This is a genomic window from Gaoshiqia sp. US2, assembly GCF_059705485.1.
Map to the genome: position 1 here is coordinate 5,478,355 of NZ_AP048550.1, position 230,686 is coordinate 5,709,040.

At 45.7% G+C, this 230,686-nt stretch carries 178 protein-coding genes, 1 tRNA gene and 2 pseudogenes (2 of these 181 running past the window's edge); 120 read left to right on the top strand and 61 right to left on the bottom strand.

Translation table 11 applies throughout. The features are described 5' to 3' along the window. The 20 genes from AC6H3C_RS22045 to AC6H3C_RS22140 form a co-directional block, all read left to right on the top strand. Positions 1 to 2,315, top strand: partial view of an MBG domain-containing protein gene (locus tag AC6H3C_RS22045; RefSeq protein WP_497517707.1) — the 3' portion only. It extends 5,725 nt beyond the left edge of the window; 2,315 of the gene's 8,040 nt are visible here — the last part of the coding sequence; its start codon lies beyond the left edge, outside the window; its stop codon occupies positions 2,313 to 2,315. A gap of 502 nt (positions 2,316 to 2,817) precedes the next feature. After that, positions 2,818 to 3,945 carry a hypothetical protein gene (locus tag AC6H3C_RS22050; protein WP_497517708.1) on the top strand — a complete coding sequence of 376 codons (1,128 nt, stop codon included), beginning with the start codon at positions 2,818 to 2,820 and terminating at the stop codon, positions 3,943 to 3,945. A gap of 793 nt (positions 3,946 to 4,738) precedes the next feature. Further along, positions 4,739 to 5,077: a transposase gene (locus tag AC6H3C_RS22055; protein ID WP_497517709.1), complete on the top strand. Its 339-nt coding sequence runs from the start codon at positions 4,739 to 4,741 to the stop codon at positions 5,075 to 5,077. Further along, positions 5,074 to 5,412: a transposase gene (locus tag AC6H3C_RS22060; protein WP_497517710.1), complete on the top strand. Its 339-nt coding sequence runs from the start codon at positions 5,074 to 5,076 to the stop codon at positions 5,410 to 5,412. The genes AC6H3C_RS22055 and AC6H3C_RS22060 overlap by 4 nt, the downstream gene beginning before the upstream one ends. Continuing rightward, the gene (locus tag AC6H3C_RS22065) at positions 5,409 to 5,747 is read left to right on the top strand and encodes a transposase (RefSeq protein WP_497517709.1); all 339 of its coding nucleotides are present in this window, start codon (positions 5,409 to 5,411) and stop codon (positions 5,745 to 5,747) included. Before AC6H3C_RS22060 ends, AC6H3C_RS22065 begins: the two co-directional genes overlap by 4 nt. Beyond that, positions 5,744 to 6,082 carry a transposase gene (locus AC6H3C_RS22070; RefSeq protein WP_497517710.1) on the top strand — a complete coding sequence of 113 codons (339 nt, stop codon included), beginning with the start codon at positions 5,744 to 5,746 and terminating at the stop codon, positions 6,080 to 6,082. Before AC6H3C_RS22065 ends, AC6H3C_RS22070 begins: the two co-directional genes overlap by 4 nt. Next, entirely contained in the window at positions 6,079 to 6,756 is a 678-nt protein-coding gene (locus AC6H3C_RS22075) for a transposase (protein WP_497517711.1), read from the top strand. The genes AC6H3C_RS22070 and AC6H3C_RS22075 overlap by 4 nt, the downstream gene beginning before the upstream one ends. Before the next feature lie 106 nt (positions 6,757 to 6,862). After that, positions 6,863 to 7,558: a hypothetical protein gene (locus tag AC6H3C_RS22080; protein ID WP_497517712.1), complete on the top strand. Its 696-nt coding sequence runs from the start codon at positions 6,863 to 6,865 to the stop codon at positions 7,556 to 7,558. 26 nt (positions 7,559 to 7,584) lie between these two features. After that, positions 7,585 to 9,000, top strand: coding sequence for an Ig-like domain-containing protein (locus AC6H3C_RS22085; protein WP_497517713.1), 1,416 nt, complete (start codon positions 7,585 to 7,587; stop codon positions 8,998 to 9,000). A 14-nt stretch (positions 9,001 to 9,014) separates the two neighbouring features. Then, positions 9,015 to 9,986 (top strand): PorP/SprF family type IX secretion system membrane protein, encoded by a 972-nt coding sequence (locus AC6H3C_RS22090; RefSeq protein ID WP_497517714.1) that lies wholly within the window; start codon positions 9,015 to 9,017, stop codon positions 9,984 to 9,986. A gap of 171 nt (positions 9,987 to 10,157) precedes the next feature. Beyond that, on the top strand, positions 10,158 to 11,408 hold the full coding sequence (locus AC6H3C_RS22095; protein ID WP_497517715.1) for an HD domain-containing protein: 1,251 nt from the start codon (positions 10,158 to 10,160) through the stop codon (positions 11,406 to 11,408). Between the two features lie 37 nt (positions 11,409 to 11,445). Further along, positions 11,446 to 12,492, top strand: a complete 1,047-nt coding sequence (lpxD, locus tag AC6H3C_RS22100; protein WP_497517716.1) for a UDP-3-O-(3-hydroxymyristoyl)glucosamine N-acyltransferase — start codon at positions 11,446 to 11,448, stop codon at positions 12,490 to 12,492. A 20-nt stretch (positions 12,493 to 12,512) separates the two neighbouring features. Beyond that, positions 12,513 to 13,904, top strand: coding sequence for a bifunctional UDP-3-O-[3-hydroxymyristoyl] N-acetylglucosamine deacetylase/3-hydroxyacyl-ACP dehydratase (locus AC6H3C_RS22105; RefSeq protein WP_497517717.1), 1,392 nt, complete (start codon positions 12,513 to 12,515; stop codon positions 13,902 to 13,904). Positions 13,905 to 13,922: 18 nt separating this feature from the next. Next, entirely contained in the window at positions 13,923 to 14,705 is a 783-nt protein-coding gene (gene lpxA / locus AC6H3C_RS22110) for an acyl-ACP--UDP-N-acetylglucosamine O-acyltransferase (protein ID WP_497517718.1), read from the top strand. 108 nt (positions 14,706 to 14,813) lie between these two features. Next, positions 14,814 to 15,296: a hypothetical protein gene (locus AC6H3C_RS22115; RefSeq protein WP_497517719.1), complete on the top strand. Its 483-nt coding sequence runs from the start codon at positions 14,814 to 14,816 to the stop codon at positions 15,294 to 15,296. 128 nt (positions 15,297 to 15,424) lie between these two features. Further along, complete coding sequence (locus tag AC6H3C_RS22120; RefSeq protein ID WP_497517720.1) at positions 15,425 to 16,438, top strand: GntR family transcriptional regulator; 1,014 nt, start codon at positions 15,425 to 15,427, stop codon at positions 16,436 to 16,438. A gap of 46 nt (positions 16,439 to 16,484) precedes the next feature. Beyond that, positions 16,485 to 17,750 carry an MFS transporter gene (locus AC6H3C_RS22125; protein ID WP_497517721.1) on the top strand — a complete coding sequence of 422 codons (1,266 nt, stop codon included), beginning with the start codon at positions 16,485 to 16,487 and terminating at the stop codon, positions 17,748 to 17,750. An 11-nt stretch (positions 17,751 to 17,761) separates the two neighbouring features. Then, positions 17,762 to 18,931, top strand: coding sequence for a uroporphyrinogen decarboxylase family protein (locus tag AC6H3C_RS22130; RefSeq protein ID WP_497517722.1), 1,170 nt, complete (start codon positions 17,762 to 17,764; stop codon positions 18,929 to 18,931). A gap of 11 nt (positions 18,932 to 18,942) precedes the next feature. After that, entirely contained in the window at positions 18,943 to 20,496 is a 1,554-nt protein-coding gene (locus AC6H3C_RS22135) for a 3-keto-alpha-glucoside-1,2-lyase-like domain-containing protein (RefSeq protein WP_497517723.1), read from the top strand. Positions 20,497 to 20,542: 46 nt separating this feature from the next. After that, positions 20,543 to 21,970 (top strand): Gfo/Idh/MocA family protein, encoded by a 1,428-nt coding sequence (locus tag AC6H3C_RS22140; protein WP_497517724.1) that lies wholly within the window; start codon positions 20,543 to 20,545, stop codon positions 21,968 to 21,970. A gap of 29 nt (positions 21,971 to 21,999) precedes the next feature. Here AC6H3C_RS22140 and AC6H3C_RS22145 read toward each other — a convergent pair whose 3' ends face one another. Next, positions 22,000 to 22,713, bottom strand: coding sequence for a hypothetical protein (locus AC6H3C_RS22145; protein ID WP_497517725.1), 714 nt, complete (start codon positions 22,711 to 22,713; stop codon positions 22,000 to 22,002). 207 nt (positions 22,714 to 22,920) lie between these two features. Continuing rightward, entirely contained in the window at positions 22,921 to 23,805 is an 885-nt protein-coding gene (locus AC6H3C_RS22150; protein ID WP_497517726.1) for a carbohydrate kinase family protein, read from the bottom strand. Between the two features lie 230 nt (positions 23,806 to 24,035). Here AC6H3C_RS22150 and AC6H3C_RS22155 point away from each other — a divergent pair, with 230 nt between their 5' ends. Together AC6H3C_RS22155 and AC6H3C_RS22160 are read left to right on the top strand one after the other, a co-directional pair. After that, positions 24,036 to 24,470 carry a DUF4372 domain-containing protein gene (locus AC6H3C_RS22155; protein ID WP_497517727.1) on the top strand — a complete coding sequence of 145 codons (435 nt, stop codon included), beginning with the start codon at positions 24,036 to 24,038 and terminating at the stop codon, positions 24,468 to 24,470. A 10-nt stretch (positions 24,471 to 24,480) separates the two neighbouring features. Then, a pseudogene (locus tag AC6H3C_RS22160) lies at positions 24,481 to 24,792 on the top strand (transposase); the annotation flags it as partial. A gap of 54 nt (positions 24,793 to 24,846) precedes the next feature. On the opposite strand, the gene AC6H3C_RS22165 reads toward AC6H3C_RS22160, so the two are convergent. Further along, positions 24,847 to 24,919, bottom strand: a tRNA-Gln gene (locus AC6H3C_RS22165). Positions 24,920 to 25,073: 154 nt separating this feature from the next. Next, a complete protein-coding gene (locus tag AC6H3C_RS22170) occupies positions 25,074 to 25,598 on the bottom strand; it encodes a HEAT-like fold family protein (RefSeq protein WP_497517728.1) in 525 nt (174 codons plus the stop codon). A gap of 57 nt (positions 25,599 to 25,655) precedes the next feature. On the opposite strand from AC6H3C_RS22170, the gene AC6H3C_RS22175 reads away from it, so the two are divergent. After that, positions 25,656 to 26,072, top strand: coding sequence for a (deoxy)nucleoside triphosphate pyrophosphohydrolase (locus AC6H3C_RS22175; protein WP_497517729.1), 417 nt, complete (start codon positions 25,656 to 25,658; stop codon positions 26,070 to 26,072). Here AC6H3C_RS22175 and AC6H3C_RS22180 read toward each other — a convergent pair. Both AC6H3C_RS22180 and AC6H3C_RS22185 read right to left on the bottom strand, forming a co-directional pair. Then, positions 26,037 to 26,546 carry a hypothetical protein gene (locus tag AC6H3C_RS22180; protein ID WP_497517730.1) on the bottom strand — a complete coding sequence of 170 codons (510 nt, stop codon included), beginning with the start codon at positions 26,544 to 26,546 and terminating at the stop codon, positions 26,037 to 26,039. The two genes, AC6H3C_RS22175 and AC6H3C_RS22180, sit on opposite strands and share 36 nt — an antisense overlap. Positions 26,547 to 26,662: 116 nt before the next feature. After that, a complete protein-coding gene (locus AC6H3C_RS22185) occupies positions 26,663 to 28,822 on the bottom strand; it encodes a glycoside hydrolase family 3 N-terminal domain-containing protein (protein WP_497517731.1) in 2,160 nt (719 codons plus the stop codon). Between the two features lie 142 nt (positions 28,823 to 28,964). Between AC6H3C_RS22185 and AC6H3C_RS22190 the strand changes: the two genes are divergently transcribed. The 6 genes from AC6H3C_RS22190 (at position 28,965) to AC6H3C_RS22215 (ending at position 40,438) form a co-directional block, all read left to right on the top strand. Beyond that, a complete protein-coding gene (locus tag AC6H3C_RS22190; protein ID WP_497517732.1) occupies positions 28,965 to 29,645 on the top strand; it encodes an RNA polymerase sigma factor in 681 nt (226 codons plus the stop codon). A gap of 155 nt (positions 29,646 to 29,800) precedes the next feature. Then, the gene (locus AC6H3C_RS22195; RefSeq protein ID WP_497517733.1) at positions 29,801 to 30,967 is read left to right on the top strand and encodes a FecR family protein; all 1,167 of its coding nucleotides are present in this window, start codon (positions 29,801 to 29,803) and stop codon (positions 30,965 to 30,967) included. Positions 30,968 to 31,035: 68 nt separating this feature from the next. Continuing rightward, a complete protein-coding gene (locus AC6H3C_RS22200) occupies positions 31,036 to 34,320 on the top strand; it encodes a SusC/RagA family TonB-linked outer membrane protein (protein ID WP_497517734.1) in 3,285 nt (1,094 codons plus the stop codon). 207 nt (positions 34,321 to 34,527) lie between these two features. Then, positions 34,528 to 35,691: a FecR family protein gene (locus AC6H3C_RS22205; RefSeq protein ID WP_497517735.1), complete on the top strand. Its 1,164-nt coding sequence runs from the start codon at positions 34,528 to 34,530 to the stop codon at positions 35,689 to 35,691. Positions 35,692 to 35,833: 142 nt separating this feature from the next. Next, positions 35,834 to 38,854: a SusC/RagA family TonB-linked outer membrane protein gene (locus tag AC6H3C_RS22210; RefSeq protein WP_497517736.1), complete on the top strand. Its 3,021-nt coding sequence runs from the start codon at positions 35,834 to 35,836 to the stop codon at positions 38,852 to 38,854. A gap of 12 nt (positions 38,855 to 38,866) precedes the next feature. Beyond that, entirely contained in the window at positions 38,867 to 40,438 is a 1,572-nt protein-coding gene (locus AC6H3C_RS22215; protein WP_497517737.1) for a SusD/RagB family nutrient-binding outer membrane lipoprotein, read from the top strand. A 92-nt stretch (positions 40,439 to 40,530) separates the two neighbouring features. On the opposite strand, the gene AC6H3C_RS22220 is transcribed toward AC6H3C_RS22215, so the two are convergent. The 5 genes from AC6H3C_RS22220 to AC6H3C_RS22240 all read right to left on the bottom strand — a co-directional run bounded on the left by AC6H3C_RS22220 (position 40,531) and on the right by AC6H3C_RS22240 (position 47,778). Further along, positions 40,531 to 41,601 (bottom strand): substrate-binding domain-containing protein, encoded by a 1,071-nt coding sequence (locus AC6H3C_RS22220; RefSeq protein ID WP_497517738.1) that lies wholly within the window; start codon positions 41,599 to 41,601, stop codon positions 40,531 to 40,533. A 6-nt stretch (positions 41,602 to 41,607) separates the two neighbouring features. Next, complete coding sequence (locus tag AC6H3C_RS22225; protein WP_497517739.1) at positions 41,608 to 42,483, bottom strand: ROK family protein; 876 nt, start codon at positions 42,481 to 42,483, stop codon at positions 41,608 to 41,610. Positions 42,484 to 42,520: 37 nt separating this feature from the next. Next, complete coding sequence (locus tag AC6H3C_RS22230; protein ID WP_497517740.1) at positions 42,521 to 44,761, bottom strand: GH92 family glycosyl hydrolase; 2,241 nt, start codon at positions 44,759 to 44,761, stop codon at positions 42,521 to 42,523. Positions 44,762 to 44,848: 87 nt separating this feature from the next. Further along, positions 44,849 to 46,306, bottom strand: coding sequence for an alpha-L-fucosidase (locus AC6H3C_RS22235; RefSeq protein WP_497517741.1), 1,458 nt, complete (start codon positions 46,304 to 46,306; stop codon positions 44,849 to 44,851). A 35-nt stretch (positions 46,307 to 46,341) separates the two neighbouring features. Continuing rightward, on the bottom strand, positions 46,342 to 47,778 hold the full coding sequence (locus tag AC6H3C_RS22240; protein WP_497517742.1) for an alpha-L-fucosidase: 1,437 nt from the start codon (positions 47,776 to 47,778) through the stop codon (positions 46,342 to 46,344). A gap of 240 nt (positions 47,779 to 48,018) precedes the next feature. On the opposite strand from AC6H3C_RS22240, the gene nagB reads away from it, so the two are divergent. From nagB to AC6H3C_RS22265, 5 genes are all read left to right on the top strand, one after another. Beyond that, positions 48,019 to 49,965 carry a glucosamine-6-phosphate deaminase gene (gene nagB, locus AC6H3C_RS22245; RefSeq protein ID WP_497517743.1) on the top strand — a complete coding sequence of 649 codons (1,947 nt, stop codon included), beginning with the start codon at positions 48,019 to 48,021 and terminating at the stop codon, positions 49,963 to 49,965. A 7-nt stretch (positions 49,966 to 49,972) separates the two neighbouring features. Further along, positions 49,973 to 52,630: a transglutaminase family protein gene (locus AC6H3C_RS22250; RefSeq protein WP_497517744.1), complete on the top strand. Its 2,658-nt coding sequence runs from the start codon at positions 49,973 to 49,975 to the stop codon at positions 52,628 to 52,630. Between the two features lie 59 nt (positions 52,631 to 52,689). Further along, positions 52,690 to 54,117 (top strand): glycoside hydrolase family 125 protein, encoded by a 1,428-nt coding sequence (locus tag AC6H3C_RS22255; protein ID WP_497517745.1) that lies wholly within the window; start codon positions 52,690 to 52,692, stop codon positions 54,115 to 54,117. A 41-nt stretch (positions 54,118 to 54,158) separates the two neighbouring features. Beyond that, positions 54,159 to 56,804, top strand: coding sequence for a glycoside hydrolase family 2 protein (locus AC6H3C_RS22260; RefSeq protein ID WP_497517746.1), 2,646 nt, complete (start codon positions 54,159 to 54,161; stop codon positions 56,802 to 56,804). 201 nt (positions 56,805 to 57,005) lie between these two features. Then, on the top strand, positions 57,006 to 57,899 hold the full coding sequence (locus AC6H3C_RS22265) for a M48 family metallopeptidase (protein WP_497517747.1): 894 nt from the start codon (positions 57,006 to 57,008) through the stop codon (positions 57,897 to 57,899). Between the two features lie 255 nt (positions 57,900 to 58,154). Here the strand turns inward: AC6H3C_RS22265 and AC6H3C_RS22270 are convergent, their stop codons facing one another. From AC6H3C_RS22270 to AC6H3C_RS22285, 4 genes are all read right to left on the bottom strand, one after another. Then, positions 58,155 to 58,964 carry a DUF5602 domain-containing protein gene (locus AC6H3C_RS22270; RefSeq protein WP_497517748.1) on the bottom strand — a complete coding sequence of 270 codons (810 nt, stop codon included), beginning with the start codon at positions 58,962 to 58,964 and terminating at the stop codon, positions 58,155 to 58,157. A 449-nt stretch (positions 58,965 to 59,413) separates the two neighbouring features. Next, entirely contained in the window at positions 59,414 to 61,567 is a 2,154-nt protein-coding gene (gene scpA, locus AC6H3C_RS22275) for a methylmalonyl-CoA mutase (protein ID WP_497517749.1), read from the bottom strand. 137 nt (positions 61,568 to 61,704) lie between these two features. Beyond that, positions 61,705 to 63,570, bottom strand: coding sequence for a methylmalonyl-CoA mutase family protein (locus AC6H3C_RS22280; RefSeq protein ID WP_497517750.1), 1,866 nt, complete (start codon positions 63,568 to 63,570; stop codon positions 61,705 to 61,707). 191 nt (positions 63,571 to 63,761) lie between these two features. Continuing rightward, positions 63,762 to 66,092, bottom strand: coding sequence for a TonB-dependent receptor (locus AC6H3C_RS22285; protein ID WP_497517751.1), 2,331 nt, complete (start codon positions 66,090 to 66,092; stop codon positions 63,762 to 63,764). A 109-nt stretch (positions 66,093 to 66,201) separates the two neighbouring features. Here AC6H3C_RS22285 and AC6H3C_RS22290 point away from each other — a divergent pair, with 109 nt between their 5' ends. The 3 genes from AC6H3C_RS22290 (at position 66,202) to AC6H3C_RS22300 (ending at position 68,402) form a co-directional block, all read left to right on the top strand. Then, a complete protein-coding gene (locus tag AC6H3C_RS22290) occupies positions 66,202 to 66,960 on the top strand; it encodes a helix-turn-helix transcriptional regulator (RefSeq protein ID WP_497517752.1) in 759 nt (252 codons plus the stop codon). Positions 66,961 to 67,101: 141 nt separating this feature from the next. After that, on the top strand, positions 67,102 to 67,962 hold the full coding sequence (locus tag AC6H3C_RS22295; RefSeq protein WP_497517753.1) for an SDR family NAD(P)-dependent oxidoreductase: 861 nt from the start codon (positions 67,102 to 67,104) through the stop codon (positions 67,960 to 67,962). 14 nt (positions 67,963 to 67,976) lie between these two features. Beyond that, positions 67,977 to 68,402: an META domain-containing protein gene (locus AC6H3C_RS22300; RefSeq protein ID WP_497517754.1), complete on the top strand. Its 426-nt coding sequence runs from the start codon at positions 67,977 to 67,979 to the stop codon at positions 68,400 to 68,402. 41 nt (positions 68,403 to 68,443) lie between these two features. Here AC6H3C_RS22300 and AC6H3C_RS22305 read toward each other — a convergent pair whose 3' ends face one another. The 3 genes from AC6H3C_RS22305 to AC6H3C_RS22315 all read right to left on the bottom strand — a co-directional run bounded on the left by AC6H3C_RS22305 (position 68,444) and on the right by AC6H3C_RS22315 (position 70,751). Further along, on the bottom strand, positions 68,444 to 68,830 hold the full coding sequence (locus AC6H3C_RS22305) for a DUF4143 domain-containing protein (RefSeq protein ID WP_497517755.1): 387 nt from the start codon (positions 68,828 to 68,830) through the stop codon (positions 68,444 to 68,446). A gap of 186 nt (positions 68,831 to 69,016) precedes the next feature. Further along, positions 69,017 to 69,664 carry an MBL fold metallo-hydrolase gene (locus AC6H3C_RS22310; protein ID WP_497517756.1) on the bottom strand — a complete coding sequence of 216 codons (648 nt, stop codon included), beginning with the start codon at positions 69,662 to 69,664 and terminating at the stop codon, positions 69,017 to 69,019. Positions 69,665 to 69,680: 16 nt separating this feature from the next. After that, a complete protein-coding gene (locus AC6H3C_RS22315; RefSeq protein WP_497517757.1) occupies positions 69,681 to 70,751 on the bottom strand; it encodes a DUF3810 domain-containing protein in 1,071 nt (356 codons plus the stop codon). A gap of 211 nt (positions 70,752 to 70,962) precedes the next feature. Here AC6H3C_RS22315 and AC6H3C_RS22320 point away from each other — a divergent pair, with 211 nt between their 5' ends. Both AC6H3C_RS22320 and AC6H3C_RS22325 read left to right on the top strand, forming a co-directional pair. Then, on the top strand, positions 70,963 to 72,378 hold the full coding sequence (locus AC6H3C_RS22320; protein ID WP_497517758.1) for a UDP-N-acetylmuramate--L-alanine ligase: 1,416 nt from the start codon (positions 70,963 to 70,965) through the stop codon (positions 72,376 to 72,378). A gap of 14 nt (positions 72,379 to 72,392) precedes the next feature. Beyond that, a complete protein-coding gene (locus AC6H3C_RS22325; protein ID WP_497517759.1) occupies positions 72,393 to 73,643 on the top strand; it encodes a dipeptidase in 1,251 nt (416 codons plus the stop codon). Here the strand turns inward: AC6H3C_RS22325 and AC6H3C_RS22330 are convergent. Further along, positions 73,633 to 76,203, bottom strand: coding sequence for a TlpA family protein disulfide reductase (locus tag AC6H3C_RS22330; protein WP_497517760.1), 2,571 nt, complete (start codon positions 76,201 to 76,203; stop codon positions 73,633 to 73,635). The genes AC6H3C_RS22325 and AC6H3C_RS22330 overlap by 11 nt on opposite strands. A 302-nt stretch (positions 76,204 to 76,505) precedes the next feature. Here AC6H3C_RS22330 and AC6H3C_RS22335 point away from each other — a divergent pair, with 302 nt between their 5' ends. The 7 genes from AC6H3C_RS22335 (at position 76,506) to porX (ending at position 85,772) form a co-directional block, all read left to right on the top strand. Next, a complete protein-coding gene (locus AC6H3C_RS22335) occupies positions 76,506 to 77,630 on the top strand; it encodes a PSP1 domain-containing protein (protein ID WP_497517761.1) in 1,125 nt (374 codons plus the stop codon). Further along, positions 77,627 to 78,088 carry a gliding motility lipoprotein GldH gene (locus tag AC6H3C_RS22340; protein WP_497517762.1) on the top strand — a complete coding sequence of 154 codons (462 nt, stop codon included), beginning with the start codon at positions 77,627 to 77,629 and terminating at the stop codon, positions 78,086 to 78,088. The genes AC6H3C_RS22335 and AC6H3C_RS22340 overlap by 4 nt, the downstream gene beginning before the upstream one ends. An 8-nt stretch (positions 78,089 to 78,096) precedes the next feature. Beyond that, on the top strand, positions 78,097 to 78,837 hold the full coding sequence (gene trmB / locus AC6H3C_RS22345; protein ID WP_497517763.1) for a tRNA (guanosine(46)-N7)-methyltransferase TrmB: 741 nt from the start codon (positions 78,097 to 78,099) through the stop codon (positions 78,835 to 78,837). A gap of 2 nt (positions 78,838 to 78,839) precedes the next feature. Further along, positions 78,840 to 79,178 carry an MGMT family protein gene (locus tag AC6H3C_RS22350; protein ID WP_497517764.1) on the top strand — a complete coding sequence of 113 codons (339 nt, stop codon included), beginning with the start codon at positions 78,840 to 78,842 and terminating at the stop codon, positions 79,176 to 79,178. A gap of 10 nt (positions 79,179 to 79,188) precedes the next feature. After that, a complete protein-coding gene (locus AC6H3C_RS22355; RefSeq protein ID WP_497517765.1) occupies positions 79,189 to 80,304 on the top strand; it encodes an Mrp/NBP35 family ATP-binding protein in 1,116 nt (371 codons plus the stop codon). A gap of 160 nt (positions 80,305 to 80,464) precedes the next feature. After that, positions 80,465 to 84,145 carry a type IX secretion system periplasmic lipoprotein PorW/SprE gene (gene porW / locus AC6H3C_RS22360; RefSeq protein WP_497517766.1) on the top strand — a complete coding sequence of 1,227 codons (3,681 nt, stop codon included), beginning with the start codon at positions 80,465 to 80,467 and terminating at the stop codon, positions 84,143 to 84,145. A gap of 70 nt (positions 84,146 to 84,215) precedes the next feature. Continuing rightward, positions 84,216 to 85,772, top strand: a complete 1,557-nt coding sequence (gene porX, locus AC6H3C_RS22365) for a T9SS response regulator signal transducer PorX (RefSeq protein WP_497517767.1) — start codon at positions 84,216 to 84,218, stop codon at positions 85,770 to 85,772. Here porX and AC6H3C_RS22370 read toward each other — a convergent pair. Beyond that, entirely contained in the window at positions 85,769 to 86,542 is a 774-nt protein-coding gene (locus AC6H3C_RS22370) for an ABC transporter ATP-binding protein (RefSeq protein WP_497517768.1), read from the bottom strand. The genes porX and AC6H3C_RS22370 overlap by 4 nt on opposite strands. Continuing rightward, a complete protein-coding gene (locus tag AC6H3C_RS22375) occupies positions 86,542 to 87,279 on the bottom strand; it encodes an MlaE family ABC transporter permease (protein ID WP_497517769.1) in 738 nt (245 codons plus the stop codon). Before AC6H3C_RS22375 ends, AC6H3C_RS22370 begins: the two co-directional genes overlap by 1 nt. A gap of 246 nt (positions 87,280 to 87,525) precedes the next feature. Between AC6H3C_RS22375 and AC6H3C_RS22380 the strand changes: the two genes are divergently transcribed. Beyond that, positions 87,526 to 88,614 (top strand): mannose-1-phosphate guanylyltransferase, encoded by a 1,089-nt coding sequence (locus AC6H3C_RS22380; RefSeq protein ID WP_497517770.1) that lies wholly within the window; start codon positions 87,526 to 87,528, stop codon positions 88,612 to 88,614. A gap of 92 nt (positions 88,615 to 88,706) precedes the next feature. Here the strand turns inward: AC6H3C_RS22380 and AC6H3C_RS22385 are convergent, their stop codons facing one another. Then, on the bottom strand, positions 88,707 to 90,050 hold the full coding sequence (locus AC6H3C_RS22385) for a serine hydrolase domain-containing protein (protein WP_497517771.1): 1,344 nt from the start codon (positions 90,048 to 90,050) through the stop codon (positions 88,707 to 88,709). 147 nt (positions 90,051 to 90,197) lie between these two features. On the opposite strand from AC6H3C_RS22385, the gene pdxA reads away from it, so the two are divergent. From pdxA to AC6H3C_RS22425, 8 genes are all read left to right on the top strand, one after another. Further along, complete coding sequence (pdxA, locus tag AC6H3C_RS22390; protein ID WP_497517773.1) at positions 90,198 to 91,295, top strand: 4-hydroxythreonine-4-phosphate dehydrogenase PdxA; 1,098 nt, start codon at positions 90,198 to 90,200, stop codon at positions 91,293 to 91,295. A gap of 11 nt (positions 91,296 to 91,306) precedes the next feature. Continuing rightward, positions 91,307 to 91,891, top strand: a complete 585-nt coding sequence (ruvA, locus tag AC6H3C_RS22395; protein WP_497517774.1) for a Holliday junction branch migration protein RuvA — start codon at positions 91,307 to 91,309, stop codon at positions 91,889 to 91,891. 19 nt (positions 91,892 to 91,910) lie between these two features. Then, positions 91,911 to 99,431, top strand: coding sequence for a T9SS outer membrane translocon Sov/SprA (gene sov, locus AC6H3C_RS22400; protein ID WP_497517776.1), 7,521 nt, complete (start codon positions 91,911 to 91,913; stop codon positions 99,429 to 99,431). Between the two features lie 248 nt (positions 99,432 to 99,679). Beyond that, entirely contained in the window at positions 99,680 to 100,495 is an 816-nt protein-coding gene (locus tag AC6H3C_RS22405; protein ID WP_497517777.1) for a helix-turn-helix domain-containing protein, read from the top strand. A 92-nt stretch (positions 100,496 to 100,587) separates the two neighbouring features. Beyond that, on the top strand, positions 100,588 to 101,367 hold the full coding sequence (locus AC6H3C_RS22410; RefSeq protein ID WP_497517778.1) for an ABC transporter ATP-binding protein: 780 nt from the start codon (positions 100,588 to 100,590) through the stop codon (positions 101,365 to 101,367). 2 nt (positions 101,368 to 101,369) lie between these two features. Further along, a complete protein-coding gene (locus AC6H3C_RS22415; RefSeq protein ID WP_497517780.1) occupies positions 101,370 to 102,131 on the top strand; it encodes an ABC transporter permease in 762 nt (253 codons plus the stop codon). Between the two features lie 55 nt (positions 102,132 to 102,186). Beyond that, complete coding sequence (locus AC6H3C_RS22420) at positions 102,187 to 103,056, top strand: hypothetical protein (RefSeq protein WP_497517782.1); 870 nt, start codon at positions 102,187 to 102,189, stop codon at positions 103,054 to 103,056. Between the two features lie 42 nt (positions 103,057 to 103,098). Continuing rightward, entirely contained in the window at positions 103,099 to 105,366 is a 2,268-nt protein-coding gene (locus tag AC6H3C_RS22425) for an ATP-binding cassette domain-containing protein (RefSeq protein WP_497517783.1), read from the top strand. Between the two features lie 128 nt (positions 105,367 to 105,494). Here AC6H3C_RS22425 and AC6H3C_RS22430 read toward each other — a convergent pair. Then, positions 105,495 to 106,264, bottom strand: a protein-coding gene (locus AC6H3C_RS22430) for an IS5 family transposase (RefSeq protein WP_497517785.1) whose coding sequence is annotated in 2 segments (ribosomal slippage) — positions 105,495 to 106,103 and positions 106,106 to 106,264 — 768 coding nt in all. Because the reading frame shifts where the segments join, the coding sequence is not laid out codon by codon here. A 141-nt stretch (positions 106,265 to 106,405) separates the two neighbouring features. On the opposite strand from AC6H3C_RS22430, the gene AC6H3C_RS22435 reads away from it, so the two are divergent. The 5 genes from AC6H3C_RS22435 to AC6H3C_RS22455 all read left to right on the top strand — a co-directional run bounded on the left by AC6H3C_RS22435 (position 106,406) and on the right by AC6H3C_RS22455 (position 110,825). Continuing rightward, the gene (locus AC6H3C_RS22435) at positions 106,406 to 106,612 is read left to right on the top strand and encodes a hypothetical protein (RefSeq protein WP_497517786.1); all 207 of its coding nucleotides are present in this window, start codon (positions 106,406 to 106,408) and stop codon (positions 106,610 to 106,612) included. 326 nt (positions 106,613 to 106,938) lie between these two features. Further along, complete coding sequence (gene menB / locus AC6H3C_RS22440; RefSeq protein WP_497517787.1) at positions 106,939 to 107,763, top strand: 1,4-dihydroxy-2-naphthoyl-CoA synthase; 825 nt, start codon at positions 106,939 to 106,941, stop codon at positions 107,761 to 107,763. 28 nt (positions 107,764 to 107,791) lie between these two features. After that, complete coding sequence (locus AC6H3C_RS22445) at positions 107,792 to 108,703, top strand: 1,4-dihydroxy-2-naphthoate polyprenyltransferase (protein ID WP_497517788.1); 912 nt, start codon at positions 107,792 to 107,794, stop codon at positions 108,701 to 108,703. Next, a complete protein-coding gene (gene menC, locus AC6H3C_RS22450; protein ID WP_497517790.1) occupies positions 108,700 to 109,746 on the top strand; it encodes an o-succinylbenzoate synthase in 1,047 nt (348 codons plus the stop codon). Before AC6H3C_RS22445 ends, menC begins: the two co-directional genes overlap by 4 nt. A gap of 20 nt (positions 109,747 to 109,766) precedes the next feature. After that, on the top strand, positions 109,767 to 110,825 hold the full coding sequence (locus AC6H3C_RS22455) for an AMP-binding protein (RefSeq protein ID WP_497517792.1): 1,059 nt from the start codon (positions 109,767 to 109,769) through the stop codon (positions 110,823 to 110,825). A 15-nt stretch (positions 110,826 to 110,840) separates the two neighbouring features. Here the strand turns inward: AC6H3C_RS22455 and AC6H3C_RS22460 are convergent, their stop codons facing one another. The 6 genes from AC6H3C_RS22460 to AC6H3C_RS22485 all read right to left on the bottom strand — a co-directional run bounded on the left by AC6H3C_RS22460 (position 110,841) and on the right by AC6H3C_RS22485 (position 117,993). Next, positions 110,841 to 113,594 (bottom strand): hypothetical protein, encoded by a 2,754-nt coding sequence (locus AC6H3C_RS22460; RefSeq protein ID WP_497517794.1) that lies wholly within the window; start codon positions 113,592 to 113,594, stop codon positions 110,841 to 110,843. Positions 113,595 to 113,702: 108 nt separating this feature from the next. After that, positions 113,703 to 114,962 (bottom strand): peptidase U32 family protein, encoded by a 1,260-nt coding sequence (locus AC6H3C_RS22465; RefSeq protein ID WP_497517796.1) that lies wholly within the window; start codon positions 114,960 to 114,962, stop codon positions 113,703 to 113,705. Between the two features lie 305 nt (positions 114,963 to 115,267). Then, complete coding sequence (locus tag AC6H3C_RS22470) at positions 115,268 to 115,795, bottom strand: hypothetical protein (RefSeq protein ID WP_497517797.1); 528 nt, start codon at positions 115,793 to 115,795, stop codon at positions 115,268 to 115,270. A gap of 12 nt (positions 115,796 to 115,807) precedes the next feature. Further along, complete coding sequence (locus tag AC6H3C_RS22475) at positions 115,808 to 116,347, bottom strand: YcxB family protein (protein ID WP_497517799.1); 540 nt, start codon at positions 116,345 to 116,347, stop codon at positions 115,808 to 115,810. 345 nt (positions 116,348 to 116,692) lie between these two features. Beyond that, positions 116,693 to 117,460: a LytR/AlgR family response regulator transcription factor gene (locus AC6H3C_RS22480; protein WP_497517800.1), complete on the bottom strand. Its 768-nt coding sequence runs from the start codon at positions 117,458 to 117,460 to the stop codon at positions 116,693 to 116,695. Next, a complete protein-coding gene (locus AC6H3C_RS22485; protein WP_497517802.1) occupies positions 117,457 to 117,993 on the bottom strand; it encodes a sensor histidine kinase in 537 nt (178 codons plus the stop codon). Before AC6H3C_RS22485 ends, AC6H3C_RS22480 begins: the two co-directional genes overlap by 4 nt. Before the next feature lie 132 nt (positions 117,994 to 118,125). Between AC6H3C_RS22485 and AC6H3C_RS22490 the strand changes: the two genes are divergently transcribed. Continuing rightward, the gene (locus tag AC6H3C_RS22490; RefSeq protein ID WP_497516513.1) at positions 118,126 to 119,592 is read left to right on the top strand and encodes an ISNCY family transposase; all 1,467 of its coding nucleotides are present in this window, start codon (positions 118,126 to 118,128) and stop codon (positions 119,590 to 119,592) included. Positions 119,593 to 119,622: 30 nt separating this feature from the next. Here AC6H3C_RS22490 and AC6H3C_RS22495 read toward each other — a convergent pair whose 3' ends face one another. After that, on the bottom strand, positions 119,623 to 119,844 hold the full coding sequence (locus tag AC6H3C_RS22495) for a hypothetical protein (RefSeq protein ID WP_497521289.1): 222 nt from the start codon (positions 119,842 to 119,844) through the stop codon (positions 119,623 to 119,625). Here AC6H3C_RS22495 and AC6H3C_RS22500 point away from each other — a divergent pair. After that, positions 119,833 to 120,372: a hypothetical protein gene (locus AC6H3C_RS22500; RefSeq protein WP_497521296.1), complete on the top strand. Its 540-nt coding sequence runs from the start codon at positions 119,833 to 119,835 to the stop codon at positions 120,370 to 120,372. The genes AC6H3C_RS22495 and AC6H3C_RS22500 overlap by 12 nt on opposite strands. Positions 120,373 to 120,375: 3 nt before the next feature. On the opposite strand, the gene AC6H3C_RS22505 is transcribed toward AC6H3C_RS22500, so the two are convergent. Then, positions 120,376 to 121,224: a hypothetical protein gene (locus AC6H3C_RS22505; RefSeq protein WP_497517804.1), complete on the bottom strand. Its 849-nt coding sequence runs from the start codon at positions 121,222 to 121,224 to the stop codon at positions 120,376 to 120,378. Positions 121,225 to 121,417: 193 nt separating this feature from the next. Between AC6H3C_RS22505 and AC6H3C_RS22510 the strand changes: the two genes are divergently transcribed. Beyond that, positions 121,418 to 121,777 (top strand): hypothetical protein, encoded by a 360-nt coding sequence (locus AC6H3C_RS22510; protein WP_497517806.1) that lies wholly within the window; start codon positions 121,418 to 121,420, stop codon positions 121,775 to 121,777. A gap of 288 nt (positions 121,778 to 122,065) precedes the next feature. Continuing rightward, positions 122,066 to 123,640, top strand: a complete 1,575-nt coding sequence (locus AC6H3C_RS22515; protein ID WP_497516599.1) for an IS1634 family transposase — start codon at positions 122,066 to 122,068, stop codon at positions 123,638 to 123,640. 190 nt (positions 123,641 to 123,830) lie between these two features. Here the strand turns inward: AC6H3C_RS22515 and AC6H3C_RS22520 are convergent, their stop codons facing one another. From AC6H3C_RS22520 to AC6H3C_RS22565, 10 genes are all read right to left on the bottom strand, one after another. Further along, positions 123,831 to 126,386, bottom strand: a complete 2,556-nt coding sequence (locus AC6H3C_RS22520) for an adenosylcobalamin-dependent ribonucleoside-diphosphate reductase (protein WP_497517808.1) — start codon at positions 126,384 to 126,386, stop codon at positions 123,831 to 123,833. Between the two features lie 323 nt (positions 126,387 to 126,709). Further along, positions 126,710 to 127,942 carry a 3-deoxy-D-manno-octulosonic acid transferase gene (locus AC6H3C_RS22525; RefSeq protein WP_497517810.1) on the bottom strand — a complete coding sequence of 411 codons (1,233 nt, stop codon included), beginning with the start codon at positions 127,940 to 127,942 and terminating at the stop codon, positions 126,710 to 126,712. A gap of 80 nt (positions 127,943 to 128,022) precedes the next feature. Further along, positions 128,023 to 128,496: a ribonuclease HI gene (gene rnhA, locus AC6H3C_RS22530; protein ID WP_497517811.1), complete on the bottom strand. Its 474-nt coding sequence runs from the start codon at positions 128,494 to 128,496 to the stop codon at positions 128,023 to 128,025. A 111-nt stretch (positions 128,497 to 128,607) separates the two neighbouring features. Then, positions 128,608 to 128,784 carry a hypothetical protein gene (locus tag AC6H3C_RS22535; protein ID WP_497517813.1) on the bottom strand — a complete coding sequence of 59 codons (177 nt, stop codon included), beginning with the start codon at positions 128,782 to 128,784 and terminating at the stop codon, positions 128,608 to 128,610. Then, complete coding sequence (locus AC6H3C_RS22540; RefSeq protein ID WP_497517814.1) at positions 128,774 to 129,607, bottom strand: metal ABC transporter permease; 834 nt, start codon at positions 129,605 to 129,607, stop codon at positions 128,774 to 128,776. The genes AC6H3C_RS22535 and AC6H3C_RS22540 overlap by 11 nt, the downstream gene beginning before the upstream one ends. Then, positions 129,591 to 130,358, bottom strand: coding sequence for a metal ABC transporter ATP-binding protein (locus AC6H3C_RS22545; protein WP_497517816.1), 768 nt, complete (start codon positions 130,356 to 130,358; stop codon positions 129,591 to 129,593). The genes AC6H3C_RS22540 and AC6H3C_RS22545 overlap by 17 nt, the downstream gene beginning before the upstream one ends. Beyond that, positions 130,355 to 131,236: a metal ABC transporter solute-binding protein, Zn/Mn family gene (locus AC6H3C_RS22550; RefSeq protein ID WP_497517817.1), complete on the bottom strand. Its 882-nt coding sequence runs from the start codon at positions 131,234 to 131,236 to the stop codon at positions 130,355 to 130,357. The genes AC6H3C_RS22545 and AC6H3C_RS22550 overlap by 4 nt, the downstream gene beginning before the upstream one ends. A 135-nt stretch (positions 131,237 to 131,371) precedes the next feature. Further along, positions 131,372 to 131,656 (bottom strand): membrane protein insertion efficiency factor YidD, encoded by a 285-nt coding sequence (gene yidD, locus AC6H3C_RS22555; RefSeq protein ID WP_497517818.1) that lies wholly within the window; start codon positions 131,654 to 131,656, stop codon positions 131,372 to 131,374. Positions 131,657 to 132,316: 660 nt separating this feature from the next. After that, the gene (locus AC6H3C_RS22560; RefSeq protein WP_497516521.1) at positions 132,317 to 133,783 is read right to left on the bottom strand and encodes an ISNCY family transposase; all 1,467 of its coding nucleotides are present in this window, start codon (positions 133,781 to 133,783) and stop codon (positions 132,317 to 132,319) included. 137 nt (positions 133,784 to 133,920) lie between these two features. Further along, on the bottom strand, positions 133,921 to 135,282 hold the full coding sequence (locus AC6H3C_RS22565) for an IS1634 family transposase (protein WP_497517819.1): 1,362 nt from the start codon (positions 135,280 to 135,282) through the stop codon (positions 133,921 to 133,923). A 486-nt stretch (positions 135,283 to 135,768) separates the two neighbouring features. Between AC6H3C_RS22565 and AC6H3C_RS22570 the strand changes: the two genes are divergently transcribed. Together AC6H3C_RS22570 and rlmN are read left to right on the top strand one after the other, a co-directional pair. Beyond that, positions 135,769 to 136,449, top strand: coding sequence for a ferredoxin--NADP reductase (locus AC6H3C_RS22570; RefSeq protein ID WP_497517821.1), 681 nt, complete (start codon positions 135,769 to 135,771; stop codon positions 136,447 to 136,449). Positions 136,450 to 136,469: 20 nt separating this feature from the next. Next, positions 136,470 to 137,492 carry a dual-specificity RNA methyltransferase RlmN gene (gene rlmN / locus AC6H3C_RS22575; protein WP_497517822.1) on the top strand — a complete coding sequence of 341 codons (1,023 nt, stop codon included), beginning with the start codon at positions 136,470 to 136,472 and terminating at the stop codon, positions 137,490 to 137,492. A gap of 25 nt (positions 137,493 to 137,517) precedes the next feature. On the opposite strand, the gene AC6H3C_RS22580 is transcribed toward rlmN, so the two are convergent. Beyond that, the gene (locus tag AC6H3C_RS22580) at positions 137,518 to 138,060 is read right to left on the bottom strand and encodes a GNAT family N-acetyltransferase (protein ID WP_497517823.1); all 543 of its coding nucleotides are present in this window, start codon (positions 138,058 to 138,060) and stop codon (positions 137,518 to 137,520) included. Positions 138,061 to 138,260: 200 nt separating this feature from the next. On the opposite strand from AC6H3C_RS22580, the gene AC6H3C_RS22585 reads away from it, so the two are divergent. After that, positions 138,261 to 138,761: a hypothetical protein gene (locus tag AC6H3C_RS22585; RefSeq protein WP_497517824.1), complete on the top strand. Its 501-nt coding sequence runs from the start codon at positions 138,261 to 138,263 to the stop codon at positions 138,759 to 138,761. 57 nt (positions 138,762 to 138,818) lie between these two features. Here AC6H3C_RS22585 and AC6H3C_RS22590 read toward each other — a convergent pair whose 3' ends face one another. The 3 genes from AC6H3C_RS22590 to AC6H3C_RS22600 form a co-directional block, all read right to left on the bottom strand. After that, positions 138,819 to 139,292, bottom strand: a complete 474-nt coding sequence (locus AC6H3C_RS22590; protein WP_497517825.1) for a hypothetical protein — start codon at positions 139,290 to 139,292, stop codon at positions 138,819 to 138,821. A 551-nt stretch (positions 139,293 to 139,843) separates the two neighbouring features. Further along, positions 139,844 to 141,397 carry a glycine--tRNA ligase gene (locus AC6H3C_RS22595; protein WP_497517826.1) on the bottom strand — a complete coding sequence of 518 codons (1,554 nt, stop codon included), beginning with the start codon at positions 141,395 to 141,397 and terminating at the stop codon, positions 139,844 to 139,846. 29 nt (positions 141,398 to 141,426) lie between these two features. Continuing rightward, positions 141,427 to 141,687 (bottom strand): hypothetical protein, encoded by a 261-nt coding sequence (locus AC6H3C_RS22600; RefSeq protein WP_497517828.1) that lies wholly within the window; start codon positions 141,685 to 141,687, stop codon positions 141,427 to 141,429. Between the two features lie 120 nt (positions 141,688 to 141,807). Between AC6H3C_RS22600 and pyrH the strand changes: the two genes are divergently transcribed. The 19 genes from pyrH to atpG all read left to right on the top strand — a co-directional run bounded on the left by pyrH (position 141,808) and on the right by atpG (position 157,007). Then, positions 141,808 to 142,518 (top strand): UMP kinase, encoded by a 711-nt coding sequence (pyrH, locus tag AC6H3C_RS22605; protein WP_497517829.1) that lies wholly within the window; start codon positions 141,808 to 141,810, stop codon positions 142,516 to 142,518. Positions 142,519 to 142,626: 108 nt separating this feature from the next. Next, positions 142,627 to 143,190, top strand: coding sequence for a ribosome recycling factor (gene frr / locus AC6H3C_RS22610; RefSeq protein ID WP_497517831.1), 564 nt, complete (start codon positions 142,627 to 142,629; stop codon positions 143,188 to 143,190). A 162-nt stretch (positions 143,191 to 143,352) separates the two neighbouring features. Then, entirely contained in the window at positions 143,353 to 144,051 is a 699-nt protein-coding gene (locus AC6H3C_RS22615) for a 3-keto-disaccharide hydrolase (protein ID WP_497517832.1), read from the top strand. Positions 144,052 to 144,060: 9 nt separating this feature from the next. Further along, positions 144,061 to 144,843 carry a histidinol-phosphatase HisJ family protein gene (locus AC6H3C_RS22620; RefSeq protein WP_497517833.1) on the top strand — a complete coding sequence of 261 codons (783 nt, stop codon included), beginning with the start codon at positions 144,061 to 144,063 and terminating at the stop codon, positions 144,841 to 144,843. A 108-nt stretch (positions 144,844 to 144,951) separates the two neighbouring features. Then, entirely contained in the window at positions 144,952 to 146,856 is a 1,905-nt protein-coding gene (gene dxs, locus AC6H3C_RS22625; RefSeq protein WP_497517834.1) for a 1-deoxy-D-xylulose-5-phosphate synthase, read from the top strand. A gap of 67 nt (positions 146,857 to 146,923) precedes the next feature. Beyond that, a complete protein-coding gene (locus AC6H3C_RS22630) occupies positions 146,924 to 148,081 on the top strand; it encodes a sensor histidine kinase (protein WP_497517836.1) in 1,158 nt (385 codons plus the stop codon). A 149-nt stretch (positions 148,082 to 148,230) separates the two neighbouring features. Next, the gene (locus tag AC6H3C_RS22635) at positions 148,231 to 148,767 is read left to right on the top strand and encodes a YceD family protein (RefSeq protein WP_497517837.1); all 537 of its coding nucleotides are present in this window, start codon (positions 148,231 to 148,233) and stop codon (positions 148,765 to 148,767) included. A gap of 12 nt (positions 148,768 to 148,779) precedes the next feature. Continuing rightward, positions 148,780 to 148,965: a 50S ribosomal protein L32 gene (rpmF, locus tag AC6H3C_RS22640; protein WP_497517838.1), complete on the top strand. Its 186-nt coding sequence runs from the start codon at positions 148,780 to 148,782 to the stop codon at positions 148,963 to 148,965. Between the two features lie 365 nt (positions 148,966 to 149,330). Further along, positions 149,331 to 150,326 (top strand): beta-ketoacyl-ACP synthase III, encoded by a 996-nt coding sequence (locus AC6H3C_RS22645; RefSeq protein ID WP_497517840.1) that lies wholly within the window; start codon positions 149,331 to 149,333, stop codon positions 150,324 to 150,326. Positions 150,327 to 150,363: 37 nt separating this feature from the next. Beyond that, the gene (locus AC6H3C_RS22650; protein ID WP_497517841.1) at positions 150,364 to 150,831 is read left to right on the top strand and encodes a MaoC family dehydratase; all 468 of its coding nucleotides are present in this window, start codon (positions 150,364 to 150,366) and stop codon (positions 150,829 to 150,831) included. A gap of 114 nt (positions 150,832 to 150,945) precedes the next feature. Continuing rightward, positions 150,946 to 151,320 carry a bactofilin family protein gene (locus tag AC6H3C_RS22655; RefSeq protein WP_423129479.1) on the top strand — a complete coding sequence of 125 codons (375 nt, stop codon included), beginning with the start codon at positions 150,946 to 150,948 and terminating at the stop codon, positions 151,318 to 151,320. Further along, positions 151,298 to 151,519, top strand: a complete 222-nt coding sequence (locus AC6H3C_RS22660; RefSeq protein ID WP_497517842.1) for an AtpZ/AtpI family protein — start codon at positions 151,298 to 151,300, stop codon at positions 151,517 to 151,519. Before AC6H3C_RS22655 ends, AC6H3C_RS22660 begins: the two co-directional genes overlap by 23 nt. Positions 151,520 to 151,527: 8 nt before the next feature. Beyond that, a complete protein-coding gene (locus AC6H3C_RS22665; protein WP_497517843.1) occupies positions 151,528 to 151,902 on the top strand; it encodes a hypothetical protein in 375 nt (124 codons plus the stop codon). 56 nt (positions 151,903 to 151,958) lie between these two features. Further along, positions 151,959 to 153,080, top strand: coding sequence for a F0F1 ATP synthase subunit A (gene atpB / locus AC6H3C_RS22670; RefSeq protein ID WP_497517845.1), 1,122 nt, complete (start codon positions 151,959 to 151,961; stop codon positions 153,078 to 153,080). Positions 153,081 to 153,104: 24 nt separating this feature from the next. Continuing rightward, entirely contained in the window at positions 153,105 to 153,371 is a 267-nt protein-coding gene (gene atpE, locus AC6H3C_RS22675) for an ATP synthase F0 subunit C (protein WP_423129483.1), read from the top strand. 69 nt (positions 153,372 to 153,440) lie between these two features. Continuing rightward, a complete protein-coding gene (locus AC6H3C_RS22680) occupies positions 153,441 to 153,935 on the top strand; it encodes a F0F1 ATP synthase subunit B (protein ID WP_497517847.1) in 495 nt (164 codons plus the stop codon). A gap of 3 nt (positions 153,936 to 153,938) precedes the next feature. Beyond that, complete coding sequence (gene atpH / locus AC6H3C_RS22685; protein WP_497517849.1) at positions 153,939 to 154,487, top strand: ATP synthase F1 subunit delta; 549 nt, start codon at positions 153,939 to 153,941, stop codon at positions 154,485 to 154,487. A 15-nt stretch (positions 154,488 to 154,502) separates the two neighbouring features. Continuing rightward, positions 154,503 to 156,080, top strand: a complete 1,578-nt coding sequence (gene atpA, locus AC6H3C_RS22690; RefSeq protein WP_497517850.1) for a F0F1 ATP synthase subunit alpha — start codon at positions 154,503 to 154,505, stop codon at positions 156,078 to 156,080. Between the two features lie 48 nt (positions 156,081 to 156,128). Next, positions 156,129 to 157,007 (top strand): ATP synthase F1 subunit gamma, encoded by an 879-nt coding sequence (atpG, locus tag AC6H3C_RS22695; RefSeq protein ID WP_497517851.1) that lies wholly within the window; start codon positions 156,129 to 156,131, stop codon positions 157,005 to 157,007. A 75-nt stretch (positions 157,008 to 157,082) separates the two neighbouring features. Here atpG and tsf read toward each other — a convergent pair whose 3' ends face one another. From tsf to AC6H3C_RS22745, 10 genes are all read right to left on the bottom strand, one after another. Beyond that, on the bottom strand, positions 157,083 to 157,910 hold the full coding sequence (tsf, locus tag AC6H3C_RS22700) for a translation elongation factor Ts (RefSeq protein WP_497517852.1): 828 nt from the start codon (positions 157,908 to 157,910) through the stop codon (positions 157,083 to 157,085). A 33-nt stretch (positions 157,911 to 157,943) separates the two neighbouring features. Continuing rightward, on the bottom strand, positions 157,944 to 158,810 hold the full coding sequence (rpsB, locus tag AC6H3C_RS22705) for a 30S ribosomal protein S2 (RefSeq protein ID WP_423129489.1): 867 nt from the start codon (positions 158,808 to 158,810) through the stop codon (positions 157,944 to 157,946). Positions 158,811 to 158,915: 105 nt separating this feature from the next. Continuing rightward, positions 158,916 to 159,302 carry a 30S ribosomal protein S9 gene (rpsI, locus tag AC6H3C_RS22710; protein WP_497517853.1) on the bottom strand — a complete coding sequence of 129 codons (387 nt, stop codon included), beginning with the start codon at positions 159,300 to 159,302 and terminating at the stop codon, positions 158,916 to 158,918. Between the two features lie 2 nt (positions 159,303 to 159,304). Beyond that, positions 159,305 to 159,763 (bottom strand): 50S ribosomal protein L13, encoded by a 459-nt coding sequence (gene rplM / locus AC6H3C_RS22715; RefSeq protein WP_497517854.1) that lies wholly within the window; start codon positions 159,761 to 159,763, stop codon positions 159,305 to 159,307. Positions 159,764 to 160,030: 267 nt separating this feature from the next. Next, the gene (locus AC6H3C_RS22720; RefSeq protein ID WP_497517855.1) at positions 160,031 to 160,831 is read right to left on the bottom strand and encodes a DUF2797 domain-containing protein; all 801 of its coding nucleotides are present in this window, start codon (positions 160,829 to 160,831) and stop codon (positions 160,031 to 160,033) included. Positions 160,832 to 160,849: 18 nt separating this feature from the next. Next, positions 160,850 to 161,560 carry an HAD family hydrolase gene (locus tag AC6H3C_RS22725; RefSeq protein WP_497517856.1) on the bottom strand — a complete coding sequence of 237 codons (711 nt, stop codon included), beginning with the start codon at positions 161,558 to 161,560 and terminating at the stop codon, positions 160,850 to 160,852. A 12-nt stretch (positions 161,561 to 161,572) separates the two neighbouring features. Then, positions 161,573 to 164,065: a beta-mannosidase gene (locus AC6H3C_RS22730; protein ID WP_497517857.1), complete on the bottom strand. Its 2,493-nt coding sequence runs from the start codon at positions 164,063 to 164,065 to the stop codon at positions 161,573 to 161,575. Positions 164,066 to 164,265: 200 nt separating this feature from the next. Then, positions 164,266 to 165,585, bottom strand: a complete 1,320-nt coding sequence (locus AC6H3C_RS22735) for a Gfo/Idh/MocA family protein (protein WP_497517858.1) — start codon at positions 165,583 to 165,585, stop codon at positions 164,266 to 164,268. 31 nt (positions 165,586 to 165,616) lie between these two features. Beyond that, positions 165,617 to 166,612, bottom strand: a complete 996-nt coding sequence (locus AC6H3C_RS22740; RefSeq protein WP_497517860.1) for a sugar phosphate isomerase/epimerase family protein — start codon at positions 166,610 to 166,612, stop codon at positions 165,617 to 165,619. A 110-nt stretch (positions 166,613 to 166,722) separates the two neighbouring features. Further along, on the bottom strand, positions 166,723 to 167,889 hold the full coding sequence (locus AC6H3C_RS22745; RefSeq protein ID WP_497517861.1) for a Gfo/Idh/MocA family protein: 1,167 nt from the start codon (positions 167,887 to 167,889) through the stop codon (positions 166,723 to 166,725). A gap of 183 nt (positions 167,890 to 168,072) precedes the next feature. Between AC6H3C_RS22745 and AC6H3C_RS22750 the strand changes: the two genes are divergently transcribed. Beyond that, positions 168,073 to 168,996: a hydroxypyruvate isomerase family protein gene (locus AC6H3C_RS22750; RefSeq protein WP_497517862.1), complete on the top strand. Its 924-nt coding sequence runs from the start codon at positions 168,073 to 168,075 to the stop codon at positions 168,994 to 168,996. 120 nt (positions 168,997 to 169,116) lie between these two features. On the opposite strand, the gene AC6H3C_RS22755 is transcribed toward AC6H3C_RS22750, so the two are convergent. Genes AC6H3C_RS22755 through AC6H3C_RS22775 form a run of 5 tightly spaced genes read right to left on the bottom strand, consistent with a single transcriptional unit; the run spans position 169,117 to position 178,080 of the window. Continuing rightward, the gene (locus AC6H3C_RS22755) at positions 169,117 to 170,331 is read right to left on the bottom strand and encodes an MFS transporter (RefSeq protein ID WP_497517864.1); all 1,215 of its coding nucleotides are present in this window, start codon (positions 170,329 to 170,331) and stop codon (positions 169,117 to 169,119) included. 19 nt (positions 170,332 to 170,350) lie between these two features. Next, positions 170,351 to 170,749: a hypothetical protein gene (locus AC6H3C_RS22760; protein WP_497517865.1), complete on the bottom strand. Its 399-nt coding sequence runs from the start codon at positions 170,747 to 170,749 to the stop codon at positions 170,351 to 170,353. Positions 170,750 to 170,761: 12 nt separating this feature from the next. Further along, entirely contained in the window at positions 170,762 to 172,525 is a 1,764-nt protein-coding gene (locus AC6H3C_RS22765; RefSeq protein ID WP_497517867.1) for a class I mannose-6-phosphate isomerase, read from the bottom strand. A gap of 5 nt (positions 172,526 to 172,530) precedes the next feature. Continuing rightward, positions 172,531 to 174,900, bottom strand: coding sequence for a GH92 family glycosyl hydrolase (locus tag AC6H3C_RS22770; protein WP_497517868.1), 2,370 nt, complete (start codon positions 174,898 to 174,900; stop codon positions 172,531 to 172,533). 39 nt (positions 174,901 to 174,939) lie between these two features. Beyond that, on the bottom strand, positions 174,940 to 178,080 hold the full coding sequence (locus AC6H3C_RS22775) for a GH92 family glycosyl hydrolase (RefSeq protein WP_497517869.1): 3,141 nt from the start codon (positions 178,078 to 178,080) through the stop codon (positions 174,940 to 174,942). Positions 178,081 to 178,313: 233 nt separating this feature from the next. Here AC6H3C_RS22775 and AC6H3C_RS22780 point away from each other — a divergent pair, with 233 nt between their 5' ends. From AC6H3C_RS22780 to AC6H3C_RS22800, 5 genes are all read left to right on the top strand, one after another. Beyond that, positions 178,314 to 178,499 carry a hypothetical protein gene (locus tag AC6H3C_RS22780; protein WP_497517871.1) on the top strand — a complete coding sequence of 62 codons (186 nt, stop codon included), beginning with the start codon at positions 178,314 to 178,316 and terminating at the stop codon, positions 178,497 to 178,499. Positions 178,500 to 179,025: 526 nt separating this feature from the next. Beyond that, the gene (locus AC6H3C_RS22785; protein ID WP_497517872.1) at positions 179,026 to 182,199 is read left to right on the top strand and encodes a SusC/RagA family TonB-linked outer membrane protein; all 3,174 of its coding nucleotides are present in this window, start codon (positions 179,026 to 179,028) and stop codon (positions 182,197 to 182,199) included. A gap of 13 nt (positions 182,200 to 182,212) precedes the next feature. Beyond that, positions 182,213 to 184,168: a RagB/SusD family nutrient uptake outer membrane protein gene (locus AC6H3C_RS22790; protein WP_497517873.1), complete on the top strand. Its 1,956-nt coding sequence runs from the start codon at positions 182,213 to 182,215 to the stop codon at positions 184,166 to 184,168. A gap of 21 nt (positions 184,169 to 184,189) precedes the next feature. Further along, the gene (locus tag AC6H3C_RS22795; RefSeq protein ID WP_497517875.1) at positions 184,190 to 184,939 is read left to right on the top strand and encodes a DUF3823 domain-containing protein; all 750 of its coding nucleotides are present in this window, start codon (positions 184,190 to 184,192) and stop codon (positions 184,937 to 184,939) included. 218 nt (positions 184,940 to 185,157) lie between these two features. Further along, complete coding sequence (locus AC6H3C_RS22800) at positions 185,158 to 185,889, top strand: GntR family transcriptional regulator (protein ID WP_497517876.1); 732 nt, start codon at positions 185,158 to 185,160, stop codon at positions 185,887 to 185,889. Between the two features lie 60 nt (positions 185,890 to 185,949). Here AC6H3C_RS22800 and AC6H3C_RS22805 read toward each other — a convergent pair whose 3' ends face one another. Next, positions 185,950 to 186,222, bottom strand: a complete 273-nt coding sequence (locus AC6H3C_RS22805; protein ID WP_497517878.1) for a hypothetical protein — start codon at positions 186,220 to 186,222, stop codon at positions 185,950 to 185,952. A gap of 349 nt (positions 186,223 to 186,571) precedes the next feature. Between AC6H3C_RS22805 and AC6H3C_RS22810 the strand changes: the two genes are divergently transcribed. The 28 genes and pseudogenes from AC6H3C_RS22810 to AC6H3C_RS22945 form a co-directional block, all read left to right on the top strand. Continuing rightward, the gene (locus AC6H3C_RS22810; RefSeq protein WP_497517880.1) at positions 186,572 to 187,732 is read left to right on the top strand and encodes a phage integrase SAM-like domain-containing protein; all 1,161 of its coding nucleotides are present in this window, start codon (positions 186,572 to 186,574) and stop codon (positions 187,730 to 187,732) included. A gap of 389 nt (positions 187,733 to 188,121) precedes the next feature. Beyond that, positions 188,122 to 188,211: pseudogene (locus tag AC6H3C_RS22815) on the top strand (helix-turn-helix domain-containing protein); the annotation flags it as partial. Between the two features lie 378 nt (positions 188,212 to 188,589). Then, entirely contained in the window at positions 188,590 to 189,225 is a 636-nt protein-coding gene (locus AC6H3C_RS22820) for an RNA polymerase sigma factor (protein ID WP_497517881.1), read from the top strand. Between the two features lie 54 nt (positions 189,226 to 189,279). Next, the gene (locus AC6H3C_RS22825) at positions 189,280 to 190,281 is read left to right on the top strand and encodes a FecR family protein (protein ID WP_497517882.1); all 1,002 of its coding nucleotides are present in this window, start codon (positions 189,280 to 189,282) and stop codon (positions 190,279 to 190,281) included. Between the two features lie 80 nt (positions 190,282 to 190,361). Further along, complete coding sequence (locus AC6H3C_RS22830) at positions 190,362 to 193,955, top strand: TonB-dependent receptor (protein ID WP_497517884.1); 3,594 nt, start codon at positions 190,362 to 190,364, stop codon at positions 193,953 to 193,955. A 37-nt stretch (positions 193,956 to 193,992) separates the two neighbouring features. Continuing rightward, on the top strand, positions 193,993 to 195,768 hold the full coding sequence (locus AC6H3C_RS22835; protein ID WP_497517885.1) for a RagB/SusD family nutrient uptake outer membrane protein: 1,776 nt from the start codon (positions 193,993 to 193,995) through the stop codon (positions 195,766 to 195,768). A 177-nt stretch (positions 195,769 to 195,945) separates the two neighbouring features. Next, positions 195,946 to 197,244 carry a cellulase-like family protein gene (locus AC6H3C_RS22840; protein ID WP_497517886.1) on the top strand — a complete coding sequence of 433 codons (1,299 nt, stop codon included), beginning with the start codon at positions 195,946 to 195,948 and terminating at the stop codon, positions 197,242 to 197,244. Between the two features lie 42 nt (positions 197,245 to 197,286). Continuing rightward, positions 197,287 to 199,356 carry a sulfatase-like hydrolase/transferase gene (locus tag AC6H3C_RS22845; protein ID WP_497517887.1) on the top strand — a complete coding sequence of 690 codons (2,070 nt, stop codon included), beginning with the start codon at positions 197,287 to 197,289 and terminating at the stop codon, positions 199,354 to 199,356. Between the two features lie 109 nt (positions 199,357 to 199,465). Next, positions 199,466 to 201,019, top strand: coding sequence for a sulfatase-like hydrolase/transferase (locus AC6H3C_RS22850; protein WP_497517888.1), 1,554 nt, complete (start codon positions 199,466 to 199,468; stop codon positions 201,017 to 201,019). A gap of 80 nt (positions 201,020 to 201,099) precedes the next feature. Further along, positions 201,100 to 202,620 (top strand): sulfatase family protein, encoded by a 1,521-nt coding sequence (locus tag AC6H3C_RS22855; protein ID WP_497517889.1) that lies wholly within the window; start codon positions 201,100 to 201,102, stop codon positions 202,618 to 202,620. Between the two features lie 240 nt (positions 202,621 to 202,860). Beyond that, the gene (locus tag AC6H3C_RS22860) at positions 202,861 to 204,486 is read left to right on the top strand and encodes a sulfatase-like hydrolase/transferase (RefSeq protein ID WP_497517891.1); all 1,626 of its coding nucleotides are present in this window, start codon (positions 202,861 to 202,863) and stop codon (positions 204,484 to 204,486) included. A gap of 68 nt (positions 204,487 to 204,554) precedes the next feature. After that, entirely contained in the window at positions 204,555 to 206,318 is a 1,764-nt protein-coding gene (locus AC6H3C_RS22865; protein ID WP_497517892.1) for a hypothetical protein, read from the top strand. 16 nt (positions 206,319 to 206,334) lie between these two features. Continuing rightward, positions 206,335 to 209,073 (top strand): glycoside hydrolase family 2 protein, encoded by a 2,739-nt coding sequence (locus AC6H3C_RS22870; protein ID WP_497517893.1) that lies wholly within the window; start codon positions 206,335 to 206,337, stop codon positions 209,071 to 209,073. 4 nt (positions 209,074 to 209,077) lie between these two features. After that, entirely contained in the window at positions 209,078 to 210,037 is a 960-nt protein-coding gene (locus AC6H3C_RS22875; RefSeq protein ID WP_497517894.1) for an alpha/beta hydrolase fold domain-containing protein, read from the top strand. Positions 210,038 to 210,142: 105 nt separating this feature from the next. Beyond that, on the top strand, positions 210,143 to 211,687 hold the full coding sequence (locus AC6H3C_RS22880; protein ID WP_497517895.1) for a sulfatase family protein: 1,545 nt from the start codon (positions 210,143 to 210,145) through the stop codon (positions 211,685 to 211,687). Between the two features lie 34 nt (positions 211,688 to 211,721). Next, positions 211,722 to 213,176, top strand: a complete 1,455-nt coding sequence (locus AC6H3C_RS22885; protein ID WP_497517896.1) for a sulfatase family protein — start codon at positions 211,722 to 211,724, stop codon at positions 213,174 to 213,176. Positions 213,177 to 213,265: 89 nt separating this feature from the next. Beyond that, a complete protein-coding gene (locus AC6H3C_RS22890) occupies positions 213,266 to 214,282 on the top strand; it encodes a uroporphyrinogen decarboxylase family protein (protein WP_497517897.1) in 1,017 nt (338 codons plus the stop codon). A 7-nt stretch (positions 214,283 to 214,289) separates the two neighbouring features. Then, entirely contained in the window at positions 214,290 to 216,068 is a 1,779-nt protein-coding gene (locus tag AC6H3C_RS22895) for an arylsulfatase (RefSeq protein WP_497517898.1), read from the top strand. A gap of 14 nt (positions 216,069 to 216,082) precedes the next feature. Then, positions 216,083 to 217,474 (top strand): sialate O-acetylesterase, encoded by a 1,392-nt coding sequence (locus AC6H3C_RS22900; protein ID WP_497517899.1) that lies wholly within the window; start codon positions 216,083 to 216,085, stop codon positions 217,472 to 217,474. A 22-nt stretch (positions 217,475 to 217,496) separates the two neighbouring features. Further along, the gene (locus tag AC6H3C_RS22905) at positions 217,497 to 219,287 is read left to right on the top strand and encodes a hypothetical protein (protein ID WP_497517900.1); all 1,791 of its coding nucleotides are present in this window, start codon (positions 217,497 to 217,499) and stop codon (positions 219,285 to 219,287) included. Positions 219,288 to 219,377: 90 nt separating this feature from the next. Then, positions 219,378 to 221,201, top strand: a complete 1,824-nt coding sequence (locus tag AC6H3C_RS22910) for a sulfatase-like hydrolase/transferase (RefSeq protein WP_497517902.1) — start codon at positions 219,378 to 219,380, stop codon at positions 221,199 to 221,201. Positions 221,202 to 221,301: 100 nt separating this feature from the next. After that, the gene (locus tag AC6H3C_RS22915; protein ID WP_497517903.1) at positions 221,302 to 223,485 is read left to right on the top strand and encodes a glycoside hydrolase family 2 TIM barrel-domain containing protein; all 2,184 of its coding nucleotides are present in this window, start codon (positions 221,302 to 221,304) and stop codon (positions 223,483 to 223,485) included. Positions 223,486 to 223,541: 56 nt separating this feature from the next. Then, on the top strand, positions 223,542 to 225,770 hold the full coding sequence (locus AC6H3C_RS22920) for a glycoside hydrolase family 2 protein (protein WP_497517905.1): 2,229 nt from the start codon (positions 223,542 to 223,544) through the stop codon (positions 225,768 to 225,770). After that, on the top strand, positions 225,767 to 226,330 hold the full coding sequence (locus AC6H3C_RS22925; protein ID WP_497517906.1) for a glucose-6-phosphate isomerase family protein: 564 nt from the start codon (positions 225,767 to 225,769) through the stop codon (positions 226,328 to 226,330). The genes AC6H3C_RS22920 and AC6H3C_RS22925 overlap by 4 nt, the downstream gene beginning before the upstream one ends. Beyond that, a complete protein-coding gene (locus tag AC6H3C_RS22930) occupies positions 226,234 to 227,667 on the top strand; it encodes a sugar porter family MFS transporter (RefSeq protein ID WP_497517907.1) in 1,434 nt (477 codons plus the stop codon). The genes AC6H3C_RS22925 and AC6H3C_RS22930 overlap by 97 nt, the downstream gene beginning before the upstream one ends. Next, a complete protein-coding gene (locus AC6H3C_RS22935; protein WP_497517908.1) occupies positions 227,664 to 228,623 on the top strand; it encodes an ROK family protein in 960 nt (319 codons plus the stop codon). The genes AC6H3C_RS22930 and AC6H3C_RS22935 overlap by 4 nt, the downstream gene beginning before the upstream one ends. Before the next feature lie 25 nt (positions 228,624 to 228,648). Beyond that, entirely contained in the window at positions 228,649 to 230,427 is a 1,779-nt protein-coding gene (locus tag AC6H3C_RS22940; RefSeq protein WP_497517910.1) for a class I mannose-6-phosphate isomerase, read from the top strand. Between the two features lie 11 nt (positions 230,428 to 230,438). Further along, positions 230,439 to 230,686, top strand: partial view of a glucose-6-phosphate isomerase family protein gene (locus AC6H3C_RS22945; RefSeq protein WP_497517911.1) — the 5' end (the start) only. Its footprint extends 532 nt past the window's final position; only the first 248 of its 780 coding nucleotides appear in the window; its start codon is at positions 230,439 to 230,441; its stop codon lies beyond the right edge, outside the window.

The window sequence follows — 230,686 nt, forward strand, 5'->3', positions numbered from 1 at the left end:
GGTGCAGCAGTTCGAAAACGGTTACCGTAAAAGTGTTTGATATTCCTGAACTTGTTGTTTCGTTGTCATGTTTTGACCAGTCTATTTCTGTCAGTGCAAGCATGCAGGGTACTGCCAGTAACCCACTCAATTTCCCGTCATCTGATTGGGGAACCATTCAATATTCGTATGATGGCGGGACAAGTTGGACGAATGAAACCACTCAGGGACCGGGCTTGCCTCTTGGCCCTTATACGGTTTTAGCCAAAAATACGGCCAGACCCGATTGTTATGCTACGGTAACCATTATCATTTCTACCAGTTCGGTACTGGCTCCCGACATCAAGATCTGTCAGACTGACCCATCTGTTCCAATGACAGCCATTGCCCTTTGCGATGGATGGACTGATACACCCAATATTGGTTACATCGCTCCGACAGGCGCCCTAACCTATATCGTATCGTCATCAAATGATGCTCCCTACACTCCTGGAATAGTAGTCTATTATACCGTAACAGAAATTTTCACTGTTGGCTCCGACGGATTAATCACATTTAAAGATTGTCCTGCTGATGGTGCCGACTACGATTACGCTATTTACGAATACCCGTTTGACCCGGAGCACCCGGAACGAGGTTTTGTTCACCTTTTCGACGACATTTGTTTTTCGGGGAACAATGGTCAGGATTATTACCTGAATCCGAACAAGTATTACCAGTTTGTTATCAGCAGCGCGACCAACATTAACGGGAAGTCCTCGAATATTTCTTTTGTCGGGAACCACAAACCGAATGTGATCAAAAAATCTAATTCTCAGGTGGTTTGGTATGATCAGGACATGAATATCGTAGGTTATGGTGATAGTTTCAATCCGGTTCCCACCCCGATTCCAAACACAGATACGCCAGAAGATCACATTTTTTATGCAGCTTGTGCAACAAGCGAACTGGAAGACCAATGTCTGGAAGAAGTCCACTTCATCATATACCCCATCCCCACCGGGTCGGCATCGGGAACATCCGTAACCTGCTCCAATCAAATTACCGATATCCGTTTGAGCGCGGTCGATGCCCAGGGTAATCCGGTCCCGCCCGAACTGGTTACTTATACCTGGACTTCCAGCAACCCCGACGGAAGGGCTTCGGGCTACAGCAATTGTTCCTCAGGTTGCCCAAGCGTGATTATCGACCAGGTAGTAAACCCCACCACCCAGACGGCTTATGTGTATTACGAAATTACCGTTCATGCCGGAGAATGCGAGCCGCATACGTTTTCCTTCAAATTACAGGTCGAACCGATGCCCGATGTGGCTGTAACAAACCAGGATCAAAATATTTGCCCGTCGCCCAATACCGTAATCACTCCAATCATCGTTCAAACATTAAATGAAGTGCCCGGTCTGTCGTATGCCTGGTACCGTACCAACACCGAAAATTTTGAAAGCTCATCTACCATACCCGAAACAGGTATTGGCCTGCCCGATGCTGAAGGCAGGTTTACCATCGAGGGAACCCTGCAAAGCAAATACCCGGCTACTTTACAAACAGTCGAATTTTACTTCCAGGTGCAGGTAAACAACAGTACCTGTGTTGAAAAAATTGCCACGGTCGTTGTTGGCGACATCGATCCGCCTGTGATTACCTGCCCCGGTCCTGTCAGTATCGAATGCCAGTACAACATCCCCGTTGCAGTCAACACATACGCCGATTTCATCGCCCTCGATGAATTTTCGGATGTTACAGATAATTGTACCGCCGAACCGGTAGTTACCCATGTGAAGGACGAACTTGTCAACGGTGGCACCTATTGTAATGGTATCATCCGCCGTACCTACCGGGCAACCGATTATGCCGGAAACTACAGCGAATGTACCCAGGATATCTCCATTCTGGATAACGAAAAACCAAGCTTCACAATCGACTTATTTTCTGCGGCTTATTGTGTGAGCGACATCATCACGGCGATTTACGACGGACAGCCCGAACCCTGGGCCGACATTACCCCCGAACGTCCGGACTATTATGTACTGACAGCAAACGATAAAACCCTGTTGAACAATGTGACCTTCACGGATAATTGCGGGGCAACCCGCTACTGGTCGCTGGTCGACAGCAACGTCAACCCCGTCCGCGACAATAACTCAGACCTGTTGCAAGACAAAACCGATAACATCACCGCCCACCCGATTACCCTGCAAGGAGCAGCAAAGGCCGATGTTGAATATTACCTGGTTTACTGGCTGGTGGATGCCTGCGGCAACCGGTCGGAAAATGATTTTGTGGTGAACATCACCATTAAACCGCGACCCGATATTATAAAAATGAATGAACCTTAAAGATAACACCTTGTGAAAAACCAATAAACGATAGGCCTATGAAACACAAGCAAATAAGATAGTAGCAGCGGACAGGACAATCCCAATAACAAGTGTGCTGCACGACCCGGGCTGCCCCCCCGGACGGTTCGGGTCAATTCACCTCCGGAGTGTAGTGAGTAGCAAGTCGTGAGTAAGGAGGCAGGAGAACGGAGAAGGGAGGAAGTACCAGTGTTCAGGCGCAAGCTGCGAGTCAAGAGTCAAGAGCCAAGACTTGGAACTTGAAACCTGGAATTTGGAATTTGGAACTTGAATCCGTCTGCGCCGGAGTAAACACTCAAAACTCTCTGTGAATACTTTGCGGTCTCTGCGTTAAAAAATTAAACGCAAAGAACGCAAAGGACGCGGTGTTCCTCAGGTACTTTGTTACTCAGGCACTCAGGTACTTTGAAACTTTTAAAATGACCAATTAACGAATTAACTAATACAATTTTTAAATTATTCACTTTTAATTTTTACATGTATGAAAAAGCAAATTTTATTTCTCATCTTTTTGGTGCTGGCTTCCTTCGCCAGTGTGAACAATGCCTTTGCGCAGTACGATCCGAACTTAACAGCAGCCCCGACCGGTTGCCCGACTCCAACTCCAATTGAAGCCACTTGTGTAACTTCAGGCCCGTTAAGCCCGGTTGCCGGAACTTCTTACACTTACACAGTGACTGTCAATGATCTTGGTACAATACATTGGCTTGTAACTACAGAATCTGATTTTATCGTTGCAGGAATGCTTACATCAAACATTGAAACGACTACAGGTGGTATTATTTCTGCAGCAGGTACGGCTTATAATGATCCCGCTAACACATCAGCTACGGTTGATATTACCTGGAGATCATTTGACCCAGCACAAAATGTATTCTTGGTAACATATGTTGAGAATTCTGCTGGTTGTACTGATAACATTCAGGTCTATAAAATTGTACCGGTACATGCATTCACCTTGGATATTGTAGCTCTTACTCAAGGAGGTGCACCTAATACAAATCCTGAGGATTGCGTTTCTCCGGTATTTGGAGCAAGCTGGAACGGTACTAACGTCACAATGGACTATGGAGTTAACTACGTGTATTTTGCAGTAACTGCTGCCAACTGGTCACATTCATGGTTGCCATCTTTCCAACTAACTGCAACAAATATGGGAACAACTGGAACATTGGCTGTAGATTGGGCCTATGATAATTTATCGTATGGAGCAAGTGCGGTTTGGAATGGCACAACTGTTTCCGGGGATATTTATACCTCAACCAATGCAGTAACTCCAAGCAATGAGGTTGGTGTTGATGCAGCAGGTGAGTGTATTATTGTTCGGGTAACTGTTGATCACAACCAGGACGAGACCTTAGCTGCTATAGTTCTTAATCTGGGTGTTGATGGTGTTATGTACGATCCTTCAACCACTGCATATGGTACTCTAACTCTTGGAGACCTGCATTGGACTGCTGGCTCAGAAGCAGGACAAGGTTGTCCGTGGGTTGATGGTTACGTCAATGACAATGTAGATTACACATTAACTCCGAGACCTACTGTTACATCAGCAACACCGACAAGTCCAACTGACCCAACTCCTCTACCATTCCTTATTAAAAACTAAGGAATTGGTCGTTGACACTGCTTTTTCATAACCAAGATATCCTCACCCCGGTCGGTTTTGGCCGGGGCGGGGCCTTTGGTTAAAAGAGTCGTGAGTAGCGAGTAAGGAGGCAGGAGAAAGTCTCCGCGGCGCTCAGCGAATACTTAGCGAACTCTGCGTTAAGAAATTAAACGCAAAGAACGCGGAGAAGCCCAGAGGACGCGGTAATAAGACGGCAGTCAGTGTGAAAAGAGTCGTGAGTCGCGAGTCGTGCGGCAGGAAGAAGTCTCAGTGTTCAGTACCAGTGTTCAGTCGCCGTATTACTCAGGAACTTTGGCACTTTGAAACTTAGCGCCCTTTTTGGTTAAAGGGGAGAACGGAGACGGAAGACCGGAAATGGACGATAGCAGTTCGGAAATGGACAACGAAAGTTTGGAAATTGACGACGAAAGCCCGGTATTACCCAGGCACTTTGTCACTTAGGCACTTAGGAACTCAGGAACTTTGGTACTTGTAACTTAAAACTGAAATGAAATGACAACAAACAAACATGGCCCGCCCGCGATGCCGGCCAACCGCGGCGCCCCCGGCCTCAACAAAGACCCGGTCGGCGCAAACAGACAGGGGTTTCTGCCCGGGCTTTCTGGCTCGGAACGGGAGAGGTATGCGGTGAAGTAGTGAGACTGGAGGAAGTCGCAGTTTTTTTAACCCTTTCGGGGTCGTTGACCTCCAAAAGGGTGGAACGAAGCGATACCCCGTCGGCGGTTGCAAACCCCGATGGCGGGTATAATGAGAAAAATGAATATGCAAACAAATGAAGGTTGAACCATTGACATACGGGCATTTCTACCACGTCTACAACCGGGGAAACAACAGTTGTAACATTTTCCGGGAAGCGGACAATTACGAGCATTTCCTGGGATTGTACGATAAGTATATTTCGCCGGTGGCCGATACGTTTGCCTGGGTGCTGATGCCGAATCATTTTCATTTGCTGGTCAGGATAAAGGAAGAAACAGACATCGGGTTTATTTCCGTTAAAACTCTTTCGGGGTCGTTGACCTCCAAAAGGGAGGAACGAAGCAATACCCCGTCGGCGGTTGCAAACCCCGATGACGGGTATAATGAGAAAAATGAATATGCAAACAAATGAAAGTTGAACCATTGACATACGGGCATTTCTACCACGTCTACAACCGGGGAAACAACAGTTGTAACATTTTCCGGGAAGCGGACAATTACGAGCATTTCCTGGGATTGTACGATAAGTATATTTCACCGGTAGCCGATACGTTTGCCTGGGTGCTGATGCCGAATCATTTTCATTTGCTGGTCAGGATAAAGGAAGAAACAGACATCGGGTTTATTTCCGTTAAAACTCTTTCGGGGTCGTTGACCTCCAAAAGGGAGGAACGAAGCGATACCCCGTCGGCGGTTGCAAACCCCGATGGCGGGTATAATGAGAAAAATGAATATGCAAACAAATGAAGGTTGAACCATTGACATACGGGCATTTCTACCACGTCTACAACCGGGGAAACAACAGTTGTAACATTTTCCGGGAAGCGGACAATTACGAGCATTTCCTGGGATTGTACGATAAGTATATTTCGCCGGTGGCCGATACGTTTGCCTGGGTGCTGATGCCGAATCATTTTCATTTGCTGGTCAGGATAAAGGAAGAAACAGACATCGGGTTTATTTCCGTTAAAACTCTTTCGGGGTCGTTGACCTCCAAAAGGGAGGAACGAAGCAATACCCCGTCGGCGGTTGCAAACCCCGATGACGGGTATAATGAGAAAAATGAATATGCAAACAAATGAAAGTTGAACCATTGACATACGGGCATTTCTACCACGTCTACAACCGGGGAAACAACAGTTGTAACATTTTCCGGGAAGCGGACAATTACGAGCATTTCCTGGGATTGTACGATAAGTATATTTCACCGGTAGCCGATACGTTTGCCTGGGTGCTGATGCCGAATCATTTTCATTTGCTGGTCAGGATAAAGGAAGAAACAGACATCGGGTTTATTTCCGTTAAAACTCTTTCGGGGTCGTTGACCTCCAAAAGGGAGGAACGAAGCGATACCCCGTCGGCGGTTGCAAACCCCGATGGCGGGTATAATGAGAAAAATGAATATGCAAACAAATGAAGGTTGAACCATTGACATACGGGCATTTCTACCACGTCTACAACCGGGGAAACAACAGTTGTAACATTTTCCGGGAAGCGGACAATTACGAGCATTTCCTGGGATTGTACGATAAGTATATTTCGCCGGTGGCCGATACGTTTGCCTGGGTGCTGATGCCGAATCATTTTCATTTGCTGGTCAGGATAAAGGAAGAAACAGACATCGGGTTTATTTCCGTTAAAACTCTTTCGGGGTCGTTGACCTCCAAAAGGGAGGAACGAAGCAATACCCCGTCGGCGGTTGCAAACCCCGATGGCGGGTATACGGCAAAAAGATATAAGCCGGCGAATCAGTTTTCGCATCTGTTTAATGCGTATGCACAGGCTTTTAATAAAAGGTTTGGGCGGACAGGCAGCCTGTTTCAACATCCGTTTAAACGAAAACCGATTAACAACGAACATTACTTGAAACAAGTAGTCCTGTACATTCATAATAACCCGGTACATCACGGATTTTGCAGTCATCCGCTGGAATATCCCTGGTCGAGTTACCTGACCTGTACTTCGGTTAAACGAACGAGGCTGAAACGTGAAACGGTGATTGGGTGGTTTAACGATCCATCCAACTTTGAGCAGATGCACGATGAAAAAGTTGAAATTGAAAAAATTGAAACATGGCTGGAAATGAATTAATGCCCCGGCGGTTGAATGAGGAAAGAAAATGATAGAAGGAAGTCACCGTGTTGCTCAGGTACTTTGTTACTCAGGCACTTTGGTACTTAAAACTGTAAACTGACAAATGATCCGATTGGTACACATATTCCGTCTGTCGCTGGCGCTGATTCCGGCGCTGCTGACTGTGGCAACAGCCACGGCCCAGGAGACGCGTGTGTACATCGGAATGACCACCCCCCTGAGCGTGGAACAGATGCCGGGCGACAGTTATACCTGGGACATCTACAACGACTCAACCGTCAACTTTGCCGTTGTGCCCGGCACGGCCGTCAACAACGGGCAGGCCAGCTTCGCGGGCGGCATCAACACCGGCCCCGTGGTCAATGTCACCTGGCTCCAGGCCGGCGTGTATTTCTACAAGGTCACGGCTGTCGATGCCGAAGGTTGTACCAATAACCTGAAAATTGGCCGCATCGAAATCTTCGAGTCGCTGCCAACCATCATCCTGACGGCTGAAAACATCTGTATCGGCGATCCGCTCGACCTGGCGGTTGAGCTCTCCGGTAACGGCCCCTGGGAATTCACCCTCACCGACGGGACCAACACCCGGACATACCAGACGGATGATCCGAACTATGTGATTTCGATTGATCCGCCGCCAACGACAACAACGACATACACGATCACGCAGGTGAACGATTTATACGGAACAAACAACAACCCGCAGGCCGAAGTCACGGTGGAAGTGCACCCGAAGCCGGCTACATCGCGGATATATCGAGTAGCGAGTAGCGAGTCGCAAGAAGAGATAAGAAGATGATAGATATTAGACGATAGACGATAAAAATGATGAAACTTCGATACATACTGACAATGACGCTTCTGGCAGCTGCCTTCGTGGTGGCCGGGCAGAACGATGTCGTCGACGAAGTATGTGCCGGGACCGAACGCGTTTACCGGGTCAACGGCGAAGCCGGCTCAAGCTACGCATGGATGCTCGAAGACGCCTCCGGAAACATCATCTTAACCAATATACCCGCGGCCAACTTCGCCGGCGCCGATCCCGATACCGGCGAAGCCATACAGGGCTCCGAAGTTCGCATCAGCTGGAACCAGCCGGGCAGCTTCATCCTGTCGGTCATTCAAACTTCGGTGCATGGTTGCGACAGCCTGCAACTGGGCCAGGTGAACGTGACGGAGCAGCCGCTGGCCTTTGCCGGAAACGATCAAACCATCTGCCCGGGCGAAGAAATCAGGCTGTTTGCCGCTACGGCTTCCAACAACGGCTCCCTGCTGTGGACCACCAACGGCGACGGTCGGTTCGACGACCCGACTGCGCTGAGGCCGCTCTACCTGCCCGGTACCAACGACCTGCGTAACGGCTACGTGTTACTCACCCTCACCGCCACAGGCCTGCTGGCCGATGGCGGCTGCAACCCGGCCGTTTCGTCCCTGAGCATCCACATCATCCGCGAAGACGAGCTGGAAGAATACCTCGACCTGACCGTTTGTGAAACCGACCTGCCGTTTGTATGGCGAGACCGGGCCATTTACCAGGCCGGATACTACGAAGACGAATACAGCTCGCCCGACGGCTGCGAGGCTTTTGCCGCCCTGCACCTCGAGGTGGTGCCCGACAACGAGCCGCCGGTAGCCGAAAACGACCAGTACACGGTTGAAATGAACGTGAGCACCCCGCTGCCGGTATTGGTGAACGACTACGACCCGAACGGACAAATTGACCCGTACACGATCGAGATTCTCGAATACCCGCGCCACGGCTCGCTGAGCATCAACGAAAACAACGAACTGGTGTACACGCCACAGGCCAGCTTCCTGGGTAAAGACCGCTTCACCTACTCGGTGTGCGACGACGGTATCCCCTGTAACATGTATTGCGACGATGCCTTCGTGAACCTCGAAGTGGTGCCCTCCGGCCAGCTCGACGACTGTAAGTTCTTTATCCCCGAAGGCTTCTCGCCCAACAACGACGGCGTACACGACTATTTCTTCATCTGGTGTATCAACAGGTACCCGGATGCCAAGCTGATGATCTTCGACAAACAGGGATACCTGTTGTATCAAAAAGAAAAATACGGGAACATGGGCTACTGGGGAACTTACGAGGACGCCCACTGGAACGGCGAAACCGTTAAACACCATCAAAATGCCCAGCATAAAATTGAACCTGGCGTTTACATGTACATCCTCGATAAGGGCAACGGCGAACTGGCCCGGGGATTTGTCATGGTTTCGTATTAATAAAACTGAAAAACATGTATAAAGGGAAAAACATACCGGATTGGAAGTACATGGGCAGGAGCCTGCCTGTGGTGGCTTTCCTGTGCTTATTGTTTTCGCTGACAGGCAAAGCCCAGCTCACCGATCCGGTTTTTACCCAGTACATGAACAGCATGCAAACCATCAACCCCGCCTATACCGGCATGTGGGACAAGATCGGGATACAGGCGTTTACGCGCCGTTACTACCTGGGACAAGACAAGGCCCCGCTGGTGTCGTCGGCCTCGATGTACAAACCGGTAAAAAACAGCAACAACGCGCTGGGGCTCGATATCATTGAAGAACATTTTGGCTACGAGGATAAACTGACCATGACCCTGAACTATGCCTACCAGGTAAAACTCGACTGGCATACTTACCTGCGGCTGGGCCTGAAAGCCGGGATCATCAACTACAGCAACCTGCTCACCCGTTACCAACTCGACCCCGACGATAACCCCGATGCGGCCTTCCAGGATGATGTGCACCTGAATTTTCAACCCGCCTGGGGTGTTGGCGGCTTAATCTATTCGCGGGATTATTACGTGGGCTTGTCGATGCCCCAAATCATTCATAACGAATTCAAGGCCAACCGCAACAACTACTCGGCCCTTGCCAACGTGCGTTATGCCTACCTGCTGGGCGGTTACTTTTTTGGCCGCCAGCGGCAGGTGCGGTTTAAACCCACGGCCATGATCAAGCTCTCGCTCGATGCGCCGATCCAGGCCGACCTGGGAGCCAACCTGCTGTTTTTCGATAAATTCTGGATCGGGGGGATGTACCGCACCAATAATGTGGCCGCTGTGATTACTCAGTTTGTCATGATGCAGAATATCCGTTTCGGCTATGCGGTTGAATTTCCCTTTGGCCGCGAAATCTGGAAATACCAGATGGGAACACATGAATTCCGGGTAGTCTATGAATTCGACTTCTACAAACGCCCGAACGTACGGCGGCAATACTTCTAAGCGAAAGTACCTGAGTAAACCGGCAACTGAACACTGTGACTGAACACTGTGACTTTCTCCTGCCTCACTACTCACTACTCTTTCTCCTTCATTTTCGTGGTTTTGCCGCTTATGAAACAACAGATTAAAAAAGTTTTATAATTTTGTGCCTTTCAAACACAGCAAAAAGGATTGAAAACAAATAAGAAAAAGATTATCAATGACCCGGTTTTCGGGTTTATCACCATTCAATCCGACTTCGTCTTTGACTTAATCGAACATCCTTATTTTCAACGCCTGCGACGAATTAAACAATTGGGATTATCGTCGATTGTTTTTCCCGGCGCCAATCATACCCGCTTCGAACATGCCATTGGAGCCGTTTACCTGATGCGGTCGGCCATATCGGTACTTCAACTGAAAGGGGTAAAAATAACCCGGGAAGAAGCCGAAGCCGTAACGGTAGCCATTTTACTCCACGATATCGGCCACGGACCTTTTTCTCATGCCCTGGAGCATTCGATTGTTGATGGCATTTCTCATGAACGAATTTCGGCTTTGTTGATGGAAGACCTCAACCGCCAGTTTGGAGGCAGGTTGGATTTGGCGATCCGGATCTTTAAAAATGAATATCACAAAAAGTTTCTGCACCAGCTGGTGGCCAGTCAGCTCGACATGGACCGCCTGGACTATTTACGCCGCGACAGTTTTTTTTCGGGAGTAACCGAAGGAGTCATCGGCTCGGACCGGATCATCAAAATGCTGAATGTCAGGCATGATGAACTGGTGGTTGATGCCAAAGGAATCTATTCCATCGAGAAGTTCCTGATTGCCCGTCGTCTGATGTATTGGCAGGTCTATTTGCACAAAACGGTTTTATCGGCCGAATACCTGCTGGTGAATATCCTGAAACGGGCCAAAGAACTTGTCATGAACGGGAAACAACTGTTTGCCACTCCCGCCTTATCGGTTTTTCTGCAAAATAAAATCACCATCGACCATTTTCAATCCGGTCAGAGCTATTACGGACGGCCTTTGCTTTCCATTTTTGCCGAGATCGACGACAACGATGTGATCGCTTCCATCAAGCAATGGCAATACGAAGACGATAAAGTACTCTCTTATTTGGCCGGGTGTTTGATCAACCGGAAATTATACCGGATTAAACTGAAAAACCAACCGTACAGCGAAGCAACGATCCGGACAATCCGGGAAAAAATCAGACAACGCTTTGATGTTGATGAAACGGAAACCGGTTTTTTCCTGGTTCAGGATTCAATTACAAACAGCGCGTACGAATCAGACGACGACCGGATTAATATTCTGTTTAAGAACGGGAAAGTGAGTGAAATAAACGTGGCATCGGATATCAATTTAACAAGTCTGTCACAGCCGGTCAGAAAATATTTTATCTGTTATCCGAAAGAATTGGACATTAAGTAATTTAAACCTATTTTTGCACGGCGCCAAGAAAATTTATATGGAATTTAAAGCAGTTAATATCGCTGATTTTCTGAATGGTACAGTTGAAGGCGATGAACATATTAGCGTGAGCAATGTTTCAAAAATTGAGGATGGAATACCGGGAACCTTAGCTTTTCTGGCGAATCCCAAGTATGAGAAATACATCTATCAAACCAAAGCCTCGATTGTTTTGGTTCGTAAAGATTTTGTGGCTGAACAGCCGGTACCCTGCACCCTAATCCGGGTCGACGACCCCTACCAGGCGATGGCTTCCTTACTGGAGTTGTACCAGCAAACAAAAATTCAAAAACAAGGCATTGAACAACCTTCGTTTATCGATCCATCAGCAACGGTCGGCCAGAAAATTTATCTCGGCGCTTTTGCGTATATCGGTTCGAACAGCCAAATCGGCGACCAGGTAAAAATTTACCCGCAGGTTTTTATCGGGCAAAACGTGAAAATCGGCGACAATACGATAATTTATGCCGGCGCCAAAATCTACGACGACACCGTGATCGGCTCCAATTGCATCATTCATGCCGGAGCAGTGATCGGATCCGATGGTTTTGGCTTTGCCCCAACCGGGGACGGATCGTATAAAAAGATACAACAGGTCGGGAATGTCATTCTCGAAGACGATGTTGAAGTAGGCGCCAACACCACCATCGATTGCTCGACCATGGGGTCGACCATCATTCGCAAAGGGGTGAAACTGGACAACCTGATCCAGATCGGACACAATTGCGAAATTGGTGAAAATACGGTTATGGCCGCCCTGACCGGTATTGCCGGATCAACAAAAGTCGGAAAAAATTGTATGTTTGCAGGGCAGGTTGGCATTGCCGGCCACCTTTTAATTGGCGACAACGTGAAAATCGGCGCTATGGCAGGGGTTAGCAACAACATTAAAGCGGGAAAAACCGTTTTAGGCGCACCGGCTATGGATCACGAAAAAGCGGTAAAAGCATTTGTGGTTTACCGGCGGTTACCCGAGATGCGCGACCAGTTAATTGAATTGCAAAAAGAGATGAAAACCTTGAAAACAAAATTGAACGAAGAATAGCTTCGGATAAACAAGATCGGATGACAGTAAAACAAAAAACGTTAGCCGGGGAATTCACCTTGAGCGGAAAAGGCTTACATACCAGCTGCCTGGTAAAAGCTGTTTTTAAACCCGCCCCCGAAAATCACGGAATAAAGTTTAAACGTATTGACCTGCCGGATCAACCCATTCTTGAAGCCGACGCTTCGCTGGTGGTTGACACCTCGCGCGGTACGGTCATTGCCAAAGGCGAAGCACGGTTGAGCACGATAGAACATGCACTGGCCGCCCTGATCGGGATGGATCTGGATAATGTGCTGATTGAAGTGGATAATCAGGAAATGCCCATCCTCGATGGAAGCGCCCGCTATTATGTGGAAGAAATTGAAAAAACCGGACTGGTTGAACAGGATGCTGAACGGGAATATTTGATCATCAAAGAAAAACTTGTTTACAAAGATCCCCGCACCGGCTCCGAGATCATTGCCCTCCCCGACGATGATTACCGGCTGAATGTATTGATCTCATTCAACTCGAGCGTATTAAACAACCAGTTTGCCTCGCTCGACCAAATCGAACACTTTAAAACAGAAATTGCAACCTGCCGGACGTTCGTATTCCTGCGCGAGCTGGAGTTTCTGCTTCAAAATAACCTGGTGAAAGGCGGCGATCTGGACAATGCCATTGTGATTATCGACCGGAAAGTGGGACAGGACGAACTGGACCGCCTGGCCGACCTGTTTAACCACAAGCGTGTTGAGGTGAGCGAAAGCCAGGGTATCCTGAATAATCTGGACCTTCAGTTCGATAACGAATGCGCCCGCCATAAGCTGCTCGATGTGATTGGCGACCTGAGCCTTGCCGGTATGCGAATCAAAGGGCGCATTATCGCGACCAAGCCCGGGCACACGGTGAATACCGAATTTGCCAAGCTGCTGAAAAAGGAAATTCTGAGTCAGAAAGCAAAAAATGCCATTCCATTTTACGATCCTAACCAGGAACCGATCCTGGATATTAACGGGATCAAAAGATGCCTGCCTCACCGTTACCCTTTTTTGCTGGTCGATAAAATTACGGAGATCGGCGAAAACTATATCGTTGGCGTTAAAAATGTAACAGCAAACGAACCCTTTTTTCTGGGTCATTTCCCTGACGAACCGGTCATGCCGGGTGTGTTGCTGATTGAAGCCATGGCGCAGTGCGGCGGCCTTTACGTGTTACACAGCCGGACCGAGAAATATTCAACCTACTTTATCCGTGTTGATAATGTCAAGTTCCGCAAGAAAGTAGTTCCCGGCGATACCATTATCTTTAAGCTCGAATTGACAGCACCCATCCGAAGAGGCATCGCCAATATGCGGGGTTTGTGCTTTGTAGGCCAAACCATTGTTGCCGAGGGTGAATTTATGGCCCAAATAGTAAAATCAGAATAAGAAGAAAACAATTATAAGATGAAACAACCACTAGCTTATGTACATCCTGAATCTCAAGTAGCAGACAATGTAGTGATTGAACCATTTGTTACGATCGATAAGGATGTTGTTATCGGAGAAGGTACCCGTATTGGCTCAAATGCCACTATCCTGCCCGGTACCCGTATTGGCAAAAATTGCCGAATTTTTCCGGGAGCCGTCATCGGGGGTATACCGCAGGATTTAAAATTCAAAGGAGAATACAGTACGGTTGAAATCGGAGACAATACCACCATCCGCGAATGTGTAACCATCAACCGGGGAACCATTGCCCGCGGAAAAACAGTTGTTGGCAACAATTGCCTCATTATGGCTTATGTTCATGTTGCTCACGACTGTCTCGTTGGCAACAATGTGATTTTAGTGAACAGCACACAGCTGGCCGGCGAAGTGATTATCGACGACTGGGCCATTATCGGCGGCATGAGCGCCGTACACCAGTTTGTACGCATCGGCACGCACGTGATGCTTTCGGGCGGTTCGCTTGTGCGAAAAGATGTTCCCCCGTTTATCAAAGCCGGCCGCGAACCCTTGTCGTATGTCGGAATTAACTCGATTGGCTTACGAAGAAGGAACTTCAACAATGATAAAATCCGCGAAGTACAGGACATTTATCGCTATATCTACCAGAAAGGGCTGAATACAACCCAGGCCATCGAAATTATTGAAGCAGAAATGCCGGCTACCCCGGAACGCGATGAAATTCTGCTTTTCGTGAAAGATTCAAAACGCGGCATTATTCGCGGTTATTTCCCTGATTAATAACAGTTTTTACCTCATACAGACAGAAGCCGGACCCTTAAATCCGGTTTTTTTTTCAACATTATCGATCAACTGTTGTTTCTAACAGGAAATAAAAAAATCAGAAAAATGAAACTGGCTATTCTTATCATGCTTTTGTCTTTTGCCCGGCTGACCTATGCACAGGACATCCATCGCCCCGGCGGACACGAGCATCACCGGCATCATATCGGACTGGGAGCAGGCGCAACAAGCATTTTCAACGAAAAAAACCTTGTTCCCGGTATCCATGTCCATTATTATTACCGCTTAACCGAACACAGTCCGGTATCGATTGGCCTGGGCTATGAATCCATTCTGGATGACCACACGCACAATACGCTGACCAGCCTGGTCAACTACGAGCTGATTGAAGGCCTCTCCCTTAGCGCCGGCCCCGGTCTTACCTTTGCAAAAGAAGAAGGGAAAACACACACCGGCCTGTCCGGACACCTGGAGTTACTTTACGAGTTCCGCCTGGGCGAATTTCACCTCGGCCCCATGATTGGCCTTGGCATCGACCGCGAAGATTCTCACGCATCGGTCGGCATTCATTTCGGGTTCGGATTTTAAGGCGGGAAAAAGTTATCGCGTAATTTATACCGGTTTTAAACTACTGTTCTACCTGATCGATTCTATTATACCGTTAATCTATTAGCAAGCAATGCATTGTATATTTGATGGTAGAATAGAATGGAATTATGCCTGACATCTTTGAATTTATTCTTTCGGAACAGCAGCGCAACCGGTCAAAACGAGACGGAATTGTAGCCGGTATTTTGGCTGCTATTGACGCGAATGCGATCGGGAAGGGAGATCCGCTTCCTTCGGTCAATAAGCTGATCCAAAAGCTCGGTCTTGCCCGGATGACGGTTGTTAAAGCGCTAAACATCCTGAAAGAACGGGGAATTATTGTCGCCGAGGACAAAGTTGGCTATTACGTAAAAGACGTCAATGTAAAACGCGAACTGAAAGTTTTCCTGTTCCTGACCGGATTCTACTCGTACCACGAAACCTTGTACAATCGGCTGATTGAAGGCGTTAACGATCCGGATATTACCATCGATCTGTACTTTCACCACTGTAACCCCGGGATTTTTAAATCTGTTCTGCTTGAAAACCTGGGCTCCTATGGTTTGTATGTGATTACCGGCTTCGACGATCCCCGGGTAAAAGCGCTGCTATCGCGTGTACCTCCGAAAAAACTATTGCAGATTATTCGGCCTCCCCTATTGGACGGCGTTTCGGCGATCAGCCAGGATTTTTATACAGGCCTTAAAAAATCGTTGGAAAAGCTGAAAACTCATCTGGCTAAATACGAGCGATTTATCCTGGTTTTTCCTCCGGGGAAAGGGCATCCCGCGGAAATAAAGCTTGCATTTACGGAATTCTGCACCGAAAACAACATCACTCACCGGGTTGAACCCAGGTTAACCCGCGATTTGGTTTCAAAAGCCTGCGCGTTTTGGGTGATCGAGGACCGCGATTTGATTTCGCTGATCAAAACAGGAGAAGAAACGGGACTTCGTCTCGGGAGCGAACTGGGCATACTTTCGTATAACGAAACACCCATGAAAGAGATCATCCGGAACGGGATCACAGTGGTGAGCGCCGATTTTGCCAAAATGGGTGAATCCATTTCGCGGTTCATAAACAAGCCGGTAAAAACCACCGAATTATTTAATCCGGAGGTCATTATCCGGAATTCGTTATAACTCAATCATCAAAACCGACAAAATAACCGAACCGAACAAAACTGAAATGAAAAAAACGCCAACCAACTTTCGCTGGGTCATCCTGTCCCTGCTTTTCATGGCTACCACCATCCTCTACATCGACCGCTCGGCGCTGGGCATTCTGGCTCCCGACCTGCAAAAAAGCATTGGCTGGTCGGAAGAGCAATACGGTATCATCAACAGCGTGTTCATGATCGCCTATGCCATTTGTTTTATCCTGATGGGAAAGATCATCGACAGAATCGGCACCCGGAAAGGATACCTTCTGTCGATCGGGATTTGGAGCCTGGCCACCCTAGGGCACGCGCTTTCCCGCTCGTGGGTCGGTTTTGCCGTGGCGCGTTTCAGCCTGGCCATCGGGCAGTCCGGAAATTTTCCCTCGGCCATAAAAGCGGTGGCCGAATGGTTTCCGAAGAAAGACCGCGCGCTCGCCGTCGGTATTTTCAACGGGGGGGCCAACATGGGGACCATCCTTTCGCCGCTCATCATCCCGGCGCTTGTACTCAGTTTCGACAACTGGCGGGTGGGTTTCCTCTGGACGTTCCCAATCAGTCTGATCTGGGCGCTGCTCTGGCTAAAATATTTCCGGAGGCCCGAACAAAGCCCGCGGGTTTCGAAAGCAGAACTTCAGTATATAAATTCAGACAGCGGCCAGGAGGAAAACAACGAACGCGTGGGCTGGAAAGACATTCTCCCGCACCGCGGCGCCTGGGCAATTGCCCTTGCCAAATTTATGGCCGACCCCATCTGGTGGTTTTACCTGTTCTGGGGTGCAAAATTCCTGAACGAAAGATTCGGCGTCAACCTGAAAGATATCGGCCTGCCGTTTTTCACCATTTACCTGGCTTCGTGGGCAATTGGTATTTTTCTGGGCTGGCTGTCGTCTAAATTCCTGAAAATGGGCCTCGGCCTTAACAAAGGACGGAAGCTGGGCCTGCTGGCCTGCGGTTTGGTTGCCGTCCCGGTGATGATGGTCCCGCACACTTCCCACTTGTGGGTGGCCGTCGGTTTGATTGCCCTGGCCGCCGGGGGGCATTGCGGCTGGTCGGCCAATGTTTTCAGTCTGATGTCGGATATTTTTCCGAAGAAAGCAACCGGATCGATCGCTGGCTTTGGAGGTTTTGCCGGGGCCGTTGGTGGCGCCATCGTGGCTTTTGGCGTTGGAAAAATACTTCAGCATGTTGGCACCGACGGGTATGCCATCCCCTTTGCCGTAGCAGGTTGCGGGTATCTGATCGCTTTACTGATTGTCCACCTGCTGGTACCGAAAATTGAATCTGTTCATATTTAAAAATCCGACCGATGAATAGCCGCGAACGAATCCTCAAAAGTATAAACCATCAGGAACCCGACCGGGTTCCGTACGATTTGGCCGGTACAACCGTAACCGCCATTACAAAAAATGCCTATCTGCGGGCCATGCAACACCGTGGGCTGTCGTGCGAAATTGGCGACGACGAGATCGATCCAATCCAACAGATCATCACGCCGGGTGAAGAAAACCTGCGCTTACTGAAATCGGATACGCGCCGCGTGGGCGCCAAACGGATCCCCGATTACCGGAACGCCCGGCGGATTTCGGCCGACATCACCGAGGTGACCGACTTTTATGGCTGCAACTGGCGATACGAGAAAGGGAAAGATATTTATTTCAACCTGATTTCGTCGCCCATCGGGAATGCAGAGACGCTTTCGGGATCACTGCATTTGTTGCCGCGACCCGATTGGGATACTTATGTCTCCATTCTTCGGAAATACCTTGACGAACAAATTGTAAACGTTGGCGATTTTTGTGGTATCGCCGACCGGAATACCGCCGGGCTGACCGAAAACAGCCTTCGCATCCGGGATTACGAAAACTGGTATCTCGACACCATGCTCGACCCGGCAGGTGTTGAAGCCTTGTTCGACATCATCGTGGAAGATAAAATCCGTTACTGGGATGCAGTTATCGACTGGGCCGTTGAAACGGGCAACGAACACAAAATACAACTGATCTCCGAAAGCGACGACCTGGGCTCGCAAAGCGCCACCATCATCGACCCGGATACCCTGCGGCAAATGGTCATCCCACGGTTTAAGACCATTTTTTCGCATGTAAAAAAACGCCTGCCTCATGTGAAAATATTTATGCACAGTTGCGGCGCCATCCGCGAAATCCTCCCCGACCTGATCGATGCCGGACTCGACATCCTGAACCCGGTGCAGTTTACCGCAACAGGAATGGATTTAGTTGGCCTGAAACGCGACTTTGGCGATGTACTCACCTTCTGGGGCGGCGGAGTCGACACCCAATCGACCCTGAACAACGGTTCGCCGCAGCAGGTAGCCGACGAGGTGAAACGGATTATCGACATCATGGCACCCGGCGGCGGGTTTGTTTTTGCGCCGGTACACAATGTCCAGGACGACGTTTCGCCCGAAAACTTCTGGGCCATGTGGGATACCCTTCAGGAATACGGAAAATATTAAATCGATACCAAATGAAATCACTGATTGGCTTTTTAATCTTATTTCTGGCCGGCATGGCCTGCACAACCACAAACCATAAAAAGGAACTGAAGAACCCGGTTTTTGTGTTCAACAATGCGTTTAACAAGCAGGAAATCGCGCCCATGTCATTTCCAGAACAGGCTTTATTGCTGAAAGAACTGGGGTTTGACGGCATGGAGCATCGCGAAACTTCCGGAATCATGGAGTTAAACGGAGCCCTTCAAAAGCAGGGATTAAAAATTTATGCCGATTATCTGAAAATAGACATCGACCAGCCGGAGCCCTACCTGCCCGAATGGAAAGAAGTCATTCCCCAACTGAAGGGAACGGGAATGATACTTTGGTGCCATATTCATTCCCAAAAATTCAAGCCGTCGGATGAAGCTGCCGATGAGTTGGTTGTTCCTGTTTTACAGGAGCTGGCTGACCTGGCGAAGCCGTACGGAGTCCGGATTGCTGTATATCATCATGTGAATTTTCTGGCCGAAAAAGCGGAGGATTCGTATCGTCTGGCACAAAAAACAAACCGCGACAATGTCGGTTCAGTCTTCAACCTCTGCCACTTCCTGAAAACCGACACGGAAGAAAACCTCGCGAACGTGATCGACCTCGTGCTGCCAAAACTTTTTGCCGTATCCGTCTCGGGCGCCGACGGCGGCGACACCCGACAGATGGATTGGGACCAACTCATACAACCGCTGGGCGAAGGTACGTTTGATGTTTACCGCGTCGTTGAATACCTGGCCGATAAAGGATACCGGGGCCTTATCGGCATCCAGTGTTACCAGCTGAAAGGATCGCCGGAGGATTATTTGAGAAAAAGCAGCAAAGCCTGGAAAAACTTCAGACAAAAATATGCGACTCCTTTAAACGCGTTGAGTGCCGAAGAACAAAAGGAGGGCTGGCAACTTTTATTCGATGGCGAATCAACCAGTCAATGGCGGGGTATCAACCAGGACACCTTCCCCGAAACAGGATGGAAAATTGAAACCGGAGAACTGATCGCCAACGGCCGGGGAGGTGCTGAATCAGGAAGCGAAGGCGATATTATTACCAAAAAGAAGTATGGCCATTTTACCCTGAAATGGGAATGGAAGATGACGACCAAAGGAGGGAACAGCGGCCTCAAATATTATGTGCATGAAGGTATCGGCAACCATAAAGCTTATGGATACGGGCTGGAGTACCAAATTCTGGACGATCGGAACCACGCCTGGATGCTGGAAGGGAAAATGCAGCCCAACGATTATCATACCGTCGGTTCGTTATACGAAATTTATCCGGCTTCTCCCAATAAACGCCCAAGCCCGCTGGGTTTATGGAACGAAAGTATGATCGTGAGCCGCGATAACCAGGTGGAGCATTGGCTGAACGGTAAAAAAATACTCGAATATGAACGTGGAAGCGAGGATTTCAAGGCCAGAATTGCCGAAAGCAAATTCAAAGAGATCGAAGGCTTCGGAGTCTGGCCGGAAGGGCATGTACTGTTACAGGACCACGGCAGTATCGTTCATTTCAGAAACATCAAGATCAAAGAATGGTAAGCATTCAATAAAACAGCAACCGACAATTAAGCGAATAAGAAAGACCATGAAAAGACGAAATTTTATCAAAACAACTGCCATGGGAAACCTGGGCATCCTGACGGCCCCGACCATTCTCACCGGAAACGGGTGGAAAGGCGCCAACGACCGGGTTCATGTGGCGGTGATCGGAATCCGCGGAATGGGACAAAGCCATATTCAGTCCTATCAGCAACTAAAAAATGTTGAAGTGAGCGCCCTGTGCGACATCGACACGAATCTTTTCGCCGGGAGGGTGAAAAAACATTACACCGACAAAGGCCTGCGCGAACCGAAGTTATACCAGGACTTACGAAAATTATACGAGGACAAGGATATTGATGCGGTTTCGGTGGTAACGCCCAACCACTGGCACGCACTGGCTTCTATCTGGGCTATCCAGGCCGAAAAACATGTTTCGGTTGAAAAGCCCTGCTGCCACAACCTGTATGAAGGGCAAAAGCTGGTGGAAGCAGCGCGAAAATACAAGGTGATCGTGCAGGACGGGGCCGAACAGCGCAGCAACCCCTGCGCGCTTGGCATGGCCGAATACCTGCACTCGGGTAAATTAGGTGAAGTGTACCTGGCTAAAGGGATGTGTTACAAGTGGCGGGATTCGATCGGTAAATACCCGGACGGGCCTGTGAATGAACAGGAAAAATTTGCATTGACTGTTGGAAGCGCCGACTATGAGCCGGCATACACCCGCGAATACCTGAAAAATGTGGATTATAACCTATGGCAAGGGCCGGCAGCCGAAAAACCCTTTAACCGGAACCGCTTTCATTACAACTGGCATTGGAACTGGGAATACGGCAACGGCGATATGGGCAACCAGGGCGTTCACGAGGTCGACATTGCACGCTGGGGACTGAACGTGAAACTTCCGGTAAAGATTACCTCGGTGGGCGGCCATTTCATGTTCGATGATGCCCAGAACACTCCGAACCAACTCATGACCCTGTTTGAATTTCCGGCAAACAAGACCGGCGGCGACCAAAAGAAAATTCTTCAGTTTGAAGTTCGGCACTGGATGACTAACTCCGAAGGATTTACCAGGCCTGTTGAAGAAAAAAACAATACGTATATGACCAGCGCCACAAATAATATAGGAAACCTGTTCTACGGATCGGAAGGATACATGAGTAAAAACGTGAACGACTGGCAGGTTTATAAAGGGAAGAACGCCGAATTGACCGACACGGGTGACGGACTTGGAAACCACTACGAAAACTTTATCCGGGCCATTCGGGCTAATGATCAGGCGCTGGCTAAAGCGGATATTGAGGAGGGGTTTTACAGTTGCGCGCTCATTCATCTCGGAAATATTGCATACCGGCTGGGACGAACATTGGAATTTGATCCGTCAACCTTGAAGTTTAAAAACGACACCGAGGCCAACACCTTGCTTACCAGAGATTACCGGGCGCCTTTTATCGTTCCCGATAAGGTTTAGGCGGGTTTAGCTGATTTTGAAGATGGTTTTTATTCGGGCAATTCCTGGTCTAAAAGCAAAAGTTCTTCTTCTTCAATCCGTTTTTGCGGATGAGGTTTTGGTTTTATCGTGGCTATGGTCAGGGCAAGCACTTCATCCAGGTTACTCCGGGCCATATCGCCAATGGCCTTTTTATTGGCCTCGTAAGAGGGTCCGCGTGCCAGCAACCCGCTTAATACAGTGCGTTCTGAATGATAGGCTGTTTTTGTTACATCGCGGGCCAGCATCATTCCTTCCCGGTTATAAATATCGAGATGGGTTTTACAATAGACATGATAAATTGCCGTCCGGGTTTTATTGCCGTCCGAGTCTTCCTCCACAATCACTTCCGATTGCCAGAATCCGGATTCAAAAAGGTTAAACACCAAGGCATAATCTGCGCCGGTCGCCCGCATCTGTTCCGTCAGTTGATCAACGATAAACCCGCGCGGAAGAAGGCTGTCCCTACTCAGCTCAATATTACCCGCGTTAGGCAACGAGGTCTCCATCGCGGTAAAATAATCGCGGCACATTTCGGCCAGCACTTCCTTCCTCTTTTTGTTTAAAATGAATCCAGCCGGGACCAATTCGCAATGATCAACAATCAGGACAGAAGCCGGACGACGTTCAGCATCTTCCAGCCGCTCGTGAGACTGACCGGTCAGCTCCTGAGCCGCCAGCTGATTAAAGCCGATCAGCAAAAAAAGAATCAACAGGTATCGCATACGCCTTACATTGAGTTTATACTGATGAATAATTATTCAACCTTCAGCTTATACGAACCCGCCTGTGGGTAGTTTCGGTTTTTCCGACGCCGGTATTTTCGGGCGCTGATCCTGCTTGGTTTCCGGGTTTATCAGTTCCTGGCTATTCCCAAATCGATTTTAGTTGATGCGCTTCCGGTTTTTCAATGCCAGGATCTCCCCGGTTGTTTAATAAAGATGGTCAATGTCTTCCCGGTGATATTCAGGCATGGCTCCGTGTACGGTACAAACAAAAGCCGAAAGTTTTACTGCTGTTTCGTGCATTTCGTCAATGGTATCGCCATTTAGCAAACCTGATACGATGGCGGCAGTAAACGAATCGCCTGCGCCGACCGTATCGGCCACCTTTACCGAAGGCGTTTTTTTAAAGCTTGTTTGATTGGCAGAGTACAGGTAGCTCCCGTTTGTTCCGCAAGTCAATACCAGCAGTTTTAACTGATAAGCGGCGATCAGCTTCCGGCAGATTTCTTCCTGTGTGCCGGATAAAGCAAACGTGGCGGCAACGGTCTCCAGTTCTTCGTCATTTATTTTGAGGACATTACACAGGTCTAATGAATCTTTGATTAATTGTTCAGAGTAAAAGTGTTGCCGCAGGTTGATGTCGAACACTTTATATGCCTGTTCAGACGTCATTTTAACAAATTGCCGGATGGTGTCGCGCGAAACTTCGCCGCGTTGGGCCAGTGATCCAAAACAAACCGCCGAAGCCTTTCCGGCGATATCTTTCCACTCCGGTTTCATCCGGATAAAATCCCAGGCCACCGGTTCGCATATTTCATATTGGGGAACTCCCTGCCCGCTTAACGTAACCAGCACGGTGCTTGTCGGGTATTCGGTTTTCTGAACATCGTAGTTTATTTTCAAGTACTCCAGCAAGCCGATCAGTTCAGTTCCAAGATCATCTTTCCCAACCGCGCTGATGGCCATACTTTCCATACCGAGTTTTGCTACATGATAGGCAAAATTGACAGGCGCCCCGCCAATCTTTTTCTGGCCGGGGAGAACGTCCCACAACAGTTCCCCAATTCCGACGACCAATGATTTTTGCTTCATTTCAGTTATTTTCATTTTTTTCCAAAATCAACACCAAATTTACTCATTTATGCGTGGATGGCAGACTCAGTGTCAGATTTGGCGAGATCATATCATCCATCATAAGGAGTCGGTAGTGTCTCGTTAAAATATTAAAACGTTCTTTGAAAAAATTGATAATCATTTATTTGCAAGGCTTCTTGTAGCGTGACGATTTCAATTGACTTCCTTCGGGTTTAAAATTGTAAAAAATGAACCAGGGAAAGTTTGTATTTGCTCAGATTACCGAGTTTTTGCCGCACAGGATATTTGACCGTATCGTCCAGAAGCACAATGGGAACAAACATATCCGAACATTTACCTGTTGGAACCGGATGCGATGTATCGTTTTTGGCCAACTTACCAATCGGGATAGTCTTCGGGACTTAATTGTTGCCATTGATGCACACAAGGCGAAATCCTATCATTTGGGACTTGGTTCAAACGTTGCTCTTTCAACCCATACAAAAGCAAACATCCGAAGGAACTACAAGATATATGAAGAATTCGCCTGCCATCTGATTGATTATGCCCGCAGGGTTTGTGTATGCTCAGATTTTGAGGTAAAAGCCGATGGCAATGTTTATGCTTTTGATTCCACAACAATTGATCTTTGTTTAAGCGCTCTGGTGGGCCGAGTTCCGTAAAACAAAAGGAGATATAAAAATGCACACCCTCTATGATGTTAAAACTCAGATACCAAGTTTCATTTACATCATCGCGGCTTCTGTTAATGATGTTAATACAATGGATCAAATTCCCTATGAAAAAGGTAGTTATTACATCTTTGACAGAGGTTATAACGACTTTGAACGGCTTTGCAAAATCCAAATGACTGAAGCTTATTTTGCTCTTAGGGCAAGGGATAACCTCAGATTCAATAGAATGTATTCTCAGAAGGTTGATAAGGATGGGATTAAATGTGACCAAACAGGAACCTTTATAAATGGATCCGCACCTTCGAGGTGACAGACATGCACGGCGCACAACAAAAAAGCCCGCAAAAACTTGCAGGCTTTCGAGTTGACCCGCCAGGGCTCGAACCTGGACTCTTCTGAACCAAAATCAGACGTGTTGCCAATTACACCACGGGTCAATCATTCATGTCCTTTTTGTAAAGACAGGTGCAAAAGTATAAAATTTTTCAAATCACAAAACGATTTCATTTGAATTTTTTAGCAAAACAACGCCAAACTACCGACATACCTCTGATTATCAAATCAAAAAAATCTCCTAAAAAATATTGTGACCTATTGCCTGCAACGATAGAGTTTCACAAGCAAATTCTTTCCCCGCGCTTTGATCCCCGCCGTGGGATGCAACTCAATTTCATGTTCAATGAGTTGAATCAGCTCCGGTTTGAGTTCAGACTCTATTTCAGATATTTCATACAAGATTTGCATTGCATGTACGCGAACAGCAACCGGATAAGCCGAATCGGTGAACACCTTCAGGCAAAAGTTAAACAGAAAATCAAGCTCTGTTTCGGGTATCGGGTTCTGACTGACGATTTTTAGAAAATGCCTTAGTTTGCTTAGGTTTTTTGTTGTTTTCAGCGACCGGATCAGCTCAGGAAGAAACGGACGCACCAATCCGGGACTCTGTTCCGCGATTTTATCCACCATCCATGCCGCTCGCCAATATTCCTTTCGGGAATCATCGCAGGCAACCTGCAATAAAGCCGGCAGATTTTCCGGATACCGGGAGAAATGCTGAATGTAAAAATTCAGGTTCTCCCAGGAATGGGTCATAGCGGCAATTTCTTCTTTTGTCATAGGCACAAATTCATCCTAAAAATATATTTTTATGCCCAATCACAAAAATAGACGGGAATGATTGATGTTTGTTGCGCCTTAATTTTTCAACAGGGTTTGTTGTTGGCAGTCCAACGGGGAAATGGCCATAATCATCCGTTTCAGTGGGAATTTCCGGGCGGCAAGCTCGAAGCCGGAGAAAGCCTGACAGATTGTATTATCCGGGAAATAAAGGAAGAACTGCAACTCGATATTCAGCCGTTAAAGCAACTCGGCTATACGGAACATCAGTATCCGGACAAATTAATCCGCCTGATCCCTTTTGTTTGCAAGCCCGTATCGAACCGGCTACAGCTCACCGAACACATTCAACACAAATGGATAAAAACGAACGAACTGGACTCACTAAACTGGCAGGAGGCAGATCAATGGCTGATCGAACAAAACAAAACCGAAATATTAGATTGGTTTCGGGAAAATGACGACAAAAGCTGAAAAGATTACTGCCCAGCCGAGAATTGAAATCACCATATAGGCAAATACATTTTTTCTCCCGGCATAATATTTATTTAACAGGAATGCGCCAACGGGGATACTCAGCAGGATTGGCGTTGTGACAATGATACCCCACATTCCGTATTTTGTCCGTAGTTTCACGAAACGGCGTAACCGCTTACTGAAAACCGGTTTTTCACGGCTCCTTTTTTTCTCCTGTAACGCAAAAAGATCAATACGGGTATAGCGTTTTAGAACACCATAAACGGTTTCGCGATGTTTCTGATAAAAGTTGATTAACGCCCCGCTCAGGTAATAGAAAAAAACAAATCCGGTGATACCTCCAACAGTGACTGCCACCAACGCATGCGAATACTTAAGACCAATTAACAACGCGTAAGGGAAGGTAAGAAAATACTTCACGGTAGCCAGCAAATAAACATGTAATAATTTCAAAATAACAATAACACTCATACAATTCCTCCAACCTGATGAAATTACAGAACGCAAAGTTCCGAAAAATGTTTTACATCATCCGATATAAATACATTTTTTTGAATCTTTTAACTTTTATTTCGTTTATTGAGGAATTACCTAACTTGAATTGAGGCACTTAACTTCCCGTTTAAAGCATCGCCTCCAACCGTGATCTGATAGATTCCGTCGTAAACTTTCCATTCCTGACAGGATTCATCCCATTTTGCCAATTCGTCTACCTGAACGGAAAAGTCAACAATCGCCTGATCGCCGGGCAGAACTGTCACTTTTGTAAAATTCTTCAACTCTTTTAGTGGCATCCGGTCCAAATCAGGATAGCTTATAAAAACGGGCACAGCTTCTTTTGCGGTCATGGTTCCCGCATTATTAACAGTCACCGAAAACCGGATGGTATCGCCTGCCTTGTACTTCTTCTGAGGCTTTTCTCTCCAGCTGTACATAAAATCGACATAACTTAGGCCATACCCAAACGGATAGTATACATCGCCATCAAAATAACGGTAAGTACGACCGGCCATATCATAGCTTTCGTAATCAGGCAATTGATCGAGCGACTTATAAAACGTTAAGGGCAACCGTCCTGAAGGAGCTGTTTCTCCGAATAAAATGTCAGCCAGGGCATTTCCACCCTGTTCACCCGGATACCAGGCCAGAATAACCGCATCCGAATAGGGTTCAATCCGGGAAAGATTAACTGCGCTTCCCGCGGTAACAACGGTGATCACAGGCCGGTTATGCGATTCACGCAGCTTTTTGAGGAAAGCCACATGGGCTGCCGGAATATCCAGATGTTTTTTATCTCCGCCATTTTCGGCTAAAAAGGCATCGCCTTCTTCACCTTCCATCACCGGGGTTAAGCCAATCACGACAATGGTTGCGTCGCTCATACCCGAAGCCCAGATGCCTCCGAAACGAACCGTATCCGTATCGTTGCAACCCAAATCGTACTGTACGGCCACCGAGGGACCCGCTGCTTTGGAGATTCCCTCGACAAAAGTGACCAGCTCGGACGAAACCCCGTGATAATTGGCCAGCAAAGCATCCAGGCTCCCCGAATTGGCTCCGGTGACCAACAGACTGCTGTATTCTTCACGGTTCAAGGGAAGGATCTGCTTGTCGTTTTTCAGCAACACCATGCTTTCAGCCGCGGCTCTTCTGGCCAGGGCAACATGTTCGGGCGAGCGGACATCTTTTTCTCCCAGTTTGGCAAAAGGTATCCGATCCTGAGGATCGTAAAATCCAAGTTTAAACTGTGTTTTCAGGTTCGCCGCCAGCGCATAGTCAATCTCTTTTTCTGTAATCAGTTTTTGTTCCAGGGCCTGCATCAAATCATCCTGCAAAAGATTCGAGCAATCCAGGTTGATGCCTGTTTTTATGGCTTCGGCAGCAACCACCACCGAATTGGGCAATGCTTTATGCCTGAGCCAGATATCTTCGAGCGCCCAGCAATCGGTCACCACGTGGCCCTTAAAGCCCCACTCTCCTCTCAGGATATCACGAATTAGGGTGGGACTGGTGCAACAGGGTTCGTCGTTCAGCCGGTTATATCCGCACATCACCGACTCCACACCAGCCTCAACCATCGCTTTAAAAGCCGGGAGATAGGTTTCCCGCAAATCTTTCTCATCAACCAGGGCATTAAAAAAATGACGGTTGTATTCGGGTCCGCTGTGTGCGGCAAAATGTTTGGCGCAGGCCGACGCTTTCAGATAAGCCGGGTCGTTTCCCTGGATTCCCTTGATAAATGCAACTCCCATGCGGGATGTCAGGTACGGATCTTCCCCGTAGGTTTCCTGTCCCCTTCCCCACCGCGGGTCGCGAAAAATATTCACGTTGGGCGACCAGAATGTCAGTCCGAGGTACTGCACACGTCGGTTCCTGGCTACCGCCATGTTGTATTTCGCCCGGGCTTCAGTCGAAATAACATCAGCCACATCATTCACCAACCGGTCGTCGAAAGTAGCGGCCAGGGCAACCGCCTGGGGAAACACGGTGGCTTCGCCGGCACGGGCCACACCATGTAAAGCTTCATTCCACCAGTTGTAGGCAGGGATATCCAGACGCGGAACTCCCTGATTGTTATATCCTAATAAGGAAATTTTCTCAGCCGTTGTTAATTCGCCCAACAAGGCAGCAACACGCTCATCGATATTCAAATTAACATTCCTGAATTTCTGAGACTGAGCTTTTGCCTGAACAGTAAAAAAACTGAACCCGACGGTCACTAAAATTATCCGGAGAATTGTCTTCATCTGTTTATAATGATATAAGCGTTTGTATGATCGCAATCTGAAAAAATTTACCTGCTTTTTTACCATCGGTTTCCGGGATCAGTTATGCCGGATAAATTAATTCAGCCAACGGTGTTTGCGCACACAAATATATCATTTATCTTTGAAAATATTAAATCACGGAAAAAGGGGCGTTAAGTTTATGGTCAAAGAAACCAATCATGAATATCTCCTGTGGAAAAGGATCAGGTCCGGGGATACCCGGGCATTTCATGAGCTTTACCTGCTTTATGCCGACATTCTTTTTTCATTCGGGACGATATTCACCAAAGATCAGGAACTGATAAAAGACTGTATTCACGACCTCATTTTTGATCTGTTCAAGTATCGCAGGAATTTAGCGGATACCGATAATGTTCGCAACTACCTGTTCAAATCGTTAAAACGAAAAATACAAACTTCGGCTCACCGGAAACTGGAATTAGTTTATCTGGTCAATCTGCCCAAGGATATTGATCAGGAAACAGCAGATGAGGAACCGGGGACAACGGACGAGGAAATCAGGAATATGACAAAAATTACACGGGCCATAAAACAGCTCCCCGAAAGACAACAGGAAATTTTGAATCTTCGCTTTCAACTCGACTTATCTTATTCCGAAATTGCCCAGATTTTGGATATTTCGGTTGAGTCGGCCCGCACTTCCGTCTACCGGTCAATTAAAACGATCAGGGAACAATTTGATATCCGAAGTATTTCGCTTTTTTTGTTTTTCAGAAAGAAGGAGATTTTTGCGACAGGCAGTTCTGATGAATTTCAAAAACCTGAACTTCTTTTTACCTGACAGAAGCTTATAAATGAATAGGAAATCATATTTTTAGAGGTTGAAAACACACTTTACAAAGGATAAAAAGACATGTATGAAAATGATCATACTTTTTGACAACTGCCAGGAATGATCGGATACATACCGGGCAATCCGTTAAACAGAGCATTGACATGAAGCAAAACGATTATACTCCTAAAGCCGAAGACATTCTGACCGGAGACCAGCTGCCGTTTGATCCGGAAAGCGGCAACATTCCGTTTGATTCGGATCAGGAGCTTAAGCTGGCCAGAAACATTGTCAGAGCAACAAGGTCTGCAAAAATCTCCTTTGATCCGGGTCAGAACGCCTTGTTAGATCTACGCATCATGGAAAGTATCAGGCAGGCTAAAAGAAAAAGATACATTGCCTGGATGAGTTCGGCTGCAGCAGTACTGTTACTTGTCAGTCTGACAACATTTTACTTCACAACCGGCCAATCAGCCATTCGAAAACATGCACAGTCAGCCGAAAACTTATTAGCTACGGAATATACCACCCTGGTTTTATCGAGTCAACACGAGCTTCAGATTGTTTCGCAGGAATCGCAGATTGAATACTCTCCCGATGGAAAAGCGATCAGCATTGAAGCGCAAAACAACCGGCAGCAGGCATCGGTTGACGACCAGGCTGTTTTTAACACCTTGATTGTGCCCTACGGAAAAAGAAGCCGGATCACTTTGCCCGACAACACCGTTGTTTGGCTGAACTCCGGCTCGAAATTAACTTATCCGGTAACATTTAGCCGGGAAAAACGGGAAGTGTATCTGGACGGAGAAGCTCTGTTTAAAGTAAGCCGCGATGAAAGTCGTCCGTTTTTTGCATTAACAAATAAGCTTGACGTTAAAGTATTGGGAACCGTATTTAATCTTTCGGCCTACAGCGACGACAATACCGTAAAAACAACCCTCGAAAGCGGATCGGTTGAGCTCTGGTTTAACCCAAATTTAGTTGGCTTAAAAACCAAAGAACAAATGATGCCCGGCCAGTTAGCCATTTACGATCCGTTAGAAAAAACGATTGCTCAAACAAAAGTCAATACGAAAAATTTTACGTCGTGGAAAGACGGTTATGTGGTTTTTGAAAAGAGCACGCTTGGAAGTATCGCAAAAAGATTATCACGCTATTATAATGTGAAAATCGAGTTTGAAAATCAGGAACTGGCAAACAAAACCTTTTCGGGCAACCTGGACTTACGCGATTCGGCCATCAAGGTACTGGAGCTCATTTCCGAAATGATACCGATTGATCTTGTCTGGGATGGTTCAGTTATTACAATTAAAGAGCAAGATCGTTCATAGCCATTGATTTTCAATTTAAATTTTCCGTCATTGTAAGGAATTTGTTGCGTTTCGGGCACTTGTGGAATATGAAGAAAAAGGGATTATATCTGTTATTCCTGTTGATGTCTGTTGTCGTTGACTCAAATGCTCAAAACAACAGACTGACGGCTCACCTGAGGCAAGTTAGCCTGAGCCAGGTGTTTGAATTGATACAGCAACAAACCGAATTCATTATCTTCTACAATGACGATCAGGTCAATCCGGATAAAAAAGTTTCAATTGATGCTGAGGACCTTCCGGTTGAGCAGGTCCTGAACCAGGCGCTGAAAGGTCTGGGTTTACATTATAAAATATTCGACCGGCAAATTATCATCATTGAAGACAAGAAAAACAATTCTTTGAACAACAGCCGTCAAACTCCCGCTGATTTATCGGCCGAAAGGCGAATTGAAGGAAAAGTAACTGATGAAAACGGGAATCCACTCTTCGGCGTGTCGGTATTTGTTAAAAACACAAATATCGGGGTGATTACTGATCCTCAGGGGTACTATACGCTGAATGTACCACCGCATATCACCGTTCTCGATTATTCGTATGTCGGGATGAAAACAGTAGAAGTGAACCTGGAAGAAAAGTCAGAAATCAATGTGACACTTGTTCCCGATGACTTTGGAGTTGAAGAGATTATTGTTTCGGCCTTAGGCATCCCGCGCGAGGAAAAGTCGCTTACTTATGCCACGCAAACCCTTAGTTCGGATGAAATTGCCAATAACCGGGATTTCAGCTTTGTGACTAGTTTGTCCGGTAAGATATCCGGGATTGAAATCAGTAAAAGCGCTGCCGGCGCCGGCGGTTCATCAAAAGTACTGCTCCGGGGAAATAAATCGTTAAGTTCATCCAGCGCCCCCTTGTTTGTGATCGACGGGATTCCGATGGCTAACTACAAAAGCGGGCAAATCGGGCTCTTTGGCGGAACAGACCAGGGAGACGGCCTTTCTCAGATAAACACCGATGATATTGAAAGCATTACCATTCTGAAAGGAGCCAATGCAGCAGCTTTATACGGAAGTCAGGGCGCGAACGGGGTGATCCTGATCACTACCAAAAAAGGAGGAGAAGGACCGCTAAAAATCAACCTGAGTTCCAGCCTCAGTTTTGAGTCTATCCAGAAAACGCCTGATTTGCAGTTTGACTACGGAAGTGTTGACGGGGCAAAGGAAAGCTGGTCGTATACCAAAGGAAACTATCCCCGGAATTATGTGAAAGATTTTTTTCAAACCGGCAAAAACCTGACGAATACCATCAGCATCAGCGGGGGTGGTAAAAATTCGACTGCCTATTTTTTAGCATCCAACACCTCATTCAACGGCATTATCCCCGAAAACCGCTATCAAAAAACAAATCTGACCTTCAGGCAATCGATCAAACTCATGGACGAACGCATGAATCTTGGTTCGAACATCATGTTGACAAACGAGGTGACCGAAAATAAAAATGTTGCGGGATACTACCTGAATCCACTTACCGGCTTGTACCTGTTTCCCCGGGACCGGTCGTTCTCCGGCTATGCCGAAAATTACCAGGTTTTTGATTCCGACCGGAATATGTACCTGCAGAATTGGTTTGTCAGCGATCATTTCCAATCGAACCCCTACTGGATTATTCACAACGAGAAAAAGGAAGATTTAACAAAGAGGATGATTGGCAGCCTGTTCGTCAATTATACCTTTAGCCCCGGCCTGAAACTTAAGCTGCGCGGAAACTACGATTATGCTGTAAGATCGTACGAAGAAAAGCACAAAGCCGGCTCAAATCCGACCAATGCCCATGAAAACGGCAGGTGGAAATATGAAAAAGTATCGGATGAGCTCATTTATGCCGATGCCATTCTGACACACCATACGCAATTGGGAAAGATCAGCCTGAACTCGGTATTTGGAACAAGTTACCAGAAAAGCACTTTCGGATTGGGAATAAGCGTAGATACCGATACCGACGGATTAAAATACCCCAATGAGTTTAGCTTTCAGAATATTGCCGGCCAGGTGCTGGTTTCTTCGGTTCTGGGGAGCAGAATCATCAAAGAAGCCGTTTTCGGAAATGTCCAGATCGGGTTCAGCGAAAAAGTCTTTTTAGACCTTTCGGGGCGTAACGACTGGGCCTCGAGCCTGTACGGCACCGGAAACGAATCCTATTTCTATCCGTCAGCAGGCATTTCCGCACTTATCAGCGAACTGTTCAACCTGCCCGAATTTATCAACTTTGGAAAGATCAGAACCTCATTTTCGATGGTTGGCAACGAAGTTCCGTTTAACAGCGTCAGCCCAAACCACACGATTACAAAAACCGGCGTGGAATTCAACACCGTCATGCCTTTCTCCAACCTCAAGCCCGAAATGATCCGCAGTTTTGAAATCGGAACAAACTGGAAGTTATTCCGCGGACTAATCGGTTTTGATTTTACCTATTACAAGATCAGCAGCCGCGATCAGTTTATCTCGTTGCCGGCGCTCTCCGGATCAGGATACACAAGCTTCTATGTGAATGTCGGCGAAATTACGAACTCGGGGACCGAGCTCTCGCTCAGCGCCAAACCAATCCATAAGCAAAATTTTAACTGGCTGTCGGTTGTCAACTTCTCGGATAACCGGAACCGCATTGTTTCGCTCCACCCCGATCTGACGAACCCCATTGTTTTGTCCGATACCGAAGGTTATCAGCTCATCATCAAAGAAGGCGGATCGTTTGGCGATATGTATGTGCACAAATTCTTACGCGACGATCAGGGACGGATCAAATTAAATGCAAACGGAACGATTCCTAAATCAGAGGAAAAAGAATACATTGGCAATTCAAATCCACGCTGGAGCATGGGCCTCACAAATCGCTTTCGGTATAAGAACCTTTCATTCGAGTTTCTTGTAAACGGAAAGTTTGGCGGCAAAGTGATCGGCCAGACCGAGGCGATGCTCGACGGCTACGGGGTAAGCCAGCGGTCGGCGATTGCCCGCGACCGGGGAGGCGTTGCCATCGATGCCGTTTTGCCCGATGGAACAGCGGTTTCGCAAATAGATGCCAAATTATATTACACCACCGTTGGCGACCGCGATGGAATCAAAGAACCTTACACCTATAGCCGGTCAAATATTCGTCTCTCCCAGTTGGCGCTTTCGCATCGCTGGTCCCCGGCCGATGCATGGATTAAACAGATTGATTTTTCGTTTGTAGCCCAAAATCTGTTTTTCGTATACAAAGACGCGCCCTTTGACCCGGAGATCACTCTCAATACCCTTACCAAGGATCAGGCCATCGACGTTTTTACAAACCCTCCAACCCGAACATTTGGTTTCAGTTTTAAAATACAGTTCTAAAATTTCTCATTCTGCCTCAAAAAAATCATCCCGAATCTTAAAATTTAAAACACTGCATATCAAATCATTAATTCGGATCATTACAATCCGGCTAATTTTTTTTGCAAAAAAGTTAATTTTTGAGTCTATGCTTTTCTGAAATCTCTCTTATGGTCCTTACACAAGCAGTTGAATGGATGCTGCATTTTAAACCGGAGAGATTCAGGAATGAACGATAAAGATAAAAATACGAAGGCGGAGGATATTCTTTCTGAGGATGTTTTGTTTGATAAAATCAACGATGAAACACGAACAAAAAATCACGACAATCAGGAGTTTCACCTGGCGGCTGATATTTGTCTGTCTATCCGGAAAAGGGAGAAAAAGCTAAACCCGGAACAAAAAGAACTGATTGGCAGGAGAATTGTGAAATCAATTGCCCGGTACCAAAGGAAGAAATTTCTGATTGCGACGAGCGCTGCTGCAACTTTCTTAATCATCCTGGGCGTTTCGGCCTTCGTGACCATCATTCAAAAAGAATCGATGCTCAGGGTATTTGCCGAAAGCGTCCAGACGATGCCAATGAACGGGAATACGCGGCTGATTCTTTCGGGTGATGAAGAAATACAAATCAACTCGTCTGACTCCGAAATAGCCTACGTACCCGACGGAGGCACCATCCGGATCGACTCAACAGAAAACGTCAGCCAGTTTGTCGAAACAGATCAGCTCGTGATGAATACCGTGGTTGTACCCTACGGAAAACGCACAAAGATTACCCTCTCCGACAACAGTACGATTTGGTTGAATTCCGGCTCAAGATTGATCTATCCGGCCCGATTTGCCAAAGAGAAACGTGAAGTGTATCTGGAAGGAGAAGCAATCTTTGAGGTCAGCCATCATGAAAAACACCCCTTCCATGTTATTACCCGCGATCTGGAAGTAAAAGTCCTGGGAACGGTTTTTAACCTCAGCGCCTACCGCGACGACACAACAACAAATACCATCCTGGTCAGCGGGTCGGTTCAATTGGAATACAACGGGAATTCCCTGTTTGGAAAATCGAAAGAAGAGATGGTCCCCGGTATGCTTGCGGTGTATCACCCCTCAGCGCGAAACCTGGAGCAAACCAGGGTGAACACCAATCTATACACCTCGTGGCGAGATGGTTATTTCATTTTCGAACAACATCCCTTAGGCGAAATTATCAAAAAAATAGCGAGGTACTACAATGTACCCGTGACCTTAAGCGACCCGGCAATGGGTAGTAAAACATTCTCCGGCCGCCTGAACCTAAGAAATTCTGCCAGCCAGGTTCTGGAAATGATTGCAGAAATAGTTGATGCCCGGATTGAAACCAACGAAAATCAAATCATAATCACCGGGATTTAACGATCATGAAAAACAACATAAATACAAACTGCAAATACCAGATAAAAATGTGTGCGGAAACACCCTCTTCCTGCCGGATTCGGCGCTTGCAATCATTAATGCACCTTAGTCATAATCATTATTCATTAAAAATTATCATTCTATGAAAAAACTACCTATTCTAATCTTAGTATTCATCCTCATGGCAAATGTGTCGGCAATGGCGCAAATGCTTACAGGACAAGTGATCTCCGACGGAGATAACCAGCCGTTGCCCGGTGTGGCAGTCATTGAAAAAGGGACTAATAACGGCACCTCGACAGACATCGATGGCAAATTCGCCCTGAATCTGAAAGATGCAAACGATGCCATCCTGGTTTTCTCTTTCATTGGTTTCGAGAAACAGGAAATCGCCGTTGCCGGAAGAGCGGCCATCAACGTGATCTTAAAAAGCTCGGACATCACAGTCGACGAAGTTGTTGTCACCGCACTGGGTATCCAGCGCGACAAAAAAACGCTCACTTACTCGTCGCAACAGGTATCGGGCGAAGAAATGATGAAAGCCCGCGACATTAACTTCATGAGCAGCCTGAGCGGCAAAACGGCCGGTTTGGAAATTCGTAAAAGCACATCCGGCGTCGGTGGTTCTACCCGGACGGTATTGCGCGGAAACAAATCGGTGAGCCAGTTGAGCGACCCCCTGTACGTCATCGATGGTATTCCGATTGTAAACCGAAAGAACGGACAATCGGGGATGTGGGGCGGCACTGACGAGGGCGACGGTCTTTCCCAGATCAACCCCGACGATATTGAAAGCATCAGCGTACTGAAAGGGGCAAATGCCGCGGTACTTTATGGAAGCCAGGGAGCTAATGGTGTTATCATGATCAATACAAGAAAAGGAAAAGAAGGCAAAACCAGTGTCAGCTTTAACTCCGGCGCCATTTTCGAAAGCATTACCAAAACGCCCGATCTGCAGTTCAGCTACGGCAGCGAAGGCGGCGCCAAAGAAAGCTGGTCGTACACAAAAGGAAACTATGCCGGCGACTATGTCGATGATTTCTTCCAAACAGGCTACAACCTGGTAAATTCGTTATCGGTAAGCGGCGGCAATGATAAAACAACGGCCTATTTTTCATACGGAAATACCCGTGCAGCCGGCATCGTCCCGAATAACAAGTATCAAAAGAACAACGTAACTTTTCAGCAATCGACCAAATTACTGAATAATAAACTGAAAGTGAGTTCAAATGTGATGCTGAGTTCGGAGAAAACCAATAACCGCAATACGGCCGGTTATTACCTGAATCCGCTGACCGGTTTGTATTTCTTCCCGCGCGACCGCGACTTTAACTCGTATAAAGAAAACTACCAGGTATTTAATGACGACCGGAACATGTACCTGCAAAACTGGTTTGTTGCCGATCATCATCAATCGAACCCGTACTGGCTGATTAACAAGCAGCCTAAAGAAGACCTGACCAAGCGGGTAATTTCGAGTGTAATGCTGGACTACGAAATTGCGAAGAACCTGAGGTTTCAGGCCCGCGGAAGTTACGATTACGCCCAGAAATCGTACGAACAGAAATTTTATGCCGGTGGTAACTCCACCAACATTTCCGAAAACGGTCGCTGGGCCTACAAAAAGTACAACGATGAATTGATCTATACCGATGGGATCTTTACTTATCAAAACACGTTTGGCGATTTTAGCCTGAACGGCGTTTTGGGAGCCAGTTACCAACGGGCAATATACGGCGACGGGGTCAGTGTTGACAACGGAACCAACAACCTGTTGTATGCCAACGAATTTTTCTTCCAGAACCTGCCCTCAAATGTTCAGGTACAATCAATCTATGCCGGGAAAATCATTAAAGAAGGCGTGTTCGGAAACCTTCAGTTAGGTTATAAAGACATGCTTTTCCTGGATTTGTCGGGACGTAACGACTGGTCGTCTACCTTGTCCTTAACCGGCAACGAATCGTATTTCTACCCGGCAGTCGGTCTTTCGGCCATCGTCAGCCAAATGGTTGAATTGCCCGAATTTATCAGTTTCTCAAAAGTACGGGTATCCAACTCGGTCATCAACAATGAAGTTCCATTCGGCCTGATCCAGGTGCAAAACACGATCAACTCAAGCGGAGGCATCGACCGGAATACCCGGGCGCCTTTTCTCAATGCAAAACCGGAAGAACTGACTACCTGGGAAATTGGTACCGACTGGCGGTTTTTTGACGGCCGTTTAGGACTCGATTTCACCTACTACCACATTACCAGCGAAAATCAGGCTTTGCAGCAGGATGCCAATACCGATGAACAGGAAGGCGGCTTTACCACGGCCTACTTTAATGCCGGGAAAATCGTTAACAAAGGGGTCGAGATCGTTTTGACAGCCGAACCGGTAAAAACCTCAACCTTTGGATGGAATACAACATTGAACTTCTCTAAAAACGTGAATAAAGTGGAAGTTCTTTACCCGGGAGCGTTGGATAAATACAAGGATTTTGGCAGTTCAGAGGGGTATTATGCCCGCATTTACAGCGGCGGTTCGATGGGCGATATGTACGGCTATAAATTCCTCAGAAACGAAAGCGGACAGATTATGCTGGATGAAACCACCGGGAAACCACTGAAAACAGCAAATCCCGAGTATATGGGTAACCTGGAACCAAAATTCAGCCTGGGCTGGAGCAATAGTTTCAACTACAAACGCTTCTCGCTGAGTTTCCTGATGAATGCAAAAATTGGCGGCAAAGCATTCAGCCAAACCGAGGCCATGCTCGACGGTTACGGTGTGAGCCAGCGTACGGCCGACGCCCGCGACCAGGGTTATGTGGCGATCAACGCCATCCAGGGCAGCACTGCTGTAACCCAGATCGACCCGAAACTGTATTATACAGCAGTTGGCGACCGTAACGGTATTTCCGAAGCCTACGTTTTTGACCGTACCAACATCCGCCTGACTCAGTTGGCACTTGCGTACGACCTTGACGTAAAAAACCTGGGATTACCGATTCAGTCTGCCGTATTCTCGTTAGTGGGGCAAAATTTGTTCTTTTTATATAAAAAGGCGCCGTTTGATCCTGAGCTGACCATGAGCACCGACATGAACTCACAGTCGTTGGATAACTTCAACGTACCGGCAACCAGAACCTACGGATTCAACCTTAAAATTAATTTCTAATATTGCTAAATCATGAAAAAGATAATATACCTGTTCATTGCTGCGCTTTTAGCGGGCGCCTGTACCGATCAATTCGAAGAGGCCAATATCAACCCATACGAAATCGGCGACGAATCCCTCAAGCAGGATTTCAACCACATCGGGGCCTTTTTCCCGTCCATGCTGGGCAATATCTTCGGGCATCAGATTGAAGAAAACCTGGTTGCCGAATCATTTTGCGATTACATGGCTACTCCTACCCCATTTGCCGGCGGGGTTAATAACACCACTTATTACATTCGCTGGAATACTTACTGGGATCGTGTGTACGGATCAATTATGGCTCCGGCAAAGCAGGTTATGAAAATTGCCGACGAGGGAGGATACGATGTATTCTCCAAATGGGCCAAGTTAATGCAGATTCTGGGGATGTCGCGTTTGACTACCTACCACGGACCGGTAATTTATTCAACTTACGGCGGTAGCGTAGGAACTGTTTCGTACGATAGCGAGGAACAACTCTACACCCGGTTTTTTGCCGATCTGGATGAAATCCAGGCCATATTTGCCGCTAATGAAGATTATGTTGGTTTGAAAAAATTTGATGCCAGCTACAGCGGTAATGTTAAGCAATGGGAAAAACTGGTAAACTCGCTGCGTTTGCGTTTAGCCATTCGTATCTCGAAGGTAGCTCCGGCGCTGGCAAAAACGCAAGGTGAAAAAGCCATCAGTCACCCGGCAGGCCTCATTTTGGCCAACACCGACAACTTTAACGTTTCGCTTTACGGCAACAAGTTGTACCTGGCGATTATCTGTTTCGAGTGGGGCGATACCCGCATGTCGGCCGGGATGGAATCATTCCTGGTTGGTTTGAAAGACCCGCGTATCGAGAAATATTTCCAACCCGCAACCGATGCCTCTGTTTATACTGATCATCCGGACTATCCGTACAAAGGCATTCGCAACGGAGCCTCGCTTGTTGCCAAAGACGACCGGACTTCATTCTCCATGATCAACGAAAACTTTAAAGATATTACAAAACGGAGTTACCTGACTGCATCCGAAGTCTATTTCGACCTGGCCGAAGCCGGTTTACGCGGCTGGGAAGGCGCCGGCGATGCAAAGACCAATTATGAAAACGGGGTCAAAGCATCGTTTGCCGAATGGGGAGCCGCAGGCGTTGACGATTACCTGGCTGACGAAACCAGCAAACCGATTAATTACAACGATCCGAAAGCCACCGGAAGTGTCAACGATTTTGTTTCCCGCTCAACCATAACGGTAAAATGGAACGATGCAGACTCAAACGAGCTGAAACTGGAAAAAATCATCACCCAAAAATGGATCGCCGGCTTTACCAACCCGAACGAACCCTGGGCCGATTTTCGCCGGACCGGATACCCGAAACTGCCGCTTGTTTACCAAAACGACAGCAGCTCAGACTGGGGTGTTATCCCGGCCGGCGAGTGGATTAAAAGAATGCCGTTTGTAAATGCCGAAAGAACCGGCAATGCCGACGGCGTAGCCGCTGCTGTAGCAACGATGAAAGGCGGAGACCTGATCAGCACCCGCTTGTGGTTCGATACCGGAAATCCGAATTTCTAATCTTATAAGTTATTAAATAAAAAAGGCTCCCGTTTGGGAGCCTTTTTTATATCGGGCAGATTAAGCCTGATGCGAAAGCCATAAAAATAAGATCAATGCAAACCCGAATATAAATACGACTTAATATTCTCCCGGGTAATGACTTCGAGCGGGAACAAATCAGTCACCGGAGGTTGCTTTTTAAACAATAAATAATTCACCAGGTAGCTGATGCCTAAAAAAGCCTGTTTCCGCGGACTTTGGTTGATCAGATAATTGATCACCCCGTCGTACATGTAATGAATGTTGTCTTTCAGCAGGTCGTAACCCACCAGAATAAGGTATTTCTTCCCGTATTTGTCCAACACGGCAGCCGTCAGGTAAGAACCTTTTGAGGTAGAAACAAAAATTCCCGACAACTGATCGCGGTCCAGGACGGTCAGCAGTTCCCGGTCAAATTCCGACCCGTTGGCATTTCCAAAATCATAACTGCTGATTGTAAAACCATCCAGCCGGTTATCCAGGAAATAATCGCGAAAGCCCCGTTCCTTTTCTTTCAGGTGAACGGCATTATGAATATCTTCATAAACATGCAATACGCCGACATGACCGGATTGGCCCAATTTAGTCGCCAGCATTTCGGCCCCCACACGTCCGCTCTGATACAAATCCTGCCCGATAAAACTGATTGGTTCGGCCTCGGGAATATTGGTATTAAAAAGAATATACGGGATCTTCTTTTCTTTTAGTATACTAAAAAAAGTGATTGACTCCTTGTGGAAAATAGGCGCTATCAACAAGCTGTCCGGCTCGAATTCCAGCGCTTTTTCCGACGCTTCCCGGAATGAAGACTTTTCGTATTGGTTGAAGTAAAACATTTCAATACGCACATGATACTGCGCCCATTCTTCTTTGGCTTTAAGGATTCCTGAACCGGACTGGTTCCAGTAATCGTCCAGAACCGGGTCGGGAATTACGGCTGCAATTTTATAGATTTTGTTCGAACCTAAGGTGCTGGCTATCAGATTCGGTTTATATCCTGTTTTGTCAAGGGCATCCACGACCTTTTGAAGGGCCTTCTCCGATATTTTTCCGCGTTTGTGCAGAACACGGTCAACCGTAGCAACCGAAACGCCCGCCATCTCAGCGATATCCTTAATTCTGACATTTTTAAATTCAGCCATGCGGTTTTATCTCAAGTTTTCCTCTTTTTCGTACCTGTTCTTAAACAAGGCGGCCGCTCCGATTACCGACATTTTCGACATCATGCTCCGTTCAATTACCAGGTTCTCCAGTGCCTTTTTATACGGAAAGGTATGAACGGCTTTCCACATCGCTTTTTCCCAGAGGTCGAACGATTTACTCACCGAGCCGCCGATAATGACTGCCTGGGGCGCCAACACAAACAGCATGGTTTTAATCAGGTTTCCGACATGTGTTCCCAGTTCTTCAAACATCCGAAGGCTTTTTACATCGCCCTCAAGCGCCGCTTTCCAGGCCTTATCGCCTTTTGTATCGTAAAAAAATTTGAAAAATTTCCCGCTGCAATAGGTTTCAAAATCATGCTCCAGGTAAGGCAGGCCGCCAAACTCTCCGGCACAGGCTACCTGTCCTGAATAAAGATAATTATCGATGATAATTCCGCCGCCAACGCCTGTTCCCAGGCTTAAACCAACCAGGTTTGAATAGGGCCGGCCTTCGCCGTACATTTTTACGCCAATGGCAAAACAATTGGCATCGTTGGTAATATATACCGGTTTGCGAAAATGGTTACTCAGGTAATCTTTTAAATGAACTTCTTTCCAGGAAGGAATATTATTCACCGAGAAAATAATCCCCTTTTCCTCATCAATCAAACCCGGAGCGCCAACCCCGATTCCAATGGCTTCGTCAAAACAGGGAAGGCTTTCAATCCCCGCAATAATGTGCTGAACCACTTCTTCCTGCGATCCTTCGGCGGGCGTATTCAATTTAACGCTATCAACAATTTCTCCATTGACAATCATGCCAATGCTGATCTTTGTTCCGCCTACATCAATTCCTACAATTTTACTGTCAGTTAACATCAGCCTTTAATTTTTAAATTCTTTTATTTCGTTTTTGTTATGGTCGTTCCGAAGTCATTTCAAGGGTCAGTTCTCCTCCGGCCATCAGATCGCGATATGCGATGAAATTCTCTGTATACGTTTTCCCGTTTAAGGTTTTCGATTTGATGTACTTGTTTTCAGGACGATTATTCAACGTCTTAATCGTGAATGTTTTTCCTTCAGGCAGGTTGATAACCGCTTCATCCAAAACCGGGCTGCCGAAAACAAACTCGCCGTTTGCCGGATGAACCTGGTAGAATCCCATCGCCGACAGCACATACCAGGCCGACATTTGCCCGACATCTTCGTTTCCGATCAAACCCTCGGGAGTCGTGGTATAAAATTCGGTCATGATCTTACGTACCAGATCGGCGGTTTTTGCCGGTTCGTCCAGTAAGGTGTAAAAATAAGCGATATGATGGCTCGGCTCATTTCCATGAGCATACTGACCAATCAATCCGGTAATATCGTTTGAGGCATGTTCGCCCATATCCCCTTCAGCCGAAAAAAATTCGTCCAGTTTTTCGAGCGTTTTTTCCCGTCCGCCCAGCATATCCACCAATCCGTCAACATCCTGCGGGACCAGCCAGGTGTATTGCCAGGAATTTCCTTCGCAGAAATCATCATCACGATGCCGCGAAACAAAGGGATCGAAAGGTGTGCGCCATTCATTTTCGGCAATCCGCCCGCGCATGAAACCAACTGAAGCATCAAAATAATTCCTGTAATTTTTCCCTCTGGATTCAAAGTACCGGAAATCTTCCTCTTTGCCGAGATCTTTTGCCATCAGGGCAATACCCGCGTCGCTCACCGCATATTCCAGGCCTTTGGCGACCGACTCAACATCGGTGCCGGCGGGGATATAACCCAGTTCTTTCACATAGTTTATTCCGCGCCCGTCGCCCATTGCCGTGGTTTTAACAGCATGGTATGCCCTTTCGGCATCAAAACCCTTAAACCCTTTGCGGTAAGCGTCCACAATCACCGGAACAGCGCTGTAGCCAACCATGCAGTACGTTTCGTTACCCATGAGGTGCCACACCGGAAGTTCTCCCTGCTGATCAAAGATATTCAGCATGGTGTTTACCAGGTCATTTACCCGCTCCGGTTGCACCAAGGTAAACATGGGATGGGCAGCCCGGTAAGTATCCCACAGCGAGAGCGTGGTATAGTTTACAAATGATTTGTCGTTATGCACCTGCCCGTCGCTTCCGCGATAATCGCCATTCACATCCTGAAAAACCGAAGGTGCAATAAAGGTATGATAAAGCGCCGTGTAAAACTTAGTCAATACACCGGGATCGGTGCTCGTTGCTATTACATTTGCCAACTCTTTGTTCCATTGGGCGTCGGCATCGGCTACCACCTGTTCAAAATCCCAGTGCGCGATTTCGTGCTGCAGATTTTCGAGGGCATTTTCGCTGCTTACCGGAGAAATGCCAACTTTAACACGGATCGGCCCCTCAGTCAATTGACCAAAATCAAGATCTGCCATTAACCGGACAGCGCTCAGCTCGTTCCCTTCTTTTTCAGTCAGCCCGTCGTACAATTTCAGCGACTTGACCGGTTGCGAAAAAACAGCGGCAAAATAAATACGCTGATCTTTGGCCCAGCCTTTTGACAGCCGGTAACCGGTCACAAGGGTATCATTAACCAGCCTGAGGTTTCCTTCAACCGGGGCATCCCATCCGGTTCCGCGATCCAGGTTAACCAGAATGTGGGCATCACCTTCGGCCTGGTAAGTATATTGATGAAAGCCGGTGCGTTGGGTGGTTGTCATTTCGGCTTTAACCTGGTAGCGGTCAATTTGAACAGCGTAGTAACCTGGTTTTACCACCTCATCATCGTGATTGTAAAAAGCAATATAACCCTCTTCCGGTTTTTCGGGCGAACCAAGAGATATTTTGTAATTTCCCGAAACGGGCATAAATAAAATATCTCCAAGGTCGCCGATTCCGGTTCCGCTCAGGTGGGTGTGCGCAAAACCAATCAGGGTAGAATCGGAATAATGATAACCTGAACACCAGTCCCATCCCTGGGTGATATTGGTCGGACCGAGCTGTACCGCGCCAAACGGAACATTCGCACCTAAAAATACATGCCCGTGAAAGCCCGTTCCAATATACGGATCAACATATTTTGTCAGTTCAGGAACACCGGCTGCCCTGTTTGAATCTGTTTTGGGAGAACAGGCCGTTGTAAACACCGACAACATTAAAACTCCGCCAAATCCGGAGATGTAGTTTAAAATTCTCATAATAAAATCGTTACAATTATCAGTTGGTTATTGGTCGGGCAAAGATACACTTTTATTTTCAGAATGTGCTCGCACACATTAATTTGTTTAGTACAGGCTCACCCTTGAAATCAGCGGACAAGCTTTGGCATCGGTGATCTGAATTCGCACTTTGGAAGCGCTCGTCGGATCAACCGGAAGAATCCGCTTGTAGCCGATGGTGGTTCCCGATGCAATCTGGTTCCAGTTCCCGTCGTTCCATGCCTCCACGGTAAATGCTTTTACCCGTTGCCCCAGCCTGATGTATTCTTCCAACTGAACATATTGAATCTGCTTTGACTCACCCAGGTCGATCTCGAGACTTCCGCCTGTTGTGCCGTCGTTGGTGGCCCAATACGTTTCCGGATTCCCGTCGGTGACCAGTTGCCCCGCATAATCGGCTGATTGTCCCCTGACTTCCGATGCTTCAACCCTGGCGCCGGCAGCCAGGTCGACGGCAAATGCCTGGTCGAGCATGGTTTTCCATTCGCGTAATGCAGCCACATCGTTCTCGTGGAACAAACCGCGCTTGTCGGGCGGAATATTGAGCAACAGGGTTGATCCGCGACCAACTGATTCCAAATAAATCCGGAAAAGCTTCTCCGGACTTTTCACCTGCTCGTCTTCTGATGCGTGATAAAACCAGCCCGGACGAATGGAGGTATCCACTTCGCCGGGAACCCAGCTCGTGCCGTCTTCCGAACCGGTATTCAGCAATTTTTCAATCCCCGATTTCCCCGCGTATAAGGTATCCACCGAAATCGTATTCCAGTTGGTTTCGTTCATATAACCTTGTTCGTTTCCGCACCAGCGGATATCGGGTCCGGCATCGCTAAAAAACAACACTTCCGGCTGCATCGAACGAACCATCTCCAGGGTAGCGGGCCAATCGTAATAGGTTGAGCGGTCAATTCTCCGCATCTCATTGGCCCCGCCGTAATAGCCGTCGCCTCCGTTGGCCCCGTCAAACCACATTTCAAAAACGGGTCCGTAGTTGGTAAATAATTCTTTCAGTTGATTCCGGTAGTATTCGACATACGATGCCTCGCCATAATCAGCACGGTTCCGGTCCCAGGGCGAAAGATAAACCCCGAATTTCAGCCCGTATTTTTTGCAGGCATCCGAAACCGCCTTGACGATGTCGCCCTGCCCGTCGAGAAAAGGGCTTTTTGAAATATTATGATCGCTGTAAGCCGTGGGCCAAAGACAAAAACCATCGTGATGTTTACAGGTGAGAATCACCCCTTTGAAACCGGTTTCCTTTAAAACCGAAATCCATTGTTCCACGTCAAATTCAGAAGGATTAAACAGTTCAGGCGACTCATCGCCAAAGCCCCATTCTTTATCGGTAAAGGTATTGATGGTAAAATGAATAAACGCATTCAGCTCCATTTGGTGCCAATTCATCTGGCGTTCATCCGGAGTCGGGCCAACAGCTTCGGGCGTCGCAACTTTTGCCGGCCGGCAAGCAAACACCACGACCAATATTGAAAAAACAGCCACACAATTAAAGGATATTCTTCTCATGATGAGTTGATTTAAGGTTAATCATTGAAAGATAACTATTCCTGTTTAAACATAAAAGTCAGTGCCGGATATTCCTGATATTTTTGGCGAAATGATTTTGGAACTGAAACAATGACTTTATCGCCGGATAAGCGCCACTTCACTGCTTTGCCAGTTGCCAGTAAAGTTATTTCGGAGCCTTTGACCGGCAAATTACCCCCCCATTCAATTGTTTCCGGAACCGGACGGCCTTCTGCCAAACGGGCCAGAGCGTAGGTTTCACCATGTTTCCCTTTGGTGAAAAAAACTTCGCCGTCGCGGTAAAAAGCAGTCGTACGCGTGTTATAAACCGACTGCCCATTTGTCTCCATCCATTTGCCGATATCCGCCAGGCGCCAAATGGCCCCTTCATCCAATGTGCCGTCGGGTTTCGGGCCAACGCCAAGCAGCAAACTTCCGCCTTTGGCCACAATTTCGATTAAGTCGTGCACTACCTTTGCCGGTGTTTTATAATTTTCGCCCGGCACAAACCCCCAGTTGTTTCCCAGCGTTATACAACTTTCCCAGGGATACGGCAATTGTTTTTCGGGAATACTGCGCTCGGGAGTCTGATAGTTTTCATAAGGTCCGTGAACGGTGCGGTCAACAATCAGCAAGCCGGGTTGAGCTTTGCGCGCCATCGTTGCAATTTCCGGCAGGTCTATTTTTTGGTCCCAATCGGGTATCGGTGCACCCCACGACAATACTTCTTCATTTACTGTTTCGCGCGGACGTACCCAGCCGCCATCCAGCCACAGAATATCCACCTTGCCGTAATCATGCATCAACTCGCTGATCTGATTATAGGTGAACTGTTTAAATTGCTCCCAACGCCCTGGAAACTTCCGGATATCATAATTCACATTCCGGTTTGGCGTGGCATATTTATCCCACCAAAAGTACGGTGAATGCCAGTCGGGCTTCGAAAAGTAAACCCCGATCATGAAACCTTGCTCCCTGAACGCATTAAAAACAAATTTAGCGACGTTGGCTTTCGGATGGCCGGCAAACGGCCCGTTGGTAATTTTATAATCGGTTTGCTGCGTATCAAACAGGTTGAACCCATCGTGGTGTTTCGTGGTAAATACCAGGTATTTCATCCCGGCTTTTGCCGCAGCTCCGGCCCATTGCTCCGGATCGAAATTAACCGGATTAAACTCATCCTTTAGCCCCCAATACCAGGTTTTATAGGCATGGTAAGTCATGCTGTCGGGCCGGTTAATCCAATCCTCCGAACACAATTCCCATGATTCAATCACTCCCGGAACCGCATAAAGTCCCCAGTGGATAATCATCCCGAATTTCAAATCCTGCCATTGGTCGAGTTTTGCCAAAACCTGTTCATCCGCCGGCCATTCGTATTTGCCGGATTGAGGATGAACCCCCAATTCCTGCGAAGCAAGGGGCAAAAACCCCCAACATATCAACACAAAAACGCTAATTAATTTGTTCATTTTCTATTCAATTTATTAGCACTGATTATAAATCAAATCCGCGCCAACCGACTCAATAATATTCAGCTGATGCCGGCAAGATAGGAAAAAAAATGTGTGCGAACACGCGTAAAATGTTAATTTTGTGTGTGCGGACACATTTTTTGAAGAAATCAGATGTTTTTTGAAGAAAATATCTTTAGTTTTGGCGAAAACTCCATAATAACACATCCCGGACAACGGGATTAAACACACAAAAATATGGTCAAAACACTTAATTACATTGAGAAAACAATTGAGAAACTTCCGATCCATATTTTGGAAGACCGGCAGCAGGGGGCAAAAATGATTGCAGGGATAATCGCCGATGTAATAAAAGAGAAACAAGCCAAAGGAGAAATGGCTGTTTTAGGATTGGCAACAGGATCTTCCCCCGTTAAAATATACCGGGAACTTGTCCGGCTTCATCAGGAAGAGAACCTGAGTTTCCGGAATGTGATTACCTTCAACCTGGATGAATATTACCCGATGAAACCTGACAGCGAAAAAAGCTATGTGTATTTTATGCACAAGCATTTGTTCAACCACATTGATATAAAACCCGAAAACATTCATATACCCGACGGAACGCTGAAGATCGAAGAAGTGGCCGCTTTCTGCGCTGCTTATGAAAATAAAATTAAACAGGCCGGAGGAATTGACATTCAGCTACTCGGAATCGGACGCTCAGGCCACATCGGATTCAACGAACCGGGTTCCACCGCGAACTCCACCACCCGCCTGGTCAAACTGGATTCGGTGACCATTGCCGACGCGATAAAAGATTTCGGAAGCGAGGACGCCGTTCCGCACCGGGCTATTACGATGGGCATCGACACCATATTGAGCGCTAAAAAAATTGTACTCGCCGGCTGGGGAAAAGCAAAATCCTCCATTCTGAAAAAAATGACCGAAGGGCCGGTAACGCCCGATGTGCCGGCCTCGTTCCTGCAATTACACGAAGAGGTCGACGTGTATGTGGATGAAGCAGCCATAACCGAATTTACACGTACAAAAGCGCCCTGGCTGGTTGGCGTTTGCGACTGGACGCCTAAGATGGTGAAACGCGCCGTCATCTGGCTTAGCCAGAAATTAGACAAGCCCATCCTGAAACTGACTGATGACGACTATAAAAACCAGGGTTTGCGCGACTTACTGGCTCATGTAGGTGGAGCTTACGACCTGAACATCAAAGTATTTGGACAAATACGCGACACCATTACCGGCTGGCCGGGCGGCAAACCGGGTTCAACCGAGAAAACCCGTCCGGAACGCCCTGAGCCCGCGGTGAAACGCTCGCTCATTTTTAGCCCTCACCCCGACGACGATGTCATCTCGATGGGAGGCACGCTGCTCCGCCTGGCCGACCAGGGACACGACGTGCATGTAGCTTACCAGACCTCGGGCAACATTGCCGTGTTTGACGACGACGCCATCCGCTTTTCACAATTCGCCGTCGACCTTCTGGAAAACCAACAGGCACAAAATACCGAATTATACCAGGCGCATCAGGATCTGCTGACATTTTTGAGATACAAAAAACCGGGCGAAATCGATACCCCCTTTGTAAAAGCTGTAAAAGGACTCATCAGACGGGGCGAAGCAGCAGCCGCCTGCCGTTTTTGCAATGTGAAAGATGAAAATGTCCACTTCCTGAACCTCCCGTTCTACGAAACCGGCCAGGTAGAAAAAGGTCCTGTTTCGGACGAAGATGTCGATTTGGTAATTAAGCTGTTACGTCATGTTCAGCCTCACCAGATCTTTGCCGCCGGCGACTTGCAGGATCCGCACGGAACACACGAAGTTTGCCTTCAGATCATATTTAAAGCCATCCGCGCCATCCGTGCCGAAGGCGATGCATGGCTGAATGATTGCTACGCGTGGTTGTACCGTGGCGCCTGGCAGGAATGGGATGTGGAAGATATTGAAATGGCCGTGCCGATCAGCCCTGCTGAGTTGATGCGCAAACGAAAAGCAATTTTCAAACATCAGTCCCAAAAAGATTTTCCGGTATTTCCGGGTGAAGATAAACGCGAGTTTTGGCAACGCGCCGAAGAAAGAAACCGTACAACAGCTTTAATTTACGACCGGCTCGGCCTGGCCGAATACGAAGCCATCGAAGCCTTTGTGCGTTATCCGTTCGACGATGAAGAATCATTTCTGAAATGAGCGCAACATGACAAAATTATTCCTTTACGCCGTTTTTTTTCTGATCATCGTTTCCTGTACGTCTGAACCTTCCCTCATTCAAAACAGGGAACGCCTGGCCAATATACAGGAAATGCTCGCCGTTCAAAAACAGCTGACAGCAAACAGCGCCGTTGATCTTTGGAGTGTTTTTGACCATACCTTATCCGGCGACGAAAAACAGGCGATGGAGTTTTTATATGCCTATATGCCTTTGAGCGATCTGGCCGATTATTCCGGCGAATTTTTCCTCGCGAATATACGCGCCAGCCTGAGGGCACGTGAGGAACTAACTTGGGGTAAATCCGTCCCTGAAGATCTCTTCCTGCACTTTGTTCTGCCCGTTCGTATCAACAACGAAAACCTGGATGCTTTCCGCATCGTCATGTACGATGAGCTGAAAGCGCGTGTCCGCGATCTGGATATCGAGAAGGCGGCGCTCGAAGTCAACCACTGGTGTCACGAGAAAGTTGTTTATCGCGGAACCGATTCGCGCACCAGCGCTCCCCTGAGCGCCATGCGAAAAGCCTTTGGCCGCTGCGGCGAAGAATCGACATTTGCCGTGTCGGCCCTGCGCACTGTGGGAATCCCGGCCCGCCAGGTTTACACGCCGCGCTGGGCGCATTCAGACGACAACCATGCCTGGGTTGAGGTTTGGGTGAATGGTACCTGGAAATTTCTGGGCGCCTGCGAACCCGATCCGCGCCTGAACATGGGATGGTTTACCGAACCCGCCCGCCGCACCTTGTTGGTGCATACCCGCGCCTACGGAAACTATTTTGGCGATGAGGAAGCGCTCGTCTCTGAAAAACGTTTCTCCGAACTAAACCTGACATCGAATTACGCGCCGGTTAAAAAAATTCATGCTGAAGTTCTGAACGAAGACGGTTCTCCGGCCAAAGATGCCAAAGTTGAGTTTCAGCTGTATAATTACGCCGATTTTTACCCCATTGCCACACAATTTACGAACGGGCAGGGGCAAACGGCTATCTCGCTCGGCCTTGGCGAAATAATCGTCTGGGCCAGCCAGGACGACCGGTTTGCGTTCAAAAAAATATCGGTATCCGAAACCGACACGGTCAGGCTCACCCTGGGAAATCCATCGATGGACGGAAACTATCTTGAATTCGACTTTGTGCCTCCGCACCTGATCAAAGATACCTTAACCGTCACCCAGGCCGAAAAGGACCTGAACGAGCGCCGCCTGGCCGAAGAAGATTCAATCCGGGGCTGCTACACGGCCACATTTAAAACCGACGGCTGGAGCAAAAATCTGGCGAAAGAACTCCGTCTGGACGAAAACGAAGTCATTCGGGCCATTCAAAACAGCTACGGAAACTGGGAAGAACTGGAAAAATACCTGCATGCAAACGCTGATGAAAAATGGGTCTTAGCCCTGCTGAAAGGCATCTCTGCCAAAGATTTCAGCGACACGAAGGCAGCTGTTTTAAGCTCACACCTGCGGGGAACCGAAAATGAAGGTCGGTATCCCGAAGCTATTTTCACCGATTATGTGCTGGCTCCGCGCATCAAAAATGAAATGTTACTGGCCTGGAGGCCATTTCTCCGCGACGCTTTTGCCGGACAAAAAGAACAATTCCGGAACGATCCGCAAGCGTTGACCCGCTGGATCGCGGAGCATATCGAAATAAACGATGTGGCCAATCTCCATTCCCGGGCGCCAATAGGTCCGGAAGCCGTGTACAAACTGCGCGTATCCGACACCAGTTCGCGTGAAATATTTTTTGTAGCTGTTTGCCGCTCCCCGGGTATTCCGGCCCGACTGAACCCGGCGACCCGCGAACCTGAATATTATGCCGGGGGAGAATGGTACCGGGCAGCCTTCAGTAAAAAAACCACCGCTGTCCCCGAAACCGGCGCGCTCGTCCTGAAAAACGGCAACAACACGATTGATCCGCAATACGAAATTCATTTTTCTATAGCGAAACGCATTGGCGGCAATTACCGGCAACTGGAATATCCGTTTGCAAAAAACATCAACGGGTTTGGATCGTTGACTTTGGAAACCGGCGATTATTACCTGATTACCGGAAACCGGCTGGAAGATGGGTCTGTACTTAGCTCTGTTGAATTTTTCACGGTGAAAGCCGGCAACACAAAACAAATCACGGTGAACCTGCGGCAATCGTCACAAATACCGGAGCCTCTCGCCCAAATCGACCTGTCGTCCCTGCTCCTGGCGACTACCGAGGGAGGCGATGCGGTAAGTCTTTCAGAACTGGCAAAAGGTAAAAACATCGTGCTGGCCTTGCTCGACCCGGATAAAGAACCCTCGAAACATATTTTAAACGACCTGGCTGATTACATCGACCATTTTGAAGCATGGCCGGGGCAGTTTCTGTTTATGGCCGCAGAAGACCGGCCTCAACTCAACCGGGTACTTGCCTCATACAAACTGCCCGCCAACCGGATCAGTGGATCCGACCGGAACAACATGTTGCTGAAAGCCCTGACAGATGCCTTTGGCGATGACATCAGAAATAAACTTCCGCTGGTTATCCTATGCAATTCCGAGGGGCAGGTATTTATGTTTTCCTCCGGTTATAAAATCGGCATCGGCGAGCAACTTTTAAAAATCATTCCGGCATTAAGTGCATTTCCCGGAGACGCCTGCTGCCGCCCGTGACCGTTCAAGTAAATTTGGTTTATTTGCAGTTATTAAATGGAACCTATTAATCCTGAAAGATGATGGAAAGAAGAGATTTTTTGAAATACAATTCGTTAGCTGCTGCCGGTCTGATGACCGGATCGTTGTGGAATACAGCCTGTGCCGCTTCGGGTTTTGAAAGCAAACGCCCGCCTGTCGGACAACGAAATTTTACCAGTAAGGCCGTAGAAGCAACCATTGCCAAAGTAAAAGAAGCGATCGCGAACCCGGAACTGGCCTGGATGTTCGAAAACTGTTTCCCGAACACGCTCGACACCACGGTCGATTTTTCAGTCGAAAACGGCCTAGCGGATACCTTTGTGATTACAGGCGACATACACGCCATGTGGCTGCGCGACTCCACCGCGCAGGTTTGGCCTTACCTGCCCCTGGTAAAAGAAGATGAAGAACTGAATACGCTTTTTCTGGGCGTGCTGAACCGCCAGTCCAAGTGCATTTTAATTGATCCGTATGCCAATGCGTTTAACAAAGGAGCCAGCGGCAGCGAATGGGAATCGGACAACACCCTGATGATCCCGGAACTGCACGAGCGTAAGTGGGAAATCGACTCGTTGTGTTACCCGGTTCGTTTGCTCTACCATTACTGGAAAACAACCGGGAACAAAGCCTGTTTTACCCGGGAATGGCACAGCGCTTTCCGCTCAGTTCTTGACACCTTTAAAAAGCAACAACGCAAAGAGAACAAGGGCGACTATTCGTTTACGCGGGAAACGCACAAACCAACCGATTCGCTCTGCTGCAACGGGTTTGGCAATCCGGTTAAGCCGGTGGGCCTGATCGTTTCGTCTTTCCGTCCCTCCGACGACGCTACCATCCTGCCCTTCCTGATCCCGTCCAATTATTTTGCCGTGACCTCGCTCCGGCAAATGGCCGAAATAGCTGCCGAAATATATAGCGACACCGTTTTGGCTGACGAAGCCGTTAAACTGGCTGATGAGGTTGCCGAAGCCATTCATCAGTACGCGATTGCTGAGCGACCGGGTTTTGGCAAGGTGCTGGCTTTCGAAGTAGATGGATTCGGGAACCAGCTGTTTATGGATGATGCCAATATTCCCAGCTTGCTGGCCCTGCCCTACCTGGGAGCCCTCGAAACGGAAGATCAGCTCTATCAAAATACGCGTAAACTGATTTTAAGCGATGCCAATCCCTGGTTTTTTAAAGGAAGCGCCGGAGAAGGGATCGGCGGCCCCCATGTAGGCGCCGAGATGATCTGGCCCATGAGCATCATCATGCGGGCCATCACTTCAACCAACGACGATGAAATCAGGGAATGCGTGAAAACCTTGATGAAAACGCATGCCGGAACCGGGTTCATGCACGAAACCTTCCATAAAGACGATGCTGAAAATTTCACCCGAAGCTGGTTTGCCTGGGGCAACACGCTGTTTGGCGAATTGATCCTCCATTTGTACCAAAGCAAACCCGAATTACTGAAGACGATCTAATGAACCGGTATTCGATTTATATTAAACTGAAATAAGAACAGATGAAGACATTCAGACTAAAAAAACGGGCACTTAGCTTAGTCCTCGTCCTGATGATCTCGCCTTTTGCACGAGGAGGATCGGTGGTCGAATTAAACGCCAACTGGCTATGCGCCCCCCTGAAAAAAGTAAAAGCCACGGGAGAAGAAATCTCCGGATCCGCGTTTAACCTGAAAAGCTGGCAACCGGCCGTCGTCCCCGGAACGGTGCTGACAAACATGCTCGAACGCGGCGAAGCGCCCGATCCTTTTTACGGCATGAACAACGAAAAAATCAAAGATATTTACGAAACCGGGCCGGAACATTATACTTACTGGTTTGTCAACGACTTTCAACAAAAAGCCCAAAGCGGCGAACAGGTATGGTTGCATTTCCGCGGCGTAAACTACAGTTGCGATGTGTTTCTGAACGGGAAGAAAGTAAACCGGGAACGACATTACGGCATGTTTCTGCGGCAAACATACAACATTACCAACGGGCTGGCTGCCAACGGGAAAAACCGGCTGGCTGTCATTGTTTACCCGGTCGACCCCGTCGGTAATCCCAACGGCGGGCAAGGCGGCGACGGGGTTATTGCCCGCAATGTTTCGCATCAGTACGTAGCCGGCTGGGACTGGATCCAGCCCATTCGCGACCGCAATACGGGTATTTGGGACAAGGTAAGCATTGAAACCACCAGGGCGGTCAACCTGCAAAACCCGCATGTGGTCACCCGTGTTCCCGGCAAGCGTTTCCCGAAAGGCAAACAGGAAGCGGCAAAAATCGAAACCTCCGCCGAACTGGTCAACCCAACCGCCAAAGCCCTGAGCGGAAAACTACTGGTTGAAATTGACGGGAAGACTGTGGAAACAGCCGTTTCGCTACCTGCCAATTCCACCACCGAAGTTAAACTGCCCGGGCTGATCGTCGAAAATCCCCGGCTATGGTGGCCAAGCGGTTACGGAGAGCAAAACCTGTACAAAGCGACAATGAAAGTATTTATTGACGGACAATTGTCGGATGAAGAAGAAATAACCGTGGGTATCCGCGAAATTCAACGCGAATGGAACAACCATACCCGGAGCATGCAGGTGCTGGTCAACGGGCAAAAAATATTCATCAAAGGCGGGAACTGGATCATCTCGGATGCCATGCTGCGCTTTTCGCCCGAACGCTACGATGCCGAAATCCGGTATCACCGCGATATGAACCTGAACCTGATCCGGATCTGGGGAGGCGCCCTGGCCGAGCGTCCGGAGTTTTACGACGCCTGTAACAAATACGGCTTGCTGGTTATCCAGGATTTCTGGATGTCGGGCGACTGTAACGGGCGATGGGTCGACCCGATGAAGAAAGAAGACCAGTGGACGCGGCGCCGGTACCCCGACGATCACGCGCTGTTCATCGAGTCGGCTGCCGACATGGTGAAGATGATCCGCAACCACCCGTCGCTGGCTATCTGGTGCGGTGGCAACGAGATTACCCCTCCTCAGGATATTCTGACTGCCCTGCGCGATTCGATTTTGCCCAAGATCGACGGTACCCGCTGGTTTATCGATTATTCCAACTCCGACAGCATGTCGTATAACTTTATTGGCGGTAACGGCGACGGCCCTTACGGCATTCAGCCCGATTCGGTGTTCTGGCAACACCGTACCTGGCCCTTCAACTCCGAAGTTGGTTCGGTAGGTGTGGGCGATGCCGTTTCGTTAAAACGATTCCTGCCCGCCGAAAACCAGGTTATTCCTGTTGAGAAGAAAGGTTCGGAGGCGGTTTCCGATCCGGTGTGGACTTACCACAAGTACATCGGCTACGGAAAGTCGGTTGACGCCTACGGCGCTGCCGCCGATATGGAAGATTTTGCCCGCAAAGCCCAGTTGGTCAACTACAACCAGTACCGCGCCCTCATCGAAGGCTTTAGCTCGCACATGTGGGATTGGTACACCGGAACCATCATCTGGAAAACCCAAAATCCCTGGACAGCTTTGCGCGGACAAATGTACGATTACTACCTCGACCCCAATGCCTGCCTCTATGGTTTGCGCACCGGCAGCCAAATGCTGCACGCCATGTGTAACCCGGTTACCAAAATGGTCACCGTAGTAAACAACGGTTTCGAGGCGGTTAACGACCTGATGCTGGTTGCCAAGGCGTATGACATGGAAGGAAATGAACAGCCCGTTACCCAGGTGTTTGTTTACATTGGCCCAACCGACACCAAAAAAATTATGTCGGTAGCCGGAAACCTGAAACGGGTGGGTGGCGACGAAAAAGGCTCTTTCCTTTTATTGCAACTGAAAAACCTGAAACAGGAAGTGATCTCCGAAAACCTGTACTGGTTCCCCGACCGCGAAGGAAATTACAGCGGGCTGCAACACATGCCAGCCTCCAAATTACAGGTATCGGCCAAAAAAACGGCCAGTAATCAGGTCGTGGTAAAACTGAAAAATCCCGAAAATGCGCCGATCGCTTTCTTTAACCGCCTCGCGGTGGTTGATGCCAAAACCGGCGAACGGGTATTGCCGGTTTTTGCAAACGATAATTACGTGTCGCTGACGCCCGGAGAGGAAAAAATCATCGAACTCGAATGCCCGCAGGCCGTTTCGAAAAATTGGAAATTAAGCGTTGAAGGCTGGAACTTAGCCACACAACTGTTCAATATCGATTGATCAATTATTCTAACAATAAGTAGTCATGCGTTGATAACTGCATCGCCCGTTTATCGTGGCGATGCAGTTTTTTTTCGGCCTTGCCGTTATTTTTATTACGACGCAATGGATAATTATTAAGTAAAATGTTTACTTTGGGTAAAATTTTATAACGATTTGCCTGATCAATCTTTTTATATCAACCACTAAAATCCCGGACTTATGTATTCAAATCTCGACTATCAGGTAAACAGCAAAGAGAATGTGTATTTCTACATCCGGCTGTTTGCCAGTTTAGGCTTGTATTATTTGTTTATCAAGTTAATCCTGTTATCGTTCGAAGCCACCGCCGAGCAAATGGCAACGGCTTATGTTCTTTACTTCTATTTGACCGTGATCCTGCTGTTTGTGTTCTTCCGGTTTGGAATCCTGATCGGCCACTTAAAAGGCAACGCCGTTAAGCTGTCGAAAAACCAGTTCCCCGATATCTACCAGATAGCTGTAACGCAGGCGGAGCTGTTGGGCCTCAGGTCGGTGCCCGCCATCTACATCATGCAATCGGGCGGGGTGTTAAACGCTTTTGCCGCACGGTTTCTGGGACGCAACTATGTGGTTCTTTATTCCGAAATTGTTGAAACCGCTTATGAACAGGACAAAACAATCCTGGAATTTATTATCGGGCACGAGCTGGGGCACATCAAAAGACAACACATGCTCAAAAACCTGTTGCTGATGCCGTCGTACCTGATCCCCTTCCTGGGCGCCGCTTATTCGAGGGCTTGCGAGTACACCTGCGACAACATCGGTTACGCGCTAAGTCCGGCAGGAGTAAAAGGAGGGTTATTGGTGCTGGCATCGGGAAAAACCATATACAAAAAAGTAAACCTGAAAGAATATTTAAAACAGGATGTTACGGAAGACGGATTCTGGAAATGGTTTGCCGAGAAAGTTTCTACCCACCCCAACCTGACGAAAAGGTTGGCTGTTTTTGCCAAAGCCAAACCATCTGTTCCCGGAAACACCTACTACAAGCCGGTAATCGCCGAAGAACCCGTTGCCGAACCTGCACCGGTGGAGAAAAAAGAAGAAGATTACAGCCGGTATATGCCGCATTAAACGATTTTAGAGTGTAAGGGCGAAGCCAAGATTGCATCAAGGGTATTTGTCATTTCAACAGATCCTGAAACATGTTCAGGATGACGATGTTTGCTGCCTGGTCACAGTTAAAGAAAGCAGGCCTCAATTCCGGTTCGCCGCTTAAACCGGTAAAAAACCGGCGCACCCAAAAAAAGCCATTCCCTTTTGGAAATGGCTTTATCGATCTTCGTTCTTTAGTTGATTTTGATTCTTTCAGGCGGCGCCGAAACAGCGCTACTCTCCTTCGTGATACGTCAGGTTAACCAAGGCAACCGTGTACCGGCCGGGTTTCTCCGAATACTTGATCACATAGTGGGTTGCATACCAACCAGACATTTCGTAAGCCGATGGTTGCGGAATCGCAATCAGGTCATCCGGCTTGCTCAACAGGTAATCCAGCGTAATCATTGGTTCCCAGAAAATAAAGTGGGCATTGTACGAACCCCAGATCATGGTGTGAGTGAAAGGTGACCCGTTCAGCTCAGGCGAAGTCACATCCACCCAATGGGCGCCCATTTCGGGAATGAGGCCGGGCAACTGGATGTAATTTCCGGGGATATACAAGTCAGCAGGCGCAGGATCCATGTATGTTTCGTCCATAAACGGAATGGCTTTTCGCTCTGCCCCGGAGATCGTGTAAAAATGGAAATCAAAGTGGGGAACATCGTAAACATGTTCCGGCTCGTGTCCTTCCGGATTCCAGTCAAACAGGGCATGCGAATAAAAACTGTTTTTCGTCTTCGGAAACGTTAACTCATACTGCATGGCCCCGGTAGGCAAATTGGTCAGCGCCTTTTCCGAAAGCTCAATTCCTACCGACATCGGATGACCCATCTTGTCAACATGAACCCACGCCCGTGCAGTTCCGTTTCCAACGGGTAAGGCAGAGCTGTAGAAGATATTCATATCTGCCTTTTTCAGCTCTACATCCGAAACTGTTTCAAGACCCGAAGAATCGATCAGATCTTCTTTCTGACATCCCTGCAACCCGATTAAGGCCACCACCGTCATAATACTGAATGCAATTGTAAAGAACTTTTTCATATGCTATAATTTAATTGATAACGTGCAAGTTACGATATCACAAAAGCAAAGTCAAGCATTTGTGGCTTTATTTCAGACAATTTTGTCTTAATTAATGACAGGCAATTTTCCTACTGCCCATTTTCGTTGAAAAAAACGGCAAAGAATCGTTTAAAAAGAAAGCTTTTCACGAAAAACATCCGGAGAAAAAAGGGAACAGATCCTGAAACAAGTTCAGGATGACGATGTCGGCGACATTTCCACAGATGGAGGAAAGCGTCATCCCGAATTTATTTCGGGATCTCCGCAGAAGAAAGCATTGACTATAAATGGCAACAGATGCCGAAACAAGTTAGGCATGACTTCACTCCAAGGCAGTTCCCCCTGCAAAAAAAAAGCCACCCCTTTTCAGGAATGGCTTTTGGTATGCTGAGTTGATTCACTCGTTACTCACGACACGCGTCTCGCGACTATTCTTCATGTACAGCAATCAAAATCTCGAGGATTTTTTTACCGGCAACAGCCACGCTTGAACCTGGTCCGAAGATGGCTACTACGCCGGCATCGTACAGGAATTGGTAGTCCTGGGCGGGAATCACACCTCCGGCAATCACCATGATGTCTTCGCGGCCCAGTTTTTTCAATTCGTCGATTACAGCCGGAACCAGGGTTTTATGGCCTGCCGCCAGTGAAGAAACACCCAACACATGCACGTCGTTTTCAACGGCTTGTTTAGCGGCTTCTTCCGGAGTTTGGAACAGCGGTCCCATGTCTACGTCGAAACCAAGGTCGGCATAACCGGTTGCTACTACTTTCGCACCGCGATCGTGCCCGTCCTGACCCATTTTAGCGATCATGATCCGGGGTTGACGCCCTTCCAGTTCGGCAAATTTCTTCGCCAGCTCCTGGGCTTCCTGGAAGGTTTTATCGTGTTTACTTTCTGCTGAGTACACTCCTGAAATGGTTCTGATTACTGCTTTGTAACGTCCGCAAACTTTTTCGCAGGCGTCGGAAATTTCACCTAATGAGGCACGTTTTTGTGCCGCTTTTATAGAGAGGTCGAGCAGGTTGCCTTCGCCGGTTTCGGCACATTTTGTAATGGCCGCCAGCGCTTCCTGCACTTCAGCTTCGTTACGTCCGGCGCGCAGTTTTTTCAAACGCTCGATCTGAGACAAACGCACGGCCGTGTTGTCGATTTCCAGAATATCGATCGGATCTTCTTTTTCCAGGCGGTACTTGTTCACCCCGACAATGGTTTGCACGCCACTGTCGATGCGTCCCTGTGCACGTGCCGCAGCTTCTTCAATACGCATTTTCGGTACGCCGGTTTCGATGGCTTTGGCCATACCGCCCAGTTTTTCAACCTCTTCAATCAAGGCCCAGGCTTTGGTGTAAAGCTCTTTCGTTAAAGCTTCCACATAATACGAACCGGCCCAAGGGTCGGCGCCGCGGCAGATTTCAGTTTCCTGCTGAATATACAGCTGCGTGTTACGGGCAATACGGGCCGAAAAGTCGGTTGGCAGCGCAATCGCCTCGTCGAGCGCGTTGGTGTGCAGCGACTGGGTATGACCCAGCGCCGAAGCCATCGCTTCGATAGCCGTACGGCCAACGTTGTTGAACGGATCTTGCTCGGTGAGCGACCAACCCGAAGTTTGCGAGTGGGTACGCAAAGCCATCGATTTCGGGTTTTTCGGGTTGAACTGTTTCACCAGTTTGGCCCAAATCATCCGGGCAGCACGCATTTTGGCGATTTCCATGAAGTGGTTCATCCCGATAGCCCAGAAGAACGACAAACGTGGAGCGAAAGCATCGATGTCCATTCCGGCGTTGATCCCGGCGCGGAGGTATTCCAAGCCGTCGGCCAGGGTGTATGCCATTTCGATGTCGGCGGTAGCGCCGGCTTCCTGCATGTGGTATCCCGAAATTGAAATGGAGTTGAATTTCGGCATATGCTGAGAGGTGAACTCGAAAATATCGGCGATGATTTTCATCGAAAATTCCGGTGGGTAGATGTAGGTATTACGCACCATGAATTCTTTCAGAATGTCGTTCTGGATGGTCCCTGAAAGCTGCTCCAACGTAGCGCCTTGTTCCAATCCGGTTACAATATAGAAAGCCAACACCGGCAATACCGCACCGTTCATGGTCATCGATACCGACATTTTATCCAACGGAATCTGGTCGAACAGGATTTTCATATCCAGGATGGAGTCGATGGCCACACCGGCTTTACCTACATCGCCCACTACACGAGGGTGATCGGAGTCGTAACCGCGGTGCGTTGCCAGGTCGAAAGCCACCGAAAGCCCTTTCTGACCGGCAGCCAGGTTACGGCGGTAAAACGCGTTCGACTCTTCGGCGGTTGAGAAACCGGCATACTGACGGATTGTCCAGGGTTGCATGGCGTACATCGCCGAGTACGGTCCGCGAAGGAATGGCGGCAAACCCGCAGCATAATTCAAATGCTCCATGCCTTCCAAATCTTCTTTGGTATAAACCGGTTTCACCGGAATCTGCTCCGGGGTCACCCAGTTTTTCTCAATTTTGTTTTTTGCGGCCCACTCGCCGGCTTTTGGCTGGGAGGTGGCTGTTTTAATGTTTATATTCTTAAAATCTGGTTTCATACTTGTAAGATTTTTAGATTGTCGGATATTCAGATTCTCAGACGATGAGAACACCTTTAAATTTGACAATCATTCGTATAAGTGATTTTATATCTTGACAGACTGTTTCATAATTTTCAGCACTGATGAAACACAAATCATTTTGTCTGATACGCTGTCAGTTCTTCCAGCAGGTTGCTCTTCACATGGATGAAGTTTTCGATGCCTTTGGCCTTTAACTCGTCGGTGCAGGCAGGTGCGCCGGCAACCACGAAGATCGCTTCTCCTTTAATGGTTTCGAAAGCAGCAGGAGCGAGCTCAGCATATTCATCATCAGAACTGCAAAGCACCACGATTTCGGCGCCGGCAGCTTTGGCAGCGGCCACTCCTTCTTCGATGGTCGCAAAACCGTTGTTGTCCTTCACTTCGTAACCGGCAACGGCAAAGAAGTTGCAGGCAAACTGGGCGCGAGCCTTGCGGAAGTTCAGGTTACCAATGGTTAACATGAAAGCTAAGGGTCGTTTCCCTTTTTCGGCAAATTTATCCGTTGCCACGCGCAGGCGTTCAAATGCCATTGCACCGCGATATGGTTTCAGTGTTTCAATTTCCGCATCCTCCGCAGTCAGATCCTGCGCTTCGAATACGGACGCATCCAGGTCTTTCTCCAAAGCTTCAGTGAAATTCGGAAACTGGTTTACACCCAGCAGGTTCTCGCGACGGGTAGCCACGTTCAAATCGCGTTTGGCAGCCATGTCTTTTACTTCAGCCTGAATGAAACCTTCTTTGGCAGCAGCCAGGAAGCCGCCTTTATCCTGAATGGCAAGGAACAGTTTCCAAGCCTCATCGGCAATTGCAGCAGTCAGTTCTTCAATATAGTACGAACCGGCAGCCGGGTCAACAATCTTGTCGAAGTGCGATTCTTCTTTCAGCAACAACTGCTGGTTGCGCGCGATACGGTCTGAGAAAGTTGTCGGTTCTTCGTAGATCGCGTTGAAGGGAAGTACGGTGATGGAATCGGCGCCGCCCAACGCAGCGCTCATGGCCTCGGTTTGGGTCCGCAACATGTTTACGTAAGGGTCATAAACCGATTTGTTCCAGCTTCCGGTTTCGGCCTGTACGTTCATTTTGCAGGCGCAGCCGCATTTCGGTTCGTAGGCTTTTACAATTTGCGCCCACAACATCCGTCCGGCGCGGAATTTGGCGATTTCCATGAAATAGTTGGCGCTTACGCTGAAATTGAATTTAATATTTTTGGCAACGGCATCGACCTCCACGCCTGCCTCGGTAAGCGCCGAAAGGTACTCGGCGCCCTGAGCCAAGGCAAATGCCAACTCCTGAACAACCGATGCGCCGGCGTTTCCGTAATTTTTAGCATTCACCGCAACCACCCGGAAGTTCGGCAAAGCCGCCGTTTTTTCAATCAGCCCTTTTAACTGGGCAACCGAACCCTCCTTGCCGTTTTTCATGCGGCCGTAAAGCAGGTAGTTTCCGAATGAGTCGCAAGCGACCGAAGCCATAATCCTGGTCGGGTCCCATTTGCCGGCCAGCACAAAATCGGCAAACGCTTCGGCGATTTTGTTGCTGTAACATTTGGCGACAAAGTTCACCTCAACCGATTCCAGGCAAATGCCTTCGAGCAATACGGCCATGTCGTCTTTGGTGACATTGATGCACTCGTTAAAAACAAAGCCCAGCGAAGTCACCCCTTTCATCAAAATGTCGAGCGCTTTTTTGTTCGCCTCTGTTAAATCTTTTACGATGATATTCTGACGAACATCCCAGGCGTTGTTGTTGGTTTTGGTTCCGCGCACATAGGGGAACTCTCCGGGAAGGGTATCCAGATACTCCAGCTTGCTCAGGTCTTCCTGACTATAAAACGGTTGAACTGAAAAACCTTCATTTGTCCTCCACACCAGCTTGCGGTCAAAATCGGCGCCTTTTAAATCGGCTACCACCTTTGCTTTCCACGTTTCGGTACTGATCGGAGGAAATTCTTCAAAAAGTTTGTTATATTTTTCTGCCATAATGTAACTGTTAAGAAAATCGGGGGCAAAATTAGTGGTTTTTAACAAGCTACATCTATAAAGCTCAAAGTTTTTAACCTTTAGCTAACAAATATCATGTTTTGATTTTCAGGCTTTTACATATCGATCATTCTATATATATGTGTTTTACACGCTTATTTGTAAACACTATAAATAAGAGGGATTTCGTCCTAAAATTCAATCTTATAGCTCAAATTCGGAACAACAATCCGGTCGAACTGTTTTTCAGGCAGCCCGGTTTTCAGGTTAAACTCGTAGCCGCGGTATTCTCCGTAACCCAAAACATTCAACAAATGCAATGACCAAATACCTGCATATTTCGGTTTGTTTCTCCGGTACGAAAAGCTTAGCGAAAGCACTGTTGCCGGGTCTTCCTGCTGCTCCCAGGCACGGGCATAATCATAAGTTAACTCACCTGTCAGGACCGACTCCTGCTCCAATAATACCGTGTACCGGTCGCCGCCCATAAAGCTTAACCGGGCATTCACACTCACCAGGTTGGCCTTGTTTTTTCCAAGCTGCCATTCTTTTCCGGCCAGCAGGTTCAGGATATAATTTTTATTGTACAGACTATTTCGTTCGATGCCATCGCCTCCTTGATATTTCGAATCGAAAAGGGAAGCGGTCGCCAAATAATAAAAACCATTTTTCAGGAAACGTTCCAGGGTCAGATCAATACCCAGATTAGTTCCCGTGCCGTCGTTTACCAGTGTTTCGTTGAAAAACCAATCCAGTTCGAGGTTTTGAAGTGAAAAATAACTGCCGGGGACTACCGGCACATCAAACAAATACTGGAAATAGGGTTCCGCTTTTATGCGCACATATTCAGTAAGACTGATGTCGTAGGCCAAACCGAAATGATGCGCCTTGGTCATTTTCAGATTTTTGTTGGGTTGAACGACAACTCCGTCCGCTTCCTGCCGCGCCAGGTAAAAGCCGATCATCTCAATCCGGCTGTTTAAACCATAAGCCAAACCAATCGCTTGGTTTGGACGAAATTGCCATTTCAGTCCAAGTCGCGGTTCAACAGACAGCTCGTCATTCAATCCGAAATAATGGGCATGCAATCCAATATTCAGGTCAAACTGATGCTTCAGCTTAAACATGGATTGAGAAAAGGCCTGAATGGATACGGCCCTTCCTTTTTCGTTGGCAAAAACAAATAACGGTTCGCCCAAATCGGGTGCCTCCCGGTTAAATACCTGGTACCGGTGTTCGTTTAAAACCAGTCCGCTCCGGTTGGAATGATTACTCCCGAACTTATGGTTTAAGGTACTGCTTAGCATGTATTTCCAGGTTTTGTTGTTTACCCGTTCGCGCGGATGCAAGCTCAGGTTTTCATCCAGTTCGTCATATCTGGTCGTAATTCCGTTTCCTGACGAAGCGAAGGTGGTATGTAAATAGGTTTTTTGTGAAAACATTTGTTTGTGTGTTAACCCGATGGCTCCGGTCGATAAATTCAGCTGATAAGCTTCCCGGTCGGCTTTTGTGTCCCAATCGGCCGGATCGTCAAAGGGATCCCTGTTTTGCACATCCAGTGCGCCAATTCCCCACAAAGTAAAATTGCCGGCTCTTTTGGTCGGAAAATTCATTTTAAACGACAGGTCCTGGTACCCGATTTTACCAGCCTCTTTCGGGATTAGCGAACCTAACAAGCCATAAGTTGAGTAGCGGTAATTAAAGAGGTACGACGAACCGCTGCTTTTATTCACTGGTCCTTCCGACGAGAAATCGATTCCAATAATTCCAGCCTGGAAGGTATGCTCGTGCTTTTCGTGGTTTCCGGTCCGCATCCTGACATCAAAAACACCCGACAACGCATTGCCGTATTCCGCGGGAAAAGCTCCGGTGTAAAAATCGGAATTGGCCAGCATTTGTGCCGACAAGGCCGTGATTCCCCCCGCGCCGAAAGCGATCACATTGGCAAAATGGGTCGGGTTGGATATTTCAATTCCTTCCATGCGCCACAGCAGGTTCCGGGGCGAGTTGCCGCGAACAACAATGCCGTTATTCCCGATTTCAGAAGCCACTCCGGCAAACGAACCCGCCAAACGCGCCGGATCATCAAACCCTCCGGCGTAACGGCCGGCTTCTTCGACACTCAACTGCCGGGCATTGATGGTGGCCATCGGATTGATCGGTTTACTCTTTGAAGTACGCGCAACAATCTTTATTTCCTCTAACTCCCTGGCAGATTCGCTGATTGCAGCATTTAGCACCACCTCTTTTCCTGAACCGACAAGAACTTCGTCAAAAATAAAATGATCGTAGCCCATAAAACTGAGTAAAACCTGGTACCGCCCGGGTTTGACATTCCACAAGCGGAAGTTCCCGTTTTCATCGGTTATTGTTCCCAGTTGAGGATCGGAATTGAGGATCACGATGGTCGCCCCCGCTAATGGGGCATGTGTCAGGTCGTCAACCACCTGCCCTTTAATCACCTGCCCTCCGGGCTGGGCAAAAGAAAACAATTGGATGTTCAGGAGAATAAATAAAAACATTCGTTTTCTGTTTATTGTTAACATGGTATTTTAAATTAGTTTTGAATGAAAAATTTCTTTCAAAGTTGCTATTGCCCGATTAAGCGGGCAATACTGAAAAATCAGTATTATGGAAACAGGTCAGCAGGAAGCTCACTGGCGTAATCAGCATATCGATCACCGCAAACTGGATTATTCCATACTCGAACGCCACATCGAATTTCTGGAATCGATTAAGTCAGTTCACAACAGCGCCATCTCTATCTTCGATATGGCCAAGTTGCAGCACGCCTATCTTTCATCAACTTTTGAAGACCTTCTGGGCTGGGATCTGAAAGAGGCCGGCAAACCCGGCCATGCATACATCGACAGCCGGATGCACCCCGAAGACTTGGAACATTTAAACCGGGTTTCGGCTCTATTTATTGAATTGATTTTGAAAGTACAAAAAGAAGACCGCTCCGGCATGCAGCATTACAAAATGATCATGGATTACCGGACGCGGGGAAAAGACAACAACTATGTACGGGTAATTGAGCAGCATAAATTGCTGGAATTTGACGCTGATGACAATATTTGGCTGAGCCTGGGCATCATGGACCTGTCGCCTGATCAGGACCTGCATAGTCTGTGCCGTTACCGCCTGGCAAATCTGAAAACCGGCGAACTTTATCATTTTCCGCAGGAACCAATCTCAACGAACTTAAGTTTGCGCGAACAGGAAATATTGCAATTATTGGCCCGTGGGTTAATCAGCAAACAAATTGCCGATCAACTTTTCATCTCGGTAAACACCGTTAATACGCATCGTCAGCGAATTATAGAAAAACTAAAGGTGAGCAATACCGCAGAAGCCATTCGCCATGCCTCCTCCATCGGAATCATTTGATCAGGCCGGCATGCAACCTTTAATGCTTTTTTCATATCTGCTCAGGTAAAACAGGATAAAAATCTTATCTTTAAAGACCATGAACCTCAGGGATACAGGACGCATCATTTTCCGCCGGGGGAAAACAAGAAAAACGCACTCATGAAAGATGAACAACAACTTTACACGGTAATTACCGGGGCAAGTCAGGGTTTGGGAAAAGAGTTCGCCCGGGAATGCGCCCGCCGGAACATGAACCTGATCCTGGTTTCGCTCCCTGATGAAAACCTGAAAAAATTCGGCAACGAATTAAAAGAAAGCTACCGGGTTCGGGTACATACTCACGAAACAGACCTGACTTCCCGCAAATCAATTGAAGAACTGGCAGCATGGATTACCGATAACTTTTCGGTGAACATCCTGATTAACAATGCAGGAACCGGCGGATCGTGCATGTTTGATGCTTGCTCAATCGATTATCTCGACAACATGATCCAGTTGAATGTCAGGGCCGTAACTTTAATCACCCGCCTTTTACTCCCGGAATTGAACAAACATGCTGATGCCTATATCCTGAATGTGTCCAGTCTGGCGGCCTTTTCACCGGTGCCGTATAAAACGATCTACCCGGCTTCCAAGGTATTTATCCATCATTTTACACTTGGTTTGCGGGCCGAACTTAAAAATACCAACATCAAGGTTAGCGTATTGAACCCCGGCCCCATTAAAACCAATTCGGATGTAACAAACCGGATTAACGGACAAAGTTACTACGTGAAACTTTCGACCCTAAAGCCGGATGTTGTCGCCCGGATTGGCATCAAACAGATGTTGCGCGGCAAATCGTTAATCATTCCCGGATTTTGGAATCAGTTCAATGCTTTCTTCATCCGTTTGTCCCCGCTCAGCTTCCGGATCAATATCGGCACATCCATTTTTCGCCGGGATTTTCATGAAAAAGATGTTGTACAAAAAAACAGAAACATACGCAACGAAAACGGAATTTACACATCCTGTTCATAAATAAACGCCGGTATATGAAAACTGCCTTTCAGGTCACACTCATCTTACATGCGATGCTGTTCTTCCTGGCTTGCGATCAGGATACCGATGTGAATACGGATATTTTTAATACGTGGGAGGCTAAACAGTTTATTTCAGTTGAATCAGCCATCTACCGGAAAAATGACGAAAATGCGATTCTTCTTTTCATCAATAAAAACAAATCTTACGGGCTGCAACTGGATATTAACCGCTGCGGAGGGAACCTGGAACAAATTAGCGGCAACCAGATCAAATTCGGCCCGGCAATTTGCACGGAGGCTTGTTGCGACAGTGATTTTTCCGTAAAACTGGCTGAAATGTTGCCCCGGGTAACTACCTATAAAATCAAGGGAAAATACCTTCAGCTATTCGTTCCGGGGTGGGGTTCCATTGAATTTGAGTCTGTAAAAACCAACTAATACAAAATCAGAAATTTAACAAGAAATACGTACCTGCCGCCTCACAATAGAAATTCCAGAAAATTTTCTTTTGAGACGACCTGAAATTCCGAGCCGGGGTAAGCTTCCGACCAGGCTTTGGGCGCTTTCACATTCCGGGGTTTCCATTTGAATTCATAGCCGAAAAGTTTACCGTCACGATCTTCCACCAGATCAATTTCCTGTCGGTCGTAAGTGCGCCAAAAATAATCAGCCGAAAAGATCCGTTTATGCAATTTGGTTTTCAATCGCTCCATAAAAAGAAAGTTTTCCCAAAGTATACCCACATCATTACGTCCACCGGGCAAATTGAAATTGTTGATAATCGCATTTCGGATTCCATTATCCCAGAAATAATAGCGGGCTGTTTTCACTACTTCTTTTCGGAGATTTCTGGAGAAACCTCCCACCTTTTTTATGATGAAAGTCTTTTACAGCAAATCCAGATAACGTTCCACACTCTGCTATTCATCTGATTATCAACCAAAGGCACAATAATAAACCACAAGAACTAAGAATTTGGCAAGTTTAGTTTCCGTATTTAGCTAAATTTGGCAGGTTTCAGGTTTCGAAGGATTAAGTATCAAAGGTTTCTTTCAGCCGGGGGCCATGCTCGGTCCATACAACGGTCGCGCATGGGGTGTAAAAATCGTGCTCGAAAAACAGGATGAAATCATCTGCCCCGGCGTATGCCCGTCAAACATCCTGACCGTAACCCCGGGGAATAATTCGCCACTACCCTCCACCAGTTGCATCTGCAGCCTGTTTTTCAAAAAATCCAGAATTTCCGGATAATATGCCGCCTGCTCGCGGACATTCGAAATTTTTGAATGTTCCCATTGTTTTTTGCTGCACCAATACGTTGCATTCGGGAAAAGCGCTTTTAACTGTCCTCCTTCGTTTAAAACGGCTCCGTTGCAATGGTCCCAGTGCAGGTGGGTAAACACCACATCGGTGACGTCGGTTAGCGCATAGCCCAACCTGGCAAGCGATCGGGGCAAGGCATCGGTTTCTTCGTGCCCGTTGTTTCGTTTCACTTTTTCCGGGTAATGATCGCCAACCCCGGCTTCAATTAAAATTTTTCGGGTTTCCTGCTCGATCAGCAAACAGCGCATCGTCAGCCGGGTCACGTTATTCCCATCGTCCGGATATACTTTCGACCAAAGCGGTTTGGGAATCACGCTAAACAAAGCGCCTCCGTCGCACGAAAAATGACCCGCGTGTATGGCAAACAGTTTATTCATGAAAATCAATCATTTTTCAGTTTGTTAATTCTTCATCCAGCCTTTTCTGCGCCGCTTCATCTGATTTAAAATCCATCACCAGTTTAACAACTCCCCGGTAATCGTTCACGCCCCCTTCAATTTTATTCGATTTCAGATACATATCATTCACCCAGGTTGCTACCCGGTCAATCTTTTCGCTTCGCAAGACCTTCCAATGCTCGGTAACGCGGCGGATGTCTTCTTTTACCGGTTCGTCAATCAGCCCGGTTAAAGATTCAAATCCTTCAACCTGCATTCCCCGGTACAAAAAGAACCGCAGTAAATACAGGTTAGCGCTGTAATTTAACTCGGGCGAAGGGCTGCTGGCACACACCAGCCATGCATAAAAGTTGGCTTCGGCTTCGCCCGTTATACCAAACTGGTGCGCTTTTTCGTGGGCCAATACCTGCGGGTACTGAACCGGCAAAAGATGATTGTTCAGATGGATCTCGTTAAAAAAAGGCCCGTAGTATCCCAAAATAGATGCTTTGGCGAAAAAACCGCTGAAGGTAACCGATTTGGCCCGGCGGACACCTCCCGGATAATTGAGTTCCAAAAAGCCCGACAGGTTTTTGTAGGCTTCTTCAACCAGCGAATCGATCTGCGCGGCAGGTAAACCGTCAAAATTCGCCCGTGATGCATTGGTTTCATCGATCAACTCGCGGGCCACCGCCAGAAATGCATCATCAGTCGTTTCACTCACGGCTATTTGCAGGCGCTCATTTAACCGGTCGCGGTAATAATTGAATCCCCACAGCCAATAAAACAATACATACAGCATCGCCAGCATATTCACCAGTATTTTCAGGAATTTTCCGATACTGATCTTTCTGATCAACAACAAAATCAAAACGGCAATTCCAAATAAAACCAATAAGGAATAAAATATATCCCCGAGCGAGAAGGGGAGCCAACAGCTTATCCGAGACAACACAGCCGCAATAACCGGATACACCCCCCGCGAATATACCGACCCGGTAAATGCCGGAAACTTCGAGAGCAACTCGGTCAACAGAAACGTAACCAGGGCAGACCACACCCACATCCAGGAATTACCAAAAGGCAATTGAAGGTTAATTTTACCTGCGGAATTTTTTTTCACCATTTCACCTTTACGAAAAAGCCAAAAATAACTTTAATCGGATAAAAAAAACGAAAACCTGCTCAATTTTTCGGCGCCAGTCAAAAAGAAATTATTTTGGTTACGAAACTCATCTTCGTGGCTCGTTTCATCTTCATTTCATTATTTTTACCCGTTTAAACTTAAGTAGAATTTCATGCGCATTCATTTTATAGCCATTGGAGGAAGCGCCATGCACAACCTGGCCATTGCCCTTCATAAAAAAGGATACCAGGTTAGCGGAAGTGACGACGAGATTTTTGAACCTTCCAAAAGCAGGCTGGCCGCACATGGTCTGCTGCCCGCGCAAACCGGCTGGAACCCCGATTTGCTGAATTCGGCCCCGGACGCTGTCATCCTGGGCATGCATGCCCATCCGGACAACCCCGAATTAAAAAGATCTCAGGAGTTGGGTTTAAAAATCTATTCGTACCCCGAATACCTGTACGAACAAACCAAAAATAAAATCCGGGTCGTCATTGGCGGTTCACACGGTAAAACAACCATTACCTCGATGGTGATGCATGTATTGAAAACCAACCACCTGGATTTCGATTACATGGTTGGCGCCAAGCTGGAGGGTTTTGACACGATGGTTTCGTTAAAAGAAAATACCGGCATCGCAGTTTTTGAGGGAGACGAGTACTTGTCGTCGCCCATCGACCGCCGTCCGAAGTTCCACTTGTACCATCCGCATGTGGCACTGCTGAGCGGAATTGCCTGGGACCATATCAATGTGTTCCCGACTTTTGAAAACTACGTGGAACAATTCCGGATTTTTACCGAAAAGATTGAAGAAAACGGCACGCTGATTTATTACGCGGGCGACGAAAACCTCCGGCAAATCGCGTCCGATTCACGGAAAGACATTACGACCTTTGCTTACGCCGAACATCCGTCGGACTTGGATGAAGGTGTAACTTACCTGACATACAATAACCGCCGGATCAGGCTGCAGGTATTTGGCAACCACAACCTGCAAAATATTGCCGGGGCCAAACTGGTTTGCACGCACCTTGGCATATCTGATGAACAGTTTTACCGGGCCATGACCAGTTTTAAAGGCGCCGCCCGCCGTTTGGAAGTGCTTTCGGAAAATGGAGCCAGCGCTGTTTTTTACGATTTCGCCCACTCGCCGTCCAAACTTCAGGCAACAACTTCGGCGGTAAAAAAGCAATTCACCAACCGCAAACTGGTTGCGGTCATGGAGCTACACACTTACAGCTCGCTAAAAAAGGAGTTTCTCCCTCAATATAAAGGATGCATGGGCGAAGCGGATGAAGCCTATGTTTTTTTCAATCCGGCAACCATCGAACACAAGCGGCTTTCGCCCGTTACCGAAGAAGAAGTTGCCACCGCTTTTGCCAAAGAAGGATTGCAGGTATTTACCGATCCGCAGGCCTTGTTCAACCAGCTCCGAAAGCAAAACTGGGAAGATAAAAACCTGCTGATCATGACTTCGGGAAACTTCTCCGGCCAGGACCTGAAAACCTTTGCCAACGAAATTACCGGCAACCCGGTGCGTTTTGGCCGCGACAAATGGCTGAAACATCCCGATGGAATGATGAACTGAAAACGAGAACCGATATGAGAACGATTTTTATCCTAACGATACTGGCCGCTGTTGCTTTTTCAGCCAATGCAGGAGTGACCGATCAAAAACTGTGGAAAAGAGCGGTTAGGCTCCACGAGAAGATATTAACAGTTGATACGCACTGCGATACCCCCATGCTGATGCTTAAACCAGGTTTCGACGCGGGAAAAATGAATGAGGCTCCTGAAAGCCAGGTCGACTTTCCCCGCATGAAAGAAGGCGGGCTGGATGCCATGTTTTTCGCTGTGTTTACCGGACAAAAGCCCCGTACGACGGAAAATTATAACAAAACATACCAAATGGCTCATCAAATGCTGGACTCCATTTATTCATCTCTTGACAAATATTCGGAGACGGCCTCGCTTGCGCTCACAGCCGACGATGCTGAGAGAATTGAGAAAACCGGGAAAAGGGCCATTTACATCGGTATGGAAAACGGGTTCCCGCTGGGCAAAGAGATCAGGCGGGTGGAAGAATTTTACAATCGCGGGGTTCGTTACATCACACTATGTCATTCGTTTCACAACGACCTGTGCGACTCGTCGAGCGACAGCGCCAAACCCGAACACAACGGGCTGAGCGATTTCGGGAAAGAAGTGATTGCCGAAATGAACCGCCTGGGGATCATGATTGACTGTTCGCATCTGTCCGACAAATCGTTCTTCGATGTAATTCAATACAGCAAGGCGCCGGTAATCGCTTCGCACAGCAGCGTACGAGCCGTGTGCATGCACGACCGGAACATGAGCGACGAGATGATTAAAACCCTCGCCGGACACGGAGGCGTCATCCAGATCTGCCTGCTCGACGACTATGTAAAAGAACCCGACACCACGACCCAACGCTATGCCACGCAAAAAAAGCTGATGAACATTTACCACAATGATTACGGCAAAATGAACGAGGACGAAAAAGCAGCTTTCAACCGGCAATGGACTGACATGAAGAAAAATTTACCCAAAAAACTTCCCAAGGTGCAAGAGTTGGTCGACCACATCGATCATGCCGTGCAATTGGTTGGCATTGACTACGTAGGCATCGGCAGCGACTTCGACGGTGGCGGCGGTCTTGAAGATTGCGACGATGTCAGCCAATTTCCCCGGATTACCTTCGAATTGCTGAAACGCGGTTATTCGGAAGAAGACATCAGAAAAATCTGGGGAGCTAACCTGTTCCGGGTTTTCCGCCAGGTAGAGCTGGTAGCCGGAACGCTGGCGGAAAACCGGAAAATGACTATTCGCTGATGTATTTCATCAGCAAATTTTTCAACTGCGAATTTTCCAGATGACTTAAATGCGGATTGATCACCCGGCCATCCTTGCCAACCAGGGTGTAACGCGGTATTCCTGAGATTTTGAATTTGTCGCTCAGAATGTTCCATTCGTCATCCGACACCCGGTAATGTTCGCCGCTTATACTCAAGATCATGTTATCATAGGTTCCTTTTGGCGACGTTTGATTCGTGATGTAAACAAAAACCACATTTTCGTCTTTCATTTCCTCTTTCATCGGCTTAATTCGTTCAATCCCCGACCGGCAGGGGCCGCACCAGGTTGCCCAAAAATCAACATAAACCACTTTCCCCCGATATTTTTTCATGATGGACTCGAAAACATTGTCGTCTACATGTTCATGAACTTCATTAACATTCGCCACCGCCAGCTTTTTGTTCTCCTGAATTTTTGCCTTCGTAGCTTCATTCATCAGGCCAATATAGCGGGCAATAAACGGAGTGCTGATTTGTGCCTGCATCTCTTTTAGTTGTTCATCCGAAACGGGTGTCATTTCTGAAACAACCTGCCTGCAATATTCCTGCGAAAGCATCACATCGGTAGCCAACCCCGGCTGAATGCCCAAAACACTCTGAATCTTTTCGTTCCTTGTTTCTATCCTTCTTTTTGCAAAGATGCCATTCACGAAAGTCCGGTGATCCGCATGAAACTTGTTCAGCAAATCGCCCATTTCCGATTGCAGCATGCTTACTTTCTGAACTAAAGGATGAGAGGCAAAATCTTTCCAGGCAGCGAGATACGCCTGGTCCTCCTCCGGTAGTTCAACATGCTGTTTGACTAAATATTCAGCCACCATCTCTGGCGTTATGGCCTTGCCACGATTCTCCCGATAAAATTCCTGTAACTTACCGGCATAGTTCTCCTGAAAACGTCTAGCCTGCTCACCATGTTTTTCCTGAAACTCTTCCTGAAGCTTTTTAAATTCAGGCGAGTCGATTTCCTTCAATCGGGCAGCCATTTCCTCTTCTTCAGGTTTTAACCGATAACCCGTCTTTTTCAGTTCCTCCAGAATATCCTGTGTTGTAAAACCCACGTTTGATCCGTCTCCCCTCAAGATATCCAGGTACATCAGCCGGTTGATGAAAAAATAGTAATCTCCGGTCATCACAGCCAACGGATTATTTGCAAAATCGTTCGTTAAAAAGTCGTAATAACTACGATCCGGTTTTTCGGGCTTAAAATCGATTTCCCATTGATCTCTTGGGATGTTGTTTTTCTGCCGCCAGGCTGAAACCTTCTCCATATCATAGCTCAACAGCCTTTCGGCGTTCCGGTAGTCAAACTCCAGGCTTTTCACCTGCCGCGCTTTGGCGCTTAGCGGATATTTGTGCGTCTGGTCTTCCATCTCATCATAATCGCGTTGTTTCAACTCCTGACACCAGGCCTTATATTCTTCGGGCGAAAAGTCCAGGATTTTCTCCTGCATTTCCTGATAATTAAAATTCCGGATGTCCTTCAATTGAAACAAATCGGCATTTATCCGGGTACAATCACCCATAAACAAAACCGGATTTATCGGGTTGTTGTTGTCAAAAAACTGAAACGTTTTTTTACCAGGCTCCAGAAAAACAGTACCATAAAAAAATGGCAAGCGAACAAGGACATTCTGCGGGTTGCAATTCGGGAATTTCGCTTCGAAACTGCCATCATCTGCAATCCTGATCAAGTGGGAAATCTGTTCCCCCACAATCGCATCGTTCACATAAACCATTCCTGTACGCTGCGAATATCTTGGGCTGAAATTCCTGATGTAGCCACAATAAGTTACTGTATCCACTTTAAAGACAGACGATTCAAAAACCTCCGTATCAACCGGAATAACCGATTTATCCATTCGATTTGAGCAGGTAACCATCGCAGCAGCAGTTTCACCGATCATGCAGGTCGAGTCATTCATAAACCTGGCATAAATATTCAGTTTCTTTGAGTTGCTTTTCAGCTCAATTTTAGCCATCCCGTCCTGTTCGGAATACGAACCATAGGTCCACACCTGGCTGTTGTAAATAGCAACAGAGTCAAACAAGCTGATTTCCCATTGCGCATTGTTACGCCGGAACCAGTTGCCAATCAGCTTTCCGGGAAGAACTGACTGGAATAATTGAGGTTTTAACTGGATGTCATAAATAAACCAGCTCCCGCCTTCGTTGGCTTCGCCATAGTCCAATTTGGCAACAGCCTCATCAATTTCAGGAAATACCAGTTTATAGCTCACTTCTCCCGATTCCGGCATGGTGAACCGTTCATCGATTGGAATGCCATCCGCTGAAACAATAAACAGTTTCTCGTTCGACCCAACGGGTTGTATAAAGGTCATTTTCGGAATACTAATCCAATAACCAGGAGTATGATCAACATGAAACCAGAGTATGGTAGCGCTATCGAGCAATTCGACTTTATTAAGTTTCACATTGGAGGCCGTGCTCATCCCTGTTTTGGGATTGTCAACAATTGTTTGGCCGAAGGTTGAAAAAGTAAAGGCCAAGGCCACGGTCAGGAGAAAAATTCGTTTCATTGGATGACGGTTTAAGGATTGAGGAGTTTTTTTATCAACCCAATTTAGTTCATTAAAACAATATAATCATTATCTGGAACTAAGTTTAATATTTTTAAACAGTAACAGATTTTAACGAGCGTTGATCGATCGGTTCTAAGCCCAATTTTGATGGCGCCAACAATCACACGGCAGATACATGTTTAATAAATCTCCTTTCGCCCCGAATACAACTTTGTTTCTCGGCATTATTCATTATTTTTGTAAGCGCTGAACCTCAGCTTTCACTGCTGTCAAAAGGGTTCAGTCATAATCAATTCATTATGGATGAAAATTTATCAATCGAACGGGGATGTTGCCAAAAGCAGGCCGGAAGTTGCGGAAAGCTTGAGGTTTATAACTGGCTGAGCGATGTTGTTAACATGACCGATCAGGAAAACATCGTTGAAGTTCGGTTTAAAAATACGCGCAAAGATTATTTCAGAAATGTCAACAACCTGAAATTAAAAGCAGGAGATATTGTTGCAGTTGAAGCCAATCCCGGTCACGACATCGGCATTGTCTCCCTGGTTGGCGAACTGGTGAAACACCAGGAAAAGAAACATAAAGTGACCTTGATCAACGGCGAAATCCGCAAAGTTTACCGCAAGGCAAAACAAGTTGACATTGACAAATGGAAAGAAGCCATCAGCCAGGAACACGCAACCATGATCAAATCGCGGCAAATTGCATTTGATCTGGGGCTTGATATGAAAATCGGGGATGTGGAATACCAGGGCGATAAAACAAAAGCCATTTTTTACTACATCGCCGAAGGGCGGGTCGATTTCAGGCAACTGATCAAGGTGCTGGCAGAAACTTTCCGGATAAGAATTGAGATGAAACAGATCGGCGCCAGGCAGGAAGCCGGCCGGATTGGAGGCATCGGCCCCTGCGGAAGGGAACTTTGCTGCGCTATCTGGATCAGCAACTTTGTATCGGTAACCACCAATGCTGCCCGCTATCAGGAAATTTCCCTGAACCCGCAAAAACTGGCCGGCCAGTGCGGTAAGCTGAAGTGCTGCCTGAATTACGAAGTAGACTCATACATTGACGCCCAAAAAGATTTTCCGCCCAATAACATCCCATTGCAAACAGAACAGGGAAATTATTCCTTCTTCAAGACCGATATCTTTAACCGGATCATGTATTACCTGGCAAACTTTCCAAACCCCGACGGCCCGGTGGCGGTTCCTGTTGACCGGGTAAAAGAAATCATTCTGTTGAACAAACGGGGACGAAAAGTGGAAAAACTGCTCGACCACAAAGAAGAACGTGCCGTTAGCCGAAATAAGGAATACGAAGATGTTTTATCACAGGACAGCCTGACGCGCTTTGATCAACCCAAACACCGTCAACGGAAAAAGAAACGTCCGGGAAACCGGAATCCAAACAGAAACCAGTCATGAAACACGTCATTATCTTGTTTCTGACCGGTTTATCGCTGTGGTCCTGCGATCCGAACCGGGTTTTTGAATCGTACAAGGTCATCGGAGACGAGGGCTGGCACAAAGACACCCTTGCCGTCTTTTCAGTTGATTTGAACGATACCAGGCAGAACTATAATTTATTCCTGAATATCCGAAATCAGGGAAATTACCCGAACAGTAATCTTTGGTTGTTTGTCGATGTTCAGTCGCCCGACGGGAAAGTACTCACCGACACCATCGAGTTTATACTGGCCGATATTCACGGGAAATGGACAGGTAGCGGCATCGGCGATTTATTTGACAACCAGTTTCTCTACAAACAGAATGTTTATTTTCCTGTTTCGGGCGAATACCGGTTTTCCATCCGTCACGGGATGCGGGCTAACCGGCTGAAAGGAATCCGGGATGTGGGTTTTCGTATTGAAAAAAGAAATTAGAGACACAAGTGGGGAAAAATAAGCTGAAAAAGTTTTCCGAAATGGAAACTTTCGAGAACGTGGTGCAGGCGCCTTTTCACAATCCCAATCAGCCTGATCATGAACTAAAAGGAAAATGGAGTTCATCCTTTTTTAAAAATAACCAGCCGCTGGTGCTTGAACTGGGTTGCGGGAAAGGTGAATATTCCGTGTCCCTGGCCAGTTATATGCCCGGAACAAATTTTATCGGCGTCGATATTAAAGGAGCACGGATGTGGAAAGGAGCCAAAGATGCCCTGCAGCGAAACATCCGGAACGTCGGCTTTTTGCGTACCAGCATCGAGATCATCGACAAATTTTTCGGGGAAAATGAGGTCGGACAAATCTGGCTCACCTTCCCCGATCCTCAAATGAAAAGCGCCCGCCGCCGGCTGACAGCCACCAATTTCATGGAAAAATACCGGAAAATCTTACGCCGGGGAGGTATCATCCACCTGAAAACCGACAGTAATTTTCAGTACAACTATACCCTGGAAATGGTCAGGGAAAACGGGCTAAACATCGTCAGCCAAACCGACGACCTGTACCGGTCGGATCTGCTCGACGAGGTATTGTCCATTCAGACGTTTTATGAGAAACAATGGCGCGAACGGGGAATCGCCATTAAATACCTGGCTTTTCAGCTCAGCCACGATGAACCCTTACGCGAACCGATTGTTGAAATTGAGAAAGATCCGTACCGCAGTTTTGGACGTTCTGCACGAGAATAAATATGGCCGATTTTTTTGATATGGTTTATGAAGTGGTGAGCCTCGTTCCCAGCGGAAGGGTAACCAGCTACGGCGCTATTGCCCGTTACCTCGGCACCGGGCAGTCGGCGCGAATGGTTGGTTGGGCCATGAACAAAACGCATGGCCATCCGGTTTATGTGCCGGCCCACCGGGTAGTCAACTCAAAAGGACTGCTAACCGGCAAACATCATTTCGGAAGCCCTCAGGCCATGCAGGAACTGTTGGAAAGTGAAGGGATCCGGGTCGAAAACGACCAGGTTGTTGATTTTGAGGAACGATTCTGGGACCCGGCAAAAGAATTAACCATTGATGACTATTAAATAACAGCATATGGCAGACATACCACGCAAACTCATCGTACCCAAAAATGTAACCGACACGCTGCGGCAAGTAAATTATCCGGGCTCAAGCCAGGATATCGTATCCATGGACATGGTCCAGGAAATCCGTATCGCCGGTAAAAAGGTGAACTTTTCACTCGTTTTTCAACGCTCCGACGACCAAAACATCGGGGCAGTTGTGAAAGCATGTGAAGAAACCATACTAAAAGAGCTTGGACCGGATGTTGACATTCGTGGAAATATTGCCGTGAAAGCCATCCATCAGATGGAACGGCCGGTACTGCCAAAGGTAAAAAACATTATTGCCGTGGCCTCCGGCAAAGGCGGCGTAGGAAAGTCTACGATTTCGGTTAACCTGGCAGTAGCGCTGGCTAAAACCGGCGCCAAAGTTGGCTTAATCGATGCTGATATTTTTGGTCCTTCGATCCCGAAAATGTTTGGCGCCGAAAAGTTAAGGCCGGCAGGCGATAAAGTTGACGGACGCGAGGTGATTCAACCAATCGAGCAATTTGGCGTTAAAATCTTGTCCATCGGTTTTTTTGTTTCGGTTGAAGATGCGCTGGTCTGGCGCGGACCAATGGCCTCGAATGCCCTGAAACAACTGATCATGGACGGTCACTGGGGCGAACTGGATTACCTGCTGATCGACCTTCCCCCGGGAACCAGCGACATTCACCTCACCCTGGTTCAAACAGTTCCGGTAACCGGCGCCATCATTGTCACCACCCCGCAGGACGTGGCTTTGGCCGATGTCATTAAAGGCGTGAACATGTTCCGCGGAAAAACCGTCGACGTGCCGGTACTTGGTTTAGTTGAAAACATGGCCTGGTTTACCCCCGAGGAACTGCCCGACCACAAATATTACATTTTTGGCAAAGACGGCGGAAAAATACTGGCAGAAGAACTGGGAATCCCCTTGTTGGGCCAAATCCCGATTGTACAGGGAATCCGCGAAGGCGGAGATGACGGCAAACCGGTTGCCGCCGACGAAACTTCGGCCATGGGAAAAGCATTCGGGGTACTGGCGGCCAATGCCATCAGGGAAGTGGAACGCCGCAATGCCGAACTTGATCCAACCAAAAAAGTAAAAGTAAGCCGGAAATAAAAACGACGGCCTGTTCACCGGTTTTCGGAAGGAAACCCGGGCCGCCAAAAAAACAGGAAAATACTGCTTCAATCACTTGATTTTGACCTTCACTTTTACCCGGAACAAAAACAATAATATCAGGAATATTCAGTTTATCCTAAAGTGTAAATAATCACGGTTGAAAAAAGTTTTACAAAACATATTTTTGTCGGTTTTTGTGGTTCTGATTTGGGGCGGTTGTTCTACCGAGAAAAACACGCTGGTGACGCGTTCGTACCATAACCTCACCTCTCATTACAACATTTACTTTAACGGGAAAGAAAGCATAAAAGCAGGGCTCGACCGGATTAACAACTCCGTGGCCGACGATTATTCGCGGATTTTGCCTATCTACAAATCCAGTGAACCGGGGACCGAGCGTGTGGCTGTTTCAGAGATGGAATACGCGGTCATAAAAGGCTCCAAGCTAATTAATCTTCATTCGATCACGAAAAAACCAAAGCGCAGGAAAAACAGGTCGCTGACCTATAAACAATTGGCGGGTAAGGATGAATTTAACAAATGGGTGGATGACAGTTACCTGTTGATGGGCGAAGGTTTTTTCTATCAGAAGAAATACATCCAGGCCCTGGAAAATTTCTCCATCGTCACGCGAAAATTCAGCGAGGGAAAAACCAGGTTTGATGCTTACGTGTGGATGGTCCGCTGTTATAACGAACTGGAACGATACCACGATGCGCTGGAACTGATCAACGACCTCGATGCCTCATCGAAATTTCCCAAACGGCTGGACGGTGTATTTTCGCTGGCAGTGGCCGATTACCACATGCGCCTGAAAGCGTGGAACGAGGCCATTCCTCAGTTAAAACTGGCATCCGAAAGTTCGTTTAAAAAACAAGAAAAAGCCCGGTACAAGTATATTCTTGCCCAATTATACAAAGAAACAGGTCAAAATCAACTGGCCGCCGATACTTTTCGCGAAGTGGCCCGCATGAATCCGTCGTACATCATGGCTTTTAACGCCCGTATTAATGCAACCGGGGTGTTTAGCGACGATGCCGACACCGAAGAACTGAAGAAAGAATTGCGTAAAATGTTGCGCGATGAAAAAAACAAGGAATTCAGGGACCAGATTTATTATGCCCTTGCCAACATTTGGCTGAAAGAAGGTCAACAGGAAACGGCCATTGAAAATTATATCCAGTCGGCGGCAGTGAGCTCCCGGAATCATCATCAACGGGCCTTATCGTGCATTACCCTGGCTGAAATCTACTTTAACAACCAAAATTACAAAGGCGCCCAAAGTTACTACGACAGCGCCATGATTGTCATCGACGAAAATTATCCGAATTATTTAACGATTGCCGACAAGTATAAAAATCTGACCCGGCTGACGGATAACCTGTACACCGTGGAACGTGAAGACAGCCTGCAACACTTGGCCCTGATGGACGATGCCGAACGTAACCGGCTGGTGACCCAATGGATCCAGGAGGTGAGAGCCGAAGAACTTCGCCGGAAACAAGCTGAAGTGGAAGAAATGCGCGACCGGAGTTTCTTCCGCATCAACCAGTCGAGACTTGGCTTAAGCCAGCAGCAACAGAGCTCGGGCTGGTATTTTTACAACCCGACAACCGTCACCTACGGAAAAACCGAATTCGAACAACTTTGGGGACGACGCCGGCTGGAGGATCACTGGCGCCGGAAAAACAAAGGATCGGTATCCGAACTGGTCATGACCGAAGAAGCGGAAAGTCCGGCAAACGGCGAAGCGCCGTCTCAACCCGTTGTCCCGCGAATTGACGACCGGCATAGCCGCGAATATTACCTGCAGGACTTGCCCCTCACCGAAGAAAAAATGGCCGCCTCCCACATCAAAATCAGGGATGCGCTTTTTAATGCCGGCCGAATCTTCAGACAGGATTTTCACAATTATCCGATGGCGATCGCCGAATACGAAGACCTGCTGAAACGATACGACCACAATATTTACCAGCTTACCATTTGGTTCGAACTGTGGGAACTGTACAAGCAAACCGGAGATGAGCAGAAATCGGCTTATTACCGAAACCTGATCATCGGCAATTACCCCGACAGCAAGTACGCTCAATACCTGGTTAATCCAAACTTTTTTATCGAACTCGAAGCCCGGAACGACAGCCTGAATAATTTGTACCAACAAGCATTTAGCCAATACCGGCAAGGCCGTTACCCCGAGGCCGGCCGCCTTGCCAGGCAACTGAAAAGCATGGAGCCGGATAGTCTGTTGTTGCCAAAGGTCAGTTTTATCGAAACCATTGCCGACGGAACTCAACTGGATATGAACCAGTTTGGTAAAAAACTGGAAGAATATATCCAAACTTATCCGGCCAGTCCCGCGAAACCATTGGCCGAAAACATCCTGAAACTCATCCTGGACAGTACCCTGGTTGATTACCAGCAACTGATCGCCTTAGGGTATTTAAATGAAGAAATCGAAAATGATGAATTGCTCACGACTGACCGGGCAGCAAACGATGAGTTTGGCGGAAAATTTTCGTACGATGACGAACTGCTGCATTACTTTGTGATCGCTTTCCCGGTAACGGCCGATGTTGATCTGAACCGGCTTAAATTTGATATTGCCAACTACAATATCGACCATTACATGAAAATCGATTTCGATATTGAAACCGAAAACATGAACCCGCAAACCGTATTGCTCGTGGTCCGTTCGATGGAAGATAAACAACAGGCGCTGATTTATTTCCGCTCAATCATCCGTAAACGCGAGGTATTTGAAACATTGAAAAATACCGAATATGTGAACTTTACCGTTTCATCGGCCAATTTCAGAAAGGTGATGAGCGACCGGAGTTATATGGAATACCTGCGATTCTTCATTAAAAACTACAGCCGTTTTATCGGAGGGGATTTCCCGCAGGATGAATTGCCCGAACCGGAAGAACTGATGGCCAAGGCCCTGGAAGAAGAAACCCGCCAGCAGGAAAAAGGAACCTTCGTGGTGGTTAAGCCCGAAACCGGAACGGTCGCATTCAGCCGGAACCGCGAAGCTGCACAGAATTTTGTGATCGCTGTCAACGATGCCGCCTTCAGTACGCGCCGCCTGATGACCGCCTTCAACTCATTCAACCGGACAAACTTTGCCGATCTGAACCTATCGGCAAGCGAACGTTCGTTTGGAAACTACCGTTTGCTGGTAATCACATCACCGGGAAATATCAGTCAGGCAATGCCCTACTTCAGACAGGTTATTACCACCCGCAGTTTATTCGACGAACTGGAAACAAGAAGTTACCGGAATTTTATTATTTCGGACGAGAACCTCGAAAAACTGATCGCGAACGGCAAGATCGAAGACTATATGAATTTCTTCCGCGAATATTATATCAGCGGCGCTTTTAACGAAAGCAAGCCGGCCGGGCGTCCGGTTACGCCCCTAGTTGAAATACCGGCGACAACCCCCGGAAAATCGGAATTGCAAACAACATTTCATACCGACCTGAGCGGCGGGCACGACTTTCTCCTGTTGGTGCCATCGGAAGGAATCGATCGCGGAAGCCTGAAAGAGGCCATCAGCTTGTTCAACCTGCAAAATTACGCGTCACTGGGCCTTTCCATCCAGGAAATCAGCCTGGATGAAAAAAATGTCATCTTCCGGATCAGCCAGTTTAATAACAAAGACACCGCCATGGCTTACCTGAGAGCTATTGTGCGAAGCGCCCCGGTTTACGGGCAGCTGGCCGAAGTGAATTACCGGAACTTTATCATCTCCGGCGAAAATTATCGCATTTTTATCGACACCAAAGATATTAACGGGTACCTGCAACTTTACCGGAATCACTATCTGGCGCCCTGACACGTTAATGTTTGTTAAAAACATACTTATTCCTTTCTGTTTTGTGTTATTTTAAACAAATAGTGATCATATGAAGAAAATCCGTATACTTTGGACCGACGATGAAATTGATATTTTACGTGCCCACATCATTTTTTTGGAGCAAAAAGGCTATGAAGTGACAACCGCCACAAACGGCTCCGATGCCATTGACCTGGTACGTGATAACCATTTCGATATTATTTTTCTGGATGAAAATATGCCGGGGATGACTGGCCTTCAGACCTTAAACAGCATCAAGACGGTTGCGCCGAATGTGCCGGTAGTGATGATTACCAAAAGCGAGGAAGAAGACATCATGGACCAGGCAATCGGCTCAAAAATGGCTGACTTCCTGATTAAGCCCGTGAACCCGAAACAAATCCTGTCATCGATTAAAAAGAACGTTGGTCAACGCGAGCTGGTTACCCGGAAAACCAGCTCCGACTATCAAAGCGAATTCTCAAAGATCGGGATGCGCCTGAATGAACAACTCGATTTTAACGACTGGAAAGAGGTATACCGGAAACTCGTTTTCTGGGAACTCGAATTGGCCGAGTCGGAAGATTCGGCGATGGATGAAGTGCTTAAAATGCAAAAAAATGAAGCCAACAACACCTTCGCCCGTTACATCAAAAATCATTACCTGTCGTGGTTTCAAAAAGACCTGAACGACCGTCCGCTCTTGTCGCCTGATTTGTTTCGGCACAAGGTTTTCCCGTTGTTGGATAAAAAAGATAAAGTTTTTGTACTGGTAATCGACAACCTGCGTTACGATCAGTTCAGGGTGTTGAGTTCGGTAATGAACCAGTATTTTGTAAGCGAAGAAGAAGAACTCTATTACAGCATTTTACCTACGGCAACCATGTATGCGCGCAATGCCATTTTCGCCGGCCTGATGCCCTCCGAAATTTCCCGTATTTTCCCGCAATACTGGGAGGAAGACGACAACGAGGGCAATAAAAATATGCACGAGAAAGAATTGCTGCAAACCCAGTTGAGCCGGTTGGGACGAAAAGAAAAGCTTTATTTTGAAAAGATATCGTCGCTGAAAACCGGAAAAAAACTGATCGATAATCTCGGGAGCATCCTTCAGCACGATCTGTCGGTCATGGTATTCAATTTTGTGGATATGATGTCGCACGCGCGCACCGAAATGGAAATGATGCGCGAACTGGCCAGCGACGAAAAAGCCTATCGTTCGCTGACCCGGAGCTGGTTTAACCATTCTTCGTTGCTGGAACTACTGAAAAGCCTCTCGGAGAACAAGATAAAAGTGGTGTTGACAACCGATCACGGCACCATCCGGGTCGATAATGCCGTAAAGGTCATTGGCGACCGGGAAACCGTTACCAACCTGCGCTACAAACTCGGACGGAACCTGAATTACAATCCGAAGCAGGTATTCGAAATTCCGCAGCCCGAGAAAGCGTATTTGCCCGGCAGAAATGTCAGTTCAAAATTCATTTTTGCCCTGAACAACGATTTCTTTGCTTACCCGAATAACTATAACTATTACGTGCAATACTACCGCGACACGTTTCAGCACGGAGGAATTTCGATGGAAGAAATGATCGTGCCGGTGATTACCCTGTCGCCCAAAGGTTAAGTTTGATCGTCGCCGATTTTCCGGTCCCTGATTTCTTTATATTGCCGGTTGGCAAAAACGAACTCCTGTAGTTTCTGGTTGTCGGAATACAGGATTTCGGTTTTTGTACCTTCCCAGCACATCTCGCCTTCGCTGATGAAGAGGATATTATCTCCGATTTCCATCACCGAGTTCATATCGTGTGTATTGATGATGGTCGTAATATCAAAATCGACCGTAATTTCATGAATCAGCTCATCAATCAGGATCGCGGTCTCGGGGTCGAGACCCGAGTTGGGCTCATCGCAAAACAGGTACCGGGGATTCAAAGCAATGGCCCGGGCAATGGCCACACGTTTTTTCATCCCCCCCGAAATTTCCGATGGAGACAAGCGGTGAGCTTCTTTGCTGATATTCACCCGTTCGAGGCAGAATTCGATCCGTTTTTGTTTTTCGGAGGCGGTCTGAAAGGTAAACATATCGAGCGGGAAACGCACATTTTCCTCAACGCTCAGCGAATCAAACAAGGCGCCTCCCTGAAACACCATCCCCATCTCCTGCCGTAACTTTTTCCGTTCGTTCACCTTCATCGTGGTAAAGTTACGCTCGTCGTAATAAATGCCTCCCTCGTCAATCTCATGCAAGCCAACAATCGACTTCAGCAAAACGGTTTTTCCTGAACCGCTTCGACCGATAATCAGATTCGTCTTTCCTTTATGGAATTCTTTGGAAATGTTATTTAGAACGGTTTTCCCTTCAAACGATTTTATCAGGTTTTCAATTCGGATCATCAGAAAAGCAATTGGGTTAATACTAAGTCGAATACCAGAACCAGAATGGTGGTATTCACCACAGCTCGGGTACTGGCCGCGCCGACTTCCAGAGCGCCTCCGTCAACATAATATCCAAAATAAGCCGGCACCGAGGCTACCAAAAAACCAAAAAAGAGGGTCTTGATCAGCGAAAAGTAGACATAATAGGGAACAAACAGGTATTGAATCCCATTGATATAATCAGGCGCGGTAACAGCTCCTACCGTCGGCCCGACAATTAATCCCCCGATCAGGCCAAAACACACGCTGAGCGTGTAAAGGAAAGGAAACATAAAGACTACGGCTATAATTTTGGGCAAAATAAGATAGCTGGCTGAATTAACCCCCATAATTTCCAGCGAATCAATCTGTTCGGTAACCCGCATGCTGCCAATCTCCGACGAGATGTTGGAGCCGATCTTTCCGGCCATGATCAGGGCCATAACAGTTGACGAGAATTCCAGGATCAGCGTATCCCGATTTCCCAATCCGACAAGGTACGTGGGAAGAAGCGGGCTTGACATGTTATAAGCCAGCTGCAGGGTAATGATGCCACCCATAAAAACAGAGATGATCACCACGATCCCGACCGAATCAATGCCCAATGTTTCTATTTCGAAGAAAAGCTTGCGCAGGTATATCCGCGAACGTTCCGGCCTTGAAAAAACCCGGCCCAACAGTGAAAAATACCGGCCTGTGTGAAAAAAGAATTTCATCAAACAAAAATTAGTTAATTGCTTCGTACGGTCTAAATAAAACTTGCCACGATTTTCGGGCAGATACCGCTTCTGATTTAAACCCGTACTACCGGATAAAGGTACAAATATTCAGAAAAGATTTCAGCCTGTAAAAATGCTGATTTCAATTCCCCGGCTCCGGCATGTTATGAAACCGGTCATATTAGTTCATTTATCATTGCCAAAATAGGTATCTTTGAACACAAAGTTCAAAAACAGCATACTATGAAAAACAACTATTGTGTGATCATGGCCGGAGGAGTAGGCAGCAGATTTTGGCCATTGAGTAAAAGCGCTATGCCGAAACAATTTCTGGACATCCTCGGAACTGGTCGCACATTCATCCAAATGACCTTCGACCGTTTAAAAAGAATTTGCCCGGTAGAAAATTTCTTAATTGTCACCAGCGTAGATTATAAGGAACTGGTTTTAACCCAGCTTCCCGAACTAACAGAAGATCAGGTCTTACTTGAGCCATTAAGGCGTAATACCGCTCCCTGCATTGCCTATGCCTGCAACAGGATAAAAACGATCAATCCGGAGGCGACTGTCGTTGTTGCCCCCTCAGATCACTTAATCATCAAAGAAGAAGAGTTTTTGGCGATCATCAGGCGCGGACTTGAATTCGTTAGCGAAAATGACGCCCTGCTTACCTTGGGGATAAAACCAAACCGTCCGGAAACCGGTTACGGGTACATTCAAACAGAATCCCGTCTGACATATAAAAATGCCGACAATCTCTATAAAGTAAAAACCTTCACCGAAAAGCCAGACCTCGAGATGGCCCGGATCTTTCTGGAGAGCGGCGAGTTTTTCTGGAACTCGGGGATATTTATCTGGTCGCTGAAAAGCATCCTGAACGCGTTTGACAACCACCTCCCCGACATCGCCGGTTTATTCCGGAAAGGTGAAAAACTTTTCGGGACAGACGATGAAGTTCATTTTATCAATAAAACCTATTCCGAGTGCCAGAACATCTCGATCGATTACGGAATCATGGAAAAAGCAAATAATGTTTATGTGCTTTGCGCCGATTTCGGGTGGAGCGATCTGGGAACCTGGGGATCGCTGTACGAGAATAAAGAAAAAGATGCCGGAGCCAATACCGTCAGCGGCGAGAACGTTCTGCTTTACAATTCGCAAAACTGCATCGTTAACCTGCCGAATGATAAAATTGCTGTGTTACAGGGGCTGAACGGGTACATCGTGGTGGAGTCGAACAACGTTCTGCTTGTTTGCCGGATGGAAGATGAACAGCAGATCCGTCAGTTTGTGAACGACGTAAAACTGCAAAAAGGACCTCAGTATATTTAAGCGGGGCAGAAAAAATTTCAGAGGTGCATGAGTCCGCGAGTACCGGAAATTCTCAGGATCTCATGCACTTCTGTGTTTTTATCATCGCTCGATCAGTTTTCCAAACTATCCAGAATTCCTTTCAGCATCAGGTTGGTATCAAATTCGCCCTTCTTCGAAAAACCGGTACGCACCACAATCAGCTCTTTTGAAGGAATGATAAAGATGAACTGACCGTCGTGTCCCTTACACATATAGGTATCCTCCGGCGCATCCGGCTGGTCGCCCGACCGGTTAAGCCAGAAAAAAGCCCCGTACTGCCCGTCCGACCCCTTAGCCGGCTGCACGGTATAATCAACCCATCCCTCGGGCAACAGTTGTTCGCCCAGCCAATTTCCCCGGTTCAGATAAAGCAAACCAAAGCGGGCATAATCGCGCATCGAGGCATACAGATACGACGATCCGACAAATGTGCCAGAGGCATCGAGTTCAAAAACAACGCTTTTCATCCCGGTTTTATTGAAGAGGGCCTCGCGCGGAAAACGGTAATAAGCCTCATCGTCCCGAAACGACCGGCGTAAGATCAAACTGACCAGGTTGGTTGTTCCAGAAGAGTACAACCAAACCGAACCGGCCGGAAAAGCCGCCGGTTTACCGGCAGTATAAGCGCCCATATCTCCCGCTTGATGCAACATGATCGTTACATCAGACAAATTTCCGTAATCTTCGTTCCATTCCAGGCCGCTGTTCATTTGAAGAAGGTTGTTCAGTACAATTTCTTTCCGTTCGTCGGTCCCCCAGCTATCAATCCCGGCGGGTTGATCCAAATTGAGCTGTCCTTCTTTCACACGCAGGCCAATCAGGGTATTGGTGAAACTTTTTGCCATCGACCAGCTTAAAAACCGGCTTTCGGAGGTAAAGCCGTCCTGGTACAGCTCGGCAACCGGTTGCCCCTTGTACACCACCATCAACGCAAAAGTCCCTTTGTACGGGATGGTATCATACATCACTTTATTGACTGCCTGTTGCAATTTATCCATATTAATTCCCCGGGGAACCGAATCCGCGATGACATTACCCATCGGCCAGTCAATGGTATCGGGGTTTTCGGGTAACGACACAAGCTGAGGGTAACCGCGCGACTTAATTACTTCTTCCGGGTAATCAGCGACCAGGGTACATCCGTAACCATCGATGTAAACCGCTTTTGATTTTCCCCACAAAAAACGGCTGATCACTTCTTTCTTTTCAAAATCAACCGTATTGGTAGTGTATTTAATCAACGAAAAGTTGAGATCCTCCGCTTCCATAGCCTCCTGTGTCCGCCCGGCCACAAAAACACCCGACGCCAGGTTTTTGGCCGCATAACCCGTGATGACAGGCATCAATTGGTTCAGATACAATCCGCCAACAATTAAAACGAGGAAGATAACGGAAAGGGAAATTCGTTTTTTCATAACCAGGCAGTTTTCGTTTCTTACTGATTACAATGATAAAGAAAATCAGTTTTGATAAAGCCGATTTATAATTTAAATTTACGCGACAGATAGCAGGTCGAAATACCGGGCGCTTTTAATGCAAATTTTACTAACAGAAAACACAACATGAGCAAAAACAAAATAAAAATCGGGATTTCGCAGGGCGACATCAATGGGATTGGTTATGAGGTCATCATGAAAACGCTGAGCGACCCGCGCATCCTCGAAATGTGTACGCCAATCGTTTACGGATCGCCGAAAGTTGCCGCTTACCACCGGAAGGCGCTGAACATGGAAAGTTTCAATTTCCACAGCATCCGGAATGCAGGCGAAGCCGATCCGCGTAAAGCCAACATCATTAACTGCATCGATGATAACGTTCGTGTTGAATTGGGGAAGATATCGGATGTGGCCGGCGAAGCGTCTTATATGGCTTTAGACGCGGCTGTAACCGACCTGAAACAGGGACAGATTGACGCACTGGTGACGGCGCCCATCAGTAAAGACAACATCCAGAGCGAAAAATTCAATTTTCCGGGGCACACCGAATTTCTGGCCGAACAGTTTGATACGAACAACTACCTGATGCTGATGGTGAGCGAAATGATGAAGATCGGGGTGGTTACCACGCACGTGCCATTGGGTAACGTGACCAAACTGATTACCACCGAGGCAATCCTGAATAAGCTGCGTATCATTTCGAGCTCACTGGAGCAGGATTTCAGCATAAAAAAACCGCGCATCGCCGTGCTGGGACTAAATCCACATGCCGGCGACGGGGGCTTGTTGGGCTCCGAAGAAAAAGACATCATCATCCCGGCTATTGAGAAAGCCAAGGCAGAAGGCATTTTGGCCATCGGCCCCTACCCTTCTGATGGTTTCTTCGGTTCGGGCGACTATGCCAAATTTGATGCAATCCTGGCCATGTACCACGACCAGGGCCTGACACCCTTTAAAGTGATTTCGTTTGAACGGGGCGTGAATTATACCGCCGGCCTACCGGTGATCCGCACCTCGCCGGCACACGGAACGGCCTTTGATATTGCCGGCGAAGGAAAAGCATCGCCCGAATCGTTCCGAGAGGCGCTTTACCTGGCAATCGACGTGTACAACAGCCGCCAGTTGTACAAGGAGATCAGCAAAAATCCGCTGAAGAAATACGAGATCAATCCAAACCAGGTGGATGAAAGCGTTAGTTTTGACGATGAAGAACCGGCTATTTAATACCCTGAACTATGTTTGAATACATCTATGGAAAAATAGCCGGTCTGACACCTGCCCACGCAGTGATCGAAGCCGGTTCGGTCGGTTATTTCATCCATATCTCGCTCAATACCTACTCGGCCATTAACGGAAAAGAACAGACCCTGTTGTATGTTCACCAGGTGGTACGCGAAGATGCTCATTTGCTATACGGCTTCGCGCAGACCGGCGAACGGGAGTTGTTCCGTTTGCTGATTTCGGTCAGCGGAATTGGTTCAAATACCGCCATGATGATGCTTTCGTCGCTTTCACCCGATGAAATCCGAAACGCCATCCTCACCGAAAATGTCAATTTACTGAAAAGCATCAAAGGCATCGGCGCCAAAACGGCCCAGCGGGTAATCATCGATTTAAAAGACAAAATAGGCAAAAGTCCTGCCAGCGATCAAATTTTAATACCTTCGGCAAACAATACAATTCGCGATGAAGCGTTATCAGCTTTAGTGATGCTTGGATTTGCGAGGAAAAGTATTGAAAAAGAATTGGATAATATTCAAAAAGCAAATCCGGAACTCACCGTCGAACAAATGATAAAGATGGCGTTGAAAAGCCTTTGACTGTTGAAAAAATGCGGTATTGAAAACGGACTTGAGATATACACTGCTCTTTTTTGTACTTTCAGGGATCATTGCTACAGGTTGGTCTTCAGGACCAGCCAACAGATCTGTCGTTTCTGAATCCACCCCGGGTGTTCAGCCGGATACGGTACAGACTGACGAAAATGTTAAGCTCCCCTATCCCTTCAGCGACTCAAAAGAGTATGAATACGACCAAAAAAACAGCTCCAATTTATTCCTGAACAAACCCTCGAACATAAAAACAGAAGTGATGTACGATCCCGTTACGGGGGAGTATATTTTTTATGAAAAAATCGGGGATTTTAACTACCGCCTTCCCAAAGCCATGTCGCTTCAGGATTATGTAAAGTATGATTTTGAAAATTCGATCCGTAACTACTGGCGGAAACGTTCCAACCAGCTCGATGTGGAGAACCAGGGAGGAACCATCCCCCGCTTAATGATTGAAGGAGAAGCATTCAGCCGGATATTTGGCGGAAACACCATTGATATTCGTCCGCAGGGTTATGTCGAAGTGAGCTTCGGATACCAATTGAACTCGACAGAAAACCCGTCTATCCCCGAACGCCTGCGAAAAACACCCTCTTTTGATTTTGACCAAAAAATCCAGATGAACGTCTCCGGAAACATTGGCGAAAAAATGAAAATGCGGGTAAACTACAACACCGAAGCGACTTTTGATTACGAAAACAAAATGAACCTGGAATATACCGGAGACGAAGACGAAATCATTAAGCGGATTGAGGCCGGGAATGTTTCGCTGCCACTGAACGGTTCGTTGATTACCGGCGCCACCAACCTGTTCGGGGTAAAAACCGAGATGCAGTTCGGGAAACTGAACCTGACCACCCTGTTCTCGCAAAGTAAAGGGGAAACAAGGGTTGTAGAAACCCAGGGAGGAGCGCAAAAAACCTCTTTCCAAATCCGTGCTTCCGATTACGACGCCAACAGGCATTTCTTTTTATCCCATTACTTCCGCGATCATTATGACGAGTCATTACGAAAACTGCCGGTGGTCCTTTCTTCGGTTACCATCAATAAAATTGAGGTTTGGGTCACCAATAAATCCGGAAATTACAGCGAAGCGCGCAATATCCTCGCCCTGATGGACCTGGGCGAACATACGTCAAATATTTACAACCAGGTTCCCGATTTTCGCGATCCCGGCGGCCAGCCTTACCCTGAAAATGTTTATCCGTACAACCGGGCCAATGGTCTGTATCAGGAAATGACGACCACCTACAGCGATATTCGGGTGGTATCCCAGATCTCGAAAACCCTCTCCCCGCTTTCATCCTTTAATTATATTGGCGGTCAGGATTTTGAAAAAATCGAACAGGCGCGAAAGCTGAATGAATCAGAATATACGGTTAACCTGAATCTGGGCTATATTTCGCTCAACTCGGCGCTGAATGCCGATGAGGTATTGGCGGTAGCTTTCAACTATACCGCCAACGGGCAAACATACCAGGTCGGCGAATTCTCGTCCGACGGAATTGAAGCCCCGCAAACCCTGGTGCTGAAGCTGCTGAAAGGGACCAACCTGTCGCCCCGGCTGCCCACCTGGAAACTGATGATGAAAAACATTTACAACCTGAATGCCTACGAGCTAAGCAGCGACGGGTTCATTATGGATGTCCTGTACCAGAACGATTCGACCGGCACGTACATCAATTACCTGCCCGGCTCAAACCTCCAGGGGCACATCCTGCTGAATGTACTGAACCTCGACAACCTGAACTCGCAACTGGACCCGGGAAGCAACGGGGTGTTCGACTTTATTGAAAATATAACGGTTAACTCAACCTCCGGGCGTATTATTTTTCCGGCGGTCGAACCCTTTGGCAGTTACCTGCGCGACTCGATAAACAGCGCTTTTTTTGCCAACAAATATACCTACCAGTCGCTTTACGACTCCACCAAAACCGTTGCAGAACAAGATGCGGAGCATAATAAATTTATCCTGAAAGGAAGTTATACCGGTTCGTCCAGCTCCGAAATATCGCTGGGTACGGTAAATCTGGCGCAAGGCTCGGTAAAAGTAACGTCCGGCGGAATTATGTTGGTTGAAAACATCGACTATACCGTGGATTACACGCTGGGAAGGGTAAAAATCATCAACCAGGCCTACCTCGAATCCGGGGCCACATTGCAAATCTCTACCGAAAGCGAAGACTTGTTTTCCGTTCAGCGAAAAACCTTGCTGGGAACCCATGCCAATTATGCGTTCTCCGATAAGTTTAACCTCGGGGCTACTTTGCTTTACATGAACGAACGACCGCTCACCCAGAAAGTGAACTTTGGCGACGATCCGATCTCCAATGCCATCTTCGGCCTGGACGCGACTTATTCAACCCAGTCGGGCTTTTTAACCCGCCTGGTCGATAAACTTCCGTTTATCGAGACCAAAGAAATTTCGACCGTGGCTGTTGAAGCCGAAGTGGCCAAGCTGGTGGTCGGGGAATCGAGTGTGACCAAATCGACCGTTTATATCGACGATTTTGAATCGACCCAAACATCCATCGACTTAAGAACCCGGCAATCCTGGGTAACGGCCAGTACGCCGCAAAAACAAAGCCTCTTCCCTGAGGCCGACACCGACGACGACCTGGCCTACGGGTTCAACAGGGCAAAACTGGCCTGGTACGTGATCGACCCCCTCTTCCTCCGGAATACCTCTCAAACGCCGGCCCACATCCGGCAGGATAAAAACCAGCAATCGAATCACCTGGTGCGCGAGGTCTTTCAGAAAGAAATTTTCCCGGATAAAGATACCGAGATTGGCGTACCCACCAATATCTCTGTCTTTGATGTAGCTTATTACCCCAAAGAGCGCGGGCCATATAATTTCGACAGCCAGCCAACGGCCTACTCGGCCGGTTTAAATCCCGACGGGACCTTGCGCCAACCCGAATCGCGCTGGGGAGGGATCATGCGAAAGATCGAAACTACCGATTTTGAAACAGCCAACATCGAATACATCGAATTCTGGATGATGGACCCCTTTGTAAATGACACTTTTGCCGTTCATCAGGGCGGTGATTTATATTTCAACCTCGGCGATGTGTCGGAAGATATCCTGAAAGATTCGCGCAAATCGTTCGAACACGGTCTTCCGGAAACAGACCTGGCGTCGAATGTCGATCCGACCATCTGGGGACAAGTATCCACAAAAACACAAATCACCAACAGTTTTGTCACCGACCCGAATATTATCGTCAGGCAGGATGTCGGGTTCGACGGTTTGGGGGATGACGACGAACGGGAATTTTACAGCGGTTACCTGCAGTCGGTCCAAAACATCCTGGACCAGAATGTCCTGGCCGAGTTTATGGCCGACCCCTCGGGCGACAATTATCATTATTACCGGGGTTCCGATTACGACCAGCAGGAACTGAGCATCCTCAGGCGGTACAAAAAATACAACGGGGTAGAAGGAAATTCTGTTCCTGCTTCCCGGTCGCCCGAAACTTATCCTACGGCAGCCTATACCTTACCGGATGTAGAAGATATTAACGGCGACGGCACCCTGAACGAGTATGAACGTTATTACCAGTACCGGGTCAGTATCCGCCGCGAAGATATGGCTGTCGGAAATAATTACATCTCCGATGTGAGAACCGCCAGGGTCGAACTGGCCAACGGAACAATCGGAGAAGTGAACTGGTACCAGTTTAAGATCCCGGTGACCAAACCCGACCAGGTAATTGGCGGAATTTCCAACTTCAGTTCCATTCGTTTCATGCGTATGTTTTTGCACCAGTTCAGCGATCCGGTGGTTTTGCGCTTTGCCACGCTTGAACTGGTACGGGCCGACTGGCGCCGGTATACCGGTCAGCTGGAAGAACTGAATGATATCCCCGATATGAATACCGAATTCGACGTGTCGGTTGTCAATATTGAAGAAAACAGCGACCGGAAACCGGTTAATTATGTGCTTCCTCCGGGTATCGACCGGGTAATTGACCCTTCCAATGCCCAGTTGCTTCAGTTAAACGAACAGTCGCTTGTATTGCGCACCTACGATCTGGAGCAAGGCGACTCCAGGGCCGCTTATAAAAATATTTATCTCGACTTCAGGCAATACAAACGCCTGAAGCTGGAAGTACATGCCGAGGCCATTGAGAATTACCCGCTGAATGATGATGAAATGTACTTCTTCATCCGCCTGGGGTCGGATTACAGCAATAACTATTACGAGTATGAGTTGCCTTTAAAACTGACCGCCCCCGGGGTTTATAACAAGAATATTGAGGCCGACCGCTACGCGGTTTGGCCCGACCAGAACCGCATCAACATTCCGCTATCCCTGTTTACAGGGGCCAAACTATCCAGGAATGACGCCATGCGGGAAGCCGGATCAACCATCCGGACCAGCGATATCTTCGAGGTAGTCCACGAAGACTGGAACAATAATAAAAACCGGGTAAAAATAAAGGGAAATCCCAACCTGGGTAATATCGAAGTCATGATGATGGGTATCCGTCATAAAAAAACAACCGAATTTAACCCCGGCCCCAGAACCGTTGAGGTGTGGGCCAATGAACTTCGTCTCAGCGAACTGGAAGACGAAGGCGGATGGGCGGCTAACATGCGCGTATCCACCAGGCTGGCCGATTTCGGGTCGGTTGTTGTTGCCGGCCGCCACCGCTCTGTTGGGTTCGGAAGTATTGAACAAAGCGCCCTGGAACGAGCGATGGACGACCTGACGGAATACGATATTTCCTCGAACTTTGAACTGGGACGTTTCTTTCCCAAGCAGGCGCAGGTGAAAATCCCGCTTTACGTGGGTGTTTCAAAAAGCATCAGCAACCCCAAATACAACCCGCTTGATCCGGATATTGAAATGACCGAAGCGCTCAGCCGCGCGTCATCGTCGTCAGAAAGAGATTCGATCAAACATATGGCCCAGGACTATACCAGCAGGAAAAGTATCGTCCTCAACAATGTCAAAGTTGACAAGGTCAACAAATCGGGGAAACCACGGCTTTACGACCCGGCAAACTTCTCCGGCACCTTCGCCTATAACCAGGAAAAAGAACGGGATGTAAACACCGAATACAGCCTGGAGAAAAACTACCGTACAGTGTTAAGTTACAACTTCAACAACCGTCCGAAAATCTACGAGCCCTTTAAAAACTCGAAGGTATTAAAAGGAAATACCTTACGCCTGGTGCGGGACTTCAACTTTTACCTGATGCCCACCCAGATCTCGTACCGGAACGAGCTTTACCGGTATTACAAGGAAGTGCAAACCCGCAATATTTCCAATCCGAACCTGATCATTCCGCTGACCGTTGAAAAAGAATTTTTGTGGAGGCGCAACTTCGATCTGCGCCACACGCTGACCCGTTCGCTGAAAATTGACTTTTCGTCGCAGGGAACAGCCCGGATCGACGAGCCGGAAGGGCGCATGAACCGCGAGGACGACGATTACCAGATGAAAAAAGACTCGATCCTGACCAACCTGTTACACCTGGGACGTCCGGTGCTTTATCATCATGTGATTAACGCTTCGTACCAGGTACCCATCAATAAGATCCAGTTCTTTAACTGGGTAACCATGAATGCCCGTTATCAGGCGATGTACGACTGGCGCGCCGGCTCAATCACCGACGAAAGTATGGAGTTGGGAAACATTGCCGAAAACTCGCGCGTGATCCAGGGAAACGGGCAGTTATCCATGCTGAACCTGTATAATAAAGTGCCCTTCCTGAAAGAAGTCAACCAGAAATTTGTAAGTACGTCTGCTGCCACGCGGAGTTCAGGAAGCCGGACAAGAGCTGCCGAGCAAGCCGCGGCCGCTTCGAACGTCCGAGTCCGGGAAGTGGAGTTCTCGAAAGACAAGATGAACTTTAAAGGGAACAGCCCGAACCTGATCGAACACCGCCTTAAAACCAGAGATGTTCAGGTAACCGTTTTGAACGATCGCGGACAGCGGGTCAACGGAGTGATCGATATTGTTGATGAGAACCACATCAAATTTACGCCGCGAATCGATCTGGAGGGTGCGAAGGTCGACATTAAAGGAAAGCAAACCCTGGAAAATAGCCTGCTTTACACGGTGTCGTTGTACACCGCGCGTACCCTGATGAGCCTGAAAACCCTTGCCGTCACCTATTCCAGCTCGGGAGGAACGGTATTGCCCGGATTTATGCCCGAACCAAGCATTTTTGGATCGGGTAATTACCACCCCGACCCGGTGATGTTTGGCGATGTAGCCGCGAGTACCGCCCCGGGCCTGCCCTTCCTGCTCGGATGGCAGGACGAAAATTTTGCCCGCGATGCCGCGCTGAAAGGCTGGATCACCAAAGATACCACGCTGAACGCGCCCTACGTGATGAGCCATAACGAGACCTTCACCATCCGGGCCAATATAGAACCGATACCCTTCCTTCGGATCGATTTGTCGGCCAACCGGTCGTTTTCCGAAAACACCAGCGAATACTACCTATACAACGGCAGTACTGGTCTTTTCAATGCCACAAACCGCACCATCAGGGGAAACTTCACCATGTCGGTGAATACCTGGAGTACCGCTTTCAGTAAAATGGGAGGCGCCGAAGTGGAAGCATCAGGCGCTTACCAGGAAATGCTCGATAACCGGATCGTGATTGCCCGGAGGCTGGCTGCCCGGCGCGTACCCAACCCCTCCGAAGGATACCACCCGGAAATGGTGAACGAAACAACCGGTTACCCGGTAGGCTACGGACCAACCTCACAGGAAGTATTAATCCCGTCGTTTATTGCAGCCTACACCGGACAATCGCCGGAAAAGGTTTCTCTCGAACCGTTCCCTTCGGTTTGGCACATGCGCCCAAACTGGCGGATTACCTACGATGGCGTGGTGTCGAATATCAAGGGATTGAACAAGATGGCGAGATCGATCAACCTGAACCATTCCTACCGTTCATCTTACAATGTTGGTTCTTACATCACCAACCTGAGTTACAACGACCAGGTTTACGATGACGGATTCAGCTATGTCACCAACATGTTCAACGGTAATTTTGTGAGCCAATACGACATTAATTCGGTCAGTATCACGGAACAGTTCAGCCCGCTGATCAATGTCGACGTAAACTGGCTGAACGAAATGTCGACCCGGGTGGAAGTAAAGCGGATGCGTAACCTCACCCTGAACTTTGCCAACAACCAGTTGACCGAAGTGCTTAGCAATGAACTTTCTTTTGGCTTTGGCTACCGTTTTCAGAAGATGGACCTGATCGTAAAAACAAAAAATTCGCAAAAGGCTTACTCAAACGATCTGAATATCCGGGCCGATGTTTCGTTCCGGAAAAATAAAACCCTGCTGCGCAAATTAACGGAGAACGAAGACCAGTTAACGGCCGGACAAAAGGCGGTTACCATCAAAACGACAGCCGACTATATGCTGAGCGACCGCTTCCAGCTTCGGGTATATTACGACAAACTGATTAACAACCCGTTTACCTCGCAGGCTTTCCCAACTGCAACCACCAACTTCGGGGTTAGCTTCCGGTTTACCCTGACGCAATAAGTCATATTTCCCGGCGCTTTAAACCAACTTGCGGCCTTACCGACTGTTTTGTATGCGACAAAATTAAAGATGAATTTCAATTTAACGCGAAAGGTCCGGCAATAATAACGAACCAGCATTTAGCGACCAGAAAATTATGACGCTATATTTGTATGCCATGCACCCGGAAGGGCGCCGAAAAGGAAAGGAGAGTCACTGGTCTACCACTGGTTACCTATCTTTTATATTTTTGCATAAACGAAATATTCATGAACTTTCAAATTGTACATCCCACCGGGTTTCTGAAAAACTACATCAGGCAATATTGCTTTATGGAAACAGATATTCACGAGGGCGACATGATGGAAAGGGTTATCCCGACGGAAAATGTTCAATTGATGTTTCACTACAAAAATCCCTTTGTGGTTTGCCACGAAAACGATACCGTTACACAACAGCCCCGCACCATCATCAGCGGATTGACCAATACGTTTTCCGATATTTCCACTTTTGGCGAGGCGGGCGTAATTTTTGTTCAGTTTCACCCGGCCGGCGCCTGTCACTTTTTCCCGTTTCCCCTTTCCGAAATCGAAAATCAGAGTTTCGACCTGACCGACATTTTCAGCGCTGAAATCAAACAGGTTGAAGAAAAACTCTTTTTAAGCCAAACAACCAACGACAAAATTTCGGTGATTGAAGATTTTCTGATGCGGAAATATTCGCCCATTCCACAGCATGATAATTTTTTGATATGCAAAGGAATCCAGATCATCAAACAACACCGGGGCCAGATTGCGGCAAGCCAGTTATCGGAAAAACTTGCCACAAGCCCTAAAAGTCTGGAACGAAAATTCGCCAGCAACCTGGGGAAAACGCCCAAACAATACATCAAGCTCATCCGGTTTCAGGAAACCTTGCGCGATTTCAGCGCCGGAGAGCCGATCAACCTCACCGAATATGCCTACCGGAACGGCTATTTCGACCAGTCGCATTTTATCCACGACTTTAAAACGTACTCAGGTTTCACCCCTAAAGAATTTGTTACCAGATACCCTGATTTTAATCTCAATGCCGACAATTGCTGACTGCTTTTTACGGTTCATTTTGTCGTTTTTTTTTACAATTTCCACCGACTGCACTAAAACTATTTTTGCTGCATATTCAAATTGAAACAATTATGGCAGCAGAAATCCGGATTCACAATCTTTTCAAAAAATACCCCAACGGCACAGAAGCGCTCAAAGGGGTGAACCTCGAAATTGGAAAAGGGCAGTTTTTCTCCCTGCTTGGACCCAACGGTGCCGGCAAATCGACACTGGTAAAAATCATGACCACCTTGATTCCGAAAGATTCGGGCAGTTTCCTGATTTCGGACATTAATACTGAAAACAATCCGGCAGAAATTCAGCATCTGATTGGCGTGGCCACGCAGGAGAACGAAATTGACCCCGCCGAAAAAGTGGAGAACCTGCTGATTTTTCAGGGACGTTTGTTTGGCTTGACGAAAGCCCGGGCCAGCCGGCGGGCCGATGAACTGATCGAACTTTTTCAGCTCACAGGCGAGCGGAACAAAAAAGCATCGGCACTTTCGGGAGGAAACAAACGCCGCCTGCATTGCGCACTGGCTTTGGTTCATTGTCCGCAGATTTTGTTTTTAGATGAACCTACCGTGGGCATGGATCCTTTGGCGCGCGCCAACTTTTGGGAGATTATTACCAGGTTGAACCGATTGCAGGGCGTTACCGTTTTCCTCACCACGCAATACCTCGACGAGGCCGACAAACACGCCTCTGAAATGGCGCTGATTGTAGGCGGAGAAATTCATTTTGCAGGCAGCATTGCGGGCTTCAAAAAAATGGTAACCCCCGGAAGCGATCTTTCGCTCGACGATAGTTACTTGAAGTATGTCAAAAGTTTGAACAACAACGAATCATTAACAACAAACAAAGAAGAATAGCCATGAAAACCGCAAATTCAATATTGATTAACAGGGGAATCATGAAATTGGTGAAACAACCCTCGGCGCCCATCATGGGTTTTGGCATGAGTTTGTTTTTCCTAGTGGTTTACAATGCCGGAATTGGCAGCGTGGGGAATCTCGAAGCTTTTGGAACAGGCGGATACCTGTCGTTTGTGTTTCCCATAGCCATCATTTCACTGGTCATGGGCTCGTCGGCCGGTGCCGGACAAACCCTGAATGCCGACATGCAATCGGGCTACTTCCGGCGGCTGTACCTGAGCCCCGCGCCCCGTTGGATTTTGGTTGTAGCGCCCATGCTAGCCGACACGCTTTCGTCGCTGTTTTTCACCGTGTTGCTGCTTGTTATTGCGGCTCTTTTTGGGGTGAGTTTTCAGTTTGGGATGCTGTCGGTGTTGGGAATTTTGTTGCTTTCGTTGCTGTGGTCGCTTACCCTGTGCGGTTTTTCAGCGGGTATCATGCTGCGCACCGGTCAACACCAAAGTGCAGCCATTGTGACCAATGCCGTTTTCCCACTGCTTTTTTTGAGCACCACCTTTTTGCCCCGCGAACTTATAACTTCAAAATGGCTGCTGGCCGTGTCGTGGGCAAACCCGGTAACCTATATTTTAGAAGGAAACCGCTTTTTACTGGCCGGAACATCGCCGGCAAAGTTCTTCTATTTCGGATTGTTGATAACGGCCGTTACATCAATTGCTTCTGTTGTTTTTGCATTGAAAAGTGCCAAACATATCAAAATTTAAACTACTGACATACAGTTGTCAAAACCTTGCCTTATTTTTGGGGAAACGATTGACAATGAATCAAAAAGAAAAAATAATCTCGAAGGTTTTTGAGCAGCAACAAAGCAACGGATGCTGGAAAATGTTGGATGTTGGGCACAAGTATTACCCTGTTTATCAGCATTACGTCCCCAATTTTAAGGCAACGTTGTGGACGCTAATTTTACTAGCCGATTTAGAGATTGACCCGACCGACGAACGGGTCAAGCGTCCGCTTAAAACCATTAAAGATCATTTTTTCCATTTGGAACAAGGCATTTATTCGCTTGGAAACGATCATTTCCCCATTCCTTGCCTCAATGGGAACTTGATTTATCTCGATGCCTACTTCAACCCATCGCTTTCTGAACAAAGTTTATTGGCCATCAATTTTTTCAGCAAAAACCAGCGTTTCGACGACGGGAATTACATCGAACCAAAAAATGTGTACTGCAAAAACACCAGTTGCTACGGAAAACATACCTGCTATTGGGGCGTGGTTAAGTTGCTGAAAGGGGTTTCGTTTGTGCCCGAAAAAGATCGTACGCCCGAAGCAAAATCGCTTATCGAACGGAGCATCGACTTTGTTTTGTTGCATCGTGTTTGTTTCAGCTCGCGAAACCTCGATAAACCATTGGCCAACAACATTAACAAGTTGGGCTTTCCGTGCATGTACAAAAGCAATTTTCTGGAAATACTTTGGCTGCTGAAGCGTGAAGGTGTTCATTCCAGATATGTTGATGAAGCCCTGAAATTGTTGCAATCGAAACAGCAACCCGATGGCAACTGGAACCTCGAGAAAAAAGTTTCGAACATAGTGGTGAGCATTGGCGTCGAAAACAAACCGAACCAATTCGTAACTCAACGGGCCAACGAAATTTTGTCGTTTTTTTACAATTTGCCCTAACTTAGAAAAGCGAATTTTGCCAACTGAAATATTTAAATAGCCATGAACAGAGATCATATCTACGTGCAAAATGCACACACCAACAACCTGAAGAACATCGACGTTGAAATTCCGAAGCACAAACTGGTGGTTTTTACCGGGGTTTCGGGCTCGGGCAAATCGTCGTTGCTGTTCGACACCATTTACACCGAGGCGCAACGGCAATTGGTCGAGACCTTTTCGACCTTTGCCCGCACGCGCATGCCCAAACTCTCGCGCCCCGATGTCGATGATATTTTGAACCTTTCAACCGCCATTGTCATTGACCAAAAACGCATGGGCAACAACCTGCGCAGCACGGTGGGCACGGCCACCGAAATCAACACTTACCTGCGTTTGCTCTTTTCGCGCATCGGCAAACCGTTCATCGGGCCTTCGTTCTTTTTCTCGTTCAACCACCCCGAAGGCATGTGCCCGCACTGTAACGGGCTGGGCAAGCAAATCAAAATCGACCTCGACTTGCTTTTAGACAGGGACCTGTCGATCCGCGATGGTGCTATCCTGCACCCGCACTATAAACCGGGCACATTTATGTGGAAAGAGTTGGTAAGCATTGATGTTGTTGATGTTGATAAACCGCTAAAAAAATTTACAGACGAGGAGCTTGATTTGTTCCTTTATTCTGAACCTTTCGCCATCGAAAACGCCAGGGAAAAACTGTCGTACAACCGGAATTTTGAAGGCATCGCGCGCAAGCTCGAAAAAGCCGTTTCGACCCGTGCCGACGACGAGACATCAGAAGATGAGAAAAATGCCTACACCAGATTCTTTAACTACCAACTGTGCAGCGCGTGCGGTGGCACCCGGTTGAACGAACGCGCCCGCAACATACGCATCAACGGGCTGAACATGGCCGACATGTGCAGCATGGAACTGTTCGATTTGCTGCCTTTTGTGCAGGCCATTGACGATGATATTTCGCGGCCGGTTTTACGCAAAGCACAGTTTCTGTTGCAGCAGCTCATCGAAATCGGCGTGGGTTACCTTTCACTCGACCGCCCGGTGAGTACACTTTCAGGAGGCGAATCGCAACGGGTAAAAATGGCCCGGCAAATGGACTGCAACTTGGTGGATATGCTTTACGTGCTCGACGAACCATCCATCGGACTCCATCCGCGCGACACCGAAAACCTGCTGAACATTCTTTTCAGATTAAAAGAACGAGGAAACTCGGTGTTTGTGGTCGAACACGACCCCGATATCATCCGTGCTGCCGAGTGGATTGTTGACATGGGGCCGCGTGCCGGCAAATTTGGCGGGAACGTGGTTTACAATGGCGCACCCTCGGGTTTGGCTGATACCGAAAGTATTACTGCCGAATACCTTCAGCGGAAAGAAAAACCAGGTATCAGGAGAAAAGCGGCCACCTCGTTTTTCGAGATTAAAAATGCCACAGCCAACAACCTGAAAAATGTTTCGGTGAGAATTCCAAAAGGTGTGCTGACCTGCGTTACAGGCGTTGCCGGAAGCGGGAAAAGCAGCCTTATTCACCAGTGTTTTGCCAAACAACACCCCGAAGCCGTGGTTATTGACCAGTCGCCTATTGGCAAATCGTCGCGCGCCAACGCGGCTACTTTTATTGGCGTTTTCAACTTTATCCGTAAAGAATTTGCCGCCGCAACGAATAGCGAGGCGTCGCTGTTCAGTTTTAACTCGAAAGGAGCTTGCCCCAAGTGCAACGGTCAGGGCGTGGTTACATTTGAACTTCATTTTCTCGATTCGGTAAAAACCCTTTGCGACGAGTGCGAAGGCAAACGTTACCACGCCGAGGTACTTGAGTTGAAATACGGGGGCAAGAACATTGCCGAGGTACTCGACATGACCGTGAACCAGGCCTGTGAGTTTTTCAAAGTGCCCAAAATACAAAAGCATCTGGAACTTTTACAGCAGGTTGGATTGGGTTACCTGAAACTGGGGCAGTCGTTAAGTTCGCTGTCGGGCGGCGAATCGCAACGCCTGAAAATTGCCACCGAACTGAAAAAGGAAGGCAACATTTATATTATGGAAGAACCCACAACAGGCTTGCACATGTCGGATATCGACAACTTTTACAAAATCATCAAATCGCTGGTGGGCAACAACAATACCGTAATTATTATTGAACACAACCTCGACATTATCAAATATGCCGACTGGATTATCGACATGGGACCCGAAGGCGGAAAAGCCGGTGGCGAACTGCTTTTTGAAGGACTGCCCGAAGATTTGGCAAGGTGCAGCCGGTCACACACCGGAAAATACCTGAAGCTTTTTATGGAACAAAAACAATAGAAACTCATCAGGCGAAACAAAATAATTGTACTTTTAAGCCCGATCTGAAATTATGATCCGATTAAGATTTATGTACAGAACGACTCCGTATTTGGATATTGTTTATTTATTTAGAAACTGTTTAAATTTTATTTTTGAATTCTGTTAAGTATTAATTTTATCATTGCAATTTGAATCATAGTCTCGCTTGTATCAGTTAGATATTCAAAGTCTTTACTAAGCCTTCGATAGCTTTCAAACCAAGCAAACGTTCTTTCAACAACCCATCTTTTGGGTATAACAACAAATTGACTTGAATGGTCTGACCGTAAGACAATTTCAAGTATCCAGCCGAACGCGGTTTTGGTTTTCTCAATGAGTTCTCCACGATATCCGCCATCAGCTACGATCTTGATTAATCTTTCGAACCGCCCCTTCAACATGGCAATCACATCAGTTGCGCCTTTGCTGTCATGCACGTTTGCAGCATGTACAACAACGGCAAGGAGTAATCCCATGGTATCAGTAACGATATGGCGTTTGCGTCCATTGATCTTTTTGCCTCCGTCAATTCCCCGGCTTTCACCACCCAGCCTGGTTGTTTTAACAGACTGGCTGTCAATGAGAGCCAAACTTGGAGAGATTTCTCTCCCTGCTTTTGTGCGTATTTTGTCACGTAACAATTCGTGAATTTGTTCGATGACCCCAGTGTTCTTCCATTTGACGAAATAGTAATAGACTAATTCCCATTTTGGAAAACAGCCAATGGCAACATACGCCATTGGCAACCTGTTTTAAGCAGGTAAAAGATGGCATTGAAAATGTCTCGCAAAGAATGTTTTCTTTTGCGATTGTCACTTAAAATGCCCTTTAATAGCATCCATTGGCTATCAGAAAGGTTGGTCGAATAGTGTTTCATGTGTTCTTAACAGTTTGGAAACCATTAAGTTAATGAAATATATTCGTCTAAACAACTGATAGTCAATATGTTAACTTGCTATTTTGTAAATATAAACAGTCTCTTAAAATAACCAACGTTAATAATCTTAAGTTTTCGACTATGGAAACCGCGCTGAGTGATTTAATTAAGTTCTCAGGAGTAAATAAGCTATGTGTAAATCAAATCACAATAAATAAAGACAATGGAGATTTAATTCTAAAAGCATTTGCTCAATATGAAAATGAAGAGAATTCATGTATTGAGGGAATAATTGATTTGATTTCAGGAGATAAAAACATAAATGATACGCCATGCTGGATCAATTAATAATTGTTCATAATAAACAAAATGAAGATCGGTCTGCAAGAACAGGTGATGAGCCGGCATTGAACTGCTCCTGGCGGAATGCAAGCTTATATTTGGTGAATGTTTTATTGATTAACAGAGATCAAAGAGCATAGGTGTTTTTGATGTAGAGAAGTTTTTTTGCTTTTAGATGTTATTTTTTGGGACAGGAAACGGTTTATTTTTTATTTTGCGTTTCGTGATTGTACTCTTCATGCTGCGTAAGAAGGAACAAACGGGACAAACTGAAATTAATCAACCCCTTCAATGCTCTTTCGGGAGGACAGACGGGGCTTATTCAATACATTATGACGACTAAAAGAAACTGGGAAACCATTAAAGAATATGAAGATATTTTCTTCGATTATTACGATGGGATAGGTAAAATTACCATCAACCGCGAGCGCTACCGCAATGCATTTCGTCCGACTACGGTGAATGAAATCAGCGATGCTATGCGAATTTGCCGCGAGAATCAGCACATCAACGTGGTTGTACTGACCGGTGCCGGCGATAAAGCATTTTGTGCCGGCGGCGATCAAACGGTGAAAGGCAAGGGCGGTTACATCGATAACGATGGAATTCCGCGCTTGAACATCCTGGAAGTGCAAAAGCAAATCCGCAGCATGCCCAAACCGGTGATAGCAATGGTAAACGGCTATGCCATCGGCGGAGGCCATGTGCTGCATGTGGTGTGCGATATCAGTATTGCCAGCGAAAATGCCATCTTTGGGCAAACCGGACCCAAGGTGGGAAGTTTCGACGCCGGCTTGGGATCGTCGTACCTGGCCAGCATCGTGGGGCAAAAGAAAGCACGCGAAATCTGGTTTATGTGCCGGCAGTATTCGGCGCAGGAAGCCTTGGAGATGGGCCTGGTCAACAAGGTGGTGCCCTTTGATCAGTTGGAAGATGAGGTGGTAGCCTGGGCGCAAAAAATGCAGGAGCACAGTCCGCTGGCCCTGCGTATGTTAAAACTGGGACTGAATGCCGAATTGGACGGACAAATCGGGATTCAGGAATTTGCAGGTAATGCAACTTTGTTGTATTACCTCACCGAAGAAGCCCAGGAAGGGAAACACGCTTTCCTTGAAAAACGGAAACCGGACTTTAAAAAGTTCCCAAAGTTCCCGTAGGATTAAGTTTTTACTTTAAACGATGACGATGGCCACAACCAAAAGTTGGATAAAAGCTGCCCGGCTGCGCACCTTGCCCCTGGCCTTGTCGGGCATTCTGACGGGCTCGGCGCTGGCCGTTTTTTACGGTGCGTTCAACCTAACCGTCTTTATTTTGGCATTGACAACAGCCACGCTCATCCAGGTCTTTTCGAATTTTGCCAACGACTATGGCGATTTTCTGAAAGGCACCGACAACCAACAACGTTTAGGACCAACACGAACGCTGCAAGCTGGCGAAATTAGCTCCGCCGAAATGAAAAAAGGCATGGGCGTGGTTGGCGGACTTAGCTTTGTTTTGGGCGTTGCACTGGTTTTTGCCGGCACCTGGCAGTTTAGCCAAATTGCATTTTTCAGCTTTATCGCTTTGGGCATCCTGGCCTTGCTGGCCGCCTATTTCTACACTGCCGGCAAAAAGTCGTACGGCTACATCGGCCTGGGCGATCTGTCGGTATTCCTGTTTTTCGGACTGCTTCCGGTCATCGGCGTCTTCTTTTTGCATGCCAATTTTTTCGAAACAGCCGTTATTCTGCCGGCTATCAGCATGGGCTTGTTCAGCGCGGGTGTTCTCAACCTGAACAACATGCGCGACATCGAAAATGATAAAACCTCCGGTAAAATCACCATGGCCGTACAAATGGGAAGCCGCAACAGCCGCATCTATCACCTGGCTATCATTGGCGGGGGATGGCTGGCCGCCCTGGTTTTCACCCTGCACCAACAGAGATCGCCGGGACAATGGTTGTTCATCCTTAGCCTACCGCTGTTTCTGCGCGACCTGGTCCGTATTTGCAAAACAACCGATGCCCGGCAACTCGACCCTTTCCTGAAACGCCTGGCCCTGTCGACACTGGCCTTTACCTTGCTGTTCTGTTTGGGACTTATTCTTTCAGGAAGATGATTGCCCGCTACACAAAATACGAGCTTCAGTTTAAACAGCCTGCCGGTACCTCCAGGGGGGTATACAACAGCCGCCCGGTGTGGTACCTGTTTCTGGAGGCGAACGGACGAACCGGCATGGGCGAATGCGCCCCGCTTCCCGGGCTGAGCAATGAAACGCCGGAACAAGTGGAGCAGATTTTAGCTGAAATTTGCAGTGATCCGCTTCAGTTTATTGAACAACCAACACGGTTAAACGAAGTTTCTTCCGTTCGCTTTGGCCTGGAAATGGCCTGGCTCGATTTACAAAACGGTGGAAAACAACTGCTTTTCCCTTCGGAGTTTACGATCGGCAAACAAGGTATTCCCATTAACGGGCTGATCTGGATGGGTGAAGCGGCGCATATGCAACTGCAAATTGAAGGCAAACTGAAGGCCGGTTACCGGTGTATTAAACTGAAGATCGGCGCGATTAATTTTGAGAAAGAACTGAAGCTGTTGCAGCTTATTCGCGAAAAATACAGCGCCAATCGGATTACATTACGGGTGGATGCCAACGGGGCATTCGAACCGGGGGAGGCCCTGGCAAAACTGGATCGCCTGGCCAGGCTGGAGATCCACTCCATTGAGCAGCCTGTTGCTGCCGGACAGTGGGAGCAAATGGCCGGCTTGTGCCGCAGAACGCCTGTCCCCATCGCGCTGGATGAGGAACTGATCGGGATGAACAAACGCGAAGAAAAAGAGCGGCTGCTGGATACCATCCGTCCGCAGTATATCGTACTGAAACCGAGTTTGCACGGCGGTTTTTCCGGCTGCGACGAGTGGATTGAACTGGCTAAAAACCGCAACATCGGCTGGTGGATCACGTCTTACCTCGAATCGAATATTGGACTGAATGCCATTGCCCAATGGACCTTCACAAAGCAGGTAGAAATGCACCAGGGATTGGGAACCGGGCAGTTATTTACAAATAATATCGAATCGCCGCTTGAAATCAGGGGAGAGGCTCTTTGGTACTGTCCTGAAAAGCGATTTGACTTTCCGGAAGAGTTCAGGCGCGGGTAAAAATTAGCTTAGAATACAACATGAATCTGTTTCCACGAGATATTAAACTAAACGGGCAGGCGTTCCCGGTAGCGGATCTTCTTCGGCAAACGAGGGCAGAAAGCGGCTGGGAAAGGGAATGGATTGATTTTTTGGACGAATGGTACAACGGGAAAGATTTTGTTGAGGTGAATACTTCGGGAAGCACCGGAGCGCCCAAAAACATTCGCCTGGAAAAAGAATTTGTGGCCGCCAGTGCCCGGCACACGATCAGCTATTTCAACCTGAAAGAAAACGACCGGGTTTTACACTGCCTGCCCGCGCGTTACATTGCCGGGAAACTGATGGTGGTGCGCGCGTTGATTGGCAAACTGGATTTGCATGTGGTCGATCCCTCAACCGATTTCTCATTTTTGAAAAACGAACAATTCAAGTTTGCCGCGATGGCGCCGGTTCAGGTTCAAAAAATGTTGAAATCAGTTCCGGCAATTGGCGGAAGGAATTTGGAACTGCTTTTGATCGGTGGGTCTGCGATCCCGCGCCAGCTTGAAGAGCAACTGCAACAAGTTTCCACGGTCTGTTATTCCAGCTATGCCATGACCGAAACGGCGACTCATATAGCCTTGCGAAGACTTAACGGAGAGGAAGCCGACGGTTTTTACCATTGTCTGGATGAGATCCGGGTGAGTTTGTCGGCCGAAGCTTGCCTGCAAATCGCTATGCCTGGTCTGGATCAGGCATGCCTTCAAACAACTGATCTGGCCGAACTGAAAGACGAAAAAACCTTCAAAATATGGGGACGGGCCGACCATGTGATTATTTCAGGAGGCATCAAGTTCTCGCCCGAACAATTGGAGGCGAAGCTGGAGCCATTCATTTCGCAACCCTTTGTTATTTCATCGCTTCCGCACGAAACGCTGGGACAACAACTTATTTTGGTCGTTGAGGGAGCCGAAAGCAGGGAATCAATAGCGCGACTGCAAACTGTTTGCAGTCAACAGCTTGATAAATACGAGCGTCCACGCGGCATCAGGATGATGAAAGAGTTGCCGAGAACTCCTAATGGCAAAATCAACCGGAAAGCTGTTTTTACTGACTGAGCCTCCTGATTTACCTTATTCTACTTTGTAGTTAAAGAAACTGTTGTCGTCGTTACCCACCAACAGGTTAAAATAGGTGTTGTCTTTGCTTAAAAAGCCGATACTGAAGTCGGTATTTCCCTGCAAAGGAAAGCCATCGTACAAATCGCCGTTGGTATTCACCAGGTAAACCCGGTTTTCGTCGCGGCAAACCACCCCGATCTTTTTATTGTTGGAAGCAAAGGTATAGATGTTGGGTTTTCCCGAGATCGGAGCGTTAAATTTTCGTTCGAAGAGCTTTTTCCCCTGGTCGGTATAGGCCGAAAGTTTATTGTCGTCGGCGATCACAAAGTCGGTTTTTCCGTTCCCGGTCAGGTCTTCCGCTTCAAGATAATGGTTTTTGCCGAAGCTTCCCAAATTTCGGGTAGCCGATTTCCCGTCGAGGTACTGCAAGCGGACAATCCCTTTGATGTCGGTTGTTACCAGAGCAGGGGCATTTCCGTTTGCCAGGTAAATGTTGTTTCCCGAATGTTCGAAATGGTCGCTGGTTTTTACCCGGATATTTCCCTGGCGGTCATAAATGTAGGTTTTATGCTTATCGGCGCAAACCAGGTAATCTTTCCCGTCGACGCGGAAATGTTGCATGGGGTTTTCCACCAAACCATCGGTTTTTTCGGGATTCCAACCGGTAACGGTTTTTCCTTCCCGGTCGTAGCAAAATAGCTGTTTGCTTTCGGCAGAAACAAAGAAGCGGTAATTCCGGTTATTGTCGTAGTCGAACACGGCCACGCCGTTGGTTGCGGGCGACCGGAATACGACCGGGAATTTGGTCACGTTATTCCCGTTTCGGTCAATCAGGTACAGCTTTTCTTTTGTATTGAAGAGGTACTGCAGTTTGCCGTTCCTGAAGTAATCTACCTGGTGAACATTCCCCAGGATTTTGCCCGAAAGCTTAATCTTCCATACAATAACCCCCTCTTTGTTGATGAGGTAAAGGTTGTTTTTATTGTCCTGAACAATAACCTCTTTATTTCGCAGATCATTGTGATTGTCGACCAGCTGGGGTTTGATGGCGATGGTGGTGTCGAGCTTGCTTTTCCAAACGGTTTGGGGTTCTTCTTTCAACACCGGATCGTATTTCAGGTATAAATTATTCAGAAATTCTCCCGAATTGGGGGCAAACTGCCAGCTCAAGGCATAAAATTTCCGCGCTGCCTGCTCGTTGTTCTGAACGGCGGTCCCGGTTTCTTTTTTCAGATAATAGTTTTTCAGGTGAAAAGCCCTGGAGAAGTTCAGGTAAAAGCAGAAGCTGGAACGCGATGCCATTTGTTGGCTGAATTTCTGGAAATACTGGTCTTTTTTCAGGCTTGACGAAAGGACCAGGTCGTGAAGGTAATTTCGGAGAGCGGCGGCATTATCGGCAAAAATCAGGTAATTATCGTAAAAACAGAGGTACCTTGTTTCGCTTGCAGCAAAGGCTTGTCCGAAAATCAGCTCGGGCAGGTTGACGAAAGGGAATTCATAAATGACAAAGTTCCGGTCGTTCTGGATTTGGTAATTACTTTGCATTTGCTGCAAGGTTTTGTTTTGCGCCCGGGCATAATTTTCAAGCATCGGGATCAGTTTCTCGCGGGCAATACTTTGTCCTTTTACACTGGCAATGAAAAAGCGGTTCGAGGCAGGTTCATTTTGGGTCACCTGGCCAAAGGCGATGGCGTATTCGCCTCCTGCAAACTCTTTAAACAACGGCAAAAACGGCGTTTTGCTGTACCGTTCCAACTCTTTCAGCCTGGTTTCGCGGGTATAATAGCTGCCTTGTTTTTTCAGAAATTCTTCAAAATCATCCTGAAACCGGTTAAAATCAGTCAGGCAGAAGTTAAGGAACAGGCTGATGTTCGACGAAAGAACCTCGTCGATGGTAAAACGTCCGGCTTCCTGCTTCCTGAAAATATTCAGGTAATTGTTGTTGATGGGATCCGAAACGCTAAACCCGCTCAACAACAAGTCCGATTTATTCAGTTTCACGTCCAGTTCGGTCCAGTCGGCAAAGTTCGAAAACTGGGTAAGTATTTTTCTGAAGTCAGGAGCCACAAGCTGATCCAGCAGTTGGGTAATCCGTTTGTGATTGATGAAAAGATTGAAATCGGAACTGCTGCTGACGGTATTGTACAGGTTTCTGAACTGTTCCTGGTCGAGCAGGGTTTCGACCGAAAGTTGCCGGATAGCCTCTTCAACCAGCAGGGCATAACGGCTAAACAGGAAAATTCCTTTTTCTTCAGCAAAATGAAACTCATTTTTTCCCGACCGGAACTGGTAAACGGTGGTATGGTCGTAAACGCGTTTGGCTAAGGTCCCGGAATGATTTTTGGCCAGATCTTCAAAAAAATCAATCAGATTCGATTTTTCCGATTTACTTCTCAGGCTGACGACAAAGAGGCTTCCCACCTGGTTTTTGCCCTCGGGGCTGAGCGCAACCAGCATCGACTTGTTGCCGATCGCTTTTTGCAGTTGTTCATTTTCGTTGAACAAGGATTCCAACTGGTTCACCTCGCTCCAGAACGTTTGAAATTCGGCGACCGACCTTAATTCAACCAAAACCGGATTGTCGCTCTTCAATGTTTTGATCAATGCCTTTAACCCGGGAACTTCAACAATCAGGGGCGTTTTCACCGGAATTGCCTGAAAAGCATCATTTTCGGAATAGCTTTCGTTTCGGTTGGCCACAAAAAACCAAACAACGCCAACTAAAGTAAGGGCAATTAGGACAATTGGAAAAATGAGTTTGCGCATAAGACCTGTTTTGCATCAAAAATAGTAAGATTATCAGGTTTGGTGAACGTATCCAGACACAGATTTTTCAGGAAGTTATCAGCGGTAAGCGGTTGATAATCCTCAAATTTACCCTCGCTGTTTCACTTCGCTTGCCGCGACAACTTTGTACAGTTTGTCTGATCGTCGGATTTTTTGCGTGAGGCGTACCGAAAACAAATCGCCTTTCCGGGTTTCCGTTACCGGCTCAAGCTTTACACGGATTTCTTCCACTTCGGCTTCCACCACGCCGGTTGTAGGGCCGGTAACCAGTATTTTGTCGCCCACTTTCAGGCTGCCTGCCTCCATCCTGAACTCAGCTACCTGGATGTTGGGAAAATAATTCATCCCTTTCCCGAGATACACTTTTCGTTCGGTGGCCAACGATCCGTAATTTTTGCTCCATTCGCCCAAACGCTGCCCCAGGTAATAACCATCCCAGAATCCACGGTTAAATACGGTACTGAGACGGCGATCCCAATCTTCAACTTTTTTATCGGTAAATTCCCCGTCAAAATATGCATCCACGGCTTCGCGGTAACATTCCACCACCGTTTTTACATATTCGGGTGAACGGGCGCGCCCTTCAATTTTGAGTACCGAAACACCGGCATCGAGTAATTTATTCAGAAAATGAATGGTCTTCAGGTCTTTGGGCGACATGATGTACTCGTTATCGATTTCGAGTTCGGCGCCGGTTTCCTGGTCAATCACCGTGTAGGCGCGGCGGCAGGTTTGCATGCAGCTGCCCCGGTTGGCCGACGAGTTCATCTCGTGCAGGCTCAGGTAACATTTACCCGATACGGCCATGCACAGCGCCCCGTGTACAAACATTTCGAGTTGCACCGGCTCGCCTTTTGGTCCGCATATATTTTGTTCGCCGATTTGTTTGCTGATTTCCCATACCCGGCCCAGGTTCATCTCGCGGGCGAGCACAACAACATCGGCAAATTGGGCGTAAAATTTTACGGCTTCGATGTTGGTAATGTTAACCTGGGTCGAAATATGGACCTCAACCCCAACCGAACGGGCGTACATGATGGCCGAGATATCGCTGGCAATAATGGCCGAAATGCCGGCTTCTTTGGCGGCATCAATCACCCGGTGCAGTTTGTCGAGCTCGGTATCAAAAATGATGGTATTAACTGTCAGATAGGTTTTTATCCCGTTTTTATGAGCTTTTTCGGCAATATTCTTCAGGTCGTCGAGGGTGAAATTATTCGAAGAACGGGCCCTCATATTGAGCTGTTCCACACCAAAATAAACCGATCCGGCACCCGCCTGAATGGCAGCAGCCAACGATTCGTACGAACCCACCGGGGCCATGATCTCAACATTTCTTCTTTCCATACCGGCATAACTATCCGGGGCAAAATTACATTAATTTGGCGATCTGCCAATTTTGTTGCAGAGGGAGCCAGGGAATAAAGCAAATCACTTTTTGTGCAAGCACTCCCCGATTTGCAAAACTACGCCAGCAAGGGGCCACAATTACTATTTGTCAATGATTAAGAGACTGTTTTGAATGTTTACCATAGTGATTTTAACGAAGTTCGTGAAAATAAAAACTAACATTTTGTCGCAGCTCAGGACGGAACCATCAGTGGGTGTTGCAGACCTCTCAGCATCCAAATCTTACGGAGCATTTTTTTTGTCTATTCCCCATGCTGATCTGAATTTTTTTGAATATAATCTACCACATATTTGCTATTGGTCATCAACAGGTATCCAATAATGGTTTTAACGAAATAAAAGATCATCCAGCCAAACTGCGGATCTTCGCTAAAAACAGTTTTTTGCTGAAAAAAAGTGAAGATCTGCTTGCATAACATCGGCAAAGCATCCACGAATATAAGTCCGCCAATTACAACGGTGGCAATGGTTAATCCCATTTTCCATGTCACATTCAAATCAATCATTTCTTCCGGAAAGCCTTTGTCTAATTTCAACTTATCGATGATCCGGTGTGAATTGAAAACAAATAATTTCAGGACGACAACATATAATCCGATGGTTAACAGCATCAATACTAAAATATAGATTATCCCGATGAGGTTATCATGCTGATTGTTCCCCCAAAATGTAAAAAAACTCAAAAATTGCGGGATCACGGTCAAACCACTTAGAATAAGCCATATCCCGAGAATTTTCAATAATAATGTCCAAAAAGTTCTGATTGTCATACGATTCGTTGTTTAGTTCCATTTCCAATTTAAGTCAATCCGGTGGTTGATTCTTCGATCAGACGTGATTTTAGCTATTTCGTCGTTTAATTCATTCCGGTTATTCACCCTGTCTTTCGGAACAATTAATGTTTCTCCGGATGAGAATTTTAAAAAGATGTATTCTTTAATTTCACTAATTTCTGTTATTTCACTGATCCTTAATTTACTTTCGCCTAAGTAGTCAAATGCCTGAATAAACTCATCATCAAACGAAATAGAAACCGTTTTGCCAAATCTGTTTTGAAAGTTTTCATCGATATACTTCTCAAAATGCCGTACATATCTTCTCCTCATAAAGTATGGATGAAAGACATACCAAGCCAACCCAATGCCTATAAAGATTAGTGCATAAACCAGGTCAGCCAGAATAAACAAAATCACCCCCAATATGAAATAAAAAATTGGCAATCTTATCCTTGAGTTTCTCCGGCTCTTTATAACCCGCTCTGATTTTGATGCAGCAAACAACTGATGGACCAAAAAGTCGGTCCGTTCTAATGAATAATCCATGTTCATATAAGGCTTTTTGTAATTACTATTTCACAAGCTATGTGAATTTTAACCCTTTATCCAACCGTGCAGGCAGAGTTTAGCAGTCATTCCTCACCACTTCAATTCGCCGGATTAACCGGTTTTTTTTGTTTCGATCCCCAATTTATAAAACTTGACGTAATAAATCTTACTATCGGGTTAATTTGGAATCAATTTAAAGAGCGGCGATTCAATCCCCAACAAGAGCTTTCCTTTCCGGCTTGAAAGCAACCCGGCTGTCAGCTGTAAACCGAAGGTGTCGCTTGGGATTTTTTGCCTGGCCGTTTGCGGGGCAAACAACAATGCGTTTTCCTGTTAGGCAGATCAACGGTCCATCCATCGTTTAAAAGGACTTACTTTGTCTCGGCTTACAAGGATGGTTTCAGTGTAATTACCCGACCGGAGCTTCAACTTCAGGCGGCTGCCTGAATAAATCAGCACCTCGCTGATGCTGTTGATGTTGACCAGGAAATTACGGTTCACCCGGAAAAACAGCTCCGGGTCGAGCAAGCCGGCCAGTTGGTCGAGCGAATAATCGATGCCGAGGGTTTTGCCGTCGGTGGTCCGCAGAAAGCTGCTTTTCTCCTGCACAAAAAAGCTCTCGGTTTCGTGAACGGGAACCGAGCGGTAGCGTTGCCCCGCTTTGATGAAAAAACGCGTTTTATACGACCCCGAAAAATGAGACAACAGCTTTTGCATGTTCTCCTGAAAGCCGGGAACAAATGTGCCGGAACAGGCAAACCAGGTTTTATACTTGTTTACCGCACTTTGCAGCTCGCCCGGGTTAACCGGCTTTAGCAGGTAATCGATACTGTTTACCTTGAAGGCTTTCAGCGCGTATTCGTTATAAGCCGTGGTAAAAATCACAGGCGCATTTACCTGTACCAGCTCGAAAATCTCAAAGCTCAGCCCGTCGGCCAGGCGAATATCCATAAAAACCAGTTCGGGTGCGGGGTTTGCGGCCAACCAGGCGGCCGACTGGCTCACCGACTCCAGACAATCCAACACCTCAACCGGATCGTCCAGCTCGTCCAGCAGTTTTTTCAGTCTGACAACGGCCGGTTCTTCATCTTCGATAATCAGTACCTTCATTTTTTCAGAACAACTGGTAATTTTACCTTAAAGTAATCGAATGTTTCCTGAATAACCAGGTCGCGCCCGCAAATCTGACGAACCCGTTCGCCCAGGTTACTCAAGCCCGTGTGGGTGGATTGGTCAAGCGCCTGCATCGGTTGCTTGTTGTTGCTCACCGTCAGGTAGCCCTGCTCGCCGGCGTCAATGCGAACCAGCAGCGGTTGTTCCCGGGTAGCGGCATTATGCTTCAGCGCATTCTCAACCAGCAACTGCAACGAAACAGGCAACACCTGCGCGCCCGCCGGAATTTGGTCATCGATTTCGAGCCTGAATTTATCCGTTCCCCTTAACTGGTGCAGGTAAAAATAAGCTTTCACAAAATCCAGTTCATCGCCTACCGGAACCAGGTTATTCCGGTTATGGTCGAGGATATAACGGTAAGTCGACGCCAGCTTTTGAATAAACTGATCAGCCAGTTCAGCATCGGTATGTACCAGCGACGAAAGCGTATTTAGTGTCTCTAAGAAAACCTGCAATAATTTATAGATCAACAATATAGTATTGATATCTTTTTTGAATCTTTTGGGTTAATTGTTTTGATAAGTTGATTATAGTGCAGATATTCAGGGTATTATTACATGAGGATAGGATATTTTGACCACTTGACAAAAAAAGATTGAACCATGAGAAAAAGATTCGAACAACAATTGGGGTTAGGGCAATTGCCAATCGAAGCTACTTATATTAATCCCAAAAGCAAGAATGCTTTAGATCAACTTTTAGCAGCGTTGAAGGCGATCTATTGCAACAAGAAATACAACGAAGAGATATTCAGTATTTTGGAAGATCATATCAATTCCGGGAAGAAAAATACGGGAAGGACAGGAATGGACCTATGGAGTATTTTTGTTTTGGCCCAGGTTCGCTTGTGTTTGAATTTAAGTTATGATGTGTTGCACGATCAGGCAAACAACCACCACAATATGCGGTGTTTGATGGGCGTAGAAAAGGGCTTTGGTTTTGAACGTATCGAGTTTGAATACCAGAATATTTATGACAATGTCGCCCTGCTTAGCGATGAAATGGTTTGGGAATTAAACAAGGTAATCCTGGATTTTGGGCATGGAGAGGTGTTTAAAAAAAAAGAACATACAGCATTGCGCTTAAAATCAGATAGTTTTGTTGTTGAAAGCAATGTTCATTTCCCCACAGACTACAACCTGTTGTGGGACTGTGCCCGAAAATGCATCGGCACCGTTTCAAGGATAATGAACAAACATAAGGATATTGGAGGTTGGCGCAAGATCGGCAATTGGCGTACAGAGTTGAAAAAGTTGATGCGCAATTTGGGCCATGCCAACCGTTCAGGAGGCAAAAACAAGAAAGAAAAAGTAGTTGCCGCGGCCGAAGAATACCTCAATAAATCAAGGTTATTGCTCAAAAAACTAAACGAAGAAAAGTCCGGTTTCCCGCTAACGGACATGGGCGATCTGGTATTGATCATTACGTTGGAGCACTACATGGAACTTCTTGAAAAGCATATTGACCTGGTCGACAGGCGTATATTAAAAGGCGAAACCATTCCGCATGAAGAAAAGATGTTTTCGGTATTTGAAACCTACACCGAGTGGATTACAAAAGGGAAGATGAACCCCAGTGTTGAACTGGGCAAAAAACTGAACATCACCACCGACCAGTGGGGGCTGATCGTGGATTACCAAATAATGGAACAACAACAAGACCGGGACATTGTTATCGAAATGGCCGACAGGATTTTAACAGAACATAAAGTCGCATCGTGGAGCTTCGACAAAGGCTACTGGTTAAAAGAAAACAAGGAAACCCTTCAGTTGGAAGTTGACCAGGTTATCATCCCCAAACTTGGGAAGCGCAACAAAAAAGAGAAAAAGGAAGAACGCAGCAGGTCATTTAAAAAACTGAAAAACAAGCACAGCGCGATCGAATCAAACATCAACGAATTGGAACACCGGGGGCTCGACCGTTGTCCCGACCGGAGTTATGCGCATTTTAAAAAGTACATCGGGTTGGGCGTGTGCGCCTACAACCTCAAGAAAATTGGGAAACAAATCCTGAAGTTGGAGCGTGAAGCGCTTGAAGCGCCCACCAAGCAGATTAGGAAAGCTGCTTAGTAAAATCGGTTCAAGGAAAAAACATGAAAATTAAACATGAAAGGGAGAATTATGCCTGGAAACTAAAAAATTACACCGAAAACCCAATTTTCGGTGGCGAAAATTACGGCAACCAATTAACAGGCTAAAAAATTTAGTGGCAGTAACCGAAAAAACAAGCCGATTACATATAATTATGTACACCTTTCGAAAAAAACGGGTAGTTTTCTTAAAGACACTATTTAGGCTGTTAAACAGAAAGTGGGGATCCACCTGATTTTTCAGGGTCTGGTACTGGTAAGCCAGTTTCTCTTCATGCAGCCTTTGTACCCGGTTTATCGCATGGATCAGTTGTGTGGTAAAAAAGAAGATACTCCCGCACAGCAGGCCGATCCCAGAGCCAATCCCGAAACCTTTCAATTCGTTCCGGGGAATGCTCCGGATAAACTCAAACGGATTATAATCGTGCAGCAACGAAGAAACAACCCCAATCGTGACAAACAGCAAAAAACTGATCAGCAAAACCAGCAGGTAAAATTTAAGCAGTTGCAACAGGATCCGGTTTACAAATTCCTTTACCGTAAAATAAGTCAGATGGCCGAACATACGCCGTCCCAGCCATATAAAAAGTTCCATCTGGGCCAACAGCAGAACAAAGATGGAAACAAACAAATGACTAAAGAACGCCCTCTTCGTGAAAAACTCAAACAACAGGGTAAAAGCGAGCGAAGCGATAACGATCCACAGGTGGTATTGGATCGTTCTGGCATTCACAGTGGTGGCTTCGGGTTTCATGGCTGAAAATTAATAAATTTTTGTGACCTTCATCTCTCGCAGTACATCAACCAACTGTTTTTCAGCTTGATCGCTCCAACCCATCTCCAGGACCACATCTTCAAACAACTCAATCCGGTCGATACAGTTTTGCCCAACCGACAACCAGATGGTCCCCCAGTAGTGGCTTCGTCCTTTCGTTTGTAATTGTCTTTCACCCAGGTCAACCCGAACCTCAAGCGGGTTATTCAGCGTGCGGAAATCGACGACCGCCAGTTGTTCTCCGTCATTTTGAGTGATGCCTTTCCAGTAGAGTACAATGTCGCGGTTATCAAAAAATCCATGACCGGCCAAGTCCACGGGGCCGTTGGCATTCCGGGCATGATACGGCACATTGAGTTTCAGCGAATCGGTATGGCCCCAGGCAAAAAACTCCATGCCGGCCAAATCCCACACCAGATTCTTAGCTTCAACTGAATTGGGCGGGAAGTTGGCAAAAAACTCCGGGGCCAGTAAATTCTGCTCATAGTTGTAACTAAAACCGTTGATAAAAGCGAGTGATTCGCGGGCCGGAAGCAAATTGGAGTAATGAGAGGAACGGCAGATGTACACATCGTCCCAGCGAACGTTCCCGCCATCCAAACCGGAGGTGTATTTTCCCCAGATCTTTAGTTTCCCGCTGAAGTTTCCGTAGATGTCGTGGTTCCGGTACACCGTTTCAACCAGGTATTGGTGTTCTGCACGCCTCTGTAAATCCGAGTTGGGCAGTTTTGCCGAAAATAGTTCTGCCTGGGCACAGGCCGCAGTCACTAAAAAACAGAAGGCTCCTGCGGTCAGAAGCAGTTTTTGCCTTACACTTGTTTTCATTGTTTTCATCATTTCGTAGCATTTTGTTGTTAATCCGATTTTATACCAAAAGTACGACGGGCTCATCTTCCCTGAAATTTTAACCGGACGGGTTGTCGTGCAAAGCAGTCCAAAGGTTAATTTTTGTAGTTAAACCGGGAAATTAATACTGGCTGAAAATCGTTTTCAACAGCTCTCTTCTTATCTTTGCAACCAGATTGTTACAATGAAACAGTTACTCCGGATATTCTTATTGATGCTGATCGTTTGCTGCCTACTTCCTGACGGAAGGGCTTTTGCTGCATGCGACCAGGACTGCCAGGACGAAACAGCGCCTTCGCTGACGGCCGAGGACCTGTCTGCTATTCAGGCTCCGGAACAACTGCCTTTGTTTCTATTTAGCAATGAAAATACCGGAGTGGAAACCATTGCCTCCAACCTCAGATTTCAATTTCTGTCGATACACCCCAACAGGCTGGTTCCGCGCAATTTTTGTTTCCGGAATGATATTCGTTTAACCTTCTATCTGATTGATCATGAGGCGCCTGTTCCTGTGTTTATCCGGGGACATGCCTTGCGTCGTTAGCTCCCTTGCAATTGATTGGTAAGTTGAACGTCTGGTTTCCCGGGGAGCCGGACGCTTGTTCTGTGCCTTAAATCCGGCGCAGGTTTACCCGGTTATCAGTTTAAAATTTAATTTATTGCAAAATGGAAGAAATCAATCAAATACCGGAACAACAACCCAAGAAAAAGATCGGCGATATTACCCTCCTGTTTTCGTCACTTTTTTTCCGATAATTTATATCTAATTGAAGCAGAATAAAATAGGCTTGTTTTATTTTGATTTTGGGTGTCTCATGGCTATTTTTGTTGCATGTTTGTTCGTCGCAAAGCAAATAAAACGGGATCGGTCAGTGTCCAGGTTGTTGACAAGAGCCATGGGCGTTACCGGGTAATCAAAAGTTTGGGTGCAGGGAGGACCGAGGCGGAAGTTGTCCGTTTAGAAGAGAAAGCTCGCCAACATGTACGCGAACTTACCGGAACAAACAGGTCTCTTTTTGAGGATGAAGATGAAATCAAGCTGGAGGACTTCCTATCAACCATTTCCAACTCACAGATACAAGTCATAGGCCCTGAAATCATATTTGGGACACTTTATGACCGGATCGGCTATGGCCGTATCCACAATGAGTTGTTCCGGCACCTGGTTATAACCCGGCTGTTTAATCCGGGCAGCAAGCTGAAAACGATCGATTACCTTTTCCGTTATCAAGGCGTTGTCTATAACATCAGTAAGATTTACCGGTTTCTGGACAACCTGTGCTTCCGCAGGGAGGCAGTGGAAAGCCAACCAGATGGGATCCCCGACATAAAAAAGCAGGTGGAAGATATCTCCTATTCCCATACGCTTCGTGTGCTGGGAGGGAAGATCGATGTGGTTTTCTACGACATGACCACGCTCTATTTTGAATCAAGCGACGAAGACGATCTTCGGAAAACCGGTTTCTCAAAGGACGGCAAACATCAATGCCCCCAGATTTTTCTTGGCTTGTTGGTTGGCCAGGGCGGGAACCCCATCGGTTATGAACTGTTTGAAGGGAATATTTTCGAGGGAAATACTTTTATCCCGGTACTGCAACGCATGGAAGAGCGGTATAACCTTGGAAAACCCGTTGTCATTGCCGATTCTGGCCTTTTGTCTAAGAAAAACATCTTGGCATTGGAAGAGAACGGGTATGAATATATCCTTGGGGCACGCCCCAAAAACGAAAACGACTTGATCAAGCAAAAGATTCTTGCCTTTGATTTAAAAGACGGTGATGTGCGGACGATAAAGAAAACAGGGGCCACCCGGTTGGTTTTGTCCCGGACAAACAAGCGGATGTCCAAAGATGCCCATAACCGCAAACGTGGATTGGACAGGCTGACCAAGCGCCTGAACAGCGGAAAACTGACCAAATCAAACATCAACAACAAGGGATACAACAAGTATTTAAAGATGGAAGGGATAGTTACCATCTCTATTGATTTGGAAAAGTTCAATGCCGATGCCGCCTGGGATGGCATAAAAGGATACTTGACCAACACTGCCCTTCAGGCAAAACAGGTGATCGCAAATTACAGGAACTTATGGTTTATTGAACGTGCTTTTCGTATGAACAAAACCGATCTTAGGGTACGTCCAATATACCATCGGCTATATAACAGGATCGAAGCCCACATTTGCATCTGTTTCACTGCATATACGGTAATGCTCGAATTGGAAAGATTGCTCAAGGCCAAAAAATCGGTCATTAGTTTGAAAAGGGCACAAGAAATAACGCACAATATGTACCAAATCCTTTATCAATTACCCTACTCGAAAGATACCAAAGCTCGAATGTTAAGAATGGATAGCGAGCAACAGGAACTATATGATATTATAATCCAATCCAAAACTGTAAATTGAAATTTAGGTGTCCCATTGACGAAAACAGGAAAAAGATCGGCGATATTACCCTGACCTTTTTGGGTTTAGCAGCCCTGATCCTTGTCCTTTTACTTCTCAAATACCTGATGCAGAAGTTTAATCTCATCGGCTAATCATAAAAAAGAGGCTGTTCGCACGAACAGCCTCTTCTCATGGTCACCGGGGTTGATTATCCGCATTTCGATGATCCGCAGTCGGGGCAGGTTAAACAGCCTTCCTGGTAGATCACGTTCTTCGATCCGCACTCGCCGCAAGTGGCGCCTTCGGCCAAGGTCCCGTTCGGGATGTATTTCTTGAGGGCGCGTGCTACACCGGCTTTCCAGCTGTTAATGGTTTCGTTGTCCAATTGCAGGCTGGTCACCGTATCCACCACTTTGTGGATGGGCATGCCATGTCGTAAAACACCTGAAATCAATTTGGCATAATTCCAGAATACCGGGTTAAATTTATAGGACAACCCTTCGATAGTTGTTTTATACCCATGTTTGTTGGTATATTGAAAATCGTACCTGGAATTACCGTTCTCATCGCGGTTTTTAATGATTTTCCCGTGCGTCACCGAACGGGGCAACAAAATTCCGTCTTCATCATCCTGCAAACCGGTAAAGATTTCATAAGGTTGATCCTCAATTAAGCCGATAAAGGCAACCCATTTATCTTTATTATTCTGAAAACGAACCACATCGGCATCCAATTCTTCCGGACGTTTTGTCGGGAAAACAGAAGATTCCTTTTTCTTTTCTTCTTTGTTTGAAATCAGCACTCCCGAGCGTGAGCCGTCGCGGTATACCGTTACGCCTTTACAGCCGCTTTTCCAGGCTTCGAAATACAGGCGGCCAACCAGTTCTTCTTCGGCATCGGCCGGCAGGTTAATGGTCACGCTGATGGAGTGGTCGACCCATTTCTGGATTCGTCCCTGCATACGCACTTTGTTCAGCCAGTCTACATCGTTTGAGGTGGCCTTATAATAGGGCGACTTCATCACCAGTTCGTCCAGTTCCTCTTCGCTGTAACGTTTGTTTTTATTCAGGCCGTTGGCTTCCATCCAGGTCAGAAACTTATGGTGAAAAACAATGTACTCTTCCCAGCTGTCGCCTACTTCGTCCACAAAATCAATCCGGACATCCTTATCATTCGGGTTAACTTTGCGGCGGCGTTTGTAAACCGGCATAAACACGGGTTCGATACCCGAAGTCGTCTGGGTCATCAAACTGGTGGTTCCGGTTGGTGCAATGGTCAAGAGGGCAATGTTACGGCGGCCGTATTTTACCATGTCCTGGTACAAGGCTTCGTCTTCCTTGCGGAGCCGGTTGATCATCGGGTTATTTTTTTCACGATCGGCATTGTAAATGGTAAACGCGCCGCGTTCCCTGGCCATATTCACCGACGAACGGTAAGCTTCCACGGCCAGCGTTTTATGAATTTCTTCGCTGAAATCGGTAGCGGCATCCGTTCCATAGCGCAAGCCTAAAGCGGCAAGCATATCGCCCTCGGCAGTAATACCAACACCGGTACGACGGCCTTCGCGCGCTTTGGTTTGAATTTTTTCCCAAAGTTTACGCTCGGTCTGTTTAATTTCGTCTCCTTCCGGGTCGGCATCAATTTTAGCAATAATGGCATCAATTTTTTCCAGTTCCAGGTCAATGATGTCATCCATCAACCGCTGAGCGTATCCTACATGCTTTTTAAATTTGGCGAAATTGAATTTGGCCTCCGCTGTAAACGGTTTCTCAACGTACGAATACAGGTTAAGCGCCAACAAACGACAACTGTCGTACGGGCAAAGCGGAATTTCGCCGCAGGGATTGGTCGAAACGGTACGGTAGCCCAAGTCGGCATAACAATCCGGAACCGATTCTTTAATAATCGTATCCCAGAAAAGAATACCGGGTTCAGCCGATTTCCAGGCGTTATGCACAATTTTCTTCCACAGCCCTTCCGCGTTAATTTCTTTGTGATACACCGGATTGTCCGACTGAATCGGATATTGTTGCCGATAAGGAACGCCACTTTCAACAGCCCTCATAAAGTCATCGTGGATTTTAACCGACACGTTGGCGCCTGTTACTTTTCCCTGTTCCAGTTTCGCATCAATAAACTTCTCCGAATCGGGGTGTTTGATCGACACCGACAACATCAGGGCGCCGCGGCGGCCATCCTGCGCCACCTCACGGGTTGAATTGGAATAACGCTCCATAAACGGAACAATCCCGGTTGATGTTAAGGCCGAGTTTTTAACCGGCGAACCTTTGGGACGGATGTGAGACAGGTCGTGTCCTACGCCACCGCGCCTTTTCATGAGTTGTACCTGTTCCTGGTCAATTTTGAGGATACCACCGTATGAATCAGAATTACCTTCGTTTCCAACCACAAAACAATTGGAAAGGGAGGCAATTTGAAACTCGTTGCCGATACCCGTCATCGGGCCGCCTTGCGGAACAATGTACCTGAAATCTTTCAACAGCTGATAAATCAGTTGCTCATCCATCGGATTTTCATACTTCTGCTCAATTCTGGCAATCTCGCCTGCCAGACGTTTGTGCATATCATCGGGGGTTCGTTCATAAATATTCCCGTACGAATCTTTTAGCGCGTATTTATTTAACCATACACGAGCGGCCAGATCGTCTCCATTGAAATACTTCAATGTTTCCTTAAAGGCATCGTCCTGAGAATAGGTCTTTGTGCCCGTTTGTTGGGCAACTTCAGCATTTTTGAAAGTCATATACCAAAAATTAAAATCTGTTGTCTTGTTAAGTGATTGTATGCTTGATCAAAAAACAGGTGCCAATTTCTTGATTTTGCTACATGCAATATACCACCTGAATGAAAAAAAAGGAATACTATTTTTTTTGAAAGCATTGAAAGTTATCAACTGAAACATGTTAGTTGGTTCACGTCCAGTAGAATAGATTTTTGATAATTCAAAAAAGTTTACCGAAATGATTTTTTTCTAAAAAGTTGTGAACAGAAAAATCAACAAAAAAGAAAAGGAAACGGGCAAAAGAAAACCGGCCGAAACGAGCCGGATTGCCACCTTAAAACCTGCTACCCGGCAAATACTTTAGTCAGCACAAGCTGCGTAGCCCCGATATTCTCAGCCATAAACCGGCTGCATCCCCGGGCAATTTCCGCCAGCCGGCTCTCGTCGGAGATTAACCGGTCGAGCAGGTTTGTCAGCTCCCCGGCGTCGGCAACCGGGAAAGCGAGCTCCCGCCTGACCAGCTCAACAGCCTCCTGAAACCGAAGATAGTTGGGCCCAAAAACGACCGGAATGTTATAGATGGCAGCTTCCAGCGTATTGTGAATCCCCACGCCAAACCCGCCGCCGATATACGCCAGCCCTGCATAACGGTAAATACTGGATAAAATCCCGATGGAATCGACCACCAGGATGCGGTATGCACTCAGGTCGCCCCGGGCTTCAGAATAGCGGATGGTCTTTTCGGGAAGCAAAGCCAGCAGCCGTTTAATGTTCGTTTCTTTCACTTCGTGCGGGGCAACAATCAGTTTAACCGATTTGTTGATCTTCAGGTATTCAGCCAGGATTTCTTCGTCGGGCTGCCAGGAACTGCCGGCCACGATCAATTTCGAATTGCCTTTAAACTGTTCCACCAGCGGAAGGTCTTTCCGGTTTGCAGCAATTTCGGCTACCCGGTCGAAGCGGGTATCACCGGTAACAGTCGAATTTTTAAAACCGATGCCGGCCAGCAAGTCAGCCGATTGCTGGTTTTGAACAAAAAAGTGTTCAATTCCTTTCAACAAATCCCGATACCAACGGGCTCTGATTCCTTTTTTAAAGAATAATTGCCCCGGCCTGAAAATTCCGGAAACCAGGTACAGCGGAATTTTCTTACGGTTTAACTCACCGATGAAATTCTTCCAGAATTCATATTTAATGAAGAACACCATACGGGGCTGCACCAACTCAACAAAGCGGCGGGCATTGGCCGGCGTATCGGCCGGCAAATAACAGATATAATCGGCCTGGTCGTAGTTTTTCCTGATTTCGTAGCCCGAGGGTGAAAAAAAGCTCAGCAGGATTTTATACTCGGGGTATTGCTTTTTGATGGCCTCAATCAAGGGACGTCCCTGTTCAAATTCGCCCAGCGAGGCGCAGTGCACCCAGATAACCGGAGAAGCCCCGTCTATCCGACTGTGCAGGTAGGAAAATGTCATTTGCTGCCCGCGACTCCAAAAACGGGCCTTTTCATTGAAGGGTGCGGCCAGACGGGCGGCCAGGGTGTAAAACCGAATTCCGAGTTGATATATCAGATCCATACAAGCAGGTTAAAAACAAGGGCAAAAATAATGCAATTTATTCACAGTAGTCCGGTCGAATCTCCGCTGATCAGGAAATATTATTCTTCCTTTGATTGCAGGTAGCCCAGGTCTTTTTTCAATCCGGGTGCCAGCGATGCTTCGACGGCCAGCTGGTCGCAGCGCTCATTTTCGGGAATATCGGCGTGTCCCTTCACCCAAATAAAACGAACCTGGTGTTTATCGTAGATTTTCAGAAAACGCTGCCAAAGGTCGGCGTTTTTTTTGTCTTTAAACCGTTTCTTCACCCAAGCCCACAGCCAACGTTTTTCAACGGCATCAACCACATACTTCGAATCGGAATAAATGGTGACCTGGCTGTTTTCCACTTTCAGGGCTTCCAGCCCGACAATCACCGCCAATAATTCCATGCGGTTGTTTGTCGTCAGTTCATAGCCTTCAGAAAGTTCTTTGCGGTGCTGACCGGAGAGCAACACCACGCCGTAACCTCCCGGGCCCGGGTTTCCGCGTGCAGCGCCGTCGGTATAGATCGTGATTCGGGGACTTGGGGTCATACGATATTTTTTCTGCAAAGATAACATTCCCCGGATGAAGGGAAACGAAGCATGGATTTTTCGGACAAGCGTTTCACCGAACCAATAGTCAACCAGCGACAAGCAGGCTTGTTATTTTTTCAGTTCCGGCTTTTTCATGGGTTTTACGACAATCTCCCCGCGGCAAGTCGGGCACACGTATATCTCACAGCCGGTACAGGCAAAACAGTTGCCGCAATCGCGCTGAAGGCTGCCTTTTTCAAACGATTCTCCGCAATTCAGACAGGTCAAAATTTCTTCATCTTCCATTCCTTGTCCGGTTGCGTTTCAGAAAAACAAACAATTTCATGATCGCAAAAATGACGACCTGCGTGAAAATAATGGATGCCCCCGAAGGAATATCGGCAAAAAACGAGAACAGCAGACCGGCAAAAGCGCCCATAAAGGCAAAGAATACCGATAACAACATCATCCGCTTAAAATCGTGGGTAAACAAATTGGCAGTTGCCTGCGGCAAGGTCAACAGCGACATAATCAGAATAATTCCTACCACGCGGATATTCAGCACGATGGTGAGAGCAATCAGGCTAATTAGCAGGTAATTGATCAGGGCAACGGGCAAGCCGGTCGTTTTGGCGAATTCCTCGTCAAACGACACGTAAAGAATGGCCCGGTACATAAACGAGAAGAAAGCGATCAGCAAAACGCATAAGCCAAGCATCAGCCAGATTTCAGTGGTCGAGACCGTCAGGATGCTTCCAAACAAATAACTCATCAGATTGGGCGCGTAACCGGGCGACAGGTAGATAAAAATAATCCCCACGGCCATACCCAACGACCACCAGATGGCGATCGACGAATCTTCGCGTAACCGTCCTTTTTGCGTAAAAAACTGGATCCCCAAACCCGACAATACCGCGAACACAGCCGCCCCGAACAAGGGGTTCATGCCCAGGAAATAGCCGATCCCGATGCCGCCGAAAGACGCATGGGTAATGCCTCCGCTGATAAAAACAATGCGCCGGGCTACGATGTACGCACCAACAATGCCGCAACTAACGGCCGCCAGCAAGGATGCCCAGAACGCGTGTAAAAAAAAGTCGTAGGAAAACAGGTCAATGAGTGTGCCCATGGTGGTCGCGATTTTCATGCAAACTTAATACGGTGTGCGGAATATCTCCGTGTGTGATGATCTGAAGCGGACAATTGTACGAGGCCAACTGCTCCCTGCTGATGATATTGCTGGGATGATAATGCAGATAGTTATTAACGCAGGCAATAGTTTTCACATAAAACGAGATGGTTCCCACATCATGCGAAACCAACAAAATGGCCATGCGTTTATTCAGTTCCTTCAACTTTTCATACAACTCACTCTCAAACTTATTATCAACATAGGTGTCCGGTTCATCGAGGATCAGCAGCTCCGGATCATTCATCAACGAGCGGCATAGAAAAACGCGCTGCATTTGTCCTCCCGAAAGTTCGCCGATTGCTTTTTCGCGAAGGTGAAAAACGCCCATCTCCGACAACAGTTCTTCGGCATAGGCCGTTTCCTTTTTGTTGTTTTTAAACAGGCTGAAGTTGCGTCCTTCCGTTTTTCCCGAACGAACAACGTCCAGTACTTTTATCGGAAAACTTTTGTCAATTTGATTGATTTGCGGCAAATAACCAATACGGGTTACCGGGACATGGAAGATCACCTCGCCCTGAATGGGTTTGACCAGCCCAAGCAACGCTTTGATCAAGGTCGTTTTTCCACCGCCGTTAGGGCCAATCAAACCAAGAAAGTCGTTACGCCGGATTTCCAGGTTCACATCCCGCAAAACCACTTCGCCGTCGTAGCCGGCGTTTAGCTCTTTTATTTCAACCAGTTTGATCATTTTGCCGATGCTGCTAAAATTTTGTCCGCCAACTCACGCAATTCGTCATCCCACTGCTCGCTCAGTGGGTCAATCTGAATGACCTCGCCGCCAATTTCGCGGGCCAGTTGCCGGGCATTTTCGGCATTCGACTCTTTTTGGATAAATACCACCCGGATGTTTTCGGCTTTGGCCAGATCGACAAGCGAACGCAAATGACCCGGCGAAGGTTCTTTCCCGTCCACTTCAAGCGAAACCTGTTCCAGCTGATACTGCCGGGCTAAATAAGCCAAAGCCGGATGAAAAATCAGAAATTTCCGGTTTTCAAGTTGATCAAATTTCCGTTTCAACTCCGCATCGAGCTGGTCAATTTCCTGCTGAAACAGATCATAGTTAGCCGTCAACTCAGCCTCCTTCTCCGGAAATAAGCCGAGCAGAGCCTTGTAAGTTTCCGTCACAATTTTTTTTACCTCATCCGGCGCTACCCAAATATGCGGGTCGATGCCATGTAAATGCACATGATCGCCGTGTTGCTCTGCCTCGCCGGCAATCCATTTGGCTTGGACTGACGTGTCGAAAATTTTCAGTTTTGGGGTCGATTGACTGATTTTGTTGATCCAGCTTTCTTCGAAACCCATTTTGCCAATCCTGAACCAGGCCAGCGAGCCGGCAAGCTCCTTCATTTGCGAAGGCATGGGCGAATACAGTTCGGGACTGGCGCCCGGCGGCACCAACACGCTTACCTCAACCAAATCGCCGGCAATTTTTTCAACGAAAAATTTTTGCGGAAGGATGGTCACGGTAATAACCGGTTTTTCAGAATTCGTCCGTTGGCTGCATCCTGCCGCGATCAGTAGTAAAAAGATCAGTATCTGTTTCATAAATCTAAATGACTTCATGCTGTGTTTATTTCAAAGATAAAAAACTTCATTGTCCCTTCATGTAACGAAGAAAGCATTTGTTTGTTGATTGAAGAAATAATAAAATTGGAAAATTGGCTGTTCTCCTTTTTAACAAATCGGGGAGAATTGGTCTTATTTTTTCAGTTTAAGCTTTTTTACCCTGATCTGCCCTTTGGGAGGAACCGGGTCGTAGCCGTGAGTTCCCCAGGGATGACAACGCAAAATCCGACGGGTAGCCAGCCAAAATCCGACAAACGGCCCGTGAACTTTTACCGCTTCAACAGCATAAGTGGAACAGGAAGGCACGTGACGGCAGGAAGCCGGCGTCAAAGGAGAAATCGCGTACTTATAAAAATACACCGGAAGCAAAAGCGTCCAACTCAATACCTTCATGATAAACCTGACAACACACTGCATTCACCCAAGCGTTTAGGTCGGCTAAATTAATAAAAATAGATCGTAACGGGAACAAAAGTCCGGCAGTTGCCGGACGAAATATGGGTAGCCTGGGGCAAAACGACGAAGGAGTGGCGCCCCGGGTTGAAGTGGGAAGAAAGAAAATCGTCCGCGCGATGCCGTCCTGTTTTCGTCAATGGGACACCTAAATTTCAATTTACAGTTTTGGATTGGATTATAATATCATATAGTTCCTGTTGCTCGCTATCCATTCTTAACATTCGAGCTTTGGTATCTTTCGAGTAGGGTAATTGATAAAGGATTTGGTACATATTGTGCGTTATTTCTTGTGCCCTTTTCAAACTAATGACCGATTTTTTGGCCTTGAGCAATCTTTCCAATTCGAGCATTACCGTATATGCAGTGAAACAGATGCAAATGTGGGCTTCGATCCTGTTATATAGTGTCTTTAAGAAAACTACCCGTTTTTTTCGAAAGGTGTACATAATTATATGTAATCGGCTTGTTTTTTCGGTTACTACCACTAAATTTTTTAGCCTGTTAATTGGTTGCCGTAATTTTCGCCACCGAAAATTGGGTTTTCGGTGTAATTTTTTAGTTTCCAGGCATAATTCTCCCTTTCATGTTTAATTTTCATGTTTTTTCCTTGAACCGATTTTACTAAGCAGCTTTCCTAATCTGCTTGGTGGGCGCTTCAAGCGCTTCACGCTCCAACTTCAGGATTTGTTTCCCAATTTTCTTGAGGTTGTAGGCGCACACGCCCAACCCGATGTACTTTTTAAAATGCGCATAACTCCGGTCGGGACAACGGTCGAGCCCCCGGTGTTCCAATTCGTTGATGTTTGATTCGATCGCGCTGTGCTTGTTTTTCAGTTTTTTAAATGACCTGCTGCGTTCTTCCTTTTTCTCTTTTTTGTTGCGCTTCCCAAGTTTGAGGATGATAACCTGGTCAACTTCCAACTGAAGGGTTTCCTTGTTTTCTTTTAACCAGTAGCCTTTGTCGAAGCTCCACGATGCGACTTTATGTTCTGTTAAAATCCTGTCGGCCATTTCGATAACAATGTCCCGGTCTTGTTGTTGTTCCATTATTTGGTAATCCACGATCAGCCCCCACTGGTCGGTGGTGATGTTCAGTTTTTTGCCCAGTTCAACACTGGGGTTCATCTTCCCTTTTGTAATCCACTCGGTGTAGGTTTCAAATACCGAAAACATCTTTTCTTCATGCGGAATGGTTTCGCCTTTTAATATACGCCTGTCGACCAGGTCAATATGCTTTTCAAGAAGTTCCATGTAGTGCTCCAACGTAATGATCAATACCAGATCGCCCATGTCCGTTAGCGGGAAACCGGACTTTTCTTCGTTTAGTTTTTTGAGCAATAACCTTGATTTATTGAGGTATTCTTCGGCCGCGGCAACTACTTTTTCTTTCTTGTTTTTGCCTCCTGAACGGTTGGCATGGCCCAAATTGCGCATCAACTTTTTCAACTCTGTACGCCAATTGCCGATCTTGCGCCAACCTCCAATATCCTTATGTTTGTTCATTATCCTTGAAACGGTGCCGATGCATTTTCGGGCACAGTCCCACAACAGGTTGTAGTCTGTGGGGAAATGAACATTGCTTTCAACAACAAAACTATCTGATTTTAAGCGCAATGCTGTATGTTCTTTTTTTTTAAACACCTCTCCATGCCCAAAATCCAGGATTACCTTGTTTAATTCCCAAACCATTTCATCGCTAAGCAGGGCGACATTGTCATAAATATTCTGGTATTCAAACTCGATACGTTCAAAACCAAAGCCCTTTTCTACGCCCATCAAACACCGCATATTGTGGTGGTTGTTTGCCTGATCGTGCAACACATCATAACTTAAATTCAAACACAAGCGAACCTGGGCCAAAACAAAAATACTCCATAGGTCCATTCCTGTCCTTCCCGTATTTTTCTTCCCGGAATTGATATGATCTTCCAAAATACTGAATATCTCTTCGTTGTATTTCTTGTTGCAATAGATCGCCTTCAACGCTGCTAAAAGTTGATCTAAAGCATTCTTGCTTTTGGGATTAATATAAGTAGCTTCGATTGGCAATTGCCCTAACCCCAATTGTTGTTCGAATCTTTTTCTCATGGTTCAATCTTTTTTTGTCAAGTGGTCAAAATATCCTATCCTCATGTAATAATACCCTGAATATCTGCACTATAATCAACTTATCAAAACAATTAACCCAAAAGATTCAAAAAAGATATCAATACTATATTGTTGATCTATAAATTATTGCAGGTTTTCTTAGAGACACTATATAGCCGATGGTATATTGGACGTACCCTAAGATCGGTTTTGTTCATACGAAAAGCACGTTCAATAAACCATAAGTTCCTGTAATTTGCGATCACCTGTTTTGCCTGAAGGGCAGTGTTGGTCAAGTATCCTTTTATGCCATCCCAGGCGGCATCGGCATTGAACTTTTCCAAATCAATAGAGATGGTAACTATCCCTTCCATCTTTAAATACTTGTTGTATCCCTTGTTGTTGATGTTTGATTTGGTCAGTTTTCCGCTGTTCAGGCGCTTGGTCAGCCTGTCCAATCCACGTTTGCGGTTATGGGCATCTTTGGACATCCGCTTGTTTGTCCGGGACAAAACCAACCGGGTGGCCCCTGTTTTCTTTATCGTCCGCACATCACCGTCTTTTAAATCAAAGGCAAGAATCTTTTGCTTGATCAAGTCGTTTTCGTTTTTGGGGCGTGCCCCAAGGATATATTCATACCCGTTCTCTTCCAATGCCAAGATGTTTTTCTTAGACAAAAGGCCAGAATCGGCAATGACAACGGGTTTTCCAAGGTTATACCGCTCTTCCATGCGTTGCAGTACCGGGATAAAAGTATTTCCCTCGAAAATATTCCCTTCAAACAGTTCATAACCGATGGGGTTCCCGCCCTGGCCAACCAACAAGCCAAGAAAAATCTGGGGGCATTGATGTTTGCCGTCCTTTGAGAAACCGGTTTTCCGAAGATCGTCTTCGTCGCTTGATTCAAAATAGAGCGTGGTCATGTCGTAGAAAACCACATCGATCTTCCCTCCCAGCACACGAAGCGTATGGGAATAGGAGATATCTTCCACCTGCTTTTTTATGTCGGGGATCCCATCTGGTTGGCTTTCCACTGCCTCCCTGCGGAAGCACAGGTTGTCCAGAAACCGGTAAATCTTACTGATGTTATAGACAACGCCTTGATAACGGAAAAGGTAATCGATCGTTTTCAGCTTGCTGCCCGGATTAAACAGCCGGGTTATAACCAGGTGCCGGAACAACTCATTGTGGATACGGCCATAGCCGATCCGGTCATAAAGTGTCCCAAATATGATTTCAGGGCCTATGACTTGTATCTGTGAGTTGGAAATGGTTGATAGGAAGTCCTCCAGCTTGATTTCATCTTCATCCTCAAAAAGAGACCTGTTTGTTCCGGTAAGTTCGCGTACATGTTGGCGAGCTTTCTCTTCTAAACGGACAACTTCCGCCTCGGTCCTCCCTGCACCCAAACTTTTGATTACCCGGTAACGCCCATGGCTCTTGTCAACAACCTGGACACTGACCGATCCCGTTTTATTTGCTTTGCGACGAACAAACATGCAACAAAAATAGCCATGAGACACCCAAAATCAAAATAAAACAAGCCTATTTTATTCTGCTTCAATTAGATATAAATTATCGGAAAAAAAGTGACGAAAACAGGAAAATCGTCCGCGCGATGCCGTTTGTAAAAGAAATGTTCTTTCTCCGAAGGCAAGAAAAGCAGGAAGAATATTCGTGTATAAAGAGTAGCCCTTTAAAGGGAGGACCGGGGAGGTTCCACATCAAATAAGTTAGAAAGACACTCATAATAGCACGCAAAATACTCTAAAATCGATTTCCCTGCAAAAGGCGACCGGCTAACGGCAGGCCGGAACCGACTTAACCGTTTGTTTTCCGGCCGGGTAAACATTCCTCCTTCAGCCTCCCATTCAGGAATATGCCCGCTTTCATCAAAGAAGAATAACGGGCGTTTCATATTTTTCTTTAAAAGATGAAAACCAAATGGTTCCGGTTGCGTTAATGGGACAAACAAATTGAATAAAATGGCCAAAGCCGGAGAATACATAAAAACAGAGCGGGAACTTTTTACCGAAACCGTTTTGAGCAACGAAGAAATTTCGCCGGGCGTATTCCTGCTGTCGGTCAACAGACGGTTTGATTTTTTGCCCGGACAGGTGGTCAAACTGGCTGTCGACCGTGTGGAACCACCCCGTATTTACAGCATTTGCAGCGGAAACCACGAGAAAGAACTGCGGATTCTTTTCAACATAAAAGAAGGAGGTTATCTAACCCCCAGGCTGGCTGCCCTGATCCCGGGCGATCAGGTGATGGTCACACAACCATACGGTGGCTTTACCGGAAGCAAAAAACCGGCCTGGTGGATTGCGTCGGGAACCGGAATTGCCCCCTTTTACAGCATGTTCCAATCGGGCCTGTCTGAAAACAAAAAACTGGTACACGGGGCAAGTTACCTTAACCAGTTTTATTTTAAAGATGAACTGGACTGGGCCCTGGGCGGCAACTACCAACGCTGCTGCTCGCGCGAACAGTCGCACGGTGTTTTTCACGGGAGGGTAACCGACTACCTGAAAAGCCTCGGCAGCTTACCCGCTGACACCGAATACTACCTGTGCGGTAAAGCCCTGATGGTGGTTGAAGTCCGCGATTTACTGATTGCAAAAGGAGTCCCCTACGAAAACATCATTGCTGAAATTTATTTCTAATTTTACCGAAAATTTACAGGATGACGAAAGAAGCTTTATTTGGGAAAACGTTGGCCGAACTCCAGGAGATGTGTAAAAACCTGGGATTACCCGGTTTTACTGCCCGGCAAATTACCGACTGGCTGTACAAAAAACCGGTGTCCTCCATCGAGGAAATGACCAACCTGTCCAAAAAAGCCCGTGAATTATTGGCTGAAAACTACACCTTTGGGCTGATTGATGCCACCCGCGTACAGGAAAGTGTTGACGGGACAAAAAAATATTTATTCCCGACTGTTCGCGACAAATTCATCGAAACAGCCATGATCCCCGATAAAGACCGGAAAACAGTCTGCGTGTCATCACAGGTAGGATGCAAAATGGGCTGCCTTTTTTGTATGACCGGCAAACAAGGGTTCCAGGGGCAACTGACTGCCGGCGAAATTGTAAACCAGATCCGCAACATCCCGGAGTGGGAAGAGATCACCAACATTGTGTACATGGGAATGGGCGAACCTTTTGATAACCTGGACGAAGTACTGAAAAGTACGCAAATCCTGATCAGCGACTGGGGATTTGCCATGAGCCCGCGCCGCATCACGGTTTCGTCGATTGGCATTGTGCCGGGGCTGGTGCGTTTTCTGAACGAAAGCGATTGCCACCTGGCCATCAGCCTGCATACCCCTTTTCACGACGAACGCCAAAAACTAATGCCTGTTGAAATTGCCTACCCGCTGGATGAAGTGTTGCACGAAATCCGCAACTGGGATTTTGGCCGTCAACGACGGGTATCCTTCGAGTATATCGTGTTTCACGGGATCAATGATACAAGCCGTCACGTGCGCGAAATGGCCCGTGTGCTCGATGGGATAAAGTGCCGCATCAACCTGATCCGCTTTCACCCGATACCCGACACGCCTTTACAGGGAACCGATGAGAACAGCCTGCAGGAGTTTAAAGCAGCCCTCGAAGCCAAGGGAATCACCACCACCATTCGCGCTTCACGCGGACAGGATATTTACGCGGCTTGCGGCTTGCTGTCGACCAAGGCGTTGGTGAAATAACCCGCTTCAATCGTGTATCCCATTTTTAATATTCCCTCGGATCGTCTTCTACAATCCCGTAATGGAAATTGTCTTTCCATTCACCCCGGATAGGAAGTATTTTTCGGCGGATGCCTTCCCGGGTCATGCCTATTTTTTCCAGCACATGAATCGAGCGAATATTTTCGGTAGCAACGCCTGCTTCAATTTTATGCAGCTTCAGCGTTTCAAATCCAAACTGCACCAAGCTTTTGGCAAGCTCGGTGGCATAACCTTTTCCCCAATAAGCCGGATGAATCTTGTAATAAATTTCGCCCAGACGAAACCGGTCGTTCGACAAAAACATGCCGGCCAAGCCGATAAAGGCCGATGATTCCTGCTCCACAATTTTCCAGCAGTATTGACTTCGCACTTCATTTTTTTGGTCCTCAATAGCCGGGCACACCACATTGCGGGTTTCTTCGAAGGTTTCGGGAATACCAAGTGTATTAAATTCGTCCACCTCGGGGACAGAATGCAGGCTATGGATGAGCTCGAGGTCAGCACTTACTATTTCATCTAAAATTAGCCTGTCGGTTATCAGTTTCATGGCTCCGGGTTTTATACCGTTAAAATTACGGCATTTATTTCAGGCTTACATCATGTGAGCGAAAAACAGAAACACCGGCCAACTTACGATCTGACATTCTATTACAATATTTTAACATTTTTCGACAATCAGACCGGGAAAAAGTCAATGTCATTTTGCTGCAAATTTTCTAAATTGCAGGGGCGTTGAAAAATAAAGAAATGGAAAAATTGCTTTGGTCAAAAGGTATTTTTAAAAGCAAGTTGTTTATTACCAGAATGAACGAACAAATCGGAGTGATTGACTGGAACAACATGTTTAGTTCCACGGCTCTGGCTACGCTAAATGGCCGCAGGTTTATCATGAACCGCGATTTCTTCCTTTCCAAACTTGAAATACAGGATGCCAACAACCAGGCGTTACTGGGTTCGATCATGATCAACCTGTTTAATCCCAAAAGCGACCTGATCATCAACGGAAAACGGTTTGAACTGGAAATCAAAAATTTCTGGCAGTCGCGCTGGGCCTGGAAATTTAACGGGCAGGAGATCATTATCTTCCAGAGTAACGAGCTGTTATCGAAGGATAAAGGATATATCGAGATCTACTCGGCAGAGAGCGAAGAAATAGAAATTCTGATTTTGCTGGGGCTGTTTGTCCGGAACCAGTTAATCCTCTTCATGCTTTTCATCCTTTTGATCGTCTTATTCATTATTATCTGAAAATAAAAAACCGTCCCTATAAAGAGACGGCTTTTTGAATAAATGTCTGTTTAATAATCAGTTAAGGATATTCTTATACTCATCATTAATCAACTCGGGAAGAAAATCGGCAATCATTTCCAGGACCTGGTCGCTTGAAACCATATTGCCGCTGATGATCTTCTGACTGTTGAGCTGCTGCGCATTTAACACCTTAAAATTCAGATCTGCAGGAACGCGTTGTTCTGACAGTTTCAGAGGTCTTACACCAAAACCGTGATCAGAATTCACATACTTCACTTCAAAGTAACTGGTACGCACGATATACTCCTGTCCGCCTTTTGTTTCTTTAAAAAGAACCTGAACCGGGCGGTTTGAATCACCGTAAGTAATATTCCAACTTTGCTGGAAATCTGTTCCGGGTACAAAATCTGTTTTGGGGGAGATTTTATAATCATCAACAAAGGTTTCGCCCTGATGTGCAAAACCGGCTGAAGAAATAGCTACTAATGCAACGAATAATAAGCTAACTAAACGATACATTCTGTTCATAACACTAAAATTTAATTGTTCATGTAATTGATTACGGCAGCAAATGTAGCAACAGAAATGAGATTAAAAACTGACAAAAGGCAAAATATTTTTTTGTTAAAAAAAGTCAACTTTCAAATTGAAAGACAAAATGGCGTCCAACTCATTTTTACATCCTTACAACCGATTTTTTATACTTAAAAAGGATTGTAAACTGATTTTTAATTTCAATTTAAAAGACATATATTCTACAACATATTTTCAAAATAAAATAACATTATTGATCTGTTTATTAATTCATTACATATATAATGATAAAAATAATAATTTCAAATTTTCTACCATTTTAACGAATTTGCAAGCCGGATGTCGATTTATACTTTCAATTTGAAAGCAAAACACAAAACAGAAAATAAGAATGCCCGGGCAAGAACCTCAGAACTCGGAAACCGAAACAACAAAACGTTTCTCTGTCACCGATTACTCCCAGCACACGTTTGCCGTTCAGCAAACAGAAAGGCCGCCCAACACCTGGTTGAGCGGCCCGTTTTCATCGCACGATGAATTTCTTTTTATTTCAGTTTTTCAAACAGCTGTTTAAAACTGATTTGTGACGAAATAATTCCTTTTAATCCGGAAATAGCTACTCGATCCTGTTCCATGGTATCGCGGTAGCGGATAGTGACCGTCTGATCTTCAATCGTCTGATGATCAATGGTTACACAAAAAGGCGTTCCGATAGCATCCTGCCGGCGATAGCGTTTACCGATAGAATCTTTTTCGTCGTACTGGCACTTGAAATCAAATTTCAGCTCATCGATAATTTCGCGGGCCTTTTCAGGCAGGCCGTCTTTTTTTATCAGAGGCATCACCGCCAGTTTGACCGGCGCCAGCGCCGGCGGCAATTTCAACACCACGCGCAGATCTTTTTCACCACTCGCGGTCGGTACTTCTTCTTCGTAATACGAAGCTGAAATGACCTGTAGAAACATCCGGTCGACACCAATCGACGTTTCGACAACAAAGGGCACATAGGATTCGCCCAGGTCGGGATCGTAATACTGAATTTTTTTGCCCGAATATTGCTGGTGTTGCGACAAATCAAAATCGGTGCGCGAATGAATGCCTTCCACTTCTTTAAAGCCGAAGGGGAATTTGTACTCAACGTCGACAGCTGCATTGGCGTAATGAGCCAGCTTTTCGTGCACATGAAAGCGGTAACTTCCGTCGCCAAATCCGAGGGCACGGTGCCACTGAATCCGGGTTTCTTTCCATTTTTCAAACCAGTCGAGTTCGGTCCCCGGTTTTACGAAAAACTGCATTTCCATTTGTTCAAATTCGCGCATACGAAAAATAAACTGACGGGCAACAATTTCGTTACGAAAAGCCTTCCCGATTTGGGCTATTCCAAACGGGATTTTCATGCGTCCGGTTTTCTGCACGTTCAGGTAGTTGACAAAAATACCCTGTGCCGTTTCCGGACGCAGGTAAACTTTCAATGCGCCGTCGGAGGTAGAACCCATTTCGGTAGCGAACATCAGGTTAAACTGGCGAACATCCGTCCAGTTGCGGCTTCCGCTGACCGGACACACAATTTCTTCATCGATAATAATCTGCTTCAGTTCATCCAGGTTGCTGTCGTTTAAGGCTTTGGAAAAACGATCGTGAAGCTGGTTCCATTTTTCCTGGTTGGCCAGGACCCGCTGGTTGGTTTCGCGGAATTGCTTTTCATCGAAAGCATCGCCAAAACGCTTTTGGGCCTTTTCCACTTCCTTGTTCATTTTCTCTTCGTACCTGGCCAGTTGTTCTTCAATCAGTACATCGGCGCGGTAACGTTTTTTCGAGTCCTTATTGTCGATCAGCGGATCATTAAACGCATCCACATGGCCCGAAGCTTTCCAGATGGTAGGATGCATGAAAATAGCCGAATCAATTCCGACGACGTTCTCATTCAACAGCACCATGCTGTCCCACCAGTATTTTTTGATGTTATTTTTCAGTTCAACACCATTTTGTCCGTAATCATAAACGGCGCCCAATCCGTCATAGATTTCACTGGATTGAAATACATATCCATATTCCTTGCAATGGGCAACCAGTTTCTTAAAAATATCTTCCTGAGCCATAATCTGTTATTTATCTGTCTTTTGGGGATTTAATCAATTTCTTCAAAGTCAACATACTCACCTTCATCCCGGGATGTTCGTGAACCGTACGACTGATTTTTCTCAAGCCGCACATCGCCTTCAGGCCGCCTGTTTTGTTCGGGCCGGTATGGCTTTTGCGGATTGGATGACGATCCGAAAAATGGCAAGAAATACCGGTTAATAAACCTGATCACGTAATAAATGATCAGGATAAAAAACAGGGTACGTAAAAAATTCACTAAAAATAAAATCACATTCAATTCAGTCATAACTCTTGAAAATCAGCGGCTGTAAAAGTAATAATTAATTACGAATCCAAAATTCATCTTCTGCAAAAAAGCCGGTTTTCGGTTTTATATATTTTTCTACTTTTGCATAAAATTCTTCAAATGACCAAATACAAACGGGTACTGCTAAAGCTCAGCGGCGAATCGCTCATGGGCGCCCAGGAATACGGAATTGATCAGCAGCGGCTAAACGAATACGCCGAACAAATTAAAGAAATTACGGCCTTAGGCGTACAGGTGGGTATCGTTATTGGCGGCGGCAATATTTTCAGGGGGCTAAGCGGCGCAACCAAAGGGTTCGACCGGGTAAAAGGAGACCAGATGGGCATGCTGGCCACAGTGTTCAACAGCCTGGCGCTGAACTCTGCGCTCCAGGCAGCCGGTGTAAAATCCAAAGTCCTTACGGCCATCCGGATGGAACCGGTTGGAGAATTCTACTCAAAAGATAAAGCGATTGAAATTCTGGAAAAAGGCGAAGTGGCCATTTTTTCGGCCGGGACCGGTAATCCCTATTTCACTACCGATACCGGTTCATCGCTGCGGGGTATTGAAATCGAAGCTGACGTGATGCTGAAAGGCACCCGTGTAGACGGGATTTATACCGCCGATCCGGAAAAAGACCCGAATGCGGTTAAATTCGACAAAATTTCGTTTGACGAGATCTATACACGTGGCCTGAAAGTGATGGATTTAACCGCAACAACCATGTGTAAAGAGAATCATTTACCCATTATTGTGTTTAATATGGAAATCAAGGGAAATCTGAAAAAAGTTATTACCGGCGGGAATATTGGCACTCTGGTTCACCTCTAAAATATTTTTTAAAGCATTTTTTGATGAAAAATCAGAATCAATTTTAAATTTCTGCAATATATTTCTATATTTGTCCCTAGCACAAAAAATGAACAGCCCATAATATTTATGGAAGAGGAAGTAGAACTGATACTGGATCTTTGTAAAGAGAAAATGGAAGCCGCCATAGAACATTTGGAAAAAGAATTGGTTCATATCCGTGCAGGCAAGGCTTCCGTGAGAATGTTGGATGGCGTGATGGTGGATTATTACGGAGGTATGACCGCCCTGGCACAAGTTTCAAATATCAGTACGCCCGATGCGAGAACGATTGCTGTTCAACCGTGGGAAAAAGCGATGATCAGCCCGATTGAAAAGGCAATTTTGAATGCAAACCTGGGTTTCAACCCGGAAAACAACGGCGAGATTATTCGCATTAATGTTCCTCCATTAACTGAAGACCGGCGTAAAAGCCTGTCAAAGCAAGTCAGTCAGGAAGGCGAACATGCAAAAGTGAGTATTCGTTCGATTCGTAAAGACTCTAACGAAACCTTGAAAAAAATGGTGAAAAACGGCTTATCTGAAGACCTTGGAAAGAACGCCGAAGACGACGTTCAGACGATGACCAATCAATACGTCCAAAAGGTTGACAAGATGCTTGAGTTGAAAAATCAAGAGATTTTTACAATATAATTGTTTCTAGTTTTCTGTTTTCTGAACATTGTTTAATTGTTTTCATGGCTTTGAGGCAGCTTGTTGAAGCTGCCTTTTTTTTGCCCCTCGCGAAACAGACTTGCAAAAAAATAGTTCGTTTTGTAATACTTTCATTAAATTTAAAGGCTAAAACACGAACCCATGAAGAACTTTTTTCTGATTTTGGCAGTATTCATTCTCAGTAACTGCACCCAATCACCAAAAATCAATCAACTCACTGAAACTGAAATCAATCAGGGATGGCAACTGTTGTTTAACGGTAAAAACCTCGATGGCTGGAAAATATTCAACGGGGGCGAAGTCACCGGATGGAAAGTCGTTGATGGAATCCTGCACAACTCAGGTGTTGGCAGCGACCATGGCGGAGATATCATCACCACGCAGGAATTTGAAAACTTCGAACTGTACCTGGAATGGAAAATTGCACCCGAAAGCAACAGTGGCGTGTTTTTTCATGTAAAGGAAGGAAATGTCAAAGCAATTTACGAATCCGGTCCCGAATATCAGCTTATTGACGACAACGGCTGGCCCGAAGCGCTGGAACCTTCACAAAGTTCGGGAGCAAACTACGCCATGCACGCGCCGGTCAATGCCGAAGTAAAACCGCTTGACGAATGGAATGCAACACGAATCGTGGTCGACGGTGAACATGTTGAACATTACCTGAACGGTCGACTGGTGGTCCACTATCATTTATGGTCGGATGAATGGTATCAACTGAAAGAACAGGGCAAATGGAAAGACTTTCCGGAATACGGCATGTCCAAAACCGGACATATTGGTTTACAGGACCACGGCGGATTAACGCAATTCAGAAATATCAGGATCAGGCCCCTTTAAAAAGCAATCATGAACGGGACGGTAGACTATCACATGCATAGCATTCTTTCTGACGGCAGAGATACATATGAAGAAATGATCAAAGCAGGGATTGAAAAGGGACTGGAAGAAATGGGCTTCAGTGATCATGTTTGCCTTAAACCGGTAACCTGGGCCATTTCAGAAATCGACATACCGGTGATGACCCAACAAATACTGGAACTACGAGAAAAATACAAGGGGCAGATCAAAATAAAATATGGTATTGAAATGGATTATTTCCCCGGAAGAGAAGATGAAATCCGGGCCATCATCCATGCGTTGCCGCTTGATTACGTGATTGGCTCTGTTCATTTTATCGGCGACTGGAATTTCGACACCGATCAATCGCTTTACGGCAAATGGTCGAATGATGATTTATACCATATGTATTACGAGTTAATACAACTGGCAGCCAAATCGGGGCTCTTTGACATCATCGGCCACCTGGACATTATCAAAAAATTTCGGATCTACCCGGAATCTGATCAAAGCCGGCTGATTGAAGACACGCTTCAAATTATCAAAGACAACGACCTGGTAGTTGAACTGAACACCGGAGGGATTGACCGCCCCTGCACCGAATTTACCCCTTCGCCGGCCATTACCGAGCGTTGTTATCACCATCATATCCCGATGACCATTTCATCAGATGCCCACCAAACCGGACAGGTAGCCCGCCACTTCGAAACCGGAATCGACCTTCTTCGCCGGATCGGATTTAAAGAGTTGGCTGCATTCGATAAACGCAAGCGTAGTACGTACAGGATTTAATTCATAAAACACCCGGAATACACGGAACCCGGCAGTTGGTTGATCGCTCGGATTTTGTTGCTGTCGTGTAAGTCAGAAATTGTATCTTTGGGCTTTAATTTTCGGTACATGGAAGAATTAGCGGGAAGCTTACTAAATAAAATAAATGATCCATCCGATCTTCGGAAACTGAACCTGGAAGATTTACCGGCCGTATGCAGCGAACTCCGGCAGTTTATTATTGATGAAGTTTCAACTAATCCGGGACATTTCGGCGCCAGCCTGGGTGTTGTCGAACTGACGGTGGCCCTGCATTACGTATACAATACGCCGTACGATTTATTAGTCTGGGACGTCGGGCATCAGGCCTACGGGCATAAAATCCTGACCGGTCGCAAAAACCAGTTTCACACCAACCGAAAATATAACGGTATCAGCGGCTTCCCCAAGCCAGGCGAAAGCTGTTACGACGCTTTTGGTGTCGGACATGCCAGTACGTCCATCTCGGCATCATTGGGAATGGCCGTTGCAAGCTCCCTGCAAAAAGAAAACGACCGGAAAATTGTAGCGGTAATCGGCGATGGCTCAATGACCGGCGGACTCGCCTTCGAAGGATTGAATAATGCCGCGGTTAATTATTCCGACGTTCTCATCATCCTGAACGACAACCACATGGCCATTGATCCAAATGTAGGCGGTGTTAGCGATTACTTATTAAATATTTCCAAATCAAAATCATACAACCGGCTGAAACAGGAAATCTGGGATGGTTTGGGCAAACTGAATGGTTTTGGACCGCGGGCACGCCGCCTGGTACAAAAAACCGAAGGAGCATTAAAAAGCGCCCTGCTGAAAGAATCAAACCTGTTTGAAAGTCTGGGAATCCGTTATTTCGGTCCTGTTGACGGACACAACATCAAATACCTTACACGGGTATTACGCGACCTGCGCGATATTCCCGGCCCCAAACTACTGCATGTCATCACTACAAAAGGGAAAGGATTTAAACAGGCCGAAATGAACCAAACCGAATTTCACGCTCCCGGAAAATTTGATAAACTGACCGGAGAACTCCTGGATTGTGAATGTGCAGTGAACAAACCGCCCAAATTTCAGAATGTTTTTGGCAACACGCTGGTTGAACTGGCCGAGATGAATGAACGGATCGTGGGTGTTACGCCGGCCATGCCCACCGGGAGCTCGCTCAATATCATGATGGAAAAAATGCCCCACCGGGCATTCGATGTCGGGATTGCCGAACAACATGCAGTTACTTTCTCGGCAGGCATGGCTATTCGCGGGTTGATCCCCTTTTGCAATATCTATTCCACCTTCATGCAGCGTTCGTACGACCAGATTATCCACGATGTGGCCATACAGAAGCTGAATGTGGTGTTTTGCCTCGACCGCGGCGGCCTGGTTGGAGCCGACGGCTCAACGCATCATGGCGTTTTCGACCTGGCTTATATGCGGAATATTCCCAACATGATTGTTTCGGCGCCGATGGACGAGATCGAGTTACGCAACATGATGTACACCGCTCAACAGGAAAACAGGGGGCCCTTTTCAATCCGTTATCCCCGGGGATGCGGATGCCATGTCGACTGGCGTCAGCCGTTTGAAACCATCGAGCCCGGGAAAGCGCGTCAGCTGGCTGAAGGCGACGACCTGGCCGTTCTCACCATCGGGACTACCGGTATTGCTGCCGGCAGAGCCATCAAATCATTAAGTAAGGACGGTTATTCCATTGCCCATTACGACATGCGTTTTGTAAAACCCCTGGATGAAGAAACACTTCACCGGATCTTCGGTAAGTTTAACAAAATACTTACCGTGGAAGATGGGGTCATACAGGGCGGATTTGGCTCTGCGATCCTTGAATTCATGGCCGACCACCAGTATACCGCCAAAGTGGTCCGGCTTGGTGTGCCCGATCTCTTTATTGATCACGGAACACAGGAAGAACTCTACCGGGAGTGCGGTTTTGACCAGAAAGGAATTTACCAGGGCATCGTGGATTTAATCAACCGATAATTGTAGCTCAGGTATACTTTTTATTCATGGTCCATCGTTTCTGATGAAGGATTATAATTCATATAAGTTGGAACTTTACTTAAAAAGACGTCGCTGGAAATTTTTTTTACTGCTGGTTGCCACGCTGATTGGCTCGGCATCGTTGTATTACACCAACTGGCTGGTCGAAAAGGTATCTTTTGAAGAACGCAAAAGTGTCGCGCTTTGGGCCGAAGCTACCAAACGGCTGGCGCAGCCGGAACACGAATCGACAGGCGATATGGATTTCCTGTTGCATATTCTGGAAAACAACACCAACATCCCGATCATTCTGGCCGACAGCCTTCACCAGATCATCGAGTTCAGCAATATTAAATACGCCGAGAAACGTAAAGAACAGGTTCTGCAGCGCCAATTAAAAAAGATGATGCGGGAACATGAACCAATCGAGATTTTCGTTTCAAGTGAAGAGAAACAGTACATTTATTACCGGGATTCCACCATCCTTCAAAACCTCAAGTATTTCCCTCTGGCGCAGTTTGGCGTAATATCCTTATTTATTCTGGTATCGTACCTGGCCTTCAGCTCGTCCAAAAAGGCAGAACAAAACCGGGTTTGGGTAGGCATGTCGAAAGAAACAGCCCACCAGTTGGGCACGCCCATCTCATCGTTAATGGCTTGGATAGAGTTGCTGAAAATGCAGGAAATAGAACCTGAACTCATTGAGGAATTTGAAAAAGACATCACCCGGCTCGAAAAAATTACCGAACGGTTCTCTAAAATCGGTTCCACGCCCGAGTTGGTCAATGAAGACTTAAAACCAGTCATTTTCTCCACCCTCTCCTACCTGGAAAGCCGGACGTCAAAACGGGTCAAATTCCGGACTGAACTCGACGAAACACAATCGTATATCGTACCTCACAACCCCGCATTGTTTAGCTGGGTTATCGAAAACCTCTATAAAAACGCCATTGATGCCATTGAAAATGACGGAATAATCAGCCTGCACCTTTACAACCAGCACAACCAGATCATCATGGATATCAGCGATACCGGAAAAGGTATCCCCAAGTCTCAGTTTAAGACCATTTTTGAACCCGGTTTTACCAGTAAAAAAAGAGGCTGGGGCTTAGGGCTTTCGTTGGCCCGACGGATCATCGAGAATTACCATAGCGGAAAGATTTTCATAAAACACTCCGAGCTCGGTAAAGGAACCACCTTTCGCGTAGCGCTTCGAAAGGATTAAATTTTCAACACCGGAGCCAAAACACAAATCACTGAAAGCGAGAATTTTGAATCAACGAATCCACGGCAATAATATTCCTTGTTAAAAAATACAGGAAATTTTCGCCGTTTATATATTTTTTATAATTTTGCAACACTTTTTTCGCAGCAATGGCTGAACTGGCAAAATATAATATTGCATTTAAAGGATTGGCACTGGGAGTGCACGAATTTGAATATCAGATCGATAAAAAATTCTTTGATTTTTTTGCCGGGGGAATCGCTGAAGACGGGAACGTCACAGTAAAAGTCGTGCTGGAAAAACAGAGTGCATTCATGGTTCTTTGGTTTCATGTGAGCGGAACGGTTAAAATTCAATGCGACCGGTGTCTCGACCCTTATGATCAGCCAATCATCAGCGAGAACAAAGTCTTTGTCAAATATGGCGAAGATACCTTTGAAGAAGGGGATGATGTCATTTGGGTGAGTACAAACGAGTACCAGTTAAACGTTGGAAAAATGATCTATGATTTTATCATTCTTTCCATTCCAATCCGCCAGGTTCATCCGGCAGACAAAAACGGCAAAAGCCTTTGTAATCCGGAAATGCTTGAAAAACTGAACAACCTGACATCTTTATCAAGTCCGCAGGAAAATCTGACAGACTCGAGATGGGATGAATTGAAAAAATTATTAGAAAACGAATAAAGACTTAAAAAAATGGCACATCCAAAGCACAAAACATCAAAATCCAGAAGGGATAAGAGAAGATCACACCACAAGACTACACCTGCAACCTTGGCAACTTGCTCAAATTGCGGGACCACGGTAAAATACCACACGGTATGTCCTGAATGTGGGTATTACAGAGGAAAGCTCGCTATCGAAAAAGAAGTTACAGTTTAATCCTGTCCACGATAAACAAGGGCTGTCCAAAAAGCTAAAAATCAGGTTTACTGATTGTACTCAGCGGTGATTGTGAATTTAACTCCGATGTGGCGACGAGTCCCATGTCCGGAAAAAAGTTCAGACAAACAGGTTACCGGGGAAATAGTTTTTTGAACAGCTTTTTTTATTTGTTTAATTAAATTTTTGAACGTTTCAATTAATTGTTTTAAAACGACTTACGCCTGTATCTTTTGCGTATTTTTCTTTGTGCTTCAAATTTTTACTTCTATCTTTCGCACTTCTTTTTTATTAAGTTATAGCATAGATTTATTTACCCGTCTGTATGTGGTATATGGACCGGATTATCGTTTAAATTATTTATTATGAGAGATATTCGTGCAGCAATAACTGGTATTGGTGCATTTCTGCCTGAATACAGGTTAACCAACGAAGAACTGAGCACAATGGTTGATACTTCCGATGAATGGATCATGCAACGCATCGGAATTAAAGAGCGCAGAATTTTCAAAGAACCCGGAAAGGCGACCTCGGATATGGGAACGGCTGCGGTGTTGCAGTTGCTCGAAAAAACCAACACGGCCCCCGACGAAATTGACCTGCTGATCTGCGCGACCATTACTCCCGACCGGCCACTCCCCGCTGCTGCCAATGTCATCAGCAGAAAAGCGCGGCTGACAAGCGCCTGGAGTTTCGACATCAATGCCGCTTGTTCCGGTTTTGTTTTTGCGTTGACAACGGCTGCCAGCTTTGTGGAATCGGGCAGGTACAAAAAAGTCATCGTTGTCGGGGCCGACATGATGTCGTCCATTACCGATTATACCGACCGGACGACCTGTCCGCTTTTTGGCGACGGCGCTGCCGCCGTCTTACTGGAGCCAACAACCGAAGAGGTAGGAATTTTCGATCATATCAATCATACCGACGGGAAAGGGCGTCATTACCTGCACATGAAGGCCGGAGGCTCAAAACGTCCCGCGTCTGTCGAAACCATTCAGAACCGGGAACACTTTGTCCATCAGGACGGGAAAACAGTATTTAAATATGCCGTATCGCGCATGGCAGATGTGGCCGTCGAAATCATGGAAAAGAATGGAATCACCCCTGATAACCTGGCGTGGCTGGTTCCGCACCAGGCCAACATGCGCATCATCGACGCTGTAGCCCGGCGAATGGGCATCAGCCCGGCACAGGTGATGATCAATATCGAAAAATACGGCAATACCACCGCTGCCACCATCCCGCTTTGCCTTTTTGATTACGAACCTCAGCTAAAAAAAGGGGATAACGTGATTCTGGCAGCATTTGGCGCCGGATTTACCTGGGGATCGGTTTATCTGAAATGGGCATACAATTCCTAAATGCTTAGCATACAAACAACAAATCAAAATTATCATCATGAGTCGTCTTGTCATAAAAAGCCACGGGGATTTTGAGAAATACGTAGGCGAAAAATTGGGAGTATCCGAATTTCACACCATTACCCAGGAACAAATCAACAAATTTGCCGACGCTACCCTCGACTACCAATGGATCCACACCGATCCGGAACGTGCCAAAGCCGAAGGAGCATTCGGTACCACCATTGCCCATGGCTACCTGAGTTTATCCTTGCTTCCGGTTATGTGGGAACAGGTCGTTCAGGTCGAGAATTTCAGCATGTTGGTTAACTACGGGATCGAGAACTTCAAATTCGGCCAGCCGGTATTGGTCAACAGCCGGATCCGGACGCATGTTTGGCTGAAATCGATCGCAAATTTACGCGGGATCAGCAAAGTACACCTTCAGGTTTCGATGGAAATTGAAGGCAATAAGAAACCGGCTTTCGAAGGACAACTGATCTTCCTTTACCACTTCAATCAGTAGCCAAGGCCAATTTTATTCGTTATTTTTTTTGGAGATAAACTAAAAAACTAAAGTGTTCGTTCTTAAATAGACCGAAAGCTTTAGTATATTTGGTCTCTTTCAAAAAAAGCAAAAATGGCAAAGTCGTATAACGAAATTAGTTCTCAGGAAATTAACCTGATTGGCAAAGGCACCAGTATCACCGGTGATATTCACTCGGAGGGAGATATCCGTATTGACGGCGAATTGAACGGAAATCTGAAATGTTTGGGAAGAGTTGTGGTTGGAGACACCGGCAAAGTTTCGGGAGAGATCCATTGTAAGAACTGCGAGGTTTCAGGCTATCTGAAGGGAAAACTGGTAATTGAGCAACTCTTAAGCCTAAAATCTTCGTCAAAAGTCCACGGAGAAATTAACACCGGCAAACTCAGTATTGAGCCGGGCTCTGTTTTTACCGGATCGTGTGCGATGGGGGATCAAACCAAGCATGAAGAACCCAAAACTAAATAAGCAGAAGAAGACATTTGATCAGTTTATCAAGTATTCGAACCTGGCTTTTGAGATGATCGCGATCATGGCCCTGGGAACCTATGCGGGCCACAAGATTGATCACTGGCTTAATCTTTCATTTCCGGTATTCACCCTAAGTCTGATGTTGCTCTCCGTCGTTGGTGCAATTTATCACGCTATCAAAAATTTTTTAAAATGAATCCTTTCATGAAGCGTTTTCTCACCCGGACCAGCCTGCTTGGTGTCGTATTTTTAATCATTGGCTACCTGGTCTATTATCAGTTATTTACCGGACTTCACTTCCCCTTTTTCCCGGTAATCCTGTTTTTTTTCTTCTTTATCACAAACCTTGTTCATTATTACTTGTTAGGTATTGCTGATAAAAATATGGCCAGGTTCACCGCCCGTTTTATGGGGATGAATTTTGTCAAGATGTTCATTTATCTTGTCTTCGCCATTGTTTTTGTGTTGTTCCGCCGCAATCAGGCTACCATCTTTCTGGTAAATTTCCTGATCATTTACATTGCATTTTCTATTCTGGAAGTGTATGAGATTACGCGTGTGGTAAAACAAAAAAAATAATTGAAGCTGTTGGATTTTTTTTACTAATTTGGGGGAACTTTTTCAAGCGTATGATCATGTTGAAGGTTGACTTTCCTATAAAACCAGCCAGACCAATACAACGTCTGGCTATTGTATTGGTTTTCCTTTTGGGAAGCCTCAATTCACATTTGTTGTATGCAGAGGAACATCCTGCAGACACGCACACATCGGGGCATGAAGAAGAATTTGTACCGGGAGAGTTTGTCATGCACCACGTTCTCGACGCTTATGAATGGCACATCGCTACTTTCGGGAAAACCCACATCAGTATTCCGCTTCTAATTATTGTGCACAGCAAAAACAGCGGCTGGCATTTCTTCTGGTCTTCGAGATTCCATCACGGGCAAACGCCTTATCAAAACTTTCAACTTGCACATGCCGGCGAAAATGCCGGAAAAATTGAAGAAATAAATACACAGGGCGAAGTAATCGGATTACCCATTGACCTGTCGGTTACCAAAACGGTAGCGGGAGCCTTTGTCAGCGTTATCGTTCTGCTCTGGATTTTTTTATCGGTAGCCAGGTCGGCCCAAAAAAATGCGGGCAAGGCGCCAACCGGTATTCAAAACTTTGTAGAGCCGGTGATTGTTTTTATCCGCGACGAAGTAGCGAAACCTTCAATTGGTGAAAAAAAATATGAAAAATTCATGCCGTTCCTGTTAACCTTGTTTTTTTTCATCCTGATTAATAATATTCTAGGATTGGTTCCCATATTTCCTTTTGGCGCCAATGTCACCGGAAACATTGCCGTAACCCTGGTGCTGGCTTTGTTTACCTTTATCATGACCAACATCAGCGGCAACAGACATTACTGGAAAGAGCTGTTTAACCCCGATGTACCGCTGGGACTGAAATTCCCGATTCCGTTAATGCAGGTAGTCGAATTATCCGGAGTGTTTGTCAAGCCTTTCGTTTTGATGGTTCGTTTGTTTGCAAACATGTTAGCCGGGCACATGATTGTAACGGTATTTATCAGCCTGATCTTCATTTTTGGAAAACTCATGGGAGTTTATGCCGGGCTGGGAGTTTCGGTTATTTCTGTGGGATTCTCCATATTCATTTTTCTGCTTGATGTTTTGGTTTCTTTTATTCAGGCTTATGTATTTACCCTGCTCTCGGCTTTGTACTTCGGCATGTCAACCTCAGAACATCACTAATTTATACACTATAAATTCAATTCTATGTTATTAACAACCATTTTAACCGTGATTTTAGAGGCAGCCGCCGGCGCATCGCTCGGCAGTTTTGGCGCTGCTTTGGGCGCAAGTTTCGCAGCAATTGGCGCCGGTATGGGCATTGGCCGTATCGGTTCCAGCGCGATGGAAGCAATTGCACGTCAACCTGAGGCCGCCGGTGATATTCGTTCAAGTATGATCGTATCGGCCGCTTTGATCGAAGGTGTTGCTTTCTTTGCTGTGATTACCTGTGCATTGGTAATTTTAGTTTAAGAATTTTCATTACCCGCTGTCCGCTCCCGGGGTTGCCGGGAGCCCGGACAGCATCTAAAAACAAACATTATGGGATTAGTTACGCCTGATTACGGGACCATATTCTGGATGCTGATCGTTTTTGGGGTCACCCTCTTCATACTGAAAAAATTTGCATGGAAACCAATTCTCCATGCCCTGAAAGACCGGGAAACATCCATTGAAGAAGCGCTTTCGTCAGCCGACAAAGCCCGGAAAGAAGTAGAAGGACTGAAAGCAGATCACGAGAAGATTATTACCGAGGCCCGTAAAGATAAAGATGTGATTCTGAGGGAAGCGAAAGATATGAAAGACCACATCCTGGCCGATGCAAAATCACAAGCAGCCAGGGAAGGACAAAAACTGATTGAATCGGCACGCGAACAGATTGAAGCAGAAAAACAGGCAGCGATCGCCGAAATGAAAAAACAGATGGCTGAATTGTCGGTTTCCATCGCCGAAAAACTGATACGAAAAGAATTGGAAGATAAGAAAGATCAGGAAGCTTTGGTCAATACCCTTCTGAAAGATCTGAAATTACAATAATTTATGGATCAAAGTAAAATCACCGTCCGCTACGCCAAAGCCTTTTTTACCCTGGTCAAAGAGAGAAATCAACTCGACGCCCTGAAGAAGGATGTCGAACTGATATATCATCTTTGTACCGACAGCGCTGATTTTAGGTTGCTGCTGGAAAGCCCGGTCGTTAAAACATCCCAAAAGATCAAGCTGATGGAGGCGATCTTTAAAGGAAAGGTACATGAGATTAGTCTGAGTTTTTTATACATGCTTGCCGAAAATAAGCGGGAGGCTTATCTCGCTTCCATTTGCAGAAATGTGCTTGCACTTTTCCAACAAGATCAGGGCATTAAAAATGTGGTCATCACCAGCGCAATGGCGCTTGGTCCCGAAATCATCCGGCAAATAAAACAACAGCTCGAATCTGGTTTAAACGCCCGGATTGAATTACGCGAGCAAATCAACCCGGAACTTATCGGAGGTTTTATCCTGCGAATTGATGACCGGCAGGTGGATGCCAGTATGGCCAGCCAGCTGCGAAAAATAAAAGAAGAACTATTACAATCAGAAATAAAATAGAAAATCAAGATAGTCATGGCTGATATAAAACCCGCCGAAGTATCCGCAATACTGAAACAACAACTGGAAGGCTTTCAGTCGGAAGCCGAATTGGAAGAAGTGGGCACCGTGCTCCATGTTGGCGATGGTATTGCCCGCATTTACGGTTTATCCAATGTTGAGTCAAACGAAATGATTGAATTCAGCAAAGGGATGAAAGGCATCGTTCTGAACCTGGAAGAAGATAATGTGGGCGCGGTACTCTTAGGTCCATCCGAAGAAGTAAAAGAAGGCGATGTCGTAAAACGACTGCGCCGTATCGCATCCATCGAGGTGGGCGAAGGCCTTTTAGGGCGCGTCATCAACACCATTGGTATCCCGCTTGACGGAAAAGGCGCCATTCAGGGTGAAAAATTTGAAATGCCGCTCGAACGTAAAGCTCCGGGGGTTATTTTCCGCCAACCGGTAAAACAACCGCTGCAAACCGGCCTGAAAGCCATTGATGCGATGATTCCTATCGGACGGGGGCAGCGGGAGCTGATTATCGGCGACCGTCAAACCGGTAAAACAGCCGTGGCCATTGATACCATCATCAACCAACGTGAAAATTACGAAAAAGGCAAACCGGTTTATTGTATCTATGTTGCCGTAGGCCAAAAGGGTTCCACCGTGGCCAACATCGCTGCCCTGCTCGAAAAGTACGGCGCCATGAAGTACACGGTGATCGTATCGTCAACGGCTGCCGACCCGGCAGCCATGCAATTTTACGCGCCATATGCCGGAGCGTCAATTGGAGAATATTTCAGGGATACCGGCCGCGATGCGTTGATCATCTACGACGACTTATCGAAACAGGCCGTATCGTACCGCGAAGTATCTCTGTTGCTGCGTCGTCCGCCAGGCCGGGAAGCCTACCCGGGTGATGTTTTCTACCTGCACTCGCGCCTGCTGGAAAGAGCAGCCAAAATCATCGATTCGGATGAAGTGGCCGCACAAATGAACGACCTCCCTGAATGCTTAAAAGGTAAAGTAAAAGGCGGTGGTTCCCTGACAGCTCTTCCCATTATCGAAACACAGGCCAGCGACGTTTCAGCCTATATCCCTACGAATGTCATCTCCATTACCGACGGACAGATCTTCCTGGAATCAAACCTGTTTAACGCGGGGGTTCGCCCGGCTATCAATGTCGGTATTTCGGTATCGCGCGTTGGAGGAAACGCCCAGGTAAAAGCCATGAAACAAATTGCCGGTACCTTAAAGCTCGACCAGGCCCAATTCCGCGAACTGGAGGCCTTCTCCAAATTCGGGTCCGACCTCGACGCCGCCACCATGCGCGTACTCGATAAAGGGCGTAAAAACGTAGAAATACTGAAGCAAGGCCAATATGCCCCGATGAAAATTGAGCACCAGATTGCCATCATTTATTGCGGAGCAAAAGAGTTGTTACGTCATATCCCGGTAAATAAAGTGCGGGCATTTGAGAAAGACTTTCTGGAGCACATGGAATTGCACTACCGTCATACCCTGGATGAATTAAAAACAGGAGCCCTGACGGCAGATGGCATCGCAGCGATTGAAAAAGCCGCCGCGGATATTTCGGAGCGCTACAAGTAAAAGCAGGAGTTCCGGAATTCAGGAATGGGAAACTTTTGACACATTAACATGGGCAGTTTAAAAGAAATACGTACACGAATATCATCGGTAAAAACAACCCGGCAGGTAACCAGCGCCATGAAAATGGTATCGGCAGCAAAACTGAAAAAAGCACAGGATGCAATTCTTCAGATCAGGCCTTACGCCGATAAACTATCAGAAATTCTGGGCTCGCTCAGCGCCAGCCTCGAAAATGCCGGCGGATCGGTTTACACTGAACAACGCGAACCGGAGCAGGTGTTACTGGTATTAATCAGCTCGAACCGGGGCTTGTGCGGGGCATTTAATTCGTCCATCGCCAAAACAGCCCTCGACTTGGCTTTCGACCAATATGCCCGTCAGTTAAAAAACGGGAAACTCGACTTTCTGGTAATCGGGAAACAAGGAGAAAAATACCTGAAAGCCCGTAAGATGAATGTTGCCGGACAGGCGAATGAGATTTTTGACAGTCTGGATTTTGACCATGTATCCAAACTTGCCGAAAACCTGATGTACGATTTCGCCACAACTGTTTACGACCGAATAGACCTGGTTTACAACGAGTTTAAAAACGCGGCGGTACAGATTTGTACCACAGAACAATTTCTGCCTGTGGAAACCGGCCGGGAAGAAAAAGGCCCGGCAAATTATGATTTTATTTACGAGCCTTCGAAAGAGAAAATCGTACAGGAACTGATTCCCCGTTCGTTGAAGATTCAGCTGTTTAAGGCCCTGCTCGACTCCAACGCAGCTGAACATGGCGCCCGGATGACTGCTATGCACAAAGCAACAGATAATGCCACCGATTTAATCCAGGAACTGACACTGACCTTCAATAAGGCCCGCCAGGCAGCGATCACAAACGAAATTCTGGAGGTAACCAACGGCGCAGAGGCCTTGAACGGATAAGCGATCTCAACCCCATAAAACACAAAAAAAGGAGCCTCAAACGAAGCTCCTTTTTATATTTAATTCGAATACAAATTATTCTGATAAAGCGTAACGGATAAAACCGGTAGCGGTAAGTCCTTTGCTGGTGGAATTCAGATATTCGCCCACAGTAACTTTGTTGTCTTTCACGAAAGCCTGATTTAACAAGGTACTTTCTTTGAAAAATTTAACCAGAGCGCCTTGTGCAATTTTATCCAGCATGGCTTCAGGTTTACCTTCCAAACGGAATTTTTCTTTCGCAATTTCCAGCTCTTTTTCAACAACCTCGGGCGAAACGAAATCTTTATCAACAGCAACCGGGTTCATGGCTGCAACCTGCATCGCCACATCTTTGGCAACTTGTTTGTCAACAGGCGCCTGGTTAAAACCAACTACCGTAGCCAGCTTATTTCCCGGGTGGATATAACCCACAACCGAATCAGCCTGAAGACTGCTATAGAACGATAACTCAATTTTCTCACCGATAACGCCGGTTTGTTCGGTTACATGATCGGCGATGGTACGACCATCCAGTTTTAATGCTTTTAACGCATCGAGATCTGCTGGTCTTTCGGCAATAGCCAGGTCCAGAAATTTTTGGGTCAAGCTAACAAAACCTTCATTTTTAGCAACGAAATCGGTTTCGCAGTTCAACACAACAATTGCCCCAAACTTGTTATCATCGCTCACTTTAGCAAGAACAGCACCTTCTGTCGCATCACGGTCAGAACGTTTACTTGCAACCAGTTTACCTTTTTCCCGGATAATTTCAATGGCCCGGTTAAAATCGCCATCTGCGTCGGACAGTGCATTTTTACAATCCATCATGCCGGCGCCAGTTGCTTTACGCAACTTCATTACATCTGCAGCAGTAATTGCCATAATTTTTTGTTTTTATATTTCGGGAATGAGCAATTAGTCTTCCAATTCTTCTTCGTCATTCGTTTCGTCGGCCTCAACCAAATCTTCATCTTCTTCGTCTTCATCTTCTTCAACTAAATCTTCATCTTCTTCGAATTTAGCAGCAGATTTTTTGGCGTCAGCTTTTTTCGACTTTTTCACAGGAGCATCGTCTCCGTCTTTTTCACGCTCAACCTTACGTTCGTTCAAGCCTTCGGCAATTGCGTCGCACATCAGGCGAACGATCAGTCGGATAGACTGAGAAGCGTCGTCGTTTGCAGGAATAACAAAGTCGATCCCATCGGGGTCAGAGTTCGTATCAACCATCGCAAATACCGGGATACCCAGTTTTTGGGCTTCACGTACAGCGATTTTTTCTTTCAATACATCAACCACAAACAAAGCGGCCGGAAGGCGGGTCAGGTCGGCAATCGAACCCAACATTTTTTCCAGTTTTGCGCGTTGACGTGTAATTTGCAACTTTTCGCGTTTTGATAAGTTATCCCAACTGCTATCTTTGGTCATTTTGTCGATAGAGATCATTTTCTTAACCGCTTTGCGGATCGTTGGGAAATTTGTAAGCATACCGCCGGGCCAACGTTCAACAACGTATGGCATATTCACTTTACCAACAGCATCAGCAACAAGCTCTTTGGCTTGTTTTTTTGTTGCCACAAATAAAATTTTGCGTCCCGATTTGGTAATTTGTTTAATCGCAGCAGCAGCTTCGTCAATTTTTACGACTGTTTTTTGCAAGTCGATGATGTGTATCCCGTTTTTCTCCATAAAAATATACGGAGCCATGTTTGGATTCCACTTTCTTTTCAGGTGACCAAAATGTACACCTGCATCCAATAATTCCTGAAAATTTGTTCTTGGCATCTTTTTACTTTTTTAAATAATTTGTTGAAAAGCAACCCCTGAGTAGTCCCTCTAAACCGGAGAGTCTCAGTGATTTCAGATCCACAGTTATTTTGAAATAATCTATTAACGTTTTGAAAACTGGAAGCGTTTACGGGCTTTGGGCTGACCTGGTTTTTTACGTTCCACTTCACGCGGATCGCGGGTCATAAAGCCTGCACGTTTCAGTTCAGTTTTTGATTCCGGATTGATTTCGACCAATGCGCGGGAAATAGCTAAACGTACAGCTTCGGCCTGTCCTTTAATACCGCCGCCATCCAGGTTGACATGAATATCATACTGATCGGCGACACCAAGCAGGTTAAGAGGCTGCATAACAATAAACTGTAGCGTACCACTGGGGAAATATTCATTCAGTTCCCGCTTGTTAATGGTAATCTTTCCTTTGCCTTCGCTGACAATAATACGGGCAACGGCAGTTTTTCTACGTCCTAAGGTGTTAACTACTTCCATTGTTATAATTTAATAGTATTAAAATCAATTACTTTCGGGTTTTGAGCTTCATGCTTATGCTCAGGACCGGCATACACTTTCATGTTCCCGTAAATAGCATGTCCCAGACGATTTTTTGGTAACATCCCTTTTACGGCTTTCTCAACTAAACGCTCAGGAAATCTTTTCAGAATTTCCGAGGGGGTTTGGCTGCGCTGTCCTCCCGGATAACCTGTATAACGCAGGTATACTTTGTCATTCAGCTTGTTTCCGGTCAAAATGACTTTCTCGGCATTGATGACAATCACATTGTCTCCACAATCAACATGAGGAGTAAAATTAGGTTTGTGTTTTCCACGCAGCATTTTGGCTACGGCGCTGGCCAAACGACCCAGCGGTATACCGGCGGCATCAACCACAACCCATTCTTTGTTTACCGTGGCGCTGTTGGCCGATACGGTTTTGTAAGATAAAGTATCCACTTGCTCAATTTTTTTTTAATTAAACACTAAAAGTTGCAAAAACTTACATTTCAATTTGTTTGAAGTTTCCGGGTTATTAACATCGGGCCCGTTAATAACTTTTCTATCTTCAACATTTTTAATAAATTATAAGAACTGCAAGTACGGACAATAATCGGGACTGCAAAAGTATTTCTTTTTTTTGAAATTGCAAACGCATAGAAAGACCAAAAAGAAAATTAACACAAAGATTTCCAAGAATTAAGAGACCGGCCATCGCAACCGGGCTTACAAAACAGTAACAGTCAGAAAATACCCGTTGTGTTTGCGAATATTAATAACACGGTTTTGATCAAACAGCACATACTGTCCTTTCATTCCCAGCAGCTTCCCTTCAATAACCGGATCCTTGTCAAAAGTTAAACTATTGATTTTATCCGGGTATTCGAGCACCGGATACTCCAGCGCTGCCAACTGGCTGTCGTCGCACTCATATTGTTTTAGTTCGTCCGGAAGAAGGCTGATCACATTAGCCTTCTCTGCCAGCAGATCAATGTTGTTGTCTACCCTATTCTGAAGCATCGTTCTCCAGTTGGTTTTATCGGGGAAATACTTCTTCAGGAAAACCTCAATCACCCCGGCGATATGGCGGTTAGGCGTTTTGGCAACGCGAATGGCATAACTGGCTCCCTGATCAATCCAGCGCGTTGGAATTTGATGATGACGGGTTACACCAACTTTCAGCCCACCCGAAACAGCCAGGTAAACGTAGTGATCGATCAGGTCGTGTTCTTTTGCCCATTCCAGATCGCGGGCGATGCCAAACTGGGCTTTGGATAACTCGGGGCGCATGACGGTCTCGCTCGCCTCGGGCACTGTTTGAAAGCACGAATAGCAAAAGCCTTGTCCAAATGAGGTTTTCGTTTTTTTACCGCATGCCACACAATTAATCTGCCCGTCGAATCGAAAGCTGATTGGTTTGCCCAGCAAGGCATTCATATCAATTTGTTGATCTCCCACCGGCAGTCGATATTGGATGGGAGCGCCCGGCTCGGTGTGCATTTTCAGTATGTTTCCCTGGTATTCCATAGTTTATTCACGTCAAGTTTATAAATACAAAAACGATTCGCTGAACAAATTCAAAACATCGTGAATCTCTTTCAGTTCAAAAAAACGGTCACTCTTAATTTCTTTCGGATCCATCCGTTCGTATTCCCAGGTTGTATAAAAGGGAATATGTGCCGCATAGCCCCCCAATTCAATCACCGGCAAAATATCCGATCTCAGCGAATTGCCCACCATCAGAAAATGATCGGCCTGAATTTCCAGGTGCTTCATTAATTCCAGGTAGTTCTCTTTCCGTTTATGGGTCATGATTTCAATGTGATGAAAATACTTCAGCAAACCCGATTTTTTCAACTTTCGTTCCTGATCGAGCAAATCGCCCTTGGTGGCTACCACGAGCCGGTATTTCCCGTACAGTTTGTCCAGCAAATCAACAATACCATCAAGCAGGACCACGTCCTTTTGCAGCATGTCTTTGCCAATACGAATGATTGCTTCAATCTGGTCAGGACGTACTTTTTTTGAAGAAACCAACAAGGCCGTTTCAATCAACGAGAGGATAAATGCCTTGATGCCGTAACCGTAGAGTTCCATATTTTGCACTTCAACGCGAAACAGCTCTTCCATCACTTTCCGGTCGGGCGCATAGGCTGCCATGACGCGGCAAAAAGACTGCTCGGCTTCGCGAAAAAAATTTTCATTCTCCCAAAGGGTGTCATCGGCATCAAATGCAATGACTCGTATATCTTTCAAACTCATATCACTTTAAAAAGCCTGATCCAGGGTTTGGACGGCAAGAACTTCATCGAGCAGTTCTTTAGAGACCGAAGTTTCCAGTTTTATCTTGACCTCCTTTCCAGGCAACAGGTCGAAATAATTATCCGAGAAAAATCCTTCCTCATCGCCAATAGTCAAAAACAGGTTTTTGGCCAGTTTGCCGGATTGCAGCCTGATTTCGTAACCACCGTCAACAGCGGCAATGGAATATTTTACTTCCGGTTTTGGCAAATTCAGTTCTTTCACCGGGCGAAAATAATACAGGTTGTTGGCTATCGTCTGCCCGTTTTCCATCACTTCGGTAACCAATACCTGGTTCCGGCTGTCTTTTCCCTTCAAAAATTCAGGTTGATTGACCTCGAAATACGAAGCGGCGGAGTTGGCCGGAACCGTCGCCGGCACATTGCTCTCCCAGGCTACTTTGCCGTTGAAATCGACCAGGCTGAGCTTCAGTTCGGCATCGATTCCCTGTAGTCGGTCATTTACAATACTCACTTTCAGCAGATCACCTTCAGTGTAAGGCGAAATCAACACCTGTTCAAAGCCTTTTTTCACATAGTATTGCAAGGCTTTCCAGCGCTGGTAATAATCGGTTGAACTCCACGAAGCCACCGGCCAGCAATCATTGATCTGCCAGTACAGGCTCCCCATACAGAAAGGCATGGCCCGGCGGTGTCCTTCCAGGGCAAATTTAATCCCTTCGGCCTGCAACACCTGGTTTACGTACAGGAACGATTCAAAATCTTTCGGTTTTTTATAGTCCTGCAACATGTAATATTCAATGGTTTTATTCCCGATTGACGAACGCTGGTGCGAGTTCATCACCTCCGAAACAATGTCGAAATCTTCGGGCAAAGCGTATTGTTTCACTGTTTTTAGTTCGGGGAACGACTGAAAGCCGTATTCGCTCATAAAACGGGCCAGGTGGGTCGCGTAGTTTTTAAAGGGTTCTTTTCCCCACCAAACCCCCCAGTAATGTTCGTCGCCATTCACCAGGTCGGCCGGAATACCAGTTCCGGAAGAAGGGCTCGAACTCCAGTAAGCCCGTGAAGGATCGTAGGTTTCAACCGCTTCCGGCAAAACCTGGTGGAAAATATCCTCATAGGCTTTCCAGATTCTGTCGGCGTTTTCCTGGCTCTTGGCCTCTTCTGCCCGTTTCCAGCCCCAACCAAACCAGGCAGCCAGAATCTCGTTATTGCCGCACCACAAAGCGATACTGGGGTGATTCCGCAAGCGTTTCACCTGATCAGCCGCTTCTTCTTTCACATTTTCAAGAAAAGCTTCGTCGCCGGGAAACATCGCGCAGGCGAACATAAAATCCTGCCAAATCAGGATACCGGCTTCATCACATAAGTCATAGAATAAATCATCCTCATAAATACCTCCACCCCAAATACGCAGCATATTCATGTTCGATGTTTTCGCCGTACTGACCACGGTGCGGTACATCTCGCCCGAAACACGCGAAGGGAACACATCGTTGGGAATGTAATTGGCGCCTTTCATGAACACGGGTACGCCATTGAGTTTAAAATAAAACGACGTGCCCTGTTCGTCTTTTTCGCGAACCAGTTCGAGGGTCCGGATCCCAACACGATCTGCTATTCCGGTTGTTCTTTTGCCAACAGTAAGGTTGGCTTTAATCTGATAAAGCGGTTGCTCGCCCAGGCCGTTTGTCCACCACAGTTTCGGGTTGGCAATTTCAAAATCAACCGAATAAGAAGCAGCGCCTTTCCCCAAGTTTAGCCTGGCCGTTGCCAGCACCTTTCCTTCATTTTCAATTTGAATCGTTGCCGGGGTTTTATCTTCTGATTCGATTTCGACAACAGCCGTGAAACGGGCACGCCCGGTGTCCACTTCATGCTGAACCAACTGCATGTTTCTTATACGGACCTCATCCCAGGCTTTCAGGTATACCGGGCGCCAAATACCACTGGTCACCAGGCGAGGCCCCCAGTCCCAACCAAAATGATACCCGGCTTTACGGGTGTAAACACTCACCTTCTTGCCCTCTTCCACCTGACCAATTCCGGCCAGATCGTTATCCGAAACCGGAATTACCAGGTCGTTGGTATCATATTTTTTCAGGCCTTCAACAATGGGCGATCGGAAAACGATCTTCAGCTCATTATCGCCTTCTTTCAGATAAGGTTTTACCTCCACCAGGTATTCACGAAACATGTTATCGGTGGAAGTTACTTTTTCTCCATTCACAAAAATGTCGGCATAAGTATCAAGCCCCTTAAAATCGAGCGCCACGCGATCGCGTTCCAGCTCATCGGCCACCCGGAACGTTGTTTTGTAAGCCCAATTCAGTTTGTCGATCCATTGCAGGTCGTGCTCGTTCATCCGGTAAAACGGGTCCTGAATAATTTCGGCTGACAATAAATCGGTATGTATACAACCGGGGACTACGGCCGGCAGCCATTCTTCTTTTCCGTCTTCCGAGAACAGCCAGCCTTCATTAATTTCCTGTATCATATCAAGTGATGAATCTTTTGGTTGACAGGCAACCAACAGGGATGCTGTCAACATGATTAAAATGAATAAGCGTCGGGTCATTGGTTCTGAGTTTAATTATATGAAAATCCAAAATTCGGAAATGAAACGGGGATTCACAAGAAAAGACTGGCTGATTATAAAAAGATCCGGCCTTTTTCGCAAGACCGGATCTCTCCTGATTAAACTTCAGGCAGTTTCCACGGACTGCGGTAAGTTGGGATCAGGTATTTATTCGCCTCATCGTCGCCGATGAATTGACTTTTCCCGCTGTCCCAGTAGAGGCGGCGCCCGGTTTTCAGGGCAATGTTTCCCAGGTGTGCCACGCGGGCGGTATTGGCAGCAATCTCGATACTGCAATTCAAATCGTACTTTCGGCTACGAACGCCATCGAGGAAGTTCGCCATATGCAGTTCCAGGCCTTTCCCGGTTCCTTTTTGCAGTTCAACCCGTTCCACGAGGTCTTTGTCGTTTTTGCGTTCCGGAATCACTTCCCAACCGTTACGGTCAACCACCAGCGTTCCGTTGTTGCCCACATAAGCCACCCCGTGATTGCGGCCAAAGTGTCCGCCATCGATTCCGGTACCGTGATCCCAAAGCAAGGTAAAATCATCGAACTCATAAAGCGCCTGCAAGGTGTCGGGGGTTTCGGAGGCATCGTCGGGATAAGCAAATTTGCCACCCATCGCCATGACCGATTTCGGCGCGTTGGCCTTCATGCCAAACAAACCGTAGTCGATAATGTGTACCCCCCAGTCGGTCATCAGTCCGCCCGCATAATCCCAAAACCACCGAAAGTTAAAATGAAAGCGGTTTGGGTTGAAAGGCCTTTTAGCGGCCGGGCCCAGCCAGAAATCATAATCAACGCCTTCGGGAACATCTTTGTCGGGTTGCACCGGAACCGGCTCCATCCACCCCTGATAAGCCCAGGTGCGCACGGTACGGATTTTTCCCAGCTTGCCCGAATAAACATAGTCGACCGCATCGCGCCAATGCGGATCGCTGCGTTGCCACTGGCCAACCTGAACCACTGTTTTGTATTTTTTGGCAGCACGCTCCATGATGTTAATCTCCTCGATGGAATTCGCGAGCGGCTTCTCGCAATAAATATCTTTCCCGGCCTCACAAGCTGCCACGAAGGGCAGACAATGCCAATGGTCGGGCGTGCCGATAATCACGACGTCTACCTCTTTGTCCTCAATCAGTTGGCGATAATCACTGTAAGCTTTGGGTTTTTTACCCTGCAATTTCTCGGTATCAGCCACGCGGGCATCCAACACCCGTTGGTCCACATCGCAAATCGCCACACATTCGGTATTTGGCTGACCAAGAAAAGCTCTCAGGTCGGCAAAGCCCATGCCTTTTGCGCCAATCAATCCGCAGCGGACTAACTTGTCCGGACCGGCACATGCGGTCATGGCAGCAGGCATGGAAGCGGCTAAGCCCACCACAGCGGTTGCTGCCGTAGTATTTTTAATAAATGTTCTTCTACTTGTTGTCATTGGTTTCGCTTATAAATGATATTTGTTCTCTCTATTTGGTTTGCATGGCATCGTCGAATGCCACATCCGAAGGGGCAAAGTCGGCCTGACAGACGAAACGGCAGGCTTCTTCGGCCCCCGCTTCGCGGTTCATGCCGCTGTCTTCCCACTCAACCGAAAGCGGACCATGATACTTTACATCATTCAGGGCGCGAATAATATTTTCAAAGTTGATCTTTCCACGGCCCAGGCTACGGAAATTCCAGTAACGGCGGTGATCACCAAACTCCACGTGACCACCGAAAACGCCGGCCGTAACCGGAACATCGCTCCAGTAAACATCTTTCATGTGCACATGGAAAATGCGGTCGGAAAATTCATAAATAAAGCGGACATAATCCACATGCTGGTAGCCAAAATGACTGGGATCAAAATTAAACCCAAAAGCCGGGTGGTTATCCAGGGCTTTTAAAGCGCGTTTTGCCGATTCGATGTCGAAGGCAATTTCAGTCGGATGGACTTCAAGGGCAAACTTGACGCCCATTTTTTGATATTCGTCCAGAATTGGTTTCCAACGTTTGGCAAAATCCTGGTAACCCTGATCGATCATTTCCTGCGAAACAGGCGGAAATGAATACAGCATGTGCCAAACGGAGCTTCCGGTAAAACCAACCACCGTATTCAGTCCGAGCATTTTAGCCACCTGCCCTGTTTTGATCATTTCTTCGGCTGCCCGCTGCCTCACGCCTTCCGGATCGCCATCACCCCAAATATACGCGGGCAAAATATTCTTATGACGTTCATCGATATTGTCGCAAACACACTGGCCAACCAGGTGATTGGAAATAGCAAACAGTTGTAAATTATAGCGTTGAAGTAAGCTTTTTCGTTCATCGCAATAGGCTTGATCGGCCTTGTCAATTTCCATATGATCGCCCCAGCAGCAAAGTTCCAGTCCGTCGTAGCCAAATGCTTTGGCTTTTTGACACATGGTTTCAATGGGTAAATCGGCCCATTGTCCGGTAAAAAGTGTTACAGGTCTGCTCATATTGGTTCAGATTTTAGACAATAGATATTAGATAATTGGTCATTGATAATAGCTCAAGGTTTCTGTCCCTCCGGCAGTAGCCGAAGGAAAATTACCCTCCTTTGGAGAGCTTAGGGGAGGCTGTTAAATTTCACCCATTTCACCGAGTCGTTGTAACCGGCTTCCACCACGGCATCAATAAACATCATTCCCCTGATGCCATCTTCAATTCCGGGGAAGTCGAGCATTTCGGGGCTTGGCGCCTGCTTATTCATTCTCGCCCGTAAAGTCAGCGAAAAATTCCGGTAAATGTTGGCAAAAGCTTCGAGGTAACCTTCGGGATGTCCGCCGGGAGTTCGGGTGTTATGAACGGCCGTACTGCCCATCTGCCCGGTTCCCACCCGCAACATTTCAGTTGGGCGGTCAGTCCACTTCAACCAAAGCGTGTTCGGCTCGTGCTGGCTCCATTCCAGGCCTCCTTTTTCGCCGTACATACGTATTTTCAGGGCATTTTCTTCTCCTGCGGCAATCTGGGTGGCAATCAGTACACCGCGGGCGCCATTATCATACCGGAGAAACGCGGCGCCATCGTCATCGAGCAGGCGCCCGGGAACGAAAGTATTGAGTTCGGCGCAGATTTCGGTGACTTTCAACCCCGAAATATATTCGGCCAGGTGATTGGCGTGTGTTCCAATGTCGCCCATGCAACCGGCTTTTCCCGAACGTTTGGGATCGGTACGCCAACTTGCCTGCGCATTTCCGGCATCTTCAACTTTTGATGCCAGCCAGCCTTGCGGATATTCAACATAAATTCGTCTGATTTTTCCAAAATCGCCGCGCGCCACCCGGGCTTTTGCTTCTTTTACGGCCGGATATCCGGAGTAGGTATGGGTAAGCGCCAAAGTTAGCCCGGTTTCATCCAGTTTCTGCTTAAGTTGAAGGGCTTCATCCAGGGTGAACGTGATCGGCTTATCGATAACGACGTGAAAACCATGATCCAGGGCCATCATTGCCGGGCCAAAATGAACAAAATTCGGGGTGACGATGCTTACAAAATCCATCCGTTCGCCCTCCGGCAGCCTGGCCTCCTGCTCAAACATTTCCTGATAGGTTTTATACACCCGGTTATCCGGCAAGAAATAGGATTTTCCCGAAGCAAGCGAAATATCGGGATTAACACTGAAACAACCGCAAACCAGTTCGATCTGGTTATCCATAAAAGCAGCCAGCCGGTGGATGGCTCCAATAAAGGCGTCAGTGCCTCCACCGACCATTCCCATGCGAATTTTACGATTCATATTTGTTCGATTTAGAAGATTTTTGTTAGTAATTGGTCAAAGTTAAAAAATTTATCAAACTTAACCGCTAATTCCTTTCGCGAAAAAACGACCAGACCAGAATGGACTGGCTAAATAAAAAAAGATTGTATCTTCATTCAAATAATGCTATTTTTGAAAAATAACTAAACTCAATTTACTACCATGAAACGACGAAATTTTATCAGGAATACTGTCGTCGGCAGTATCGCTGCAACCGGATTAACATCCGGACTTTCCGCTTCTGCTTCCGAAAAAAAAGTATCCAACGATGCCCGGTTCAAGTTGAAATATGCTCCCGGCTTAGGCACATTTAACGAATTGGCCGGAAACGACCCGATTGACCAGATCAAATTTATGAACGACCAGGGTTTCAGGGCTATTTTTGACAACGGCTTAATGGGGAAAGAACCTGCTTTACAGGAAAAAATTGCCAATGAACTAGCCCGCCTGGGCATGGATTTGGGCCCGTTTGTATTGTATGCCGATTTCAGCGTGAAATCGTTTGTTACCCGAGACCCGGAAATTAAGGCCATGCTGAAAAAGAAAATGAATGAGGGGTTGGAATGCGCCAAACGTACGGGAGCTAAAACAGCGCTGGTTGTTCCCGGACGATTTACCGATGATTTGGAGTGGGACTACCAAACCGCCAACGTGATTGACAACATGCGGATGTGCTGCGAAATCGTGGAGCCATCGGGCCTTCAGCTGGTCATGGAGCCGTTGAATGCATGGGCCAACCACCCCGGTCTGTTCCTGACCAAAATTCCGCAGGCCTACCTGATTTGCCAAGCGGTAAACAGCCCAAGCTGTAAAATTGTAAACGACCTGTACCACCAGCAAATTACCGAGGGCAACCTGATCCCGAATATTGATCTGGCCTGGGATGCTATCGCGGCCTTTCACATCGGCGACAATCCCGGACGGAAAGAACCGGGAACGGGTGAGATCAACTACAAAAATATTTTCAAGCACATTTACGGGAAAGGATATGACGGCACGCTTTGCTGTGAACATGGACGCAGCCTGCCCGGAAAAGAAGGCGAACTGGCCTTCATTGAAGCCTACCGTAAAGCCGATAGTTTTTAAAAAAATCAAAAATAGTTTTTGCTCCGGATTCTAACCTCCGGAGCATTTTTCTTCGGTTAAGCAGGACTGCTGCCAGAATTGAGTTCATATTCGCTCCAATCTGATCGAATAGCAGGTGCTTTAACTCGCGTTGACAGGTATGTTGAAACCTGATGTCTTCTCTCTTTGGGATTTCGGAATGAAAAAAGCAATGGACAGTAAATATGACGCACCACCTAAGATTACAATAACAGATCCAACCTGTGAGCCGATTATATCTGAAAGCAATCCCATAAAAAATGGAATGACAGCGCCGCCAAACACACCTGTAATCATCAACCCCGAGATTTCGTTTGCTTTATCGGGACACGACTGGATAGCCATTCCAAACAGAATCGGGAAAATATTGGCTATCGAGAACCCGATGATCCCGTACAACCCGAAAATCAGGAACTTATCGCTGGTAAAAATCAAGGCTGTCAGGGCAATTAACATAACCACTGCATTGATTTTGTAGAATTTCGATGAGGAATATTTCGCTAACAGGAAAGCACCCAGAAAAGCTCCAATTGTACGAAGGGCAAAATAAACGCTGGGGCCATAACCCGCCTCGATGGAATTCAGTCCGGCGCGTTCCATTAGTATTTTTGACGAAGCTGTATTGACGCCCACATCGACCCCAACGACGAATAGAATACCGAGGAACAGCAAAAAGATGGTTTTATCTTTTAAAATGCTCATCACACTGCCAAAGCTGGTTGTTTGTACGGCACCCATGTCTTCAGCAATAGGGACGGCCATCAGCCAGATGGTTGACAACAGCGTAACAACAGCGTAGACCGGGAAAATGTATTGCCAGTTCCCAAACTGCGATGCCGCGAATGCAGCAATAAACGGGGCGCTAAACGATGAAATGGCTTTTATGAATTGTCCTCCGGTGAGGCTGCTGGTCAACTGATCACCTTTTACCACGTTGGTCAGCAACGGGTTCAATGAGACCTGGAGAATGGCGTTGGCAATCCCCAGCAAAGCAAAGGCAACCAGCGACATGACGAAGTTGTATTCGATCAGGGGGATAAACATTGCTATCATCGTGATGACATTGCTCAATACTACCGTTTTTTTCCTGCCAATCCGGTTCATCAGCATCCCGGTTGGTATCGAAAAAATTAAGAACATGGAAAATAAAGCCACCGGTATCAGGTTCGACAGGGTATCCCTGAATTCAGGGCTATACCCGCCCAGCAAATCTTCTTTTACATGTGCCGAAGTTATGCCGACCACATCGCAAAAACCCATCACAAAAAACCCGAATAATACGGGAAGCATTTTTTTATACAACATTTTATTTTTCATCGTTGAAAGTACTGATTAGTTAAATTTTTGATCTAAGTGGTTTCGTTTTCTCCCAGAACCCATCATCTAAGAGGCGCGCGCTCCCGACCATGGCCGCTGATTCCATTAATTCTGAAACCATGATTTTCACCTCCACGTTTTGATTCCGCAGCGCGTTTTCAAATGCCGGACCAAACAGTGGATAGGCCCCCGAAACATTTCCGCCAATGACAAGGCATCCGGCTTCAAATGTATTCAGCAAAATCGTTTTCCTGATAGCAACGGCCCAATTGTTCAGTATTTCGTTAGCCGGAGCCTGGTTGTCAACGTTTTGTCCAGCATAGCTTTCAGGAATCATTCTCCCGTTTTCCATATCAACTAAAATAGTGCTGATATGGCTACCCCCGATGTCGGCCCCTATTGCGTATTTTTTCGTCATAGCATAAAACCCTTATTTCATAAAGGCTACTACCAACATGGCTTCTCTTCCGGAATTGTTTGTTACTGTGTACGATTTTGCGGCTGCCGGAACAACAAAGGTTTCGGCATATTGGAACGTGTCTGTCATCCCGTTGTCCGATTCGATGGTCACCGAAGTCCCTTCTACCAAACTCAGCACCTGGAATTTCCCGTTCGTTTCAATTTCTATTTCCGAATTGAAATGATAGCGGTTTACCCGGTACGAGTGTTTCTCGTGGGTCGGCAGTTCAAATAATTTCCAGTCGGCGCCTTCCTCTTTTAAATAAGGTTCTGAGATCAATTCTTTTTTTGCCTTTTCGCCTTTGCGGTCGAAATAAAGGTTTTTCATCCCGTGTTCAATATTCAGCGGCCGCGGGTTTCCGTCCAGGTCGGGGCGCACCCAGTCGTACATTTTAAAGGTGAAAATATACGGGGTGGTGCTGATTTCCAGTACCAGGTTGTCGATTCCCGAAGCGTGAATGGTACCCGGAGGGATCAGAAACAAATCGTGTTTTTTCGCGGGATGTTCCTGTACGAAACGGGTAATGTCGATAGCCGTGTTGGTATCGAAACTTTCCTGAAGCGCCGTTTCAAATTTCACGGGCTCAATATCTTCCTGAAAGCCTAAATATACCGACGCGTTATTTTTGCGGTCGAGAATGTAATAGGTTTCTTCCTGGGTCAGATTCTCTCCGAACTGTTCGCGGCAGTATTCGGGGCGCGGATGGCACTGCACCGAAAGGTTACCGCCGTCGAAGGTGTCCAGAAAATCGAAGCGGATGGGAAATTCGTCGCCAAGTTTTTCACGATCGGTTCCCAAAACGTCGTCGCCTTCGCCAAACATCAGGAAGTCGAATGAAACTTCGAGCAGGTTATGCGAACTTTCAAACACAATCCCGTTTTCGGGCGTAATCAGTTCGAATGACCAGGCATAATTCGGAGCTTTTTTATTCAATCCTTCAATGTGGTCTTTAATCCAGGTTCCGCCCCACACGCCGGGTTCGAACCACGGGCGGGCGCGGAAAAAATTGTTCGCCATCGTTTTCAGTCCCTTGCGCAACCGGTCGCCGCTCATCCAGGGAAAAACCTCGGATTGCTGCCCGTCAACAATAACACCGATGTCTTTCAGAATGTCTTTTTTGTGTTTGTTCAACACCACCCAATCGATAAAATAATACCGTTTGTACATGGTTTTCATGTCGAAAGCCTGGCTGGCCGCAAGGTTTCGGATGCTTTTTGCCCTTGCCCTAAACTGAAGTTCGTTCTTAGGAAGGTCGATGTAAATTAACATCCCGTTCCATCCGGATAATTGCGCTCCGGAGCCGTAGATAATATTCATGCCGGCAGCCGGATTTTGCTGAAGTCCATGCAGCTTTTCCTTGTCAAAAAAATCGTTCAGGCCGATGGTTGCGCGGGTGCCGAAAATCGAATCATCGGCGCCCATGAACGGGGCAATCAGTTTATCAATTTCGGTTTCGGGCTTGAATGCTTCTTCGCAGTTTACCCAATGCGCCGTTTGACCCATCGTTTTTAATTCGGCATCCATCTGTTCGCGGAAATCTTCGTAAAAAACGCCGATATAGCCATCGATTACAACCACTTTTTGCGAAGCAATCACCCCGGCAAGCGATTTTAAATCATGCGAAATCTTCCCTTCCTCCAGTTTTAACGATGGATAAATATCATATCCTGACGCGACTTCTTCGCCTTTTTGAAAAGGCATTAAAAACTGGCTTGTACTTCTTCTCTTTTTCATACTGACTATTTCAAATTAAAATTTGGCTCGCTGCCCAATTTTATGACCAATTCGCCGCCATTGACCACGTCACGGAAAGGGATAAAAACAGAATTCAGCTCTTTTCCGTTCAAGCCAACCGATTGGATGTAAGGATTGGAAGACGAATTATTTTCGGTTTTGATGGCAAATGTTTTGCCTTTGAAATATTTGTTGTTCAATTTGATGGTGACTTTATCGAACAGCGGGCTGCCGATCTGGAATTTCGGATCGATTTCGGTGAGACCTTTTACATCGAACAGACCAATCGACGACATGACGTACCAGGCGCCCAGTTGTCCCTGGTCTTCATCTTGTCCGTAACCGTAGCCATGAATGCCTTCGGTACCGTAAAACTCGTTACAGATGGCCCGCACCCATTTTTGCGAGAGCCAGGGCTTACCGGAGAAATTGAACATCCAGGAAATATGCAAATTCGGCTGGTTCCCATGGTTGTACAAGGTTTTTAGCCCAGCAAAGGCATCTACCTCTTTCCCGCCACCAAAAATATGTTTCTGCGATTCGATGAAAATGCTGTCGAGGCGGTTATTGAACGTTTCCTCTCCCAACTTTTTTACAAGTTCTTCGGGCTGGTGCGGCACATAAAAGGTGTACTGCACGGCGTTTCCTTCCTGAAAACCCCGCCAGGGGACCAGCGGATCGAAATCCTGAATAAATCTTCCTTCGGTATCTTTCGGGCGGATGAGTTTCGTTTCTTCATCAAACAAAAGTTTCCAGCCTTTCGACAACTGGTTCAGCTTTTCATAATCAGCAATTTTTCCAAGTTGTTTGGCAAATTGCGCTACGGCAAAACTGCTGAACGAGTATTCGAGGGTATGGGAAGCTCCAAATCCGGAACCTTCCTCTACGGTCCTCATGTTAAAACGTTCCTCGTAGGGACAATAGCCCCGTTCAACAAACTGGCGGGTATCCATTTTCCCGGCTCCTTCAATCCGGCCTTCCCAGCCAATTTCGTTTTTCAGGGCAGCCTCGTAGCCCAGTTCCACATCAAAATCGCGGATACCACAGTTATAAGCCGAGGCAATTGCCAATCCGGTAAAATTGGTCCCAACACCCGACACATATTTGCTGCATGCAATTCCGTCGCCCAGCCAGCCGGCATCTTTGTAAACCAGCAACTGGCTTTGTACCCAGTCGGAATAATATTCGGGATAGGCCACCGCCCACAACTGGGTCAGGTTCCAGAAAGCGCCCCAAATGGCATCGGTATTATAATGATGGTGAACCGGCTGACCTTTTGAATTGAGTGCAATCTGCCCGTTTTCGCCATTGTTTTTCGGATAGGCGCCATTCATATCGCTGGCCAGGCCGCGGCCAAGCAAGGCATGGAACAGGCCGGTATAAAATTTCACCTTATCGCTCTCATTGGTCCCTTCAACCGTGATGCGGCCCAAAGATTCCTCCCATGTTTTCCGGGCGATTTTCAGGGCTTTGTCAAAATCCATCTGTTCCGCTTCCGCTTCGAGGTTCAGGCGTGCATTTTCAACCGAGGTGTACGATAAGCCAATTTTTATCTCGATGACTTCGTTTTCTTCGGTATCGAAGGTGAAATACAGGCCCGCACCAACTCCTTTTTCATCTTTTTTGTCCGGCGTAATTTTATCTTTTACAAAACTTCCGAATGAAGCCGGCTTCCTGTTCATTTTTCCTGAAAAGTACATCCGCACATCGACGCCTTGCTGGTATTTATTTACATACACCGGCCAGGTGATCACATATCCTTCAATGCGGCCATCGTCTGAATACGACACCCATGCGTCTTTCACCTCGCCGCTTTCGCCCTGTTTGTTGCCGATGTCAAACAGAATATTGGCCTGATTGGTTTTCGGGAACGTGTACCGGTGAAAACCCACCCGTTTTGTGGCGGTGAGTTCGGCTTTCACCTTGTAATCTTTCAGCAAAACCGAATAATAACCCGGTTTGGCAATTTCATCTTTTTTATCGAAGCGCGACCGGTAGCCTTCGTCCGGGTTGTCAAGTCCTCCGGGTACCGTTTGCAACGCGCCAACGGTAGGAGCAACCACCACGCCGCCCACCTGAAACTCGTGGAAATTGGCAAAGCCTTCGATGGAAGTATGCCGGAAATCGTAGCCAACCGCCTGCCATCCTCCTGTATTTCCCAGGTGTGCATCCGTTGAGGGGGCCAGTTTGGCCATGCCAAAAGGTACCGCTGCCGGGGTGTAGAAAAACCAGCGGCAATGCGCCGTGCCAATATTGGGATCAACATAGTCGGTTAGCTTTTTTTGATCCTTCGCTTGTGCCGGAAATACGGCAATAAAAACAAAAAGAAATAAAGCCACTACAAATTCCAGTTTTTTTTGGTATCGAACAGTCATGTAAGTTTGATTTTAAAAGTATTTCAATTGACAAAGGTGTTATTCCTCTTTTTCGCCAGGTAGTACAAGTCCCCAGTTTTTGTTTGGTTTGTCGCCCATAACAAGGGTCAGCTTTCCGCCTTTAAAAAGTTCATTAGCCGGGAAACCGAACGAATCCAATTTTATACCGTTCAGTTCGGCGCTCTGCACATAAATGTTTTTGCGCGAAGTATTTTTAGCTTCGATGGTAAACTGTTTGCCCCGGTTGTATCTTTTTCCCAAATCGATGATAATCTTTTCGTACAGCGGGCTGGCAATTTCGTAAACCGGCTCCACGCTGCACCCGCCATCCGTCTGGAAAAGCCCGATGGAAGCCATGATCAGCCAGGCGCTCATTTGTCCCTGGTCTTCGTCGCCCAGGTACGCATTTGCCAAACCGCAGCCATAATATTTTTCGATGATCGAGCGGCTCCAGCGTTGTGTCAGCCACGGATGGCCAACCCAGTTAAACAGGAAGGCGAAGTGCATCGACTGCTGGTTTCCCTGCACCACCGGGTAATCCCAATACTGGTCGTTGGGTGCGTTGTAACGCCACGGTTCGCTGGCCTCAAAGCCCCAGTTCAACCGGTCAACAAAGGCATCCCGGCCCATCACTTTTGCAAGTCCGGGAACATCCTGTGGTACAAAATAGCTTAGCTGCCAGGCATTTCCTTCCACATAATGATGGTTCCGGCCCGACTGGAACGGGTCGAAGGGATCGGCAAATTTTCCGTTGCTGTCGCGCAGTTGGGCATAGCCGTTTTCGGGGTTGAAGGCATTTTTCCACCAACTGCCCCTTTCTGAAAATAGCTTGTAATCGTCGGTTTTGCCCAGTGCTTTGGCATACTGGGCAAGCGTCCAGTCGTCGTACGAATATTCCAGGGTATTGGAGAAACGTCCCAGATCGGATGGCACATACTTGTATTTCAGGTACGGCACCAGGTCGCGGTTTCCGGCAAAGCCCCCGGCCACCTGTGTTGCCGGTGTCGTCTGCATCTTTTTCATGGCCTCAAACGCTTTTTCGGTATCGAAGTCGCGAATGCCCATCTGGTAAGCCCCCACAATCAGCGGGATTTCGTGTTCGGCCACCATCACCGGGATATATTCCATGCCGGCGGGGCCTTTCGCCAGCCAGCCGTTCACGTCGTACATAGCCAACTGCGAATTGACCCATTTCGACGACCATTCGGGCGTCACCAGGTTCCAAAACTGGTTCAGGTTCCAGAAGGTGTTCCAGAACGCATCGCAGCCCAAAGCCAAATGATGGGGATTGGCGAATTTTTGTTTGGTTTCGTCAGCGGCTATCCATTCCCCGTTCACATCGCTCCAGGTGTTGCGGCAAAGCGAACGAAAAAAATTGCTGTAAAAACGGACTTTTTCAAGGCGATTGTCTGTCGATATCTCAATTCTTGAAAGATAGCTGTTCCATACATTTTTCTGGTTTTCCACCACGGCATGATAGTTCCAGCCAAAAGGTTCCGAAATTTCTTTGGCGAGATTTTCTGCCGCATTCTCGATGCTGACCAGTGAAATGCCGGAACGGGCCTGTACCACATTCGATTTTTGGGTGTCGAACTTCACATAAGCCCCGGCATCTTTCAGGTTTTTGCCTTTGATCTGATCCGGGCCAACCAGTTCGTCGTTTATCCAACCGCCCATCTTTTTGATCGGCTGATCAAATTCAATCACAAAATGGACAATGTATTCCTGGTCGGCGTCGTTGCTCCATACGGTAGGGCGGGGCGAAATCTGGTGGCTTTTTCCTTCAATGCGGTAATCGCTTATTTTCTTAATCTCGATATCGAGTAAATTGTAATCATACTCCGCCTGAACATGCAAATCGATCATCACCCGGCCATCTTTTTCTTTGGGAAAAGTATATCGCTGAAACCCGCAGCGGGTGGTGGCGGTCATTTCGGCCCAAATATCCGTATCGTTCATATATACCTTGTAATACCCGAGGGGCGCTTCTTCCGTGGCTTTGTCAATCCGCGACCGGTAGCCCGAATCGGGATCGAACTGGTCGCCGACTTTTGTTTGCAGTTCGCCATTGGTAGGCATCATTCCCAGCCCGCCCATGGTCCATTCGTGGATGTGGCTGAAGCAGCCAACCGTTTCGAATGTAGGCTGATAACCGGCCTGCCAGCCCATGTTCTGGTTGTCGGGGCTCAGTTTCACCATGCTGAAAGGCATCCACGGCCCGGGGGCGATCATCCAGCGCGAGTGTGCCGTCCCGATGCGCGTATCGACATAACCGGCCGGTGTTTGCAATTTTTGAGGCGCCCTGACAATGGTCCCTTTTTCAAGCTCCTTCCCATCAACCAAAATGCGATAGCTGCTTTCTTTCGTTTTTGAAACCGAAGGCATCGGTGCCTCCAACTGATAGCGGGCCGTGTCTAAAACAGCCTGGTACAGCGGTTTTCCATCCAGTTCAACAACAAAACGGGGATTTCCCGACAGATGTTCCACATCAACCAACAGTGGCTGAAACCTTTTCTTTCCTGACTGCAGTTCGTATACCGCAGCTTCAACCGAACGGACAAAAACCTGGTCGTTGTTTGTCAGCACCACGCCATCGGGGCCTTCCAGCCGCAAATGGTCGAAAACCACCCACGAGCCTTCCAGTATGGTAATGGTGACACAATTACCTCCTTTTTTGATGGTCCCATTATGAATGGGTATTTCAAGAACCTGTTCTTCTGAATCTGCCGCTGTTCCGGTGAGCGAGGCGTCGGTTCCTCCTTGTAATAAAAATTTGCTGTGCTGCGAATTGACACTCACTTTCAGAAGCGACTTTTTCGGATTCGCATCCAGCAGATCAACCACCAGTTTCCAGTTTCCGCCGGAAGGTAGTTCCTGCACCCCAAACAGAATATTTACCTCGTGCGTCCGCCAGCCCGAAGTTCCCCAGGTTCCGCCCCAGGTATCGTCGGGGCCGGGTAATACATACGGGAAATCATTTTTCGCAGTTGACCTGCCTATTAAATAATAGCGGTCTTCGTAACCAAAATCTTTGCTCAGGAATTTTTTGTAATCCGACGGGCCTAAGGCCAGATCAGCCGAAGAATGGTCGTTTGTCCCGATCTTCCAGATGAGTTCCGCCTGAAGATTTGAACAAAACAACAGGATAATTGCGATGGTACATAGAAATACTCTTTGCATATCGATTAATTTAAATTTTTACAATCTCCTACAAGAAAGACATAAAGCCACTTTCATTCAATTTACTAAAAAATCTCATTACTTCTCCCCGCCTATCAGGCCCTGATGAAAAACACATTTTACATGGTTCTTTCGCGCCGGATTTTCATTTACAACTCCAGATTCGACAAAATCACCTGGCGTGTTTGTTCATATATTTATTTAATATGTGCAAACTTATTAATATTTATCCAATGAGCAAATCATTCACAAAATTTTTTGGTTTTATTTCAGCAGAAGAACAAACTATTCAATTCCCGGCAGGCATTCGTTTGTATTTTGAAGGTGAAAACCCATTTCTTTCAAAAAAATTCATTCGAAAAGATCTGATACAACAATTTGGATTAACAGTTTCTTTAACTTATCAATCAGCCAATTAAAGCACAAATCGTTTTTTTTGCCCCTGTGGCTGTCTGTAATTAAGACCAGACCACGGGACAAGACGACAGATCAACCGTAAAAAAATCGCTCTTTTGCAAAACCAATAAAAATATTTATATATTTGCAGCGATATCATGTATGAACAAATTAAAGTTTAGCCCTACATATGTACATGAAGCCATTCATAAAAAACCAATTTCGGAGTAAAGCTGACCACCCGGAAGCAGGATCAGTTTTCCTATTTGAACGAATAAAACCCTACGCCATGCTCAACCAAACTACGATATTCACTACTCCCGGCCAGCAAAAATCAAATCAACAATAAATACCAATTATTTTCTCGAATAAAAAACTGACAGCCTATGAAAAAAAGAATTACGCTTAAACCAAAACTTCACTCCTGCATTCCACCACATCGGGTCCGGAATCTATTATCTCACAACAATCCAAATCTCAATAAAACACAGAATACGCTTGTACAATGAATGAAAAGATTCTAACTAACTACTTTTAAAATGATGTAATATGAATATGAAAATCGATCTCTCTTCTTTGCGTAATATTATGCTGATTATTACACTAATCTGTAGTTCAGGCATAATGGCCGCAAGTCAAACAACCCGCCCGGCTGAGTCTTCTAAAAAAATCAGCGGCGTCGTCAAAGATGCCTCGGGCGAGACGTTGATTGGCGCAACAGTTCTGGAGGAAGGCACCCGTAATGGTGTCGTAACCGATCACTCGGGAAGTTTTACCATATCTGTAAAACCTAATTCCAAACTGTTGGTTCAGTACATAGGTTATGAAATGAAGACGGTAGACGTTGGAGAAAAGACATTTTTCGAAATCGTCATGGGTGTTGCAACCAAAGGCATTGATGAAGTCATTGTCGTCGGGTATGGCGTTCAGGAAGAAGCCACGCTGACAGGGGCTGTTTCGTCGATTAAAAACAATGAAATCATCACCACCAAGAACGAGAACCTGCAAAATATGCTGACCGGTAAAATTTCCGGCCTTCGTATTCTTCAGAACTCCAGCGAACCGGGTCAGTTTAACAGTTCGATGGATATTCGCGGTTTTGGTGCGCCGCTGGTTATCATCGACGGCGTTCCCAGAAACAATATGTCGCGTTTGGATCCGGAAGATATTGAAAGTATCTCCGTAATTAAAGATGCCTCGGGCGCCGTTTACGGTTCGCGTGCAGCAAATGGCGTTGTCATCATCACTACCAAAAAAGGAACGAAGACAGGGCTGGCTAATATCAGTTATTCGGGGAACATGACCTGGCAAACTCCTTCCAATTATCCCGATTTGGTTGATGCCGCCGACTGGATGACCCTTTATAACGAATCGCAGAAACACAATGTAGACAACAGCAGTGTGGTTCCCAAATATTCGGCCGAGGAGATTGCATCGTACCGCGATGGAACAAACCTCTCGACTAACTGGAAGAAAGCGGTTATGCGTAACAGCGCTCCCCAAACGCAACATACGTTGAGCGCAACCGGCGGGAATGACGCGATTACCTATTATACCAGCATCGGGTATCAATACCAGGGCAGTTTTCTTCAGACGGATGCTATCAATTATGAAAAGTACAACATACGGAGCAATATCTCCGCAAAAGTCACTGAAAACATCCAGCTCGACCTTAATTTATCAGGCCTTGTTGATGAGCGGCAATCATCGCCTTACAGTTCGAACGACATTGTCAGGGCCATGTGGCTGCAACATCCGATGGATAAGGTCTACTATGATGAAGAGTCAAAAAAATATTCCATGATGGATTGGAACGTGATTCTGAACCCGGTGGCGATGATGGACAAGGACCTTGTTGGTGAAAATAACTACAAGAGCAAATGGTTTCAATCGAACGCCGCCCTGACCTACAAGGTTCCCTTTATCGAAGGACTCTCGCTCAAATCAATGTACAGTTACGACTACACCCTGAATGACAACAAAGAGTATTCGAAGAGTTACACCCTGTACCTGCCAACAGGCGCCGAATATAAGGCAAATACCCAGAAAAGCGGCAACAGCAGGATTTCCCGTTATTTCTACGGAAAAAACGCAAGTCTGTGGCAATTACAGATCGCGTACCAGCGTCAGTTCGGGAACCATTCGGTATCTGCCATGAATCTTTTGGAGAACTCACACTACCAGGGAGATAATTTTTACGGTACCCGCTACCTGGTGCTTCCTTTGCCCCAAATATTTGCCGGGATAAGCGAGAACCAGGAGATCAGGCAGAGTACATCCAGCGGTTCGCTTTACGATTATGCCAACCGCGCATCGGTAGGTCGTGTCTCTTACGATTTTAAACACCGGTATATGGCAGAATTCTCGTACCGTTACGAAGGCTCTTCCAAATTCCCGAAAAACAGTCGTTGGGGATTTTTCCCGTCGGTTTCGGCTGGCTGGAGAATTTCGGATGAGAACTTCTGGAAAAATTCATCGCTCAATTTCATCGACAACCTGAAATTCCGCGCATCATACGGGACAACCGGCGACGACAGCGCTTTGTCGTACCAATTTGTGAGCGGTTATCAGTACCCTGCTTCGGGAAGCCGCACCGGGCTGCCTGCAGGATATATCTTCGGGGACTCATTTGTTTCTTCGTCAAGCAATACCGGTTTGGCCAATACGGCAATCACCTGGTATAAGGCAAAAACACTGAACATCGGGGTAGATGCTACAGCCTGGGAAGGTTTGTTGGGTGCAACCGTTGAATATTTTAACAGAGACCGCACAGGTCTTCTAACCACACGTATCGGAAGTCTTCCCGGTATTGTAGGAGCAAATCTTCCCCAGGAAAACCTGAACAGCGACCAAAACCGTGGTTTTGAAATCGAACTGAGCCATATGAATCGTATCGGGGATGTCAGGTACCAGATTAAAGGCAACATCTCCTATACAAAAACCAAAACAAAATACTATGAAATGGCTGAATTGGGCAATTCTTACCTGAATTGGCGCAACGGGCTCAACGAGCGTTACAACAACATCTGGTGGGGTTATGCCGGAAACGGACGTATCACCAGCTGGGACGAAATCTACTACAATCCGGTATACATCGGTCGTGGTTCCATCCTGGGCGACTATGAATATTTGGATTGGAACGGCGACGGCTGGATCAGCGACCTCGATGTTCACCCCCTGGCCATCAACGGGCAGGTTCCACTGATCAACTATGGTTTGACTTTTAACGCTCAATGGAAAGGTCTGGATCTGACCATGCTTTGGCAGGGTGCAGGTAAAAAATATGTCATTGCCAGAGAATTCCTGTATCAACCTCTTTGGTCCACCACCAATGCCATCAGTGATTTCATGGACCGCTGGCATCCCGCCGATCCGAACGCAAACCCGTACGATCCGGCAACAGAATGGGTAACCGGCGAATACGGCTATACCGGTTCGTCGCCAAATGCGCTGTCCGATTTCAATATCCAGAACGCGGCTTATCTCAGGCTGAAGACCCTGGAAATCGGGTACACACTGCCCGGGAAAATACTCAATCCGGTCAATCTGAAAAACGTCAGAATCTATGCCAGCGCCTATAACCTACTTACGTTTACGAAGTTGAAATACATGGATCCTGAGTTCTACACAAATAATGATACTGGCAAATCGGGTCTTACCGATCTTGGATACAACTATCCCATCAACAAGACCTTTTCAATTGGTATAAACGTGAAATTTTAAAACTAACGAATTTATGATACTGAAAAAAATCTTACTGATCATAGGTTTAAGCGCCGCTGTTTCGGCCTGTACCGATCTGGATATTCCGCCTGTAAACCTGTTGGGAGAAAATGACATCTACGGCAGCAATGAAGGCGTAATGAGCAATATTGCCCGCATCTATAGCAGACTTCCTATCGAAGATTTCAAATATTACTATCCTTCAGGGTTCAACTCCAGCGCAACACAATATAAGCAAATGGCCTGCCTGACCGGCGAAGCCATCGGCCGCGACACACAAGCTGCCGACAGCGAAGGGTTCTCCTATTGGGATGAAGGATATTCACAAATCCGCGATATCAACATGCTCCTGGAGAAAGTTCCCCAATATTCATCTTCCATGCAGGAGTCTGCCGTAAAAACGTACCTGGCAGAGGCTCGCTTTGCCCGGGCCTACACGTATTTTGCCCTGGTAAAACGATACGGCGGGGTTCCTTTGATCGATGCGATCGTCGATTATCCGGCTTCTGTCGATATGGAGGGGACGCATCTTTTCCGTGCTTCGGAAGAAGCTATCTGGGATTTTATTGCATCCGACCTTGATTATGCCATCGAGAATCTGCCCGAAAATTCACCGGCAAAAGGCCGTGTAAACAAATACGTTGCCGCTGCATTCAAATCGCGGGCGATGTTATATGCCGGAAGTATTGCAAAATACAATACCGTGAATGAGGTTCAGGATCAGAACGGCACATCCTTGCGTATTTGCGGTGTTCCGTCAAGCCGCGCCAACGACTATTTTAAGGCCGCTTACGATGCCTCCAAACTGGTTACCGGATCAAATAAATATTCGTTGTACAAAGGTCTTTGGAAGGCAGACGACCCGGTTGCCCAGTACAACAATTTCAAAAACTTGTTCCTGAGCGAAACTTCTGAGAACATCTTTGTCAAGTATTACGACATGACCAATACCACGCATGATTACGACCAATCGGTGCAACCTAACCAGACGAAATCTGGCGGCAACGATTCGGAAGTCAATCCGACCATGGACTTCATCGAGATGTTCGACGGGATTGCCAAGGATGGGAATGGCCGTTTCAAAAACATCGACGACAACGGGAAGTATATCCTGTTCAATTCGCCTTTAAGCGCATTCGCCAACGCCGAACCCCGCCTGCGCGCCACGGTAATTCTCCCGATGGACACTTACAGGGGGCAGGTTATCGAGATTCGCCGCGGTATCTGGACCGGCGATGCGAGCAATGGCATACCGCCGCTGGCCAACGAAGGCGATGTCGGAAACTGTAATCAATTAACCGATCCCAACCTGAAACTGGCAGCAGGTTTAGGCTCAAATCCTTCCATCAGCCTCAATCCGGGCGACCCGAATGGAACCAGCATGAAGGCTGCAGGCGCCAACGGTCCGGTATCCAATTGGGATTTTGGTAATGTGGGTGGCATCTATCTGCGTAAGTACCTGAGAGAGAGCGGTACAACCAACGGCTTCAATTCCACCCAAAGCTGGATCGAAATCCGTTATGCCGAAGTTCTGCTGAACCAGGCCGAAGCCGCCTATGAGTTGCTCCTGGCTGGCGTTTCCGGCGATAATTATCGCACGGTAGCCTACACCAATATCAACAGTATCCGCGAACGCGCCGGCGCTACATTGCTTTCAGGCGAAACCGAACTTAGCAACATTCAGATCATTCGTACCGAACGCCGCAAAGAACTTGCTTTCGAGAACAAAACCTACTGGGACCTTAAGCGTTGGAGGGTTCTTTACGAAGAACAGAATAACAGGCGTTTCCGGATTCTCAACTCGTTCTACTCAACCGATGCACAAAAATATTTCCTGTCTGTTAAGTTTCAGGAACCGCGTGCAGGTTACCAGTATATCTACACGTTTGATACAAGATATTACTATCAACCAATCCCGGCTTCGGAAATAAACAAGAACCCGAATTGCAAACAGAATCCTGGTTTTTAACCCAATTCAAAATTTATGAATATGAAAAATATCGCATATTTCGCATTATTACTCCTTCTCCTCGCAGGCATGGTATCTTGTGAAGATGACAACTATGACGCCCCGGCCGAAACATTCAAAGGATCTTTTGTTGATGCGACAACCAAAGAACCTTTCCAAACAGCAATTGGAAATACAGGCATCCGAATTACGATGATGGAATACAGCTGGAGCGAGAATCCAACGCCATATTACATGTATTGCATGATGGACGGAACGTTTAGCAACACGAAGGTATTTGAAGGCCGATACGGTGTAAAGCCGGATGGAGCATTCGTCCCCCTTCAGGAAGAAATAATTGACATTAAAGGCACGGTTGAAAAAAATTACGAAGTTGAACCGTTTCTGCGCATCGAGTGGGTTGGAGAACCTGTTGTCAACACCGACGGTACGGCAACAGTTCAGGTGAAAATCACCCGTGGCACCTCAAATCCCGACTACCAGCAAGCTTTGGCCGAAACCTGGTTGTTTGTCAGCGAAACACAATACGTTGGCGACTTCAGTTACAGTCCGAACTATTCGACCAAACTGATCGGCGCAACCTTACCTGCACTGGGGCAAACAGTTAGCATAACCACAGGCTGGCCGGGCGGTATCGGTACCGGTTCACAACGAACATTTCCTTCTTACCCGAGAAAATATTTCCTGAGAGTGGGAGCCAGAATCAATAAACAAGTGAACAGTACCAACGTGTACAACTATACAACGGTTAAAGAAATAACATCAAAATAAAGCTGATTTTTTTGATTCCCCCGAAGAACCTGCCTTGCCAGTTCTTCGGGGATATCCATCCGAAAGTTTTTTATCGGCATGATCAATTTTAAGTTTACCGCAGGGATGCAAATGCAGACTTTCCTTTTGAAGGATCTTCTTCCCAATTCTTTCACTTCGTTTTAAAAAACATTTTATATTTTTAACTTATAATTTAAGCGTCCCTATTTTCTTTACGTATGAAATTTGAAGTCGATCATAACAGCTCCACTCCTCTGCACATGCAGGCCGAAAAACTCTTACGGGATTTGGTTGCCAAAAAGGAATACCAGGATGGAAAATTACTTCCGCGCGAGGTTGAACTCTCGAAACAACTTGGTATTTCGAGAAACACATTAAGGTATGCCATCCTGAAGCTCGTCAATGAAGGTTTATTGTCCCGGAAAAAAGGCTATGGGACAAAAGTTTCAACAACAGGCATTTCGGGCAGGGCAAAAAACTGGTTGAGTTTTTCACAGGAGATGAAAGCGTTGGGTATTGCCGTTCACAATTTTGAACTTCATGTGAGCTGGCAGGAACCGGAAGCAAAAGTGCTTTCATTTTTCGACCTTAAGCCGGAAACAAAAGTCCTGACACTTGAACGGCTCCGGGGAAAAGAAAATTTCCCGTTTGTATTCTTCATCTCTTATTTTAACCCGGACATTGGGATTACCGGAAACGATGATTTCAGCCGCCCCCTATACGAAATTCTTGAAGAAAAATACAAGGTGAAAGCTACCCTTTCGTACGAAGAACTGAGCGCTATTAAAGCCACCCCTTTCCTGTGCCGGAAGCTGAATCTTTCTCCCGAAGAACCTGTCCTGTTTCGCCGCCGCTTTGTGTACGACGAAAACAAACGTCCGATTGAGTACAACCTGGGGTATTACCGTGGTGATAGTTTTGTATTTACGGTAGAGAGCGAACGCAAATAAACCGGTACTTCGCACCTTCGTTATCTCTTGGCAGATCAGGAAAAAGGAGAATACACCCAATCACTCTCCGAAAATATTTTTGATTACCCCTGCTTTCGGGCAACTGGTACACCTCCAGTAAATTTCGTCCAAATCATAGCTGATGGCTGTTTCAATCGTCCCATGACATTTTTTTCCGAAACATCGGATATAGCTTGGTGTAAATTCCTCATTCATCGATTCAATGGCTTCATCGATAACCAGATTGAAAAATGAAGTAATTTCTCTGGTTTCCTTTGGCAGATGCTCCCATCGAACATCATATTCTCTAAAATCATCCTTTGAATCCGTCATAATTATATTCAGTCGGGTGCGAGTTCAAATTAGGAATAGCAGTCAAAAAAATAAGTATAAATTGTGTGAAAAAAAAGAGCTACAACTCATTCGTTGTAACTCTCTGATTTTTAAGTGGGCCCAACTGGGCTTGAACCAGTGACTCCCTGATTATGAGTATTAAGACCTCTGTTTTCTTCTATTTTCTTTTGTTTATATATTTCTTCTAATTTATTGATATTTAAGTTTTTATTTGATAATATCATTTTATCAAATAGTGCCTATTTTGAAATAATCGCTATGTTTGTGTGCAAATTGTGTGCAAACAATCGATTTGCACACGACAAATTAGAGTTTAAATATACTGTCTATGTTCAATTATGCAAACAGTGGAGTTACCGTTTCCTCTATTTTAGATGACAGGAGGGCAACCAAAGACAATTTATTTCCTGTCAAAATACGTGTAACGTTTCAGCGTATCCGCAAGTATTATTCGACCGGAAAATATATGACGTCAGAAGGATGGGAGAAACTACCAGATACCAAGAGTAAGAAAATGATTTCTGTGCGACTGGATATTCAAAATTCATTTGATGTTGTGAAAGATACTGTTCAGACTTTGCTGTACGAAGATGGCTTTTCCTTTGAAGCATTAAATAGTCGTCTGACGAAGTCTCCCTCAGATACTTTAAATGCTGGATTTAAGGTAAAGATTCAGGCTTTATTGGATAATGAACAGGTTGGAACTCATCTATTTTATCAGGATGCTCTTAAAAGTGTGGAATCATTTGGAGGAGAGAATATTCCGTATTTGTCTGTTACCGTAGATTGGCTAAGAAACTATGAAAAGTATATGCTTAAGTTAGGAAGAGCCTATACAACCATAGGAATGTATTGTCGTGCAATCCGTTCTGTTATCAATGAGGCAAAAAGGGCTGGCATAATCAAGGAAAATCAATATCCGTTTGGAAATGGTAAGTATGAAATAACAACGGGAACAGGTCGGAAACTGGCACTTACATTGCAACAAATAAAATCAATTGCTAATTATGCTGACGGAAAAGAAACGACCGAGAAATATCGAGACCTGTGGTTTTTCTCCTATCTGTGCAATGGTATTAACTTTGCGGATATGCTTACGCTCAAATATGCCAATATACGGAATGGCGAGATTTGCTTTTTACGTGCAAAAACATCCAGAACGTCCAAGGTAAAAAAAGAAGTATGCGCGATTTTGACTCCTGAAATGAATAAAATTATCCAGAGATGGGGAAATAAATCCCAAAAACCGGATGAATATATTTTTAAATATCTTACAGGTAAGGAAACACCCTTTGAGGAAAAAGACGTGATAAAAGCTGTCACCAAACTTTGTAATAAGCGATTAAAAAAGATCGGAACAACTTTAGGAATTGAATCATTGAGCACATACACTGCCCGGCATTCTTATGCCACATTAGTAAATTATTCTTTTAATAAGATAATTATCAACCAATTAGGCGATATCGAAAAGAAAAAGGGCAACAGATAAGTAGGAGAAAAAGTGCCTTATTACACTTCATTTTTTATACTTTCAAAATAACTCTGTTGTAAAGATAAACAAATAAATAGACTAATCCCGAGTATCCGCATATTTTTTTGTTGTTGCTTTTCAAAAAAGCAATCGTGTAAACAGTCTAATATTAGTCCGACAGAAAACAAAAAAGCCGTACCGACTTCTATATCAGGCATCATAATGGTCACGATGTTTGCAGTAATTCAATGAAAGAGCTACTGTTATGTTATAGATAAGAAATACTTCGATAACTGGATGCAGCGCAGCCTGTCATGGCTGGTGAGATCGTTGGCAAGCTGGATGATTCCGATGAGGAAGTTCCTTTATTTGATGGAGAAAAACTGCTGGACAACTAAGATGTCTGCCGGATGCTCAATATCAGCATGCGAACATTGCAACGTTACTGCTCATCAGGCGACCTACCTTTTCAAATGACATTTCATAAGATTCTATAAAGAGTCGGATGTCTTGAAATTTATTGAGACCTATTTTAGCCGTTTCCATGCAGAACGCAATAAGAAAAATAAAAAATGAGTTATTTGTTTTTGTTATCACCCCGCTTCGTCGCAAGACGGTGCGGGTTAGGCTGTAAAGAGAAAAGCGCCCGTATCAATTTACAGTATCGGCTCTTTTCGTTGATGCTAAACCTTTAATCTCTTTAAAACAATAGAATGATCAGGTTTAATCCACTGCTTTATACTGGCGATAACTACTCCCTTGTCGGAAACATTCGTAATTTTCCTTAATGTATGAACGTCATAGTTTGAATATTCAACATTCTAAAACGGATAAAAATGCTTATTTTCACAAGCTAAAACTAATCAACGAGTTATATGTCAGAGAACGTTAACAGCGAATCGTATCAGGGATTTGATGGGAATAAACTCATAGAAGGATTACGTGCTGAAAACGGGGCCGCCTTTGAGTATGTTTTCCGGAAATACTTTCCGCGTATCCGTCTTTTTGCCTTTCGCATGACCAATAACGATGAAGATTCGAGGGACATCGCCCAGGATGTATTTATTGCACTTTTTAAAAACACGAAAAGAATCACCAGCGAGGGTCTGTTAAAATCCTATCTGTTTAAAATGACCCGTAATGCATGCTTTAATTATATCAAACATAAAAAGGTTGAACAAAAATACCTTGACTTTATTCAATACGACAATCCGTCATTGAATCTCTATATGCTTAGTTTTCTGGAGGAAAAAGAAGCAGAGTATCTTCGGGCTGAAATCAAGAAAGAAGTAATGGCCATTATTTCAACGATGGGTGAATCTGTTCAAAAGGTTTTTGTGCTGAGTAAATTTCAACATAAAAAGAATAAGGAAATTACTGAAATAACAGGTCTTCATATTAAGACGGTCGAAAAACATCTTTCCAGGGCAATGAAGCGTTTGAAAAGTGAATTAGCGTTTGGAGGCGAACGAAAAATAACCAACCTTCATTTTTTTCTCACATTTTTTTAAAAAACGTGCGGGTTTTTTTTGCTCTTGATGTAACAATTATAACAAGCAAAAAAAATGGACTCTGAACAAACATCCTATTCTGAATTGATCAAAAAATTTTACACCGGGAAAATCAGTGTAAAAGAAGAAGGAGAATTATACAACGCTCTTCAAAATGATAAAAAACTTAAAAATGAGTTTTTTGAATTTGAAAGGAACTACGATTTTCCTATGGATCAATTAACAAAAGATCATTGGCATAAGTTGATTTCCAGAAGATACAGGTCAGACGGACAATTGAAAAAACAAAGAATTAGTTATGCAGGGCTGAAATATGCAGCAATTTTCCTGATTGGTTTTGTTTCTTTCTGGTTCATGCAAAATATTGTCCGGGAAAAGCCGGTGCCTGTGGTTGAGAACTATTGCGAAGTTGTAGTGCCCAAGGGACAGAAGTCACAATTGCATCTTCCGGATGGAACTACAGTGTGGTTAAATTCAGAAAGCAAGCTGCGTTATCCGGCAAATTTCTTACAAAAAGCAAGATGGGTTAAGTTGTCAGGCGAGGCTTTTTTCGATGTAACCCGGAACAATGGTCAGTCCTTTGTAGTAAAAACAAATGACTTTGATATCAAGGTTACAGGAACGAAATTCAACGTCATGGCTTATGAAGATTTTCACCGGACAGAAGCTTCTCTGGAAGAAGGAAAAATTGAAATTTTAAATAATTCGGGAAAAGAAAACGCAGAAATAGCGGAGTTGAAGCCTGACCAGAAGTTTATTTTTTCGAAAGAAAAGCATGAATATACGATAGCCAGATCGATCCCTGAAATTGAGTCATCCTGGAAAAACAATGAATTTGTTTTTGAGAATATCGAATTTTCTGAGTTTGCCAGAAGATTGGAACGATGGTATGATGTCGAAATTACATTTGCGGACAAGGAATTATCCGGGATTAGGTACACCGGAAAATTTAAGAATAAAGAAACCATCTGGCAAGTACTTGATATTATAAAACTGACAACAAAAATTGAATATACATTAACTGACAGAAAATTAATTATAAAGAAAGCCAAATAAATTAAAAAAGAAGGGGAATGATCCACCATTCCCCTTCTTAAGATTAGTATTAAAAGTTTGCAATACCAAAATTCAAATTTATGAAAAAAAATCAGATTTATCTGTATGGGAAGGGTGTATCCATACATTTTAAAAAATGTTTTCTCATTATGAAACTAACTGCTATCATTATTCTGATGGCTTGTTTGCATTTATCAGCAAAAAGCCTGGGCCAAAATCAGCGTATTTCTGTTGATTTCAGGAATTCTTCCATTAAAGATGTGTTCAATGAAATTGAACATGTCTCAGACTACACAGTATTTTACAGATCAGAAGATCTCACTGATTTGAAACAAGTCAATGAGAGTTTTTCCAATAAATCTGTATTCGAGATTCTGGATCATGTTTTAAACGGGACAAATCTCTCGTATGTCCTTAAGAACAGGGTAATCGTTGTGTTGCCAAAGGATCATTCGGAAGTTTTGACTCAACAGGCCAAAGATATCTCCGGCCGCGTCACCGATTCCTCCGGCGTTCCCTTACCCGGTGTAACAGTGGTAGTAAAGGGAACAACAATCGGAACAATAACCGATGCAAACGGGAAATATGAATTGGCAGGTGTTCTTTCTGAGGGAACACTCGTTTTTTCGTTCGTAGGAATGAAAAAAAGTGAAGTCGTCGTTTCAGGCAAAAGTACGGTGGATGCTGTGCTTGAAGATGAAACCATCGGTATTGAAGAAGTAGTTGCAATAGGGTATGGAACTGTTAAAAAACGGGACCTTACAGGTTCTGTATCGAGTGTAGATGCCGGAAAATTTCAGGAGCAAGCTGCATATTCGGTTGAAAATGCACTTGCTGGCCGCATAGCAGGAGTTAAAGTGACTGATGGAGCACAACCTGGCTCCGGAGCCTCAATCCAAATCAGGGGGGCTAATTCAATGTTGGGAGGAACCGAGCCATTATATGTAGTTGACGGCATTCCAGTAGAGCCAAACCAGGATGCCAAAGGGCAATCCGTTGGTGGGTCCGTTGAAACTTCAATTAATTTTATTGATCCATCCTCCATCGAAAGTATAGAGGTATTGAAAGATGCTTCTGCTACTTCCATATATGGGGCGAGGGGGGCAAACGGGGTAGTCCTGATTACAACTAAACAGGGGAAATCAGGAAGGCAGAAGCTAACTTTTAAATATTCGCTTAATATTGCCAAGGTATCAAAGCACAGGGATATTTTGGATGGGCCGGGGTTTGCAAACTGGTTAAATTTGTCTACGGCCAATCTATCATACATAAAAACATCGTGGTGGGATTACCAGCAAATGCTTTTTGACAATGGCCAGATTTCAGTAATACCTGATGTTTCTCCATGGGGCACCAAAAATACTACTGAGGCCAAAGCTTATAAATGGCAATTTGACGGAGTTGAAAGACCTTTGCCTGACAGTCCTGATTTGAATAATACGAATTGGCAAGATGAAATATTCCAAACAGCAATTACCCACAATTACAATTTAGGTTACTCTGGAGGTTCAGATAGAGGGACATTTTCGTTTGGTTTAAACTATTTGGAGCAGGAAGGTATTTTGATGGGTTCTGGTTATGAACGTATCAATACAAATCTGAATATAAATCAAAAGATAACTGAAAAAATCAAGGTCAATTCCATTATGAATTTCACCAAGGGTAATGCAAATGCACTTATGACCAACAACGGGCATAGTATTATGAATTTGATTACCAAGGTGACCAGTTTTGCACCAACCAATAAACCACTTGGTGCAGGAGAGACTTTTGAGGATTTTGATTTTAACGCTCCACAATATCAGGATAGCCCGATTGATATTGCAACAAAATTAGTTGATGATAAGGAACAAATAAATATGTTAGGTTCATTCGGCATAGATTATAAGATATTAAAGAATCTAACATTCAATGCTACCGGCGCTCTAACCTACAATGCAAATAACCGTGATACGTATTGGCCGATGTCAACTCAAAGAGGAGAGGCATCCAAAGGGGATGCAACCTCTTCTCGTAACCAATTTTTTAAGTATCTAACACAATATCAGTTGTCTTACAATAAACAATTCAACATAAATCATAGAGTTAATGCTGTATTGGTTCACTCCTATGAGAAATTTCAATTTAGAGAGGATTTTTTAAGTGTAAAAAATTTTCCTACCGATGTATTATCTTACAAAAACCTTGCTTCGGGGCTCGATTACGCTGTCCCCCAAAATAATTTTTACGATTCTTATTTAAAATCTTATTTGGGTAGGGTGAATTATAGTCTCAAGGATAGATACCTTTTAACGTTATCTTTTCGGGCTGATGGTTCATCGCGCTTTGCCAAAAATAATAAATGGGGTTATTTTCCTTCCGGAGCTTTAGCCTATAGGATGATTGAAGAGTCTTTTGTGAAGGACCTGAATGTTTTCTCAAATCTGAAATTGAGGTTATCATATGGTAAAACCGGAGGGCAGGCAATAAGCCCATACCAATCGTTAGCAACATTAGTCACAAAAAATTATACGTTTGATAGCAATATAGCATCTGGTTTTATAGAAAATAACCTTGAAAACCCTAATTTGAAGTGGGAAAATACAAACCAGTACAATGCCGGGATTGATTTTGGCTTCTTAAATAATAGATTTAACCTGACACTTGATGCCTATTACAAAAAAACGACCGATTTATTAATGCAAGTGGAAAATCCACCATCAAGCGGATTTGCTACTAAAATTGATAATGTTGGCGCAGTTGAGAACAAAGGTGTCGAGGCTGAACTATTGGCCACAATTCTGAATGGCAGATTAAAATGGAATGTCAGTGGAAATATTTCATTCAATAAGAATAAAGTGCTGGAAATGGGGAGAAATGGATTTCAATATTCATCATTTAGCATAAGTGGCTTTAGACCAATAATTTTCAAGGAAGGTGAGGTTTTAGGAGCTTTTACTGGCTTTGAGAAGGTTAAAATATTTGAAACATGGGAAGAGGTGTATACCAGTGCCCAACCCGGTGCATCCATTGGAGATATGATGTTTAAGGATCAAAACCTTGATGGCTTATTAAATGAAGATGACATAGCTATTATTGGAGATCCTAATCCTGATGCACTATGGGGGGTAACGAATGAATTCCGTTATAAATCTTTCGACCTGTCCATCTTAATTGACGGGCAGATTGGTGGAGATATTTATTCTATTGAAGATATGAACATAGAATCAAACTTTAGGCATCAGAATGCAACAAACCACGCAGCAGTAAATTCATGGGTTCCCGCCGAAGGAGTTCCCGGTTCATCATGGGAAATGAAAGACGGAACCATTTTCTCAACCGAAGGTTACGATTACGGTTTTGGGAATTCTGATCCATACAACGCCAGACCAATGTTTTACGTACTCTCAAGTGAACGTCGGAGAACTAGCGATGAATATGTGAAAGATGCCACCTTTATTAAATTACGCAATATTTCTTTGGGGTACAATTTAGGTTCAAGGGTGATAAAATCAATTGGAGTTAAAAATTTAAGGATATATGCGTCAGCTACAAATTTACTGGTAATAACCAAATATGATGGATTTGACCCTGAGGTGACCGCTTTTAATAATAGCCCTTCGCGTAGAGGACTTGATCTTGGTACATATCCTGCGTCGCGTACAATTACATTCGGTATAAATGCAACATTCTAATTTATTTTTTATTTATATAATTCTTTAAAAAGAAATTATGAAACCAATATATTTTTATAAAATGAAACCAATATATAAATTTATGGCTTTCCTGATATTCTTTGGAAGCTTCCTTTCGTGTGAGGATAGTATAATGGAAGAACCTCAGTCATCGTTAGCGCCTGAAAATTTCTATAAAACTGGTGAAGAAGGAATTATTTCAGTAAATGCATGTTATCAGTCGATGAAAGATAACTTCATATCTCAAGGTAATGGCGTTTATGTTTATCTTGATAATTTAACAGATTTTAATGATGGAAGTACCCAATTTATATCTTTTTACAACAATTCATTGTCATCTAATAATACATATGTCATAACCCTGTGGGAACGGTATTACACTACAATAGGAGCCACGAATGTTACTATTGGGAGAATGGAAGCTTCTGAAATTGATGAAGAAATAAAGAACCGCATAATAGGAGAAGCTAAGTTTATCAGGGCTTTAAATTATTTTCATATCGTGCAAATCTGGGGTCCGGCTCCTCTAAAAACTACTCTTCCACAAGGAACTGATAATATGGATCTTCCACGTACATCTATAAAAGAAATATATGATGCAATTATTGACGACCTGAAATTTGCTGAAGAAAATTGCTGGAATGTAGGAGAAACCAAAAGTGTTAATTCAAAATCTTATACAAATGATAGAGGCAGGGTCACAAAGGGAGCAGCAAAAGCACTGTTGGCAAAGGTTTATTTAAAAATTGCTTCAACATCAAACGCGGCAAACAGGCGTACTGATGCACCTTTGGTAAATAGCAACACTGGACAGGTTGATGGTTTGGAAGCTTATAAAGTTTTCGATTCGGCCACATATTACGATTTGTGTATTGCAAAATGTAACGAAGTTGAAGGATTGGGATATGCGCTAAATGGTGATTTTATGACCAATTTTAATACCAAAAAGAAAAACGGGATTGAGAGTTTATTCGAGATTCAGGCATTTGGGCAATTGGGTTATGGTTCAAGGTTGGCACCATTTTATTCCCCTGGTTATTCCGGGTTGTATGGCGGTACATGGGGAGGAACACATGGGCTTATTAAGACATTCTTATTAGCTAATAATGGCCCTTTTAGAATTTATAAAAATGCCTTTTTTGATTATCGTCCTGCAGTTGAAGGGGATCCTGCCAATAAAGTAAGCAAATTTGCTATTGACATAACTGATAATAGATACAAGAATGGATTTGTGCATAACTATTATCGTTATAACCAAAATAATAGGCTCTATTCTTGGGATGCCGGATCTGCTACTTACAAAGGAAATACGGGTGGGCAAGTTGTCAAGTTATATACGTCAAAATATATTGATACTGAAGGAACTATCCATGATGACAATTCCAATAACTGGGTACTTTTGCGTTTTGCTGATGTGCTGTTAATGAAAGCAGAATGTTTGTTTGAAAAAGGTGACTGGAACCAGGCTTGGGTGCTTTTAAAAAGGGTTCATATACGTGATGGGAATCAGAACATGGAGGGTGAGAATATCTTTCCCGGGAATTATACTGAATGGATTTCCAGGTTTGAGGGTTCAACAAATGAAGAAAAGTTTCGTGAAGCAATATTATACGAACGGTTCATTGAATTATTCTATGAGGGACACCGTTTTTTCGATCTGTGCCGCTTAGGCAAATTAGAGGAAAAATGTGCTGTTGTTGGACGTGCCAGAACAAGAAAAGGCTATTATTTGCCGATTTCTCAAACTGAGATTAATGCCAACCTGTCAATATCAGAATTGGATAATAACCCTGGTTACGAAACAGTTAAATGATGTTTTTTTGTTTTTAATCAAATTCGCACGTTCCTGTGCGAATTTGATTAAAAACGGCGTGAATTTAAATTTCTCAGAGATAGAATAATGCGTAGTGTTATGGCAATGGATTTTTTTATAATTCATGCTGAACGTATCTCAGCATCTAATATTAATAAATAACTAAATAATAAGCGAATGATGAATCGTCGTTCTTTTGTAAAAACAGTTACGACAACAACACTTGTAGGAATTGGAGTTGGTAATATTCCTATACTGTCGGCAGTGTCTCCAATGAAGAGAGGTGGCGTAAGTACCTGCAAAGAAGCGGTTGCTATCGCCATGTGGGATTTTTCCTGGTTATTGCGGCATGAACCGGGTCATGTGGTCGGAAGCGAGTTCGCAGATTGGGACAAGGTTCTGGATGAATTAGTTGACCGTGGATACAATGCCATCAGGCTTGATGTGTTTCCCAATCTTGTGGCAACTGAACCGGATGGCAAACTAGTAGAGACCTTTTATTATTCCCAAAACAAAAAACGTCCGGTAATGTGGGGCAATCAGCACCCTACCACGATTAATCCCAGGCAAGCCCTAAAAGAGTTTATCCCGCGTTGTCTCGACCGTGGCTTTCTTCTTGGGCTTTCGACATGGTTCTTTGGACCAGGAGCAGAGAAAATTGCCGGAGTGGACGAGTTTGTCCGTGTTTGGGACGAAACCCTTAGTTTCCTGAAAGATAACGACCTGCTCCACAATATTTATTATGTGGATTTGTTGAACGAATACCCCCTCTTTAGTGGGTTCAAATGGTTGCGAGCACAAATGGATAGTAAGATACAAGGGAACAAAGAAATGACACTGGGCGAAGGTGTGTATGAATGGAAGGAAAAGGCTGGAAACTACACCGGTGAGGAGTCACAGAAATTTTACACCTCTTTTGCCAACGATGCCATTTCCCGTCTTCTGAAAAAGTGGCCGGAATTAGATTTTATCTTCTCTCTAACATTAAATAAAAGCGCCGACTGGCGGGTGATGGCGCCAACAAAAATTGCTGCACTTGATGTCCATCTTTGGTTCGTTATGAATCCTCTGTTAGGCGATCCTGACACAGGATACTGGGAAAATATCCATAAACAGGCCGGTATTGAAGAGCGTTTTCCTCAGGTGCAAAGGGCATTGCTCGCAAACTGGAAAAAGTATAAGCCTGAGTTGATCGAATGGATGGACAAATCAATGGCAGAAGCAGCAGCGTTGGGTATGAAATATGGAAAACCTGTTGGTAACACAGAAGGATGGGGGATCATCAACTGGCTTGATCATCCGTCACTGAGTTGGGATATCATTAAAGAGACAGGGGTGATTTGTGCCAGACTGGGGAAAAAACACGGTTATCGATTCAACTGTTCATCCAATTTTACGCACCCTCAATTTCCAAGACTTTGGGCGGATATCGAATGGCACCAACGCGTGACAGGAATAATCAGAGGGGGCAATTAAGCAACAGCATAATACAGATTAAGAACTATAAAATCATTAAAAATGAAGAAAAACAATGCAATGGAGGGACTTGTTTCAAAAACCCTTCACCTTTCATTTGTTGCATTCTCGACCGTTTTCTGTATCACGAATGCTTCAGCAAAAGAAAAAAAACCTAATATCCTGTGTATAATAGCTGAAGATATCTGTCCAAATTTGGGCTGTTATGGTGATCCCAATGCCCTGACACCTAATATCGATCGTTTGGCAGCCGAAGGTGTACGGTTTGATTGTGCATTCAGCCACGGGTCGACTTGCGCCCCTGCACGTACTACCCTAATTCTGGGGTGTTCACCTGTAACGATCGGGGCACAGCAGATGCGTAATAATGTGATTAAGCCAGAAAGCATCCGCATTTTGCCTGAGTTTATGCAAGATGCCGGTTATTTTTGTGCTATAAATAAAACTGACTTCAATTTTGAATCACCATATAACAAGCCCAAAAAACCCGGTGATACGGTAGGGTGGGATGCACACATCGAAGGTAGTTACTTCTCAGCAGGAAAGGAGTTAAGCGAAAGCTTGGTTAAAGCATTGAGTAAACGTCAAAAGGGACAACCCTTTTTTGCTATGTGTACCCTTGGACGTACCCATGAATCACAATATGGTTACCCAACAGAAACCAAGGCGGCTCAGCGCCTTTGTAAGCGTTTGACACACGAGCAGCTTTGTGACCGTTCGAAGCTTCAAGTTCCTCCTTTTTTGCCTGATGCTCCCGGTATACGCGAGACTCTTGGACAATATTACGACGCGATTGCAGAAATGGATGCTCAAGTCGGTGACATTTTGGAATGGCTGGAGCAGGAAGGTCAGGCTGAAAACACTATTATCTTCTTTTTTGGCGACAATGGCATGGGTATGACAGGTGGAAAAGGTACTTTATGGGATGAAGGATTGCATGTTCCACTAATCGTTAGGGTACCGAAAAAATGGTCGAACTTATCTCCCCAATTGCCGGGAACAGTTAGTAAGCGCTTAGTTAGTTTCGAAGATTTTGCTCCATCAACCCTAAGTCTTATCGGGCAAACTAAGCCAAGTTCGATGACTGGTCAGTCGTTTCTTGGTCAGGAAGTTGCAACTCTCCGGAGTTATGTTTATGGAGTCCGTGATCGAGTTGATACAAAGGCTGATCTGATGCGTTCTGTACGTGATGAACATTTTCTTTATATCCGTAACTTTATGCCGTTTATGCCGTTCTCCCCAAAACACTTTGCTATACTTTGTGCTCCTACATTCTACTGTGATTGGCGTGATCTATATAACCAAGGTAAGTTGCCAGAGGGGCGCGTCAGTCAATTTTATACGCCAACTCGCCCATCTGAAGAACTTTATGATATAGTAAATGATCCCTATCAGCTTCATAATCTGGCAAATAATTCATCTTTTAAAAATGAGCTGGAACGACTTCGTAAAGAGTGTACTGCATGGATGAGAAAAAATCATGATACTGGATTGCTCCCAGAGAGTGAAATGTATAGGCGTGCAGAGTGTAGGTCTTCGAATTCCACAGAGTTGGATTCTTTGCTTAATCCGATTGATAAATTGTTGGAAGTAAGTGCAATGACCATGCAGATGAACGAACAAGATTTGCCAAAAATAAAAACATTAATGAAAGATTCTGATGCAGCAATACGCTGGTGGGCTGTTGCAGGTTTGTTAGGTCTTGGAGATAAAGCAAGTTTGGCACAAAAACAACTGGAAGTTGCCCTTGAAGATGAATCATTTCCTGTTCGAATTGCTGCGGCAGAAGTTCTTTGCAAAATTGGAATGGAAGACAAAGCTTTACCAGTATTGATTGATGGATTACTGCAAAGAGAGGATGCCCTGATTGCCGCTGAATCTATTGATGCATTAGAACGTTTGGGTAAAAAAGCATTGCCAGCTTTACCTGTATTGCATGAAATGGCGCAAGGGAAAAATCTCAAGTATGGAAATAACTATGTGAGAAATGTTGGCTTAAAAATACCAGCAATTTTTATTACAGAGGAGCTTGGGCATCCAATAGATTACCCTAAAAAACTGCCTTGGAATATCAAACGGATTAATGAGATACACGAGCGGTTATTTCCATAAATTCCCTGGAAACCGGGCTAGTAAAAATCAAATTACACCAATCAACTTGAATAATAAGTCTGAAAATCAGGTCGGATGTTAAATACAGGTTGTATTTTAAAAAATATGTTTGAGCCCTTTTAAAACTAGTTTTGAGAAAATAGATAATGGATATCCTTTTGAACAAAAAAGAAAACAAATGAGAATTTTTAAGATGATCACACCCTCTCTACTGCTCGTGCCGCTGGGGGCTATGTCGGCATTAAAAACGCCAGTGCCTGAGGGCAGACCTAATATCGTTTTTCTGATTTCAGACGAGCACCGTTGGCAGGGCATGGCTCATACCGATATGCCGGAACTCAAGACTCCAGAAATGTCGAAATTGGCCACTGAAGGAGTCAGCTTGGTTAACTGTATCAGTAATAACCCTGTCTGTGTTCCCTCTCGGACGATGCTGATGACTGGCAAATGGTGTTATGCCACTCGCACATTGGAGAACATTAACGAACCGATGCCCGATGTTGAAAGTCAACCAACAATGGCAAAAACATTTGCCGCCGCGGGTTATCAAACCGGGTATACCGGGAAATGGCACGTGAACATGGATCCTCAAAGTGCTGGGTTTCAAGATCATTTCCTATGGGATAATACCAATGAACACTGGAATTCTAGTTTTACCGAGTTGACTCAAAATCGTATCTCAACGAATTATCCTGGTTATGCCCCCATATTGATGACCGACCAAGCCTTGGGGTTAATGGACAAGTATGCAAAGTCAACGAAACCCTTCTTTTTGATGGTATCCTGGAACCCGCCCCATGCCGATATGAAGGATGCTCCCGAGGAATTCAAGTCGCTCTATCCAAATCAGGATGCATTGTCAGTTCGGGCCAACGCCACGGTAAACTCGAAAGAGTGGAGCACTTATCAGGGGTATCATGCCCATATTTCCGCCATCGACCGGGAAATCGGTCGAATTCTGGACAAGTTGGATCAACTGGGATGCACATCAAATACCATTGTAATCTACACCTCGGACCATGGGACGATGCTAAATTCTCATAATCTTAACAGCAAACGCTACCCGTATGAGGAATCGATTCGGGTTCCATTTTTGCTGCGTTGGCCGGGGAAGGTGCCGGCCAATTCCAAGCCGGACTTTCTTCTGGGAACGATTGATTTATTTCCAACCCTTTGTGGTTTAGCTGGAATCTCCGTTCCGCCAACCTGTCAAGGTCAGGACCTATCGTTGGCGATTCAAGGCCAATCGGTTCAAACGCCAAACTCCCAGTTCATCATGCACATTGCCAACTATAAGGATTACGAAATAGTAAAAAATAACTCCAAAGCAAAAATTTTCCGTCCGTATTTCCGTGGTGTGCGCACAACACAATACACCTACTCGGTTGGAGTGAATGGACCCTACATCCTTTATGACAATAAGAAAGACCCGTTGCAACAGAAAAATCTGATCAATGATCCTTCCTATGCCGAGGTTGCCCGAAGCTGCCAGAGAGAGCTGGACATGTGGCTGGACAAGGCAGAATATGCTTATATGCCTGCGGAACTGAAGAGTAAGCTTATGCCCATGGGTTTAGGTGATCGGATAGCCTATCAGAATATTGCGGCAGCTGAAGCAATGATGAAAAATCCAAATGGGGTTCGGGTTAGAGGTGAAGAATAATTATAGAATGATACAAATAAAAAGAATAAAAAATGAAAAGAATAACAAATGAAAAGAATAACAAATGAAAAGAATAACAAATGAAAAGAATAACAAATGAGACAATACTAAAGTCGATAGCTTTAAGTACTGGTTTGCTTATGTCGTTATTTACGCAGTTGAATGCCCGTACAACATTGCCACAAAAGAAGCAAACGAATCCGAACATTGTCGTGTTCACTGTTGACGACATGGACATTACCTCTGTGAATTGTTATGGCAATCCACTTCCCGGTCTTACCCCGAATATGGACCGCTTGGCTTCACAAGGTATTCGTTTTACTAATGCCCATGTTAGTTCGGCAATATGCATGCCATGTCGTCAATCCATGATGACCGGGTTGCATCCACATCGCAATGGGTCGTTTGGTTTTGTTGAAGTGGAGAAAGGGTACTGCCCGTCATTGTCAGGAATTCTGATGGAAAAAGGTTATTATGCAGTCTCCATTGGAAAAGGGCGTGACTACAAGGCGTTTCCCTGGGATGAATTTTATGATGGTCTGGGTAAAGGTGGATGGTACAGTCGAAATCCGACAGGATTTTACGAGAAAGCAAAGAGTGCTATCCAAAATGCCAAAGCAAAAGGACAACCTATCTACCTGGGAGTGAATACTTCAGATCCACACCGCCCATTTCCAGGTTCCGAACAGGAAAAGTGGTTTGTGGAAACAAAACATCGAAAGGTGCAGCCTGATGCAGAAGATTATCCTGTTATGGAACCGTTTTGTTCAGCAGATGAGGCACCTTTGTTACCATATCTACCTGATTTACCTGACATTCGCAAAGAAACCGCTCAATATTATACCGCGGTACACCGGGCTGATGATACACTGGGATTAATTATGAAGTTGCTTGAAGAAGAAGGAATTGCAGATAATACATTGTTCATATTCTTTAGCGACCATGATGCTTCCATGCCTACTGCCAAACAGAACTGTTACTACCATTCTTCAGTTACCCCACTAATGTTCCGTTGGCCAGGTAAAATCAAGCACGGATTGGTCGATGATGATCATATGGTCTCAACATTAGATTTAATGCCTACTGTATTGGAAGCATTGGATATTCCGGAGCCGGAAAAACAGGATGGCCGTTCTATGCTCCCTATTTTGTTGGGCAAAAAGCAAAAAGGCAGGGATGCTGTCTTCACCACTTACAACTATATTTATCCGGGAGTGCAGGTATTTCCAATGCGTGCAGTACATACCAAAGAGTGGAGCTATGTGTTTAACCCATGGTCCGATGGAATAAAGAAACGTCAGCAAGAAAGTGGTGAGCCAACTGAAAATCAGAGTGGTCTTACTTTTGCTGCCATGCAAAAGGCTGCTCAATCTGATCCTGAAATGAAAAAAAGGATGGATTACATTCTCTTACGACGCCGTGAAGAATTGTTTGATCTAAGTAAAGATCCTTATAGTTTTAACAATCTTGCTGAAAACCCGGAATACAAAGAGCAATTGAAGCAAATAAAGAATTTGTTAATTAAGGAAATGATACGCAGCGAAGACCCATTACTTAAAAGTATAGAAAATCATGAATCATATCCGGTTGACTGGAATTGATATTATCTCACAAAAGCCTTTTAATGGAATAAGTTGAAAACCGCTTTTATTCGATTACGGGACAGAGTAGAAAGACCGTTATTTTTCAGTTACCGGGATAATAAAATAAACGTACAAAATTGAAACATAAAATTTATAAAATCAGGAGAAAAATCAAGTTCCAGTTTTAATCTGTCAAAGTAGAATTAATCAAGTCTACATAAAAAATTAGTTTATAATAAAAAATGAAATATTAAAAAAATGAAAATATTAAAAAAAACAAGTATTATTTTATTGGCTCAATCAACATTATCAATGCCCATAGCAATCTCAGCAATTGCTCAAGAAAAACCCTTAAATATAGTGTGCCTGGTATGCGAAGATATTAGCCCATATCTTGGTTGTTACGGAGATCCTGTAGCACATTCTCCTAACATTGACAGATTGGCGAAGGAGGGAGTTCGATATACAAATCTCTATGGAACTCATGGCGTATGTGCCCCAAACAGATCATCTTTAATTACAGGTATGTACCCTTCTGCTATGGGTACAAATCAAATGAGAAATAAGGGAAGTGTCCAGTATTTGCCCAAAGGAATTACTCCCTATGATGTGGTGTTGCCCGAAGGAGTAAAGTGTTTTACAGAATACCTGCGTACAGCAGGTTACTACTGTACAAATAATGGTAAAACCGACTATCAATTTGAAGCGCCCCTTACTGCATGGGATGAAAATGGGGAGACTGCAGATTGGAAAAACGCCCCCAAAGACAAGCCTTTTTATGCAGTATATAATTTTGGAGTAACCCATGAGTCTCAGATATGGAAAAGAGGAAAGTTACCTTTGACCATAGATCCTGCAAAAGTAGTGGTTCCCCCATACTATCCAGATAATGAAATTGTCCGAAAAGACATCGCCCGTATGTATAGCAATATAGAAACAATGGATGAGCTGGTACAGAGCAAAATTGATGAACTTAAGGATGCTAGGCTGTTGGATAATACCATAATTATTTTCTATTCAGACAATGGTGGTCCTTTGCCTCGACAGAAGCGATCTATATATAATTCCGGACTTCAAGTTCCTATGATTATTCGTTATCCTCATATGAAAGATGCAGGAACTGTTGAAACTCAAATGTGTAGTTTCATAGATATACCAGCCACCATCCTGTCGCTGGCTGGAGTCCGTCCCCCTGAGTACATGCACGGAAAAGCCTTTGCAGGCAAGTATAGAGCGCCCTCTCGGGAATACGTCTATGGAGCATCAGATAGATGTGATGAGCTAATTGATAAAATAGGCACGGTGAGAGATAGAAATTATCAATACATACGTAATTATATGCCAGATTCTACAGGGCAATATTTACAGTCGGCTTTCCGCAAGCAAATGTCCATGATGCGAAATATATTAGAGTTAAGGGATCAAGGTAAATTAAATGAAACTCAAATGAGTTGGCTCAAAGCACCACGCCCTGTCGAGGAATTTTACGATGTTGACAATGATCCCAACGAAATTCATAACCTGATCAATGATGAGAGATATAAGGTGGAAATCCAGCGGCTAAAGGCAACTTATAACCAATGGGTACACGACTACAACGGATTTTGGATGCTTACAGAAAAGGAGGCACGAGACTTAATGCTGCCGGGAGGTATTCAACCAGTTACTGAGAAACCTGTTATTATCCAAAACGGAGACGAGGTAAAAATATTTTGCCCTACTCCCGGAACTTCAATTGCTTACCAAATCAACGGGAAAGGGTATAACGAAAAACATTGGTTCCTTTATACCGGGGCAATGAAATTACAAAAAGGTGATACCATAAATGCGATTGCGGTCAGGGCTGGCTATAAAGCTAGTCAAGTTGCAGAACTGACTTATTAAACATATTAGAATGATAATACTAACTCCTAAACATACATAAAGCGAATTTATAATTAAAAACTAAGAATATGAAGAAACTAATTTTATTTGCAATACTAATAGTATGGGTACCAGCCTTGTTCTCACAATCCCATTCGACACCTTTGGGAAGACTTGATCCGTTTTGGCGTAATCAGCCGGTTTTAGGGCCATTCCTTCAGGATGGGATAAGTCTAAATAAAGTGCCTGACTATTTTCTTGATACTGATTTTCCTTATAAAAAGCGCCCCTTTGAAAAGGAAGTCCTTTTTGCTGACCACCTCTCGGTAGTAAGGCTGCTCGGAGGTACTGATAATTTTCCCGGGCTGAAGCTGAACCTTGAAAAAGGAAATGGTGTGAACGCCGATGGAACAATGAAAAAGTCAAGGCTTTTAGCCAGTGATACCGCCTCCATTCGAAAATTATCACGATATGATTTTGCATACAGGAAAAGCGACGGAACACTTGGTTTTCGCCCCGAACTCATCGAAGCTAGGCTCAAGCCTTATTTGAATTTGGGCTATACAGATTTAACCATAGTGTTGGATAATGTGCCATGGGGCCTGCGAAAGAACCCGATCATTGGCGGGTTTGGCCAGGTCGGGCCAGCCGATAATCCGGAAGAATGGTACCGGACGGTGAAAGAGCTTTGTGAGACATTGAAAAACCTTCTGGGGCAAAAAAAAGCTAATCAGCTCCGGTTTCGTATTGGTACCGAGATGAATGGATGCGAACGTTTTGCAGGGACGGAGGACCAATTTATTACCCATTTTGATTATGCCACCGCTGCCATTGCCGATGTTTTACCCGGTGCCCGTTTAAGTTTGTATAATATCTCGTCTGCATCCATTGAAAATATTAAAACACGACACAATGTGAATGCTTTCCGCGTAATTGAACATTCTTCTTCGGGTATTAACAGAAAATCGGGGAAACCCAATGTCGCGTTACCTTTTATCGCCGCATCGCGTTATTATTGCGAGAAAAATGATTTAAACACCATCGTGAGTGGTATCGATGAAGTGTGGGATTTCATTAAAGACAGTATTCCCGGGAATAAAAATTTTATCCGTGAGATACATGAATACGGTGCAATTGGCGATTGGAATGCTAACCCGAGAACCAATAATCCTGATGCATTTGGAAATGCCATGAATTTGCAAATGATGATCAATCTTTATTCCAATGGATTAGACCGCTTGTTTCACTGGAATATGCTCGAATCAGTTGACATTGCAGGGCAGCAAACATTAATGATCCCCAATAGTCAATTATGGGGCTATAGTGTATTGGATTATATGGCAGGAGGAGAGGCATATAAAATCATACCTGAAAGCACAAATGTTGATGACCAAACAACCCACACGGCTCTCTTGAGTGTATTTAATAATAAGACTTATCTACTTGTCAATGCATTTAATGCCAATAGAAACAGTCATAATAAATATGTAGTGACTTTGAAATTACCTAAGAAAAATGTTCCATTTCAAATCAACAGCCTAAAGTCAGCAACGCTGAATAATTCCAACAGTATCTATTATAATATTCGTAAAGACATTGAGGGAAAAGGAATACTCAATCCTATCCTTACCAATAAGCCAGAATACATTCCGAGAGATTTGGGCAGTTTGACCAGTGATCTGAGTATAGGGCGCAGGGTGATTGCTGAAAATTGGGATAAATACAAGTTATTGTGGAAAAGTTCCCTGACCCTGAAGGCATTTAAGGGCACAATAGAGGAAGATGCAGATTTTTATAAAATTTCGGTTGAATTGACTGCTCCTGAAAGTACTGTGATAGTTATGGGAAAATAATATTAAAATATTAAAAATGAGAAGATTAAAATTGTTGTTAATAATGTTAATATCCTTCGCCGGACTTTCAAGGGGACAGCAAACCAGCAATACAATTGAATTAAGTGCAAATTGGGAATATACACATTTCCCCTATTGCCAAACCGATGAGGAGGCACTTAGTAAAAGTAATTCGGGTATATGGAAAACTGCCGTTGTGCCAGGTGATGTGCATCTCGACTTGCAGCGTGACGGAGAGTTACCAAATCTGATTTATGGTCAAAATTTTTACCGGTCTTTATGGGTAGAAAATGAAGATTTCATTTACAAAACAAGCTTCAATGCTCCTGCGACTACGAAGGGTTCGAGAACATTTCTCGACTTTGATGGGCTTGATTGCTTTGCCACAATATGGCTAAATGGCATACAAATAGCTAAAACTCATAATATGTTTATGAGGTACTCTTATGATGTTACCGATATGCTGAAAGAAAAGGAAAACCTTTTAACTATTCGTCTTGCATCTCCCACGAAGGAAATTTACAAGTACTATCCCAATGCAACAGAAGTACTTAAAAATATAAACGGCGCTTTTGGGGTGAAGGAGCGGCTTATTACCAGAAAAGCTCAAATGAGCTACGGTTGGGACAACACACCCAGGATTATCACCACGGGTATTTATCGACCGGTAAAGTTAAGAGTTTGTGAGGTTGGTAGAATTGATAATGTTTGGTTTAGAACCAGTCTCAAAAATAATTACACTTCAGCAACAGCTAATATTGCAGTGGACGTAATAGGAAATGTCAAAATGACGGGTGAAATTGAAGTTATCCTTTCAAAAGATGAAAAAAAATACAGGGCTTCACAAAAAGTGAAACTGACCGGGTCTAAGCAACTTAATAAAACAGCGTTTTCGGTCAATATCCCCGACCCTGAACTCTGGTGGCCGTCAAACTTGGGGAAACAGCCTTTGTACACCTTGGTGGTGAATATCAAAAAAGGAGGAAAAATCACTGATTCATATTCTGAAAAAGTAGCTATTCGCGAAATAAAAGTGGTAAATACCCCGGTTGAGAAAAGAATGGTCAATTACCGGATAGGAAATGTAGAAAAAGATGGCCCTGTACCGATGGATGGGATTTCCGTGGGTGCCTGGAACAAAATCCCTCTTGATAAACCCGAAGAAGTTGAGGTAACCCCTTTTAAATTTCACGTGAACGGCCGTTACGTTTTTATCAAAGGATTCGACTTTCAGCCATTAGATATTTTTCCTGTAACAGTGGGCAAAGAAAAATATTACCGGTCTATAGATGCGGTAGTACAAACAGGATCAAATATGCTCCGTGTGTGGGGTGGTGCAAATGTTGAAAATCCCGAATTTTATGATGCCTGCGATGAAAAGGGTATTTTAGTCTGGCAAGACTTTTTTTATGCTTCCGGTCAGTTTCCAAACGATGATTTCTTTCTGAAAGAAGTGGAAACAGAAACAATTAATGTGGTTAAACACCTGAGAAACAGGGCGTGTCTTGCCGCGTGGTGTGGCGATAACGAATCGGATATGGTGAATTATGACCGTGGATTTGGTCAGTTCTCCAACAAAATCACCCATGTGGTACAAAAACAGGTACTCGCAAAATACGATCCCGGCCATTTCTGGCATCCGTCAAGCCCATCGGGTGGCGGGTACCCCCGAAGCCCATGGGGCGGGGATAAGAGGAACTGGGGATCGCTTTACCCGCAAAACGACTATCAACATATCCGGGGCGACGAAGCAAGGTTTATCAGCGAAGGCGGGGTTAGCGCTTACCCTCAGCTTTCGACCCTCCGCAAATTTATGCCGCAGGAATCCGAGTGGCCTGTAAATAGTGACTACTACTATATGCATTGGGGGGATCTGCCCACAGCCCGTTACCAGCTATATAAACCGGTATTACAAAACATCAATGCCTATTTCGGCACTCCCCGGAACCTGGCTGAACTGGTTTACCTTTCCCAGGTGCTGCAGGCGCACGGCCTGTCGAGAATGGCACAAAACTTCAGGAAAAATATGGACCAGTGCGGCGGGGTCATGATGTGGAAGTGGGCAGAAGTGTGGCCTTCGGTTTGCTTTAGCATTTTTGAACACGAAGAGTTTAAAAAAGCCGGGTTCTATACGGTAAAACGAGCATACTCCCCTACTGTACTGACGATGGATAATGTGGATAACAAACTTGCAGTTTGGTATATCAACGACCTCACCGCGAAGCGCAATCAGCGGATCAGGTGCCAGCTTTTAATGTGTGATGGTAACCTGGTCAGGGAGTGGTCTAATGAGGTTGATTTTGAGGAAAACAAATCTGCCAAAGTTATCGATATCGATGTAAAACAAGTTGATTTTAGAAATGGAGGGTACTATTTCAAAATGTGGGTGGAGAATAACAGGGAAATACCTGTTTATCACTACATCCCGTGTTACTTTAAAGAGTTAAAAACAAAGCCGTGTGACCTCACCTTGTCGGTCGAACGTAATAGCGCATCAAAAGTGACACTCACTTTCAGGGCGAACGAGTTTACACCTTATGTGCTTATCACCGGGAACGACCCGACTATTAACTTTTCTGACAACGCCTTTTTCATGGAGAAGGGGGAGGTGCGAAAGATTGAACTTACGGTACCCAAAGGCGAACTTTGGGGAGATTTTTCATACAGGTGGTGGAATAGCGGAGAAGCTAAAACTTTTACCGTGGAATCAGAATTGTTAAAGCCAATTGAAATGAAAACAACAATTTTCCCGTAACATTATGAAAAATTATTTATTTTTAGCATTAACCATAATAGTTTTTGTTTTTTCCCCGCGGGTTTATGTCAATGCAGCACAAAATACAAAAGGAGGGAAAAGTGACTCTCTTGGGTATCTCCCTCCAACATACAGCAATATTTCCTACGGTGGACACAAGCACAATGTGCTCGATTTATGGATAGCCGATGGGAATTCGCCCAGACCATTATTGATTTATATACATGGTGGAGGTTGGGAAGGGGGTAGTAAGGATATGATTCATCAACGGGTTCCAATTTTAAAGTGGCTAAAGAAAGGGGTGTCGGTGGCATCTGTTGATTATCGCTATAGTTCTGAGGCTATTTTGCCCGCCCCGGTCTTAGATGCTGCCAGGGCCGTCCAGTTTCTAAGGTATAAGGCGAAGGACTTCAATATAAATCCGTCCCGCGTTGTATTGCAAGGGGGCAGTGCAGGCGGGTGCTCGGCACTGTGGATTCTGTTTCATGATGATTTGGCTGATCCGTCCTCCTCGGATCCGGTACAACGGGAATCCAGTCGGGTTCAAGGCGCTGTGGGACAATTCCCTCAAACCTCTATAAACCCTGTTATGCTTAATACTTGGATTGGTGAGAAGGCAGCTGCTTACCCTATGATTTTCAAAGCGGTTGGAGCGGTAAGCTATGTTGATATGATGAATAATTACAATAAATACAAATCGCTGATTGATGATTTTTCACCCATAAATTATATGGATCCGGAAGACCCGCCACTCTATCTAATTTATCCGGGAAATATGTCTTTACCTCCTTCTACTCCAGCGGTAGCAATTCATCATCCAATGTTTGGCATAAAACTAAAAGAAAAAGCAGATAAAATAGGTTATAAACTAAGTTTAGATATTCCGGGAACAATAAGTCCTGAATCTTATCCCAATACTGAAACTTTCATTGAGAAAATTTTGCTTGATGATAATTCTAAATAGAGATTGGAATTCAAATGGTTTTCCCGTAAAAAAAAAGAAGAAAAAAAGGTTAAAATAATCGTATCTGAGATAATTTGAAGGTAATGGTATATACATTTAAATGAAATGAAAATATTAAATCTCCCATTTTCGGCTTTCATAAGTGCAGCCACGTTTGCAGTTACGGCTTATGGCCAGGATCAACACTACGATAATCGTCCAAATATTTTGTTTATTATGTCGGATGATGCAGCTTCAAATGCAATCAGTTGTTACAAAAGCCGCTTGAGTAGCGTTTTTCAAACACCTAATATCGACAGGATTGCAAATGAGGGAGTACTGCTTAACAATTGCTTTGTTACTAACTCTATTTGTGTTCCTAGCAGAGCGTCAATCCTTACCGGACAGTATAGCCACAAAAACGGGGTTTATACCTTGGATGATAAGTTGGACACTACTCATGAAACAGTTGCAAAAATTCTTCAACGCTCTGGATATACTACCGCAATGATCGGGAAATGGCATTTGGTAACTGAGCCTCAGGGTTTTGATTACTATTTTGCCATGAAGGGACAGGGTCGGTATTTTGACCCTCTTTTCAATATCAAAGGACAACTTGATGGCAATACCTTTGAGAAATCAAAAGGAACAGTTTTTAAAGGCCGGCATATTACGAGTGTTATAGGCGATGAAACCTTAAAATGGTTAGATGTCAGGAATAAAAGTAAACCTTTCTTTCTGATGTGTCACTTTAAAGCTCCACATCGCCCTTGGCAACCCGATAAAAAGTATCAAGATATGTTTAAAGATGTAAGAATACCTGAGCCCACAAATTTATATGACAAGTATGAGTCTCGCGGAAAATACACTCACTTGCTAAAAATGAAATTGGAAGATATGGACTCCGTTGATCTGAAACAAAAGTTTCCGGTTAATCTTTCGCGCGACGAGCACCGTAAGTGGGCATATCAATTATACATGAAGGACTACCTTCGTTGCATGGCGGGAGTTGATGAAAATGTTGGACGAATACTCGATTATTTAGACACACATGGACTGACAGAAAACACCATTGTGATTTATACCTCCGATCAGGGATTCTTTTTGGGAGAACACGGATGGTTCGATAAGCGTTTAATGCAGGAGGAAAGCCTTAAAATGCCCTTTGTGATGCGGTACCCAAAAGAAATTAAACCTCCAACCACAAACAATGATATGACACTCAATATCGATTTTGCCCCCTCATTCTTAGATTATGCCGGCCTACCAATTCCAACATTTATGCAAGGCCGGAGTTTTCGGGCCAACCTTCAGGGAAAAACTCCTACCGATTGGCGTACCTCTATGTATTATCGTTACTGGATGAACATGGAAATTTTCCACCATACTCCTGCTCATTTGGGCATTCGCACAAAGGATTATAAACTAATTTTTTACTATGACGATCCTCTTGGAAAAACAGGCTCGTTTGGCTCAACTCTCGTTCCTGAGTGGGAACTATACGATCTTAAAAAAGATCCTCTCGAAATGAAGAATGTATATCGCAATCCGAAGTACAAGACAGTTGTCAACCAGATGAAAACCGAACTGCTTAAAAAGAAAGACGAGGCGGAGGATAATGAGGACGAGGATAACCCAACGATGAAGAAAATAATGAATAAATTTTTTTAGTAAAGAAAAATATTACACTTAAAATTTTCATGCGATGGATAAGATGAAAAACACAATATTTCTATCAGGCATGTTAGTTGCCGGTACGTCTATGTTTTCCCCTTACAGTGCATTTGCTCGAGTGGCTGAGAAAAAACCAAACATTATCTTTATTCTCACGGATGACCACCGTGCTGATGCACTTGGTTATGCCGGGAATAAAATCATTCAGACCCCCCAGATGGACCGCCTTGCGAGGGAAGGTGTGTATTTTAAAAATGCCTTTGTAACTACGCCAATATGCGCAGCGAGCCGGGCTTCAATCCTTACCGGGTTATACGAACGTACTCATGGTTATACATTTCAACAAGGTCCATTAAAAAAGCCTTATATGGATATCGCATATCCTGTAATACTCAAACAAAATGGTTACTACACTGGCTTTTTTGGAAAGTTGGGAGTTGATTACAAGGATGCGGAAAGTTTATTTGATAAAGCTGATATATATGACCGTAATGGAAAATATAACGACCGTAGAGGTTATTTTTACAAAACCATTGGACAAGATACTGTCCATCTTACGCGTTTTACAGGTCATGAGGCGCAAGAGTTTATACGGCACGCTCCTGCCAACAAGCCATTCTGTTTATCACTCAGCTTTAGTGCACCACACGCACATGATAATGCCCCCGGGCAATATTTCTGGCAGGAGAAGTCAAATAGCCGTTATGCCGATATGACCATTCCTCTCCCTGTAACAGGCGAAGATAAATACTTAAATGCTTTGCCCAAAGAGGTGAAGGAAGGATTTAACCGTACCCGCTGGTACTGGCGTTTCGATACCCCTGAAAAATATCAGCGAAGTATTAAAGGGTATTACCGGATGATCAGTGAGATTGACGATGAGATTGGGGAACTCAGGGAAATGCTGGAAGAAAAAGGAATTGCTGATAATACTGTAATCATTTTCATGGGTGATAACGGTTACTTTCTGAGCGAACGTCAACTTGCGGATAAATGGTTAATGTATGATCTTTCGCTAAATGTTCCCATGATGATTTACGACCCCAGGGTTAAGAAACATCAGGATGTAGCCGATATGGTGCTCAATATTGATGTTCCAAAAACCATTCTCGGTCTTGCCGGGGTTAAAGCTCCTAAACCTTATCAGGGGTTAAATTTAGTGCCTTACATTAACCATCAAAAACCTAAAAAGGTCAGGAAAGAAATTCTGTTTGAACATCTATGGAATCTTCCTCAGATACCTTCGAGCGAGGGCATTAGGACAGATCAGTGGAAATATTTCAGGTATCGTTTAATTAAAGCTCCGGAGGAGTTGTATAATTTAAAAAGCGACCCGATGGAGCAAATTAACTTAGCTCAAGACCCAAAATACAAGGATGTGCTTTTTAAACTGCGCAAAGAATGTGACGCACAGATAAAAAAATACATATCAGCCAAGCTGTGCCCGGATACAGTTGATCCTAAAGACATAATAACGAATTTTTAAAAACTAAATATCCAAAATAGAAACAATAAATTAAAAACCCATAAAGTATGAACGATAGATTTCAACCCGACTACACCAATATTTTGAAGGTGTTGCATAATCAGCGCCCTGAATATTTGCCTCTTTATGAGCATCATATCGATGCACCTTTTATCTCAAAGGTGTTTGGTGAGAATATCTCATCGCAGGGGTTAAAACCCAATGAATTGGAAGAATACTATCGGAAAGTCATAGGTTTCTGGAAAGATATGACGTATGATGCTTTCGATTTTGAGGCGGCAATCTGTGATATTCTGCCGGGGCACGGAGCAATTTTGGGAGGAATGGCTGGTCCGGTCCAAACCAGGGAGGATTTTGAGAATTACCCCTGGGAAGATGTTCCAAAAATATTCTGGAAAACATACACTCCACATTTTGAGGCAATTCGAAAAACCTTGCCGCCTGGAATGAAAGCTTATGGTGGTTGCGGATATGGTATCTTTGAAGCGAGTCAGGATTTGGTCGGGTACGAAAATCTATGTCTGATGCAGTGTATGGATCCGGATCTGTTTGCTGACATTTTTATAAAGATAGGTGACCTTTGGGAATCCTTATGGCAGGGAGTGATCGAAAAATATTCCAATATATTTGTTTTTTTCAGGATGGGCGACGATCTCGGACATAAAACCTCGACCTTGCTGGAACCGGATATTATACGTCAGCATATTTTCCCTCAGTATAAAAGGATTATTGATTTGGCACATAGTTCCGATAAAAAATTCTTACTCCATTCCTGTGGTAATATTTTCCCTCTCATGGATGATATTATCAATTTGGGTATCGATGCCAAACATTCAAATGAAGACCAGATTGCCCCCTTTACAGAATGGATTGATAAGTATTCCAAACGAATAGGACTTTTTGGCGGATTTGATCTTAATTTGCTGGTTCTGGAAAAACCTGAGACTGTTTTTAAAACTGTTCTGGAACAAGGGACTCTTTATAGAAAATTAACAAATGGTTATGGGTTGGGATCGGGTAATTCAATACCCGAATACATTCCAGTCGATAGTTTTATTGCAATGATTGAAGCCGTTAAGGAGATAAGGAGACAAGAAAATAAATAATTACCACATGGATACAAACACGCATATGAAAAAGATATACTCGCTAGCCATAGCAACTCTTACATTTTCTGTCTCTTATGCACAGGAGAGACCCAATGTGTTATTAATTTTAACTGATGACCAGGGCTGGGGTGATGCAGGGATACATGGCAATAATCTCATTCATACGCCAACATTAGATCGGTTATATAGCGAGTCGGCCGTGCTCAATTATTTCTATATCTCTCCATTATGTGCCCCATCACGTGCATCTTTACTAACCGGGAGAGACCATTTGCGCACAGGCGTATCTTTTGTACAGAATGGGTTGGAAAATATGCGACCAGAAGAAACTACCATTGCCGAACTGTTTAAAAAGGCTGGTTATGCTACCGGGTGCTTTGGCAAGTGGCACAACGGAGCCTATTATCCTTATACTCCCAATGGACAGGGGTTTGATGAGTTTTTAGGATTCTGCTCCGGGCATTGGGCTAACTATTTCGATCCTATCCTTCAGCACAATGAAACCATGGTAGAAAAGAAGGGCTATATCAGTAATATTTTTACAGATGCAGCATTGAATTTTATTGATGAAAATAAGGGACAACCTTTCTTTTGTTACCTTCCATTTAATGCCCCGCACTCACCCTATCAGGTGCCAGACAAATACTTTGATAAATATTACAATAATTTACCAATAAAAGATGATCTTGAAAGAGCCGTGGTGGCAACGGTTTACGGGATGGTTGAAAACGTAGATGATAATATTGCAAGGATCTTCAACAAGCTTGACGAATTAAAGTTGAGAAACAACACCATTGTGCTTTTTATGTCGGATAACGGTCCGACATTTAAAAATCTATCACCTCGGTACAACGGAGGAATGCGCGGTGAAAAAGGGACTGTTCATGAAGGGGGAGTTAGGGTTCCATGTTTTGTAAATTGGCAGGGGAGAATTAAGCATCGTATTATAGATACCCCAACTGCGGTTATTGACATTCTGCCAACATTGATGAATTTGTGTGGATTCGAGAATTTCAAAACGCATTTTCCAATTGATGGTATTTCTCTTGATAAGCTGATTCTTGGAAAAGAACAGGAATTGCCGGAACGCAACATTTACACACACCGCCTCACGGGAAAATTGAACCCGGCATTAGGTGCAGTGAGAACAAATAGCCTACGCCTTGAAGTTGAGAAAGATAGCATACTGCTATTCGACTTATTAAAAGACCCTGAAGAGAAGCACAATATATACGACAAAAACAACTCAAATGATGTGGCATTATATGAGAAATATAAAGATTGGTTTAAAGTGGCATCTGAGGGGGTATTAACACACACAATTGTGCCGGTAGGATATAAAGAATCACCTTCCGTCCGGATTGCTGCTCCTGAAGCATTGCTATTTGGGCAACTAAAATTTATTGGTGCGCCTAACGCAAATTGGGTCAACTACTTTCAAAGTAAAAATGATTCTATTGTGGTTGAAATAAATGTAGTGAAAAGTGAAAGTTATCATGTATCAATTGAATATACAAACAGCGATAAAGATTCCAAAAGCAGGTTTTTTGCATTATGCAATGGATCAAAAATAGATACGAAGATCCCTTATTTTAAAACCACAATGCTACCTAATCATGACCGGGTAGATAGGGCGCCGGCAGCATATCCGCAAACTTGGGCAAAACTACCTATTGGGAAATTTCAACTTAGGAAGGGCAAACACAGATTAACAATGTATGCTGAAAACGCTAAATCAAAAGAAGACATTCAAGTCAAGACAATAATTATAAGTCAGCAATAAAGCAAAATGATAAGATGAAAAAGTCAGTTTTTTTTTTGTTATTTATAGTGAGCCAATTAACTTCTCCGGGGGAGGTCAAATTAGCATCAATTTTTTCTGACAATATGGTTTTTCAACAGCAAAGTCTTGTTGCAATTTGGGGAACAGCCAATAAGGGGAAAAAAGTGATGATAGCTCCATCATGGACAAAGGAGACTTTTTCTACAACAGTAAATAATGATGGTACGTGGATGGCAAAGATTTCTACGCCTGTTGCCGGTGGTCCATACAGCATTAATATCAACGATGGAGTTATAATAACCTTGAATAATGTATTAATAGGTGAAGTTTGGATATGTTCAGGTCAGTCAAATATGGAAGTTCCGATGAGGGGTGTGGCAAACATTGTGAAGATAAAGAATTGCAACGACTATATAATACGTGCAAGAAATTCGCAGCTTCGCCTTTTTACTGTTGAACATCAGAAATCAGAAAAACCTGCGACTAATTGCAAGGGAATATGGATTGACGCAAACACTGAATCGGTTGCAGCATTTAGTGCAGTAGGCTACCTTTTTGCAAAGCAGTTACAAGAGATTTTAGGTGTCCCGGTTGGGATTATCAGATCAACCTTCAGTGGCACTAAAATAGAAGCATGGATGAGCGAGAAACTGCTTTCAGATGAATTTAATATCCCCCTCGGAACCCCTTCAGGTAAGGCGAATTCATCGGAACTTTTTAATGGAATGATTTGTCCTATCATGGGCTTTGGAATCCGTGGGTTCTTATGGTACCAGGGAGAAGGGAATCACGCATCACCGGAACTATATGCAAGGCAACTACCCGCGATGGTGAAAGAGTGGCGTACCGGCTGGCAAATGGGTAACCTGCCGTTTTACTACGCACAAATATCTCCATACCATTATAAGGATAAACATAATTCGGCATATATGAGGCAGGCAATGACCAATTGCATGGATGTAATCCCAAATTCAGGTATAGCGATTTTAACAGATGCAGGAGAAGAGAACAATATTCACCCTATGGATAAGGAAGTTGTAGCAAAGAGGTTACTCTATTGGGCATTAGCAAAAACATACAATATGGCGGGATTTGCATATTGCGGGCCGACCTTTAAATCAATGGAAATAAAAGGGAATGAAATACTGATAAAGTTTAATTATGCTGAAACAGGCCTTACTTCCTTTGGAAAAGATCTTACGAATTTTGAAATTGCCGGAACTGATACCATATATGTTCCTGCAAATGCAAAAATAACTAAAGACGGTGTTACAGTGTCAAACGAAACAGTTAAAGCACCTATTGCCGTCAGATATGCATTTAAAGACTATGTTATAGGGGAACTTTTTAACTATGAGGCCATACCTGCATCTTCTTTCGAGACATTAAAAAAAATAAAAGAATAAAACGAACTTTAAAGTTTAATTTATGATAAAAATACCTGTATTATTGATTTTAGTATTCGCATTGCTCGTAGGAAATGCCCAGAATCCGGCCCAATGGGAACAAAAGCCAACAGATGATCTAAAATCTCCTAAACTAATTATGAAAGATTGGGGGGAGGGAAATCCTTTGGCATTGACAGATATGGGAATGTTTACTGGGTTTTATCGTCATACTCAACTTCAGGGCGACTTGGTACAAAATGGCCTTAACCTGAATAAGGTGCCTGATTTTTGGTGCAAAGGAAGCGATTTTCCTTACATGAAAAAGAACAGTAACAAAGAGGTGTTCTTTGTAGATGAGTTTTCCATAACACGCTTTCTGGGAGGTTATAACCAAAGCTGGTCGCACGGAGGCGCCCAGTTAAAAACAAATGATCTGGCATACCTTGATAACGGAAAGTTAAAATACCGCCTGAATTTGATAAGGGAGCGCCTGCAACCATATATTGACAACGGTTATACGAATTTCACCATTGGTATAGAAAATGTGCCATGGGATATGAGTAGAGATCCCGGTAAGGCCGGACCTTATGGCTCAACAGAACCTCCGCGTGATTGGAATGAGTGGTATGATTTTGTTAAGGCCGTTTGTCTGGAAATGAAAAGGGTTTACCCGTTGGAAGTGCAACAAAACCTTAAGTTTAAAATTGGTAATGAATATACTCAGACCAAGTCGTTTACAGGTAACCAAGCGGACTTTGAAAAGTTGTACGATTATTCTGCCAAAGCTATTTTAGAGGTTTATCCCAAGGCAGAAATTCTTCCGGGAGAAATTGGGGGTGATCCGTCAGGCCCAAACAATGCGGTTGACTATCCAAAACTGTTTGACCATCTTGTGAATGGGAAAAATTATGCGGGCTTGCCAAAACCTTCGCCGGTAGCAGCTCTTCCCCGCTCATCACATTCTTTTCCTGAGAGTAAGGATTTAAGCCCTAAAGAGCGGACTGACCTGTCTGTTGAAAGTTTTAAAAAAGTTTTGCGAGGGAAACCAAAAAGTTTTGTCGATAGTTTAAGCTTTGAATTTCATCAGTACGGGGTTTTAGGCGGTCACGATATTCCGGCTAACTACTATATGTCTGCTGTACGGTGTGCTTCATGGCAATTTCAGGTTATGTTTCGATGCCATGCAGCCGGGTATTTGGATAAATGCTGGGCATGGGGAGGTTCAGAACACTTCAAAACAGAAACATCAGATATTTTCTTTCTTAATAGTGTAGGTTGGTTTTACTCTGTTTTCGATCATTTGAGGGGAGATCATTCTTATTTGTTAGGAACTTTACAGCCGGAAAAACCGGAAAGGGATATTACGTCTGCAATTTTTGTAAATGAAAATCGTGTTACAGTCATTTTGGCATCATGGTCGGTCAATCCACTTTCTAAAGAGGCAATGACAATATCTGTCTCAATCCCTCTCTCAATTCTTCCCTACGAATTAGATTTGGGAAAAGCCTCTGCTGTATGGCTCAATAACGCGAGTTCATTCTCGTCTCTAATGAAAACTGAATTAAAAATGGATAACAACCTGAATCCGTATTACAATAGTAACCACATAAATAACGGAACTGTTAAGCAAATGGCAATAAACTTTTCAAAAGCCCAGAAGATGGTTGAAATGAATCTCTTGAAGTACGAAAAGTTCCAGCAACAATCATTAAGCCTTAAGCCTGTTTCCGAAGGGAAAGCCAGTATTATTTATCCTCCTCGAAGTAAAACAGCCAATCTATCTGCATCGCTCGAGGGTGATGAGATATTGGTTTTGGTCTTTAATAAATAGCAAAAATTCTACCATGAAAATCATCGATAATTTAATGGTTTGAGCATATTGTAATCAAAGTATAAAAATGAAACACAAATAATAACTTATATGAAGACAATAAACCGAAAGATTTCACTAATGCTGATTGCAGCATTAAACAGTGGACTGGCAGTAAAAAGTTATGCTGAGAGTAAGGGAAAACAACCAAACGTTTTACTGATTGTCAGTGATGATCAAGGTTATGGCGATTTTGGTTTTACCGGCAATCCTCTTATTAAGACACCGGCTTTGGATAAACTCAAAAGCGAATCTGTTTTTCTAAATAATTTTGTCGTTTGTCCGGCATGTTCGCCAACACGTTCATCGCTTTTAACTGGAAGAAACCACTTGTCTACAGGAGTATGGGGCGTCCCCCCTCGCGCCAATCTTAGAAAGGACGAAGCGCTGATGCCCCAATTTTTTAAATCGGCAGGTTACAGGACCCTTCTGGTTGGAAAACGCGATTGTGCCCAACCTGTTGGTACAGAGCCTTGGGAATATGGTTGGGACGATGTATTGACTGTAACAGGCTATCAGCACCTCAATCCCAAATTAGGGACTGAAAATGGACTTGTGGCTTACGAAGGATGGACATGCGATATTATCACCGATCATGCCATAAAGTTTATTCAATCGCCAAATGATAAGCCTTGGTTTGTATCGGTCGATTATATTATTCCTCACATGCCGTGGATATGTGATAAAAAATATTCAGATCCATATCAATTAATGGGGTGTTCGGAAAATCTCGCCGCATGCTGGGGGTCTGTTTCTCAAATGGATGCCAATATAGCCAAGCTATTGGATGCGTTGCAAGAAACCAGTCAGGAAGAAAACACAATTGTAGTGTTCCTGAGCGATAACGGTCCAAGCAGCCCGGAGGTTCAAAAATTGCAGGATCGAAAATCCGGTCAGGTCCCTGGTGTAGATTGGGAAAAACGAAATATTGCTCATTTTCGTGGATATAAGTCTCTTGTATATGACAACGGGATCCGGGTTCCTTTACTAATCAGATGGCCTAAAGTGATTGCTTCGGGAGAAAGCAGTCAGTTTGCAAGCGTTGAGGACGTTTTGCCCACCTTGTTGGATATGACTGGCATTGATTCCGGCAAGTTACGTCATCAGCCATTTGCAGGCGTAAGCATAGCGCCGGTATTAAAAGATAAAGATGCAACCATTGAGCATCCAAATGTGTTTCGGATAGCTATCTCTTTTGATGGATCTCCTAAAACTGAACAGGGAATTATTGCTGACCCGCGAAAACTCCGGTATAGCGAGCATCATCTCATCATACGAGGTCCCCGTTTTAAATACCACGCTCTTCCTGATGCCACTTCCGCGTTATATGATCTGCATAATGATTCGGGAGAGAAAAATAATGTAATAAATAAATACCCCGATATTGCACAACAAATGGCCGACGAATGTCGGCAGAAATGGGAGAAAATTATTACAAGTGGCCGTGCATTTCGAATGCCAGTTCAACAAATTGGCCGGAAATTAGCTGATAAATCTATCGAAAAGAATTCAAGAATATCACTCTGCTATGCACAGGCAATTGAGGGAACAGTGAAGCTGGAAGGTCGGCAAATGAAAGGTTTTTCCCAGAAAGGAGATAAAGCCAACTATATGGTAGATGTAGTTACCCCAGGTCGCTACTTTGTCAAACTTAAAGCAGATGACGGACTTGACAAATGTGCAAAACTGGCTATTGAAGTTGACGATGTTATAATTAAGGCACAGGAAGTAACTTCCAAAGAAATCAGCTTTGAGCCGATTGCTTTGACAAAAGGAATGAAGAGCCTGAGTATAATTGCAGAATCAGCATCGGACCTTACTGAACAGGTAACGTTGGGTTATATTGATATTGTCGTTGTTAAGGATAAATATTAATTATTCAGAACGTAAATTATACATTAAGATGAAAAGATATTTACAAATTATTTTGTTGACTTTTTTGATGATGCCGCCTTGTTTAAGCTTTTCTCAACGTGTGACACTATCATTAAATGGCAACTGGAAGATTGGAGAAAGTGTCGAAGGGGATCACATTCCCCGCACTTTTGAACACGAGGTGCCTGTACCGGGCTTGGTCAGGCTGGCAACGCCCTCATTCCCGCTTGTCGATGAGTTCTATTCCAACGAAATGGTTGGCCGTTTTGTTATGAAATTTGGGAAAGTACAGTTGCCGGCGGATCTCGATACTACCGGTTTGTGGCAAAAAAGGGGCGTTACCAGACAAAAACGAAATTACTTTTGGTATCAAAAAGAATTCAAGGCACCTGATCCAAAGCAAGTGGCCATTCTCAGAATTGGTAAAGCCCAGTTCGGAACAGCAGTATGGGTGAATGGAAAAAAGGTCGGAGAGCAACTGAATTGTTTTACATCAGGAAGTTTCAATATTTCTGATGCCCTTTTATGGGGAAAAACCAACACAGTACTGGTAAGGATCGGTGCACATCCCGATGTTTTGCCTGCCTGGGTCCCGACAGGCATGGACTATGAAAAACTGAAATGGACGCCAGGGATATATGATGAAGTGTCGGTGTCTTTCAGCGACAACCCGGTAATAACGAAAGTTCAGATTGCCCCACGTATTGAAACCGGCGAGATTCTCGTTCAGACGACTGTCAGAAATTACGGAAAAAAATCGGTTTCAACAACCCTCGATCAGGTCATAAAAACATGGAAAGAAAAGGAATTTGTCTCTGATGTACGGAACCCGGAATTATCTCTTGAACCGGGAGAGGAAAAAACCGTTACCAGGTTGATACCTGTTCCAAACCATCAATTGTGGTCGCCTGAAAATCCTTTTTTGTATGAACTGGAAAGTACAACAAGCGGGGATAATGTGTCTACACGGTTTGGAATGAGAGAGTTTCATTTTGAAACAGCTACCGGAAAGGCGTATCTCAATGGGAAAATCTACTATATGCGTGGGTCCAACATTTGCCTGCACAGGTTTTTTGAAGATGAAGTTAAAAATATGAAAAATGTCTGGGATGAGGCATGGGTAAGAAAATTACTGGTTGATATCCCGAAGCAAATGCATTGGAACAGTTTCCGGTATTGCGTCGGCCCTGTACCGAAAGCATGGCTTGATATTGCCGATGAAGCTGGGCTTTTGATCCAGAACGAATTTTTTATTTGGTCAGGGGGAAATGATTACAGGAAGGAGTGGACCAAAGAAGTTATGGTAGGTCAGTTCCGTGAATGGATGGAAGATACATGGAACCATCCAAGCGTGGTGATCTGGGATGCATGTAACGAAACGGAGGTGGATATACTGGGAAATGAAGTGATCCCGGAGGTGAGGCCGCTCGATCTTTCAGGCAGGCCTTGGGAAAATGGCTGGAATCTTCCGGTGGGCCCCGATGACCCGATGGAAGATCATCCGTATCACCGTTACGTAGCCAATAGAAAAAACAGTGATTTTCGACCTGAAATACTTGAGGAAACCGCTCCTGTTTTGAAGCAGAAGCCTGATAGACGTAATAACGCCCATGCAAAAATCTGCAATGAATATGGGTGGTTTTGGCTAAACAGGGATGGCAGTCCTACCCAGTTTACAGAAAATGTGTTTGAGATGCTGACAGGAGAAGATGCTACTGCAGAACAGAGACTGGAAGCGCAGGCATACTTTTTTGCTGCGGAAACCGAATATTTTCGGGCGCATAGAACATACGCGGCAGTTTTGCATTTTGTTTACCTGAGTAATAGCCAGCCTTTAAGTGAGCTGCAGGTAACGGCAGACAATTTTAAGGATGTCGTCAATCTCAAACTTCGTCCGCAGTTTGCCAATTATATGAGCGAGGCATTCAAACCCGTGGGTGTATATTTAAATTTCTGGCATCCGACAATTGACCCGGGGATAAAAAAGGATTTTCTGATATTTGTTATCAATGATAAATATGAAAGTATTAACGGGAAATTGAGATTAACCATGGTTTCGGTAAACGGAGGCGATACAATTCAGTCCGACAGCAAGATATTTATACCCTCAAACGGGCAGAATACATATCGGCTTACACTTGATATTCCTGAAAAGGAAGGTACTTATCTGTTAAAGGCAAGTGCCATTTACGATAATGGTAAAGAGAATACGATCAGCAGACGGAGAGTCTATGTAGGCAAGTTGGACGAGGGAAAAGCATACAGGGTATTGTTTAACCCATAACTTCGGGTAATAATTTGTTTTCTTTGGATACTACCAACAATAAATAATAATCTATTATGAAATATCTGTTTATTATACTACTACTTTGTTTTTCGCTTCTGGCCCGTGCTGCCAGCGATGGTGAACGAATTGTCATCAACCTGAACGGAACCTGGCAATTTGATCAAACCGTCAACGCCTTTCCTCCGGCGAAATTTACGCGAACCATTCCTGTTCCCGGCCTGGTGCATTTGGTAACTCCGAAAATTGACGACTACAACAAGTTTTTTAAACGTGCCGATCAGGTTGAAGCCAAAGTACAGCATAATCTTTACAATATTGATTATACCCCTCGATACAGCTGGTACCGGAAATCGGTTTTTTTGGCTAAAGAATTGGAGGGCAAAGAGGCTACGATCACCATCAAAAAGAGTCAGTACGTTACCCAGGTGTATGTGAATGGCATCGACATGGGAACTTCGATGGCCTGTTACACTCCTGTGGAATTTCCAATTTCCACAGCCCTGAAATTTGGGGTCGAAAACGAAATTCTGATTAAAGTCGGCGACCGGGTTTGGCTTCCATCCGAAGCTGCCGGAGGAACCGACAAAGAAAAGGAACATTATCTCCCCGGAATTTGGGACGATGTGCTGCTTTCGTTTACTGGCAGCGTTCGGGTACACCGGTTGTTGGTTTTGCCATCGGTTGCAGGTAAAAAAGTGACGGTAAAGGCACAGTTGCGCAATTTTAAACCTGCACAGATTTTCTACGGCGATGCCATGAGCGATTCGGTAACATTGGACATTTCGATTGCCGAAAAACTAACGGGTAAAGTGGTTGCCAGCAAAAGCGGGCGATTCGCTGCCAAACGCGATAACAATACAGAAGCTGTTCTTGAAATTCCACTATTGAAATTCACTAATTGGTCTCCCGATCAACCTTTTCTCTATGTTGCAAAGGCAACTCTAAAAACAGACCAAGGCACTTCCGACGAAATAGGTAAACAGTTTGGAATGCGCGACTTTACCCGGAAAGGGAAATTCTTTTACCTGAATGGTGAGAAAATCATTCTCCGGGGAACCAATGTTACCCTTCAACGCTTTTTTGAAGATCCGGATTGCAGCAACCTGGTTTGGGACAGGGAATGGGTAAAAAAACTGCTGGTTGATTATCCGAGGCAATTGAACTGGAACATGATGCGCATTTGTGCGGGCATTGCTCCTGATTTTTGGTACGATATCGCTGACGAATACGGATTGTTGTTTCAGAACGAATGGTTGTATTGGCAAAACCATGGCTGGGACGATCAGATCCGAAAGGAATATACCGACTGGGTTTGGACTGATGGAACCCATCCGAGTATAGCAATATGGGATGCCATTAACGAAAACTGGGACGACTTCATAGGAAACACATTGATTCCTGACTTGAAGCTGCTCGATCCAACCCGCGTTTGGGACGCGGGTTATATGACTGCCGACCAAATGCAACAAGACGAGATGGACGAACCGCACCCTTACATGGGGAGAATCAGTAGTTTGCAGCCGGGTGCGAATAAAAACTTTTATCCACTTGGAAAATTAGATTTTAAACCCGATCGTCTTATAGAAATGCAAGGTTCAAGTTCAGCACAATTGGTGAATGAATACGGTTGGATTTGGCTGTGGCGCAACGGAATGCCCAGCAAGCTAACCGTTAACACCTACGAATATTATTTGGGCAAAAACTCTACCCCACAACAAAATTGGGAGTTACAAGCCTACTGGATGCAGTTGGAAACCGAATGGCTACGTAGCGAACCTTCCATTGCCGGGGTCTTGGCCTTCTGCTACTTAGCCAACAATTACGGCTATACCGGCGACTGGTTTGCCGGAAACATCAAAGACCTGAAACCTACGCCTACACTCGATTGGTTCCAACACGCTTTTGCACCAGTAGCTACATTTATTAACCTCACCGATGAACGATACACTAAAATTCTTCCGCCTCACAAACTTGGTTCCACTTTAATGTTTAATCTATATGGAATCAATAACTTAACTAAAGCAGTCAACGGCACAGTCAACGTAAAACTAATAAATGAAACGGGCGAAAGTGCTTTAGGTCAAGACTTGATAGTAAAACTCGAATCATACCTATGTACCAATATTCCTGTTTCAATCGTTTTGCCAACCAAAGCCGGAGGTTATGTGCTTGTCGCTGAATTTACACCCGAAAATGGACGACCAGTGATCAGTCGCCGATTCCTGAAAGTTGGAGAGGCAAAAGAATACAAGTATTTCAATTTAACCCCGATAAGCAAATGAAGCATTTAGAAATCTGCAAATCTCCTGTTGAGATGAACCTCAAAAATTACCAAATGAAAGGGGCCCCGATCGTTGCCCAAACCAGGTTATTGAAAGACATAGCCGGGATTTTTCTTGATCAGGAATCTTGGCGAAGTCGGACCCCTGAGATTCCCGCCTACTCGGTGCAGTCGTGGTTGCCGATTTCAGAAGGGACTCCCGGCGGGCTTTTCTTTGGAGTTTCCACCATTTTCCCGGGAAAAGTAGGCAACGAATATTTTATGACCAAAGGACATTTTCATTCGCAGTCCGACCGTGCCGAATTTTACTGGGGAGTGCAAGGGAAAGGCATGTTGATTTTGATGGACCGGGACCGAAATACCTGGGCCGAAGAAGTGTATCCCGGAAGCCTGCACTACATTGGCAGTGAAATAGCCCACCGGCTGGCAAACACGGGCGATGAAAGCCTTATCGTCGGGGCCTGTTGGCCGTCGGATGCGGGCCACGATTACGAAGAAATTGCCGTGAACGGTTTTTCAGCCAGGCTGCTGGAAGTGAACGGAGCGCCAAAATTAGTTTAAATAACCTATTAAAAATGAAGGCATACGTTATTCTCATATCAGTAGTAGCCGCACTGGGCGGGCTTTTATTTGGTTTCGATACCGCTGTCATATCAGGCACTATCAATTTTATCCAGCCCTATTTCGGCCTGTCCGAAGCCGGGCTGGGCTGGACCGTGAGCAGCCTCCTGTTCGGGTGTATTGGCGGGGTAATGCTGGCCGGAAAAGCCGGCGACCGTTACGGGCGTAAAAAAGTACTGATGCTGGCGGCTTCGTTATTTTTTGTATCAGCCGTTGGCAGCGCGTCAGCACATAGTTTGATTTTTTTCCTGTTTGCCAGGGTTCTGGGCGGACTTGCAGTTGGAGTTGCTTCAATTCTGTCTCCCATGTACATTACAGAACTGGCCCCGGCCAAATACCGCGGTACACTGGTTTCGCTGAACCAACTGGCCATCGTGGTTGGGATACTGATAGCCTTTTTCAGCAATTACCTGCTGGTGGATACCGGGGAAAACAACTGGCGCTGGATGCTGCTGGTGATGACGGCTCCTGCCCTTTTGTTGTTTTTCAGCCTGTTTCTGGTTCCTGAAAGCCCGCGCTGGCTGGTCGCCCGGAACAGGGACGATAACGCATTCGACGTGCTGGTCAAAACAGTGGGAGAGGATTTGGCCCGGAAAGAATTGGGTGAAATCCGGCAAACCCTGCAAAACCATGAAGAAGCCAACTACCGGGAATTGCTGACACCCAAGGTGAAGCCCATCCTCTGGGTAGGCATCATCCTGGCCGTGTTTCAGCAAATTACGGGCATCAATACGATCATGTATTACGCGCCGAAAATTTTTGCACAAATCGGGCAGTCGAACGACACAGCCCTGCTCCAAACCATTGCAATTGGCGGAACAAACCTGGTTTTTACGGTAGTCGCTATGTTGTTTATCGACCGGTTTGGACGCAAATTTCTCATCCTGGCTGGCTCGCTGGGGATGACGGTGATGCTGGCCGGGCTGTCGCTGCTCTATTTTCTGGAAGCGGCAAGCGGTCTGCTTGTTTTGATTTTTATCCTGGGCTACATTGCCTTTTTTGCAGCGTCGCTTGGCCCGGCGTTGTGGGTGGTTGTTTCCGAGATTTTCCCAAACCGGCTGCGTAGTAAGGGAATGTCGGTGGCACTGGTGGCTTTGTGGGTATCAGCAACGATTATAGCCATCGTTTTCCCGGTTATGCTCGAAACATTGAGCGGGGCCCTTACATTTTTGATTTTCGCCCTGATTTGCCTGGTAAACCTTTGGTATGTATGGCGCTTCGTTCCAGAAACAAAAGGAAGAACGCTGGAAGAACTTGAAACGGAACTAATAAAATGATGAATACAATCGCAATAGATCTCGGAGGGACAATAATAAAGGTAGGCTTGCTCGACGGTAAAAAGCTGTTGGGCTCTGTTACCGAAAAAGCGACTTCGGGGAAAGGATTGAAAAATAATCTGCCGGAGATCGAAAAAATGATTGGCCGCCTGCTGGAAAGTCACCGTGTGGAAGTGAAAGAAATACTGGGAATCGGGTTTTCGTTTCCGGGACTGGTTGATTCGGCGCACAACCGCGTCCTTTCCACCAACAAAAAGTACGACGATGCGCCGGACCTGGATTTACCCCGTTGGGCAAAAGAGACCTGGAACCTGCCGCTTTACCTGGAAAATGACGCCCGGATGGCGCTGCTTGGCGAATGGCGGCATGGCGCAGGACAAGGGATTGAAAACATTGTGATGGTTACCCTGGGAACCGGCATTGGCTCTGCGGTCCTTATCGAGGGAAAACTGCTGAGAGGCAAACATTTCCAGGCAGGGAATCTTGCCGGGCATTTTACCGTTAACCACCGGGGAACGGTTTGCACCTGCGGGAACATCGGCTGTATGGAATCGGAAGCTTCCACCTGGCGTTTGCCGGAATTGATAAAAGGCCATTCATTTTTTGCTTCCAGTTCTTTAAAAAACGAAAAATTACTGGACTATGAAGCATTATTCAGAAATGCGGCCCAAAACGACTTTTTGGCAAACGAAATCCTCGACCACTGTTTTTCGGTATGGTCGTCCGGTTTAATCTCAATGATCCACGCCTTTGATCCGGAGATAATTATTTTGAGTGGAGGCATTTTGAAAAGCGCCGCTGTTATTTTGCCCGAATTGCAGAAACGCGTGAGCCAATATGCCTGGACACCCTGGGGAAAAGTGAAATTGCTGAAAGCCAAAAATATAAATACAGCAGCGCTTTACGGTGCGGATTATTTGGTTAGGTCTTCTGAAGAAAGAATAACAGAACAATAAATAGTGTGGAGAACAAATTAAGATTATGGTGAAAAAATATTTGAACAAACCTTCGAAATTCAACAACACCCCATACGTTGAGGTGAAAAACAAGGCGTATCGTGTAACCACCGGATGGAATAACATTGTTGCCGAACTGAATCATGCAATTCAGAATCTGAAGGGGGGAAAAAAGCTGGTGGTTGTGGAAACTTACCAGGGAGTGATTCACGGGGAAGTAATGCACCACCTGGAATCCGGACTGCAATGCGACCGGTTTGTCCGGGCAGAAGAATTGATGTTGCCGGAAGATGAAGTAAAGAAACTGGTTTACCCGGATGTAACCGAAGACCGGATTTTTGGCTATTTGACCCGGCTGGAAATCGACGCTTTTTATGATCCGGAAAAGGTAAAGCAATTACAAAACGAACTTGCCGGATTGGAGGAGGGAACCGTTGTGATTTATGGAACCGGCGCTGCCCATATTTGCCCTGAACCCGACCTGTTGGTTTATGCCGATATGGCCCGCTGGGAAATCCAATTGCGCATGCGCCGTCACCTGGTGGACAACCTGGGAGTAAAGAACCGCGACACCGCCGACTGGATGCTGCTTTACAAACAGGGTTTCTTTGTGGACTGGCGTGTGTGCGACCGTCTGAAAAAACAACTCTTCGACAAGTGGGACTTCCTGCTTGATACCAATAAAATTGGCCACCCAAAACTTATGGAAGGAAAAGCTATCCTCGAAGGGCTGGAACTCGCCAGTCGGCAGCCATTCAGCGTGGTTCCCTTCTTTGACCCCGGTCCGTGGGGCGGGCAGTGGATGAAAGAGGTGTGCAACCTCGACCCGGAGCCGCAAAATTACGCATGGTGCTTTAACTGCGTACCGGAAGAAAACAGCCTGCTATTAAAATTTGGTGACGATATAATTGAAATCCCATCCATCGATTTGGTTTTCTGTCACCCGCGCGAGCTGCTGGGCGATCCTGTACATGCCCGTTTTGGTGATGAATTCCCGATCCGTTTTGACTTTCTGGATACGATGGATGGTGGGAACCTGAGCCTTCAGGTCCACCCACTTACGGAATACATACAGGAAAAATTCGGGATTCATTACACGCAGGACGAAAGTTATTACATGATGGATACCGAAGATGATGCTATTGTTTACCTTGGTTTAAAAGAAGGCATCGATCCTGAGCAGATGCTGGCAGAACTGGAGGAAGCCCAATCCGGCGGGAAAACTTTCGAAGCTGAAAAATACGTTGAGACATGGCCGGTAAAAAAGCACGACCATGTGCTGATCCCTGCCGGAACGGTACATTGTTCGGGCAAAAACAGCATGGTGCTCGAAATCAGCGCCACCCCTTACATTTTTACGTTCAAGCTTTGGGACTGGGGCCGCTTAGGGCTTGACGGCAAACCCCGTCCAATAAATATCGAGCATGGCAAAAAAGTCATCCAGTGGGACCGGGGCACCGGGTGGACACGCCAAAACCTGGTGAACCGGGTAGAAAAGGTTGCTGAGGGCGATGGCTGGTCCGAAGAACGGACCGGGTTGCATGAACGTGAGTTTATTGAAACCCGTAGGCATTGGTTCACCAAACGGGTAGAACATCATACCAACGGCGGGGTACATGTTGTTTGCCTGGTTGAAGGGGACGAAGTGATCGTTGAGAGCCCGTCCAACTCTTTTGAACCATTCGTGGTCTATTATGCCGAAGTGTTTATCGTCCCGGCAAAAGTGGGCGCTTACACCATTCGTCCTCATGGGACATCCGAAGGGAAAACCTGCGGGACAATGAAAGCTTATGTGAGATTTTAAATATTGGAGTTATGATTTTTGATCCTGGATTTGATATTCGGCCAACAACCCATCCAATGGGCTTTCAATACGGCCCGGGGGTATTTGGCCCTAAAGTGGAAAACCGTTCGCTTGATTCGATCCGAAAGAGCCTACGCGATCCGAAGTGCACCGGGCCCGACCCGGTTTATTCCATTGCCATGGATGTTGGCAAGTCGGAACATTTGCCCCTTTTGAAAGAACTGCACCTGTTGTACGGTTGCGTCACTTATGCCGCCGG

Bases quoted from the DNA above. Each gene is read 5' to 3' on its own strand.
- AC6H3C_RS22775 (WP_497517869.1), bottom strand. From the start codon at position 178,080: ATGCAAAGAGTATTTCTATGTACCATCGCAATTATCCTGTTGTTTTGT.
- atpG (WP_497517851.1), top strand. From the start codon at position 156,129: ATGGGCAGTTTAAAAGAAATACGTACACGAATATCATCGGTAAAAACA.
- AC6H3C_RS22265 (WP_497517747.1), top strand. From the start codon at position 57,006: ATGTATTCAAATCTCGACTATCAGGTAAACAGCAAAGAGAATGTGTAT.
- AC6H3C_RS22195 (WP_497517733.1), top strand. From the start codon at position 29,801: ATGAAGCAAAACGATTATACTCCTAAAGCCGAAGACATTCTGACCGGA.
- AC6H3C_RS22680 (WP_497517847.1), top strand. From the start codon at position 153,441: ATGGGATTAGTTACGCCTGATTACGGGACCATATTCTGGATGCTGATC.
- AC6H3C_RS22545 (WP_497517816.1), bottom strand. From the start codon at position 130,358: ATGATCAAACTGGTTGAAATAAAAGAGCTAAACGCCGGCTACGACGGC.
- atpE (WP_423129483.1), top strand. From the start codon at position 153,105: ATGTTATTAACAACCATTTTAACCGTGATTTTAGAGGCAGCCGCCGGC.
- AC6H3C_RS22445 (WP_497517788.1), top strand. From the start codon at position 107,792: ATGGCCACAACCAAAAGTTGGATAAAAGCTGCCCGGCTGCGCACCTTG.
- AC6H3C_RS22720 (WP_497517855.1), bottom strand. From the start codon at position 160,831: ATGGAATACCAGGGAAACATACTGAAAATGCACACCGAGCCGGGCGCT.
- AC6H3C_RS22135 (WP_497517723.1), top strand. From the start codon at position 18,943: ATGAAATCACTGATTGGCTTTTTAATCTTATTTCTGGCCGGCATGGCC.
- AC6H3C_RS22255 (WP_497517745.1), top strand. From the start codon at position 52,690: ATGATGGAAAGAAGAGATTTTTTGAAATACAATTCGTTAGCTGCTGCC.
- AC6H3C_RS22145 (WP_497517725.1), bottom strand. From the start codon at position 22,713: ATGCGATACCTGTTGATTCTTTTTTTGCTGATCGGCTTTAATCAGCTG.
- AC6H3C_RS22910 (WP_497517902.1), top strand. From the start codon at position 219,378: ATGAAGACAATAAACCGAAAGATTTCACTAATGCTGATTGCAGCATTA.
- porX (WP_497517767.1), top strand. From the start codon at position 84,216: ATGAAGAAAATCCGTATACTTTGGACCGACGATGAAATTGATATTTTA.
- AC6H3C_RS22415 (WP_497517780.1), top strand. From the start codon at position 101,370: ATGAAAACCGCAAATTCAATATTGATTAACAGGGGAATCATGAAATTG.
- AC6H3C_RS22260 (WP_497517746.1), top strand. From the start codon at position 54,159: ATGAAGACATTCAGACTAAAAAAACGGGCACTTAGCTTAGTCCTCGTC.
- pyrH (WP_497517829.1), top strand. From the start codon at position 141,808: ATGACCAAATACAAACGGGTACTGCTAAAGCTCAGCGGCGAATCGCTC.
- atpB (WP_497517845.1), top strand. From the start codon at position 151,959: ATGTTGAAGGTTGACTTTCCTATAAAACCAGCCAGACCAATACAACGT.
- AC6H3C_RS22830 (WP_497517884.1), top strand. From the start codon at position 190,362: ATGAAAAAAAATCAGATTTATCTGTATGGGAAGGGTGTATCCATACAT.
- AC6H3C_RS22515 (WP_497516599.1), top strand. From the start codon at position 122,066: ATGTTTGTTCGTCGCAAAGCAAATAAAACGGGATCGGTCAGTGTCCAG.
- AC6H3C_RS22270 (WP_497517748.1), bottom strand. From the start codon at position 58,964: ATGAAAAAGTTCTTTACAATTGCATTCAGTATTATGACGGTGGTGGCC.
- AC6H3C_RS22615 (WP_497517832.1), top strand. From the start codon at position 143,353: ATGAAGAACTTTTTTCTGATTTTGGCAGTATTCATTCTCAGTAACTGC.
- AC6H3C_RS22650 (WP_497517841.1), top strand. From the start codon at position 150,364: ATGAGTCGTCTTGTCATAAAAAGCCACGGGGATTTTGAGAAATACGTA.
- AC6H3C_RS22085 (WP_497517713.1), top strand. From the start codon at position 7,585: ATGATGAAACTTCGATACATACTGACAATGACGCTTCTGGCAGCTGCC.
- AC6H3C_RS22760 (WP_497517865.1), bottom strand. From the start codon at position 170,749: ATGACGAAAAAATACGCAATAGGGGCCGACATCGGGGGTAGCCATATC.
- AC6H3C_RS22810 (WP_497517880.1), top strand. From the start codon at position 186,572: ATGTTCAATTATGCAAACAGTGGAGTTACCGTTTCCTCTATTTTAGAT.
- AC6H3C_RS22370 (WP_497517768.1), bottom strand. From the start codon at position 86,542: ATGATCCGAATTGAAAACCTGATAAAATCGTTTGAAGGGAAAACCGTT.
- AC6H3C_RS22935 (WP_497517908.1), top strand. From the start codon at position 227,664: ATGATGAATACAATCGCAATAGATCTCGGAGGGACAATAATAAAGGTA.
- rpsB (WP_423129489.1), bottom strand. From the start codon at position 158,810: ATGCCAAGAACAAATTTTCAGGAATTATTGGATGCAGGTGTACATTTT.
- AC6H3C_RS22825 (WP_497517882.1), top strand. From the start codon at position 189,280: ATGGACTCTGAACAAACATCCTATTCTGAATTGATCAAAAAATTTTAC.
- AC6H3C_RS22755 (WP_497517864.1), bottom strand. From the start codon at position 170,331: ATGAAAAATAAAATGTTGTATAAAAAAATGCTTCCCGTATTATTCGGG.
- AC6H3C_RS22820 (WP_497517881.1), top strand. From the start codon at position 188,590: ATGTCAGAGAACGTTAACAGCGAATCGTATCAGGGATTTGATGGGAAT.
- AC6H3C_RS22655 (WP_423129479.1), top strand. From the start codon at position 150,946: ATGGCAAAGTCGTATAACGAAATTAGTTCTCAGGAAATTAACCTGATT.
- AC6H3C_RS22835 (WP_497517885.1), top strand. From the start codon at position 193,993: ATGAAACCAATATATTTTTATAAAATGAAACCAATATATAAATTTATG.
- AC6H3C_RS22220 (WP_497517738.1), bottom strand. From the start codon at position 41,601: ATGGCTGAATTTAAAAATGTCAGAATTAAGGATATCGCTGAGATGGCG.
- AC6H3C_RS22230 (WP_497517740.1), bottom strand. From the start codon at position 44,761: ATGAGAATTTTAAACTACATCTCCGGATTTGGCGGAGTTTTAATGTTG.
- AC6H3C_RS22505 (WP_497517804.1), bottom strand. From the start codon at position 121,224: ATGATGAAAACAATGAAAACAAGTGTAAGGCAAAAACTGCTTCTGACC.
- AC6H3C_RS22410 (WP_497517778.1), top strand. From the start codon at position 100,588: ATGGCAGCAGAAATCCGGATTCACAATCTTTTCAAAAAATACCCCAAC.
- lpxD (WP_497517716.1), top strand. From the start codon at position 11,446: ATGGAATTTAAAGCAGTTAATATCGCTGATTTTCTGAATGGTACAGTT.
- AC6H3C_RS22480 (WP_497517800.1), bottom strand. From the start codon at position 117,460: ATGAAGGTACTGATTATCGAAGATGAAGAACCGGCCGTTGTCAGACTG.
- AC6H3C_RS22590 (WP_497517825.1), bottom strand. From the start codon at position 139,292: ATGAACAGAATGTATCGTTTAGTTAGCTTATTATTCGTTGCATTAGTA.
- AC6H3C_RS22350 (WP_497517764.1), top strand. From the start codon at position 78,840: ATGGCCGATTTTTTTGATATGGTTTATGAAGTGGTGAGCCTCGTTCCC.
- menC (WP_497517790.1), top strand. From the start codon at position 108,700: ATGATTGCCCGCTACACAAAATACGAGCTTCAGTTTAAACAGCCTGCC.
- lpxA (WP_497517718.1), top strand. From the start codon at position 13,923: ATGAAACAACCACTAGCTTATGTACATCCTGAATCTCAAGTAGCAGAC.
- AC6H3C_RS22870 (WP_497517893.1), top strand. From the start codon at position 206,335: ATGAGAAGATTAAAATTGTTGTTAATAATGTTAATATCCTTCGCCGGA.
- AC6H3C_RS22740 (WP_497517860.1), bottom strand. From the start codon at position 166,612: ATGAGCAGACCTGTAACACTTTTTACCGGACAATGGGCCGATTTACCC.
- AC6H3C_RS22185 (WP_497517731.1), bottom strand. From the start codon at position 28,822: ATGAAGACAATTCTCCGGATAATTTTAGTGACCGTCGGGTTCAGTTTT.
- AC6H3C_RS22660 (WP_497517842.1), top strand. From the start codon at position 151,298: ATGAAGAACCCAAAACTAAATAAGCAGAAGAAGACATTTGATCAGTTT.
- AC6H3C_RS22120 (WP_497517720.1), top strand. From the start codon at position 15,425: ATGCCTGACATCTTTGAATTTATTCTTTCGGAACAGCAGCGCAACCGG.
- AC6H3C_RS22560 (WP_497516521.1), bottom strand. From the start codon at position 133,783: ATGAGAAAAAGATTCGAACAACAATTGGGGTTAGGGCAATTGCCAATC.
- AC6H3C_RS22600 (WP_497517828.1), bottom strand. From the start codon at position 141,687: ATGACTGAATTGAATGTGATTTTATTTTTAGTGAATTTTTTACGTACC.
- AC6H3C_RS22130 (WP_497517722.1), top strand. From the start codon at position 17,762: ATGAATAGCCGCGAACGAATCCTCAAAAGTATAAACCATCAGGAACCC.
- AC6H3C_RS22770 (WP_497517868.1), bottom strand. From the start codon at position 174,900: ATGACTGTTCGATACCAAAAAAAACTGGAATTTGTAGTGGCTTTATTT.
- pdxA (WP_497517773.1), top strand. From the start codon at position 90,198: ATGAGCAAAAACAAAATAAAAATCGGGATTTCGCAGGGCGACATCAAT.
- AC6H3C_RS22645 (WP_497517840.1), top strand. From the start codon at position 149,331: ATGAGAGATATTCGTGCAGCAATAACTGGTATTGGTGCATTTCTGCCT.
- AC6H3C_RS22320 (WP_497517758.1), top strand. From the start codon at position 70,963: ATGCGCATTCATTTTATAGCCATTGGAGGAAGCGCCATGCACAACCTG.
- AC6H3C_RS22800 (WP_497517876.1), top strand. From the start codon at position 185,158: ATGAAATTTGAAGTCGATCATAACAGCTCCACTCCTCTGCACATGCAG.
- AC6H3C_RS22920 (WP_497517905.1), top strand. From the start codon at position 223,542: ATGAAATATCTGTTTATTATACTACTACTTTGTTTTTCGCTTCTGGCC.
- AC6H3C_RS22845 (WP_497517887.1), top strand. From the start codon at position 197,287: ATGAAGAAAAACAATGCAATGGAGGGACTTGTTTCAAAAACCCTTCAC.
- AC6H3C_RS22385 (WP_497517771.1), bottom strand. From the start codon at position 90,050: ATGAAAAAACGAATTTCCCTTTCCGTTATCTTCCTCGTTTTAATTGTT.
- AC6H3C_RS22595 (WP_497517826.1), bottom strand. From the start codon at position 141,397: ATGGCTCAGGAAGATATTTTTAAGAAACTGGTTGCCCATTGCAAGGAA.
- AC6H3C_RS22055 (WP_497517709.1), top strand. From the start codon at position 4,739: ATGAAGGTTGAACCATTGACATACGGGCATTTCTACCACGTCTACAAC.
- AC6H3C_RS22180 (WP_497517730.1), bottom strand. From the start codon at position 26,546: ATGAGTGTTATTGTTATTTTGAAATTATTACATGTTTATTTGCTGGCT.
- AC6H3C_RS22285 (WP_497517751.1), bottom strand. From the start codon at position 66,092: ATGTTTTTATTTATTCTCCTGAACATCCAATTGTTTTCTTTTGCCCAG.
- AC6H3C_RS22200 (WP_497517734.1), top strand. From the start codon at position 31,036: ATGAAGAAAAAGGGATTATATCTGTTATTCCTGTTGATGTCTGTTGTC.
- AC6H3C_RS22355 (WP_497517765.1), top strand. From the start codon at position 79,189: ATGGCAGACATACCACGCAAACTCATCGTACCCAAAAATGTAACCGAC.
- AC6H3C_RS22795 (WP_497517875.1), top strand. From the start codon at position 184,190: ATGAAAAATATCGCATATTTCGCATTATTACTCCTTCTCCTCGCAGGC.
- AC6H3C_RS22840 (WP_497517886.1), top strand. From the start codon at position 195,946: ATGATGAATCGTCGTTCTTTTGTAAAAACAGTTACGACAACAACACTT.
- AC6H3C_RS22070 (WP_497517710.1), top strand. From the start codon at position 5,744: ATGAAAGTTGAACCATTGACATACGGGCATTTCTACCACGTCTACAAC.
- AC6H3C_RS22375 (WP_497517769.1), bottom strand. From the start codon at position 87,279: ATGAAATTCTTTTTTCACACAGGCCGGTATTTTTCACTGTTGGGCCGG.
- AC6H3C_RS22240 (WP_497517742.1), bottom strand. From the start codon at position 47,778: ATGAACAAATTAATTAGCGTTTTTGTGTTGATATGTTGGGGGTTTTTG.
- AC6H3C_RS22880 (WP_497517895.1), top strand. From the start codon at position 210,143: ATGAAAATATTAAATCTCCCATTTTCGGCTTTCATAAGTGCAGCCACG.
- AC6H3C_RS22745 (WP_497517861.1), bottom strand. From the start codon at position 167,889: ATGAATCGTAAAATTCGCATGGGAATGGTCGGTGGAGGCACTGACGCC.
- AC6H3C_RS22940 (WP_497517910.1), top strand. From the start codon at position 228,649: ATGGTGAAAAAATATTTGAACAAACCTTCGAAATTCAACAACACCCCA.
- AC6H3C_RS22895 (WP_497517898.1), top strand. From the start codon at position 214,290: ATGGATACAAACACGCATATGAAAAAGATATACTCGCTAGCCATAGCA.
- AC6H3C_RS22405 (WP_497517777.1), top strand. From the start codon at position 99,680: ATGAACTTTCAAATTGTACATCCCACCGGGTTTCTGAAAAACTACATC.
- AC6H3C_RS22235 (WP_497517741.1), bottom strand. From the start codon at position 46,306: ATGAGAAGAATATCCTTTAATTGTGTGGCTGTTTTTTCAATATTGGTC.
- AC6H3C_RS22280 (WP_497517750.1), bottom strand. From the start codon at position 63,570: ATGGCAGAAAAATATAACAAACTTTTTGAAGAATTTCCTCCGATCAGT.
- AC6H3C_RS22905 (WP_497517900.1), top strand. From the start codon at position 217,497: ATGATAAAAATACCTGTATTATTGATTTTAGTATTCGCATTGCTCGTA.
- atpA (WP_497517850.1), top strand. From the start codon at position 154,503: ATGGCTGATATAAAACCCGCCGAAGTATCCGCAATACTGAAACAACAA.
- AC6H3C_RS22080 (WP_497517712.1), top strand. From the start codon at position 6,863: ATGATCCGATTGGTACACATATTCCGTCTGTCGCTGGCGCTGATTCCG.
- AC6H3C_RS22225 (WP_497517739.1), bottom strand. From the start codon at position 42,483: ATGTTAACTGACAGTAAAATTGTAGGAATTGATGTAGGCGGAACAAAG.
- AC6H3C_RS22075 (WP_497517711.1), top strand. From the start codon at position 6,079: ATGAAGGTTGAACCATTGACATACGGGCATTTCTACCACGTCTACAAC.
- AC6H3C_RS22090 (WP_497517714.1), top strand. From the start codon at position 9,015: ATGTATAAAGGGAAAAACATACCGGATTGGAAGTACATGGGCAGGAGC.
- AC6H3C_RS22250 (WP_497517744.1), top strand. From the start codon at position 49,973: ATGACAAAATTATTCCTTTACGCCGTTTTTTTTCTGATCATCGTTTCC.
- AC6H3C_RS22330 (WP_497517760.1), bottom strand. From the start codon at position 76,203: ATGAAACGAATTTTTCTCCTGACCGTGGCCTTGGCCTTTACTTTTTCA.
- AC6H3C_RS22925 (WP_497517906.1), top strand. From the start codon at position 225,767: ATGAAGCATTTAGAAATCTGCAAATCTCCTGTTGAGATGAACCTCAAA.
- AC6H3C_RS22490 (WP_497516513.1), top strand. From the start codon at position 118,126: ATGAGAAAAAGATTCGAACAACAATTGGGGTTAGGGCAATTGCCAATC.
- AC6H3C_RS22215 (WP_497517737.1), top strand. From the start codon at position 38,867: ATGAAAAAGATAATATACCTGTTCATTGCTGCGCTTTTAGCGGGCGCC.
- AC6H3C_RS22335 (WP_497517761.1), top strand. From the start codon at position 76,506: ATGGATGAAAATTTATCAATCGAACGGGGATGTTGCCAAAAGCAGGCC.
- AC6H3C_RS22520 (WP_497517808.1), bottom strand. From the start codon at position 126,386: ATGACTTTCAAAAATGCTGAAGTTGCCCAACAAACGGGCACAAAGACC.
- AC6H3C_RS22620 (WP_497517833.1), top strand. From the start codon at position 144,061: ATGAACGGGACGGTAGACTATCACATGCATAGCATTCTTTCTGACGGC.
- AC6H3C_RS22585 (WP_497517824.1), top strand. From the start codon at position 138,261: ATGGAAAAATTGCTTTGGTCAAAAGGTATTTTTAAAAGCAAGTTGTTT.
- AC6H3C_RS22550 (WP_497517817.1), bottom strand. From the start codon at position 131,236: ATGAAGTCATTTAGATTTATGAAACAGATACTGATCTTTTTACTACTG.
- dxs (WP_497517834.1), top strand. From the start codon at position 144,952: ATGGAAGAATTAGCGGGAAGCTTACTAAATAAAATAAATGATCCATCC.
- AC6H3C_RS22860 (WP_497517891.1), top strand. From the start codon at position 202,861: ATGAAAATATTAAAAAAAACAAGTATTATTTTATTGGCTCAATCAACA.
- AC6H3C_RS22790 (WP_497517873.1), top strand. From the start codon at position 182,213: ATGATACTGAAAAAAATCTTACTGATCATAGGTTTAAGCGCCGCTGTT.
- AC6H3C_RS22455 (WP_497517792.1), top strand. From the start codon at position 109,767: ATGAATCTGTTTCCACGAGATATTAAACTAAACGGGCAGGCGTTCCCG.
- AC6H3C_RS22855 (WP_497517889.1), top strand. From the start codon at position 201,100: ATGAAAAGAATAACAAATGAGACAATACTAAAGTCGATAGCTTTAAGT.
- AC6H3C_RS22735 (WP_497517858.1), bottom strand. From the start codon at position 165,585: ATGACAACAAGTAGAAGAACATTTATTAAAAATACTACGGCAGCAACC.
- AC6H3C_RS22875 (WP_497517894.1), top strand. From the start codon at position 209,078: ATGAAAAATTATTTATTTTTAGCATTAACCATAATAGTTTTTGTTTTT.
- AC6H3C_RS22300 (WP_497517754.1), top strand. From the start codon at position 67,977: ATGAAAACTGCCTTTCAGGTCACACTCATCTTACATGCGATGCTGTTC.
- AC6H3C_RS22580 (WP_497517823.1), bottom strand. From the start codon at position 138,060: ATGAAACTGATAACCGACAGGCTAATTTTAGATGAAATAGTAAGTGCT.
- AC6H3C_RS22310 (WP_497517756.1), bottom strand. From the start codon at position 69,664: ATGAATAAACTGTTTGCCATACACGCGGGTCATTTTTCGTGCGACGGA.
- AC6H3C_RS22155 (WP_497517727.1), top strand. From the start codon at position 24,036: ATGAACCAGGGAAAGTTTGTATTTGCTCAGATTACCGAGTTTTTGCCG.
- AC6H3C_RS22420 (WP_497517782.1), top strand. From the start codon at position 102,187: ATGAATCAAAAAGAAAAAATAATCTCGAAGGTTTTTGAGCAGCAACAA.
- AC6H3C_RS22865 (WP_497517892.1), top strand. From the start codon at position 204,555: ATGAAGAAACTAATTTTATTTGCAATACTAATAGTATGGGTACCAGCC.
- AC6H3C_RS22780 (WP_497517871.1), top strand. From the start codon at position 178,314: ATGAGCAAATCATTCACAAAATTTTTTGGTTTTATTTCAGCAGAAGAA.
- AC6H3C_RS22435 (WP_497517786.1), top strand. From the start codon at position 106,406: ATGGAAACCGCGCTGAGTGATTTAATTAAGTTCTCAGGAGTAAATAAG.
- AC6H3C_RS22470 (WP_497517797.1), bottom strand. From the start codon at position 115,795: ATGACAATCAGAACTTTTTGGACATTATTATTGAAAATTCTCGGGATA.
- AC6H3C_RS22465 (WP_497517796.1), bottom strand. From the start codon at position 114,962: ATGGAAAGAAGAAATGTTGAGATCATGGCCCCGGTGGGTTCGTACGAA.
- AC6H3C_RS22460 (WP_497517794.1), bottom strand. From the start codon at position 113,594: ATGCGCAAACTCATTTTTCCAATTGTCCTAATTGCCCTTACTTTAGTT.
- AC6H3C_RS22205 (WP_497517735.1), top strand. From the start codon at position 34,528: ATGAACGATAAAGATAAAAATACGAAGGCGGAGGATATTCTTTCTGAG.
- AC6H3C_RS22210 (WP_497517736.1), top strand. From the start codon at position 35,834: ATGAAAAAACTACCTATTCTAATCTTAGTATTCATCCTCATGGCAAAT.
- AC6H3C_RS22510 (WP_497517806.1), top strand. From the start codon at position 121,418: ATGAAACAGTTACTCCGGATATTCTTATTGATGCTGATCGTTTGCTGC.
- AC6H3C_RS22175 (WP_497517729.1), top strand. From the start codon at position 25,656: ATGATTGATGTTTGTTGCGCCTTAATTTTTCAACAGGGTTTGTTGTTG.
- rpmF (WP_497517838.1), top strand. From the start codon at position 148,780: ATGGCACATCCAAAGCACAAAACATCAAAATCCAGAAGGGATAAGAGA.
- AC6H3C_RS22665 (WP_497517843.1), top strand. From the start codon at position 151,528: ATGAAGCGTTTTCTCACCCGGACCAGCCTGCTTGGTGTCGTATTTTTA.
- tsf (WP_497517852.1), bottom strand. From the start codon at position 157,910: ATGGCAATTACTGCTGCAGATGTAATGAAGTTGCGTAAAGCAACTGGC.
- AC6H3C_RS22765 (WP_497517867.1), bottom strand. From the start codon at position 172,525: ATGAAAAAGAGAAGAAGTACAAGCCAGTTTTTAATGCCTTTTCAAAAA.
- ruvA (WP_497517774.1), top strand. From the start codon at position 91,307: ATGTTTGAATACATCTATGGAAAAATAGCCGGTCTGACACCTGCCCAC.
- AC6H3C_RS22115 (WP_497517719.1), top strand. From the start codon at position 14,814: ATGAAACTGGCTATTCTTATCATGCTTTTGTCTTTTGCCCGGCTGACC.
- AC6H3C_RS22325 (WP_497517759.1), top strand. From the start codon at position 72,393: ATGAGAACGATTTTTATCCTAACGATACTGGCCGCTGTTGCTTTTTCA.
- rnhA (WP_497517811.1), bottom strand. From the start codon at position 128,496: ATGACCCCAAGTCCCCGAATCACGATCTATACCGACGGCGCTGCACGC.
- AC6H3C_RS22565 (WP_497517819.1), bottom strand. From the start codon at position 135,282: ATGTTTGTTCGTCGCAAAGCAAATAAAACGGGATCGGTCAGTGTCCAG.
- AC6H3C_RS22525 (WP_497517810.1), bottom strand. From the start codon at position 127,942: ATGGATCTGATATATCAACTCGGAATTCGGTTTTACACCCTGGCCGCC.
- AC6H3C_RS22170 (WP_497517728.1), bottom strand. From the start codon at position 25,598: ATGACAAAAGAAGAAATTGCCGCTATGACCCATTCCTGGGAGAACCTG.
- AC6H3C_RS22785 (WP_497517872.1), top strand. From the start codon at position 179,026: ATGAATATGAAAATCGATCTCTCTTCTTTGCGTAATATTATGCTGATT.
- AC6H3C_RS22730 (WP_497517857.1), bottom strand. From the start codon at position 164,065: ATGATACAGGAAATTAATGAAGGCTGGCTGTTCTCGGAAGACGGAAAA.
- AC6H3C_RS22540 (WP_497517814.1), bottom strand. From the start codon at position 129,607: ATGGGCACACTCATTGACCTGTTTTCCTACGACTTTTTTTTACACGCG.
- AC6H3C_RS22290 (WP_497517752.1), top strand. From the start codon at position 66,202: ATGGAAACAGGTCAGCAGGAAGCTCACTGGCGTAATCAGCATATCGAT.
- AC6H3C_RS22150 (WP_497517726.1), bottom strand. From the start codon at position 23,805: ATGAAGCAAAAATCATTGGTCGTCGGAATTGGGGAACTGTTGTGGGAC.
- frr (WP_497517831.1), top strand. From the start codon at position 142,627: ATGGAAGAGGAAGTAGAACTGATACTGGATCTTTGTAAAGAGAAAATG.
- atpH (WP_497517849.1), top strand. From the start codon at position 153,939: ATGGATCAAAGTAAAATCACCGTCCGCTACGCCAAAGCCTTTTTTACC.
- AC6H3C_RS22050 (WP_497517708.1), top strand. From the start codon at position 2,818: ATGAAAAAGCAAATTTTATTTCTCATCTTTTTGGTGCTGGCTTCCTTC.
- AC6H3C_RS22475 (WP_497517799.1), bottom strand. From the start codon at position 116,347: ATGGATTATTCATTAGAACGGACCGACTTTTTGGTCCATCAGTTGTTT.
- AC6H3C_RS22570 (WP_497517821.1), top strand. From the start codon at position 135,769: ATGGCCAAAGCCGGAGAATACATAAAAACAGAGCGGGAACTTTTTACC.
- AC6H3C_RS22380 (WP_497517770.1), top strand. From the start codon at position 87,526: ATGAAAAACAACTATTGTGTGATCATGGCCGGAGGAGTAGGCAGCAGA.
- AC6H3C_RS22885 (WP_497517896.1), top strand. From the start codon at position 211,722: ATGGATAAGATGAAAAACACAATATTTCTATCAGGCATGTTAGTTGCC.
- yidD (WP_497517818.1), bottom strand. From the start codon at position 131,656: ATGCAGTGTGTTGTCAGGTTTATCATGAAGGTATTGAGTTGGACGCTT.
- AC6H3C_RS22295 (WP_497517753.1), top strand. From the start codon at position 67,102: ATGAAAGATGAACAACAACTTTACACGGTAATTACCGGGGCAAGTCAG.
- AC6H3C_RS22635 (WP_497517837.1), top strand. From the start codon at position 148,231: ATGGCTGAACTGGCAAAATATAATATTGCATTTAAAGGATTGGCACTG.
- AC6H3C_RS22105 (WP_497517717.1), top strand. From the start codon at position 12,513: ATGACAGTAAAACAAAAAACGTTAGCCGGGGAATTCACCTTGAGCGGA.
- menB (WP_497517787.1), top strand. From the start codon at position 106,939: ATGACGACTAAAAGAAACTGGGAAACCATTAAAGAATATGAAGATATT.
- AC6H3C_RS22750 (WP_497517862.1), top strand. From the start codon at position 168,073: ATGAAACGACGAAATTTTATCAGGAATACTGTCGTCGGCAGTATCGCT.
- AC6H3C_RS22140 (WP_497517724.1), top strand. From the start codon at position 20,543: ATGAAAAGACGAAATTTTATCAAAACAACTGCCATGGGAAACCTGGGC.
- AC6H3C_RS22065 (WP_497517709.1), top strand. From the start codon at position 5,409: ATGAAGGTTGAACCATTGACATACGGGCATTTCTACCACGTCTACAAC.
- AC6H3C_RS22805 (WP_497517878.1), bottom strand. From the start codon at position 186,222: ATGACGGATTCAAAGGATGATTTTAGAGAATATGATGTTCGATGGGAG.
- rpsI (WP_497517853.1), bottom strand. From the start codon at position 159,302: ATGGAAGTAGTTAACACCTTAGGACGTAGAAAAACTGCCGTTGCCCGT.
- nagB (WP_497517743.1), top strand. From the start codon at position 48,019: ATGGTCAAAACACTTAATTACATTGAGAAAACAATTGAGAAACTTCCG.
- AC6H3C_RS22125 (WP_497517721.1), top strand. From the start codon at position 16,485: ATGAAAAAAACGCCAACCAACTTTCGCTGGGTCATCCTGTCCCTGCTT.
- AC6H3C_RS22340 (WP_497517762.1), top strand. From the start codon at position 77,627: ATGAAACACGTCATTATCTTGTTTCTGACCGGTTTATCGCTGTGGTCC.
- AC6H3C_RS22900 (WP_497517899.1), top strand. From the start codon at position 216,083: ATGAAAAAGTCAGTTTTTTTTTTGTTATTTATAGTGAGCCAATTAACT.
- AC6H3C_RS22060 (WP_497517710.1), top strand. From the start codon at position 5,074: ATGAAAGTTGAACCATTGACATACGGGCATTTCTACCACGTCTACAAC.
- AC6H3C_RS22535 (WP_497517813.1), bottom strand. From the start codon at position 128,784: ATGGAAGATGAAGAAATTTTGACCTGTCTGAATTGCGGAGAATCGTTT.
- scpA (WP_497517749.1), bottom strand. From the start codon at position 61,567: ATGAAACCAGATTTTAAGAATATAAACATTAAAACAGCCACCTCCCAG.
- rlmN (WP_497517822.1), top strand. From the start codon at position 136,470: ATGACGAAAGAAGCTTTATTTGGGAAAACGTTGGCCGAACTCCAGGAG.
- AC6H3C_RS22425 (WP_497517783.1), top strand. From the start codon at position 103,099: ATGAACAGAGATCATATCTACGTGCAAAATGCACACACCAACAACCTG.